The organism is Cupriavidus sp. BIC8F, from assembly GCF_032465815.1.
GTDB lineage: Bacteria > Pseudomonadota > Gammaproteobacteria > Burkholderiales > Burkholderiaceae > Cupriavidus > Cupriavidus necator.
Window position 1 is genome coordinate 227,212 of the sequence record NZ_CP136095.1, and the last position, 225,276, is coordinate 452,487.

206 protein-coding genes (1 of these 206 only partly in view) are annotated in these 225,276 nt (G+C 66.1%); 105 read left to right on the top strand and 101 right to left on the bottom strand.

All coding sequences use genetic code 11. The annotated features are described in order from the left end of the window. Window positions 1-135: 135 nt before the first annotated feature. The gene (locus RS901_RS21245) at window positions 136-324 is read left to right on the top strand and encodes a hypothetical protein (protein ID WP_316155489.1); all 189 of its coding nucleotides are present in this window, start codon (window positions 136-138) and stop codon (window positions 322-324) included. On the opposite strand, the gene RS901_RS21250 is transcribed toward RS901_RS21245, so the two are convergent. After that, entirely contained in the window at window positions 303-1,205 is a 903-nt protein-coding gene (locus tag RS901_RS21250) for a LysR family transcriptional regulator (RefSeq protein ID WP_316155491.1), read from the bottom strand. The genes RS901_RS21245 and RS901_RS21250 overlap by 22 nt on opposite strands. A 177-nt stretch (window positions 1,206-1,382) precedes the next feature. Here RS901_RS21250 and RS901_RS21255 point away from each other — a divergent pair, with 177 nt between their 5' ends. Both RS901_RS21255 and RS901_RS21260 read left to right on the top strand, forming a co-directional pair. After that, window positions 1,383-1,841, top strand: coding sequence for a nucleoside deaminase (locus RS901_RS21255; RefSeq protein WP_316155493.1), 459 nt, complete (start codon window positions 1,383-1,385; stop codon window positions 1,839-1,841). Continuing rightward, window positions 1,834-3,087, top strand: coding sequence for a cyanate transporter (locus RS901_RS21260; RefSeq protein WP_316155495.1), 1,254 nt, complete (start codon window positions 1,834-1,836; stop codon window positions 3,085-3,087). The genes RS901_RS21255 and RS901_RS21260 overlap by 8 nt, the downstream gene beginning before the upstream one ends. On the opposite strand, the gene cynS is transcribed toward RS901_RS21260, so the two are convergent. Both cynS and RS901_RS21270 read right to left on the bottom strand, forming a co-directional pair. Then, window positions 3,081-3,524, bottom strand: coding sequence for a cyanase (gene cynS / locus RS901_RS21265; protein ID WP_316155497.1), 444 nt, complete (start codon window positions 3,522-3,524; stop codon window positions 3,081-3,083). The genes RS901_RS21260 and cynS overlap by 7 nt on opposite strands. Before the next feature lie 88 nt (window positions 3,525-3,612). Next, window positions 3,613-3,750 carry a hypothetical protein gene (locus tag RS901_RS21270; protein ID WP_316155500.1) on the bottom strand — a complete coding sequence of 46 codons (138 nt, stop codon included), beginning with the start codon at window positions 3,748-3,750 and terminating at the stop codon, window positions 3,613-3,615. A gap of 495 nt (window positions 3,751-4,245) precedes the next feature. Between RS901_RS21270 and RS901_RS21275 the strand changes: the two genes are divergently transcribed. From RS901_RS21275 to RS901_RS21295, 5 genes are all read left to right on the top strand, one after another. Continuing rightward, the gene (locus RS901_RS21275; protein ID WP_013951761.1) at window positions 4,246-4,368 is read left to right on the top strand and encodes a hypothetical protein; all 123 of its coding nucleotides are present in this window, start codon (window positions 4,246-4,248) and stop codon (window positions 4,366-4,368) included. 49 nt (window positions 4,369-4,417) lie between these two features. Continuing rightward, window positions 4,418-4,735, top strand: a complete 318-nt coding sequence (locus tag RS901_RS21280) for a YXWGXW repeat-containing protein (RefSeq protein ID WP_153954323.1) — start codon at window positions 4,418-4,420, stop codon at window positions 4,733-4,735. A 718-nt stretch (window positions 4,736-5,453) separates the two neighbouring features. Beyond that, window positions 5,454-6,410: a response regulator transcription factor gene (locus tag RS901_RS21285; RefSeq protein WP_316155505.1), complete on the top strand. Its 957-nt coding sequence runs from the start codon at window positions 5,454-5,456 to the stop codon at window positions 6,408-6,410. A gap of 78 nt (window positions 6,411-6,488) precedes the next feature. Then, window positions 6,489-7,421, top strand: a complete 933-nt coding sequence (locus tag RS901_RS21290) for a glycosyltransferase family 2 protein (protein WP_316155507.1) — start codon at window positions 6,489-6,491, stop codon at window positions 7,419-7,421. Window positions 7,422-7,915: 494 nt separating this feature from the next. After that, entirely contained in the window at window positions 7,916-9,949 is a 2,034-nt protein-coding gene (locus RS901_RS21295) for a nucleoside-diphosphate sugar epimerase/dehydratase (protein ID WP_316155509.1), read from the top strand. Between the two features lie 184 nt (window positions 9,950-10,133). Here the strand turns inward: RS901_RS21295 and RS901_RS21300 are convergent, their stop codons facing one another. Both RS901_RS21300 and RS901_RS21305 read right to left on the bottom strand, forming a co-directional pair. Then, entirely contained in the window at window positions 10,134-10,847 is a 714-nt protein-coding gene (locus tag RS901_RS21300) for a hypothetical protein (protein WP_316155511.1), read from the bottom strand. Window positions 10,848-10,911: 64 nt separating this feature from the next. Beyond that, window positions 10,912-12,087, bottom strand: coding sequence for a DegT/DnrJ/EryC1/StrS aminotransferase family protein (locus RS901_RS21305; protein WP_316155513.1), 1,176 nt, complete (start codon window positions 12,085-12,087; stop codon window positions 10,912-10,914). A gap of 725 nt (window positions 12,088-12,812) precedes the next feature. Between RS901_RS21305 and RS901_RS21310 the strand changes: the two genes are divergently transcribed. From RS901_RS21310 to RS901_RS21320, 3 genes are all read left to right on the top strand, one after another. Beyond that, window positions 12,813-13,889: a glycosyltransferase gene (locus RS901_RS21310; RefSeq protein ID WP_316155515.1), complete on the top strand. Its 1,077-nt coding sequence runs from the start codon at window positions 12,813-12,815 to the stop codon at window positions 13,887-13,889. Between the two features lie 293 nt (window positions 13,890-14,182). Then, window positions 14,183-15,391 (top strand): carboxylate--amine ligase, encoded by a 1,209-nt coding sequence (locus RS901_RS21315; RefSeq protein ID WP_316155517.1) that lies wholly within the window; start codon window positions 14,183-14,185, stop codon window positions 15,389-15,391. Continuing rightward, window positions 15,388-16,686, top strand: coding sequence for an NAD(P)-binding domain-containing protein (locus RS901_RS21320; protein ID WP_316155519.1), 1,299 nt, complete (start codon window positions 15,388-15,390; stop codon window positions 16,684-16,686). The genes RS901_RS21315 and RS901_RS21320 overlap by 4 nt, the downstream gene beginning before the upstream one ends. 104 nt (window positions 16,687-16,790) lie before the next feature. On the opposite strand, the gene RS901_RS21325 is transcribed toward RS901_RS21320, so the two are convergent. The 3 genes from RS901_RS21325 to RS901_RS21335 form a co-directional block, all read right to left on the bottom strand. Continuing rightward, a complete protein-coding gene (locus RS901_RS21325; protein WP_316155521.1) occupies window positions 16,791-17,006 on the bottom strand; it encodes a hypothetical protein in 216 nt (71 codons plus the stop codon). 400 nt (window positions 17,007-17,406) lie between these two features. Next, a complete protein-coding gene (locus RS901_RS21330) occupies window positions 17,407-17,925 on the bottom strand; it encodes an IS630 family transposase (RefSeq protein ID WP_316155523.1) in 519 nt (172 codons plus the stop codon). Continuing rightward, window positions 17,880-18,404 (bottom strand): helix-turn-helix domain-containing protein, encoded by a 525-nt coding sequence (locus RS901_RS21335; RefSeq protein ID WP_316155525.1) that lies wholly within the window; start codon window positions 18,402-18,404, stop codon window positions 17,880-17,882. Before RS901_RS21335 ends, RS901_RS21330 begins: the two co-directional genes overlap by 46 nt. A 49-nt stretch (window positions 18,405-18,453) precedes the next feature. On the opposite strand from RS901_RS21335, the gene RS901_RS21340 reads away from it, so the two are divergent. The 4 genes from RS901_RS21340 to RS901_RS21355 all read left to right on the top strand — a co-directional run bounded on the left by RS901_RS21340 (window position 18,454) and on the right by RS901_RS21355 (window position 21,671). After that, complete coding sequence (locus RS901_RS21340; RefSeq protein WP_316155527.1) at window positions 18,454-19,566, top strand: hypothetical protein; 1,113 nt, start codon at window positions 18,454-18,456, stop codon at window positions 19,564-19,566. Window positions 19,567-19,598: 32 nt separating this feature from the next. Then, window positions 19,599-21,023 carry a UbiA family prenyltransferase gene (locus RS901_RS21345; protein ID WP_316155529.1) on the top strand — a complete coding sequence of 475 codons (1,425 nt, stop codon included), beginning with the start codon at window positions 19,599-19,601 and terminating at the stop codon, window positions 21,021-21,023. A 178-nt stretch (window positions 21,024-21,201) separates the two neighbouring features. Beyond that, a complete protein-coding gene (locus tag RS901_RS21350) occupies window positions 21,202-21,357 on the top strand; it encodes a hypothetical protein (protein ID WP_316155531.1) in 156 nt (51 codons plus the stop codon). Window positions 21,358-21,542: 185 nt separating this feature from the next. Beyond that, a complete protein-coding gene (locus RS901_RS21355; protein WP_316155533.1) occupies window positions 21,543-21,671 on the top strand; it encodes a hypothetical protein in 129 nt (42 codons plus the stop codon). Between the two features lie 9 nt (window positions 21,672-21,680). On the opposite strand, the gene RS901_RS21360 is transcribed toward RS901_RS21355, so the two are convergent. Then, a complete protein-coding gene (locus RS901_RS21360; RefSeq protein ID WP_316155535.1) occupies window positions 21,681-23,021 on the bottom strand; it encodes an NAD(P)-binding domain-containing protein in 1,341 nt (446 codons plus the stop codon). A 389-nt stretch (window positions 23,022-23,410) separates the two neighbouring features. Between RS901_RS21360 and RS901_RS21365 the strand changes: the two genes are divergently transcribed. Together RS901_RS21365 and RS901_RS21370 are read left to right on the top strand one after the other, a co-directional pair. Further along, complete coding sequence (locus RS901_RS21365; RefSeq protein WP_316155536.1) at window positions 23,411-24,070, top strand: sugar transferase; 660 nt, start codon at window positions 23,411-23,413, stop codon at window positions 24,068-24,070. A 67-nt stretch (window positions 24,071-24,137) separates the two neighbouring features. Further along, window positions 24,138-25,157 (top strand): ATP-grasp domain-containing protein, encoded by a 1,020-nt coding sequence (locus tag RS901_RS21370; protein WP_316155537.1) that lies wholly within the window; start codon window positions 24,138-24,140, stop codon window positions 25,155-25,157. 225 nt (window positions 25,158-25,382) lie between these two features. Here the strand turns inward: RS901_RS21370 and RS901_RS21375 are convergent, their stop codons facing one another. Continuing rightward, complete coding sequence (locus tag RS901_RS21375; RefSeq protein WP_316155538.1) at window positions 25,383-26,939, bottom strand: glucosamine inositolphosphorylceramide transferase family protein; 1,557 nt, start codon at window positions 26,937-26,939, stop codon at window positions 25,383-25,385. A 393-nt stretch (window positions 26,940-27,332) separates the two neighbouring features. On the opposite strand from RS901_RS21375, the gene RS901_RS21380 reads away from it, so the two are divergent. Next, window positions 27,333-28,457: an acyltransferase gene (locus RS901_RS21380; protein WP_316155539.1), complete on the top strand. Its 1,125-nt coding sequence runs from the start codon at window positions 27,333-27,335 to the stop codon at window positions 28,455-28,457. 122 nt (window positions 28,458-28,579) lie between these two features. On the opposite strand, the gene RS901_RS21385 is transcribed toward RS901_RS21380, so the two are convergent. The 8 genes from RS901_RS21385 to RS901_RS21420 all read right to left on the bottom strand — a co-directional run bounded on the left by RS901_RS21385 (window position 28,580) and on the right by RS901_RS21420 (window position 39,670). Then, window positions 28,580-29,698 (bottom strand): glycosyltransferase family 4 protein, encoded by a 1,119-nt coding sequence (locus RS901_RS21385; RefSeq protein ID WP_316155540.1) that lies wholly within the window; start codon window positions 29,696-29,698, stop codon window positions 28,580-28,582. Continuing rightward, on the bottom strand, window positions 29,686-31,713 hold the full coding sequence (gene asnB, locus RS901_RS21390; protein WP_316155542.1) for an asparagine synthase (glutamine-hydrolyzing): 2,028 nt from the start codon (window positions 31,711-31,713) through the stop codon (window positions 29,686-29,688). Before asnB ends, RS901_RS21385 begins: the two co-directional genes overlap by 13 nt. Window positions 31,714-31,732: 19 nt before the next feature. Then, window positions 31,733-32,818 (bottom strand): SDR family oxidoreductase, encoded by a 1,086-nt coding sequence (locus RS901_RS21395; RefSeq protein ID WP_316155544.1) that lies wholly within the window; start codon window positions 32,816-32,818, stop codon window positions 31,733-31,735. Between the two features lie 46 nt (window positions 32,819-32,864). Next, the gene (gene tviB / locus RS901_RS21400; protein WP_316157265.1) at window positions 32,865-34,142 is read right to left on the bottom strand and encodes a Vi polysaccharide biosynthesis UDP-N-acetylglucosamine C-6 dehydrogenase TviB; all 1,278 of its coding nucleotides are present in this window, start codon (window positions 34,140-34,142) and stop codon (window positions 32,865-32,867) included. 267 nt (window positions 34,143-34,409) lie between these two features. Beyond that, entirely contained in the window at window positions 34,410-35,951 is a 1,542-nt protein-coding gene (locus RS901_RS21405; RefSeq protein ID WP_316155546.1) for a right-handed parallel beta-helix repeat-containing protein, read from the bottom strand. 168 nt (window positions 35,952-36,119) lie between these two features. Beyond that, window positions 36,120-37,196, bottom strand: a complete 1,077-nt coding sequence (locus RS901_RS21410; RefSeq protein ID WP_316155548.1) for a hypothetical protein — start codon at window positions 37,194-37,196, stop codon at window positions 36,120-36,122. A gap of 105 nt (window positions 37,197-37,301) precedes the next feature. Then, window positions 37,302-38,420: a glycosyltransferase family 4 protein gene (locus RS901_RS21415; protein WP_316155550.1), complete on the bottom strand. Its 1,119-nt coding sequence runs from the start codon at window positions 38,418-38,420 to the stop codon at window positions 37,302-37,304. Next, entirely contained in the window at window positions 38,417-39,670 is a 1,254-nt protein-coding gene (locus tag RS901_RS21420; RefSeq protein WP_316155552.1) for an oligosaccharide flippase family protein, read from the bottom strand. The genes RS901_RS21415 and RS901_RS21420 overlap by 4 nt, the downstream gene beginning before the upstream one ends. A 652-nt stretch (window positions 39,671-40,322) precedes the next feature. Between RS901_RS21420 and RS901_RS21425 the strand changes: the two genes are divergently transcribed. The 4 genes from RS901_RS21425 to RS901_RS21440 all read left to right on the top strand — a co-directional run bounded on the left by RS901_RS21425 (window position 40,323) and on the right by RS901_RS21440 (window position 46,003). Continuing rightward, entirely contained in the window at window positions 40,323-41,486 is a 1,164-nt protein-coding gene (locus RS901_RS21425) for a polysaccharide biosynthesis/export family protein (protein WP_316155554.1), read from the top strand. Between the two features lie 11 nt (window positions 41,487-41,497). Then, the gene (locus RS901_RS21430) at window positions 41,498-41,971 is read left to right on the top strand and encodes a low molecular weight protein-tyrosine-phosphatase (RefSeq protein ID WP_316157266.1); all 474 of its coding nucleotides are present in this window, start codon (window positions 41,498-41,500) and stop codon (window positions 41,969-41,971) included. Beyond that, window positions 41,968-44,208, top strand: coding sequence for a polysaccharide biosynthesis tyrosine autokinase (locus RS901_RS21435; RefSeq protein ID WP_316155556.1), 2,241 nt, complete (start codon window positions 41,968-41,970; stop codon window positions 44,206-44,208). Before RS901_RS21430 ends, RS901_RS21435 begins: the two co-directional genes overlap by 4 nt. Before the next feature lie 172 nt (window positions 44,209-44,380). Then, window positions 44,381-46,003: a right-handed parallel beta-helix repeat-containing protein gene (locus tag RS901_RS21440; protein ID WP_316155558.1), complete on the top strand. Its 1,623-nt coding sequence runs from the start codon at window positions 44,381-44,383 to the stop codon at window positions 46,001-46,003. Between the two features lie 128 nt (window positions 46,004-46,131). Here the strand turns inward: RS901_RS21440 and RS901_RS21445 are convergent, their stop codons facing one another. The 6 genes from RS901_RS21445 to RS901_RS21470 all read right to left on the bottom strand — a co-directional run bounded on the left by RS901_RS21445 (window position 46,132) and on the right by RS901_RS21470 (window position 53,529). Then, a complete protein-coding gene (locus RS901_RS21445; protein WP_316155560.1) occupies window positions 46,132-48,567 on the bottom strand; it encodes a polysaccharide biosynthesis tyrosine autokinase in 2,436 nt (811 codons plus the stop codon). 78 nt (window positions 48,568-48,645) lie between these two features. After that, entirely contained in the window at window positions 48,646-49,368 is a 723-nt protein-coding gene (locus RS901_RS21450; protein ID WP_316155562.1) for a Crp/Fnr family transcriptional regulator, read from the bottom strand. 509 nt (window positions 49,369-49,877) lie between these two features. Beyond that, a complete protein-coding gene (locus RS901_RS21455) occupies window positions 49,878-50,861 on the bottom strand; it encodes a DUF1839 family protein (protein ID WP_316155564.1) in 984 nt (327 codons plus the stop codon). A gap of 663 nt (window positions 50,862-51,524) precedes the next feature. Then, entirely contained in the window at window positions 51,525-51,839 is a 315-nt protein-coding gene (locus RS901_RS21460) for a hypothetical protein (RefSeq protein WP_316155566.1), read from the bottom strand. A gap of 123 nt (window positions 51,840-51,962) precedes the next feature. Continuing rightward, window positions 51,963-52,421 carry a DNA-binding response regulator gene (locus RS901_RS21465; RefSeq protein WP_316155567.1) on the bottom strand — a complete coding sequence of 153 codons (459 nt, stop codon included), beginning with the start codon at window positions 52,419-52,421 and terminating at the stop codon, window positions 51,963-51,965. 250 nt (window positions 52,422-52,671) lie between these two features. Further along, complete coding sequence (locus RS901_RS21470) at window positions 52,672-53,529, bottom strand: response regulator transcription factor (RefSeq protein WP_316155569.1); 858 nt, start codon at window positions 53,527-53,529, stop codon at window positions 52,672-52,674. A 500-nt stretch (window positions 53,530-54,029) separates the two neighbouring features. Here RS901_RS21470 and RS901_RS21475 point away from each other — a divergent pair, with 500 nt between their 5' ends. Continuing rightward, the gene (locus RS901_RS21475) at window positions 54,030-55,601 is read left to right on the top strand and encodes a phage integrase family protein (RefSeq protein WP_316155571.1); all 1,572 of its coding nucleotides are present in this window, start codon (window positions 54,030-54,032) and stop codon (window positions 55,599-55,601) included. 51 nt (window positions 55,602-55,652) lie between these two features. Here the strand turns inward: RS901_RS21475 and RS901_RS21480 are convergent, their stop codons facing one another. Both RS901_RS21480 and RS901_RS21485 read right to left on the bottom strand, forming a co-directional pair. Further along, window positions 55,653-56,666, bottom strand: coding sequence for a ParB/RepB/Spo0J family partition protein (locus RS901_RS21480; protein WP_316155573.1), 1,014 nt, complete (start codon window positions 56,664-56,666; stop codon window positions 55,653-55,655). A gap of 2 nt (window positions 56,667-56,668) precedes the next feature. Continuing rightward, entirely contained in the window at window positions 56,669-57,328 is a 660-nt protein-coding gene (locus RS901_RS21485) for an AAA family ATPase (RefSeq protein ID WP_010811147.1), read from the bottom strand. A gap of 377 nt (window positions 57,329-57,705) precedes the next feature. On the opposite strand from RS901_RS21485, the gene RS901_RS21490 reads away from it, so the two are divergent. Next, a complete protein-coding gene (locus RS901_RS21490) occupies window positions 57,706-57,909 on the top strand; it encodes a cold-shock protein (RefSeq protein ID WP_006159056.1) in 204 nt (67 codons plus the stop codon). 177 nt (window positions 57,910-58,086) lie between these two features. Here RS901_RS21490 and RS901_RS21495 read toward each other — a convergent pair whose 3' ends face one another. Together RS901_RS21495 and RS901_RS21500 are read right to left on the bottom strand one after the other, a co-directional pair. Continuing rightward, the gene (locus RS901_RS21495; RefSeq protein ID WP_013951727.1) at window positions 58,087-59,181 is read right to left on the bottom strand and encodes a replication protein RepA; all 1,095 of its coding nucleotides are present in this window, start codon (window positions 59,179-59,181) and stop codon (window positions 58,087-58,089) included. Between the two features lie 1,644 nt (window positions 59,182-60,825). After that, window positions 60,826-61,029 (bottom strand): cold-shock protein, encoded by a 204-nt coding sequence (locus RS901_RS21500; protein ID WP_010811149.1) that lies wholly within the window; start codon window positions 61,027-61,029, stop codon window positions 60,826-60,828. 420 nt (window positions 61,030-61,449) lie between these two features. Between RS901_RS21500 and RS901_RS21505 the strand changes: the two genes are divergently transcribed. The 3 genes from RS901_RS21505 to RS901_RS21515 all read left to right on the top strand — a co-directional run bounded on the left by RS901_RS21505 (window position 61,450) and on the right by RS901_RS21515 (window position 65,502). After that, window positions 61,450-62,826 (top strand): NCS2 family permease, encoded by a 1,377-nt coding sequence (locus RS901_RS21505; RefSeq protein ID WP_316155648.1) that lies wholly within the window; start codon window positions 61,450-61,452, stop codon window positions 62,824-62,826. A gap of 712 nt (window positions 62,827-63,538) precedes the next feature. Then, entirely contained in the window at window positions 63,539-64,009 is a 471-nt protein-coding gene (locus tag RS901_RS21510) for a hypothetical protein (protein ID WP_316155650.1), read from the top strand. 125 nt (window positions 64,010-64,134) lie between these two features. After that, window positions 64,135-65,502, top strand: a complete 1,368-nt coding sequence (locus RS901_RS21515) for a sigma-54 dependent transcriptional regulator (protein ID WP_316155653.1) — start codon at window positions 64,135-64,137, stop codon at window positions 65,500-65,502. Between the two features lie 130 nt (window positions 65,503-65,632). On the opposite strand, the gene RS901_RS21520 is transcribed toward RS901_RS21515, so the two are convergent. The 3 genes from RS901_RS21520 to RS901_RS21530 all read right to left on the bottom strand — a co-directional run bounded on the left by RS901_RS21520 (window position 65,633) and on the right by RS901_RS21530 (window position 67,003). After that, window positions 65,633-66,022, bottom strand: coding sequence for a hypothetical protein (locus tag RS901_RS21520; protein WP_316155656.1), 390 nt, complete (start codon window positions 66,020-66,022; stop codon window positions 65,633-65,635). Between the two features lie 146 nt (window positions 66,023-66,168). Continuing rightward, window positions 66,169-66,396, bottom strand: coding sequence for a hypothetical protein (locus RS901_RS21525; protein WP_316155659.1), 228 nt, complete (start codon window positions 66,394-66,396; stop codon window positions 66,169-66,171). Window positions 66,397-66,808: 412 nt separating this feature from the next. Continuing rightward, the gene (locus tag RS901_RS21530; protein ID WP_235205753.1) at window positions 66,809-67,003 is read right to left on the bottom strand and encodes a hypothetical protein; all 195 of its coding nucleotides are present in this window, start codon (window positions 67,001-67,003) and stop codon (window positions 66,809-66,811) included. Between the two features lie 103 nt (window positions 67,004-67,106). Between RS901_RS21530 and RS901_RS21535 the strand changes: the two genes are divergently transcribed. Together RS901_RS21535 and RS901_RS21540 are read left to right on the top strand one after the other, a co-directional pair. Further along, a complete protein-coding gene (locus RS901_RS21535; RefSeq protein ID WP_316155666.1) occupies window positions 67,107-68,180 on the top strand; it encodes a YihY/virulence factor BrkB family protein in 1,074 nt (357 codons plus the stop codon). A 173-nt stretch (window positions 68,181-68,353) separates the two neighbouring features. Next, the gene (locus RS901_RS21540; RefSeq protein WP_316155669.1) at window positions 68,354-69,955 is read left to right on the top strand and encodes a peptide chain release factor 3; all 1,602 of its coding nucleotides are present in this window, start codon (window positions 68,354-68,356) and stop codon (window positions 69,953-69,955) included. Window positions 69,956-70,045: 90 nt separating this feature from the next. Here RS901_RS21540 and RS901_RS21545 read toward each other — a convergent pair whose 3' ends face one another. Beyond that, window positions 70,046-72,226, bottom strand: coding sequence for a TonB-dependent siderophore receptor (locus RS901_RS21545; protein WP_316155672.1), 2,181 nt, complete (start codon window positions 72,224-72,226; stop codon window positions 70,046-70,048). Window positions 72,227-72,577: 351 nt separating this feature from the next. Here RS901_RS21545 and RS901_RS21550 point away from each other — a divergent pair, with 351 nt between their 5' ends. Both RS901_RS21550 and RS901_RS21555 read left to right on the top strand, forming a co-directional pair. Next, the gene (locus RS901_RS21550) at window positions 72,578-73,825 is read left to right on the top strand and encodes an MFS transporter (protein ID WP_316155675.1); all 1,248 of its coding nucleotides are present in this window, start codon (window positions 72,578-72,580) and stop codon (window positions 73,823-73,825) included. 463 nt (window positions 73,826-74,288) lie between these two features. Then, a complete protein-coding gene (locus RS901_RS21555) occupies window positions 74,289-75,227 on the top strand; it encodes a mechanosensitive ion channel family protein (protein WP_316155678.1) in 939 nt (312 codons plus the stop codon). Here the strand turns inward: RS901_RS21555 and edd are convergent. Next, the gene (edd, locus tag RS901_RS21560; protein ID WP_316155680.1) at window positions 75,224-77,071 is read right to left on the bottom strand and encodes a phosphogluconate dehydratase; all 1,848 of its coding nucleotides are present in this window, start codon (window positions 77,069-77,071) and stop codon (window positions 75,224-75,226) included. The two genes, RS901_RS21555 and edd, sit on opposite strands and share 4 nt — an antisense overlap. A gap of 228 nt (window positions 77,072-77,299) precedes the next feature. On the opposite strand from edd, the gene zwf reads away from it, so the two are divergent. From zwf to RS901_RS21585, 5 genes are read left to right on the top strand one after another with little or no spacing between them, the layout of a single operon-like run. Beyond that, window positions 77,300-78,757 (top strand): glucose-6-phosphate dehydrogenase, encoded by a 1,458-nt coding sequence (gene zwf / locus RS901_RS21565; protein WP_316157267.1) that lies wholly within the window; start codon window positions 77,300-77,302, stop codon window positions 78,755-78,757. 34 nt (window positions 78,758-78,791) lie between these two features. Next, complete coding sequence (gene pgl / locus RS901_RS21570; protein ID WP_316155682.1) at window positions 78,792-79,472, top strand: 6-phosphogluconolactonase; 681 nt, start codon at window positions 78,792-78,794, stop codon at window positions 79,470-79,472. Window positions 79,473-79,508: 36 nt separating this feature from the next. After that, entirely contained in the window at window positions 79,509-80,522 is a 1,014-nt protein-coding gene (gene glk / locus RS901_RS21575; RefSeq protein ID WP_316155684.1) for a glucokinase, read from the top strand. Window positions 80,523-80,524: 2 nt separating this feature from the next. Next, on the top strand, window positions 80,525-81,238 hold the full coding sequence (locus tag RS901_RS21580; protein WP_316155687.1) for a response regulator transcription factor: 714 nt from the start codon (window positions 80,525-80,527) through the stop codon (window positions 81,236-81,238). After that, entirely contained in the window at window positions 81,238-82,566 is a 1,329-nt protein-coding gene (locus RS901_RS21585) for a sensor histidine kinase (protein WP_316155689.1), read from the top strand. Before RS901_RS21580 ends, RS901_RS21585 begins: the two co-directional genes overlap by 1 nt. 128 nt (window positions 82,567-82,694) lie before the next feature. Here RS901_RS21585 and RS901_RS21590 read toward each other — a convergent pair whose 3' ends face one another. Further along, window positions 82,695-83,630, bottom strand: a complete 936-nt coding sequence (locus RS901_RS21590; protein ID WP_316155691.1) for a 2-hydroxyacid dehydrogenase — start codon at window positions 83,628-83,630, stop codon at window positions 82,695-82,697. Between the two features lie 385 nt (window positions 83,631-84,015). On the opposite strand from RS901_RS21590, the gene RS901_RS21595 reads away from it, so the two are divergent. Continuing rightward, window positions 84,016-84,471 carry a YccF domain-containing protein gene (locus RS901_RS21595; protein WP_316155693.1) on the top strand — a complete coding sequence of 152 codons (456 nt, stop codon included), beginning with the start codon at window positions 84,016-84,018 and terminating at the stop codon, window positions 84,469-84,471. A 4-nt stretch (window positions 84,472-84,475) separates the two neighbouring features. On the opposite strand, the gene RS901_RS21600 is transcribed toward RS901_RS21595, so the two are convergent. Genes RS901_RS21600 through RS901_RS21610 form a run of 3 tightly spaced genes read right to left on the bottom strand, consistent with a single transcriptional unit; the run spans window position 84,476 to window position 86,842 of the window. Next, entirely contained in the window at window positions 84,476-84,946 is a 471-nt protein-coding gene (locus RS901_RS21600) for a MarR family winged helix-turn-helix transcriptional regulator (RefSeq protein ID WP_316155695.1), read from the bottom strand. Window positions 84,947-84,990: 44 nt separating this feature from the next. Next, window positions 84,991-85,170: a hypothetical protein gene (locus tag RS901_RS21605; protein WP_035819113.1), complete on the bottom strand. Its 180-nt coding sequence runs from the start codon at window positions 85,168-85,170 to the stop codon at window positions 84,991-84,993. Next, window positions 85,160-86,842: an FAD-dependent oxidoreductase gene (locus RS901_RS21610; protein ID WP_316155698.1), complete on the bottom strand. Its 1,683-nt coding sequence runs from the start codon at window positions 86,840-86,842 to the stop codon at window positions 85,160-85,162. The genes RS901_RS21605 and RS901_RS21610 overlap by 11 nt, the downstream gene beginning before the upstream one ends. Window positions 86,843-87,036: 194 nt before the next feature. On the opposite strand from RS901_RS21610, the gene RS901_RS21615 reads away from it, so the two are divergent. The 3 genes from RS901_RS21615 to RS901_RS21625 all read left to right on the top strand — a co-directional run bounded on the left by RS901_RS21615 (window position 87,037) and on the right by RS901_RS21625 (window position 90,704). After that, window positions 87,037-88,815, top strand: coding sequence for an OPT/YSL family transporter (locus RS901_RS21615; protein WP_316155699.1), 1,779 nt, complete (start codon window positions 87,037-87,039; stop codon window positions 88,813-88,815). 123 nt (window positions 88,816-88,938) lie between these two features. Beyond that, on the top strand, window positions 88,939-90,096 hold the full coding sequence (locus RS901_RS21620) for an acyl-CoA dehydrogenase family protein (protein ID WP_316155701.1): 1,158 nt from the start codon (window positions 88,939-88,941) through the stop codon (window positions 90,094-90,096). A 32-nt stretch (window positions 90,097-90,128) separates the two neighbouring features. Beyond that, the gene (locus RS901_RS21625; protein ID WP_316155703.1) at window positions 90,129-90,704 is read left to right on the top strand and encodes a hypothetical protein; all 576 of its coding nucleotides are present in this window, start codon (window positions 90,129-90,131) and stop codon (window positions 90,702-90,704) included. Window positions 90,705-90,804: 100 nt separating this feature from the next. Here RS901_RS21625 and RS901_RS21630 read toward each other — a convergent pair whose 3' ends face one another. Then, window positions 90,805-91,179, bottom strand: a complete 375-nt coding sequence (locus RS901_RS21630) for a hypothetical protein (RefSeq protein ID WP_010811174.1) — start codon at window positions 91,177-91,179, stop codon at window positions 90,805-90,807. A gap of 171 nt (window positions 91,180-91,350) precedes the next feature. Beyond that, on the bottom strand, window positions 91,351-94,197 hold the full coding sequence (locus RS901_RS21635; RefSeq protein WP_316155705.1) for a pitrilysin family protein: 2,847 nt from the start codon (window positions 94,195-94,197) through the stop codon (window positions 91,351-91,353). A gap of 163 nt (window positions 94,198-94,360) precedes the next feature. Here RS901_RS21635 and RS901_RS21640 point away from each other — a divergent pair, with 163 nt between their 5' ends. Genes RS901_RS21640 through thpR form a run of 3 tightly spaced genes read left to right on the top strand, consistent with a single transcriptional unit; the run spans window position 94,361 to window position 96,928 of the window. Beyond that, window positions 94,361-95,842: an AlkA N-terminal domain-containing protein gene (locus RS901_RS21640; protein ID WP_316155707.1), complete on the top strand. Its 1,482-nt coding sequence runs from the start codon at window positions 94,361-94,363 to the stop codon at window positions 95,840-95,842. Next, the gene (locus RS901_RS21645) at window positions 95,839-96,339 is read left to right on the top strand and encodes a methylated-DNA--[protein]-cysteine S-methyltransferase (protein ID WP_316155709.1); all 501 of its coding nucleotides are present in this window, start codon (window positions 95,839-95,841) and stop codon (window positions 96,337-96,339) included. The genes RS901_RS21640 and RS901_RS21645 overlap by 4 nt, the downstream gene beginning before the upstream one ends. Before the next feature lie 19 nt (window positions 96,340-96,358). Beyond that, window positions 96,359-96,928 (top strand): RNA 2',3'-cyclic phosphodiesterase, encoded by a 570-nt coding sequence (gene thpR / locus RS901_RS21650; RefSeq protein ID WP_316155711.1) that lies wholly within the window; start codon window positions 96,359-96,361, stop codon window positions 96,926-96,928. On the opposite strand, the gene RS901_RS21655 is transcribed toward thpR, so the two are convergent. Further along, a complete protein-coding gene (locus tag RS901_RS21655) occupies window positions 96,912-97,535 on the bottom strand; it encodes a LysE family transporter (protein ID WP_316155713.1) in 624 nt (207 codons plus the stop codon). The two genes, thpR and RS901_RS21655, sit on opposite strands and share 17 nt — an antisense overlap. 132 nt (window positions 97,536-97,667) lie before the next feature. Here RS901_RS21655 and RS901_RS21660 point away from each other — a divergent pair, with 132 nt between their 5' ends. Together RS901_RS21660 and RS901_RS21665 are read left to right on the top strand one after the other, a co-directional pair. Then, window positions 97,668-98,561 carry a LysR substrate-binding domain-containing protein gene (locus tag RS901_RS21660; protein ID WP_316155715.1) on the top strand — a complete coding sequence of 298 codons (894 nt, stop codon included), beginning with the start codon at window positions 97,668-97,670 and terminating at the stop codon, window positions 98,559-98,561. A 159-nt stretch (window positions 98,562-98,720) separates the two neighbouring features. After that, on the top strand, window positions 98,721-99,494 hold the full coding sequence (locus RS901_RS21665; RefSeq protein WP_410054213.1) for a flagellar brake protein: 774 nt from the start codon (window positions 98,721-98,723) through the stop codon (window positions 99,492-99,494). A gap of 118 nt (window positions 99,495-99,612) precedes the next feature. Here RS901_RS21665 and RS901_RS21670 read toward each other — a convergent pair whose 3' ends face one another. From RS901_RS21670 to RS901_RS21685, 4 genes are all read right to left on the bottom strand, one after another. After that, window positions 99,613-100,461 (bottom strand): IclR family transcriptional regulator domain-containing protein, encoded by an 849-nt coding sequence (locus RS901_RS21670; protein ID WP_013954068.1) that lies wholly within the window; start codon window positions 100,459-100,461, stop codon window positions 99,613-99,615. A 128-nt stretch (window positions 100,462-100,589) separates the two neighbouring features. Further along, window positions 100,590-101,006, bottom strand: coding sequence for a DUF6691 family protein (locus RS901_RS21675; RefSeq protein WP_316155724.1), 417 nt, complete (start codon window positions 101,004-101,006; stop codon window positions 100,590-100,592). A gap of 3 nt (window positions 101,007-101,009) precedes the next feature. Further along, window positions 101,010-101,444, bottom strand: coding sequence for a YeeE/YedE family protein (locus RS901_RS21680; protein WP_316155725.1), 435 nt, complete (start codon window positions 101,442-101,444; stop codon window positions 101,010-101,012). 245 nt (window positions 101,445-101,689) lie between these two features. Beyond that, complete coding sequence (locus RS901_RS21685; protein ID WP_316155726.1) at window positions 101,690-103,984, bottom strand: patatin-like phospholipase family protein; 2,295 nt, start codon at window positions 103,982-103,984, stop codon at window positions 101,690-101,692. 235 nt (window positions 103,985-104,219) lie between these two features. Here RS901_RS21685 and RS901_RS21690 point away from each other — a divergent pair, with 235 nt between their 5' ends. From RS901_RS21690 to RS901_RS21715, 6 genes are all read left to right on the top strand, one after another. Then, window positions 104,220-104,456 carry a hypothetical protein gene (locus RS901_RS21690; protein ID WP_013954064.1) on the top strand — a complete coding sequence of 79 codons (237 nt, stop codon included), beginning with the start codon at window positions 104,220-104,222 and terminating at the stop codon, window positions 104,454-104,456. Window positions 104,457-104,502: 46 nt separating this feature from the next. Next, a complete protein-coding gene (locus tag RS901_RS21695; protein ID WP_316155728.1) occupies window positions 104,503-104,829 on the top strand; it encodes a hypothetical protein in 327 nt (108 codons plus the stop codon). A 77-nt stretch (window positions 104,830-104,906) separates the two neighbouring features. Then, a complete protein-coding gene (locus RS901_RS21700) occupies window positions 104,907-105,110 on the top strand; it encodes an oxidoreductase-like domain-containing protein (protein WP_226797872.1) in 204 nt (67 codons plus the stop codon). Continuing rightward, complete coding sequence (locus tag RS901_RS21705) at window positions 105,107-105,970, top strand: NAD-dependent protein deacetylase (RefSeq protein ID WP_316155733.1); 864 nt, start codon at window positions 105,107-105,109, stop codon at window positions 105,968-105,970. Before RS901_RS21700 ends, RS901_RS21705 begins: the two co-directional genes overlap by 4 nt. A 360-nt stretch (window positions 105,971-106,330) precedes the next feature. After that, window positions 106,331-107,242 (top strand): DMT family transporter, encoded by a 912-nt coding sequence (locus RS901_RS21710; protein WP_316155735.1) that lies wholly within the window; start codon window positions 106,331-106,333, stop codon window positions 107,240-107,242. Window positions 107,243-107,377: 135 nt separating this feature from the next. Continuing rightward, window positions 107,378-108,616 carry an MFS transporter gene (locus RS901_RS21715; protein ID WP_316155737.1) on the top strand — a complete coding sequence of 413 codons (1,239 nt, stop codon included), beginning with the start codon at window positions 107,378-107,380 and terminating at the stop codon, window positions 108,614-108,616. Between the two features lies 1 nt (window position 108,617). Here RS901_RS21715 and RS901_RS21720 read toward each other — a convergent pair whose 3' ends face one another. The 3 genes from RS901_RS21720 to RS901_RS21730 form a co-directional block, all read right to left on the bottom strand. Then, window positions 108,618-109,181, bottom strand: a complete 564-nt coding sequence (locus RS901_RS21720) for a DUF1439 domain-containing protein (protein WP_316155739.1) — start codon at window positions 109,179-109,181, stop codon at window positions 108,618-108,620. A 120-nt stretch (window positions 109,182-109,301) separates the two neighbouring features. After that, window positions 109,302-109,505, bottom strand: a complete 204-nt coding sequence (locus tag RS901_RS21725; protein ID WP_010811191.1) for a SlyX family protein — start codon at window positions 109,503-109,505, stop codon at window positions 109,302-109,304. Window positions 109,506-109,592: 87 nt separating this feature from the next. Beyond that, a complete protein-coding gene (locus RS901_RS21730; protein WP_316155742.1) occupies window positions 109,593-110,018 on the bottom strand; it encodes a glyoxalase/bleomycin resistance/extradiol dioxygenase family protein in 426 nt (141 codons plus the stop codon). Window positions 110,019-110,293: 275 nt separating this feature from the next. Here RS901_RS21730 and RS901_RS21735 point away from each other — a divergent pair, with 275 nt between their 5' ends. Next, window positions 110,294-111,241, top strand: a complete 948-nt coding sequence (locus RS901_RS21735; protein WP_316155744.1) for a LysR family transcriptional regulator — start codon at window positions 110,294-110,296, stop codon at window positions 111,239-111,241. 15 nt (window positions 111,242-111,256) lie between these two features. On the opposite strand, the gene RS901_RS21740 is transcribed toward RS901_RS21735, so the two are convergent. Further along, window positions 111,257-112,033: an enoyl-CoA hydratase gene (locus tag RS901_RS21740; protein ID WP_316155746.1), complete on the bottom strand. Its 777-nt coding sequence runs from the start codon at window positions 112,031-112,033 to the stop codon at window positions 111,257-111,259. Between the two features lie 89 nt (window positions 112,034-112,122). Between RS901_RS21740 and RS901_RS21745 the strand changes: the two genes are divergently transcribed. Further along, a complete protein-coding gene (locus tag RS901_RS21745) occupies window positions 112,123-113,172 on the top strand; it encodes a transposase (RefSeq protein ID WP_316157268.1) in 1,050 nt (349 codons plus the stop codon). Window positions 113,173-113,204: 32 nt separating this feature from the next. Here RS901_RS21745 and RS901_RS21750 read toward each other — a convergent pair whose 3' ends face one another. Both RS901_RS21750 and RS901_RS21755 read right to left on the bottom strand, forming a co-directional pair. Next, on the bottom strand, window positions 113,205-114,173 hold the full coding sequence (locus tag RS901_RS21750; RefSeq protein WP_316155748.1) for a tripartite tricarboxylate transporter substrate binding protein: 969 nt from the start codon (window positions 114,171-114,173) through the stop codon (window positions 113,205-113,207). A gap of 49 nt (window positions 114,174-114,222) precedes the next feature. After that, a complete protein-coding gene (locus tag RS901_RS21755) occupies window positions 114,223-115,386 on the bottom strand; it encodes a CoA transferase (RefSeq protein WP_316155750.1) in 1,164 nt (387 codons plus the stop codon). A gap of 302 nt (window positions 115,387-115,688) precedes the next feature. Between RS901_RS21755 and argG the strand changes: the two genes are divergently transcribed. From argG to RS901_RS21775, 4 genes are all read left to right on the top strand, one after another. After that, window positions 115,689-117,014, top strand: coding sequence for an argininosuccinate synthase (gene argG, locus RS901_RS21760; protein ID WP_316155753.1), 1,326 nt, complete (start codon window positions 115,689-115,691; stop codon window positions 117,012-117,014). Between the two features lie 231 nt (window positions 117,015-117,245). Beyond that, a complete protein-coding gene (locus RS901_RS21765) occupies window positions 117,246-118,586 on the top strand; it encodes an MFS transporter (protein WP_316155755.1) in 1,341 nt (446 codons plus the stop codon). A 17-nt stretch (window positions 118,587-118,603) separates the two neighbouring features. Then, complete coding sequence (locus RS901_RS21770) at window positions 118,604-119,197, top strand: RBBP9/YdeN family alpha/beta hydrolase (RefSeq protein ID WP_316155757.1); 594 nt, start codon at window positions 118,604-118,606, stop codon at window positions 119,195-119,197. Between the two features lie 67 nt (window positions 119,198-119,264). After that, window positions 119,265-120,428: a porin gene (locus RS901_RS21775; protein WP_316155759.1), complete on the top strand. Its 1,164-nt coding sequence runs from the start codon at window positions 119,265-119,267 to the stop codon at window positions 120,426-120,428. 66 nt (window positions 120,429-120,494) lie between these two features. On the opposite strand, the gene RS901_RS21780 is transcribed toward RS901_RS21775, so the two are convergent. Beyond that, complete coding sequence (locus RS901_RS21780; RefSeq protein ID WP_316155760.1) at window positions 120,495-121,499, bottom strand: AraC family transcriptional regulator; 1,005 nt, start codon at window positions 121,497-121,499, stop codon at window positions 120,495-120,497. Between the two features lie 117 nt (window positions 121,500-121,616). Here RS901_RS21780 and RS901_RS21785 point away from each other — a divergent pair, with 117 nt between their 5' ends. The 4 genes from RS901_RS21785 to RS901_RS21800 are packed head-to-tail and all read left to right on the top strand — an operon-like array spanning window position 121,617 to window position 124,671. Next, window positions 121,617-122,675: a 3-keto-5-aminohexanoate cleavage protein gene (locus RS901_RS21785; RefSeq protein ID WP_316155762.1), complete on the top strand. Its 1,059-nt coding sequence runs from the start codon at window positions 121,617-121,619 to the stop codon at window positions 122,673-122,675. A gap of 54 nt (window positions 122,676-122,729) precedes the next feature. Beyond that, a complete protein-coding gene (locus RS901_RS21790; protein ID WP_316155763.1) occupies window positions 122,730-122,930 on the top strand; it encodes a DUF1289 domain-containing protein in 201 nt (66 codons plus the stop codon). Continuing rightward, window positions 122,927-123,643, top strand: a complete 717-nt coding sequence (locus RS901_RS21795) for a DsbA family oxidoreductase (RefSeq protein WP_316155765.1) — start codon at window positions 122,927-122,929, stop codon at window positions 123,641-123,643. The genes RS901_RS21790 and RS901_RS21795 overlap by 4 nt, the downstream gene beginning before the upstream one ends. Window positions 123,644-123,696: 53 nt before the next feature. Then, complete coding sequence (locus RS901_RS21800) at window positions 123,697-124,671, top strand: tripartite tricarboxylate transporter substrate binding protein (protein ID WP_316155767.1); 975 nt, start codon at window positions 123,697-123,699, stop codon at window positions 124,669-124,671. 67 nt (window positions 124,672-124,738) lie between these two features. Here RS901_RS21800 and RS901_RS21805 read toward each other — a convergent pair whose 3' ends face one another. Genes RS901_RS21805 through RS901_RS21815 form a run of 3 tightly spaced genes read right to left on the bottom strand, consistent with a single transcriptional unit; the run spans window position 124,739 to window position 128,255 of the window. Beyond that, on the bottom strand, window positions 124,739-126,385 hold the full coding sequence (locus RS901_RS21805; protein ID WP_316155769.1) for a fatty acid--CoA ligase: 1,647 nt from the start codon (window positions 126,383-126,385) through the stop codon (window positions 124,739-124,741). Between the two features lie 15 nt (window positions 126,386-126,400). Next, the gene (locus RS901_RS21810) at window positions 126,401-127,249 is read right to left on the bottom strand and encodes a TauD/TfdA dioxygenase family protein (protein WP_316155771.1); all 849 of its coding nucleotides are present in this window, start codon (window positions 127,247-127,249) and stop codon (window positions 126,401-126,403) included. A 25-nt stretch (window positions 127,250-127,274) separates the two neighbouring features. Continuing rightward, window positions 127,275-128,255, bottom strand: coding sequence for a quinone oxidoreductase (locus tag RS901_RS21815; protein WP_316155773.1), 981 nt, complete (start codon window positions 128,253-128,255; stop codon window positions 127,275-127,277). Window positions 128,256-128,445: 190 nt separating this feature from the next. Between RS901_RS21815 and RS901_RS21820 the strand changes: the two genes are divergently transcribed. Then, window positions 128,446-129,444 carry an AraC family transcriptional regulator gene (locus tag RS901_RS21820; protein ID WP_316155775.1) on the top strand — a complete coding sequence of 333 codons (999 nt, stop codon included), beginning with the start codon at window positions 128,446-128,448 and terminating at the stop codon, window positions 129,442-129,444. 14 nt (window positions 129,445-129,458) lie between these two features. On the opposite strand, the gene RS901_RS21825 is transcribed toward RS901_RS21820, so the two are convergent. Both RS901_RS21825 and RS901_RS21830 read right to left on the bottom strand, forming a co-directional pair. Next, entirely contained in the window at window positions 129,459-130,592 is a 1,134-nt protein-coding gene (locus RS901_RS21825; RefSeq protein WP_316155777.1) for an NADH:flavin oxidoreductase, read from the bottom strand. Further along, entirely contained in the window at window positions 130,589-130,987 is a 399-nt protein-coding gene (locus RS901_RS21830; protein ID WP_316155779.1) for a RidA family protein, read from the bottom strand. Before RS901_RS21830 ends, RS901_RS21825 begins: the two co-directional genes overlap by 4 nt. Before the next feature lie 144 nt (window positions 130,988-131,131). On the opposite strand from RS901_RS21830, the gene RS901_RS21835 reads away from it, so the two are divergent. The 4 genes from RS901_RS21835 to RS901_RS21850 all read left to right on the top strand — a co-directional run bounded on the left by RS901_RS21835 (window position 131,132) and on the right by RS901_RS21850 (window position 134,377). Continuing rightward, window positions 131,132-132,019, top strand: a complete 888-nt coding sequence (locus RS901_RS21835; RefSeq protein WP_316155781.1) for a LysR substrate-binding domain-containing protein — start codon at window positions 131,132-131,134, stop codon at window positions 132,017-132,019. 63 nt (window positions 132,020-132,082) lie between these two features. After that, window positions 132,083-132,646 (top strand): MOSC domain-containing protein, encoded by a 564-nt coding sequence (locus RS901_RS21840; protein ID WP_316155784.1) that lies wholly within the window; start codon window positions 132,083-132,085, stop codon window positions 132,644-132,646. Between the two features lie 78 nt (window positions 132,647-132,724). Further along, window positions 132,725-133,681 (top strand): prolyl aminopeptidase, encoded by a 957-nt coding sequence (gene pip / locus RS901_RS21845; RefSeq protein WP_316155786.1) that lies wholly within the window; start codon window positions 132,725-132,727, stop codon window positions 133,679-133,681. 42 nt (window positions 133,682-133,723) lie between these two features. After that, a complete protein-coding gene (locus tag RS901_RS21850; RefSeq protein WP_316155788.1) occupies window positions 133,724-134,377 on the top strand; it encodes a glutathione S-transferase family protein in 654 nt (217 codons plus the stop codon). On the opposite strand, the gene RS901_RS21855 is transcribed toward RS901_RS21850, so the two are convergent. Further along, window positions 134,335-135,642, bottom strand: coding sequence for an SGNH/GDSL hydrolase family protein (locus RS901_RS21855; protein ID WP_316155790.1), 1,308 nt, complete (start codon window positions 135,640-135,642; stop codon window positions 134,335-134,337). The genes RS901_RS21850 and RS901_RS21855 overlap by 43 nt on opposite strands. A 135-nt stretch (window positions 135,643-135,777) precedes the next feature. On the opposite strand from RS901_RS21855, the gene RS901_RS21860 reads away from it, so the two are divergent. Further along, the gene (locus tag RS901_RS21860) at window positions 135,778-136,683 is read left to right on the top strand and encodes a LysR family transcriptional regulator (protein WP_316155792.1); all 906 of its coding nucleotides are present in this window, start codon (window positions 135,778-135,780) and stop codon (window positions 136,681-136,683) included. 15 nt (window positions 136,684-136,698) lie between these two features. Here RS901_RS21860 and RS901_RS21865 read toward each other — a convergent pair whose 3' ends face one another. The 3 genes from RS901_RS21865 to RS901_RS21875 all read right to left on the bottom strand — a co-directional run bounded on the left by RS901_RS21865 (window position 136,699) and on the right by RS901_RS21875 (window position 139,973). Next, window positions 136,699-137,916, bottom strand: coding sequence for a cation:proton antiporter (locus RS901_RS21865; protein ID WP_316155794.1), 1,218 nt, complete (start codon window positions 137,914-137,916; stop codon window positions 136,699-136,701). A 25-nt stretch (window positions 137,917-137,941) separates the two neighbouring features. Continuing rightward, window positions 137,942-138,673 carry a 3-oxoacyl-ACP reductase FabG gene (gene fabG, locus RS901_RS21870; RefSeq protein ID WP_316155796.1) on the bottom strand — a complete coding sequence of 244 codons (732 nt, stop codon included), beginning with the start codon at window positions 138,671-138,673 and terminating at the stop codon, window positions 137,942-137,944. Window positions 138,674-138,743: 70 nt separating this feature from the next. Further along, entirely contained in the window at window positions 138,744-139,973 is a 1,230-nt protein-coding gene (locus RS901_RS21875) for an NAD(P)/FAD-dependent oxidoreductase (protein WP_013954025.1), read from the bottom strand. Window positions 139,974-140,274: 301 nt separating this feature from the next. On the opposite strand from RS901_RS21875, the gene RS901_RS21880 reads away from it, so the two are divergent. Together RS901_RS21880 and RS901_RS21885 are read left to right on the top strand one after the other, a co-directional pair. Then, complete coding sequence (locus RS901_RS21880; protein WP_316155798.1) at window positions 140,275-141,309, top strand: aldo/keto reductase; 1,035 nt, start codon at window positions 140,275-140,277, stop codon at window positions 141,307-141,309. 225 nt (window positions 141,310-141,534) lie between these two features. Then, window positions 141,535-144,786: a transglycosylase domain-containing protein gene (locus RS901_RS21885; RefSeq protein WP_316155800.1), complete on the top strand. Its 3,252-nt coding sequence runs from the start codon at window positions 141,535-141,537 to the stop codon at window positions 144,784-144,786. Here the strand turns inward: RS901_RS21885 and RS901_RS21890 are convergent. Next, window positions 144,759-145,010 carry a GlsB/YeaQ/YmgE family stress response membrane protein gene (locus RS901_RS21890; RefSeq protein ID WP_316155802.1) on the bottom strand — a complete coding sequence of 84 codons (252 nt, stop codon included), beginning with the start codon at window positions 145,008-145,010 and terminating at the stop codon, window positions 144,759-144,761. The two genes, RS901_RS21885 and RS901_RS21890, sit on opposite strands and share 28 nt — an antisense overlap. 119 nt (window positions 145,011-145,129) lie before the next feature. Next, complete coding sequence (locus tag RS901_RS21895) at window positions 145,130-146,686, bottom strand: methyl-accepting chemotaxis protein (protein WP_316155804.1); 1,557 nt, start codon at window positions 146,684-146,686, stop codon at window positions 145,130-145,132. Between the two features lie 463 nt (window positions 146,687-147,149). Here RS901_RS21895 and RS901_RS21900 point away from each other — a divergent pair, with 463 nt between their 5' ends. The 6 genes from RS901_RS21900 (at window position 147,150) to RS901_RS21925 (ending at window position 154,419) form a co-directional block, all read left to right on the top strand. Further along, complete coding sequence (locus RS901_RS21900) at window positions 147,150-147,806, top strand: PepSY-associated TM helix domain-containing protein (RefSeq protein ID WP_316155806.1); 657 nt, start codon at window positions 147,150-147,152, stop codon at window positions 147,804-147,806. Between the two features lie 55 nt (window positions 147,807-147,861). Continuing rightward, window positions 147,862-148,386 carry a DUF2271 domain-containing protein gene (locus RS901_RS21905; protein WP_316155808.1) on the top strand — a complete coding sequence of 175 codons (525 nt, stop codon included), beginning with the start codon at window positions 147,862-147,864 and terminating at the stop codon, window positions 148,384-148,386. A gap of 18 nt (window positions 148,387-148,404) precedes the next feature. After that, a complete protein-coding gene (locus RS901_RS21910) occupies window positions 148,405-149,244 on the top strand; it encodes a DUF4198 domain-containing protein (protein WP_316155810.1) in 840 nt (279 codons plus the stop codon). Window positions 149,245-149,258: 14 nt separating this feature from the next. Next, a complete protein-coding gene (locus RS901_RS21915) occupies window positions 149,259-150,266 on the top strand; it encodes an FAD:protein FMN transferase (protein ID WP_410054214.1) in 1,008 nt (335 codons plus the stop codon). 11 nt (window positions 150,267-150,277) lie between these two features. Continuing rightward, the gene (locus tag RS901_RS21920) at window positions 150,278-151,861 is read left to right on the top strand and encodes a sulfite reductase flavoprotein subunit alpha (RefSeq protein ID WP_316157269.1); all 1,584 of its coding nucleotides are present in this window, start codon (window positions 150,278-150,280) and stop codon (window positions 151,859-151,861) included. 125 nt (window positions 151,862-151,986) lie between these two features. Further along, entirely contained in the window at window positions 151,987-154,419 is a 2,433-nt protein-coding gene (locus tag RS901_RS21925; protein WP_316155814.1) for a penicillin acylase family protein, read from the top strand. 119 nt (window positions 154,420-154,538) lie between these two features. Here the strand turns inward: RS901_RS21925 and RS901_RS21930 are convergent, their stop codons facing one another. Then, window positions 154,539-155,216: a type 1 glutamine amidotransferase domain-containing protein gene (locus RS901_RS21930; protein WP_316155816.1), complete on the bottom strand. Its 678-nt coding sequence runs from the start codon at window positions 155,214-155,216 to the stop codon at window positions 154,539-154,541. Window positions 155,217-155,334: 118 nt separating this feature from the next. Here RS901_RS21930 and RS901_RS21935 point away from each other — a divergent pair, with 118 nt between their 5' ends. Continuing rightward, complete coding sequence (locus tag RS901_RS21935) at window positions 155,335-156,291, top strand: LysR family transcriptional regulator (RefSeq protein WP_316155818.1); 957 nt, start codon at window positions 155,335-155,337, stop codon at window positions 156,289-156,291. On the opposite strand, the gene RS901_RS21940 is transcribed toward RS901_RS21935, so the two are convergent. After that, entirely contained in the window at window positions 156,278-156,970 is a 693-nt protein-coding gene (locus RS901_RS21940) for an SDR family NAD(P)-dependent oxidoreductase (RefSeq protein WP_316155820.1), read from the bottom strand. The two genes, RS901_RS21935 and RS901_RS21940, sit on opposite strands and share 14 nt — an antisense overlap. A gap of 183 nt (window positions 156,971-157,153) precedes the next feature. Next, a complete protein-coding gene (locus tag RS901_RS21945) occupies window positions 157,154-158,116 on the bottom strand; it encodes a LysR family transcriptional regulator (protein ID WP_316155822.1) in 963 nt (320 codons plus the stop codon). A gap of 220 nt (window positions 158,117-158,336) precedes the next feature. Here RS901_RS21945 and RS901_RS21950 point away from each other — a divergent pair, with 220 nt between their 5' ends. The 5 genes from RS901_RS21950 (at window position 158,337) to RS901_RS21970 (ending at window position 162,564) form a co-directional block, all read left to right on the top strand. Further along, a complete protein-coding gene (locus RS901_RS21950) occupies window positions 158,337-159,284 on the top strand; it encodes a hydroxymethylglutaryl-CoA lyase (protein WP_316155824.1) in 948 nt (315 codons plus the stop codon). 8 nt (window positions 159,285-159,292) lie between these two features. Next, the gene (locus RS901_RS21955) at window positions 159,293-160,450 is read left to right on the top strand and encodes a CaiB/BaiF CoA-transferase family protein (protein ID WP_316155825.1); all 1,158 of its coding nucleotides are present in this window, start codon (window positions 159,293-159,295) and stop codon (window positions 160,448-160,450) included. Between the two features lie 76 nt (window positions 160,451-160,526). Further along, window positions 160,527-161,519, top strand: a complete 993-nt coding sequence (locus RS901_RS21960) for a tripartite tricarboxylate transporter substrate binding protein (RefSeq protein ID WP_316155827.1) — start codon at window positions 160,527-160,529, stop codon at window positions 161,517-161,519. A 51-nt stretch (window positions 161,520-161,570) separates the two neighbouring features. Then, window positions 161,571-162,095, top strand: coding sequence for a gamma carbonic anhydrase family protein (locus RS901_RS21965; RefSeq protein ID WP_316155829.1), 525 nt, complete (start codon window positions 161,571-161,573; stop codon window positions 162,093-162,095). Window positions 162,096-162,183: 88 nt separating this feature from the next. Next, window positions 162,184-162,564, top strand: coding sequence for a DUF427 domain-containing protein (locus tag RS901_RS21970; protein WP_316155831.1), 381 nt, complete (start codon window positions 162,184-162,186; stop codon window positions 162,562-162,564). Window positions 162,565-162,652: 88 nt separating this feature from the next. On the opposite strand, the gene RS901_RS21975 is transcribed toward RS901_RS21970, so the two are convergent. From RS901_RS21975 to RS901_RS22005, 7 genes are all read right to left on the bottom strand, one after another. Beyond that, window positions 162,653-163,003 carry a hypothetical protein gene (locus tag RS901_RS21975; protein WP_316155833.1) on the bottom strand — a complete coding sequence of 117 codons (351 nt, stop codon included), beginning with the start codon at window positions 163,001-163,003 and terminating at the stop codon, window positions 162,653-162,655. A 57-nt stretch (window positions 163,004-163,060) separates the two neighbouring features. Next, on the bottom strand, window positions 163,061-163,480 hold the full coding sequence (locus tag RS901_RS21980) for a cupin domain-containing protein (protein WP_316155835.1): 420 nt from the start codon (window positions 163,478-163,480) through the stop codon (window positions 163,061-163,063). 103 nt (window positions 163,481-163,583) lie between these two features. Continuing rightward, window positions 163,584-164,402, bottom strand: a complete 819-nt coding sequence (locus tag RS901_RS21985; protein WP_316155837.1) for a GntR family transcriptional regulator — start codon at window positions 164,400-164,402, stop codon at window positions 163,584-163,586. Between the two features lie 89 nt (window positions 164,403-164,491). Next, a complete protein-coding gene (gene puuE, locus RS901_RS21990) occupies window positions 164,492-165,481 on the bottom strand; it encodes an allantoinase PuuE (RefSeq protein ID WP_316157270.1) in 990 nt (329 codons plus the stop codon). Between the two features lie 38 nt (window positions 165,482-165,519). Further along, a complete protein-coding gene (locus RS901_RS21995) occupies window positions 165,520-166,254 on the bottom strand; it encodes an aspartate/glutamate racemase family protein (RefSeq protein ID WP_010810757.1) in 735 nt (244 codons plus the stop codon). Between the two features lie 58 nt (window positions 166,255-166,312). Continuing rightward, window positions 166,313-167,836: an NCS1 family nucleobase:cation symporter-1 gene (locus RS901_RS22000; protein ID WP_316155844.1), complete on the bottom strand. Its 1,524-nt coding sequence runs from the start codon at window positions 167,834-167,836 to the stop codon at window positions 166,313-166,315. A 273-nt stretch (window positions 167,837-168,109) separates the two neighbouring features. Continuing rightward, a complete protein-coding gene (locus RS901_RS22005; RefSeq protein ID WP_316155846.1) occupies window positions 168,110-170,272 on the bottom strand; it encodes a TonB-dependent receptor in 2,163 nt (720 codons plus the stop codon). A 275-nt stretch (window positions 170,273-170,547) separates the two neighbouring features. Between RS901_RS22005 and RS901_RS22010 the strand changes: the two genes are divergently transcribed. After that, the gene (locus RS901_RS22010) at window positions 170,548-170,814 is read left to right on the top strand and encodes a type II toxin-antitoxin system RelB/DinJ family antitoxin (RefSeq protein ID WP_078201222.1); all 267 of its coding nucleotides are present in this window, start codon (window positions 170,548-170,550) and stop codon (window positions 170,812-170,814) included. Continuing rightward, window positions 170,801-171,091: a type II toxin-antitoxin system YafQ family toxin gene (locus RS901_RS22015; RefSeq protein WP_316155852.1), complete on the top strand. Its 291-nt coding sequence runs from the start codon at window positions 170,801-170,803 to the stop codon at window positions 171,089-171,091. Before RS901_RS22010 ends, RS901_RS22015 begins: the two co-directional genes overlap by 14 nt. A gap of 110 nt (window positions 171,092-171,201) precedes the next feature. On the opposite strand, the gene RS901_RS22020 is transcribed toward RS901_RS22015, so the two are convergent. Together RS901_RS22020 and RS901_RS22025 are read right to left on the bottom strand one after the other, a co-directional pair. After that, window positions 171,202-172,878 (bottom strand): amidohydrolase, encoded by a 1,677-nt coding sequence (locus RS901_RS22020; RefSeq protein WP_316155854.1) that lies wholly within the window; start codon window positions 172,876-172,878, stop codon window positions 171,202-171,204. Between the two features lie 64 nt (window positions 172,879-172,942). After that, the gene (locus RS901_RS22025; protein WP_316155856.1) at window positions 172,943-174,478 is read right to left on the bottom strand and encodes an amino acid permease; all 1,536 of its coding nucleotides are present in this window, start codon (window positions 174,476-174,478) and stop codon (window positions 172,943-172,945) included. 413 nt (window positions 174,479-174,891) lie between these two features. Here RS901_RS22025 and RS901_RS22030 point away from each other — a divergent pair, with 413 nt between their 5' ends. Together RS901_RS22030 and RS901_RS22035 are read left to right on the top strand one after the other, a co-directional pair. Continuing rightward, window positions 174,892-176,568: a phospholipase D family protein gene (locus RS901_RS22030; protein WP_316155858.1), complete on the top strand. Its 1,677-nt coding sequence runs from the start codon at window positions 174,892-174,894 to the stop codon at window positions 176,566-176,568. Window positions 176,569-176,669: 101 nt separating this feature from the next. Continuing rightward, window positions 176,670-177,602: a LysR family transcriptional regulator gene (locus tag RS901_RS22035; protein WP_316155860.1), complete on the top strand. Its 933-nt coding sequence runs from the start codon at window positions 176,670-176,672 to the stop codon at window positions 177,600-177,602. Between the two features lie 29 nt (window positions 177,603-177,631). On the opposite strand, the gene RS901_RS22040 is transcribed toward RS901_RS22035, so the two are convergent. From RS901_RS22040 to ilvC, 6 genes are all read right to left on the bottom strand, one after another. Next, window positions 177,632-178,138 carry a DUF6630 family protein gene (locus RS901_RS22040; RefSeq protein ID WP_010810742.1) on the bottom strand — a complete coding sequence of 169 codons (507 nt, stop codon included), beginning with the start codon at window positions 178,136-178,138 and terminating at the stop codon, window positions 177,632-177,634. Between the two features lie 27 nt (window positions 178,139-178,165). After that, a complete protein-coding gene (locus tag RS901_RS22045) occupies window positions 178,166-178,855 on the bottom strand; it encodes a helix-turn-helix transcriptional regulator (protein ID WP_316155864.1) in 690 nt (229 codons plus the stop codon). Between the two features lie 83 nt (window positions 178,856-178,938). Continuing rightward, window positions 178,939-179,307 (bottom strand): hypothetical protein, encoded by a 369-nt coding sequence (locus tag RS901_RS22050; protein ID WP_316155866.1) that lies wholly within the window; start codon window positions 179,305-179,307, stop codon window positions 178,939-178,941. A gap of 22 nt (window positions 179,308-179,329) precedes the next feature. After that, window positions 179,330-180,322: a PDR/VanB family oxidoreductase gene (locus RS901_RS22055; RefSeq protein WP_316155868.1), complete on the bottom strand. Its 993-nt coding sequence runs from the start codon at window positions 180,320-180,322 to the stop codon at window positions 179,330-179,332. A 73-nt stretch (window positions 180,323-180,395) separates the two neighbouring features. Beyond that, complete coding sequence (locus tag RS901_RS22060) at window positions 180,396-181,952, bottom strand: Rieske 2Fe-2S domain-containing protein (RefSeq protein ID WP_316155869.1); 1,557 nt, start codon at window positions 181,950-181,952, stop codon at window positions 180,396-180,398. 126 nt (window positions 181,953-182,078) lie between these two features. Continuing rightward, complete coding sequence (gene ilvC / locus RS901_RS22065) at window positions 182,079-183,095, bottom strand: ketol-acid reductoisomerase (protein ID WP_316155870.1); 1,017 nt, start codon at window positions 183,093-183,095, stop codon at window positions 182,079-182,081. Window positions 183,096-183,272: 177 nt separating this feature from the next. Here ilvC and RS901_RS22070 point away from each other — a divergent pair, with 177 nt between their 5' ends. Beyond that, complete coding sequence (locus tag RS901_RS22070; RefSeq protein WP_316155872.1) at window positions 183,273-183,956, top strand: GntR family transcriptional regulator; 684 nt, start codon at window positions 183,273-183,275, stop codon at window positions 183,954-183,956. Between the two features lie 17 nt (window positions 183,957-183,973). On the opposite strand, the gene RS901_RS22075 is transcribed toward RS901_RS22070, so the two are convergent. Together RS901_RS22075 and RS901_RS22080 are read right to left on the bottom strand one after the other, a co-directional pair. Then, window positions 183,974-185,293, bottom strand: coding sequence for an MFS transporter (locus RS901_RS22075; RefSeq protein WP_316155874.1), 1,320 nt, complete (start codon window positions 185,291-185,293; stop codon window positions 183,974-183,976). Window positions 185,294-185,416: 123 nt separating this feature from the next. Continuing rightward, entirely contained in the window at window positions 185,417-186,259 is an 843-nt protein-coding gene (locus tag RS901_RS22080) for a class II aldolase/adducin family protein (RefSeq protein ID WP_316155876.1), read from the bottom strand. Window positions 186,260-186,409: 150 nt separating this feature from the next. Between RS901_RS22080 and RS901_RS22085 the strand changes: the two genes are divergently transcribed. Beyond that, window positions 186,410-187,327 carry a LysR substrate-binding domain-containing protein gene (locus tag RS901_RS22085; protein ID WP_316155879.1) on the top strand — a complete coding sequence of 306 codons (918 nt, stop codon included), beginning with the start codon at window positions 186,410-186,412 and terminating at the stop codon, window positions 187,325-187,327. Window positions 187,328-187,825: 498 nt separating this feature from the next. Here the strand turns inward: RS901_RS22085 and RS901_RS22090 are convergent, their stop codons facing one another. The 8 genes from RS901_RS22090 to RS901_RS22125 all read right to left on the bottom strand — a co-directional run bounded on the left by RS901_RS22090 (window position 187,826) and on the right by RS901_RS22125 (window position 196,915). Next, the gene (locus tag RS901_RS22090) at window positions 187,826-189,061 is read right to left on the bottom strand and encodes an adenylate/guanylate cyclase domain-containing protein (RefSeq protein WP_316155881.1); all 1,236 of its coding nucleotides are present in this window, start codon (window positions 189,059-189,061) and stop codon (window positions 187,826-187,828) included. A gap of 214 nt (window positions 189,062-189,275) precedes the next feature. Then, window positions 189,276-190,220: a SphA family protein gene (locus RS901_RS22095; RefSeq protein WP_316155883.1), complete on the bottom strand. Its 945-nt coding sequence runs from the start codon at window positions 190,218-190,220 to the stop codon at window positions 189,276-189,278. A 43-nt stretch (window positions 190,221-190,263) separates the two neighbouring features. Beyond that, window positions 190,264-191,043, bottom strand: coding sequence for a cyclase family protein (locus RS901_RS22100; RefSeq protein ID WP_316155884.1), 780 nt, complete (start codon window positions 191,041-191,043; stop codon window positions 190,264-190,266). A 27-nt stretch (window positions 191,044-191,070) separates the two neighbouring features. Then, entirely contained in the window at window positions 191,071-192,669 is a 1,599-nt protein-coding gene (locus tag RS901_RS22105; protein WP_316155887.1) for an NAD(P)/FAD-dependent oxidoreductase, read from the bottom strand. 98 nt (window positions 192,670-192,767) lie between these two features. Then, window positions 192,768-193,292: a flavin reductase family protein gene (locus RS901_RS22110; RefSeq protein ID WP_316155889.1), complete on the bottom strand. Its 525-nt coding sequence runs from the start codon at window positions 193,290-193,292 to the stop codon at window positions 192,768-192,770. Between the two features lie 76 nt (window positions 193,293-193,368). Then, entirely contained in the window at window positions 193,369-194,658 is a 1,290-nt protein-coding gene (locus RS901_RS22115) for a styrene monooxygenase/indole monooxygenase family protein (protein ID WP_316155891.1), read from the bottom strand. Window positions 194,659-194,738: 80 nt separating this feature from the next. Then, the gene (locus RS901_RS22120) at window positions 194,739-195,527 is read right to left on the bottom strand and encodes an SDR family oxidoreductase (protein ID WP_316155892.1); all 789 of its coding nucleotides are present in this window, start codon (window positions 195,525-195,527) and stop codon (window positions 194,739-194,741) included. A 308-nt stretch (window positions 195,528-195,835) separates the two neighbouring features. Continuing rightward, complete coding sequence (locus tag RS901_RS22125) at window positions 195,836-196,915, bottom strand: AraC family transcriptional regulator (RefSeq protein WP_316155894.1); 1,080 nt, start codon at window positions 196,913-196,915, stop codon at window positions 195,836-195,838. Between the two features lie 477 nt (window positions 196,916-197,392). Between RS901_RS22125 and RS901_RS22130 the strand changes: the two genes are divergently transcribed. The 4 genes from RS901_RS22130 to RS901_RS22145 are packed head-to-tail and all read left to right on the top strand — an operon-like array spanning window position 197,393 to window position 200,645. Next, entirely contained in the window at window positions 197,393-198,070 is a 678-nt protein-coding gene (locus RS901_RS22130; RefSeq protein WP_316155896.1) for an esterase, read from the top strand. A gap of 51 nt (window positions 198,071-198,121) precedes the next feature. Continuing rightward, window positions 198,122-199,744: an ATP-binding protein gene (locus RS901_RS22135; RefSeq protein WP_316155898.1), complete on the top strand. Its 1,623-nt coding sequence runs from the start codon at window positions 198,122-198,124 to the stop codon at window positions 199,742-199,744. Window positions 199,745-199,803: 59 nt separating this feature from the next. After that, window positions 199,804-200,397 carry a sigma-70 family RNA polymerase sigma factor gene (locus RS901_RS22140; protein WP_316155900.1) on the top strand — a complete coding sequence of 198 codons (594 nt, stop codon included), beginning with the start codon at window positions 199,804-199,806 and terminating at the stop codon, window positions 200,395-200,397. 41 nt (window positions 200,398-200,438) lie between these two features. Then, window positions 200,439-200,645, top strand: a complete 207-nt coding sequence (locus RS901_RS22145) for a zf-HC2 domain-containing protein (RefSeq protein WP_013953980.1) — start codon at window positions 200,439-200,441, stop codon at window positions 200,643-200,645. A gap of 52 nt (window positions 200,646-200,697) precedes the next feature. Here the strand turns inward: RS901_RS22145 and RS901_RS22150 are convergent, their stop codons facing one another. Continuing rightward, on the bottom strand, window positions 200,698-201,042 hold the full coding sequence (locus RS901_RS22150; protein ID WP_316155905.1) for a hypothetical protein: 345 nt from the start codon (window positions 201,040-201,042) through the stop codon (window positions 200,698-200,700). Between the two features lie 286 nt (window positions 201,043-201,328). Here RS901_RS22150 and czcI point away from each other — a divergent pair, with 286 nt between their 5' ends. From czcI to RS901_RS22185, 7 genes are all read left to right on the top strand, one after another. Beyond that, window positions 201,329-201,703 carry a cation efflux protein, CzcI family gene (czcI, locus tag RS901_RS22155; protein ID WP_316155907.1) on the top strand — a complete coding sequence of 125 codons (375 nt, stop codon included), beginning with the start codon at window positions 201,329-201,331 and terminating at the stop codon, window positions 201,701-201,703. Window positions 201,704-201,797: 94 nt separating this feature from the next. After that, complete coding sequence (locus tag RS901_RS22160; RefSeq protein ID WP_316155910.1) at window positions 201,798-203,069, top strand: TolC family protein; 1,272 nt, start codon at window positions 201,798-201,800, stop codon at window positions 203,067-203,069. 16 nt (window positions 203,070-203,085) lie between these two features. Further along, entirely contained in the window at window positions 203,086-204,345 is a 1,260-nt protein-coding gene (locus RS901_RS22165) for an efflux RND transporter periplasmic adaptor subunit (RefSeq protein ID WP_316155912.1), read from the top strand. A 13-nt stretch (window positions 204,346-204,358) separates the two neighbouring features. After that, window positions 204,359-207,535: a CusA/CzcA family heavy metal efflux RND transporter gene (locus tag RS901_RS22170; RefSeq protein ID WP_316155913.1), complete on the top strand. Its 3,177-nt coding sequence runs from the start codon at window positions 204,359-204,361 to the stop codon at window positions 207,533-207,535. A 155-nt stretch (window positions 207,536-207,690) separates the two neighbouring features. Then, window positions 207,691-208,815, top strand: a complete 1,125-nt coding sequence (locus tag RS901_RS22175; RefSeq protein WP_316155916.1) for a cytochrome P450 — start codon at window positions 207,691-207,693, stop codon at window positions 208,813-208,815. A gap of 25 nt (window positions 208,816-208,840) precedes the next feature. Further along, window positions 208,841-209,197, top strand: coding sequence for an antibiotic biosynthesis monooxygenase family protein (locus tag RS901_RS22180; protein ID WP_010810707.1), 357 nt, complete (start codon window positions 208,841-208,843; stop codon window positions 209,195-209,197). Window positions 209,198-209,209: 12 nt separating this feature from the next. Continuing rightward, the gene (locus RS901_RS22185) at window positions 209,210-209,965 is read left to right on the top strand and encodes a sulfite exporter TauE/SafE family protein (RefSeq protein WP_316155922.1); all 756 of its coding nucleotides are present in this window, start codon (window positions 209,210-209,212) and stop codon (window positions 209,963-209,965) included. A gap of 64 nt (window positions 209,966-210,029) precedes the next feature. Here RS901_RS22185 and RS901_RS22190 read toward each other — a convergent pair whose 3' ends face one another. After that, entirely contained in the window at window positions 210,030-210,779 is a 750-nt protein-coding gene (locus tag RS901_RS22190; RefSeq protein ID WP_316155924.1) for a carbonic anhydrase family protein, read from the bottom strand. A 312-nt stretch (window positions 210,780-211,091) separates the two neighbouring features. After that, window positions 211,092-211,292, bottom strand: a complete 201-nt coding sequence (locus tag RS901_RS22195) for a DUF3606 domain-containing protein (protein WP_010810704.1) — start codon at window positions 211,290-211,292, stop codon at window positions 211,092-211,094. Window positions 211,293-211,424: 132 nt separating this feature from the next. Here RS901_RS22195 and RS901_RS22200 point away from each other — a divergent pair, with 132 nt between their 5' ends. The 3 genes from RS901_RS22200 (at window position 211,425) to RS901_RS22210 (ending at window position 213,219) form a co-directional block, all read left to right on the top strand. Beyond that, on the top strand, window positions 211,425-212,522 hold the full coding sequence (locus RS901_RS22200; RefSeq protein ID WP_316155927.1) for an extracellular catalytic domain type 1 short-chain-length polyhydroxyalkanoate depolymerase: 1,098 nt from the start codon (window positions 211,425-211,427) through the stop codon (window positions 212,520-212,522). Between the two features lie 68 nt (window positions 212,523-212,590). Further along, window positions 212,591-212,836, top strand: coding sequence for a type II toxin-antitoxin system Phd/YefM family antitoxin (locus tag RS901_RS22205; protein ID WP_018314586.1), 246 nt, complete (start codon window positions 212,591-212,593; stop codon window positions 212,834-212,836). Beyond that, window positions 212,833-213,219 (top strand): type II toxin-antitoxin system VapC family toxin, encoded by a 387-nt coding sequence (locus RS901_RS22210; protein WP_316155931.1) that lies wholly within the window; start codon window positions 212,833-212,835, stop codon window positions 213,217-213,219. The genes RS901_RS22205 and RS901_RS22210 overlap by 4 nt, the downstream gene beginning before the upstream one ends. A gap of 4 nt (window positions 213,220-213,223) precedes the next feature. Here the strand turns inward: RS901_RS22210 and RS901_RS22215 are convergent, their stop codons facing one another. Then, window positions 213,224-213,538 carry a 2Fe-2S iron-sulfur cluster-binding protein gene (locus RS901_RS22215; protein WP_316155933.1) on the bottom strand — a complete coding sequence of 105 codons (315 nt, stop codon included), beginning with the start codon at window positions 213,536-213,538 and terminating at the stop codon, window positions 213,224-213,226. Then, entirely contained in the window at window positions 213,531-214,148 is a 618-nt protein-coding gene (locus tag RS901_RS22220) for a YigZ family protein (protein WP_316155934.1), read from the bottom strand. The genes RS901_RS22215 and RS901_RS22220 overlap by 8 nt, the downstream gene beginning before the upstream one ends. Window positions 214,149-214,443: 295 nt before the next feature. Here RS901_RS22220 and RS901_RS22225 point away from each other — a divergent pair, with 295 nt between their 5' ends. The 3 genes from RS901_RS22225 (at window position 214,444) to RS901_RS22235 (ending at window position 217,812) form a co-directional block, all read left to right on the top strand. After that, a complete protein-coding gene (locus RS901_RS22225) occupies window positions 214,444-216,429 on the top strand; it encodes a PhoX family protein (protein ID WP_316155936.1) in 1,986 nt (661 codons plus the stop codon). A gap of 111 nt (window positions 216,430-216,540) precedes the next feature. Then, complete coding sequence (locus tag RS901_RS22230) at window positions 216,541-217,053, top strand: GNAT family N-acetyltransferase (protein WP_316155938.1); 513 nt, start codon at window positions 216,541-216,543, stop codon at window positions 217,051-217,053. 129 nt (window positions 217,054-217,182) lie between these two features. Further along, window positions 217,183-217,812 carry a DUF938 domain-containing protein gene (locus RS901_RS22235; RefSeq protein WP_316155940.1) on the top strand — a complete coding sequence of 210 codons (630 nt, stop codon included), beginning with the start codon at window positions 217,183-217,185 and terminating at the stop codon, window positions 217,810-217,812. Between the two features lie 80 nt (window positions 217,813-217,892). On the opposite strand, the gene bcsS is transcribed toward RS901_RS22235, so the two are convergent. Continuing rightward, window positions 217,893-218,606 (bottom strand): cellulose biosynthesis protein BcsS, encoded by a 714-nt coding sequence (gene bcsS, locus RS901_RS22240; protein ID WP_410054215.1) that lies wholly within the window; start codon window positions 218,604-218,606, stop codon window positions 217,893-217,895. A gap of 11 nt (window positions 218,607-218,617) precedes the next feature. Beyond that, the gene (locus RS901_RS22245) at window positions 218,618-220,777 is read right to left on the bottom strand and encodes a glycosyltransferase family 2 protein (RefSeq protein WP_316155942.1); all 2,160 of its coding nucleotides are present in this window, start codon (window positions 220,775-220,777) and stop codon (window positions 218,618-218,620) included. A 433-nt stretch (window positions 220,778-221,210) separates the two neighbouring features. On the opposite strand from RS901_RS22245, the gene cysK reads away from it, so the two are divergent. Continuing rightward, the gene (cysK, locus tag RS901_RS22250; RefSeq protein ID WP_316155944.1) at window positions 221,211-222,128 is read left to right on the top strand and encodes a cysteine synthase A; all 918 of its coding nucleotides are present in this window, start codon (window positions 221,211-221,213) and stop codon (window positions 222,126-222,128) included. A gap of 59 nt (window positions 222,129-222,187) precedes the next feature. On the opposite strand, the gene RS901_RS22255 is transcribed toward cysK, so the two are convergent. The 4 genes from RS901_RS22255 to RS901_RS22270 form a co-directional block, all read right to left on the bottom strand. Further along, window positions 222,188-222,676 (bottom strand): GFA family protein, encoded by a 489-nt coding sequence (locus tag RS901_RS22255; RefSeq protein ID WP_316155946.1) that lies wholly within the window; start codon window positions 222,674-222,676, stop codon window positions 222,188-222,190. 84 nt (window positions 222,677-222,760) lie between these two features. Continuing rightward, window positions 222,761-223,414, bottom strand: a complete 654-nt coding sequence (gene alkB / locus RS901_RS22260) for a DNA oxidative demethylase AlkB (RefSeq protein WP_316155948.1) — start codon at window positions 223,412-223,414, stop codon at window positions 222,761-222,763. A gap of 42 nt (window positions 223,415-223,456) precedes the next feature. Continuing rightward, the gene (locus RS901_RS22265; RefSeq protein ID WP_316155951.1) at window positions 223,457-223,873 is read right to left on the bottom strand and encodes a type II toxin-antitoxin system HicB family antitoxin; all 417 of its coding nucleotides are present in this window, start codon (window positions 223,871-223,873) and stop codon (window positions 223,457-223,459) included. 204 nt (window positions 223,874-224,077) lie between these two features. Beyond that, on the bottom strand, window positions 224,078-225,276 hold the 3' portion of the coding sequence (locus tag RS901_RS22270) for a flagellar hook-length control protein FliK (protein ID WP_316155953.1). The gene runs 229 nt beyond the window's last position; 1,199 of the gene's 1,428 nt are visible here — the last part of the coding sequence; its start codon lies off the right edge, out of view; it ends in the stop codon at window positions 224,078-224,080.

A 225,276-nucleotide genomic window follows, 5' to 3' on the forward strand; every position in this document is an offset into this window, starting at 1 on the left:
CCGATTGCGCAACAGTGTGTTCAGGCTGGGGTGGCTGACTGCGCCGCGCTGCAGCATTAGGATGGCTGCGCGCGTTGACAACGCCGATCCACAGCTGCCGGGTGCAGTGCCCGGCCCCTTGAGAATGAGCCTGACATGACTTCGCCATCCACCCCCCGCGCCCAGCTTGCGCGCCCCGACCACCAATCCGCCCCCGAAGCCGGCCCCCTGGCCGCGCCCGACATCCCGTTCGGCTCGCTGGAAGCCGCGGCGATGGCCGAGCTGCCCTACACCTTCCGCCCGGCCGGCACCTGCACCCGCTACTACAACGAGTTCTTCGGCTGATCCGCGGGCGGCTCGCCCGGCCCCATCACGGTCTCGCATAGCGCGGCCAGGCGCGCGGCCATGTCGCGTGCCGCGGCCGGCAGGTCCGGCTGCGCGTGCAGGCTGAGCTCGACGTCGGGCACCGCGGCGGGCCAACCGTGGTCCTCCAGCACCTGGTGCTGGTCCGTGGCCAGGCGCCGCGGCAGCAGCGTCACGCCCAGGCCGTCGGCCACCGCGGCCAGGATGCTGGCCAGGCTGGCACTGACAAAGGCCACACGCCAGCGCCGTCCGTCGGCGTCGAGCGCGTGCGTCATCTCGCCGCGGTACAGCCCGCCCACCGGAAACGCCACCAGCGGCACCGGGTCGCGCGCTACCGCCGGGCGGCTGCGGCTGTCGATCCAGCACAGGGGCTCGGGCCAGCTGGCCAGCCCCGGCGCCTGCCCGACCCGCTGCTTGACCAGCACCAGGTCCAGTTCCCGGTCCTGGAAGCGCTGCCACAGCTCATGGCTCATGCCGCTGGTCACCTCCAGCCGCATGCCCGGCCAGTCATAGGCAAACCCGGCCAGCACCGGCGTCAGCGGCCGCGCGGCAAAGTCCTCGGGCACGCCGATGCGGATCTCGCCCTGGCCGGCGCTCTGGCGCAGCTGCCCCACCGCCTCGGCCATCAGCTGCTGCAGGCGGCGCGCGTAGCCCAGCAGGCGCTCGCCCTCGGGCGTGGTGGTCACATAGCGGCCGCCGCGGTCCAGCAGCACGCAGCCGAGCTGGTCTTCCAGCCGGCGCACCTGCTGGCTGACCGTTGACTGGGTCAGGTGCACGCGCTGCGCGGCGCGGGTAAAGCTGCCGCTTTCCGCCACGGCGACAAAGCTCTGCAGCAGCACGGGGTCGAGGCGAGGGTCCTGCATGGCCGGTTATCCATTGGTTTTTCCACTGCCGGCGATTTCATCATTTAATTTCCCAATTACCAAGCCCCGGCGTACAGTTGGCGCGCTGCCCCGGCCCGCGCCCTGCAGCCGCCGGGAACGCCCCTCAAAGACCCATGCCGCCCTGCTCGCGAGCATGCACTCACTTTTTTGCCAACCATGACCACTCACGAGGAATTCATGCGCGAGGCGGTTCGCCTTGCCGCGGCCAACCGTGACCGCGGCGCGCGCCCCTTCGGCGCCGTGCTGGTGCTCGACGGCGAGGCCGTCGCCACCGGCGTCAACGACATCGTCCACAGCCACGACCCCACCACCCATGCCGAGATGGAGGCGGTGCGCGCCGCCGCGCGCAAGCTGGGCCGCCCCGACCTGCGCGGCAGCGTGGTCTACGCCAGCGGCCACCCCTGCCCGATGTGCCTGGCGGCGATGACCATGGCCGGCGTGCAGGCGGTCTACTACGCCTTCGACAACCACGATGCCGCGCCCTACGGCATGTCGAGCGAGGCCGCCTACCAGGCGCTGCGCCTGCCGCTGAACCCGCCGCCGCTGCCGCTTACGCGGGTGCCGGTCGATCTCTCTGCCGCGCAGCTCTACGGCCCGCGCTCGCCGCGTGGCTGAGGGCGCGCGCGGCGCCACCGGCAGCGCGGTCCGCACCACCCCGCGCTGGCTGGTGCTGGCCGCGGTTGCTGGCATCGGCCTGAACCTGCGGCCATTCCTGACCGCGGTGGGGCCGCTGGCCCCGGCCATCCGCACCGGCACCGGTCTCAGCTACCAGGGCATGGCCTGGCTGACCTTGCTGCCAATGCTGCTGATGGGCGTGGGCGCCTTCTTCGGGCCGGCCATCCGCGAGCGGCTGGGTGCGCGCACCGCGGTGCTGGGCGCGCTGGCCTTGCTGGGTGCCGGCTGCGCCCTGCGGCTGGGCGTGGCGGACGGCACCTGGCTGATCGCCTCGGCCGCGCTGTGCGGGCTGGGCGTGGCCGTGGTGCAGGCCGCCTGCCCGGGCCTGGTCAAGCAGGAATTCCCGGGGCGCGTGGCGCCGGTGATGGGGCTGTACTCCGCCGCGCTGATGGGTGGCGGCGCGCTCGGCGCGCAGCTGTCGCCCTACGTGACGGCGCTGGCCGGCAGCTGGCGCGATGCGCTGGCGCTGTGGGCCGTGCCCGCGCTGGCAGCATTGGCGCTGGCCTGGGTGGCGCTGCCGCGCGCCGCGGCGCGCGGCCCCGGGGTGCCGGCAAGCCGCCCCGCGGGGGCAACGCGCGCGCTGCTGCGGCGTCCGCGCACCTGGCTGCTGATGGCCTGCTTTGGCGTGATGAACGGCGGCTATGCGTCGCTGGTGGCGTGGCTCGCGCCGTTCTACCAGGACCACGGCTGGAGCGCTTCGGCCAGCGGGTCGCTGGTGGCGCTGATGGCGGTGGCGCAGGCCGCCGCGGCGCTGCTGCTGCCGGTGCTGGCCGCGCGCAGCCTGGACCGCCGCGCCTGGATGGCGCTGGCACTGGCCATGCAGGTGGCGGGCTTTGGCGGACTGGCGCTATGGCCCGACGCCGCGCCGCACGCGTGGGCCGTGATCGGCGGCGCCGGCCTGGGCGGCTGCTTTGCCTTGTACCTGGTGGTGGCGCTGGACCACCTGCCGGACCCCGACAGCGCCGGCGCGCTGAGCGCCCTGATGCAGGGCGGCGGCTTCCTGCTGGCGTCGCTGGCGCCCTGGATCACCGCCATGCTGCACGAGCGCACCGGCGACTTCGCCGCCGGCTGGTGGTACCACCTGGCCTGCGCCGCGCTGGTGGGCGTGCTGACCATGCGCCTGGACCCGGCGCGCTATGGCGTGTCCTTTGCGCTGCCGCCCGTGCGCGCAGTCGCCGCTCAGTAAGTCTTGTAGGGCAGGAACTTGCCCGACATCTCGATGCGCACCCGGTCCCCGTTGGGATCGGGCTCGCGCTGCAGGTCCATGCGGAAGTCGATCGCGCTCATGATGCCGTCGCCAAACTCTTCATGGATCAGCGCCTTGAACGTGGTGCCGTACACGCTGATGAGTTCGTAGAAGCGGTAGATCAGCGGATCGGCGGGCACCTGCGTCGGCAGCGAGCCCTTGTACGGCACCTCGCGCAGCCAGGGCTCGGCCTCGGGCGGCAGCCCGAACACCTCCATCACCGCGCGCGCGCCGGCGGCGTCGAATGCCATCTGGCCCAGGCACGCCGCGGTTGTCCACTCCTTGCTGCGGCCGACGCGTTCGGCCACCTGCGCCCAGGTGATGCCGCGGGTGACCTTGGCTTCGATGATGAGGTCGGTGACATCGCTGCGGTTCATGCTGACTCCATGACAGTGGTAGGTTGGATGGAACCACTCGGACTGCCACGGCGGCAGGGTGGTCATACCACCCCGGCGTCAGCCCATGTCAGCGTGTCAGCGCGGGTTCGATGATGGCCGCGGCACCCGCGGGCGCCATCTCCTGCGGCAGCGCGAACAACGCCGCGGCGGGCGGCGACAACCCCTGCAGCCATTGCAGGGCAAGCACGATGAGCATGACCGGCATGACGCCTCCTTCAAGCACACGAGGCCACTTCCGACTGGTATAGCCCATGGCGCAAGCTTCATGCCATTTCCGCCCCACGGAAATGCGCGCCTGAATGCCCGTGACGGCACCACGATGGCGCCGTCACGCTACCAGTACGCCCCCCGCCGGGCCATGCCGAGGCATCGCGCACCATCGCGGCGTACCCGTTTCTGCGTGCCCGGCCAGGCCGCCCACAAAGGGTGCGGCGCCCGCTCCGGGCCCGTTGCCTTGCGAGAATTATTTCCGGTGTAACGTCACATTACCTCCGACCCGGCACGCGCACACCATGCCATGGGGCTGCTGCCATGCGCGCAACGCCTTGATACGCAAGGGCTTCCGGGATGCCGCGCGCTCGGCGCAGGCCTGCGCCAAAGGACAAGCCCATGTGAGACAGCCTTACAAGTGCAAGCACGCGGCGCGGGGCCGGCTCGCTACATTGAAGCCGTGTCCAACGCGAACCCGCCAGGAGCCTATATGAAACGCGCCCTCTCGCTGGTGGTGCTGCTGTCCACCACGGCCGCACTGCTGTCCGCCTGCATCGTAGTGCCACCGCGCGGCGGGCCGCCGCCGCGCTACCACCACTACGACCGCTATTGATCGATCCAACCGCTTCCAACCACTTCCAACCGCCCCAAGGAGAATCCACATGAAACGCCAGCTCCTGCTTGCCGCAGCCGTCCTCGCCACGGGCGGCGTCTTCGGACTGACCGCCCCCGCCGAGGCCCAGCCGGTGGTGGTCGCCCACGGCTATGGCCATCCGCCCCCGCCGCCGCGCTATGAGCCGCACCCCGCCGCGCGCCGCGGCCAGGTCTGGGTGCCGGGCCACTGGGCCGCCACCGGCGGGCGCTACGACTGGCGTGGCGGCTACTGGCAGGCGCAGCGTCCAGGCTACCGCTATGTGCCCGAGCGCTGGGTGCGCGGCCCGCACGGCTGGGTCATGCGCCCCGGCCACTGGGCCCGCTGACGCCTCCGCGGGCGGACCTGCCGGCCGGCCCCGGGCCCGCCGCCCTGCCCTCCCGGCAGGCGGTGGCAAGCCCGGTGCAGGCCGGTGCAGCCGACGCCGCAGGGCTCATCCCGAGGTGGGAGACGTCTCTCATCCAGAAGCATTAGGCCATGCGCCCGACCTGCCTGAAAATCAGGCAGGCCTATTTCGAAAACACATATGAAACCGGCGTTTCATGATTGGAGCAATCCGCCGCAGATATATTACCGATACCCCACGATGGGGTTAAGAACACTACTTACGGGGGGTGTCGATAATGCTATCTGTTTCAGTGCTGCAACCAAATTAAATCCGGATGTCACATCCATGAAACCTCCTGAACCCCGCATCAGCGCGGCGTTTGCGGAACCTGGACCGGCGCGTTTAGGTGATTTTTGAAAGGATTATGTATGTCCTTTCATTCCCACCCCCACTCGTCCCAGACCGGTCTGCTTGCATTCCATTCAACCAGCCCATAAGATGAATTTAAGCCGATTTAGGAGCGAGAATCTTTCGGGTCCGGGTTCGGGTCAACCTTCCAGCCGCCGACAAGTTCCATCCAGAAGAACGGGACTGCGGGAGCATGGAAGCATGGGGGTCAGACAAGCAGCCAGTCGCCGCGGGTGACTGCTGTCCTGCAATGCCCCTCCATACGCAAAGCGCCCCGCAGTCCGCTCCCGAGTAACGGGGAGTGAAGACAATGAATGCGTTGCTGATCGAGGAGCATCCACTGCTCCGGCTCGGGCTGCTGCAGATGCTCGAGAACATCCAGGAGTCCGCCCAGGTTGCCGCCATTGCGCCCGCGGACATCGCCAGGCTGGATGCCCGGCACCACAATGCCGACCTGCTGGTATTCGGCATGCCCGCCGATGTGGGGTCTGGCTGGCCGCAGCTCGAACAGGCCCGCGAAGCCCTGTCGCCGCACCGCATCCTGATCCTGGCGGACATCTTGCCATTGCATGTGCCCAACGCGGACAGCGCACGCGGCGTATGCGGCTGCCTGCCGAAATCCGCTTCACTGGCGGTGATCGAGGCGGCCATCCGGCTGGCGGTGTCAGGCGTGCAGGGGCTGCTGTTCTCGGCCGAGACCGGCTCCATGCCGTCGGCGTCGCGCTCGGCCATGCCGGCGGTGCAGTCGCTGGCCTCGGCCGCGCCGCTGCCGCTGAACCCTGCGCACGCGCTGACAGGCGAGCAACTGTCGCTGGTGGCATGCGCCGGCACGCCCGGTGCCGCGCGCACCACCGTGGCGGTGCGCGACCTCACCTGCCTGCGGCCGGGGCAGCCGCTGTCGGCCCCGGCTGCCGCCAGCGCAGCGCCGCTGGTCGAGGAAGAGCCCAGCTACGACGAAGCCGAAATGCTGAAGATCACGCCGCGCCAGTACGAGGTGCTGGTGCTGCTGGCACGCGGCTACCCGATCAAGACCGTCAGCCGCATGCTCAATATCTCGGTGGCCACGGTCAAGAGTCACGCCTGCACGCTGTACCAGCGCCTGAAGGTACGCAACAAGGGCGAGGCCGTCTATGCCGCCCTGCAGCGTGGCGCGACGCTCGAGTGGGTCAGCGGCGATGAACGCCTCACGCGCGGCAGCAACGCGCGCCCGGTGGTTGCATCCCGCACCGGCGACGCCGCGTTCCAGGCCGCCAGCCCGGTGCTGTAATTCAGGACCCTGCGCCGCGCCCGCACCAGACGGGCCGGCGCAGGCGTCTGCCATCTGCCGAACATTGGAGGGGTCACCATGCCGGCAAGCTCCTTCCTGCCCACCGTTTCGGTGTGCATATCCACATGCGACCATCCCGAGCAGCTGCGGCACACGCTGCAATCGGTCGCTGATTCCACCATGCCGCCGCACCAGCTCATCGTCACCGACGACAGCAGCGGCTACGACACGCGCGAGATGATGCGCCGGGACTATCCGGACATCACCTACCTGGAAGGCCCGCGCCGCTCCAGGGCCGCCAACCGCAACCGCGCCCTGCGCGCGGCCACCGGCTCGCACGTGCTGTTCCTGGATGACCAGACCCTGCTGGGCGCAACCTTCCTGCAGCAGATGACCGAGTCCGTGGCCGACGACCATCTCCGGCGGGCCACCGCCGGCTGCGCGACGCCGCTCATCCTGACCGGGACCGAAGTCTGCCAGGGGCGGCGCGGCGCTCCGCGCAAGCCGGCGTTCCTGGGCTACCCGACACTGGACTACCGCCGCGGCGAGCGCCTGTGCTCGGTGCTGTTGCACAGCGCGGTGTTCCCGCGCGAGCTGTTCGAGAACCTGTCGTTCGACGAGCACCTTGCCGTCGGCTACGACGACCTGGAACTGGCCGCACGCGCGGTGCAGGAATTCGGCTACCGCATCGAGATGGTCCCGAGCGCAGTCAACCAGCGCCTGCCATCGGCGTCGGCCGGCCGGCCGTGCCCCGCCAGCGACGCCTCACGGCTGTATGTGGCCTGCCGGCGCTATGACCATGGCCCGGAGCACCCGCTGAAGACGGCAATGTTCCTGCTGTTGGCCCTGCCGCACGACCTTGCGCACCACCTGCGCGCAGCGGGCCTGCGCGGCGCCGGCACCTTCTATGACACGGCGACTTGCCTGTGGCAGCTGCTGCGCGGCCCGCGACCAGCCGGGCGCCAGGGGTCAGGGAGCAGCGGCCTCAGCGCGCCTCTGCCGCGCGACTGACAGCCACGCAGGCCCGGGAGCGTACCCATTTCTGCGCTCCCTCGCCAGCGCCTGTGCGGCAACGCACGTACCCGCATTGCAGCGCCTGCGCCGCTGCAATAACGCCCTTTCCCCGTGCTCCCTCTGCGCCAGCCTTCCATGGCGCGATCGATGACGACACCAGCTGGCGGCAATGGCATGCGTACCCGTTTCTGCGTGCCCGGGTCCATCGGCATTCCACGTTCGGCAGCGCACGTAGCCCGATTGCGCCACACCACGCAGAAACGATAGCTTTGCAGGAAAGCGGATTCACGCCGGCACACGGTGATGCGTGAAGCCACGGCGACCCATGGCATCACAGCCAGTCGCAGGCTGACGCCGGCGCCTTCCGGGCAGAAGAGCCGTGCAATGGACACACCGATATGGATGCATCGAGCGGTTCCCGCCAGCCAGAGCCTGTGGGCCATGCGGGTAGCAGTGACAATCGCGGCGGTGGCGTTGCAGGGGTTCCGGGCATGACAGCCCTGCGCCCCCTGCGCCTGCCATCCCTCTCGCGCCGCCAGAAGATCGCGCTGATGATGACGGTCGACCTGCTGGCCCTGCCGCTGTGCTTCGCGCTGGCCCTGCTGCTGCGCGCCGGCAATCAGGAGCTGATCGTGCAGTACGGCCTGCTGCCGCCGTTGTTCATCGCGGCGTGCACGATCCCGGTGTTCTCGTTCAGCGGTCTGTACCGGACCGTGCTGCGCTACATCGACCTCAAGGTGCTGTGGGTCGCCGGCATCAGCATGGCAGCCATGGTCGGGCTGACCTACAGCGTGTCCTTTCTCATGAATGACAGCCGGCTGCCGCGCGCCGGCCTGCTGATCTACTGGTTCATCGCCTTCGCCTATGTCGTGATTTCGCGCTTCCTGATCCGCGCCATGCTGCGGCGCACTGAGCTGTGGCGCAGCGCCCGCGGGCGCCCGACCCGGCGCGTGGGCATCTTCGGCGCCGGCGAGGCCGGCTTCCAGCTCGCCAACGCCATGCGCGCCAGCGTCGACCATGAGGCTGTGTGCTTCTTCGACGACGACCTTTCGCTGGACAACCACACCTTCACCGACCTGCCGGTCTTCCATACCTCGCGCATGCGGGAGCAGCTGCAGCGGCTGGGCATCGACGAAGTGGTGCTGGCGGTGCCCTCGCTGTCGCCGGACCGGCGCAAGCGCATCCTGGACAAGCTGCACCGGTACGCCGTGAGCGTGCGCACCCTGCCCACGCTGCTCGAGCTGGTGGACCGCAAGATCACAATGCAGTCGATCCGCGAGGTCAAGGTTGAGGACCTGCTTGGCCGGCCAGCCGTACCGCCGCGCGAGGCGCTGTTCGCCAAGTGCACGCACCGCAAGGTCGTCATGGTCACCGGCGCGGGCGGCTCCATCGGCAGCGAGCTGTGCCGCCAGGTTGCCACGCAGCAGCCGCGCAAGCTGATCCTGTTCGACCATTCCGAATGGGCACTGTACATGGTGGAGCAGGATCTGCGCCGGAACTTCCCCGAGGTGCCGTTGCTGGCGCGCATCGGCTCGGTGTGCGACGCCAATGCCGTGGCCGCCGCCATGCAGGGCCAGCAGGTCGATACCATCTATCACGCTGCGGCCTACAAGCACGTGCCCCTGGTCGAGAGCAACATGCCCGAGGGCATTCGCAACAACGTGCTGGGCTCGCTCACCATCACCAATATGGCTGACCGCTTCGGCGTGCAGACCTGCGTGCTGATCTCGACCGACAAGGCCGTCCGCCCCACCAACGTGATGGGCGCGAGCAAGCGCATCGCGGAGCTGATCTTCCAGGCCGCGGCGGCACGGCCCGGCACCCGCACGGTTTTCGCGATGGTCCGCTTCGGCAACGTGCTTGGGTCTTCCGGCTCCGTGGTTCCCCTGTTTCGCAGCCAGATTGAAGCGGGCGGGCCGATCACGATCACCCACCCCGATGTCATCCGCTTCTTCATGCTGATCCCCGAGGCCTCGCAGCTGGTGATCCAGGCGGGCGCGATGGCCCGCGGCGGCGAGGTGTTCGTGCTGGACATGGGGCAGCCGGTGCGGATCGTGGACCTGGCCCGGACCATGATCGAGATGGCCGGGCTGGTGGAACGCACCCCCAAGAACCCGAACGGGGACATCGAGGTCAAGTTCGTCGGCCTGCGCCCGGGGGAGAAACTTTACGAGGAACTCCTGATCGGCGGCACGGTGACCCCCAGCGAGCATGAGCGCATCATGTGTTCGCAAGAGCCCTTTATGGAAGAAGACGAGCTGCATGACCGCCTGGCCCGGCTCTTCGCCGCCTGCGAGACGCGCGACGAACTGAAGATCCAGATGCTGGTGCAGGCGATCGTGCCGGAATACGCACCATACAGCTCGCTTGAGGTCCGCGCGGCCAAGCCGGCGCAGACGCAGGAGGACTTCCGGCTGCCATTGCAGCTTGCAATGCGCAAGGTCGCTTCGCGCTCGCTGCGGCAAACCGAAGCGGCGAACAAGCTGGAGCCGGCCAAGCTGTCGAGTCCAGGGGATATCTCCTGAAGCGTTGAAGGCGATTCTCCACGGCCCACTGTATCGGCAGCTCCTCGGCAAGTTCACCTGGCAGGGTCCGGCGGTACGCGCCCTTACCAAATGGGTTAGCCGGAAGCGCGCAACCGGCCAGGCGCCTGTTTCCAGACGGCCAAGAAGCGTGGGACCGCCGGAGCGCTGCTATCCGCCTTGACGCTCAACCGGCAGCCAACTCCAACCATGGCCGCGCAGCTCGGGGGGGCCGATTCGCGGGCAATGAGACAGGACACTGCAGGACCCTGACCACGGTCTGCCCGGATGCAGGGTCGACATCGATGTCCCTGATGCATTGCATCGTCACATCGAGCCAACGCGCCCCTTGCGCCCAGAGCGATTCCTTGATCGGCTCAAGCATGCGTGGCAACGCAGCCAGCGCAAGCACAGCGAGCAATGCCGCAAGCAAGACAGAGACGCGATGGCCCCGCAGGCTGACAACAGGCCTGGCATTGATCCACGCCACGCACAGGCCGATCGCCGCCCCGATCAGGGTTTCGGCCAGGGTATGGTAGCGTCCAGCCACAAGCACGATTGCCATTACCAGCGCCACCCACAGACCGGCAACGATCCCGTATCTTGCGGCACGTTCGCCGACCGTCGATCCGAGCAGCATGCACATCACCGGATAGACGGCGGCAGTCAACATGGCATGGCCGCTGATGCTGTATAGCCCCAATGATGGCAAGAACCAGCCGTAAAATTCAAAGGCCAGCTTGCCAGCCAGCACCAGGCCCGCGCCGACTCCGAGCGATGCAACCCAACGGAACGCGCGTTTCCAGTATCCGGCGCAGGCCAGACACACGGTAATGAACCCTGCCAGCGCCAGCGCCTGAGTGTCTTCGCCAATATGGACTATCTGAAACCATGGTGTCATCTATCGCGCATCCCTGGAGGCTAGTACCCCTGTCTGCGCACCTGCAGCCTCCATGCGCAGGTTCTCAGCGCGACGCTTGTCCGACTATATCCCGGACGACCATCCCGGTCTTTGTCACTTCTGCTTCGGTCAGCGTCGGATGTACCAGAAACATCAGGCTGGTTTCGCCCAAGGCCCTTGTAACCGGCAACCCCTCGGCCGGGCGCCAGCCGGTGTGGTCGAACGCCTTCTCGAGGTAAACTTCCGAGCATACCCCTGCATAGCAGGGCACCCCCGCGGCATTGACCTCGGCCATGATCCTGTCCCTGCTCCACCCCGTCTTCAGCGCCTGCGGCCGGACAAAGGCGTAGAACTTGTACCAGGCATGCTGCATAGCGGGAGGGAGCATTGGAAAACGCAGCGCCCCGCACGATTTCAAGGCTTCGGCCAATGCCATGGCATTCGCCGTACGCCGCTCGGTCCATTCGGCCATCCGCTTGAGCTGAATGCGGCCGATGACTGCCTGCATCTCGGTCATGCGCCAGTTGGTGCCGAAGGAATCATGCAACCAGCGGAAGCCCGGTGTATGTTCGCGCTCGTACACGGCCTCCCAGCTCTTTCCATGATCTTTATACGACCACATGCGAGACCAAAGCTCACGATCGTCGGTCGTTACCATGCCCCCCTCGCCACCGGTGGTCATGATCTTGTCCTGGCAGAACGACCAGGCGCCGACATGGCCAATGGTGCCGACCGCACGGCCCTTGTAGCTGGCTCCATGGGCCTGGGCACAATCTTCGATCACCTTGAGCCCATGCGCTCGCGTCAGCGCCATGATCGGATCCATGTCACAGGGGAACCCGGCCAGATGCACGCATATCAGGGCGCGGGTGCGGGGTGTCAGGACGCGCGCGATGGTCGCGGCGGAGATATTGCCGCTATCCTCCTCGACATCGGCGAACACGGGAATGGCGCCCGCATTGACTACGCAGGAAATGCTGGCGATGAAGGTGCGCGGCGTCACCACCACCTCGTCCCCCGGACCGATATTCAACGCCTTGAGCGCGACATCCAGCGCCAGCGTTCCATTGGCCAGCGCCACGGCATGACGCGCGCCGCACCAATCGGCGAATTCCTGCTCGAACTCGCGGCATTCCGTGCCCGTCCAGTAGTTCACCTTGTTGGACAGCAGCACCCGTTGCACGGCTTCCGCCTCGCCCGAGGTGAAGCTTGGCCATGGGGAAAATTCAGTCGTCAGCATGGAACATTTTCCTGGGCAATCGAAATCCGGCTTCGCGCCGTGCGCCATCCCTTGCAAAATTGCTTCCCGTAATCCTGGGCGCCGCCGCGCCGCCCGCCGCGCAAATGCCCCCTCCGACAATGTCGAGAAGACGCTCCATGCTTATCACCTCATATTGGCCCTGAAGCCAAATCTCGTCGGTCACAACGGATGACCGTGCCAAGTGCAAGAACGCAGCAGTCGTGCCGCTCGACGTGTGCTGCCCCGCGGATCGCTCCGTCGAATGCAGCATCTGAATCTAATCACCGATGTGCGCCTTCGTGTAGCCTTGGGCGTTGCCCAGCCCACACTGCCAGACCGGATAAGGCATTGCCGGCTCCAGGACCGCTGTCTGAGTCAACGCACTGGCACTTGTATATGCGGCAGTGCGATTGCGTCCGACGACGATCTGGGATCCCCCGGCCTGGTGTCGCACTGGTCAGCCTGCATAAAGCGATGCATCTCACGCTCAAGCCAATGTACGTGTGTGTCAGCGAACAGATGGGCGCTTCGCCTGACGGCAAGGTTTGGAATCGGAATACAACGCTGCGCGTGCGAAAGCCGCCATTAATGCAGGTGACGATACTTGCCTTCCGTGTCAGTCCATGCCGGTGACCAAAGGGAACCAAGACTGGCATAGTGCTCCTCGCAGGGGCACGGTGATGAGCCAGGTCGAGCCTGCCGGAGGGGTGTCTCCGATGAGAATCATGCTGCTGATTACCGGGCTGCGACTGGGGGGCGCCGAGCAACAGGTAGCTGCGCTGGCCCGACAATTTGCGGCGTTAGGCCATGCCATTGCCGTGGTCAGCCTGACGCCGGGTTGCGAGGTGGACCTTCCCAAAGATATCCAGACACTACGTCTCGATATCAAAAAGTCACCGCAGTCGATGGTGAGCACCCTCTGGCGCGTGCGGAGTCTTGTACAAGCGTGGCGTCCGGATGTGATTCACGCTCACATGGTTCACGCGAATCTGTTTGCACGCACGTTGACGCTTGTCTGCGCGGTCCCGACTACGATCTGCACAGCGCACAGCATTTATGAGGGTGGCAAGCTGCGCATGCTGGCATACCGGCTCACGGACCGATGGGCCAACCTGACCACCCATGTCAGCACTGAAGGCCGTCGGCGCATGATTGAGTTAGGCGCCGTCACGGCGGGGCGCATCATCGTTATCCCGAATGGCATCGATACGAGCCGCTACCACCTGGATGCCGAGATCCGTGCGGCTGCCCGAGCCTCACTCGGGATTGGCGCGGAGGATAAGCTCATCGTCAACGTCGGGCGCCTGATCCCGGACAAGGCGCAAGCAGTCCTGCTGGACGCCTTCAGCCTGGTTGCCCCCAAATCCGGCGCAATACTGATGATTGCCGGCGAAGGGCCCGACCGTGCGGCTCTGGAGCAGCAGATCGCGCGGCTGGGTCTTGCTGGAAAAGCAATCCTGCTCGGCAAACGCCACGACATACCCGCTTTGCTGAACGCGGCCGACCTGTTCGTCCTCTCCTCCGTGATCGAAGGCATGCCCCTGGTCGTGGGCGAAGCGTTGGCATGCGGGTGTCCGGTGGTCGCCACCGATGCCTCGGGAGTTGCGGATGTGCTGACTGGTGTTGGCAGGATTGTTGACAGGGGCAATGTGCAAGCACTGGCCTCGGCCATGTGCGAGGCACTGGCATCGGGAAGAGGCCAGGTCATTCAGCAGCTTGCGCGGCATCAGCACATCGCATCGCACTTCAACATCGAAGCCATCGCCAGCCAATGGATCGGCCACTATGCCCGGCATCATTGATACGGCTTCGACTACCGACATAGGTTCCGGCCGCCCTGAGCGGCGACCGATTGCGAAGTTTGAATGCTCCCTGGTCCGTTGAAAGCCAGGCGGCGAAAGCGGCTGTTGTGAGGTGGGGTCGCGAACGTCCGGACAGGATCTTGAAAAGAGAGTGTGCGCGCCCGTACGGATGACGCGGGAAGCTGGTTCTAGATTGGCGCTACCTGGCCGAACCCCATGAGCAAAGCAGACGGGCAAGGGCCATGTTGGCGCGCCGTGTCGATCGAATTGACATGCTGGTAAGGAAACCAACCATGCTGAGAATGCCGGACTCTACTGAGAACGCCGCGGTAGTCATCGTTGGTGGCGACCTCAACGGGCTTGGGTTGGTGCGCTCGCTGGCCAACCAGAAGATGCCCATCATCGCGGTGGATACCACCAGCAGCAAGGCAGCGCTATGGTCCCGCCATGCCCGCCGCTGCGTGATTCGCAGCTTCAAGGGCCAAGATTTTGTCGAAGACATGATTGCGCTGGGCAAAAGATTCGAAAAGCGCCCCGTGCTTTTCTTGACCGACGAAGACGCTGTGCACACGGTTTCCGAGAATCGCCCAGAACTAGGCAAGTGGTTTCGTTTTCGCCTGCCACCTGACACAGGCGTCAAGCTTCTGAGCAATAAATCAGAATTTCATCGATTCGCCGAGCAAAACGGATTTCCAGTTCCGCATACCGAAATCCTCAATGGCACATCCGACCTCCCGCTTCTGTCCAGGCTACGGTTTCCTTGCATCATCAAGCCCGATGACAAGCGCTATGCACTGAGCGGCGACAAAGAGCGCGCGGTCCGCGCCGACTCCCTGGACGATGCCATGAAGCATGCCGGCATCATGCTTCGTACGCCTGGCGGCATTGTTGCGCAAGAGTGGATAGAGGGACCCGAGAGCAACATCTACTTCACGCTGTTCTATCGGGGCGAGAACGGGAAAATAGCCGCCATTTTCACCGGGCGCAAGCTCTTATGCTCACCGCGTGATATAGGCAGCACCGCCATTTGTATCGCCGCACCCGAGGCAGGAGAAGCGCTCGAACCGATGACTCTCGCTATCGCCAATTGCGCCGACTTCTATGGCATGGGCAGCATGGAATATAAGTGGGACAGTCATTACAAGAGATTCATGATTATTGAGCCAACGGTCGGAAGAACGGACTGGCAAGAGGAAATTGCAACGCTGTGCGGAGTGAATATTCCATTGGCGGCGTATCGATACGAACTAGGGCTTCCGGCCGTGCCGAGTGTGACAGTTCCATCTCATGTTGCATGGCGCTCGACATTTGCGGAACGAGCGCCGCGACACTTGCTGACAAACAGCTTCCGGATCTTCGATGGGTACTTTCGCTGGAGCGACCCGCTTCCTGCTGTGCAGCATTACTGCATCAGTGGCTCACTGGGAAGCCGCATCATGAGGCAGTGGACGGTCCGGCGCAACTCGACTAGCGGCGAACAAATCCAATGGGAAGAAAGATGAACTCGTCAACAGACACCGCCATTATCGGTGCGGGCCCCTATGGCTTGTCGATTTCGGCATATCTATCCGAGGCCGGCGTGCCCCATCAGGTTCTGGGGCAGCCAATGTACGCCTGGAGAAATTTCATGCCGCCTGGGATGCTCATGCGCTCCGAGGCATTTGCCTCCGATCTGTATGCACCGCAGGGAGGCTACACGTTGGAGGAATATTGCCGGCGCAACGGAATCAGCTATGCGCCGATTGGCATGCGCCTGCCGCTGGAGACATTCGTTGACTATGGGCTCTGGTTTCAGTCACAACTCGTTAGTCATCTTCGCACCCTGGACGTTGTCGAATTGCGCCGGCAGGATGGATTCTTCCGGCTCGCTTTGAGCGACGGCAGTTCCTTGGTTGCGCGGCGCGTGATCGTAGCTCAAGGCCTGAAGGGATTTGACCGCACGCCTCCGATATTTCAAGGCCTGCCAAAGCCTTACGTGATTCACTCGGGCGAGATCGGGAGCTTGGCATGGGCGAGGAACAAGAATATCGTCATCGTCGGCGGGGGGCAGTCGGCGCTCGGACTTGCAGCACTCCTGAACGAAATCGGCGCTCGCGTTCGCGTGCTCGTGCGCGGTGAGGCTGTGAGCTGGAATGCGGAACCGGACGCCTCGCGCAGTATCATCTCGAGGCTGCTAAAGCCGGAAGGGGGCCTTGCAGCCGGTTGGTACCCATATATGCTGTCCGAGTACCCTTTTCTCTTCCGCGCGATCCATCGCCAATTGCGCAAGAGAATTGCCGAGAGTTCGTTCGGACCGTCGGGTGCGTGGTGGTTGCATGATCGCGTGGTCGGCAAGGTTGATCTCTCGTTTCGAACGGAGGTCAGCCATGCCGAGGTCAAGAATGGTCAGCTAATTCTTCAGATCGCAAGCCGGAATGAAACGTCTAGCGTTACCGCTGACCATCTTATTGTCGCCACGGGGTTCGGGGTTGACATGGCGAAGCACTCCTTCTTTTCCCGAGAGCTGCTGGAGTCACTATCCCTCGTCGGCGGCTGGCCAGAACTGACGCGCAACTTCGAAACCAATGTGCGCGGCCTTTATGTCATTGGACCGGCCGCGGCACTCAGCTTTGGTCCTGTTATGCGCTTCGTCTATGGTGCAAAATATGGCGCCCCGCAATTGACGAGACATATCAGTAGATGCTTCAAAGAGGAAGCGCGGGATTTTGTCTTCCCTTCAGATCCGGTCGAGGGAGACAGCGGGGCTGCTTTGCATGGACAAAGCATTTTCCGGGCCTCGGGAAATAATCTGGATTAAGCCGAGAGCTCTCGGACGTCCTCTGGGGACGCTGGCATCTCGGAGGTGCCAGCGTGCCAGCGGACGGCATTCGGCGTCCAGCATCTTGGTCAGTTCAGGTCAGACTAGTCATCAAAGGCGCACGAACCGCCTGGCTCGACGGTTTGCTCCAGCGGCGTTCCTTCAATGCCGTGGTCGCTGCAGTAGCCAACAAGCTCGCCCGGACCGTCAAGAGTATGCGTGCCAGGACGGAAATGGAAAAAGCCGCCCGACCTGTGTTGATCTCCCGCATTGACAAACTTCGCTGATGCTTCTGGGATACCCAGATCAAGAAAGCCCATGCGGGCTTGCCTCGGAGTTACAACCCCAAGGTTTTTGACGCTCCCCTCAAAGGTCGTGGGCAATCGAAGGTTGTGGAGCGTAAGCCTGTTGTTGAGGAACGCCGATTCTGCGAACGGCGCCCACGAATTCCGCGAACGTGGCGTGCCGAAAAGGCTTTGGTACTTTTTGCGACGCCGGAGACGCCGTTCTCCAATTCGGCTGATCACAAGATTGAGACTGCCGAGTAACCGCGATGCAGGGTAGGAGGTCCCAGAAAAGGGACATTCCGACCGCGATTTCTCGCCGATGGTACGAAGGCGAACATACGGGCCATCCTGGCTTCGCTAGCCTGAATCGGAATGCGCGGGAGACTTGCGATGGCGACAAAGCTGCCGGAGAAGAAGGAATGAAGATAAGCGTTCAACAAAAAGTGAATCTGTAGTCTTTTCCGATTCCTTGAAGGATTACATCGACATCAGCTTCGAGGGTTTTGGCGTCGCGGGCCTTGAAGGCCAACCACTCGTATTTCATCTTGTGCCAGAGCTTCTCAATGCGATTTAGCTCCGGGCTGTACGGTGGCAGGAAGTACAACGTCAAGCCTTTCCTTTTTAGGAGCCAGAGATAAGGTCGCAGTGCGCGGGCCGTGTGGACCGAGGCATTGTCGAGAATCACGGTCAGCGGCTTGCCGACGTGTTCGACCAACAGGCCGAGGAATCCAGCGAACAGCATCGAGGTCATGGTCTCCCACAACTTCACTGCAAAAAGCCCCCCTGAGGACAGCAGTGCTCCGACCACGTTCAGACGCTTACCGCGCCGAGCTTCAATCATGTGTTGCTCCCCGACTGGTGTCCACGCACTCCGATTCGGCTGCGCTTGCGCGAAGCCAACTTCGTCTACGTAGGCGAGTTCGATTTCGCCACGCTTGGCTTGCTCGACCAACTCCCCGATCTCAGATTGGGCTTGTCGGAACCGCTGTTCATCTCGCTTTTTTTTAAACTATGCCGGGTTCGCTTCCACACCAGCCCCGCTCGCTTGAGAACCCCTGTCAGCGTATTGAGATGAACTCGAACCCCGAACTTTTGCTCGAGTCGTGCCAGCAGTTCCGAAGCCGTCAGCGCCTCCTGCGTCGCCCACACCTTCAACTGCTCAACGTGCTCCGACGATAGCTTGGAGGGCGCACCGCTACGCGGCGCGTCCGACAGCGCTGCCATGCCTTTTTCCAACCAACGATAGCGCCTCTCGTACACCGCCTCCAACGTCAACTCTTGCCGCTTGGCTATCTCCTTGGCTGGCACGCCGTCGCTAAACATCAGAATGGTTCGCGACCTGTCTCGTGTTCTCCAATCACGGCGACTTCTCGCGAGGACCTCAAGCTCGGTGCGTTGTTCTTTCGTCAGTTTCAGCGGCTTCAGTGCCATCGTCTATGTCGCGGTTCTTGGTTATCTCGATATTATAGAGATACTTGTCATGAACCGCTTACTAACATTTACGTCCAAACACTTCCTGAAACTTTGCTTTGCATTCTGGGTGTTTGGAATATCCCAGAGCATAGCGGTGGCGATTCGGGATAACAGCCTTGACAATTTCCTGTCATGGAGATTGACTCAGTATTATGTAAACTATTTTGACTTTGGTTTTGTTAAGCGCGGATTGCTTGGAACGCTCTTGTATCCCATATTCCACACGATAGGTGGCAACAAACCTCTTGCCGTTGCAATGATTATCCTGCTCGACTTCGCAATCGTTTTCGGCGGGTTAGCCCTGATAAAGATAGCATTTGATAGAGAATCTCGCTTTGGCACCACGTTGAAGGATGTTATCAAATGCTTGATAGTATTCAGTCCGGTTGGGATTATGCAGCTATCCTACGATGCCGGGCGCTTCGATCATGTAAATATGATATTGGTTATGGCTTCGCTGGTTTTGATGTTAAAGGGACACAATGTTCTTGCCGGCGTGTTGCTTGGGCTGGGTGTTTTGGTTCATGAAGCCGTATTTGTTTTTGGATTGCCTGTCTTGCTGGCCATTGGAGTTGCCACCAATAAGCACAAGCCTATTTTCAATATTGCTGGTGCCTTGTTAAAACCAGCCGTAATTCCATCCGTGTGCGCGATATCGGTTGCAATTTTAGGTAACTCCGATGTAAGTTTCGCGGCTGCGCTTCCGCCCGGCTTTGATCGGGGAAGCATGGTTTGGCAGAGAGGTTTATTGGAGCCCGCCACGAATTTAAGCCTGATTCAATACGCTGTGCTGGCGTTTTATGCTTTGACGCCTTGCGTCTTTTTGACGCACTTCTACCGCTCCAATGCGCTGCGGCTCGACCTTGTATTCTTTGCGACGTTATCTACGTTCGCACTTTTCGCACTTGGAACTGACTACGCCAGATGGTGCCAGCTTATCCTGTTTTCAAACCTGATTGTTGTGGTCTTTCATTCAATGTCAGGGAAATCGGATTTGAAAATAACATCGCGGATGTTGAATTTTCTGTTTATTTTGTATGCTTTGCCGCTTGGTCCAATTGGTGTTGACAGCGTGCTGCCATATGTGGATGTTTTCTCACGAAGAGTTCTGGGGTTTTAGCAAAAATCTTCATCAGCTGGATGGGAAAAGCCATGAGCCTGCCTTCGATTCCACTTTGCGTCGACATGGACGGGACGCTGATTCACGGGGACCTTCTGTTGGAATGCTGCCTGGCATTGCTCAGGCGCAATCCGCTTTACCTGTTCCTCATGCCGTGGTGGCTGCTATGCGGCAAGGCCGTTCTCAAGGCCGAACTGGCACGCCGGGTATGCCTCAATCATGCCACCTTGCCTGTCCATCGGGAATTCCTCAATTGGCTCTCCGACCAAAAGGGGGAAGGCCGCCAGTTATGGCTGTGCACCGCGTCCAACCACCGGCTGGCTACCGGCATTGCCGATCATCTGAAGCTGTTCGAGGGCGTGCTCGCCAGTAGCGACACGCATAATCTTTCGGGGAGAAACAAGGCCGATTCGCTGGTCGAGAAGTTTGGCGTGAAAGCTTTTGACTATTGCGGCAACCATCGCGTCGATCTGGCGGTATGGTCAGTCAGCCGTGGCGGCGTGCTGGTCAATGCGCCCAAGAGGCTTGAGAAACGTGCCCGCATGGTTACGGACGTCTACAGGACCTTCGCACCGCAGGGGCACATGATGCGTGCCGTCGCGAAAGCGCTGCGATTGCACCAATGGGTGAAAAATATTCTGCTGTTTGTGCCTCTGGCTGCGGCACACCAACTGCTCGACGTCGAGGCGCTCGGCGCAGCAATGCTGGCTTTCCTGGCCTTCAGCCTGTGCGCTTCCTCCGCCTATGTGCTTAACGATATGCTGGATCTGGAAGCAGACCGACAGCACCCGCGCAAGGCACAGCGGCCCTTTGCGTCTGGCCAGCTTCCGCTGCTTGCCGGTTTCGTGTTGGTGCCGTTGCTGCTGGCCGGGGCGATCGCCACTGCCATGCTTTTGCCGCCCAATTTCCGTCTGGTACTGGCCGGCTATTTCCTGCTCACATTGGCATACTCGTTTCGACTTAAGCGCGTGGCGCTGATCGACATAGTCGTACTCGCCGGGCTTTACACCATTCGCATCGTGGCCGGCACTTTCGCGGTATCGGTGCCACTCTCATTCTGGCTCTTGATGTTCTCGGTCTTTCTGTTCTTCAGCCTCGCGCTGGTCAAGCGCTATACCGAGCTCCAGGTCATGCAGCGCCAGGGTAGTCTGGGGGTGGCAGGACGCGGCTACCGGCTGGACGATCTCGCCGTCCTGGAAAGCCTTGGCACCAGTGCCGGCTTTCTCAGTGTGCTGGTGTTGGCACTCTATATCAACAGCCCGGCGGTGGAGGCGTTGTACCGGCAGCCCCAGATCATGTGGATGTTGTGCTTACTGATGCTGTACTGGATCAGCCGCGTCTGGATGAGCGCGCATCGCGGAGCCGTGCATGACGATCCGGTGCTGTTCGCACTGAAGGACCGTGCCAGCTTGATAGTCGGCATTTTGTGTGCCATCACCATTTACCTCGCTAGCTGAGATGGCACGGCGGACCATCTTCTCCTGGGGGCGCGCGCTCGGTTCTCAGTGCAAAATGCTGGAGTTGCGCAGCCGCGTCAAGGGCCTGCCCGCATTGCCCGCTGGTGTACCGAGCGCGCTTCCCTTTGGCAATGGGCACAGCTAGGGCGATAGCTGCCTGAACAGCGGCGGCGCGCTGTTGTCTACCCGCTATCTCGACCACTTTATTGACTTCGACGAGCGCACCGGCGTCTTGCGCTGCGAGGGTGGTGTCTTGCTGGCTGACATACTGCGGCTGATGGTGCCACGTGGCTGGTTCTTGCCGGTTACGCCAGGCACGCGCTTCGTCACTTAGGCGGCGCCATTGCCAACGATGTGCATGACGAGCCCGATGATGGTCCCGGCGGCAACTGCGTACCGATATTTGCGGCCGTCGCGATCAGAGCTAGCGTGGCGTAGGTTGACGCCAGCTGGGCAGGGGAGAATTGGGGCCGGCTTTATCCATGGGTGTTGTGGCTTTATGACGTCTGCAAACGCCGGATGCCAAGTGCCGGCATTGCCAACCCGATCTCGCGGATGCTCGACCACGTGCGCCGCCAGGACCTGGTCACGCGGCTGCGCCCGGCCATCGAGCAGACGCTCAGCCAGGACCAGGTCGCAGAGTTGTGAATTCTGACACTATTCCGCATTACTCCCGGGAGCTGGGAAAATGCTTTGTCCGCGCAAGCCGCTCCCACCATGTTCCTCAACCGGTTCTGACGGGATGGCCTGTGATGGGACGACACGATTCCCGGCCTCCTCTTGGAAGCATCTACTGATGTGTCGTGCCAAGTGTGGCGCCGCATATTTTGCGCCGTAGACGAAACGCAGCGCAGGACCGAAGCTCAACGCGGCAGCTGGCCCGATCACGTACAGGCCGCGTACATTGGTTTCGAAGTTGCCCGTCAGGCTTGGCGAGCCACTAACGAGTGAGAGCGAATTCCGGATCTCCTGGGAAATAAAGCAATGTCTGGCCAAATCAACCTTGAATCCTGTAGCGAGAACGACATGGTCGGCGCTAATGCAGGATATTTCGTTCCCGGACGCGATCTGCAGAACCATCTGACCATTCTTGAGTTCAGCATGCCTGATCTCAGTCTGAGCCAGGATATCAATCTTGCCCTCCACACGATTGCGCAGCCACCAAGCACCCGACGGTGCCCACCCGGTCTCCAGAATTCTCTTGCGACGTTGAAGATCCATCATGTGGAAGACAACAGGGTATTCGGACAGCAGGAAGGAAGTCAGCAGAGAACTGGGGCTATTTGAGTCCCAACCGCGCCCCAGGCCGACGCGCGCTCTGAGTAGCCTTGAGATGATCCCGCGGGAGGTACGCGGTTCACCACTCCAATTCACATCCGCTCCGCGCACGAGCAGGCGAACCCGCGCGCCGATCTCGCGCATCAGTGCAGCAAGCCCGATTGCCGATTGCCCCCCGCCGACAATCACGACATTCTTGTTCTTCGCCCAAGCCAGGCTCCCGAACTCGCCGGAGTGAACCACATAAGGCCTCGGCAAGCCCTGTAGTGCTGGAGGCGTTTGCGCAAATCCCTTCAGGCCCAATGCCAATACCACGCGCCGCGCCACCAGGGTGCTGTTGTCGCCCAAAGCCAGCCGGAAGAATCCATCCTTGCGGCGCATATCGACAACTTCCACCGGACGGAGATGACTGACCAGCTGCGACTGAAACCAAAGCCCGTAGTCCACGAAGTGTTCCACCGGCACGCGGATACCAACAGGCTGATATTCGAGACGATTGCGGCGGCAGTACTCTTCCATCGTGTAGCCGCCACACGGCGAATAGAGGTTCGAGGCAAATGGCTCCGAGCGTAACAGCATCCCGGGGGGCATGAAATTTTGCCAGGCATGCATGGGTTGCCCAAGAATCTGATGGGGCACGCCGGCCTTGGTCAGGTAAGCCGAAGCCGATAGGCCATAGGGGCCAGCGCCGATAATAACCGTATCCGTCGAGGAGATCATTATTGCTCTTCCCATTAAATTTGCCGGGCGCTTGCGGAGCCGCGCCGTGCGGCACAGCGGTTGCTCCTGTCGCGCGGCCCAGCCAGATGCGTCAATCTAAGAGCCGGCTAGCCGTGTCGTCCGTACGGGCGCGCACACACTCAATTTATGATTCCTTTCGGTGTCCACAGGCGGCTTGTGCACTCATGCAAGACGACTATGCGAGTTTTCGAGCGCAGCAGGGCCGCGGCTTTTTGCATCACCGGCGGCGCGGCGAAACGTGGCCTCGAACACATTTGATGCTTCACGCAGCGTCGCGGCTCTGGTTAGATTGACTCCAGTGCGGAAGTCCATTGCCTGTCGCGGCACGGCCATGAATTCCGCTGCGCGACGAACTGGACGGATCTAACATGAAGCGCTTGTTCGACATCGTTTTCGCCACCATGGCATTGCTTGTATTGGCAATCCCGTTGTTGATCCTGGCAAGCGCAGTGCGCTGGAATCTGGGCAGCCCGGTGCTGTTTCGTACACCGCGCGCAGGCCTCGACGGCAAGCCATTCGAGTTTCTGAAGTTCCGAACCATGACGAATGAGCGAGGCCCCGATGGCGAGCTCTTGCCGGATAATGACAGGCTCACGCCGTTCGGCAGGTTCCTGCGGCGCGCCAGTCTCGATGAGCTGCCCCAGTTCTGGTGCGTTCTGGTGGGAGACATGAGTGTCATTGGTCCACGCCCCTTGCCATTGAAGTACCTGCCGCTTTACTCACCGCACCAGGCACGTCGTCATCTGGTGCGTCCCGGCATCTCCGGCTGGGCACAGGTGAATGGGCGGAACTCCCTGAGCTGGGAAGACAAGTTTCGCTTCGACACCTGGTACGTCGACCACCTCTCTTTCCGGCTGGATCTGAAAATCCTCTGGCTAACGGTGGGGACCGTTATGCGCCGTCAGGGCATCAACGCGGCGGGAGACGTGGAAGTGCCGTCTTTCACAGGCAGTCCAGGCGTACAAGCGGTCAACGAGTCCGCGCCCGCGCCCGCGCCGAGAGGGGACAATCCGATTCAAGCGGCATGACGACGAGTTCCTATGCCGATTTCCGCTCTTCCCATGGCCAGGCTTCTCTCTTGAACGTGGAGTGAACATGAACGTCCTGCTGACGTGCGTTGGTAGAAGGCGCTATCTGGTGGAGTATTTCAAGTCGGAGTTGGACGGGTCTGGCCTGGTGCTTGGGGTGGACATGCATGCCGGTGCGCCCGCGGCGAGTGCGTGCGACAGGTTCCTGGTAGCGCCTGCACTCTATGCGGATGACTACATCGACTTCCTGGTTGATGTATGCAGGACGCATCAGGTCTCGGCGATCCTGTCGCTGAATGACCTGGAGCTTCCGCTCCTTGCCGCGCACGCACACCGGTTTCGCGAGGTCGGCACGACACCGGTGATCTCGTCGGAGGAGGTCATTCACCTTTGCGCGGACAAGTTCCTGACCGCGCAGTTCGCCGAGTCAATCGGGGTTTCCACGCCGCGCAGCTATGCGACCCTCGAAAGCGCCGAGCATGCCATTGCGTCGGGTGCGGTGTCCTTCCCTCTGGTGGTCAAGCCCCGCTGGGGCAGCGCGAGTTTTGGCATCTTCTTCGTCGAGAACCTGGAGGAGCTTTGTTTCGCCCATGCCTATTGCCAGCGAATCTGGCGGCAATCGAACCTGGCAAGAATGGGGCAGCCAGAATCACCGGTGCTGGTCCAGGAGGCGATCTCGGGCCAGGAGTACGGGCTCGACATCTTCAACGATCTCGAGGCAAAGCCGGTCGGGCTTGCGGTGCGCAAGAAGCTGTCGATGCGGGCGGGGGAGACGGATCGGGCAATCACTGTCGAAAGCAAGCCTTTCAGCGACCTGGCTTCGCGCATCAGCCGCGAATTGGGGCATATCGGCAACGTTGACTGCGATGTGATCGTGCGTGACGGGCGCCAGTACCTCCTGGAGATGAATCCAAGGTTCGGAGGCGGCTATCCCTTTACCCATCTGGCGGGAGCCAACCTGGTACGGGTGCTGCTGAATTGCTTGCGTGGCGGACAGCAAGGGCAGGAAGTCCACTATCAGGCCGGAATCGAACTGGCCAAGTGCGACTACCTGGCCAGCGTGGGCGCACGGGTTGAGCAAGGATGAAGACTGCCAACACCGTTCCGCCCACGCAAGGAAGGCGCGAGGCCAGCGATACAGCGGCTACGCAGAAACGGGTACGTTGCGCGGCTTGAGGGCCGCAGGGGCGCGCCCCTGCATCAGGGAGATCTCCTGTCACGGGCCACGCGAGCGGCGCCGCAACGGCAGCGCCGTGGCGAACGTTTGCAGCGCATACGGCCGTGAGTCGCAGCCGGCCTTCCGGCGCCCGCCCTACCCCTGCGCCCTGGCCCGGGACAGCGCGAATGCGCGGTAGGCGCGATCAATGCGCGAGGCGATCCTGCGCCTCAGCACCCAGTGGTTGACCACGTATCGCTTGCCATCCACCAGGATGCGATCGCCCCATTCGGAGATCGTGTGGAGTCCGTTCGGATTCATCCGATCGTTGCCCGGACCGACGACATGAATCACCTCTTCACGATAGAACTCCGGCGTGCAATGAAGGATGCGATTGACGGCAACGGCCTGTCCATATCCGCTCCTGCAAACCTGCGCCACGCGCAGCAGCTGATCGCCATCCCTGGTCACCGAGCCTGCTGAGCGAGATGAACAGTGATCGAACTTCACCGGATTCTGCGGATGCGCATGCCAGGGACCCAGCAGGTCCGATGCATAGCAAAGGCAAAGATTATCGAAAGCACCCATGGCTACGTCGGTGTACGCCAGCCAGAAGTAGTCTCCGTGCCGGAAGATCGTCGGGTCGGCGATTTCGACATTGTTCAGGAGCTCCACGACCTGTTGCCAGCGCCCGCTTTCGTCCAGGCGATTCAACACGCAACGGCGGCTCTGTCCCGACTCGGCGACGCAATACAAAGCACCGTCATGACGAAACAGGTAAGGAAATGACAAATGCCCCGGAAGCCCGAGATCGACCTCCTGTGGCCGCTCAGGCACGACGTATCCATCAAGCTTCAGTTTGACAATGCGGCCGATGTTCTGCCTGAGATCGAACTCCTCGCAATAAATCTCATCCTGACAGCCAGGCACGCCAAACGGGTCGGCCCAGTAGCGGCTTGGCCCACCATTGCCGATCCAGCGTACCGGGAGCTCCCGCGCACGCAGCGCCTCGCTTAGCCGCATGTCGACAACGCCTACCATCCATTCGTCGATCACCATGAAGCCTTTTAGCAACTTCCGGATCCGATTGCCCACGCCTCGCGCCTTCCACACCAACTGCGATGCAGACGTCGGATGCACGCCGTCCGGCTCCCATGCGCGGCGCGGCTCCAGCGCCCCAAGCACGGAAATCTCGCGTACCGCTGACAGCAACAGTGTCTGCGCAAAAACGCACAATCGTTCCAGCGGAATATGCTCGCCGGGCTCGGCATATGCCGCGGCGCTGTCGATCAGGGTGGTTACCTCGTCGGTGCTGGCAACCAGGTGCAACTGGATTCCCACGCCTGCCGCGATCGTCTCGAGTCCATGACGATGGTCGCCAAGCACGACGCCGTGCCCGTCACAAAGCCTCCATATTCCCTCGGCGGCCTGGCCATGCCGCCCGGCGTTGAGGCGGCCAGTGAGGTCGATGATTGCTTTGAACTGGCACGCCCCTGGGGGCTCGGCCGAACCGCCGGATCGCGCCGGCCCTGCGCGCCTCACATCGGACATCCCGACATCCGAGACAAAGGTTTCACAGAGGCTGCAGGCGCAAAGGCGATCCACCAATTGCCGCTGCCAGGATGCCGGGTTCCGCGAGTCAGGCACGACTACAAGGATCGGGACTGGCGCACTGGCTGGCGGCATGTACTCGCCCATGGCATTTTTCATCATTGCCTCGCGAACTAGATTGAGAATCGCAGTACGGTGAACGAGAGCGATCGCACACGCCTGACGCTGCAACGCGACACCGTGCCCTCGCGCAAGGATCCGAACCGAAGATTCAGTTCTTCGCTCCGCTCCAGGCCGAGCTCCTGGGTTTAGCTCCGGCGAGCGGCCTTGAAGGCCGTGGCAGCCCCCCAATGAAGCTTGGCCTGGAAAGGCCTCTCCTGTATTGAGCGCCAGATCGCAGCCATCGCCCAGTAGACTGAAGGCCTACGCCTCGATCATCCCTTTGATGGAAGGGAACCATAATCTCTAGACTTAGAGGCCGATACGCGGCAGCCCCGTCACGGCACTACCATGATGGAAAACGGGTATATATATTCGTGCCATATGGAGCACCGAATGGGTCAGTTCAAACCCCTTACGAGCCTGCGGGCATTTCTCGCCCTGTGGGTCTTGTGCAGGCATTGGTTTCATGTCTATGGCTCAGATCCGATGTTTATCGATATCGGCAGCGCCAACACCTTCTTCGACCATGGCTATCTCGGCGTCGACGGTTTCTTCATCCTGAGCGGATTCATCCTCACTTACAACTATGGTGCCTCGAATCGCCACCCGCTCGACAAGAGGAAGTTCATTGTCGCGCGCATCGCGCGCATCTATCCGGTACATATCGCATGTCTGCTGCTGTTCGCGGCATTCGCTATCGCCCGCGACTTTGCCTTGCACACCCACGCGCTGGGAACGCAGGACTACACGGCTTCCGGTTTCATCCTGACTGCCCTGCTGCTCAACGCGTGGCACTATGCCGGTCCGACCGGATGGAATGATGTGGCCTGGTCTGTCAGTGCGGAATGGTTTGCTTACGTCTGGTTCCCGGTGTTCCTGCTGGTGGCTCCCAGACACAAGCAGGTCCGCATCTTCGCGGTCGCCGGCCTGGCCCTGGCCGCGCTCGTGGCGGTCGAACTCACCTCGGCAGAGCACCTGTCGCTGGCCGGCGGCGTTGCGCGTCTCATTCCGGAGTTCCTGCTCGGGGTTCTGCTCTTTCGCTGGCGCGAAACGCTGCCGCAGTTTGAGGGTTGGGCTGGCGGCTCGCTCGTTTCGCTGCTGATCTGCGGCTTCGCCATCAAGGTTGGCGCGGACAGCCTGTTCGTGGCCGGTGCGGTATGCCTGATCTTCTTTCTCTCGTACAAGAGGGACGTGCTGACCCGTCCTCTGTCCTGGGCACCGCTGGCATTTCTTGGGGAGATCTCCTACTGCATCTACCTGGTCCAGCGCATACCGCAATACCTGTTTTCGTTCGCCAGAAGCAGGCTGCCCGAGCTTGCGGCAGTGCCTGCGCCAGTACAAGCTTTGCTGTTGCTTGTCCTTACCCTGGCGTTTGCTGTCCTGCTTCACTACCTGGTCGAGAATCCGATGCGCTCGTTCATCAATGACCGCTTTGGGGTGCGCAGACATGGCGCTAAATCCCTGAAAACGTCACCTTCCGAGAAGTTGGCCGTGAACAACCCTCCAAGGCGGATGTGACAAGGCATTGAGGGAGATTGGATACCGATCAGCCTGCCAGGTACGAATAGCTTGGCCGGAGATTTCGGAATACCCCTTCCGGAACGCGCAATTTGTGATCGTGTCGCCTGTCGCCGCGGCGTCTACCCGAGCCCCATCTCGCGCAGCATCGCGGCGTTGATCTTGCGCACGTCGTACTTGCTCTCGGCGATCTGGCGCGAGCGCCGGCCCATGCGCACAACCTGTTCCCAGTCGCCTATCAGCTGCATCATGGCCTGCTCCAGTGCGTCGACGGATTTGACCGGCACCAGCCGGCCGTTGTCGCCATCGACCACCGTCTCGCGGCAGCCCGGAGCATCGGTGGTGATGATGGGGCGGCCCATCGCCATGGCTTCAAGCACGGAATGCGGTGTGCCTTCTCCGTAGGAGGGCAGCACGAAGACGTTGCAGCCGGCGATGGCCGGACGTACGTCCGACAGTCGCCCGAGGAAGTCGACAGTCCCGTCGGCTACCCATGCGTCCAGTTCCTGCTGCGTGATGGCATCGGGGCTGTTATCGATCCAGCCAACCAGGCAAAAACGCGCGCCGGCGCTACGGGCCCGGACCCGCCGCGCCGCCTCGGCATACTCGCGCACGCCCTTGTCGCCCAGCAGACGGGCGATCAGCAGAAAGCGCGGGCCGTCGTCGGGCAGGGGTGCGACCCGGAAGCTGGCGACGTCGACGCCGGAGCCATTGACGATGCACGAGCGCCTGTCGGGCGGCAGGATCTCGGACCGGCGGAACAGCGCCTCGTCGTCGGGATTCTGGAAGAAGGTCGTATGCGCCCGGCTGAGCGCCAGCGCGTACAACTGCTGGGCCACGTTACGCAGACCGTTCCTGCCCTTGTTTTCGCGGAAGGCGTAGCCCAGGCCGGTGATCAGCGCGAAACGGCGAGGCACGCGGGCCAGCCATGCCGCCAGCATGCCGTAGATCACCGGCTTGATCGTGTAGCTCATCGCGCAGTCAGGCCTGATTCGCCGCATCAGTCGATGCAGGGCGAAAAGCGTGCGCGCGTCGGCCAGCGGATTCTTGCCTGTACGTTCGAGAGGGAAGTGATGCACGATCACACCGCGGGACTCCAGCTCGGCGCGGATGGGGTGTCCCGCTAGCAGTTCCGGCGCGGCGACATGCATTTCAAGGCCCTTTTCCTGCAATGCCGCCATGAGTGGGCCGCGAAACGCGATCAGCGACTCTGCAAAACCCGCGATCATCAGAAAGCGCATGCCGGCCTCCGGTTGGACACAATCTCCGAGACCTGCTGCGTGGGAGGCTGTCCGGTCTCGTGAGCCAACCACGCCTGAAACATAAGCACGCACCACAGCGGATGCTGCCAGTTGCGCCGCCCGGAAAGATGCTCGGCCCAGCGCCTGCGAACCGGCTCCGGATTCAGGTAACCCTCCCGCTGCAGGCGCTGCTCGTCAAGGAGATCCTCGGCCCAGCCACGCAGCGGTCCACGCAGCCAGGCGTCGATCGGGACGCCAAAGCCCATCTTCGGCCGCTCGATCAGTGCGCGGGGCACGTAACGGTCAAGGACGCGCCTCAGTACCCACTTGGTCGTGTAGCCGGCGCCTTCACGACGGATCTTGTAAGCCAGGGGCAGGCGCCATGCAAACTCAACTACGTGGTGATCGAGGAACGGCACGCGCGTCTCGAGGCTTCGCGCCATCGCCGCGCGGTCGACCTTGGTAAGGATGTCGTCGGGCAGATAGGTCAGCATGTCGGACGCCATCATGCGCTCTACGTCGCTCAGTCTCTCGAGCGAACCCCTGGCGCCGTCCAGCACACTGGCCGGCTCCGTCCCCCCCAGGACAATTTCCTTCGGGAATGGCCACTGGGAGACCAGGCCACGGTAGAGCTCGGTTGCAGAGCGCGCGGCCATGACGCCGGCACCTTTGTGGACCTTTTCGCCGACGTTGGCCCAGCGCGAAGCCATGGGAAACGATGCTGCAATCTGGTTGATCCGGTGCGGCGAGAGGCGGGTCAGCCCCCATGCCCCCGCGGCACGCATCGGGCGAGGAATGCGCGCAAGACGATGCCACAGTTCGGCCGTGAGCTGGTAGCGGTTATACCCGCCGAACAACTCATCGCCCGCGTCTCCCGAGAGCGACACTGTAACGTGCTGCCTGGCCAGCTCGCTGACAAGCAGCGTCGGGATCTGCGAGGAGTCGGCGAACGGCTCGTCGTAGATTTCCGGCAGGTCCGGGATGAGCGCCATTGCATCTTCCGGCGTGACGTACAGCTCGGTATGGCTCGTGCCCAGATGCCGGGCGACGGCCTTCGCGTGCGCAGCTTCGTTGTAGTCCGCGTCATGGAAGCCGATGGAGAATGTGCGGATCGCCTGCGACGACTGCGACTGCATCAGCGCCACCACGGTCGAGGAGTCGACTCCACCGGAGAGAAAGGCGCCCAGGGGCACGTCCGACATCATCTGGCGGCGCACCGCGTCGCGCAACAGCGCCTCCAGCCTGTCCACCGCTTCTTCGGGTTCACCTGAGAAGGGGTCTTGGTGGCCTCGCAGCGCCGCCGCCGCGCCAGACCAGTAAGTGTGCAGCACAGGCTCGGGCGCGTGCATGGAGACGGTCAACAGATGCGCCGGCGGCAGCTTGGCGATGCCGTGGTAGACAGAATGGGCGCCGCTCACGTTGTTGTAGCGCACGTACAGGCTCAGTGCGTCGCGGTCGATGCGGCCCTCGAATGCCGGGTGCGGGCGCAATGCCTTGAGTTCCGACCCGAACAGAAACGTACGGGCCCTGCCTGTCCCCTGCCAGCCGTAGTAGAGCGGCTTCTCGCCTAGCCGGTCACGCGCCAGCGTAAGCGTGCGCGTCTGCTGGTCCCACAACGCAAAGGCGAACATCCCTACGGCGCGCCGGACGGTGGCATCAGCGCCCCAGGCATCGATACCTGCGAGCAGTGTCTCCGTGTCCGAATGCCCTCGCCACTGAGGCGCGGCGCCGACGCCTTCCAGCTCGGCGCGGATTTCAAGATGGTTGTAGATCTCACCGTTGAAGACGATGACATAGCGGCCACTGGCCGCCCTCATCGGCTGCTGGCCAGCGGGAGAGAGGTCAACAATCGCCAGGCGCCGGTGTGCGAAGCCGAACGGTGCGTTCGGATCGCACCAGACCTCGCCGTGGTCCGGCCCACGGTGGCGGATCCGGTGTGCCATGCCCGACAGCATGGCCGCTCGGTCGGCCAGAGCGGCAGGCAAGCCGCCGAGAAATCCTGCGAATCCGCACATCGTTCTCTTCCTGTTACGCTCAGAGGTCCAGTGCCTGATGCATCTGCACATACCAGTGCATCGCCTCGGCCAAGCCATCGCGGATGCGGTGGGTGGGCCGGTATCCCAGCAGCCGTCGCGCCTTGCCGATGTCCGCCTGGCTGTGGCGCACGTCGCCCTCCCGGAAGGCGCGATAGACCGGTTCGGTTTCGGCAGCGATGCCGTAGGGGCCGAGCCCATCGCGAAGAAGCTGGAACAGCGTGCGCAGGGTGGTGCGGTCGCCGACGGCGATGTTGTAGACCTGGCTGCCGCCCTCCCCGCTTTCGCCGGCGGCAGCCAGCAGGTTGGCCTGCACGGCGTTCGCGACGTAGCAGAAATCGCGACTCGTTTCCCCGTCGCCATTGATGTAGACAGTTTCACGCCGCAGCAGGGCCGCGATCCATCGCGGGATCACGGCCGCATAGGCGCCGTTGGGATCCTGGCGCGGCCCGAACACATTGAAATAGCGCAGTCCGACGGCACGCACGCCGTAGCAGCGGGCGAAGACGTCGGCGTACAGCTCGTTCGTGTACTTGGTGACCGCATAGGGGCTCAAGGGCTTGCCAATGCTGTCCTCCACCTTCGGCAGGCCTGGGTGGTCGCCGTAGGTGCTGCTGCTTGCCGCATAGACGAAGGTTTTGACCTGGCCATCGCGGGCGGCGACCAGCATGTTCAGGAAGCCGCTGATGTTGACGCTGTGAGTCGAGATGGGGTCTTCCAGGCTGCGGGGCACGGAGCCGAGAGCCGCCTGATGCAGCACGAAATCCACCGGATACAAGTCGGCGGCTGCTCCCTTGGACTGAGGCCCGCGAAATAGCATGGCGCTGCGGCAGTGCTCGAAGTTGCGGATATCGCCTTCAATGAACTGGAAATTGGCCCACTGCCTGGGCGACACCAGCGCCTCGACCTCGCAGAGATTGCGGCGATGGCCAGTGGAGAAGTTGTCCAGGCCTATAACGCGCTGGTCTAGCCGCAACAATGTTTCCAGCAGATTGCTGCCTATGAATCCGGCGACGCCGGTGACAAGCCACGTGCATGGCGTAGCGGCCAGGCGGACCTTGAGAGGCGCGTAGCTGTTGGCTTCCATAGGTTGTTCTTGTGCCGTGCCGGTTCCGGCTGCTTTCCGGGCATTCCTACAGGCGTGCGTCAACTTCACTCCTCGGCAAGATCCCTTTCACGTCGAACAGCACCGCATGGGGCTTGCCGAAGGCCTTGATTGCTCTCACGCCCATGGTGACGAACTGGTGATGTGGCACGGCCAGCACGATCGCGTCGTACTGATCGTACCGCGGGGGCTCGCGCAGGCACGCCAGGCCATATTCCTCCTCGGCCTCCTCGACGTTGATCCAGGGGTCATAGACGTCGATCTCGGCGTTGTAGCCTCGCAGCGTCGTCACGATGTCCACGGCCTTGGTGTTGCGCACGTCCGGACAGTTCTCCTTGAAGGTCAGGCCAAGCACGAGGATGCGGCTGCCGAGCACGGGAATACCCCGACGCAACATGAGCTTCACCACCTCGTCGGCAACGTGGAAGGCCATCTTGTCGTTGATGCGCCTTCCGGCCAGGATCACCTGCGGGTGATAGCCGACCTCCTGCGCCTTATGCGTGAGATAGTAGGGATCGACGCCGATGCAGTGCCCGCCAACCAGGCCCGGGCGGAATGGCAGGAAGTTCCACTTCGTGCCCGCAGCCCTGAGCACTTCGAGCGTGTCGATTCCCAATTTATGGAAGAGCAGGCTGAGTTCGTTCATCAGCGCAATGTTCACGTCCCGCTGGGTGTTCTCGATGACCTTTGCGGCCTCAGCCACGCGAATGCTGCTCGCCCGGTGCGTGCCGGCCACAATGATCTTCCGGTAGAGCTCGTCGATGGCCTCGCTGGCCTCGGGCGTGCTACCGCTGGTAACCTTGCGGATATCCGGCAGCCGGTGTTCCTTGTCGCCCGGGTTGATGCGTTCCGGGCTGTATCCGCAGAAGAAGTCCGCGTTGAATTTCAGGCCGCTGTGCCGTTCCAGCACCGGCACGCAGATTTCCTCGGTGGCGCCGGGGTAGACGGTCGATTCGTAGATCACTACGGCGCCTGGCGTCATGGCGCGGCCCACTGTCTCGCTCGCCAGGATCAGCGGTGTCAGGTCCGGGCGCTTGGCCTTGTCCACCGGCGTGGGTACGGTAATGATAAAGACCTGGCAGTTCCTTAGGTCCACGGGGTCGCTGCTGTAACGCAGGTGGTGTGCGCTGCGCAGGTCATCCGGGCTGGCCTCCAGTGTGGCATCCCGTCCGCCGCGCAGCTCGTCGATGCGCACGGCATTGATATCGAAGCCGACGACGGGCCGATGCTTGCCAAACTCCACCGCAAGAGGCAAGCCGACGTAACCCAGGCCGATGATGGCGACTTGTGCGTGACTGAGGTCCATGGCCATGATCTCCTGGGTGCGTGCGCCCGAAAGCGGCGGCACGGGATAGTGGACTTATTTGAAGAATTATCGGGGGCAGGCGGCGCGCTGTGCGCGAGGCTTCGTGGCTTGGCGTACGAAAGACTGAATGCGCGTAGCGGACGCGCTGCGCTTCATGCCATAAAGAGGAGCTGGCAGGAAGTACTTCAATGGGTCGGCGTCCCCCGCAGGCCATTCGATGATGCTCACCACAACCGCGCTTAACGGCAGCAGCTCAGGGTGGTGGGTCTATTGACCGATCTGAATATGATCAGAAACTATGTTGTCCGCGCGATGGGCTCCCGGGCCCACGCCAATGAAGTAGTTTCCGTCGGTGCGGTTGGTGGTGAACGTATTGTTCCTGAAATCCGGAACCCGGATCAGCGAGATCACGAATCTCTTGCCGAAATTCTTGGTGTTGAAGTTGATCTTGTTGCCAGCAAAGCGCACGACTCCTCGCGTGATGTGAGGGAAGTAGTTATCGAAACCAGGATCGTGATTGCTGATAAAGGTATTGTTTTCCACCACCACTTTCGCATCCATGTCCGCGGCGATAAGGCCGACACCGGAGCTGGCGATAGTGTTTCCCCGAACGATGGTATTCACCCTTTGGATGGAACCGACTTCGTCTTCAAAGAATGGGTAGATTCCTCCGGTGGCGGTATCGATATGGTTGTTTTCAATGACTCCACCGGGAACGGACATGATCACCACGAATGGGAATCCACCAACCCGGCCAATGATCTCGGAGTTGCTGATGCGAACATTTTCGACGGTCTGCCCGTTACCCCCGGTCACGAACTGAGAGCCGCGGTTGTTCCTGAAGCGGCAGTTCTCGAAAACGATGTTCCCGGTCTTTGCCGAAGCACCATTGGCCGGCGTCCAGTTGGGCTCGATATCCACTCCCGCTGACGGGGCGTGATGGGGATAAGCACCATCGGTAAAGCCGGTGTCCCGGAAGGTGGAGTTGGTGAACTTCAGATTGACAGCCTGGATGACACTCACGCCCTGACGCGCATTGTTGTACACCTCGATGTTGTCGTAGACGCCGCCATCATCGGCAGTGTGGCTCGCCCCCACCAGGATCCCGTCGGAGGCGAAGTGATGGATCTTCATATGGCTGATCTCGTAGTTCCTGGCTGCGGAAGTCAGCATCCCATAGGAATCGGATTCTGCAAGGCCCTTGCCGTCCGCAGGGACCTGGCGCGTCATCTTGTCGAGATTTCCGTTTATCTCAAATCCAGAGACCCTGAAATTTTCGGCCCCCTCCAGACTGAAAGGATTCAACTGCTGGGTATGGCTGTACCACCATCGGCTCCCCCGAGTCGTGTCATTGGCCATGCGGAAGTCGCCTTTGACGGAAATAATGGCGCCGGTACAGCCAATCAGACTGAAGTTGCTGGCATTGGCATATTTGATGTGTTTATTTTTGTTCGCGCCCTCGCCGGATTCCTTGACGAAACGGTTGATATGATAGGTTCCGGGAGGAAAATAGACGATCATGCGTTGAGCGAATTTCTTATTCGAGATATCAGCCGCTATCTTCTGCAAGGCGTTGTATTCGTCCGTCGCACCGTCGCCTTTAAGACCATACGCAAGAGCGGATTTGACCGTGGCCTTGGGATATCGCTGCTGCTCGAGTGCCAGCAGTGGGCAATCGCCGCCTGCTGAGGGCGCCGCGGCCGCAGCGCGTGAACCTGATGCCCACGCTGTCACAGGCACAGCAGCCATAGCGGCCACCACCAGCAGCGCTGCGGCAGCGCTCGCCCCAAGTCGTTGGATAGCCCTCATCTGCCGCCCCCTGTGACTGAAATGCCTGACCAGGGAAGTCTCATCCGCTCCCGCCAGTTCCATCTGTACGCGAAGCCACATAGCGGGACCAGAACCGGACCGGGGGCTCTGCCACGTGCCCCAACCAGGATGCAAACAGCGGAACGCTCACGGGCTTGTTATCTCTTATTACCTGCTGCGCGCCTTGCCGACATAGCAGATCAGGATACACAGCAGCATCGGCAGGAACATCCACTTCTGGCGCAGCGAGATACCCAGATTTGCCGTCACCATTGCCAACAGCAGCCATGCGCTGCAGCAATATATCCACAGGAATGCCCGGTTTGGCAAAGCATGTCCGCCGCCCTTTCTCAGCATGCCCCAGGCTCCGGCTGCGAAGAGCGCCAGCAGAATCGCATTTTCAACCGAAGCGGCCAGGGCGAATCCGTTGACTGCCTCGAACGGCAAGGGACGAAACAGGAAGGCAAACAATTGCATTGGCAATGACAGCTCCGCGATATTGATGCCGCCACCGCCTTCCCGGTTATAACTCTGACGGCTTTCGATGTATTGCCCGATATCCGATGCCGTGCCCGCGTCGCCGAGGCCGGCATAGTCCAAGGCAAACGGCACGACGATGGCCGCGGAGCCCAAGGCAACGGCTGCAAGCCCCAGGCGCCATGCCAGAGATATCCGTGAGGAGATGATCTGTGACGCCGCTATCGCTACGATCAGCAGCCCCGCCATATGCGGCCTCACGACAAACATCGATGTCGCCGCAAGCACCATCACGCCGAATCGGCGCGGCATGGACAGGCTTGCCCATAGTGCCAGGCCTGCAGCCATGAAGGCGATGGAATCCTTGCCGATTGCCGCACTCCAGAAGCTGACTGAAGGCAGCAGGACGATCAGCGTACTCAACCACCGGACTCTCACGCCGTTCCCATCGACTACAGAACGTAGCGCGGAGTCAAAGGCCAGTAGTCCTAAAGCGCCAAAAATATTGAATACAAAGGAGACGCCCAGGAACGAGAAGCCGAGCATAGAGGAAAACAAATGAGCGAAGTAGCTCACACTCTCGGTGCCAACCGAAAACTCGGGATTCGGATCCAGCGAGAGCTGGTAGTAATCCAGCGCGTCCCCACCACTCTCCAGCACAACATTCGCGTAGAGCACGCAGAATACGCTGTGCCAGACATATAGGAACAGAACTCTTCCTGGTGTCGTCATACCGAACTTTCGCCCTGCTGCCAGGGCGATGACCATGCCAACCAAAAGCACGATAGACGCACTTATCACATGCCATGCCGAAGTTGCAAAGACCATGATCGAAATACTCTCAGTAGAACGCAACTGATCCAGGGCGCTGCTTCAACTCATGATCTCGACGACCTCGGCACGGGTCGAATGGACAGCAAGCAGCAAGTCTTCCCAGCGTGCCAGAATCGAGTGGCCCGCGTAGCCTTGTGCCGTCACCACCCCGCCCTGCGCCAGGCGCTTTTGCATACTGTCGTCCGAGATCAGGCGCAGCATCCGATCCGCCAACGCGTTGCTATCGTCTACGGGTACCAGCAGCGCATTGAAGCCATCGCGCAAGATCTCGCGAGGCCCCGTTTCACAGTCCGTCGACACCACCGGCAAGCCAAAGGCCATGGCTTCGATCAGCACCATGCCGAAGCCTTCATAGCGCGAACTCAGGCAGAAGATTCCTGCGTCGCGGTATTGCGCCGCAATCTGGCAGGTTGCCCCGGGCAGGCTGACCGAATCGTGCAGTCCCAGTTGGGCGCCAAGATGCTCCAGTTCGGCTCGGCATTCCCCTTCGCCCACGATCCTCAGCTTCCATCCCGGCGCTGCCGCCACCACTTGCTTCCAGGCGCGAAGCAGGATGTCGAAGCCTTTTGCCTCGGTCAGGCGGCCAACCGCGAGGACGGTTTTCGGGCGGGGCAGGCAGTCGGGCTCAGACAGATCAAAGGGCAGAGGATTCGGAATGGCTTCGACCGGGCGTGCGGGCTTGGTGCCGACATGCCAACGGGCCCGGTCGCGCTCGGTCAGTACCACCACCCGCTCGAAGTATCGCGCCGCCAGTCCCCGCGCCAGCCGACGGCTGCGTCGGCCCAGGTCCTGGTCGAAATGGCAGTGTTCCCATGCGATCTGCCGTACCGGCAAGCCGAGGCAGGCAGGCAGCGAGAACAATGCCAACATGGTGTCCACGCTGATCAGGACGTCAATGCCATGGTCAGCCACGTAGCGCCTGATTGCCAGTACCGTCGCGGCGTATTTCGACTTGAATGACGGCCGCGTGGTGTAGAGCGCATCGATCTGGATGGCCTCGTGGAGTGCGAACTGGCTGGCCTGACTGCAGAGGCTGAGGATCCGTACTTGCCAGCCTCGCCGCGCCAGCCCGTTGGCGACGACCGTGGTGACTCGTTCTGCGCCCGCGAGCAGGTCCAGTGTGCCGACCAGAAAGCAGACTGTTGGACGAGAAGTCATGCTGCCTGCTCCATTGCCGAAGGCTCGCGGGTTCGCAGGAAAAAGCCGATGCCGGCGCCCACGGCCACGATATTGCCCGCGAAATAACCGAGCACGGCGCCGTAGGCACCGTACGACGGAATGGCGATGAGATCGACCATAACCATGGTGCCAAGTACCAGCAGCCATTTCTCAAGAAGCCAGGCCGGCTTGCGCAGGTAAAGCACAAGAAGCGACAACCCGGCATCGGCGAACACGAGCCCGGAGGCCATCGCCGACCACCGCAACAGGTCCGCCGCCGCCTCGTAGTGGTTGCCATAGATCAGGGCGATGATCCAGGGCGCGCAGTAGGCGAGCACCGCGCCTCCCGCCACCCCCATGGCGACCATGCCGGCGACGACGTACAGCACATTGCGCCGTACCAGCGCCGTGGTCGGCTGCGCGTAGATCATCAACGGCGCCACCGAGCTGGCGATGATCGCGCTGAGCATCATGAAGTTGTCCAGAACCTGCATGGAGGCCGCATAGCTGCCAAGCTCGAACAGCGAAATGTGCGGCTTGAGCAGGAGCTGATCGATGCGCTTTGCGCTAAGCATCAGGATCAAGCCCGCCCAGAACACCGTGCCGTCGCGCAACAGCGTCCTGGCAAGCGACCAGTCAAGTTCGACCGCCACACGGGGGCTGCGCTTGCGGTAGTAGCGGGCGTGCAGCACGGCAGCCAAGAGGGCTTCCACGGCAATCACCCAGGCAAAGGCCGGCGCGGAGTCCGTGCCTGCCAGGTAGAGCGCAGAGACCGCAATCATCCGGAAGGCGAGGCCGACCATGCTGAAAATCACGGCCGGGCGGCTGTCGGTACGCGCCTGCAGCCATGTCCGGACCGCGCCGAAGGGTTCGCGGAACAGCATGGGGATGCCAGAGATGAAGACGATCACGACAATGATCTCGTCGTCTTCCGTCATTGCCACGACCACCACCAGCAGCAGGTAGCCCACCACGGCGGCAATCTCGCGCAGCCCGAATACATGGGCCAGCAGCCGGTGTTGCGCGGCCGGTGCCTGGTCCGCAACCAGGCGCGGGATGACCACTTCATTGCCACAGATCAGGGCGACCGCTGATGCAATCAGCACCAGCGACTGAGCATACTGGAACTCGGCAAAGCCTTCGGGGCCGACCGCGCGTGCGATCATGGCCACGCTCACGATGCCGAACACCACCTGCAGGCCACGCTCGAAGACCAGCCAGAATACATTGCGGGCGATCTGCATTTGCATGCCAGGTCTCTCCGGAAAGAAGATCGGAAAAGTCGTTGCCGGCAGGGCCGCCGGATGTGCCGCGCGCACCTGCCAGTCTTGCCGGTCTTCGTTGGAACCCCTATCAAAAAACACGCTGGCGTCGTCGCGCGGTCCTGCCGTACAACCGTTGCTGTCCGGGGCCGCGCGCCTTGCCAGGACCGCATTCGCTTCGTTCTGATGACGCATCCCGGCACTGAACCTCAGTTGCCGCGGCTGCGCCTGGCGCTGCCACCCGGTTGGCCGGGCGCTTGCACCGATTCTAAATATTCTGCCCCCCAGCAACTGCGCTCACTGTTGCCCCCCGCACACTGCGGGGCGCCCCGTCGGGGCTGCCCCCACGGCCATCGCCTATGCTCGATTCGCTGACCAGACATGCGGCCGTGCCGGCCGTGTGTTCCCGCAGACTACAGCCTGGCCGGGGTGGCACCATCGTCCAGATGGCCGTCTCATCCCGATGGAGGAGGGGAACCGCCATCCGTGCCCTGTTGTTTTCGGTCCTGCCGTGGTCGGGGCTCTCGCTTGAAAGCAATGTGTGTCAGCGCACCGAGACTTTCAGCCGGCATTCCTACGATCAGTGCATCGTGGGTGAAGTACCGGCCTGGTTGCCTGCCCGCTTCGCGAGGAGATCGCCGTGAGATCAATCTACAACTGTGACATCCAGCGCCCCAACCAGCCGCCGCGCCGCGGCGCGGCGTCCCTGCTGCCCCTCCTGGCCAGCGCGCTGCTGACGGCATGCGCCGCCTCGCCTGGCATGGTTTTCGACAGCAAGGCACCGGTCAAGGCGGTCGGACCCGACGCAACGCCCACCGTGACGCCGATCACGCTTGACCTCGTGCGCGAACTGCGCCACAAGGTCAAGCCCGCGAACGAGCGCGTCGAACAGCTGTACGCCCCGGCGCAGCCTTACCGGATCGGCCCGGGCGACATCATTTCAGTGGTGGTCTGGGACCACCCGGAGCTGGTCTTCCCGACCCAGACCTACAGCCCCGGCGCGAGCTACGAAATTCCCGCGTCGACCGGTGGCTCCAACCTGCCCGGCTACGTGGTGAGCGCACAGGGAGACATCCAGTTTCCCTATGCCGGCGCGCTCAAGGTCGCTGGCAAGACCGCCAACCAGGTGCGCGACGAAACCGCCCGCATCCTCTCCCGCGTGGTGCGCAATCCACAGATGACCGTGCGTGTGCTGGGCTTCCGCAGCCAGCGCGTCTATGTCGACGGCGAAGTGCGCACGCCCGGCATGCTCGCCATCGACGATGCGCCGATGACGCTGGTCGAAGCGCTCAACCGTGCCGGCGGCGTGCTGAACCTGACCGGCGACAACAGCCGCATACGCGTGACGCGCGGCGAGCGCAGCTGGTACGTCAATATCCCGGCCCTGCTGGCCAGGGGCGTCGATCCGGCCCGCATCATGCTGCGCTCCGGTGACATCGTGCGCGTGGAGCAGCGCGAGGACAACAAGATCTTCGTGACCGGCGAAGTGGCGAGACCGACATCGCTGCTGATGCGCAATGGCCGCATGACGCTGAACGAGGCACTGGGTGACGCAGGCGGCGTGAACCCGGGCACGGCCAACGCGGAGCAGATCTTCGTCATCCGCAAGGCGTCGAACGGCGAACCCGCGGTGTTCCACCTGGACGGCACCTCCCCGGCGGCGCTGGCCATTGCCGAAGGCTTTGAGCTGGAGCCGAAAGACGTGGTCTATGTTGACGCCCGCGACCTGGTTCGCTGGAGCCGCGTGATGAACCTGGTGCTGCCGTCCACGTCGCTGCTCGGCACTGCAGCAGGGATCAAGTGAGTGAAACCGGCATGCCCAGATCCATCCTCGTCGTCTGCCTCGGCAATATCTGCCGCAGCCCGATGGCGGCAGTGCTGCTCAACCGCGCCCTGCCCGGTTTCAAAGTGACTTCGGCCGGACTCGCGCCGCCTGTCGGCGCCGCGGCCGATCCGCGCGCCGTGCGCTTGCTGGCCCACGAGGGCTGCGACCTCGCCGGCCACCGGGCGCGCGCCGTCGATAGTGTCCTGGTGGAATCCGCCGACCTGGTACTGGTCATGGAAAGCCTCCAGCGGGAAGCGCTCGAACAGCGCTTTCCGCAGTCACGCGGCAAGACGTTCAGGCTTTGCGAAGGCATGGATCTCGACGTGCCCGACCCGTACGGCAGTTCGCAGCAGATGTTCAGCATTGTCCTGGAGATGATCAAGCAGGGAATCTTGTCCTGGTCGTCGCAACTGGAACAGGAGCACGCCATTGCGTCGATTGACAGCCAGAGGGAGGCGACATGAGAACGATAACCAAACAAGATGACGCGATCGAGGGAGCGGCAGACCCGGACAAGTCTGTCGACATGACCGCCTACCTCGACATTCTGGTCCGCTACCGCTGGACGTTCCTCGGCACCGCCATCTTCGTCGTCGCGCTGGGTCTGCTCTACGCCATGGTCGCCTCGCCGGTCTACCGCACCGACATCGTGGTCCAGGTGGAGGAGAGCAATGGTCCGGCTGGCGGCAGTGCAAGCAAGCTGTCCACGTCGACATCGCCGGCGCTGGACATCAAGCCGGCGCCTACGGCGGAAATGGAGCTGCTGCGTTCGCGCATGGTGGTGGGCAAGGCCGTGGCATCCCTGCATCTCGATGTTGAGGCGCAGCCGCGCTACTTTCCGTTGATCGGGGGGACCGTCGCGCACTTCAAGCGGGAACTGTCCAACCCGGGCCTGTTCGGCTGGGGTGGCTACGTCTGGGGAAGCGAATCGATCGCCGTCAAGGAGCTGGACGTGCCGGCGTCGATGGAAGACCGCAGGATCGACCTGACCGCAACTGGCAACGGTGGCTACTCGGTGTCGTTCAATGGCGGTGAGGCCAGGGCCAGCGGCAAGGTCGGCGCGCCCCTGTCGATCGCCACGCCGGCCGGCGCCGTCCGCCTGCTGGTCGGCGAGCTCGACGCACGCCCCGGCGCCAGGTTCGAGCTGCGCCGGCTGCCACGCAGCACCGCCATCGCACGCTTGCAGGGCAGGCTCGTGATCACCGAGCGCGGCAGGCAAAGCGGCGTGATCGGCATCTCGCTGGAAGGCGACAACCCTGCGATGGTGGCGGCCACGCTCAACGAGATCGGCAACGCCTATGTCGAGCAGAACGTGCTGCGCAAGGCTGCCGAAGCGGAGAAGTCGCTGGCCTTCCTGGAACAGCAGATGCCTCAGCTCAAGCAGCAGGTCGAGATCTCCGAGAACCGCTACAACGCCATGCGCAACCAGCGCGGCACGGTTGACCTGACCGAGGAATCCAGGCTGATGCTGAACCAGTCGGTCCAGCTCCAGACCAAGCTGCAAGAGCTTCGGCAGAAGCGGCAGGAGCTGGACTCACGCTTCATGCCCAACCATCCTGTCATTGCCCTGATCGACAGCCAGATCGCCAGCGTAAACGCCCAGATCAATGGCCTGTCGGGCCGCATCCAGAAGCTGCCTGACGTCGAGCAGAACGTGCTGCGCCTGATGCGCGACGTGAAGGTCAGCACCGAAATGCTGCAGTCCCTGCTGAACGACGTGCAGCAGCTCAGGCTGATGAAGGCCAGCAAGGTGGGCAACTCGCGCCTGGTCGACGCGGCGGAAGTGCCGATCGGCCCGATCCGCCCGAACCGCGAGGTGATTGCCACGCTGGCGGTCGTGCTCGGCCTCATCGCCGGCCTGGCGGCGGTGGTGCTGCGCCATGCCTTCAACGGCGGCGTTGCGGACGCGGACGAGATCGAGCGCAGGACGGGCCTGGTGGTCTACACCACGATCCCCTTCGCCCCGCAGGAGGCGCAGACGCAGGACGCCGCAAGCGGGGGCGGCTTGCTGGTACGCGAGCAGCCAGACGATCCCGCCGTGGAGACGCTGCGCAGTTTCCGCACCGCCCTGCAGTTCGCGCTGGCCGGCAACAAGAACCGGACCGTGGTCATCACGGGTCCGGCGCCCGGCGTCGGCAAGTCCTTTATCTGCGCGAACTTCTCGGTGATCGCCGCCAGCGGCCGGCGCGTGCTGCTGATTGACGCCGACCTGCGGCGCGGATCGCTGCAACGCCGCTTCGGCGCCCAGCGCACGCCCGGGCTCACCGAACTGCTGCTGGGCGCGCCGTTCGAACAGGTCGTGCAGAGAGAGGTCGCGCCTGGCCTGGACTTCATTTCGACGGGGAGCGAGCCGCCGCATGCGGCGGATGTCCTGCTCAGTCCCGCCATGGAGACCTTGCTCGACACGCTCACCAAGCGCTACGACCTGGTCCTGATCGACACCCCGCCCATCCTGGCCGCCACCGACGCCGGCATCCTGGCGGCCAAGGCCGCGGCGGTCTTCCTGGTGGCGCTCGCCGAGAAAACCACCGTGAACGAACTGCAGGCATCCTATCGGGCCCTCAAGCAGAGCGGGGCGGACGTCAAGGGTGTGCTGCTCAACGGGCTGCGTATCGAGGGGCGCTGGTACCGGGCGCATTACTACTTCGGCAAATACCGTTACCTTGGCGAGTACAGCGCGAAGCCGCCAAAACGGGCCTGAGGAAGGTCAGCCGGCATTGACCACGACCAAGGAAGCAGAAATACCGTAGGACTCCGGACTATCGCCGGCATGCAAGCCCTCCGTCCGCTGCCGGACCGGAGGGCTTGCCATGTGAAGTCGTGACAGCTACTGGCAAATACCGCCGGGTCAGCCAGCGGTCATTCAGGGGGACATGATGTCTGCTCCGCACAAGCGAACGAGGTCGAAGCGCCTCTGGCCGTCCGTCTCCGCAGTCGCCTGTTCTTCGTTCCTGCTGCTGCCGAGCTACGCGCAGACCGGATCCGGGGCGACAACCGGGAGCGCGAATGAAACCCGGCAAGGTTCCGGCAACCCATCGGGCGCAGGCGCGGCAGACGCCGCGGCCACGGAGCCCTCCGGACGCCCGGATCCCTGCCCGCTCCTGAGCGCCGAGAAACAGGCCTATCCCGGCGCCACCGTGAGGTCCATCACCTCCTACGGGGCCAGGGGAGATGGCGCCGCGGATGAATATCTGGCCTTCCAGATGATGGCGGCGGATATTTCCAATCAACGGTTTACCAGGCGGCAGATCGTATATTTCCCCAAGGGCACCTACTACATCGATCGCTACGCCGTCACCCGCGGTCCCTGGGCGAATCACAACCAGAATATCCGGCTGCTGAAAGCCAGCAACTTCAGCCTGATCGGCTGCACCGGGGCCGTGGTTTCCTTCAAGGGGAACTTCACCATCACCAACGACCACTTCTCTGGCCGATCATGGTATTCCGCCAGGCACCAGCTCGGGTTCGAGATCAGGAACGCCAGCAACTTCAGGATCTCGGGCCTGGAGCTCAACGGCAACGTCAACAAGCTGTCGCGGCCGCCCTCGCCGAATGGCAAGCCCCTGAGTGAGACACCGTCTTATGGCATCCAGACCAACGCGAGCTCCAACTATGAGCTCAGCCACCTGAAGATCCATCACTTTGCCTGCGATGGCCTGTTCATTGGCGGCGACTTCACCGCCGATCTCAATGGCACCATCCACGCGGTGGATTCGTACAACAATGCCCGTCAAGGCATGAGCATCATGCAGGCAAGATCCTTCCGGATCACCAACTCCTCATTCCGCAACACGGGCCTGACCGACGGGGCCTACCCTACCCACGCGCCCGCCGCCGGGGTGGATATCGAGCCAGACGGAACGCCGGCCGACGGCGTGACCGCAAGAACTGGAGAAATGGTCTTCGATGCCTGCCGCTTCGTGAATAACAAAGGCTCGCAGTTCGTCGGCGGCGACAATGGCCGGAACACCGAGAACGTCACCATCCGGAATTCGGAATTCGTCGGCCGGGCCGGGAACAAGCATCCTTACGTGATCATCCTGTCGGCGCCCGGATCCGTCATTGAAAACAATCACATCGATACCATCGACGGCGGTGTTTATCCCTCTTTCTCGGAAGGCATTGGCGACATGAAGGCAGTGAATACGATCGTCAGGGGAAACACCATCAGGAGCAGTGGCGTCGGGCTCCAGGCGGCCGATGCGGGGGCAAGCGTCGTGATCGAGAACAACACCTTCATCAGCACGCACGGGCCTGACTACCGCGACGATTTTCCCAATATCAGGGCCGGGGTTGCCAGCTTCTCAGGCAACAAGCTTTCCTATCCGCACAAGAACTTCGGCTCCAGATCGGTGGTCGGCATCATCAACGCAGCCACGTTCATGAACAACTCGATCACGACGGACCTGACCGGTGGCAACTACACCATCAAGGTGGGCGCCGGTGCCGATGCTGCAAACAACGTCGTTGGTGCCCATATCCTGCTCGCGCCATAGCGGCCTCGCGTGGCCCGCTGACCTGACTCGCACGCCATCGCACGCCGTCGCGTGCCGCCGCGGCCCATTCCTGCGGCAGGACACTAACGGACTGTCCGCAGAAATGGGTACGGCCGACGTCCTGCCGCTCAGGATTGCCCGGGCGTTTCTGACTTTGCCAGTGCCGGATGCCTGAGCTGCGGCGGCGGCAGGGGCATGCCCAGATAGGGATTGATGGTGTTGAAGTCCGCCCGGTTGCTGCGCCGGGGCATGACACCGTTGAGGATGCCGCCGGCCAGCCGCGCATTGGCATGCGCCAGGCGCTTGAGGGTTTCGTCGACCTGCGCCGTCGCCGTGACATCGGCACGCACCACCACCAGAGTGGAACCGGCCAGGCTGGCCACCAGCGTGGCATCGGCCACCGCCATCACTGGCGGCGTGTCCACCAGCACCAGGTCGAAGCGCCCCGCGCACAGCCGCAGGGATTCAGCCAGCGCAGGCAGCATCAGCAGCTCGGACGGATTGGCCGGCACCGCGCCGCGGCTGAGCAGGAACAGTCCGTTGACCACGCTCGGCTTGACCGCGTCGGCGATCGCGCTGCGGCCCGCAAGCACTTCTGCCAGCCCCGGCTCGGCAGGCAGGTCGAACCAGTCCGCCACGCGGCCGCGGCGCAGGTCCGCGTCGACAAGCAGCACGCGCTGGCCGGCTTCAGCGAACAGCACCGCCAGGTTGACCGCGGCGAAGGTCTTGCCGGCGGCGGCGGCGGGGCTGGTCACCGCGACCACGCAGTTGGGCGCATCGCGCAACGCGAAATGCAGCGCCGCCCGCAGCGTGCGCAGGCCTTCCACGGCGAGCGAATGCGGGGCGCGCCGCGCCAGCAGGAACTGGTCGTGCAGGCCCTGGCGCATCAGCCGTTCGGCGCGCGCGCGCTCGTCCTCGGGGGCGGCGGCCGTGGCGGCGTCGATCACGCTGGTGTCAGGCTCGGGCCAGCCCAGGCACACATTGGGCGGCAGCACAAAGCCGGAGGCGATGCCCAGGCGGCGCTTGGCGTCGACCAGCCGTTCCAGCTCGGTCTGCTCGTTGCTGAAGGCGATATCGCCCAGCATGGCCATGCCCAGGCGCTCTTCCGCATCGGCGGCGCTGGCTACCGACGGGCGCATGCGCTGGCGCAGGTTGACCGCGGCCACACCCAGGCACAGGCCGAGCAAGGCGCCGCCGGACGCGAACGGCCACGCGCCGAGACCGACCGGTGTGACCGGCGCGATTGCGGCATCGACCACGCGCATCTGGGTGGAGCTGTCGGACAGCATCAGCGACAGCTGCTCGACCTTGCTGCGCAGGGACATGTACATGTCTTCGGCCACCTTAACGTCACGCGTGAGCGCCACCGATTCGCGCTCGGAGGCCGACAAGGTCTGCATGCGCGCGTCGATCTCCGCGCGCTCGCGAGTCATCTGCTGGATCTGGCTGTCGACGGTGCGGACCTCGTTGGCCTCGGGCGTGAAGCGCTGCAGCAGCCGCGTGCGCTCAAGCCTGAGCGCTGCAATCTGGCGCTGGTACTCCATGCTGTTGCTCAGGAACGACTGCGCGTCGCGGCTGGGCTGGAGCGAACCCGTGCGCGCGCGGTAGCGCGTGAGCGCCTCTTCGGCGCGCGTGAGTTCGCTCTGCACGCGCGGCAGCTCGCCTGACAGGAACGCGAGCGTGCCGGCCGCGTCCTGGCGGCGCTTGTCGGTCTGGCCGTCGATATAGGCGCGCGTCACCCCGTTGACGAGTTGGGCGGCAAGCTGGCGGTCCGGGTATTGCCAGCTCACGCGCACGGTGCCGCCCGGCGCGGTCAGGGGGTCGGCCGCGCCACCCAGGCTCGCCGGGGTTTCGCTGCGTTCGCTTTCCACCGTGAGCCCGCGGCGCACGGACTCGGCGGTGCGGGCCAGGTCGTGCCGCGTGAGCTGGAAGCGCGTACCGGGCGCGGCCTCGATCTTGTCCACGCGCAGCACAATGCCGTTGTCCATCGCGGTCTCGCCGGCCTGCCCTTCGAGCAGCAAAGTGTCCTGCTGCATCAGGCGGTAGCGGCCCTCGCCGCGCACCTCGAGGGTGAGCGGCTGGTCTACCAGCGCCTCGGGCACGGTCATGCTGGCGATCACCAGGCGCTCGCCCCCCCAGGCATAGCCCAGGCTGGCGGGCCAGGTGCCGCGCGGCTGGCCGGGTGTGGAAAAGCGCTGGACCAGCGCGCCCACCAGCGGCGCACGCAGCGGCTGCGCGGTGATATCGAGCCGCAGCCGTTCCACCACCGGACCGACCACGGCGCGGCTTTTGAGCAGGCCCGCGTCGAAGGCCGCCGGGCCCTGCATCTGGGCGACGCTGCGCATGCCGCCATCGCGCCCCTCTACCTGCACCAGCGCCTGCGCGCGATACTGCGGCGGCGCCGACAGCGCCACCAGCAAGCCTGCGGCCGCACCGGCCACGCCAGCCGCGGCGATCCAGCCGAGGTGGTCCATCAGCGCGCGCGCCTGCGTGACGCCCGGCTGGGCCTCACGGCGCGGGGTGGCGCTCTCAGCCGGGCCACCGGCATATGACAGTCTGCTCACGACTACAGCTCCTCAAATGGGATCGGCGCGGCATATGCACGCCGCGCTTCGCAGGCCACGCGCGCCGGAGCGTATCGCTCAGGCGCTGGCCAGCGCGGGCAGCAGGCGGTCATACTCGCGCTTGACGAGCTTGTAGCACTCGCACGAATGCTTCTCCAGCCCGCAGCGGTCAAGCACGGTGATATGGCCGCGGCTGTGGTGGATCAGGCCCAGGTCTTCCAGCTTGCCGGCCGCTTCGGTCACGCCTTCGCGGCGCACGCCGAGCATGTTGGCGATGACCTGCTGGGTGATCACCAGCTCGTTGGAGCTGAGCCGGTCGATGGCCAGCAGCAGCCAGCGGCACAGTTGCTTGTTCAGGGAGTGGTGGCGGTTGCAGGCCGCGGTCTGTGCAATCTGCGTGAGCATGGCCTGCACGTACAGCAGCGTCACGCGCTGCAGCGTGGGCAGGCGCGGCAGCTCGCCGCGCAGCTGGCGCGCGGGAATGCGGTAGGCCATGCCGGGGCTGCGCACTTCCACCCGGCTGGGCATGGTGTCGCCGCCGGTGACCACGGGGATGCCGACCAGCCCTTCGTTGCCGACTGCGGCGATCTCGACCGTCGCGCCGTCCTCCAGCAGCGACAGCAGCGACACCACCGCAGTGGTCGGGAAATAGACGTGGACGATGCGCTGGCCGGAATCAGTCAGGAGTTCGCCGGCGCGCAGACGGACCAGCTCGAAGTGCTGCGCCAGCGTCTCCCACTCGCCGCGCGGCAGCGCGCTGAGCAGGTGATTGACATGCAGATCCGATCGATGCGTAATCATTTTCGTACCCCCTGTCCAATCCCGTGTCCGGGAACAACGCTCTGCCGGCCTGGCTCGGCACGACTGCTGCCCGAGAACCGGCCGGCTACGCCACCGACCCAGGTGCGGCGCTCTTTGCAAGCCAGTGCCTCTATTTAGCGTCATGGCAGCGCGCTCCGACAGTAGGCGAACGGCTGGGAAACGGTCATCCATCGGGAGGTTGGACCGAAAGGCGAGAGTGAAGCGGGCGCTAACAAAGGCACCATGCGCCGCGGCGGCTGCGATGTCTGCCGCCGCCGCACGAGGCGAGGCAGCACGGCGGCTGGAAGCAGCTCCGGGCTAATCAGCCACGGCAGGCACGCAAGGCTGGATACATGGCATGCCCTCCGCTGTCGGCATGAGATCCGGGCTATCGTGCAAAAGGCGGATGCACCGGCTTGCCCCCGGCGCCGGTTCAAACCGGTTCTGTGCCACGCGCCAGAGGCGGCACACAAGCCACGGGTTGCCCGCTGCAGGCACGATCTGCCGGCTCATGGCGTGAACTCGCCGAAATGCGCGGCCAGCAACGGCACGCTGGCCAGGTATGAGGCTTCGAGCTGGTCCAGGCAGTCTTCGCAACGGTCAGGCTTGCGGCTGATGACCGCGCGCATCAGGCGGAACTGCATCACCATCGCCTCCGAGGCCATGGTGTAGCAGGCTTGCGCCGCCTTCTCGGGCACCTCCTGCCCGTGCAGCACCAGCCAGCGCAGGTAGCGCGCCAGCAGTTCGAAATTGGCGCCGAGCTGGCGCAGCACGCCTGACGCGTAGTGGTGAAAGCCCGGTTCGCCGCGCGCCATCAGCCGCTCGAGATGCTGGGGAAACACCGCGCGAAACAGGGTGACGGGGTTTTCGCGCGGACGGTTGCCCAGGTGAAAGCGCAGCAATGCCAGCGAGGCCTCGAGCAGCGTCTCGGCAGCGTGCGGGTGCCCGTTGCGGCGGACCACGTCGGCATGCATGAAGGGCAGCGTCTCGGCACTGCGCACGCCTGGTGCCAGGCGAATGATGGCGGCGTAGTCCTCGCCGGTCGCGGTGTGGTAGCCGTCGGAGTGGTAGTAGCCGACCGCGCCGGCCTCGGGGATCAGCACATCGATGGCAATGCAGGTGGGCATGCAATGGCGCAGGTAGCCCGCGCCGCGGGGTGGCGGCAGCTGGCTGCTGTCCAGCTCCATCACGACGATATGGCCGCGCGAGGTCTGTGCCGCCACGTGCGACTCGAGCGAGTCGTAGAACGCCAGTGCGTGCACGGTGAGGCCGTACAGCCGCTCCAGGTCGGCATCCGGAAAGCGGCACTGCGTGAAGTGGTCGGCCTCGAAGTCCTGCCGCACCGCGCAGGCCAGTGCCGCGACCGGCGGCAGGTCCAGCCCGTGCAGCAGTTCGATCCAAAGGTCGATATGGCAGTTGACGTGCGACCACACCGGATTGCCGCCGCGCAACCCCGGTCCGCCCCGCCCGCGCATCCTGGTGTCGCCGTGCACTAGTGACCTCCGCGCCTGCCATGCCGTTTCATGAGCGGGTACGGATGGCCCATGCCGGGCCCGCGCGCGTGCCTGACGTGCGATATGGCAGGCCGAGCGCTGACACCAGTCATTTTTCCGTCTCCCCCTGAACCCGAGCCAGATACTTGCTGCCATTGGCCGTAATGGCGATCTTGGCGCGCGCGGTTCAGGCCAGTCTGTTGGACGGCGCACAAACAGGCAGACGGTTCAGGCAGTTCAGGGGCACTCAGCCGCAAATATGCGCGCATGGTGCTTCTGGTTGATGGAGGAGGGCGAGTTGATTGGTTATCGTCAAGGAGACGTGTGGGCGGGCAGTATGGCCCGCACGCCTTCAAAGCCCGCATGGTCCCCCGGTCGGCGGGCTTCTTTTTTGGCTCGCCGGCTAGTGTCCTGTTCCGCAAATACCTTGCCATGAAATCGACCGGTTGGCCGCCATGCGTCGTTGCTCGTCGTTGCCATAGCTACGGCTATGGCGCCTCCTCGCGCCTAGCCTGACAGCCAACTGGACGATTTCATTTTGGCAAGCCATCTACGCAACAGGACACTAGCTGCGCGATCACGAAGGGAATGACAAAGGCACAGTGGCACCCGGCGAGGCCGCCGGGTGCCACTGTGCATGATTCTCGCGGGATGCCTGCAGGTTCAGGCTACGAGTGGCGGCGGCACGCGATGCCGATGCTGAGCAATGATCAGCGCCCTCAGGCTTTCCACACGCAGCCGCGCTTCGCGCTCGCCGGCCGCACGGGCCGCGTCGGCTGCGGCCAGCTCGCAGTCAAACTGACGCCCGTGCAGTTCACCGCGGTAGAGCAGCGGCTCATCGCTGCCCTCATTGGCACCCGCGTGGCAACCATCGTCCAGGCTGCTAGCCAGCCTGATCTCGAAGCAGCACGCCCACTTGCCTCTGCCTTCGCGCACAGCAAAGCCGCGAACGACGAGGAATTCCAGTCCGGCCTCCATATGACCCCCTTACTTCCCCGGGGCGGCCTGCCTGCAAACTGGGCTGGCTTCTGCCTCCGGGCGAATCAAGCATAGGTGATCGGGTGCGATGCGCACTCCTCCGGTGGATGTAGGACGGCTCGCTCAAACGAGGGAGGCGCCCGTCCCGTTGGCGCCCGTCAGTGACAGCGCCATGCGCGGAAAACACTGGCCGCCCGCCCAGACCAGCACGGTGGCTGCGCAGACCAGTTCGAGCGGTGCCGGCAGCGCGAGACACCCGCTGGCACCAAGCAGCGCGGCATGCAGCATCAGCGAGGCATCGAGGCGATCGGACAGCACCAGCCAGCGCCGTGGCGCCAGGCGTGCCTGCAGCTGGTCCAGCAACGCACGCGGGTCACCTTCCAGCGCGCTGCAATCGATCAGCGCAACATCCGCCGGGTCCGGCGATGGCTCCGATGACCACGCCTGCGTCGATGCGCACGCTGATTCATGCAGCCACTGCGGCGTGCGCCACGTGATCGGCTGCGGCACGTCCAGTGCGTTCAGGCGACGCGCCAGGACACGGCACATCATTTCATTGCTGGCGATGAGGTAGGTCGGCATTGACTCGGTCTGGCAGCGGGCCCGGGCCGCAGATGCGCTTGCCACCCGGTCGGGATCCGGGCCGCGGCGCGGCCCGCCTTGCAGGGCATCAGGGCAGCGCAAGCCGCCGGCAAAAGTGTCTGCAGATGCCTTTCATCCCAAGGTAGCAAGCCGCCGCCGCCATTGCCTCATGCTTTTGGCCGAGAGCCGCACGCCAGAAGGATGAGGCGCGGATGAGCGTGTGGCGCCCTGGAACCCGCGCCGCCACCAGTCACGCTGCCTGGCAGGTATGGTCAGGCGCCGGCACGCGGGTCACCGGATTGGCGGGCGTGGGGGGCCCGGCCCAGTTGAGCGTGGCCCCCTTCTGCAGGGCAACGTAGACGGCTTCGCCCTTGTTGCGCACGTGCAGGCGCTGGTACAGCGTGCAGGCATGCGTCTTCGCGGTGGCCACCGAGATATTCAGCATGCGGCTGACCGTCTTGATGGGATAGCCCCGCGCCAGCAGCGCAAGCACTTCGTACTGGCGCTCGGTGATGTTCAGCAGGTGCGCGCCGGCCGACGGGGTTTCGTGGTACGTCGCATGCGCCTGGAAATGGCGCTGGGGCGAGGGCACCGCGTGCTCGAGCATGGCCTCGCCGATGCCCGCGCGCAGCGCCACAACCCGGGCCTCGCCCTGCCCGGCGCTGCTTGCCGCGGGGACATGGCCGGCTTCGAGTTCCGGTTGCCAGGCGTGGCTGCCCGGGGCACGCGCCGGGAAACACTCGCCGCCGGCCAGCACCAGCCGCACCGCCGCATCGAGCGCATCCGCGCTGCAGCTCTTGGCCACGCAACCGCGCACCGGGTCAGGCAAGCCCGCACCCGGCAGCGATGGCGCCGCCTGATCGCTCAGGACCAGCACGCGCTGCGGGCGTAGCCGCTGGCACAGTTCGTCCAGCATGGCCCAGCCGCCAGCGTGGTCGGCAGGCAGACCATAGATCAGCAGGTCGGCATCGTACAGCCACAAATCCGAATCGACTGGGGCGAGGGGATCGATATCGATCAGGTCACCAGGAATATGTGCTTGGGCCAGCAGATGGCGCAGACCCAGGCGCAGGAGGGGGTGAGGCTCGATCAAGAGGATGGTGGCCATGGCCGCTCTCTTATTATTGCGGCAAGTACGGACCCTGCGACAATCCGCGCTTGCTTGTCGGAAATGCTCCGCTATGTTGCGGTTGCAGTTCCATACGATCCGCCATCGCTCCAGACCGCCTTTGCAGCCTTCCCGTCTGGCTGCAGGTCCGTCCTTCCCGTGGAGATACCGGATCGCCCCGTTTTGCGTGTTAAGACGCTTATGTAGAAACAGTCTTAGATACGACTGAAGTCTGATCTAAGTATTTATAACTCCTGACCTGCAGCATATGAAACGCGTAGTGCGAATGCAAGGTGATGGTGCGCTGCGACGGGTTTTCCCCGAGCACTGCCTGACGCCAGCATACGGATCGCACCGGGCCAGCGGGGATGACTTTCCAGTGAAAACACGCATAAAATTATCGGCATTGCATTTCGCTATGCATTTCGGGCCGGATGAATTCTCGCTCGCTTCAAGTGCCTTATAAATCAAGAAGTTAGCCATTCAGCGCATACGTGCCCATGATTCCTGGAATGATGACGGTCAGCCTCACCCGCAGCGAGTTTGCGGCGGTGCGCGCTTATGTCCAGGGCATGCCGGCGGCCATGGTGGTGCCCCGCTACCTGGCCGACGAAAGCGATGACGACGAAGACGGGGCCGAGTCTTCACTGCGGATCCTGCTTGCCCTGCGCGACCGGATGGTCCAGCTTGCGCACCTGCACGGCCGGGCAGACTTGGCCGAACTGCTGCTGGCCGGCCCCGGCCGCTCCAACCGCGGCATGGACCGCCGGGTGGACGCCCTCGCCGAGCTCGAACGGCTGGGCACGGCGGCGCCGCGCCCCCAGCATGGCGTGGAGTTGTGGTTTGCCCCGGCCTTGGCGCGACGCTTGCGCAAGGCTGAAATTGTGACTCTTAATACTCTTTTTGAGCTTGCAAACCAGCGCGGCAGCGCCTGGTGGCGGGTCGTCCCGCGCATTGGCGCGCTGGCCGGCGCCGCCGTCAACCGCTGGCTCAGCGAGAACCGTGCCGCCTTCCGAGACCCGGACGGCAAGCCGCTGCTGGGCGCGCATGTCGGCAACCGCACCTTGATCGAGCAAGGCGGGCTGGGGCCAGGGATGCGCCAGCCGTTGCCGCTGGAATGGATGACCGCTTCGCCCGCGTCGGAGCCAGACGCCTGCTGCCCATACAGCCAGGGCCTCGACGTGGTCCAGGCCTGGCTGCGCGATGCCGCCGGCGACAACGGCAGCACGTTTTCGGCCTACCGCAAGGAGGCGGAGCGCTTGCTGCTCTGGGCAGCGCTGGAGCGGCGCAAGGGCCTGTCCCAGCTCGATCTGGACGACCGCTGGGCCTACCTCGGCTTCCTGGCTCAGCCCGAACCGGCCAGCCGCTGGTGCGGACCGCGCGCACCGCGCCACCTGGCCGCATGGCGTCCGTTCACCGGCCCGCTCAGTCCGGCGAGCGTGCGGCACAGCATGCGGGTGCTGGCCGCCCTCTTCCGCTGGATGCATGCCAACGGGTACCCCGGCGCGGCGCTCTGGCCAGCGCAGGTCCCGGACGGCACCGACGCATCGGCGGCAACTGCGGCGGCCGCGCAGGTTCCCGCAGCCAGCCTGGCCCCCTTCCTGTCATGGCTGGAACGCCGGGGCGGCGACGGCGATGGACAGCGCTACCGGACGGCCCATGCGGCAATCCTGCTGTTGCGGGAACACCGGCTCAGCCTGGACCGGCTGACCTCGGTTACGCGACGTTCACTGGCACAGATGCAGCCGCCTGCGTGGAGTTCGGATGACGGTATGGGGAGTACTACGGCAAACGGCATGCCTGGCTTTGGTGCGACCACGCAGCACGCGCTGGTCCGGCATTGGCATGACCGCAATCTCCAGTGGGATGGCGCGGGCACCGAAGACGCGTCGCTGATCGGCCCACCCGCCCCGCCGCCGACCCGGCGCGCGCAGCGCAAGCTGGCGGCATTGCCCCAGGCAGGCTACTCGGTGCGCGGCCTGCACGCCCTGCTGTCCAGCATGCTTGAGCGCTACCGCAAGACCTGTGACCAGGAGTTTGGCGCGCGGTCGCCGCGCGATCTGCTGGCCTGAGCACGGCGGCGGCAGTACTGCCGCCGCAGCGCCATGACTTGCCTGTCCGGCTCAGAGCAGCGTCTTGTCCAGCCCGAAGCGGGCCTTCAGGGCCTCGACCAGCGCCTCGCGGGCACTGCGGTCGCTCAGCTGCACGTCCAGCATCACGCGTCCCGAGTCCCATTCCTTGATGGTGCCCAGCAACTGGCCGCTGTCGGTCCGGATCTTGTATTGCCGGCTGATTTCCTTGACCTTGCGCGCCTTGCCTTCCTGCGCGTGCTTGCGGATGGCTTCAACCTCGCGGCTCGACAGGCCGTCATTGATGATGCGCCCCGCCAGTTCGCGCGTGCGGTCCTCGCCCGCCAGCTTGCAGTACAGCGTCAGCTCATAGCCCGCGGCGATGCCGATCGCGCTCGGGCGCTCGCGCATCACGCCCAGCACGGACTCGGGCAGGCGCAGCAGCGCCAGCGTCTTATTCACGGTGCCAGCCGACATGCCGGTCAGCTCGCAGATTTCCTCTTCCTTCTGGACCTTGCCTTCGTCCAGCAGCTGGCGCCAGGCGATCGCATTGTCCAGCGCCGACTGGTCCGAGCGTTGCTCGTTGAGCATGAACGACAGCCGGTAGAAGTCCAGGTCGCTCAGGTCGTTTTCGACAAAACATTCCATCTCGAGCTTGCCGGCAGACGCCAGGGCTCGCTTGCGGTAATGACCGTCGATCAGGATGTAATGGCCGGGGCGCGCCGGGTCGGGCGCGGCCAGGCCGGGCGTCTTCTGACCGTGCGTGGCGATGGATGCCGCCCGCTCCTGCACCACGGCGGGATCGTAGAGGCGCCGCGCGTTGAGGGGATTGTCGTGCAGTTGCGCCAGCGGGATCCTGATCAGCTGCCGGCCCGCGGCGGCTTCGCCAAGACTTTCAGCGCTGAAAACGGGCGTGCCATCGGCTCCCCTGCCCTGCAGCAAGCCGTTCGGATGCTGGGAAATGGCCGCTTCCGCGCGTGCGAAGCGGTCCAGCGTTTCGTTGCGGTTCTTTTCGGCCGCCATGCCGGCCAGCATGCCAGCCTTAAGGCTCTTCAGTTTGGTAGCCATGCCTAGTGCTCAATCAAAGACAGTATTTCGTCGACCATCATGTCGACCTCCTGCACCGCCTCACGTGCGCCGGCAACGCCATGCACGGTGCAGCCGATCGCCTGGCATTCCCGGAATGCCGAGCGCGACCCAATCATCGAATTCAACAACGGTACGTCGCCGTCGTCGCCAAGGATTTCAATAGCCTGGCGCGCGATCGAGACGCGGCGTTGGACCATATTGGCCATCACGCGGATCAGCAAGGATTCATTCTGGACCTGGGCGTGTTGCGCCAGCGTCTTGGCCGCTACCGCCGCCCACAGATCCGGCGGCGAAGGCACAACCGGGATAATGGCAAGATCGGAAATCAGCAGCGCGCTCGAGGGCGCTGCCGAATGCACCGCCGGCGGGCAATCCACGACGATGTAGTCATAATCCTGGACGAACTTGCGGACCTCGCGGTGCATGGCGCCGCCCGAGGGCGCCAGGCCGATCACGGAAGCCGGGAAAGGCCGCTCGTCGCTGGCCTGAGCCGCCCATCGGGTGGCGGTGCCTTGCTCGTCCATGTCGACCAGCATTGAACGCGCGCCGCGCAGGCCGAGCGTACCGGCAAGGTGCATGCTGACCGTGGTCTTGCCGCAACCACCTTTCTGGTTAAAGACTGTGATGATTTTGGCTGGCACTGCGACCTCTCTTTCAGCGCTGAAAGCGCGGTTGATTCTTAAGGCGCAACTGTAGCCAAAACCAGGTGATGCTTCAACCGTTTTTCAAATTTACAAAATATATGTTACCGCGACTGGGGGCACCGACCGCCATTTGGCAGGCGGAAACGCGCCGGACCGTAAAATTCCTTGAAAAGCAGGCCGGAATGTGCCTAAAGTATCTGTAGTGCGCATTACGCCGCACATGACACCGCAATCCAAAGTGGTTATGATGCGCGCTACAGTCGAGTCAAGTCGTGTCAACCTCGTCGGCTTCCGTTCGGTATCTACGAGAACTCAACGTGCTTGAACGGTTGTTTGCGTTGTGTACAAGAACTTGCTTCGAAAAGGAAATTCCTATGGCAACCGGTACGGTCAAGTGGTTCAACGAGACCAAGGGCTTTGGCTTCATTACCCCGGACGACGGCGGTGCAGACCTGTTCGCGCACTTCTCGGAAATCCAGGGCTCGGGCTTCAAGACCCTGAAGGATGGGCAGCGCGTGACGTTTGAAGTCAAGCAAGGCCCGAAGGGCCTGCAGGCTTCGGCAATCAAGCCGGCCTGACCAGCCTCGGCTGACCCCGCCCGTTGCGGATCCGTCCGCGGCGGGCAAACAAAAAAGGCAAGCGTTGAACGCTTGCCTTTTTTGTATTCAGGGGCCGCGCATGGTGGCCATCCCCCGCCGCTGCCGTCCCGAGAGCGCGTGCAACGGCGTACGCGGCCCGGGCCGGTAGCCAGGAGATCAGCCCAGCTTGCGCACGCTGGTCCGGGAGGGCTGCAGGATCAGTGCCTTGGACGAATCCGCGTCGACCTTGGCACCGGGGTACACCACCAGCACATCCTTCAGGGCCTTGCGGAACAGCGCGCGGAACTTGCGCTCGCTTTCGGTCTCGGTGCCGAACTGCATCTGCAGCGCTTCCCAAGGGATTTCCGTGCGGCGCTGGATCGTAAAGAAGCGGTAGGTCAGCCACGAATACACATCCAGCGCGAACGGCGACTGCTTCAGCGCTTTCAGAGCGCGCATGTCCACCGGCACCGGGCGGTTGACGAGCTCATTGAAGAACGGCTCGGACAGCACTACGAAGCTCTCGAACATGGACCCTTGGCCCGGTTGCATAGGGTCCCACCAGGTCGACAGCTGGTCGGCCAGCAGGTAGCCCACCCGGTCGATCGACAGCGGCTCGTGGTTGGGGTTCTGGTTCTGGCTCGGCGTCGACTTGTTCTGCACGATGGCAATGGTGGCCGAGAACAGGCGGATCATCTGCTGGCGTACCAGCGTCATGGTGCCGCGCTTGCCGCCGGTGGCCATCGGAATGCCGAGGTTGTACATGAACTCGGACAACGAATTGCCCAGCGAAATGCGCCGGTCCTCCACCGTGCCGGTGAATTCACCGCGTTTTTTCTTCGCCATGATCTCCTTGCCGATCCAGGCCAGCATCAGCCGCGGATAGGAGCCATAGGGGTAGCCCAGCGAGACGGTCTCGGACACCAGCTTCTGGCGGCCGTTGGCGGCACGCTCCGAGCGTTGCTGCGTGAAGTAGCCAGGCTGGATCATCAGCGAGATATTGCCGCTGGTGCGGGTCCATACCGGCGGCGCGCCCTTGGGCGCGCGGTAGGGCAGAGTCACCTGGACGCTGGCGCGGCTCAGGAAGCCGACTTCGCCGCTTTGCCAGGCGTCTTCACGCTCCATGGCCTGCGCTTCGTCGAACAGACGCTGGAATTTCTCGGACGGAACCAGGTTGTTCTCGTTGCCGGGAACAATGATGCGGGAGGGTTCGGCGTCCAGGTCGAGGACGCGTCGATCCCCCGTGGTGGCCGGGGAGCGTTTGATGGGCATATTGGCGAGCTTCGGATTACCCGCCTTTGTACTCGAAGCCGCAAAGGTTGTCACGCAGAAACAGGTACACAAAGCCTTTGCCTTGCTCGCCTGTTTTTTGCCAGCCGGGAATCTCACGACTGGTCGCATGGTGGCGGACGGTGGGCAACCCGCCAGGGTTGTCCACGGTTCGCCAGCCATCCACTACCAGTAAACGATACCGATACGGGTTAACTACTTGTAAACCGTATACGTGAAGTTCAGCGCCTTGATTCATAAGGGAAAAAGCAACCCCACCGAACCCGATTCTGCGGACAAGCGTACTCGATTCTGCGAAGGGCCGAACCCGTATCTGCGGCAAGCCGAACCTGTATCTGCGGGTGGCGCGAACTGGTTTCTGCGGGGATAACTCGCTGGTTCCACAGCCTTTTCCACAGCGGCCACCCCGCAAACCGTACCCGTTTCTGCGAGCAAGCGCCGGGTATACGCGGTTTACGAGCGTCTAGAGGCCTCCCTCCTGCAGAAAGCACCGCCAGAGCCCGGTTATCCACGCAGAAACTGGTTCACTTGCCGATCTGCCGGCGGGCGCTTTGCACGCCAGGCGTACCCGATTCTGCGTACCGAAGCCTGAAACCGTACCCATTTCTGCGCCGGCCTGAAAAGCGGCCGGCGTGTTGCCACAGCGTACCTGTTTCTGCGGCGTACCCATTTCTGCGTACCGCCCCGGGGAGCCCTGTGCGCCGCGAAGCGTACCTGTTTCTGCGTGCCTGTCACCGGGCTTCCTTGGGCACGCGTACCCGTTTCTGCGCAGACTTATGGGGTTGCTCCAGCGGATTTTCCACCCAGTTTCCATTGTACATGAGTGTTGCAGTAAAAGCTAGCGCCTACACTCAACGTATACGCAACAAACTCGCCAAGTTGCGTGCCGTACCTGTTTCTGCGCTGACACACCACGGTTGCCGCGCCTCGACCTGGTGGCCATCCGCCTCACATGCCGTAGGCGTACCAGTTTCTGCGTGGCGTAGCGTTGTGCACCCGCGCCTGCCGGCGTACCTGTTTCTGCGTGAGGCGCGGGCAGCCTCAGGCCTTCAGGTGGCTATTGCGTTGCAGCATTCGCCGTACCCGTTTCTGCGTCGTCGGTCCGGCCCGGTTTTGTGGATATGTCGGCGGAATGCGGGGGCAGACAAGCGCTGCCATCGGCCGAATCGAATTGGAAAAAAATCCAGGCGTACCCGTTTCTGCGTGCCAGAAGGTGCCGGGAAAGACCACATACCCCGCAGGGCGTACCTGTTTCTGCGTGCGCGCTGCGCAGCGCGAGCTGGCCCGCGAGGCCGACCGTACCCATTTCTGCGACGTCCACGGGCTGCGCCGGACTTCGTGCGGCGCAGCAGGGCGTACCCGATTCTGCGTGAGGCGAGGGGCGGGGTGGTGAGCGGGATGGCGTGCCGCGCAAGGCCAGGAGTGCTGGCGGTCGGCCGCATCGGCAGGGGAGCAAGAGCGGGGCGCCTGGCCGTTTGCGCGACCGGGGCAGGCGGGCCGGGATGTGATGAAGGTGGTGCAGGTAGCGCCGCCAGTGGCGCTATCCGCGCCTGAAAGCAAAAAACCCCGCCATCGGGCGGGGTTCTACGCTGTTCGGCGCGCACGGGGCGCGCCGGCAGTCAACGCTTACAGCGGGGTGATGTTCGCGGCCTGCAGGCCCTTCGGGCCATTCTTGACTTCGAACTGCACGCGCTGGTTTTCCTGCAGCGACTTGAAGCCGTCGGCGCGGATTTCCGAGAAATGGGCGAAGAGGTCGTCACCACCCGCGTCCGGCTTGATGAAGCCGAAGCCCTTGGCGTCGTTGAACCACTTGACGATACCGGTTTGCATGATTTGCTTTCCAGAAAAAGGACAAAAAACATCGCATGACGAAAAAACGTCATCCGACTCGGGGAACTCAAGGAAAGGACACCATGGACAACCGAAGTACCAGACGGTGGCTAACGAATGAACTGTTGCCTCGTCGCTTGAATCTAGGCGGCTTTATACGGGGGATTGCCGCAAGCGTCAAGCTGGGGGCGCCCCGCAACGTCCCGTTGGGCCGCTGGCTTCAGCGGTGCGCGCTGTGGGATCATCACGCCTTTTGCATATCGCTTATTCGCCTGTGCCATGGCGAAGCGGGGCTGACCTGCACCAGAGTACGCTTGCCGCACAGCGGAGCGTCGCAGGATGCTTCAGGCCGAAGCCAGCCACCAGCGGCCGCGCCGTCCTTGTCGCCGCGCACACGATAACGATATCAGGAGACCAGTCATGTCGATGCCGGAACCCGCTTCCAAGCCGGGCACGTCAACCGCCAATCCGCCGCACGGCCGGCCCCAGGCCGCGCCTTCGCTGATCGAGCGCCTGTTCCGGCTGCGCGAACACCAGACCGATGTGCGCACCGAGATCCTCGCCGGCGTCACCACGTTCCTGACGATGGCGTACATCATCTTCGTCAACCCGTCGATCCTGGGCGACGCGGGCATGCCGAAAGACGCGGTGTTCGTCGCCACCTGCCTGGCCGCGGCGATCGGCACGCTGATCATGGGTTTCTACGCGAACTACCCGATCGCGATGGCGCCGGGCATGGGCCTGAACGCGTACTTTGCCTATACCGTGGTGAAGGGCATGGGCTTTGCGTGGGAGGCGGCGCTCGGCGCGGTCTTTATCTCCGGCTGCCTGTTCCTGCTGGTGACGCTGTTCCGCGTGCGCGAGATGATCGTCAACGGCATTCCGCATTCGATCCGGGTGGCGATCACGGCGGGCATCGGCCTGTTCCTGGCGATTGTCGCGCTGAAGAACGCCGGCATCGTCACTGCCAGCCCGGCCACCCTGGTGACCATTGGCGACCTGCACCAGCCTTCGGCGGTGCTGGCGATCATCGGCTTCTTCGTGATCGTGGCACTGGACCACCTGCGGGTGAAGGGCGCGATCCTGATCGGCATCCTGCTGACCACGCTGCTGAGCTTTGCGTTTGCCGGCAATACCTTCCACGGCGTGTTCTCCGCGCCGCCGTCGCTCAGCCCGACGCTGTTCAAGCTCGATATCTCCGCCGCGCTGTCGATTGGCATCATCAACGTGGTGCTGGTGTTCTTCCTGGTGGAACTGTTCGACGCCACCGGCACGCTGATGGGCGTGGCCAACCGCGCGGGCCTGCTCAAGGCCGGGAAAATGGACCGGCTGAACAAGGCGTTGATGTCAGACAGCACCGCGATCATGGCGGGCTCGTTCCTCGGTACGTCTTCCACCACGGCCTATATCGAAAGCGCGTCCGGCGTGCAGGCGGGCGGGCGCACCGGACTGACGGCGGTGACGGTGGCCGTGCTGTTTCTCGCGGCGTTGTTCATCGCGCCGCTGGCCGGCACGGTGCCGGCCTATGCCACCGCGCCGGCGTTGCTGTATGTGTCCTGCCTGATGTTGCGCGAGCTGCTGGAGGTCGACTGGAACGACGTCACCGAAGTCGTGCCCGCGGTGATGACCGCGCTTGGCATGCCGTTCACGTACTCGGTCGCCAACGGCGTAGCGTTCGGCTTTATCAGCTACGCGGCGCTCAAGCTGCTGACTGGCCGCGCACGCAGCGTGCCCGTGATGGTGTGGATCATCGCGGCGGTGTTCATCTTCAAGTTCTACTACCTGCCGGGGCATTGAGCGCGCCAGCCGGCATGCGATGAAGGAAGGGCGGCCAGGGCCGCCCTTTTTCCATGGTGCGCCGCTGTCATGATATTGCCATCGTGATGCTGGGCGGTGCCGCAGCGCCGTCCCGCATCCGTCAGCCGTACCCGTTTCTGCGTACCGCGCAAGCGGGCCCAAAGGCCGGGCGTACCTGTTTCTGCGTGACAGTCCGCCACGCCCTCGCGGCATGCGGCACGGCTTGCCATTCCCGCGGAGACGGGGTCGTCATCACCCGTTCGGGGGTGTGAAAGCGTACCCGTTTCTGCGTAGCATAGGTGCAAACATTGGCCGCTGGGAATGTGCCCGAAAGGGGTGTGGTCGCAGGCCGGCGGCTAGTGTGCGCGCGGCCTCATACCAAAGTATGAGATTGGCTGTAAGTCATCCACGCGGGGCTGGACAAAGTGCCCCAAATGCACTGAACTATAGGCGTGGCAAAGAGGGGCGCGGCAAGGCGCCCCTTCTTGACTCCGGTGCATGCGGCAGGATGTCGGAGCCAACCGAGAGCGCTTGAGCGCCGTTCGCCAGTCGGGGGACATTTCGGACCAGACCGTCAACAAGGCGGCATAGCCACCATCCGGGAGCGTGCGGGAAACACGCGCGCCACGCAGACAAAAAAACTAGTTCAAAGACTGACAAGTGGTAACCGCAGACGTGTAGTGCCGGGGGATGTTGTTCAACGGGGATTATCATGACCGCAGGAGAGATCCGGCGACCCGCCATCGGGCCTGTCAGGGAGACTAATAACCGCTCCATCCGATCCATCCATCATGCCTGGGCTGCCGTGGGGGAAGCCGCAGGCGAAGCGCCCAGCAAGCGGGCAGTCCAAGAGGGCGCGACGGCCGACGTGGCCGCCCTGCTTGCCGAAGACAACGAACTCAGCGACAGCGCGCGCGCGGCCGTGGCCAACCTGCTGCGCCGCCATCGCCTGCTCGAGGGCGAACTGGCACGCCAGCGCACGCTGCTGCAGGAATGGATCCTGAGCCAGCTGACCTACAAGACGCTCTACTACCAATACTCCGGCCAGTCGCCGCAGGCGCCGCGCCTGGAGTTGATGCGTGAAAAGGAGACTGTGCGGCGGCGTATCCGCGATCAGCTCCAGGCAGGTGCGGACTATCTTGCCGCGCCCGATGAGCAACTCCGCAGTCTGTCCAGCTCGTGATACCGACGTCGCGCGCGGGTGCGTGCCCGCAGCCAGTTCAGCCCCACCGTCCGCCGCGGCCGCACGCCGCGACGGCGGACACGGGTGCCGGAACCAAAAACAAGCCTAACGTCCGGGAGATCGTGATGGACCGACTGTGCAAGGCGTCACGCACTGCACAGATCGTGGTCGTGTCGCGTCATGAAGATTTTGGTTTTGACCCGTCAGGCACAGCCACGGGATGGGAAATCCGCCGGGTCCAGCAGATTCGCGACCTCGAACGCGTGGTGCGGGCCTGCCCGCCCATGGCCGGCGTGATCGACCTGCAGTCCGACTACAGCGATGCCGAGTTCGCGCAGCTCGAACAGGCACTGCAGTACCTGCATATTACGTGGGTGGCCATCACCTCCGATGAAATGCTGGCGCAGGAGCGCGTGCGCCGGCTGATCCGCGACTACTGCGTCGACTACGTGCGCATGCCGTTCTCGATGCCAGAGTTGCTCTACACGCTCAAGCATGCGCAGGGCATGGCATCGCTGCACGGCGCGCGCCCGCAGGAGACCGCCTCGCGCGGCACCATGATCGGCGAGTGCGCGGCCATGCGGGCGATGTTCCGCTCGCTGACCAAGGTGGCGCACAATGAGGCACCGGTGTTCATTTCCGGCGAGTCCGGCACCGGCAAGGAACTTGCCGCGCAGGCGATCCACGATGCCTCGAGCCGGCGCAAGGGACCGTTCATCGCCATCAACTGCGGTGCGATTCCGTCGCACCTGGTGCAGTCCGAGCTGTTCGGGTATGAAAAGGGCGCATTCACCGGCGCCAACCAGCGCAAGATTGGCTGGATCGAGCAGGCGCAGGGCGGCACGCTGTTCCTGGACGAGATCGGTGACCTGCCGCTGGAAAGCCAGGTGGCGCTGCTGCGTTTCCTGCAGCAGGGCATGATCACCCGCCTGGGCGGACACCAGTCGATCCCGCTGAACCTGCGCATCATCTCGGCCACGCACGTGGACCTGGTGGCGGCACAGGCCGACGGGCGCTTCCGTTCCGACCTGTTCCACCGGCTGTGCGTGCTGACGCTGACCATCCCGGCGCTGCGCGAGCGCGGCGAGGACATCCTGCAGCTGGCCAACGCGGTGCTGACCGAGCACGGGCACGAGGCGCACCGGCGCATTCGCGGCTTCTCGGCCTGCGCAACGCAGGCAATGATGCAGTACGCGTGGCCGGGCAACGTGCGCGAACTGATCAACCGCGTGCGCCGCGCCATCGTGATGACCGACAACCGCAAGATCACCGCCGAAGACCTGCAGCTGCATGGCGGGGCGGAGCTGCCGCGCAAGACCCTCGACGCGATCCGCGAAGAGGCCGAGCGCGAGGCCATCCGCACCGTGATGGCCAGCCACGGCTTTCACGTGGTGCCGGCCGCGCGCGAACTCAATGTCTCGCGCGTGACGCTGTACCGGCTCATGCACAAGCACAACATTCGCGTGGAGAGCCAGCCGACGGCGGGCGAGTAAACGGTTGGCGGTTGGCGGGCCTCAGCCGGCGCAGGTTGCCGGTGCCCGGGCGCAATCCCAGGCGCCGCAGGAAAGGGGAACAGGCGACGTCCGCTCGCCGGTTCCGCCTTTCCTCGTGCCCGTCGGCACGTCAGCGCACCACCGCAAGGGGCTGGCTGGCCCCGGACCCGCCGCTGGCCGCATCCATCGGCTCGGCGGCAAGGTTCATGCTGAGCTTGCCGCGCGGATGGCGCGGCGGCCCGTTCTCGATTTGCTGGCGCCACGGCACGATCGCGCCGCGCTCCGGTTTGTCGCGCGCTTGCCGCCCTGGCGTTGGCATGGCGGCACCGGACGAGGTGTCCGGCGATAGCTGCAGTTCCCCCCAGGCCCAGCCAAAGCCGCGCACGTAGACATCATTGCTGACCACCGCGTGGCTGTTGGCGCTGGCCGCTTCGGGGCGGTCGAACCAGGCATAGCTTGCCGCCGCGGCGCTGGTTGAGAACACCGCCAGCACCGTGGCGGCAAGTATTCCGGCTGTCATGGTTGGTGCCTCCCTGTGGAAAAAACGGTGCCCGCCGGGGGACGGAGCACCAAATCCGCGCGGGCACGCTGGCTCGCGTGCCCGTCATCATTCTGTTTGCGGCGCCAGCCTGCCGCGAATTCCTGCGTCGCCGATGCTGCCTGCGGTCACGCGCGCCGCTTGCCCGCGTGGCGCCGGAAGGCAGTCCTGGCGGCAACCCCCTGCCTTGCCGTCGCTGCGCAGCCCGTGCCTTGCGCGGCTGGCGCGGCGGGCGGCGTGCGCGCACGCGGATGGGGCAACAGCGGCGACGACAGCAGATCCACCACCGACGGCGGCGGACCTGCGAGCCGGTAGGAGCGCCGGCGCGCTGTCATGCGTGATGGCGGATGACGCATGGCTGGGTTTTCTCCTGCATGCAATGACGGGTTCAACGGACACGGGCGCATGTGCCCCTGTCCAGCCTGAGCGACAAGTGTGCCAAGGGCCGCAAAGGCTTATGCCACGCGGGTTTGCGGCGGGCGGGGCGAGCGCGGGCAGGCTCCAGGGCGCGGTGGCAGACCAATCGGTTTCGCCGCTGCAACGCGCCCTGCGCACGGCGGGGCGCGTGATGGACGCGCTGGTGCGGCGCAGGGTGCCCGTTGCGTACGCAGGGTGCGGCATAACGCGATGCGCCACGCCCGCAGGCGCGGTCTTGCAACGCGTTGCACGACTGAAACCGGCGTTGCAGCGGACACGGCCCGGCAACACCTGCGCCGGCCGATGGGTCACGCAGAAACGGGTACGCCCCGGTCAGTGCCTGCAGCGCCGTCAGCGTGGCTGCCCGGATGCCGGCGCGCCTGGTGTGTCGGCGGGATTGAGCGTGGCGGGCGCGCCCGGGGTGGCGCTGGCCGCCGTGCCGGAAATAGGCTTGGGGCCCGGCTGGCTGCGTTCGCAGCCGGCGCAGCCCAGCATCCCGATGATCAGTAGCACGGCCGCTGGGCGCGTGCGGAGGTTGCAGGTCACGGTGCCTCCTTGCGCCGGCGCGCGGGCACGGGTTGCGCCGGCAGGTGTGCCTCGTCCTACTGTAGCAGGTTGCCCCCCGTGCGCCGGTTTGGGGCAGCGCCTGATGCGCAGTATGATGAACGCACGGGCCCTCGCCGCACAGACCGTGACGCGAAGGCATGCGCAACGCACCCGCGATCCGCCTGGCGCATCGCGCCAGCACCAGGCCGTGACCGACAACACCGAACGCCCGTCCACTTCCGCCGGCAGCGCGCCGCCACAGCCCCGCCGGCACCGCCCGCACTGGCTGCCGGACCGCCATACCGGCACGCGCACCCTGCGCGTGGTCGCCGCCGCCATCAACTCCTGGTTCGCGCATCGGGCGGCCAGCAAAGGGGCGGCGCTCTCCTTTTATATGCTGTTCTCGCTGGCGCCGATCCTGGTGCTGGTGATCTCGATTGCCGGCCTGTTCTTCGGCGCCGAGGCGGCGCGCGGCGAGATTTTCTCGCAGCTTGAAGGCCTGGTGGGCGAGCAGGGCGCCGCGGCCATCCAGCAAATCCTGGCGGCCACGCACCGCGCCGGCGGCAGCGGCATGGCGGCGCTGGTGGCGACGGGCATCCTGCTCGTGGGCGCCACCAGCGCCTTTGCCGAGCTCAAGAGCAGCCTGGACGACATCTGGCATGTACCGGTGCCCGCGACCGCGGGCTGGCAGCAACTGCTGCGCACGCGCCTGCTGTCGTTCAGCCTGGTGCTGGTGCTGGCCTTCATGCTGCTGGTGTCGCTGATCGTCAATGCGGCGCTGGCCGTGGTGGAGCGCCTCTGGGGCCAGTTGTGGACGCAGTCGTGGTTCGCGCCGGTGGCCGATATGATTTCCACCGCCTTTTCCTTTGCCGTGGTGACGGCGCTGTTCGCGGTGATCTTCAAGATGCTGCCAAACGCGCGCATTGCCTGGCGCGACGTCACCATGGGCGCGGTCATCACCGCGTTGCTGTTCTCGATTGGCAAGCGGCTGATCGGCCTGTACCTGGGCAACAGCGCCGTGGCCTCGTCGTACGGGGCCGCGGGCTCGGTGGTGGCGCTGATGCTATGGGTGTATTACTCGGCACAGATCTTCTTTTTCGGCGCGGAACTGACGCGCCAGTACGCGCTGCAGTTCGGCAGCCTGCGCGGCAAGCCGGCGGATAAGCTGGCGGAATAACTTGCCGAGCCTGGCCGTCACAAACCCGGAGCAGTGCCCAAAACCGGTAAAATAGCGCCCCATTCCCTTCGCGTGCCCGCAGAGCCCGGCCCCGCCATCGCCTGCGGGCGCTGCCGGCCCTGGCCCGGCCGCCCGCCGGGCCATCCAATATTTCCCAGTCAAACTCCGCTGCCGTGAGCTCGCTCGTTTCTGAAATTGCGCGTCGACGCACCTTTGCCATCATCTCCCACCCCGATGCGGGCAAGACCACCCTGACCGAAAAGCTGCTGTGGTTCGGCGGCGCCATCCAGGTCGCGGGCGAAGTGCGCGCGCGCAAGGCCGACCGCCACGCCACCTCGGACTGGATGGAGCTGGAAAAGCAGCGCGGCATCTCGGTGACCTCGTCGGTGATGCAGTTCCCCTACCGCCGGGAGACCGCCGATGGCAAGGCGCAGGAGAACATCGTCAACCTGCTCGACACCCCGGGCCACGAAGACTTCTCTGAAGACACCTACCGCACGCTGACCGCGGTGGACTCGGCGGTGATGGTGATCGACTCGGTCAACGGCGTGGAAGCGCAGACCATCAAGCTGCTCAACGTCTGCCGCCTGCGTGACACGCCCATCCTCACCTTCATCAACAAGCTCGACCGCGAAGGCCGTTCGCCGATCGAGCTGCTCGACGAGATCGAGGAGGTGCTGCAGATCCAGTGCGCGCCGATGACCTGGCCGATCGGCATGGGCAAGGCCTTCCGCGGCGTGTACCACCTGATCGACGACAAGGTGCAGCTGTTCGATCCGCACGGCGAGAAGGGCACGGCCGCGATCCTGGAGGGGCTGGACAACCCGGAGCTGGACCGCATCCTGGGCAGCCAGGCCGAAGAGCTGCGCATCGAGATCGAGCTGGTGCGCGGTGCCTCGCACACCTTCGACAAGGACGCGTTCCTCAACGGCAAGCAGACCCCGGTCTACTTTGGTTCGGCCATCAACAACTTCGGCGTGCAGTCGCTGCTGGATGCGCTGTGCGAGCTGTCGCCGCCGCCGCTGGCGCGCAACACGGATTCGCGCGTGGTCGAGCCGCAGGAGCCCAAGTTCACCGGCTTCGTCTTCAAGATCCAGGCCAATATGGATCCGCGCCACCGCGACCGCATCGCTTTCGTGCGCGTGTGCTCGGGCCGTTTCGAGCGCGGCATGAAGCTGCTGCACGTGTCCGCCGGCAAGACCGTGGCGATCAACAACGCCATCACCTTCATGGCGCAGGACCGCAACACCACGGAAGAAGCCTACGCCGGCGACATTATCGGCGTGCCCAACCACGGCACCATCCGCCTGGGCGATGTCTTCACCGAGGGCGAGCCGCTAAAGTTCACCGGCATCCCGTCGTTCGCGCCGGAGTTCTTCCGCCGCGCACGCCTGAACAACCCGCTCAAGGTCAAGCAGCTGCAGAAGGGTTTGCAGCAATTGGCCGAGGAGGGCGCCACGCAGATGTTCCGCCCGCTCGCCTCTAACGACCTGGTGCTGGGCGCGGTCGGTATCCTGCAGTTCGACGTGGTCGCGCACCGGCTCGAGCATGAGTACGGCGTCGATGCCATTTTCGAATCGCATGAATGCGCGACCGCACGCTGGCTCAAGGGCGCGCCCGCGGAGATCGAAAAGCTGATCGCCAAGGCGGGGCATAACGTGGCGCTCGATGGCGCGGGCGACCATGTCTATCTGGCGCCGAGCATGGTGAACTTGCGGCTGACGCAGGAGCGGTTCCCGGAGCTGCAGTTCCTGGAGACGCGCGAGATCGTTTAACGATCCCATCGCTGAACATGCAAAACGGGTCGCCATGGCGACCCGTTTTTGCATTCCTGAGGGGGCAGGGCGGTGGCGCTAAACTGCGCCTCAATATGCCAGCGACGCCTGAATATAGAACGTCCGCGGCATCCCCACATACTTGCCCGCATTGTTGTCCGTCGAGCGCGTGAAATAGCGCTTGTCGAACACGTTCTTCACCCCAACCGCCACCTTCAGATTCTGCGCCGACTTGCCGAAGTCATAGCCCAGCCGCATGTTCAGCAGCGCATAACCCGGGATATCGCCCAGCGCACCGTTTGCGCTTTCCGCCGTCTGGTAGTTGGTCGACGTGCTCGGATCGCCCGGCGAATGCTGCTTCGACTGCGCAAAACCATCGACATTGAGCGCCCAGCGGTTGCGCGCATAGCGCATGCCTAGGGTAGCCACGTGGCGCGAATAGAACGGCAGGTCGCGCCCGGCGAAGTTGCCCTGGTTGTAGGTGGCTTCGGTGAAGGTGTAGGTCGCGTACGCCGACAGGCCGGCCAGCGATTTGTCGAGCGCGCCAAAGTCATAGCGCAGCGACGATTCCACGCCGCGGTGGGTGGTGGCGCCGAGGTTGGTCCACGCATCCGGCGCGCCGCCGGTGCCGCCGCGCAGCTGCAGCTCGTCGTCGAAATCGATATTGAACAGCGTCAGCTCGCCGCCCCAGCCGTTGGCGTTGAAGTGCGTGCCGACCTCATACGTCTTGGCCTTCTCGGGCGTCAGGCCGTTGGTGGTCTGCGCGATCTGGAAGTACTGCAGCGGCCCGAACGAGACGCCGGCATTGGCAAACAGCTTCCACTGGTCGCTGACGTGGTACATCACCGCCAGCGATGGCAGCGGCTCGTTGGACGAGACGTCGTTGCGCGCGCCGCTGAAGTTGTCGGTCACGTACGACCGGATGAACTCGTAGCGCAGGCCCGGCGTGATGGTCCAGCTGCCGACGTTGATGGTGTCGTCGATATAGACCGCATTGGCGGTGGTGCCACCCGTGCGCGACTGGTACACCGGCGACGGCAGCGTGGTGGGGTCGATGGTGCCCGGGGTGTAGAACAGCGTGCGCGATGCCTTTTCGTCGCTGGCTTCGCGCAGGAAGCGGTAGCCGACGCTGACCTCGTGGCTCATGCTCTCGCCGCGGAACAGCTGCGAGTAGCGCGGCTCGATCGCGAACGTATGGTAGTTGCGCGGGGCCGCGGTCAGGCGGCGCAGGTTGGCCTGCGCGCCGGTGCCTTGCTGCTCGATATTGCTGCCGCGGAAGCTGTCGGTGTAGTACGTCAGCACCTCGAACTTGCGGTTGTTGTCGTTGTGGCCGTACTTCAGGCTGAAGTCGCTGCGGCGGCCGTCGAAATTGTCGTAGGGCCGCACCGACTGGAACGGGTCGGCCGCATACTGGGCCGAAGACAGGCCGCCGGGCATGCCGGCCCTGCCCTCGTAGTAGTGGACGGCCGCGCTCAGTTCATCGGTGTTCGAGATCCGGTACGCGCCCTTGAGCATCAGGTCGTCGATATTGACGTGGTCGTTGCTCTCGCGATAGCCGTTGCCGTGGATGCCCGAGTACAGCAGCGCGCCGCCCAGGCCGTTGTCGTTGGTGCCGCCGATGAATGCTGTGGGGTTGGTCTTGACGCCGCCGCCGTGGCTGTAGATGTCGGTCGATACCGATGCATCGGCCGCAAACAGCTTCGGGATCGGGCGCGTCACGAAGTTGATGATGCCGCCCACGTTCTGCGGGCCGTAGCGCACCGAGCCGGCGCCGCGCACCACGTCGATGGTCTCCAGGTTGCCCAGCGACAGCGGCGCCATCGAGAGCTGCGGCTGGCCATAGGGTGCCACCGCCAGCGGCACGCCGTCCATCAGGATGGTCGAGCGCGGCGACAGGCGCGAGGCCAGCCCGCGCACGCCCACGTTGAGCGACACATCGCTGCCGCCGGTGCCATTGTTCTCCTGCACCTGCACGCCCGGAATGCGGCGCAGCACCTCGCGCACATTGTTGGCGCCGGCTTCCTGGAAGGTCTCGCGGTCGACGATGGTACGCGCGCCGGGGTGCTCCAGCACCTTGGCCTCGTTGGCGTTTTCCAGCCAGTTGCCGACCACGGTGACGGTGTTCAGCGTGGCTTCGGGGTTGGCGGCAGGCGCGGAGGCAGGTGCAGCAGCAGGTGCGGGATCAGCGGCGTGGGCCGGCGGGGCGGCAAGCTGGGCGAACAGCAGGGCGGCGCCGATGGCACCCCCGGAAAGGCGGAAAGCGGGCTGCAAGATGAGATTCCTGAAAAGCAGCGCGTTCCGCAAGCCAGGGAGGGACGTCGTGGGCGGCCGCGCCAATGGGCCGCGATTATAAATGCGAATGATTCTCAAAAGCGAGGCGGCCAGTACCCGGCGTTGGAGCACTGTGGTTTCTGTGCATCAATGTGCAGACATTCGGACACTTAAAAGAGAGGAATTGCCGACACTGTTCCCGGCGGGTGTGCGCGTGTGGGCATCTGTATGCAGGTATTCAGCAGGCGCTTTAGAATCTTGCCTTTGTGCACTGCAAAGGCTGGCGTGGCGTCCTCAATGGCACGGCGGCGCCGGGCGGTGCGCAGCCATCTCCGCCGCCCTCCCACATCCATGTCTTCCCCTGCCACCGTCCCGGCCGCCGCGCCGGACAGCGTCTTCGGTGACGCCGTTTTCCGCCGTTACTGGTTCGCACGCCTGTGCACCACGATTGGCTACCAGATCTTTACGGTGGCGGTCGGCTGGCAGATGTATGACCTGACCCGCGACCCGCTGATGCTCGGCATGGTCGGGCTGGTGCAGTTCCTGCCGTCGGTGGTGCTGATCCTGATGTCGGGGCACGTGGCCGACCGCTTCGACCGGCGCCGCATCGTGCGCACCTGCCAGGCGATCGAGGCGCTGCTGGCCGCCGGCATGGCGGTGGCCAGCCTGAGCGGCTGGATCGGCAGCCATCACATCTTTGTCTTCGTCGCGCTGATCGGCGCCACGCGCGCGTTCGAGACCCCCACGCTGCAGGCGCTGCTGCCCAGCGTGGTGACGCCGCGCCAGTTGCCGCGCGCGGTGGCGCTGGCCAGCTCCGCCGGGCAGGCCGCCATCATCATCGGCCCGGCCATCGGCGGCTTTGCCTACGTGGCCGGGCCGGGCGTGGTCTATGGGCTGAGTGCCACGCTCTTTGCCATTGCCGCCGTGCTGGTAAGCGGCATCACGCTGCGCCAGGCCGCGCAGCGCCTGACCGCGCCGGTCAGCGTGCGCACGGTGTTTGCCGGGTTTGCCTATATCCGCAGCCGCCCGGTGCTGCTGGGCGCGATTTCGCTGGACCTGTTCGCGGTGCTGCTGGGCGGCGCCGTGGCGCTGCTGCCGATCTACGCGCGCGACATCCTGCACACCGGGCCGTGGGGCCTGGGGCTGCTGCGTTCGTCGCCGGCAGTCGGCGCGCTGGTGATGGCGCTGTGGCTGGCGCGCCATCCGCTGAACCGGCGCGCCGGGCGCATCATGTTCGGCGCGGTGGCGCTGTTCGGGGTGGCTACCGTGGTGTTCGGCGTATCGACCTGGCTGCCGTTGTCGATGGTGGCGCTGGTGGTGCTAGGGGCGTCGGACATGATCAGCGTGGTGGTGCGCTCGACCCTGGTCCAGCTCGACACCCCGGACGACATGCGCGGGCGCGTCGGCGCCGTCAATTCGGTGTTTATCGGCGCCTCGAACCAGCTGGGCGAGTTCGAGTCCGGCGTCACCGCGGCATTGCTGGGCCCGGTGGGCGCGGTGATCCTGGGCGGCGTCGGCACGCTGCTGGTGGTGGCGCTGTGGATGCGGTTCTTTCCTGCGCTGGCCGCGCGCGACCGGCTGCACGACCATCCTGCCTGACCCGTTGCCGGGGCAGGGCAGGGAGCGTACCCGTTTCTGCGTCCCTGCCGATGCCCGGACGGCGGTCTCGCCGACCCCCTTCGCCAACTTTCGTCGCTGAAAGTTGTGCTGCACAGCTGGCCCGCCGCACCAGGCCTGGCCTGGCTGCCCCTGGTCCCTCCCTCGCTCGGATTTTTCTGATCCACCGCCAGCCTTGATTGCACAAGGGCTGGCGCGCCGGCACGCAAGCGCATGCCGCAATCGCCGGAAACCAAATCCCGCCTTGCTTGTCCCCTTCACTGTATTGCCGTGCCGGCATTGTCGGTGATCGTCTGACATCGCGCCTGCAACCTGCAGCAATTTGTCAAGCGGGAAGTTCTTCGTCAGGCGCCTGAGTGCGACCTGGCAGCCCGCTGCTGCACGCAGAAACGGGTACGCAGCACCGCCTGTCTCTTCCATAACAACCGCAAACGGAGCCGCTCCCATGGACCTCAACTTCATCGATGCCAACAAGCTGGAGGCGGGCTGGACCTACCTGGTCCAGTTCGCCATCAACCAGGGCATGAACTGCCTGGCAGCCATCCTGATCCTGATGGCCGGCTGGTGGCTGTCGGCCCGCGTGGCCCGGGCGGCCCGGCGCGCGCTCAGCGGCACGCACGTGGACGAGACCATGCGCCCGCTGCTGGCCAACGCGCTGCAATGGATGGTGCGCGTGCTGACCATCGTGTTGGTGCTGTCGCAGTTCGGGGTGCAGACCGCCAGCATCATCGCCATGCTGGGTGCGGCGGGCCTGGCCATCGGGCTGGCGCTGCAGGGCACGCTGCAGAATATTGCCGCCGGCATCATGCTGGTGCTGCTGCGGCCGTTCCGCGTAGGCCAGTACATCGATGCACAGGGGGTGGCCGGCACCGTGCGCGAGACCGGTCTCTTCATGACCGAGCTGACCACCTTCGACGGCGTCTGCCTGCGCGTGCCCAACGGCAAGCTGTGGGGCAGCGCCATCACCAACTACAGCGAGAACGCCACGCGGCGCGCGGACATCGAGGCCACGGTGACCTTCAACAGCGATGTGCAGCGCAGCCTGGAAGCGCTGCGCGCGATGCTCGCGCGCGAGCCGCGCCTGCTGGCCGAGCCCAAGCCCGAGACCATGGTGGTCAACTACACGCAGCAGGGCATCACGCTGAATGTGCGCTACTGGACCTCGAATGATGACTACTGGAACGTGCGTTTCGCGTTCTACGAGCGCATCAAGCACGTGCTGGAACAGGCCGGCAGCAAGCTGGCGGTGCCGATCCAGGAATTGCACGTGCCGGGCGCCGCCTCGGTGCCGGGTGCGGTGAAGGTGGCCGACAGCGCGCCAGCGGCGGGCGCGCCGCACCCGGCCGGCGCGGCGCCGCGCCAGCCGGTGCAGCACCTGAGCTAGCGCTGCAGATTGTTTTCGTCGCCCTCGTCCGAAAACAGCGTGCAGGCACCGCTTTCCGCAGTGCTGACATGGCGGCGGAAGGTGGCGAACAGGTCGCGGCCCACGCCGTGGCGATTGGCGCTCAGGTCCGGACGGGCAGGCGCGCGCGCCTGCCATTCGTCATCCGGCACCAGCACGTCGAGCACGCCAGCGGGCGCATCCACGCGCAGCATGTCGCCGCTGCGCACGCGCCCGATCGCGCCCCCGTGCAGCGCCTCGGGGCAGACATGGATGGCTGCCGGCACCTTGCCCGACGCGCCCGACATGCGCCCGTCGGTCACCAGCGCCACATGGAAGCCGCGGTCCTGCAGCACCGTCAGCGTGGGCGTGAGCTTGTGCAGCTCGGGCATGCCGCACGAGGCCGGGCCCTGCCACGGCAGCACCGCGACAAAGTCGCGCTCCAGCTCGCCGCGCTTGAATGCGTGCAGCACATCGTCCTGGTGCTCGAACACGATCGCCGGTGCCTCCACCACCTGGTGCTCGGCCTTGACCGCCGAGGTCTTGATCACCGCGCGGCCAAGCTTGCCGTCCAGCACCTTGATGCCGCCGTCCGGGGCAAAGGGCGCGTCGGCGCCACGCACGATGCTGTCATCGAGCGGCGCGGCCGGGCCGTCGATCCACGTCAGCTTGCCGTCGCGCAGCACCGGCTCGCGCGTGTAATCCTGCAGCCCGCGGCCGACGATGGTGGTCACGTCGTCATGCACCAGGCCCAGCGACAGCAGCCCGCGGATCACCACGGGCAGCCCGCCGGCGGCCTGGAACTGGTTCACGTCGGCCTTGCCGTTCGGGTACACGCGCGCCAGCAGCGGCACCACGGCCGAGAGCTCGTCAAAGTCGTCCCAGCCCAGCACGATGCCGGCCACGCGCGCCATCGCGATCAGGTGCAGCGTGTGGTTGGTGGAGCCGCCGGTGGCCAGCAGCCCGACGATGCCGTTGACGAAGGCGCGCTCGTCCAGCACCTCGGCCACCGGCGTATAGCGCTCGCCGCCGTGCACCAGCTTCAGCGCCTGGCGGGCGGCCTCGCGCGTGAGCGCCTCGCGCAGCGGCGTGTTGGGGTTGACGAAGGCCGTGCCCGGCAGGTGCAGGCCCATCATTTCCATCAGCATCTGGTTGGAATTGGCGGTGCCGTAGAAGGTGCAGGTGCCGGGGCCGTGATAGGAGCGGGTCTCGGCCTCGAGCAGTTCCTTGCGGCCGATCTTGCCTTCGGCGTAGAGCTGGCGTGTGTGTGCCTTTTCGTCGTTGCTGATGCCGGTGGTCATGGGCCCGCCCGGCACGAAGACGGCCGGCAGGTGGCCGAACGACAGCGCGCCCATCACCAGCCCGGGCACGATCTTGTCGCACACGCCCAGGTACAGCGCGGCATCGAACATCTGGTGCGATAGCGCCACCGCCGTGGCCAGCGCAATCACATCGCGCGAGAACAGCGACAGGTCCATGCCGTCCTGGCCCTGCGTGACGCCGTCACACATCGCGGGCGTGCCGCCGGCAAACTGCGCGGTGCCGCCGGCCTCGAGCGCCGCTTCCTTGAGCCACTGGGGGAAAGCCGCCAGCGGCTGGTGCGCCGACAGCATGTCGTTGTAGGCCGAGACGATCGCCAGGTTGGGCCGCTCGTCGGCCTTCAGACGGATCTTCGCGGCGTCCGGCATGGCAGCCACCGCATGGGCCAGGTTGGTACAGGAAAGCTGCGCGCGTTCGACCTTCTGCCCGGCCATGGCGCGGGTGCGGTCAAGGTACGCCTGGCGCGAGGCGGCGCTGCGGGAGACGATGCGGGCGGTGACCCGCTCGAGCACTGGATGACGTGGCATGGGGTTCTCCTGCGGGGGAGCTTTCAGCCTAGCGCACTTTGCCGCGTACCGCACGCTGCCCTGACCGGTGCACGCAGAAACGGGTACGCTTTGGGCCCGGGCCATGCATTTGCCACGGCATGTGCCGCGGCCTGCGCCTCGCCAAGCGGGGGCGAGTCACGTAAACTTGCCACCATGCAAACCCGCCCATGGCGGGTCCTCAACCGCACAAGGAGTCCCAGGGTGAGCATGCCTGATTTCGACATGGTGCTGTTCGGCGGCACCGGCGACCTGGCGCGGCGCAAGCTGCTGCCTTCCCTGTTCGATGCGCACCACGCCGGCCTGCTGCATTCGGCCGCGCGCATCCTCGCCACCGGCAGCCAGCCGCTTTCGACCGCGGACTACCTCGCCTTGCTGGAGCAGACCGTGCGCCCCGGGCTGGCCCATGCGCCGCCCGAGTCATGGGACAAGTTCTGCACGCGCATTGTCTACGTGCAGGCCGACGCACGCGTGCCAGCGCATTTCGATGCGCTCGCGGAGCAGGTGCTGGCACGCAAGCCTGAAGTGGTGGTGTGCTATCTCGCCACCGCGCCGCACCTGTTCGTGTCGATCTGCGAGCAGCTGGCACGCGCCGGCCTGAATACGTGCCAGGCGCCCAACGTGCGCATCGTGCTGGAAAAACCGCTGGGGCATGACCTCGAATCCAACGAGGCGATCAACTCCGCAGTGGCGAAGTACTTCGCCGAAGAGCAGATCTACCGCATCGACCATTACCTGGGCAAGGAGTCGGTGCAGAACCTGATGGCGATCCGCTTCGGCAACGCGCTGTTCGAGCCGCTGTGGCGGCGCGAATGGGTGCAGGACGTGCAGATCACCATCGCCGAAGAGCTGGGCGTGGAAACGCGCGGCGACTTCTACGACCGCACCGGCGCGCTGCGCGACATGGTGCAGAACCACCTGCTGCAGCTCTTGTGCATGGTGGCGATGGAGCCGCCGGCCAGCCTCAGCGAAGATGCCATCCGCGACGAGAAGATCAAGATCCTGAAGGCGCTCAAACCGATCACTCCGCAGGACGTGGCCGAGAAGACCGTGCGCGGCCAGTACCGCTCCGGTGCCATCGGCGGCAAGCCGGTGCCGGGCTACCTGGAAGAAGCGGGCATCGCGCCCGACAGCCGCACCGAGACCTTTGTCGCGATCAAGGCCGAGATCGCCAACTGGCGCTGGGAAGGCGTGCCGTTCTACCTGCGTACCGGCAAGCGCATGCAGTCCCGCGTGGCCGAGATCGTGATCCATTTCCGCGACGTGCCGCACGCGATCTTCCCGCGGCCGCTGACGCTGTCGCCGCAGAACCGGCTGGTGATTCAGCTGCAGCCGGAAGAAAGCATCCGCCTGTACTGCCTGGTCAAGCAGCCCGGCGACACGCTGGAGCTGACGCCGACCTCGCTCGACCTGGACTTTGCCAACTCGTTCAAGGTGCGCCGCGCCGGCGCCTACGAACGGCTGCTGCTCGACGTGATCCGCGGCCGGCTGGGCCTGTTCGTGCGCCGTGATGAACAAGTGCAGGCCTGGCGCTGGGTCGAACCCATCATCGACACCTGGGAGGCCAGCACCGTGCCGCCCAAGCCCTATACCGCCGGCACCTGGGGGCCGGCCGCGTCGTCGGCGCTGATGTCGCGCGACAACGGGCTGTGGCACGAGGAAGCCTGAGCCATGCGCCCGCAGAATCGCAAAGGAAACCATCATGCGCCAGTTTGAACATCCCACCCCGATGGACCAAGCGGAGGCGCTGGCCATCTCCATCGGCAATGCGCTGGAGCTGGCCATCCGCGTCAAGGGCTGGGCCGTGCTGGCGGTCTCGGGCGGACGCTCGCCGGTGGCGATGTTCGAGCGGCTGCGCCACCGGCACGTGCGCTGGGAAGCGGTGACCATCACGCTGGTCGACGAGCGCGTGGTACCCCCTGACCACGCGGACAGCAACGCCGCCCTGGTGCGCGCGCACCTGCTGCGCGAGGCCGCTGCCAGCGCCGCCTTCGTACCGCTGATTGCCGATGCGCAGGACGTTGCTGCGCCGGCACAGGCGGTGGCGCGGGCCAACAGCCCATTCCGCCAGCCCGACGTGGTGGTGCTGGGCATGGGCGAGGACGGCCATACCGCCTCGCTGTTCCCGGATGCGCCCGAACTGCAGAGCGCGCTGAGCGAGCCGCAGCCCGGCTACGTGATCACGCACCCGTCAGTCGCGCCGCATGCCCGCATCACGCTGAACCTCGCGGCGCTGCTGGCCGCCGAGCGCGTGTTCCTGTCAGTGTCTGGCGCAGCCAAGGCCGAGGTGCTTGAACGCGCGCTGCAGGGACCTGCGTCGTCGTTGCCAGTCAGCCTGGTGCTGTCACGGCACCGGCACGGGCTTGACGTGTTCAAGACCTGACAGACCTGATTCCCAAGAGGAGCGATACCCGACGCCATGGCCACCACTGCATCCTCCTGCGCTGACTTCCCCCGCCTGCTCGCCGATGTGGGCGGAACCAATGTGCGCTTTGCACTGGAAGCCGCACCAATGCGGATCGGCCCGGTGACCGCGCTGAAGGTGGCCGATTTCCCGTCGCTCGAAGCGGCCCTGCGCCAATTTCTCGACGGCCTGGCCGCGTCGGGCAAGCCCGTGCCGCGCCACGCGGCAATCGGCCTGGCCAACCCGGTGACCGGCGACCAGGTCCGGCTGACCAACCACAACTGGTCGTTCTCGATCGATGGCATGCGGCGCGCGCTCGGGCTGCAGACCCTGGTGGCCATCAACGACTTCACCGCGCTGGCGCTGGCCCTGCCGCACCTGCCTGCCGACGGGCTGGTGCCCGTGCGCGCCGGCACCGCGGTGCGCACCGCGCCGCTCGCGCTGGTCGGGCCGGGCACCGGGCTGGGGGTTTCCGGCCTGGTGCCGGCGCCGGGCGGACCAGCCGTGGCGCTCGCCGGCGAAGGCGGCCATATCGAGCTGATGCCCGACACTGACGACGAATGGGTCGCCTGGCGCGCCGCCCATTGCAACTTCGGCCGGGTGTCGGCGGAGCGGCTCCTGTGCGGCAGCGGCTTGTCGCATATCCATGCCGCGCTGGCCGCAGAAACGGGTACGCTTTTGCTTGCGCCGCTGCTGCCGGAGCAGGTCACCACCGGCGCCTTCGAGCGTCACGACCCGCTGTGCCAGCGCGCCATGGCGGTGTTCTTCGGCCTGCTCGGCTCGGTTGCGGCCGACATCGCCCTGGTGCTGGGCGCACGTGGCGGGGTCTACCTGGGTGGCGGCATCCTGCCACGCTTCGTGCCGGCGCTGCAGGCCTCGGCCTTTGCCGAACGCTTCGTCGCCAAGGGCCGCATGCGCGGCTGGCTGGAGGCCGTGCCGGTCCATGTCATCACCGCCAGCCACCCCGCGCTGCCGGGACTGGCGCGCGCACTGGCCGAGCGGCTCGACGGCTGCGGCGGGAACGCATAGCCATGCGCGTGCTGCTGGTGGAAGACGACGCCATGATCGGCGACAGCGTCAAGCTGGCGCTGCGCCAGGAAGGCTTTACCGTCGACTGGGTGCGCGACGGCGACGCGGGCCTGGCCGCGGCCAGCACCGCGCAGGGCGGCCAGGCGTGCTATGACCTGATCCTGCTCGACCTCGGCCTGCCGCGGCGCCCGGGCCTCGACGTGCTGCGCAGCTTGCGCGCGCGCGGCGTGCCGACGCCGGTGCTGATCCTGACCGCGCGCGATGCCGTCGCGGACCGTGTCGCGGGGCTCAATGCCGGCGCCGATGATTACCTGGTCAAGCCCTTTGACCTGCAGGAACTGGCGGCGCGCATGCACGCGCTGGCACGCCGCGCCGCCGGTCGGGCGGAACCTCTGGTCAGCTATGGCGACATCGTGCTCAACCCCACTACCCGCGAGGTCACCCACCGCGGCGAGCCGGTGCGCCTGTCGGCGCGCGAGTTCGCGCTGCTGTCCGCGTTGATGGCGCGGCCCGGCAAGGTCTGGTCGGTGCCGCAATTGCAGGAGCGGCTGTACGGCTGGGACGATGAAGTCGGCAGCAATACCGTCGAGGTCTATATCCACGCGCTGCGCAAGAAGTTCGGCGCGGCGCTGATCCGCAATATCCGCGGCGTGGGCTATGTGGTGCCGCGCCTGGACGGGGAAGCGTCGTCCGCAGGCGAAGGAGACACCCCCTGATGCGCTCCATCCAGCGAACCCTGCTGTGGTGGCTGGCCGCGGGCCTGCTTGCCGGCATCGCCGTCGCCACGGCGCTGATCTACGGGCAGGCGCGGCAGGAAGCCAACGCGCTGTTCGACTACCAGATGAAGCAGATGGCCGCGGCATTGCCCAGCCAGTTCGCCGACCCGGTGGCGCCGCCTTTTCTGGGAGCGCCCGACGACCTGGCCCACGCCGACGAGGATGTGGTCATCCATATCTGGGACGGCTCCGGCCGCAGCTTGTACCTGTCGCATTCGCACCCGGCGCTGCCCGCGCGTGCGGAGCTGGGCTTTTCCAATGTGACCACGCAGCAGGGCGAATGGCGCCTGTACAGCATGCAGCTCGGACCCACCGTGGTGCAGATCGCGCAGCCGATGAGCGCGCGGCGCACGCTGGCCGCGCGCATGGCGCTGCGCACCGTGGCGCCGCTGCTGTTGCTGCTGCCGTTGCTTGGCTGGCTGGTGTGGATGGCCGTGGGGCGCGGCCTGCGCCCGCTGCGCGAAATCGCCACGGAGGTGCGCGCGCGCGACGCCAACACCCTGGCGCCGCTGGCCGTGCGCCAGATGCCGGACGAGATCGCTCCGCTGAGCGCGGCCCTGAACCAGCTGCTGGCGCGGCTCTCGCACGCCATCGACACCCAGCGCGCCTTTGTCGCCGACGCCGCGCACGCCCTGCGCACGCCGCTGGCCGCGCTGCAGTTGCAGGCACAGCTGGTGGAGCGGGCTGAGAACGGCGCAGCGCGTGACGAAGCGATCGGCAAGCTGCGCCAGGGGCTGGAGCGGCTGACTCACCTTGTTGCGCAGTTGCTGACGCTGGCACGGCAGGAGCCGGGCGCGGCCATTCCCCCGCACGAACCGGTGGAGCTGCACCAACTGGCCGCAAGCGTGGTCGCGGAAATGGCGCAGGCCGCGCTGGATCGCAATATCGACCTTGGGCTGGACGGCAGCGAGGACACATCGCCGGCGGTGGTGCGGGGGGATGTGGATGCGTTGCGCATCCTGCTGACCAACCTGCTGGATAACGCGCTGGCTTATATCCCTGCCGGAAGCCGTATCGATGTGCTGGTGGGTCGCAGCGCCGATGGGCGCGCGGTTGAACTGGTGGTCAGCGACAACGGGCCGGGGATCCCCGCTGAAGAGCGGGCGCGTGTGTTTGACCGGTTCTATCGGGTGGCGGATGCGCCGACCGGCGGGAGCGGGCTGGGGCTGGCTATCGTGGCGGAGATTGCCCAGTCGCATGGGGCGCGGGTGGTGCTGGAGGATGCGGGGCCGGGGTTGCGGGTGAGGGTGGTGTTTGGGGCCGGGTAGGTCTCGAGCTGCTGGTTGGGCTGTTGTCCGCCCGGACAGAAAGTAAGTCGCCGGCTACGCCGGCGAAACAGCCCACGCATGCCAAGAGCGACGACGGCGTACCGTTGGCCAATGCAAAAGCTTGCCCCTCACCCCACCGGCGTCAACAACCCCTCCCCCACAAAATGCCGCCGCGCATTCTCCAGGAACTGCGTCACGGACGCCGTGATGGCCTCCGGCGACCAGCCAGCCACATGCGGCGTCAGCACGACGTCAGGACAGTCGAACAACTCCGCCGGCGGCGCCGGCTCGCTCTCATAGACATCCAGCCCCGCCCCCCCCAGCTTGCCAGCGCGCAGCGCTGACGCCAGCGCCTCGGTATCCACCACGCTGCCGCGCGCGATATTGACGAGGAACCCGGCCGGCCCCAGCGCCGCCAGCACGCTTGCATCGACCAGGTGCCGCGTACCGGCCCCGCCCGGCGTGGCGATCACCAGGTAGTCCGCCCACGCGGCCAGCGCCCCAATGCTGTCGAAGTACCGGTACCCCGCGTCTTCGCGCGGCTTGCGGTTGTGATAGCCGATCTCGAGGTCGAAGCCCTCGCCGCGCCGGGCGATGCGACGGCCGATGGTGCCCAGCCCGACGATCCCCAGCCGCTTGCCCGAGACATTGGGCCGCAGCGGCAGCGCGGTGCGCCAGGTGCCCGCGCGCGTGGCCGCGTCCAGTTGCGGCACGGCGCGCACGGTCGCCAGCAGCAGCGCGAAGGCGTGGTCGGCCACGCAGCTGTCGTTGGTGCCGGCGCCATTGGCCACGGCGATGCCGCGCGCGCGGGCGTGGGCCACGGCGATGTTCTCGAAGCCCGCTCCCAGTGCGCACACCAGTTCCAGTGCCGGCATCGCGTCGATCTCCGCCGCGGTCAGGCCGGTGGAGCCGATGGTCAGTACCGCGCGGATGCGTTCGCCCTGCGTGGCGATCTGCGCGGCGCGGCCTTCGGCGTCTGGCGCGTAGAGGATCTCGAATCGTTCGGCAATGGCGTCGCGGTGGTGGGTAGCGACCTGGGTCAGGATCAGCAGCGTGGGCTTCATGGAGGGACAGCGGAATAGGCGGTGGAGTCGGAGAAGGGTGACAGCGTGTTGGATGCACCTGGAGTCCGTCACGCGGATAGCGGGCCGGCGTCACATTCTATCGCTGCGGCGTCGGGCTTGCCGAAGGCGCCAGCACGCGCGGAGGCACGCAGAAACGGGTACGCTTTGCCTCCGCGAGCCGGTTGCGCGATGAGTCTTCCGGCGTAATATGTGCCTATAACAAGGCCGGAACGCGTCTCCCGAAGGCCCCGCGACGCCGTTCTGCCGGTCCCGGCGAGGCACGCAGAAACGGGTACGCTTTGCTGCCACGACCCCCTCGCTGCGATGCCGGCACAACACCATTGCGTATCATGCGTGTTCTCTTCCTCACTCGTGAAAGAACGGCATGCGCGCAATCGGCAACTTCCTCTGGTTCATCCTTGGCGGCGTGGTCATGGGCCTGGCCTGGTGGCTGGCCGGGCTGCTGGCCTTTATCTCGATCATCGGGATCCCCTGGGGCAAGGCCTGCTTCGTGATCGGCACTTTCACCTTCTTCCCGTTCGGCAAGCAGGCCATCAGCCGGCGCGAGCTGACCGGGCGCGACGATGTCGGCACCGGTGCGCTGGGGCTGGTCGGCAACGTGCTGTGGTTTATCTTTGCCGGCGTGTGGCTGGCCATCGGCCACGTGATGGCGGCGGTCGCCAACTTTGTGACCATCATCGGCATCCCGTTTGCGATCCAGCACCTGAAGCTGGCCGGCATTGCGCTGGCGCCGATCGGCCAGACTGTGGTCACCAATGAAGTGGCCGACGCCGCGCGCCGCGATGGCGCACGCATGCAGGTGGACAACCTGCGCCGCTGACGGATCAGGCGCCGGCGTCTTCGGCGCCGTCTTGGTCCTGCTGGCCGGCGTGCGCGACCAGCCGGTCGAGCAGGCTGCCCAGCAGCGCCTGTTCGGCGTCACTCAGGCAGCCGAAGATCTCCGCATTGCGCCTGGCGATCATCGCGATCGCCTGCCGGTACAGCGGCTTGCCCTGTGCAGTCAGTGACAGCACCACGCCGCGCCCGTCGGCCTCGCTGGCCTCCTTGCTGACCAGCCCGCGCGCCACCAGCGCCTGCGCCGAGCGGCTGGCCTGGCCCTTGGTCAGGTTGGCGCCCTGCGCCAGCTCGTTGACCGACAGCGGCGCAAAGGCGCCGATCGCGGCCAGGCAGCGGCCCTCGCTGAGCGGCAGGCCGCATTGCTCCAGGTAGGCGGCGGCGCTGTCCTTGTCGCTGAGCTTGTTGACCTGGTGCAGGCGGTAGGTCAGGAACTGGTCGAGGCGTGGCAGTGGCTTCATGGCGTGTCCTTGTCAGGCGTCGGCATTCTCGTGTCCTATGTTCCCTATTGCTGGCTGTGCGCCTCGGCTTCGTCGATCAGCGCCAGCACCGGCGCCAGCGCCTCCTGCCGGCTCATCAGGCCCAGGCACACCATTGCCAATAGCAGCGGGGTGCGCGCTTCGCCGGCACGGCCCATGGCCTCGCACAGGCGGGTGTAGGCGAGGTCGAGGTCTTCAGCTTGCATGGCGGGCTCCGGTTTGCATCAGGGGGGCGAGGGTGGTGCGCACGGCGTCCCATGATGGTTCGCGCCAGCGAGCCAGGACATAGCCATCGGGGCGGATGAGGTAGAGCGTTCCTGGTTGTGCGCCGTAGCGGGTGTGGGCCTGGCCGGCGACGTCGGCCAGCGCCGTGGCGCCGGCCACGTTGCCGCCGGTGACCACCACGTGTGCCTGAATGGCGTCCGGATGCGCGTGCGCAAACGCGGCCAGTGGCCCGGGCAGCGTGGGCGCATCGCTGAAGTACAGCAACGTGAACCGTTGCCCGAAGCATTGCGTGAGGTGCGCGACCCCGTCGGGGCCTGCCACGCGCATTTCCGGCGCGGGCATGCCGGGCGCGGCGCCAGGGCAATCGTCGCCAAAGTCGCTGGGACCGTTCAACGCCGAATCCGTATAGGCGATCGGTGCCGACTGCCGCGGATTGATCAGCGAACGCACCGCGGGCTGGTGCTGCGCCAGCCGCAGCGTGGCTTCGCGCATCAGCCGGAAGGCGAAGTCGGGCGGTGCCATGAACTCGGTGCTCTTGGCGCCGTAGGCGATGTTCTGCCGCGTGGCATGCACGCGTTCGGTCGAGTAGGAATCAAGCAGGCTGTCAGGCGCCTGGCCGCGCAGCACCCACGCCAGCTTCCAGGCCAGGTTGCCGGCATCGTCCAGCCCGGAGTTGAGCCCGCGCACGCCAAAGATCGGCACCAGGTGCGCGGCGTCGCCGGCAAACAGCACGCGGCCGTGGCGGTAGTCCTGCAAGGTCAGGCACTTGGCGTTGTAGATGGAGATCCACAGCGGCCGCCACGGCTCGTTCTCGCCGATCATGTCGAGGTGGCTCTGCACGCGCGGCAGCACGTTCTCCGGCTTGACGGCTTGGTCGGGGTCTTCGTCGTCGCGGATCTGGTAGTCGATGCGCCAGACATCGTCGGGCTGGCGGTGCATCAGGATGGTCGATCCGGGATTGGACGGCGGGTCGAACCAGGCCAGCCGCTCCACCTCGCGCTGCGTCTTCTGCACGATATCGACGATCACGTAGCGGCCTTCGTACTGGGTACCTTCCATGCGCAGGCCCAGTTGCTCGCGCACGGTGCTGCGCCCGCCGTCGCAGGCCACCAGCCATTGCGCGTCGACCTGCACCACGCCTTCGCCTGTCTGGATCTCGGCCACGACGCCGCTGCCGTGCTGGCGCACTGCCTGCACGCGCGCGCCGAAGCGCACGTCGGCCGGCGCCGTGCCGTGCAGCGCGGCGTCATGGGCGAAGGCCTCCAGGTAGTACTGCTGGATATTGACCATCGGCGCGAAGCGCTCGCCGGGCTCGCTGGGCATGCGGAAATGCAGCACCTCGGCATCGCGGTAGTAGCTGCGCCCGCCCACCCAGGGCAGGCCGGTTTCGACGGTGGTGCGGTCCGCGCCCACCCAGCCGAGGATCTCCAGTGAACGCCGCGCCATGCAGATGGCCCGGCTGCCGGCGCAGTAGCCGTCGTCGGCTTCCACCACCAGCGCGGCAATGCCCTGGCGCGCCAGCAGCGCGGCCAGCGTCAGGCCGACCGGGCCGCCGCCGGCAATCAGTACCGGCACGCGCTGCGGCCATGGGCGCGATGACGAGGGCGGCGGCGCCGGTGGCACGGCCGCGTGGGGTGCGGTGGAGTCTGGCATGGCGGGGTTGTGGTGTCTCTGCGATGTAGTTGTGTGCGCAACTATATCGATCAGATGGTTGCGTACGAAACTAGTGTTAACCCGGGCGGGTATCGACCTTCCGGCGAAAGTCGGAGACAAGTCGCACATCGCCGCAGGGCAGCCTTGGCCTATGCTTCGCAAGAGGCACTCTGCCTCAGCCCGCTCGCCGCGCCATGCCAACGCTCCCGACCGATGCCGCACCCCGTGCCACCTGGCTGCCCGCGCCGGGCAGCTGGCAGTACCACGTGCTGCTGGGCGCGGCGGGCATGCTGGTGCTGGGGCCGCTGGGCGGGATCGCTGCCGCGTACATGAATTTCTCGCTGGGCTTCTTTGTCGGCGGGCAGGTGCTGGCGGGCATCCTCGGCTCGGTGGTGACGGCGGGCTATGGCGCGCCCGGGCGCCACGGCGCCAACTACATCCAGACCGCGGCGGCGTCCGTGGCGGGCATGGGCGGCATGGCCGTGGTGCTGCAGGCGATGGCGTGGCTGGGCATGGCGCAGCCGCCGCTGTGGCAGCTGGTGCTGTACATGTTGTGCATCGGCATGTTCGGGGTGGGCGTGGGCATGCTGTACACGCCATTGCTGGTGGACCGGATGCAGCTGACCTTTCCGTCGGGGCTGGCGGTGGCCAATATCCTGCGCGCGCTGACCGATCCGGCGCTGCTGCGGCGTTCGGTGGCCCGGCTTGGGGGCGGCATGGCGCTGGGCCTGGGCTGCGGCCTGGGCGCCGCGCGCATGTCGTGGCTGGCGGCGCTGGACCTGTCGGCCGCGACTTTCGGCGCCGGCATGATTGTCGGCGCGCGCGTGGGCATTGCCGCGCTGGTGGGCGGGCTGGCGGGCTGGGCCATGACCCCGTGGTTTGTCGCGGCGGGCTGGATGGCGCCTGGCGAGCCTTATCGCAAGGCCACCTTCCTGGTGGCGCTGGGCATGATCATGGGGGCAGCTGCGGTTGATGTGGCCTTGCTGCTGGCGCAGGCATGCCGCCAGTGGCGCGCGCGCCGCCACCCCGCACCGCGGCGCGGGCCGGGCATGGGCTGGGTGGCGGCCTGGGCGCTGTTGTGGGGCGCGGCCACGGTGGCGGCGGGCGTGGCCTGGTTCGGCCAGCCGTTGGGCTTCCAGCTGATGGCGGTGCTGCTGGTGCTGGTGTTTGCGCTGGTCAACGGCATCTCGGTCGGCATGGTCGACCAGAACCCGATCTCGTCCGCCTTCGTGCTGTCCGTGATCCTGATGGCCGCCGCCGGGCTGCGCGCGCCCCATGTCGGGCTGATTGCCGCCACGGTCTTGCTGGTGGCCACGGCCGAGGCGAGCGACATGCAGCAGGACCGCTCCACCGGCTGGCGCCTGGGCAGCGACCGCATGGTGCAGTTCGGCTACCAGGTGGCGGGCATCGTCGTGGGTGCGCTGGTTGCGGTGGCGATGGCACGGCTGTTCATGCATGCCTACCCGGTGCTGGCGCTGGACCAGACCAGCCTGCCGGCGGACCAGCAGCCGGCGCGCTGGAGCTCGGCCATGACATACAAGATCGTGGGCGTGCTGCACGGGCTGGCGCAAAGCCGTGCCGGCCAGCATGTGGCGGTGGCAACGGGCCTGGCGCTCGGCCTGGCCACCGCGGTATTGCGCAAGGCCATCCTCGGCCGGCCGGCGTGGCAGCGCTTTGCGCAAGCCAGCCGGCGCGGGCGGGTGGCGGATTTCCTGCTCGATGCGGTGATCCTGCCCTCCCCCTATGCGTCGTCATTCGGTGGCTTCGTCAATCTGGCGGCGGCCGGGTGGATGGCGGCCGGCGGCGTGGTGGCGAGCGTGGCCGCTGCCGTGGCCAGGCCCGCAAGGCCGGCCCAGGGTTTGCCGCAGGACATGAGCACCGCATCGCTGGTCGGTGGTGGCCTGATCGCGGGTGATGCGCTGGCGGCGCTGGCCATCGGCGTGGCGGGCCTGTTATCCGCCACATGGGGTTGAGGCCCGCTGCGATTGTCAAATTTTATTGACGCTTCTGTCCAAGTTTAAGTGGATTGTCAAATCGCGCGACCGGCGTACCATAGGCGGCCAGACTGACGCACTGGCTTGACCCGGAGAATCACCATGGCCCTTGACCAAGAATCCTTTGCCCTGCTGCGCGCCTCGGTGCAGCGCTTCATCGACGAACGCCTGAAGCCCGCCGAAGACACGCTGGAGGAAACCGACGACGTGCCCGCCGAGATCGTCGCGGACATGAAGGAGATGGGCCTGTTCGGCATCTCCATCCCCGAGAACTACGGCGGCATCGGCCTGTCGATGTCGCAGGAATGCGATGTGGTCTATGACCTGGGCCATACCGCCTTTGCCTTCCGCTCGGTGTTCGGCACCAACGTCGGCATCGGCTCGCAGGGCATCCTGATGGATGGCACCGAGGAACAGAAGCAGCAGTACCTGCCGCGCATCGCCAGCGGCGAGCTCATCATCTCGTTCGCGCTGACCGAGCCCAATGCGGGTTCCGACGCGGCCTCGCTACAGACCAGGGCGGAGCTGGATGGCGACCACTATGTCATCAACGGCACCAAGCGCTTCATCACCAACGCGCCGCGCGCCGGCGCATTCACGCTGATGGCGCGCACCGGCGGTGCGGGCGCTTCGGGCATCTCGTCCTTCATCGTGCCGGCCGATACCCCGGGCATCTCGCTGGGCAAGCCGGACAAGAAGATGGGCCAGCGCGGCACCAAGACCTGCGACGTGGTGCTTGAGAACGCGCGCGTGCCGGCCGCCAACATCATCGGCGGCCTGCCGGGCGTCGGCTTCAAGACCGCGATGAAGGTGCTCGACCGCGGCCGCCTGCATCTCTCGGCGCTGGCCTGCGGCATGGCGCACCGCCTGCTCACCGATGCGGTGGCCTACGCCAAGGAACGCAAGCAGTTCGGCAAGCCCATCGGCGACTTCCAGCTGATCCAGGGCATGCTGGCCGACAGCCAGGCCGAGCTGTACGCCGGCCTGTCGATGGTGCGCGACTGCGCCCAGCGCTACGACGCCAAGCCCGCCGGCAAGAGCGATCCGGAAGTCAGCATGCTGGCCTCGTGCACCAAGATGTTCTGTACCGAGATGGTGGGCCGCGTGGCGGACCGCGCGGTGCAAATCCATGGCGGCGCCGGCTATATCGCCGAGTACAAGGCCGAGCGCTTCTACCGCGACGTGCGCCTGCTGCGCCTGTATGAAGGCACCACGCAAATCCAGCAATTGATCATCGCCAAGCAACTGCTGCGCGACTGACCAAGTAAACGCCCGGCGCGGCAGGAGTCGACATGAACACGATGCAGTTGCGCGGGCCGGACAGCCCGCTGCAGGCAGGGCATGATGGCGACGCGCCGCACCGGCTGCGCGCCGTGGTGGCAACTTATCGCCCGACGCTGCAGGCCTATACGCTGGCGGTGTCGCCGGCCGAGTTGATGGCGCTCAGCGCGCTGCCGGCAGAGATGGCGGGCGGCGTGGGCGGCATCTGCGATCCTCGCGCGCACGCGCACCTGGCGCGCCTGCGCAGCGAGGTCCAGGCCAGCGGCATTGCGTTGCCGGGTGCAATCGTGGTCGCGGTCAACGGCGGCAGCCTGCAATGCGAGTTTGACCACCTCTACACGCTGTCGCTGCATCCGCGCCGCGGCGACCGGCTGATCGTGCTGGACGGCTATGAGCGGCTGCTCGCGCTTGCGCATGGCGAACGGCGGCAATGCAAGACGCTGGTGTCGGCGGTGCTGTGGCGCGCGGCGCTGGATACTGCCGCGGCGGTGCCGGCGGCGGAGGCCGCCAACGAAACGATCGGCGCGGCCGTGGCGCAGTCGTCGTGCGCGGCGCGCTGGGCGAACGCCACGCGGGTGTGGCATTGACCGGGGTACCGGGCACGAAGAACGTGCTCAGCGCAATGTGACAGAAGCCGCCTGCATGGCGGCTTTTTCTCTTCTAGTGCCTGACGTGCGCGCAAGCCGCTTATTGCGGCCACACGCCATCGACATCGCGCAGCAGGTGGCCGGCGAGGATATAGTCCCCGAGCCGCGTGGCCTTGGCCTCGAGGTCGAGCAGTTCATGGTCCGCCAGCGTGCCGAGATCGAACTGGCAATAGAGATTGCGTTGACGGAACGTGGCCTTGGGTTTGGCCAGCCCTTCGATCAGGGCTTCGCGGGAACGGACGGCGATGCTTTCTTGTCCGCGATACTGCACCTTGATACCGCGCTTTTCTCCGAGCCTGCCGAGTTCGACGGCATCCTGCCATCCTGTCTCGTAGTCCAGCTCAAGCGCCAGCACGCCTTCCGAGGCCAGAAGCCTGAGCGCTTCTGCCTTGCTGCCAGCTCGCACGATTGACATCCACACCTCTTATATCGACTTATACTGTACGAATATACAGTCAACCCGGGGTCGCGGCAAGGGGCTTGCACCGGACGCCTGCCGACCGCTCCCGGCCTTGCCGCTGCGATGTTGCGCTGGCCGCGCCTGCGGCCTTTCGCCAGTGCAGCCGAATATTGTTTCCCGCGTATGTCAGGGCTGCGCCTGCGCTGCCGCGCCGGCCGCTTCGTTGCCTGTGCTCCCGGCCGCGCCGGAGCCACTTCCGCTGCCGGTTGCGCCCGCCTGCGCCGGTGCGCCGCTGAAGTCGCCGGCATAGACGCGCGACAGCGTGCCTGGCTGCATGTAGCGCCGAATGGCCGCGTTGACGGCTTCCGGCGTGGCGTTGCGCAGGCGCTCTTCGAGTTCGGCGGTGAAGGCCATGGTGCGGCCCAGGTAGAGCTGGTTGGCCAGCGCGCCGGCCAGCGCGGCGTCATTGCTGCGGCTGACCATGCCCTGCTGCAGCAGGCCGCTGACGGCCTCGGCCAGTTCCTGCGTGGTGATGCCGTCGCGCACGAAGCGCTCCAGCTCCTCGGTCACGGCGCGTTGCAGGCGCGGCAGGTTCTGCGGTGCGTATTGCGCCTGCAGGCCGAAGCGTCCCGCGCGGTCGAGCGCGCCCACCTGCACCCAGCTGCTCGCGCCATAGCTCAGGCCTTCCCGCTGGCGCAGCCGGTCAGCCAGGCGGCCGCGCAGGCTGGCGCCGCCGAGCACGCGGTTGGCAATCATCATCAGCGCATAGTCCGGCGCGTCGTTGGTCAGGTCGATCGGCGTGGAGGCCAGGTAGATGGCGTTGGCCTTGCCCGGCGCGGGCAGCGTGAACTCCGCCGGCGGGATCGGCACATAGGGGCGCTCGACGCGCGCGTAGGGCTGTGTCGCGGTCCAGTCGCCGAACAGCTGCGCTGCCTGCGTGGCCGCGGCCGGTGCATCGAAGTCGCCCACCAGGCTCAGCTGCGCGTGGCCCGCGCCGTAGAAGCGCGCGTGGAAGTCGCGCACCTGCGCCAGCGTGACGGCCTGCAGGTCGGCGATGTTCTCGGCAAAGGTGCGCGCATGGCGCGGGTCGCCCGCGGGGTAGGGGTCGCCATGGCGGCCCAGCGTATTGGACGCCATCACGCCGGGCTCGCGCTGGATGCTTTCGATATCCGCGATGCTGGTCTTGCGCAGCGTCTCGAACTCCGCCTCGGGGAAGGTCGGTGCGCGCAGCAGGTCGCGCAGCAGGGCCAGTAGTTCCGGCAGGTGCGCGCGGCGCGTTTCGAAGCTGACGGTCACGCGCTCAGAGCTGCCAGAGATGCCGACGCGCGCGCGCAGCGCCTCGATGCGGTCGGCGATCTGCTGGCGGTCCATGCCAGCCGCGCCGCGCCGGAGCATGGAGGCGGTCAGCGCGCCCACCGTGGTCAGCCCCTGCAGGCTCTGCGCGTCGCCCGTGCGCAGCACCAGCGTGCCGTGCACCACTTCACCGCGCGCGGGCTTGGGCAGCAGCGCCAGCTGCATGCCGTTGGCCAGCGTCTGGCGCGTGGTGTGGGCCTCGATATTGGCGGGGCTGGGATCGAATGCCGCCACCGCGGCCATTGCCTGCTTGCCCTGGTAGCCGCTGACCATGGCCGTGACATCGGGCGCCGGCGGCACCTGCGTGCGCGACGGCTGCTCGACGGGAAGGAACACGCCCACGGTGCGGTTCGATGCCTGCAGGTAGTTCAGCGCCACGCGCTGCACGTCGGCCAGCGTGGTGGTCTCGATGCGGTCGCGCGCCAGGAAGAACAAGCGCCAGTCGCCCTTGGCGATGGCCTCGGACAGCGCAATGCCGAGCGCGCCGGGATCATTCATGTAGTGCTCATACGCGTTGCGCATGCGCACGCGCGCACGTTCCAGCTCGGCCTCGGTCACGGGCGCCTCGGCAAAGCCCTCGACCTGCGTGATCAGCCCGGCGCGCGCGGCCGCGAGCGGCTGGTCTTTGGACGTCTCGACCATGAGCAGCAGCGCCCCCGGGTCCTTCATCGCATAGAGCGCGGTGCCGACCGACACGGCCTGGCCACGCTCGACCAGCGCCTTGTACAGCCGCCCGCCCGGCGTGTCGCCGAGGATGATGGTCAGCAGCGAGAGTGCCGTGCTGTCCGGATGCGCACCCGGGCTGACGTGGTATTGCGCGGCGACCAGGCTGTTGTCGCCGGGGCGCATCACTACCAGCTCGCGCGCGCCTTCCTGTGCGGGCTCGACGGTATGCTCGGGCGGCAGCACGCGCGTCGGGCGCGGGATCGGCCCGAAGTAGCGCTCGATGCGTGCCAGCGTGGCGGCGGGATCGAACTTGCCGGCCACCACCAGCACCGCGTTGTCGGGCTGGTAGTAGCGGCGGTAGAAGGCACGCAGCCCGTCGATGCTGACGTGCTCGACATCGCTGCGCGCGCCGATCGGGGCCTTGCCGTAGTTGTGCCAGCGGTAGGCGGCGGCCATGGTCTGCTGCACCAGCATGCGCCCGGGGCTGTTCTCGCCCATTTCCATCTCGTTGCGCACTACCGTCATCTCGCTGTCCAGGTCGGTGCGCGAGATCACGCTGTTGACCATGCGGTCGGCTTCCATGCGCAGCGCCCAGTCGAGGTTGTCGTCGTTGGCGCTGAAGGTGCCGAAGAAGTTGGTACGGTCCTGCGCGGTGGTGCCGTTCACGCTCATGCCGCGCCGCGCGAACTCGGTCGGGATGGTCTTGCCCGGCAGCGCTGGCGTGCCCTTGAACAGCAGGTGCTCGAGCAGGTGGGCCATGCCGGTCTCGCCGTAGTTCTCATGGCGGCTGCCGACCAGGTAGGTGATGTTGACGGTGGTGGTGGCCTTGGCCGCGTCCGGTGCCAGTACGATGCGCAGGCCGTTGGCCAGGCGGTATTCGGTGATGCCTTCGACCGATGCCACCTGCGTGGCCGTGGCAGGCGTCGCCGCGGGGGCGGTCTGCACCGGCTGCGCCAACACCGGCGTGCCGGCAAGCGAAGCAAGCAAGGACAGGTGCAGGGCAGTGCGGCGCATGGCGTCTCCGGGCGGGCGGTGGCAGTGGGTTGGTGGGTGAGGCACGAAGCGCATTCTAGCCGCCGCCCCTGTCAGGAACTGTGCCGCAGCCCACGCCTGCGCGCCAGAGGGGAATGTCCGAATCCAGCGGGTAAGCGGTTGCCGGTAGCGGTAGCATGCCGTCATGCACCTCGATCCCGATACCTGCTACAAGGCCGTGGCCTCGCACGACCGCCGCTTCGACGGACGCTTCTTCGTGGGCGTGTCGTCGACGGGCGTGTACTGCCGGCCGGTGTGCGCAGTACGCACGCCCAAGCGCGAAAACTGCACCTTCTACGAGAGCGCCGCCGCGGCGGAGAAGCATGGCTTCCGCCCCTGCCTGCGCTGCCGTCCGGAACTGGCGCCCGGGCACGGGCTGGCCGATATTTCAGGCCGGCTGGCGCAGGCCGCGGCCACGCTGATCGATGAGGGCTTCATGGCGGAAGGCAGCGTTGCCGCACTGGCAGCGCGCATCGGCGTGACCGAGCGCCACCTGCGGCGCCTGTTCGATGCGCAGTTCGGCGTGTCGGTGCTGGAGTACGCGCAGACGCAGCGGCTGCTGCTGGCCAAGCGCTTGCTGGCCGACACCGCGCTGCCGGTGACCGAAGTGGCGCTGGCGGCGGGTTTCGGCAGTGTGCGCCGCTTCAACGATGTGCTTAAGACGCGCTACGGCCTGACGCCGCTGGCGCTGCGCCGCCGCGCCGCCGACGGCGTGGCCGACCGGCTGGTGTTCGACCTGGGCTACCGTCCGCCGTTTGCCTGGGACGCATGGCTGCGCTTCCTGGCTACCCGCGCGGTGGACGGCATCGAGGCCATCCGGGACGGCACCTATATGCGCACGCTGCTGGTGGATGCCGGCGGCAGCACGCACACCGGCTGGGTACGGATCGAGCACGTGCCGCGCCGGCTGGTGCTGCGCGTCACGTTGTCGGCCTCGCTGGCGCGCGTGATTCCGCAGGCGCTGGGCAAGGTGCGCCGCCTGTGCGACCTGGGCTGCCGCCCGGACGTGGTGGACCGGCACCTGGGCGAGCTTGCCGAGGCAATGCCGGGCGTGCGCCTGCCGGGCAGCGTCGATGGCTTTGAGATCGCTGTGCGCGCGGTGGTGGGGCAGGTGATCTCGGTGGTGCAGGCGCGACGCATGCTGGGCGCGCTGGCGCAGCACGCGGGGCAGGCGCTGGACGGCACGCCCCCGGACGGCCTGCGCTACACGTTCCCGACTGCCGCCGCCATTGCCACACTGCCGGGGCAAACCTTGCGCGATGCCGGGGTGTCGGCAGGCAAGGCGCGCACGCTGCTGGCGCTGGCGCAGCGCGTGGCCGACGGCACGCTGGCGCTCGATGCGCATGCGCCGCCGGAGCAGACCGTGGCGGCGCTGCGCGAGGTCGGCGGCATCGGCGACTGGACCGCGCAGTATGTCGCCATGCGCGCGCTGGGCTGGCCCGATGCGTTCCCCGGCACCGACTATGCGCTGCGCAAGGTGCTGGGCGTCAGTACCGTGCGCGCGATGCACGAGCGCACCGCGCAATGGGCGCCGTGGCGTGCCTACGCCGCCATCCACCTGTGGCATCGCTATGAAGCGATGAAGGACGCGGCCAGCGCCGCGGCCGAACCGGAGACGATCACATGACCAGCTATCGCCATATCGACAGCCCGCTTGGGACCATCCTGCTGCGCGCGCAAGGCGCACACCTGACCGGCCTTTTTTTCGCGGGGCAGAAATACCACCCCGCAGGCATTGCCGACAGCCGCGACGTGCCGCCTGCCGACGCCGCGGTGCTCGACCGCGCCGCGTCGGAACTGGCCGAATATTTCGCCGGCCGCCGCGATACCTTCACCGTGCCGGTGCGATTTGCCGGCAGCCCGTTCCAGCAGCGCGTGTGGGAGGCGCTGCTGGCCATCCCCTGCGGCGAGACCGCGTCGTACGGCGAACTGGCCCGCACCCTGGGCCTGCCGCCCACGCATGCGCGCGCAGTCGGCGGCGCGGTGGGACGCAACCCGCTGTCGGTGATCGTGCCCTGCCATCGCGTGCTGGGCAGTGCCGGCGCGCTGACCGGCTACGCCGGCGGCATCGAGCGCAAGCGCGCCTTGCTGCAACGCGAAGGCATCGGCACCACGCCAGGCTGATCGCGCTGGCTGCGCTGCCATGCCGCGCCTGTTCATCGCCGTGGAAGTCCCGCCCGCGCAGGCGGCATGGCTGTTGTCGACCCTGCCGCCCGCGCACGGCGTGCGGCAGGCAGCGCCAGAGCAGGTTCACCTGACCCTGCACTTCCTGGGTGAGTGCAACGTGCCTGGCACAGCGCTGGAGGCCGCGCTCGACAGCATCCGCGCGCCTGCCTTCCTGCTTCAGGCAGCCGGTACCGGGCGCTTTCGCAGCGGCCAGGGTTCGGTGCTGTGGGCAGGCCTGGCGCCAGGTCCCGGCCTGGACGCGCTGCGCGCCCTGCACGCTGATGTCGGGCAGGCGCTGGCCGAGGCCGCGGGCATTACCCCGGAGCGGCGGCGCTTCCATCCGCACCTGACGCTGGCGCGCTGCAAGCCGTCCGTGCCGGAAAGCGTGCTGCGCGCCTGGCTCGATACGCACCGCACGCTGGCCAGCAAGCCCTGGCACGTGCAGCGGCTGGTGCTGTTCGAAAGCTGGCTCGGCCCGCAAGGCCCCCAGCATCTCGTGCGCCAGGCCTGGCCACTGGCGCAGGCTGGCCCTACGCCAGGTTGCTGAGCCCCAGCGCCACGCCCAGCCCGCACAAGGCCGAGCCGATGGTGCGGTCCAGCAGCCGCTGGCGCCGCAGCATCGCCGCGCGCAGTGCCGGCGCGGTGAACACGCACGCCACCAGGCTGAACCACGCCAGGTGCGCCACCGACATGAAACCGCCATAAGCCCATTGCACCGGCACCGGCGTGTGCGCATCGACTACCTGGGTGTAGGTGCTGACCACGAACAGCGTGGTCTTCGGGTTCAGCGCATTGGTCAGGAAGCCCATGCGCAGGGCCGCCCACGGCCGCAGCGTGCGCGCACCTTGCAGGTCTACTGCCAGCGCCTCGCGGTTGCGCAGCGTCTGGATGCCGATCCACACCAGGTAGGCCGCGCCCAGCATCTTCACCACCGTCAGCACGCTGTGCGCATGGGCCATCAGCAGCGCCACTCCGAACATCGTATAGAGCACATGCACCTGCACCCCCAGCGCGATCCCGAGCGCGCTGAGCAGGCCGGCGCGGCGGCCGTACAGGTAGCTGTTGCGGGTGACCATGGCGAAGTCCGGGCCCGGACTGACAACGGCCAGCACGGTCACGGCGGCGACCGCCAGGGATTCGGCGATTGGGGGCATTTTCTGTCAGGTTACGTTGCAGTTATCCGGAGATCGCCACATCGGGCGATCCGGGCGTACCCAATTCTGCGTGCCGGAAAGCGCCGCCACAACCGATATATACTCGCGCAATTACGTGAGAAAAACTGACTGATGCACTGGCTGGGCTGGATCCGATTCTTCGAGGCTGCGGCGCGCCACCAAAGCTTTGTCCGGGCGGCGGAGGAACTGCACCTGACCCATGGCGCGGTCAGCCGGCAGATCCGCCAGCTCGAGGACACGCTGGGCGTGGCGCTGTTCGAGCGGCGCAACCGCGGGGTCTTCCTGACCGAGGCGGGGCGCACGCTGTTCGCGGCGTCCACGCAATCGATGGAGGTGCTGGCCGGCGCCGCCGCGCGCATCCGCACGCAGCCGCCAGGGCGGGCGCTGGTGCTGTCATGCGAGCCGACCATCGCCGTGCGCTGGCTGATCCCGCGGCTGCCGCGCTTTGCCGCGCGCCATCCCGATATCCCGCTGCACCTGATGGCCGCGGGCGGGCCGATCGACTTCACCCGCAGCGGCGCCGACCTGGCACTGCGGCGCAATGACTTTGCCTTCGATGCGCGCTGGCATGCGCGCGAGGTGGCGCAGGAACGGGTGGGGCCGGTGTGCCGGCCGCGGCTTGCGCAGGGGGCGGCCACGGTCCCGGCGCGGCTGCATACGCGCACGCGGCCCGAGGCATGGCAGCGCTGGCAGGCGGTGCGCGGCGATGCCGCCCCCGTCGTGCATTGCGACGGCGACGCCTGGTATGAACATTTCTACCTCAGCCTGCAGGCCGCCGCCGCTGGGCTGGGCTGGGCCATGGCCTCGCAGCTGATGGCCGCCGACGAGATCGCCGATGGCCGGCTGGAGGCGCCGTTCGGCTTTGTGGCCGACGGATCGGCCTATCATCTGTTGTCACCCGCGCCGTTTGAACACGACACGCGCCGGCTGGTGCTGCTGGCGTGGTTGCGAGAAGAGGCGCAGGCAACGCTTGCGGCGCCGCCGCCATCGCCCCCGGACGCCTGAAAGCGGCGTGCGCGCTACCCCCCGGAAGTCTGTGCTCAAGTTCTGCCACAGATCTGCCGAAGTGAGAGCATGAGTCTTGCCGGGCATTGGGGCAGGCGCTTAACATGCGCGCGGCCGGCAGGCCGAAGCCCCCGTACCCGGCGATCCCAGCCACTCCAGATGTTGCGTGAATCCATGAATCAGCACGATGCCTCCGGGCCAGCCGATAACGGCGCCGAATCCGACATTGAGCCGGCGGATGACCGTTATCGCCTGACGCACAACTCGCAGATCGGCACCGTGCTGCGCGACCTGTCCTGGCAGAAGTGCATGCTGAGCGTGCGCACCCGCACCGGGCACCAGTTCGTCACGTCGGTCCTGCACGTCGACCCGGTCAACCGCACCTTCGTGTTCGACTGGTGCAATGCGGATCCCGAGCGGATGTCGCTGATGACCTCGGATGAAAATGCGTTCTCGGGGCTGTTGCGCGGCGTGCCGGTCAACTTCGTGGTGGGCCAGCCGGCCGCCACGCGCTATGAGGAAGGCCCGGCCTTCGTTGTCGAATTCCCGGAGAAGCTCTACCACTTCCAGCGCCGCCGCCATTTCCGCGCGCGCACGCTGGTGACCAGGGGCTACCGCTGCGAGATCCACATGTCGGACAAGACCGTGCTGGGGCTCGATATCGCCGACCTGTCGCTGTCGGGCGTGGGGCTGCGCTCGAAGACGGTCTCGGCAGAGCAGCTGCCGGTCGGCACCACGGTCGGCAAGTGCCGGCTGGACTTCCGCGAACTGGGCAAGCTTGAGCTGGACCTGCAGGTGGTCGGCCACTGGCTGGTGGGCCATGACGACAGCGCCATCCACCATTTCGGCTGCGCCTTCATCCATCCGGACGGGCGCATGGAGAACTTCCTGCAGCGGCTGGTATTTGCGCTGGAACTGGCGCACCGGGGCTGATGCACCGGGGCTGATGCACCGTAGCGGATGCCGCAGCATATTGCCGGCCACGGCGTGACCGCGGCCATGCTCAGTCCCGCGCGGCTGCGCGGGTAGTCAGCGGACTAGTCAGCGGCAATCAGGAGCCGATCAGCCGGCCGATTGCCGCCGCGGCTTCGCGTATTGGCGGCAGCAGCCGCGAGATCATCTCCGCTTCGGAAACACGCGCGGCGCGCACGCTCACGCTCAGCCCCGCCAGCACGATGCCAGAGGCCGAGCGCACCGGCACGGCCATCGCGCGCAGGCCCGGTTCCAGTTCTTCATCGACGATCACGTAGTCCACCTCGCGGGCGCGCTCGAAGCACGCTTCCAGCTCCTGGCGCGAGACCTTGGTCTGCAGCGTGCGCGGGCGCAGCTCGGCATGCTCGAAGAAGCCGTCAAGCACCGTGGCGGGCTGGTGCGCCAGCAGCAGCCGGCCGTTGGAGGTGCAGTAGGCCGGCAGGCGGCTGCCCATGCCCAGCGAATAGTTCAGCACCCGCTGCACTTCGGAGCGCACCAGGTACAGGATGTCGGTGCCGTCCAGGATCGCCAGCGTGCAGGTCTCGTGGATGCGCGCGCTCAGGTTGTCCAGGATCGGCTGCGCCAGGGACACCAGCGAGGTCGACGAGAAATACGCGTGGCCCAGGTGCAGCACGCGCGGTCGCAGCGCAAACTGCCCGTCCTGCTGGCTGACGTAGCCGAGCTGTTCCAGCGTATAGAGGCAGCGGCGCACCGAGGCGCGCGACAGCTGCGTGCGCTGCGCCACCTGCGAGATCGTCAGCGGGCGCTTGCGTTCCGAGAAGGCCTCCAGCACGGTCAGCCCGCGCGCCAGCGACAGCATGAAGTTGGGATCGCCGGCAAAACTGGCGAGCAGGTCGGCCTGGGGCCGGGCAACGCGGACGGTGTCGGCCTGTGCATGGCCAAGACCGAGGGGGCGGAGGACATCCATTGGGAGGTGTGTTGTCTGGGCTTGTTGTCCGATAATCGCGCAATCTTAAACCGGCTGGCCGCCAGGGGCCAGCCTTTGCTGCATTCGCGCATAGCCCGCACGGCACGAGGGCCGGATGCGGCGCTGCATCAACGCCCGCGCCGCTCCGCGATCTCGTAAAGCGCCATGCCTGCCAGCATGGCGCCGACAAAACCCCAGGCCTTGGCATAGCCGGCACCCAGCGCCACCAGCGCCGGGCCCGGGCAGAAGCCCGCCAGGCCCCAGCCCACGCCGAACGCCGCGGTGCCCAGCACCAGCCGCGGCGTGACCGCGGCCAGCGCCGGCCACTGCATCGGCAGCCCCAGCCAGGAGCGCTGGCGCCGGCGCGCCAGTGCGAAGGCCACCACCCCCACCAGAATGGCGCCGGCCATGACAAAGGCGAGCGACGGATCCCAGGCGCCGGCCAGGTCGAGAAAACCCAGCACCTTGGCCGGGTTGGCCATGCCGGACAGGATCAGGCCGATGCCGAACACCAGCCCGGCCAGCAATGAGAAGAGCGTGCCCATCGGTCAGCCTCCCAGCCAATGACGCTGCACCAGCACCGTCAGGAAGCCCGCCGCCATGAAGGTCAGCGTGGCGGCCAGCGAGCGCACCGAACCCCGCGACAGGCCGCACACGCCGTGCCCGCTGGTGCAGCCGCCGGCGTAGCGCGTGCCGATGCCTACCAACAGCCCCGCCGCCAGCACCTCGGCCCAGCCGGCGTCGATCTGAGCCGCGGGCATGGCATCGAACGCGCCCGCCAGCCACGGCGCCAGCAACAGCCCGATCACAAAGGCGGCGCGCCAGGCGGTGTCGCCGTGCGGCAGCTTCAGCAGGCCGCCGACAATGCCGCTGATGCCGGCAATGCGGCCGAGACCCAGGATCATCAGCGCCGCCGCGAGGCCGATGACCAGCCCGCCGGCCAGCGACAGCCACGGCGTGAAATGGGTGAAATCAATCTGCATGGGAGGAGGCGCGCGAAAAGGCGCGGAGCGGCCGCAAGTGCAGCCCGAGGCCCGGATTATAGGCGTCGCAAGCCAGGCGGGCGCCCAAAAAAAAGTCGCCGCTGGGGAGCGGCGACCGGGGAAGGTCGTCATTCAAGAGGGGGTCTTGGTGACGTAAAAAGTATAGACATTTGAATTAAGACATTACATACAACTTTGGTGGGGTACGGCGGGTTCACATTTGGTGGGCGCTTATGCTGGCCGGCTCAGAAGGGTTTGCCCAGGAACAGGTAAAAGCTGTATGTGCCCGCGGCGGCGCGTCCATAGGCCAGGTAAAGCGGGCCCAGCGGACTGTCCAGCGCCAGGAAGACCGAGCCGGATTTGAGCAGCCCGGTCGGGCTCTCCGGCACCAGCGGGTCGCCCATGCGGCCCGCCTCCAGCGAAAAGCCTGCGTACACGCCTTGCAGCAGGGTCTGGCGCGCCAGCTTGTTGTAGTACATCAGCCGCGCAAACTGCAGGTTGCCGCCCAGCAGCTGCCCGGTGGCATAACCGGATTGCTGCAGGAAGCCGCCCCACTGGAACAGGTCATAGCGCGGCAGCGGCTTGCCGCCCATATTGCTGCCGACCCTGAAGGCCAGCGAGACCGTGTTGTCGCCGAACGAGTGGGCATAGATGCCGTCTGCCAACGCTTTGACATAAGCCTGGTCGGCGCCCAGCCCCGGCTGAGAAGCGTAGATGTGCAGCCGGGCCGCATAGCCGAAGCGCGGGAAGTCGACGCTGTCGAGCTGGTCGAAGAATAGCCGCCCGGTGATGGCGCCGCGCCGGATATTGCCCGGGCCTGGCGACAGCGACTCGGGGCCGGTGCTCAGGGTGGCGTGTTCCGAGCCGGTCTGCACGCCCACGCGCAGCTCGCCGTACTTGGTGAACTGGCTGCCCGCGTCCAGCGCGATGTCAAAGCGGCGCAGGTCGTAGGTGGCGATGCGCGTGCTGCCCTGGAAGACATTGACCGGGCGCCGCTCCAGCTCGATGCGCGGCGCGATAAAGAAGTACTGGCGCGTATCCAGCGGCTGGTAGAACTCACTGATCAGCGACGAGGTCTGGCCCACCTGCGCATCGGTGCGCCATTCGGCGCCAAGCGCATTGAGCCAGGTGCGCCGGTAGCTGCCCACCAGGTTGAAGTAGGCATCGCCGCGGAAATCCGAGCTCAGCCCGAGCCCGAAGCGCAGGTAGTCGGGACCGTAGGATTTCTCCACCGCATTGACCGCCAGCACGCGCTTGCCGGGCTCTTCCAGGATGCCGTAGTTGACGTGCTCGAAGTCGCCGGTGCCGAACAGGCGGCGCATGTCCTGGTCCAGCGTGGCCTGGTCGACCGGCTGCCCGGGCTTGGTTTCCATCACCGCGGTGACGTAGTCCGGGTTGACGCGATGCAGCGGCGCCAGCCGGATCTCATCGACTGGGCGGGTGTCAGGCGGCTGCACCGCCTGTTGCCTGGCGCGCAGTTGCGCATATTGCGCCGGCGGCAGCGCCAGCGGCGCGAGGCGGTCGGCGACCTTGCGCGCGGCGGCCTCGCCGATGGGGATGGTTGCCGGCAGGTGGTCGAAGTCGGTCGCGGAGAAATCGCCCAGCGCCGGCTCGATCAGCACGTCGGTGGGCCGCAGCGAGGCCAGCGACGCACGCACGTTCTGCTCGGTCAGGATATTGAGCATCTGGCCGGTCACGCCGATGAGCGAGGTCAGTTCCTCGCGCTTCATCAGCGGCGTGCCCAGGTTCACCGCGATCACGATATCTGCGCCCATGTTGCGCGCCACGTTCACCGGCAGGTTGTCGGTCAGGCCGCCGTCGACCAGCAGCCGGCCCTCATACTCGGCCGGCGCCACCGCGCCCGGCACCGACATGCTGGCGCGCATCACGTTGGCCAGCTCGCCCTGGCTGAACACTACCGGCGTGCCTGCCACCAGGTCCGTGGCCACGGCGCGGTAGGGGATCGGAAACTGGTCGAAGTCCCGGTAGCCGGGCGCGTTGGCCAGCTGGCGCAGCACGGTCTCCAGCTGCACGCCCGAAACCGCGCCCTTGGGCAGCAAGAGGCCGCTGGCCTGCACCCCGATCTCTGGCGTAAACAGGTTGGTGAAATCGTCCTGCTTGCGCCGGATGGTCAGGTCCTGGCGCGGCGGGCGTTCCTTGAAAATCTTTTCGGTGCTCAGGCCGCCGACCAGCCGCTCCATTTCGGCGGGCGCCATGCCGGTGGCATAGGCACCCCCCACCAGTGAACCCATGCTGGTGCCTGCGATGCAGTCGACCGGGACGCGCATCGCCTCCAGCACCTTGAGCACGCCGATATGCGCCGCGCCGCGCGCGCCGCCGCCCGAGAGCACCAGGCAGATGCGGGGGCGCGCGCCCCCGGCCCGCTGCGGCGTGGCCGCCGCGGCCTGGTTCGCGGGCGGCTCTATCGCCGGCGCCGCCGGCATGGAGGCCGGCTCAGCGGCCAGGACCGCGCCCGCAGCCAGCGCCAGGGCCGCCGGTACGAGCAGTTCGCGCAAGCAATGGAGTAGGGCTGCCTTCATGGCACCGTGGGGTTCGCAATCGGTTTTGCTGTCGGCCGCAGCGCGCGGCATTGGCCCGGCCCGGCGGCAGCCGGGCGGGACATCCGGCTATCTTCGGGCAAAATGCCGCATGCAGGCCGCCCGCTCGCGGCCGTGCAAAAACAATTCATCACGCCGTTCGGAAGCGTGCAGATCGGCACGCGACCCCGCGGCGCCCTGCACTAGGATGGATACAGGCGAGGTGCTTGGGGGTTGCATGTACGGTTATTTCTTTTGCCAGACCGCCGCGGGACAGCTCACGCTCATTCCCCGCGAGAAGGACTGGATGCTGATGCTGGGCAATGGCGTGATGGGGAGGTTCCCGGATGCCCAGGCAGCGGTGGATGCCCTGCACGAAGGCACACTGCGGGTGCAGGGGCAGCGCATCGATGCCAGCGCGCTGGGCGTGCCGGCACGCGCGCACGACTGGCTCTACCATGTACTGAGCCGCTGACGCGGCGCACCGGCGGACGTGCTGTCCCGCCAAAGGGGGAATCGCCATGACTGCCCTGGTCGAGTGGACCCGCGAGCATACCTGCCGGCTGTTTCCGATGTCGGCCGAATACCACCGCAGCGACGGCAACCAGGTGCAGGTCAGCTGGCAGGCCGAGCCAGCCGGCTCGCCCGGGCGCTGTCGCCTGAGCGCGGCCCTGCAGTTCGACCAGAACGTGATCGACGCCGTCTACCTGGCCGACGCCGCCGAACTTGCCCGCATCGGCGCCAGGCTGGCCAGCGTGGTGTCGCGCCGGCTTGCCGAGGACGACATCGCCTGCCTGGCGGGCACGGCGCTGGTGATCCCGGTCGGCGAGGGGCTGCTCGGCCACTGAGGGGTCCGGCGGCAGGCCGGCGCCGGCGGGAATATACTGGCGGTTGATCCGCCAATGCGCCTGTTCGCGAACTGTCAGTGTCCCAAGCGTCCCCCGCCGTGCCCCCCGACGACCCCCGCCCGGTGCCGCCAGAGCGGCCCGGCGATGACGAGTGCTGCGGCTCCGGCTGCGATCCCTGCATCTTCGATTACTACTACCAGGAGATGGACCGCTACCGCGAGGAGCTGCGCGCCTGGGAGGCGCGCCAGGCGGCGCGCCATGCCGAGGATCCGGCAAGTTGAGCGAGCCCCTGCAACCCCCGCACCCGACGTCCGCGCTGTTCGATTTCGTGCAGCGCCACCCGCGCCTGTTCGTGCTGACCGGCGCGGGCATCAGCACCGATTCCGGCATACCTGGCTACCGTGACGCGCGCGGCCAGTGGCAGCGCTCGCAGCCGATCACGCTGCAGGCCTTCCTGGGCTCGCACGCGGGGCGCCAGCGCTACTGGGCGCGCAGCATGCTGGGCTGGCCGGTGGCGTGGCAGGCGCGACCCAATGCCGCGCACCATGCGCTGTCGCGCCTTGGCGCGCACGGCCGGCTCACGGCGCTGGTCACGCAGAATGTCGACGGCCTGCACCAGCGCGCCGGCAGCGAGGGTGTGATCGAACTGCATGGCAGCCTGGCCAGCGCCATCTGCCTGGACTGTGGCACGCGCCATGACCGCGCCGGCCTGCAGGACTGGCTGCTGGCACAGAACGCCGCGCTGCGCGACGTGATCGCCGAACCCGCCGCCGATGGCGACGTGCATTTCGAATCGCCGCTGTTCGCGCAGTTCCGCGTGCCCGAGTGCGGGCGCTGCGGCGGCATCCTCAAGCCGGACGTGGTGTTCTTCGGTGAATCCGTGCCGCGCCCGCGGGTCGATGCCGCACGCGCGGCGCTGGAAGCAGCGGATGCCATGCTGGTGGTCGGTTCGTCGCTGATGGTCTATTCCGGCTACCGCTTCTGCGTCTGGGCCGGACAGATGGGCAAGCCCGTGGCCGCGCTCAACCTGGGCACCACGCGGGCGGACGCGATGCTCGCGCTGAAGGTGGAAGCCGGATGCGCGCCGACACTGCAGGCGCTGGTGTCCCGGCTGGAGCAGGGCACGACAAAACCCCGTTGACGCGATGGCCGCACAGGCATAGCATCGCCGGACTACTTCTTCGAAGTCTTCAATTTCCACCATGACCGCAGACCGCCAACGCCCCGTCAACGCCGCGCCCCCGGGCCGCGCGTTGCCATGCGTGCGTCGCCAGCCTGCGTTCACGTCTGTCGCGCCGCCGCCGTTCATCGGCGGTGCGCACCCGCCGCCGCCGCCGCGCGGCTGACGGGCACGCCTCCCAGCCTCATTCGTCTCCGGTAGTCCCGTATCCGTGTGCCTGCGCGCACGGCAGTCGCACGCCAGTACGCGTCTGCCGCAGTGCCATGGCCGCATGCCGATGCGCGTTGCCGGAGCCTGCCAAGCTGACGACAGATGACATCCATGACAACCGACAAAGACTGCGCGGCGCAATTCGACGCCGCCACCGACACACGCACCACCAACACCTCCGCCTGGGCCACGCCCCTCTTCGTGCTGCTGTGGAGCAGCGGCGCCATCGCCGCCCGGCTGGCCCTCGACCACGCCACGCCCTTCGCCTTGCTGACGCTGCGCTTCGCGCTGGTCTGCGCCGTGCTGAGCGCGATCGGCCTGGCCAGGCACCGCCTGCTGCCGCCGCGCGGCGAGCGGCTGTACGTCGCCCTGACCGGATTGCTGCTGATCGGCGGCTACTCCGTCTTTTACTTCCTTGCGCTTGACCACGGCATGACACCCGGCGTGCTCGCCACCGTGCTTGGCGCCCAGCCGATGCTGACGCTGCTGCTGACCGAGCGGCGCTTCAGCGCCGCACGCATGGCGGGCCTGGCCCTCGCGCTCGCCGGGCTGGCCATGGTGGTGGCCGACAGCCTGCTGCTGGCCAGGCTGTCGCTGGCGGGCGTGCTGTGCGCGCTGGCCTCGCTCGCCAGCATGACCGTCGGCGCCATCCTGCAGAAGCGCATCACGCGTGCACCCGCAGAAGTGCTGCCGCTGCAGTACGGCGCGAGCCTCGCGGCATGCCTGCTGTGCCTGTCGTTCCAGCCCTTCGCCTTCGATGCTTCGCTGGCGTTCGCTGCGCCGCTGCTGTGGCTGGCGCTGGTCATTTCGATCGGTGCGACGCTGCTGTTCTACCGCCTGATCCGCGCGGGCAACCTGGTCAACGTCACCAGCCTGTTCTACCTGGTGCCGGCGGGTACGGCGGTGCTCGATTACCTGCTGCTGGGCAACCGCATGGCGCCGCTGGCGATGGCGGGAATGGGGGCGGTGCTGGCGGGGTTGGGGGTGGTGTTTCGGGGAGGGCGAAATCCGATGCGCGGGTGATCTGAAATTTCGCAGGCATCGTCCCGCAAGTTCCGAAATGCACTGCGGAAAGGTCGAAATCTCGCGCATGCGCCGGCCAGGGGCAGCGATCGCGCCCTATGCTGACCCGTTTCGACAACGCGTTCCTCCGTTCCCATGCAAAGGCTGGCCGCCGTCCCCGGATATAAGCCGCTGCTCGCCGCCAGGATTGTCAGCGCCCTGATGGTGTGGCTCGACGCCACCGTGGTCTTTTCGCTGCTCGCCTTCCACTGGGGCGCGGATGCGACCGCGGCGGGCGTTGCTGCCTCGCTGTTCGTCATTCCGGTCCTGGTCGGCGGGCCCTTCTTCGGCTGGCTGGCCGACCGGGGCAACCCTGCTGCCATGCTGTTTGCCAGTTACAGCGCACGCGGCATCACATCGTTGCTGCTGCTCATGGCGCCAGACCTGAGCGTGTTCGTGCTGCTGGTCATGCTCAAGGCGCTGGCCAATGCCAGCGCCTTGCCGCCGGAACAGGTCATGGTCCGATCGATGCTCAGCCATGCACAGCTTGCCGCCAATGCCGGCTTGATGACGGCTGCCGACCAGATCACCAAGGTGTGCGCGCCGCTGATCGCGGCCGGCACGACCGCGCTGTACGGGCCAATGTCGGGACTCTGGCTTTCGGCCGGCCTGTCGTTGCTCGCAATCGGCTGCCTGGTGCCGCTGCGCGACCGGGCGCGCCCGGTCGCCGCGCAAGGCACTCCAGCACGAGGCGCCTTGCGGCTGGGGCCACTGATGGCGCTGCTGCGCGACAGTCATGCCGTGCGGGTGTCGTTCGGCTGCGTGTTCATGCTGACTGCGACATTCGGACTCTACGATCCGCTGCTGGCGCTGTTCATCAAGTCGCAGGGGTTGCCGGCATCGGCGTTTGGCATGCTGGTGAGCGGCACCGCCGCGGGCGCCGTGTGTGGCGCGCTGGCGTTCCCGCGCCTGTACCGGTGGCGTGGCATCCGCCTGGCGCCGCCCGGTCTTGCCGTGGTTGGGCTGACCGTGCTGATCCCCGGCGTGCTGGCCGGCAGCGGCATGCCCGAGATGCTGTGGCTCGGGCTCTGGATGGTGAATGGCTGTGCCTATTGCCTGGCGTGCCTGAGCCAGGCCGTGGCGATCCAGCAGCAATGCCCGCGCCATTGTCTCGGCAGCGTCAGCGCCACCGCCAGGAGCGTGCAACTGGTGGCGCTGGTGCTCGCGCCGCTGCTGGGCGGTGTGCTGGCGCGCAAGATCGGGATTCCGCTGGTGTTCGCGTTGAGCGGCGGCCTTGCCATTGCCGGTGGCTGGTTCTGGGGCCGGCGTGCGCAACGTGGCCACGCCGCGCGGCAGGCTGAACAATCGGCGAACCCAGAGCAGGCCGGCCCGTAGCCTACCGCTGCTTCACCTCCACCCGCACCTCATCCTTGCCCACGGTAATCGCCCCCGGCTCCACGTCCTTGCCGCCGACGCGCAGTTCTTCGGGTTTGAAGGTATAGACCGGATAGTCCTTCAGCAGCTGCTGCGCGACCACGGCGCCGATGGCGTTGAGCTGCTCGCGGTATTGCCCCATGCCGGCGACTTCCACCTGCTGCACGGTCGGATTGTCTAGCAGCACCGCGCGCTTGGCCGGGTCATAGCGCACGCCGCTGTTCAGCGCCAGCTTGCCGTCTACCGGCGGGGAGGGCAGCAAGGCGTTGGTCAGGCGTGCGTCGACGTGGGTGGTGACGCGGTTGTTGGCCTCGTCCAGCACCAGCCGGGGGTGGCTGAGCTGCACGCTGACAACTTCGGCATAGCGCAGCGTGGCGGGGAAGCGCTTGTCCAGCGCGGTCTGCAGTTCCTGCCGGGAGAGGGAATACTCGCCGGTCCAGATGTTGTAGCCGGCCAGCGCCGAGGAGGCACCAGCAGCACCAGCGACGCAGGCGGCGGCAATCAGCAGGGAAGGTTTCACATGCATGTGGCGGATGGGGCGCGCCTGTCGAGGGCGGCGGTGGATGGGTCAGCCTGTCAGACCGCGTGGGCGGGGTGGCGTTCCGTCACATCGGCGATCGGCCTGCATGGCGCGGGCCCGCGTCCATCAGTAGTGCGGCGGGATTTCCTGCTGGGGGTCGGCTTCGGCCGCGGTGGTGGCGGCGCTGCGCACCTGCTGGTACAGCGCGCGGAACTGCTCCTGCAGCAGGTCGATCTGCTGCTGCTGGCGCGCCACGGTGCTGTTCAGGGTATCAAGCAGGTCTTCCTGGAAGGCGAGCTTGATTTCGAGTTCGTTGATGCGATCGTCCATGGCGTGGTTTCTCCGGCAGGCGGCGCATTGTAAGCCCATACGCTCAAGGGGCGCGTCGCTGCCGGGGAAACCTGCGCGATGCGCGGCTTACTTCGGTGCCGTCAGCAGCATCCACATGATGCCGAAGCGGTCGGTGACCATGCCGAACTGCTCGGCAAAGAAGGTCTTGTCCAGCGGCATCACCACCTGGCCGCCTTCCTTCAGGCCGTTGAAGGCCTTTTCGACCGCGGCCTTGTCAGGGTAGTTGATCGACAGGCCGAATCCCTGGAAGTTGGGCTGGTTCGAGCAGCGGCCATCGGAGGCCATGATCACGCTGTCGCCGATCTGGAACTCCATGTGCATGACCTTGTCTTCGGTGCCGGCGCCGGGCTGGCAACCCGGGCTGGCCTTGTCGGCCTCCGGGTTGTCCTTGAACGTCATCCGCATGTTGACCTTGGCGCCGAGAATCTTCTTGTAGAAGTCAACGGCTTCATCGCAACGGCCTTCGAAAAACAGATAGGGCTGGACTTGCATGACAACTCCTGTAGGTGGGCCGCCGCTCGGGCGGCCGTGGATATCGGCATGGCGCGCGAATCAGGCGGCGCGCTGGCCGCAGTGAACATTGGGCGCACGCTCTTGTGTACGCCGTCCACAATACCTTAGCAAAGAAAATGGACGTCGTCCACATCAAATCAGCGCAGTGTGTGCGGACGGGGTGGCGGGCGGGAAGCCCACGGTGCTGCACTAGAATGGCCGCGACACCACCAAGCGCCAATCCCTTCGACCGTTCCGCCCCAAACGGAGTTGCCTTGCGTTACGAACTGACCGACCTGCGCCTGTTCCAGGCCATTGCCGATGCGCAAAGCCTGTCGGGTGGCGCTTCGGCCACGCACATCACCGCGTCGGCGGCGAGCTACCGGCTGAAGAACCTGGAGCACGCGATGGGCACGCCGCTGTTCGTGCGCACCGCGCGCGGCATGGAGCTGACGCCCGCCGGTGAAACCCTGCTGGTCCATGTGCGCGAACTACTGCTTGGCGTGGAGCGCATGCATGGCGAGGTGGGACGCTTTTCTGCCGGGCTGAAGGGCAATATCCGGCTGCTGGCCAACAGCAGTTCGCTCAACGGATTCATCATCCCGAGCGTGAGCCGCTTCCTGCTGGCCAACCCGGATGTGAACATCGACCTGGAGGAGCGCGCCAGCCAGTCGATCCTGGCGGCGGTGGCGGCGCATGAAGCCGATGTCGGCATCCTGGCGGGAGATTTCCAGACGGGCGGCGAAGCCACCGGCGTGCGCTCGGTGCGCTATGCGCGCGACGAACTGATCCTGGCTGTGGCCGCGGATCACCCGCTGGCGCGCGAGCCGGAAGTGCGCTTCGGCGCGGCGCTGGCCTTCGACTTTGTCTGCATGAGCCGCACCAGCAGCAACTTCCTGTTCCTGCGCGACATGGCGCAGCGCGCGGGAAGGGGGCCCAACGTACGGCTGCATGCGCACAGCTTCGATGCGGTGCTGTCGCTGGCCGAGGCGGGCGTGGGGGTGGCGCTGGTGCCGCGCAGCGTGGCGGCGCAGGCCTTGCGTGAGGCGCGCGTGGTGGGGGTGCGGCTGGCAGAGCCGTGGGCCCTGCGCGAACTGAACCTGATCGTGCGCGCCGACGGCAAGCTGCCGGCGTTTGCCGAGGCCTTTGCGCAGTTCCTGCTGAACGATCCGCGCGTGGTGGCCACGCGCGAAGGCGGCGCCGTCGCGGCCACGGCGCCGTAAGCACTTTCGCGCGCTTCAGCGCTTGCGATTCAGGAAGGTGGCCATGTGCTGCTGCGGCTCGCCGGTGTCGAAGGCGCTGCCGAACTCGGTCACGCTGTTGTTGATCGAGACTTCCAGCGGCGCATCCTCCCACTCGCGCAGCAGGCGCTTCTGTTGACGCACCGCGACCGGGCCGAAGCCGGCCAGCAGCGCGGCCACGCGTTCGATTTCCAGGTCCAGCTCCGCCAGCGGCACCACCCGGCTCACCAGCCCCCACTGCAGCGCCTCGGCGGCGTCGGAGATCTCGCCCGTCAGCAGCATCCATGCAGTGCGCGCATTGCCGATCAGGCGCGGCATCAGCGCGGCGTGGATCACCGACGGGATGCCGACCTTCACTTCCGGCATGCCCAGCTGCGCGTTGTCGGCGGCGATGCGGATATCGCACGCCAGCGCCAGTTCCAGCCCGCCGCCCAGGCACCAGCCCGGCATGCGCGCGATCACCGGCACCGGCAGGTGGCGCACGGCGTCGCACAGGCGGCGCAGGCCGCTGATGAAGGCCTCGGCGCTGGCGCGGTCCAGCGCGGCCATTTCCTTGATGTCGGCACCGCCGACAAAGCCCTTCTCGCCGGCGCCGCGCAGCACCAGCACGCGTACCGCGTCATTGCCGGCCAGCGCTTCGATGACGCGCGTGAGCGATGCGATCACCGGCGTGCTCAGGATATTGAGCGAGCCCGCCTCGCGGATGGTGACGGTGGCGATGCCGCGCGCGTCGATCTCGACGCCGGCGTGCGGTTCTTGCTGAAGTGCGCTCATCAGACTTGCTCCGAGAAACCCCGACCTTCAGGACGGGGAGTGGAAGGAGTGCTGCCGGCAGCAAGCAATCCCAATTTAGAATGACCGGCATGCTTCTCGTCTATCGCTACCGGGTAAAGTCGCTGAACGGCCTGCTCAATCAGCAGAGCCGCGCGGTGAATTACGTCTGGAACTTCTGCAATGACACACAGAAGCACGCGCTGAAATGGGGCAAGAAATGGCTCACGGGTTTCGATCTGAACGTGTTGACCACCGGCAGCAGCAAGGAACTCCGTATCCATTCCGGCACCGTCAACGCGGTTTGCGAGCAGTACGCCAAGTCGCGTAGCCAGCATCGCCGGCCGTACCTGCGCTATCGCGGCCGCAGGTCCCTCGGCTGGGTGCCGCTCAAGGGCCGGGATCTCAAGCGCTCGGGCGACGCATTCCGCTATGCCGGCAACACGTTTCGCGTGTTCAACTCCCGCCCCCTTCCCGAAGGCAAGCTCAAGGACGGCACGAATTTCTCCCGGGACGCGCGAGGCAACTGGTTCCTGAACATCGTGATTGAAGTCGCCGACATCCAAGCCCGGTCCCCGGCGCGCGGCGTCGGCATCGATCTTGGTCTGAAGGACCTTGCCACGCTCTCCACCGGCGAGAAGATCGGGAATCCCCGTCACCTTGGCCAACTCGAACAAGCCCTTGCCAAGGCGCAGCGGGCGCGCAAGAAGCGACAGGCGACGAACCTTCACGCCCGCATCGCCAACGCGCGGCGCGACTTCCTGCACAAGCTCTCGCATCGCATCGTGCGGGACTTTGACTACATTGCGGTGGGTAATGTGAATGCCGCCGGCCTCGTCAGGACCAGCATGGCGAAGTCCGTCCTCGATGCGGGCTGGTCGTCCATCCGCACAATGCTCGCGTACAAGGCGATTGCGCATGGCGCGTGGTACGAGGAAGTCGACGAACGTTTCACTACTCAGGTTTGCTCTTCGTGCGACGCGATGCCGCCGGAGAGGCCGAAAGGTATCGCAGACCTCGGAATAAGGCAGTGGGTATGCAGTGAATGCGGTGCTGTACATGATCGCGATGTGAACGCTGCGCTAAATATCCTTGCCCGATCGGGACATCGATCGCCTGCAGAGGGAATCCCCTCTCTTTAGGGAGGGAAGGATGTCAAGTCGTTCCTTGTGGCTTACTGGAGCCTGGTGAAGTGGATGTCCTCGACGATTTGCTTCCAGTGCGCATTCTGCGCGCGGATCAGGTCGCCGAAGGTCTTGCGCGAAGTCGGTGCCGGGATCGCGCCTTGTTTCTCGATGGCGGCGATCACCTCCGGCTCGGCCAATACCTGGCGCACGGCGTCGTTGAGCTTGTCGAGGATGGCAACGGGCGTGCCTGCCGGCGCGCCCAGGCCGAACCACGACGGGTTGTTCATCGCCGGCAGGCCGGCCTCGGCATAGGTCGGCACATTGGGCAGCACCTTCAGGCGCTGCTTCGCGGCGACCGCCAGCGGCTTCAGGCGCCCACCCTGGATCAGGCCCGACGACGACGGGATATTGTCGAACACCACCTGGATCTGGCCCGCCACCGCATCGTTGAGCGCCGGGCCCAGGCCCTTGTATGGCACATGCAGCATGCGCGTGCCGGTGGCGTTCATGAACAGCTCGCCGTTCATATGGCTCAGTCCGCCGTTGCCGGACGAGCCGAACGAGTACTTGCCCGGGTTGGCCTTCAGCAGCCTGATGAACGACTTCAGGTCCGTGGCCGGGAACGCCGGATTGACCACCAGCACGTTGGGCACGTCGGCCAGGTTGCTGACCGGCGCGAAGTCCTTGACCGGGTCGTAGGCGGTCTTCAGGTAGACGTTGGGGTTGACCGCGTGCGAGCTCTCCACCTCCATCACCAGGGTGTAGCCGTCGGCTGGCTGCTTGGCCGCGTAGGCGCTGCCGACCGCGCCGCCGGCGCCCGGGCGGTTCTCGACCACCACCGGTTGCCCCAGCACCGGGCCCAGGCGCGTGCCGACGATGCGCGCGATGAGGTCGGTGGTGCCACCGGCGGCGTAGGGGACGATCAGCTTGATCGGCCGGTCGGGATACGCGGTGGCATGCGCGGCGCCGCTTGCGCATGCAGCCAGCAGCGCGATGGCGGTGAAGGTTGGTTTCATCGGTGTCTCCGTGTCAGTGTTTTCGGTCTTGTGGGTCGCTGCGCGCCGTTCAGGCTGGGCTGTGTTCGCCCAGCAGCGGCGGCGGTGGCAGCGGCAGGTCGTACCCGGCCAGCATCGGGTTGCGCACCATGGGCACTTTGCCCATGACGGGGTGTTCGGACACCTGCATCAGCCCGCGGTGCTGCACCTGCGGGTGGGCGAAGACTTCGTCCATGGTGTGGATCGGCCCCCAGGGCACGCCGGCCGCATCGAAGGCATCGGTCCACGCCGTGCGGGTGCGCGCGGGGAAGAGACCGGTCAGCAGGGCGCGCAGCGCGGGCAGGTGCTCGATGCGCGCGGAGTTGGTGGCGTAGCGCGGGTCCTGCGCAAGATCCGGCATGCCGGCCACGGCGCAGAAGCGCGCGAACTGGCTGTCATTGCCGATCGCCAGGATCAGGTGGCCGTCGGCGCAGCGGAACACCTCATAGGGCGCGCAGTTGGGATGGGCATTGCCGCTGCGCTGCGGGTTCTGGCCCGACACCAGGTAGTTGGCGGCCTGGTTGGCGTTCATCGCTACCGCGACATCGAGCAGCGCGATATCAAGATGTGCACCCAGCCCGGTCGCCTGGCGCTGGAACAGCGCGGCCAGGACGGCGGAGGTGGCATACATGCCGGTGCTCAGGTCGACCACGGCGACGCCGGTGCGCAGCGGCCCGGCGCCGGACGTGCCGTCGGGCTGGCCGGTGTAGCTCATCAGCCCGCCCATGCCCTGGAACACATAGTCGTAGCCGGGTTTGTCCGCCATCGGCCCGCTCTGGCCGAAGCCGGTGATCGACAGGTAGACCAGGCGCGGGTTGATTGCCTTGAGCGTGTCGTAGTCCAGCCCGTAGCGGCGCAGCGTGCCGACCTTGTAGTTCTCGACCAGCACGTCGGCTTCGCGCGCCAGCTCAAGTACCTGCGCGGCGCCCTCGGGCGTGCCGTAGTCAATCGCGACCGAGCGCTTGCCGCGGTTGCAGCAGATGAAATAGCCGGACAGGCGCTGCTGCGTGTCGCCGCTGCCCTCGGGCGCTTCCAGGTAGGGCGGGCCCCAGCCGCGGGTATCGTCGCCGCGCTCCGGGTGCTCGACCTTGGTCACCTCGGCGCCCAGGTCGGCCAGGTTCTGGGTACACCAGGGACCGGCCAGGATGCGCGACAGGTCCAGGACCCGGACTCCTTCCAGGGCGCGATGCAGCATGACGACTCCGCTTTCAGACAACAGTGCGGCGGAGTATAGGGAGGGGTCCTGGCGCGAACCAGTCGAGAGTTTTGAAAGGCGCGTTCGCGGGATTTGAATGGTCCGGCGGGCCCGGATGCAGGTGGCGCCGGCGCCCCCGCCAGTCCCGGCGTTTGGCGCGTGGGCGCTGCCGTGTCACAATTCGCGTTTGGCACTGACTCGGCACGTGACTCGGCCGGCCGCGTCGCCGTGCTTCCCGCCGCCCTGGCGCGTGCAGTGGAAGCCCGCCCAAGAGCCGACCAATTCACTTAGATTTTCTGGCGATGACTACCATCCTTCAGCACATTCCTTCCGGCCAGCGCGTCGGAATCGCCTTCTCCGGCGGCCTTGACACCAGCGCGGCACTCCTCTGGATGCGCCAGAAGGGCGCCGTCCCCTACGCTTACACCGCCAACCTGGGCCAGCCCGACGAGCCCGACTACGACGACATCCCGCGCCGCGCCAAGGCCTACGGCGCCGAGGAAGCCCGCCTGGTCGACTGCCGCACGCAACTGGTGGCCGAAGGCATCGCCGCCATGCAGTGCGGCGCGTTCCACATCTCCACCGCCGGCATCACCTACTTCAACACCACCCCGATCGGCCGCGCCGTCACCGGCACTATGCTGGTTGCCGCAATGAAGGAAGATGGCGTCAACATCTGGGGCGATGGCAGCACGTTCAAGGGCAATGACATTGAACGCTTCTACCGCTACGGCCTCCTGACCAACCCCGGCCTGCAGATCTACAAGCCATGGCTGGACCAGCAGTTCATCGACGAACTGGGCGGCCGCGCCGAGATGTCGGAGTTCATGCGCCAGAACGGCTTCGACTACAAGATGTCCGCCGAAAAGGCGTATTCGACCGACTCCAACATGCTTGGCGCCACCCACGAGGCCAAGGACCTGGAGCACCTGGATTCGGGCATCCGCATCGTGCAGCCGATCATGGGCGTGCAGTTCTGGCGCGACGAGGTTGAAGTCAAGCGCGAGGAAGTGACCGTGCGCTTCGAAGAAGGCCAGCCGGTCGCGCTGAACGGCCAGACCTTCGCCAACAGCGTCGACCTGTTCATGGAAGCCAACCGCATCGGCGGGCGCCATGGCCTGGGCATGAGCGACCAGATCGAAAACCGCATCATCGAAGCCAAGAGCCGCGGCATCTACGAAGCCCCGGGCCTGGCGCTGCTGTTCATCGCCTACGAGCGCCTGATCACCGGCATCCACAACGAAGACACCATCGAGCAGTACCGCGACAACGGCCGCCGCCTGGGCCGCCTGCTGTACCAGGGCCGCTGGTTCGACCCGCAAGCCATCATGCTGCGCGAAACCGCCCAGCGCTGGGTGGCGGGCGCCATCACCGGCGAAGTCACCATTGAACTGCGCCGCGGCAACGACTACTCGATCCTGAACACCACCTCGCCCAACCTGACCTACAAGCCGGAACGGCTGACCATGGAGAAGGGCGAGTCGATGTTCACGCCGCTGGACCGGATCGGCCAGCTGACCATGCGCACGCTGGATATCGTCGACACGCGCGAGAAGCTGCAGACGTATGCCAAGAGCGGCCTGCTGTCGACCAAGGTCAGCGCCTCGCTGCCGAAGCTGGAAGACTGAGCTTCGCCGCGCCTCGCCTGACGGCGGGCCAGCGAGAAACCGGCACCTTCGGGTGCCGGTTTTTTTTGTCTCGGCGTTTTCCCCAGCTGTCCCGGAATGTCAAACGTACGTCCCGGAATATCAAACCGCGCGGTCCCGATCGCCAGATACTGCCTGCGCTCGTCACCCTTCGGCGGCGGGCTGTGAACGCACGGCGGCGCGAAGACCGCCGGTCTGCTTCCGGAGACGCCCATGTCCAGACCCCGCCTTGCCCTTGCCGCAGAGTCGGCCACGCCGGCCCTGCCGGCTGCTGCCGGACCGCGCTATGCGTGGCTCGTCTTTGCGCTGACGTTCGCGCTGCTGCTGTCGGACTATATGTCGCGCCAGGTGCTCAATGCGGTATTTCCGCTGCTGAAGGCCGAATGGCAGCTCGGTGATACGGAGCTGGGCGCGCTCGGCGGCGTGGTGGCGCTGATGGTGGGCGTGCTCGCGATTCCGCTGTCGCTGCTGGCCGACCGCTGGGGACGCGTGCGCAGCCTGATCCTGATGGCGGCGCTGTGGAGCCTGGCCACGCTGGGCTGCGCGGTGGCGGACAGTTTCGGCCAGATGTTCCTGGCGCGGCTTTGCGTTGGCATCGGCGAGGCGGCCTATGGCAGCGTGGGTATCGCGGTGGTGGTGTCGGTGTTCCCGCGCCATCTGCGCGCCAGCCTCAGCGCGGCATTCATTGCCGGCGGTGCCTTCGGCTCGGTGCTTGGCATGGGGCTGGGCGGCGTCCTGTCGGCCCACTTTGGCTGGCGCGTCGCCTTTGCCGGGATCGCCGGCTTCGGCCTGGTGATGGTGGCGCTCTACTACCTGACCATCAGCGAGCATCGGCTGCGCGGGCTCCAGCAGCGCGTGGGCGCGGCCAACGGCGACGAGGCGGCCCCGGCCCGGCAACTGGAGCCGCGCCGGATCGTGCGCGAGCTGCTGACGGTGCCTTCCATGCTGTGCGCCTGCGCGGGCAGTGCGCTGCAGCTGCTGGTGATGGCGGCGCTGCTGGGCTGGCTGCCCAGCTTCCTGTCGCGCGACTACGGCATGGCGACCGGACGCGCCGGCGTGGCCGCGGCAATGCTGGTGCTGATGGCCGGCGTGGGCATGGTGGCTTGCGGTGCCCTGACCGACCGCGTCGCGCGGCGCGCGCCCGCGCGCAAATGGCAGATGGCCATTGTCTACAGCGTGATTTGCTGCGTCTTGCTGATGACGGCGTTCCGGCTGCCCGCGGGCCATGCGCAGCTGGTGCTGATCGGCGCGGGCATGCTGGTGGTGGGCGGCACCGCCGGCCCCGCCAGCGCGATGGTGGCCAACCTGACGCGGCCTGCCATCCATGCGACCGCGTTTGCCACGCTGACCCTGATCAACAACCTGCTGGGGCTGGCACCAGGCCCGTTCCTCACCGGCGTGCTGGCCGACCACATCGGCCTGACTGGCGCGCTGCAATGGATTCCGCTGGCCGGTGGGGCCGCGGCCCTGCTGTTCTGCCTTGGCCGCCGGCACTACGCGGCGGACCTGCGCCGCCTGGATGGCCACGCTGTGCCTCACGTTATTCCTGCCTGACTCTTGCCAATCCGACCATGACTGCTACACCAACCCACACTGTCCTGATGGTGCCGGGCCTGCGCGACCACGTCGCCGAGCACTGGCAAACGCTGCTGCAAGCCGAACTGCAGGCGCAGGGGCACGACGTCCGCTGCGTGCCGCCGCTGGAGCACGACAAGCTCAGCTGCGCGGCCCGCGTCGCGGCGCTCGATGCCGCGCTGGCGGACATCGACAAGCCGGTCGTGCTGGTCGCGCACAGCGCCGGCGTGATGATCACCGTGCACTGGGCGGCACGGCACCAGCGCCAGATCCTGGGCGCGCTGCTGGTGACGCCGCCGGATTTCACGCAGCCGCTGCCGCCCGGCTATCCGGCGCAGGACGCGCTGGTGCAGGGGGGCTGGCTGCCGACGCCGCTCGCGCCCTTGCCGTTCCCCAGCCTGGTTGCTGCCAGCGGAAACGACCCACTGGCCAGCCATGCGCGCGTCGCGGAGATGGCCGCCGCATGGGGCAGCCGGCTGGTGGACCTGGGCAACGTCGGCCACCTCAACCCTGCCGCGGGCTACGGCCCGTGGCCGCGTGCCCATGACTTGCTGGCAGAGCTGGGCACCCTGGTCACGCACGATTCGTGACCTCGCCGCATCCGCGGCACAACAAAAGAATCCGGCCGCTAACGCCGGGCAACCAAGGAGGAGACAAATGAGAACCAGAAACACCGTGATGGCCCTGATGCTGGGTTGCCCGCTGGCGGCCGCCGCGCAATCGTCCGTCACGCTGTATGGCGTGGCGGACGTCAACGTCGAATACGTGAACCGCGTCGGCGCTGTGCCGGTTGCCACCAATGGCTTCAACCCGGGGCCGGGCGACAAGGTGTTCCGCATGGCGTCGGGCGGTCTGTCCGGGTCGCGCTGGGGCCTGCGCGGCGCGGAAGATCTTGGTGCGGGATGGCAGGCGTCGTTCGTGCTGGAAAGCGGTTTCAGCCTGGACAGCGGCACCATGCAGCAGAGCGGTCGCCTGTTCGGCCGCCAGGCCTTTGTCGCCCTGCAGCGCGCCGGCATCGGCCAGCTCAGCCTGGGCCGCCAGTACACGTCGATCTTTGAAGCGCTGGCGAATTTCTCGCCTACCGCATACGCCACGCAATATGAACCGGTGGTGTTGCAGGCGGGCGCCAATTTCCGCGAGGACAACACGGTCAAGTACACCGGCCAGTTCGGACCGCTGACGGCGCGGGCGCACTGGTCGTTCGGCGCAGGGCTGGCGCTGCCGCAAACTGTTGGCATTGCCACCCCGATCGGCGGCAATGGCGAAGTGCCCGGACAATTCCGGCGTGACACCGCCTACGGGGCTTCGCTGGCGTATGCCACCGGGCCGTTCGGCGCCACCATCGGCTATGACCAGTGGAACCCCACCATCGGCACCAGCAATGGCACCGTGCGCAAGGCCGTCGTGGCGGCCAGCTATGCCTTCGGCCCGGCCAAGATCATGGGTGGCTATCGCTGGGGTCAGAACAAGAACGCCGCTGACGTGGTGATCCAGCGGGACGACTACTACTGGATCGGCGCCAACTATCAGGTCACCCCGGCCGTGGGGCTGACGCTGGAGTACAACTACGACAATGTCAGGAGCCTGTTTGGCAATACGGAGGTGGCCAATCCGTGGCAGGTTGCTTTTGTCGCCAACTACGCGTTCTCGCGGCGCACCGATGTGTACCTGTCTACGGCTTATGCTCGCAATGCCGGGCTGATGCTGGAGTCGCTTGCCACCGTTTATGCCAACAGCTTGTCGTTGGGCAATAGCTATGCTGCGGCTAATGGGCAGCGCAGCATGGTCGGCGTGGCCCTAGGTGTGCGGCACAAGTTCTGATCCGGCCGTATCGGCCCGCCCGATGCTCGTCTTCGCCGCCGTGCCGCTTGTGCGCCGGCGGCTTTTTTATTGCGCCGCCTGCGCCCGCCACGCCGACACGCTGCATCCAAAACGCCCGCTGAACCACCGCGAAAACGCGCTCAGCGACGAAAACCCCAGCAGCGCCGCCACTTCCGACAGCGGACGCTCGTGGTTCTCCAGGTAGCGGATCACCAGGTCGGCACGAGCCTCGGCAAGGATCCCGGAGTAAGTCGTATGTTCCTGCCCGAGCCGCCGATGCACAGTGCGCCGGTCGACGCTCAGGTGCTGGGCCACGCGTTCGACCGAGCACAGCCCGGTGGGCAGCAACGCATAGACCAGCTTGCGCACCATGTCCGACATCGTCGCCGCGGTCGATTGCGCCAGCAGCGTGCCGAGATAGTGCTTCACCTGCTGCGCCATCACCGGGTCATACGACGGCAACGGCGCTTCCAGGTCCGAGGCCAGGCAGACGATGCCGTCGAAATCCTGATTGAAGGTGCAGGGCATGCCGAACACGCGTGAAAACGTGGCCGCGCTGGCCGGTGCCGGGTGGGTGAAGCAGATGCTGCGCGGCCGCCAGGACTGCCCCAGGAACAGCCTCAGCATCCGGAACACCACGCCGACCGCAAGGTCGGCGGCCTGCCGCAAGGTGCCGGGCGCTTCGGTGAGCACCTGCAGCCGGATCATCACCAGCTCATTGCTGTCTTCGATGCGCATCGACAGCGACTCATTCTGCAGGCCCATGTAGCGCACCATCGACTCCAGCGCGCGGCGCAGCGTGGGCTCTTCACGCACCACGAAGGCGAGCGGGCCGAGGTTGGAGAACTCGCGCAGCTCGGCCATGCGCAGGCCGAAATCGTCGACCCCGGCGGCGTGTGCCGACGCATCCAGCAAGCCGCCCACTGACGCCGCGGGGATGCGGATATCGGGATCGAGCAGGACCGAGCGGTTGATCTTCGCCGCCCTCAGCTGCTGGTATGGATCCAGCCCCAGCGAACGCGCGACTTCCACGTAATTGGTCAGGCTGGCACTGCGCAGATAGTAGGACATGGGGGCGGATTCCGTGCTTTCCCTGAGTGTCCCGAAATGTAAATCGGATGTCCCGGATCGTCAAATCGCGACCAGTCGTTCGCCGATACTCCAACCACTAACCAACCGGAGCCATCCATGCAATTCCTTGACGATTCCCTGCACCCCGAGAACATGGACAAGGTGGTGATCACCGTGGCCCCATATGGCCCGGAGTGGATGCCGCAGGACTTCCCCGAGGACATCCCCGTCACCATGGAAGAACAGATCCAGAAGGCCGTCGACTGCTACAACGCCGGCGCCACCGTGCTGCACCTGCACGTGCGCGAACTCGACGGCAAGGGCTCCAAGCGCCTGTCCAAGTTCAACGAGCTGATCGCCGGCGTGCGCGCCGCGGTGCCGGACATGATCATCCAGGTTGGCGGCTCGATCTCGTTTGCGCCGGAAGACGACGGCCAGGAGGCCAAGTGGCTGTCCGACGACACCCGCCACATGCTGGCGGAGCTGGAGCCCAAGCCCGACCAGGTGACCGTGGCGATCAACACCACGCAGATGAACATCATGGAGTTGCTCTATCCGGAATACCTGAAGGGCACCTCGCTGGAACACCCGGCCTACCAGGCCGCCTATCGCGAAATGACCGTGCCGGCCGGCCCGGGCTGGGTGGAAGAGCACCTGCGCCGGCTGCAGGCCTCGGGTATCCAGCCGCATTTCCAGCTGACCGGCATGCACGCGCTGGAAACGCTGGAACGCCTGGTGCGCGCCGGCGTCTACACCGGCCCGCTGAACCTGACCTGGATCGGCATCGGCGGCGGCTTCGATGGCCCCAATCCGTTCAACTTCTTCAACTTCGTGCATCGCGCGCCGGACGGCTGCACACTGACCGCCGAGTCGCTGCTGAAGAACGTGCTGCCGTTCAACATGATGGCGATGGCGATGGGCCTGCACCCGCGTTGCGGCATAGAAGACACCATCATCGACCAGCACGGCGACCGCATGACCTCGGTGCAGCAGATCGAGCAGTGCGTGCGCGTGGCGCATGAACTGGGCCGCGAGATCGCATCGGGCAAGGAAGCCCGCGAGATCTACCGCATCGGCACCTGGTACGACAGCGCCGACGCCACGCTGGAAGCCAATGGCATGGCGCCTAACCGCAAGACGGGGCAGAAGAACCTGCCGCTGCGCGCAGCGGCCTGACATTGGCCGCAGGGCCGGCATGCCTGCCGGCCCTATGCACTACCGGAGTCCGTGATGCATCACCCTGACGCCCTCATCAATCCTTGCATCAACATCTGCCGCATGGACCTCGCCAACCGCTATTGCCAGGGCTGCGCCAGGACGCGGCTGGAAATCGGGCGCTGGGCGCAGATGAGCGAGGCCGAACGCGCGCAAGCGCTGGCGGAGGCGCCGGCCCGCCGCGGGCAGCGTGCCGCTACGGGCGCTCTGTCATGAGCCGGCCCGCCTCCCTCTTCATCCAGGTCGGGTTCGACCTGGTCTGCCCCTGGTGCATGATCGGCAAGCGCCATCTTGAAACAGCGCTGGCGCAGCTGGCCCAGGAACGGCCCGATGTAGCGGTCACGGTCGAATGGCGCAGCTGTCCCCTGTTTCCGACGCTGCCCCCGGCCGGCATCCCCTATCGCAAGTTCAGACTGGCGCGGCTTGGCAGCGCCGAAGCCGTGGCGCTGCGCCAGGCGCAGGTGTGCGCCGCAGCGCGCGAGGCCGGCATCACACTGGAACCCGACCGCATCGAAGTGCTGCCCAACACCGTGCTTGCGCATCGCCTGATCCGGTACGCGCGCCAGGCTGGTGGCGAAGCGGCCGCATCCGCGCTGATCGACCGGTTGTTTGAAGGGTACTTCCTGCGCGGTGAGGACCTCGGCGACACGCGCGTGCTGCACGCGGCAGCGATCGCCTGTGGCATGCCGATGCCGCAAGCGGCGGCGCCGGCCACTGCGCAAGACCTGGCGTGGCTGCCGCCGCTGCATGGCGAGGAGGTGCCGCTACCCAATCCCGGCCTGGGCGTGCCGCGCTTCGTGATCAACGGTGCGCCGCCGATTGCCGGCGCTAGGCCGCCGCGTGCCTTGCTGGAGGCAATGCTCCGGGCGCTGGCCCGCGCGTCTCCCGCTTCCCCACCCCCGCCAGGCATCGCGCTCACCACACGGTGACGCCGCGCCGGACAACGCTGGACAGAAGATCCATACTACATAACGGAGACAACATGCCCACCCACCCTTCATTCCTGCTGCGCATCGCCGCCGTGGCGGCCGGCCTGGCGCTGGCAGCCCCCGCTGCCATGGCCTGGACCAGCAAGCCGGTCCGGATGCTGGTGCCCGCACCCGCGGGCGGCACCATGGACGTGCTCGCCCGCCTGCTGGCAGACCAGCTGTCGGCGGACCTTGGCCACCCCGTGGTGGTCGACAACAAGCCGGGCGCCGGCGGTGGCATTGCCATCACCACCATGCTGGCCGCGCCCGCTGATGGCCAGACCATCATGGTCACCGCCAGCAATGTGCTGACCGAGATCCCGCATGTGCTCAAGCAGGGGTTCGACCCGCTGAAAGACGTCAGGCCCATGGCCGCCGTGGCGCGTTCGCGCATGGTGATGATTGGCGCGCCTGGCCTGCCGGCCAAGGACCTGAAGAGCCTGGTCAGCTACGCCCGGGCCAATCCGGGCAAGCTCAGCTTTGCCTCGTACAGCGCCGGCACCGCTTCGCACTACGCCGGCATGATCATGAACCAGAAGGCCGGGCTGGACTTGCAGCATGTGCCCTTCGCCGGTTCCGCGCCGGCGCTGACGCAGGTGATGGGCAATCAGATTGCGGTGATGTACGACGGCATGGTGACCTCGCTGCCGATGATCCGTGCCGGCAAGGTGCAGGTCTATGCCGTGGCGTCGAAGAGCCGCTCGGCGCTGCTGCCGCAGGTGCCGACCTTTGCGGAATTGGGCTACCCCGACATGGAGTTCAGCAACTGGGTGGGCGTGATTGCGTCGTCGAAGCTGTCGCCAGAACTGGCCGAGAAGATCCACGCGGCTGCCTACAAGGCTGCGGCTTCCGCCAAGGTGCGTGACCGGATGGAGGCGCTCGGCTATGAGCCGCTGTCGGCGCAGCCCCTGCCGCAACTGAGCGAATCAGTGCGCGCGGAGTTCGAGCGCAATGCCGGCATCGTCAAGGCGTTCAATATCCAGCCCTGAGTCAGTTCCCGACCACGCAAAAGGGCAGCCTCATCCGAGGCTGCCCCTTCTTCTTCCTGCTGCCGGTTCAGGCGCCGGTGCTGCGCAAGCGCTTCTTGTCGATCTTGCCGACGCTGGTCTTCGGGATCTCGTCGACAAACAGGATCCGCTCCGATTCCGGCACCGCATACTTGCTGAGCCGGTTGGCCTCGACGCGCGCCAGCAGCGACGCACGAATCGCATCCGCGGTCACGGTTGTGCCAGGCTGGCGCACCACGAATGCCATCGGCCGCTCGCCCCACCTGGCATCCGGCACGCCGATGACCGCGCACTCCTGCACGCCCGGCACCTGCGTGACCAGGCTCTCGACCTCGATCGACGAGACCCATTCGCCGCCGGTCTTGATCACGTCCTTGATCCGGTCGACGATCTGCACGAAGCCGTCGGCCCCCATTACCGCGATGTCCTGCGTATGCAGGTAGCCGCCGGCCCACAGCTCGGCCGATGCCTCGGGCTTGCCGTGGTATGCCCTGGTCAGGAATGGCGCGCGCAGCACGATCTCGCCGCGCGCCCGGCCGTCGCGCGGCACGTCGTGCATGGACTCGTCCACCAGGCGGAAGTCCACCATTGCCACCGGCCGGCCCGTCGAGCAACGCATGCGCACTTCGGTCTCATGGTCGCGAGGCGCGTCGCCTGGCGGCAACTGGGCCAGCGCGACGATGGGGCCGGTTTCCGACATGCCATAGCCGGCAAACACATCCATGCCGCGCTCGAGGGCAGCCTCGCACAACGCCGGCGGCAGCGCCGAGCCGCCGATGATGAGCTTCCAGCCCGACAAGTCCTGGCCGCTTGCCTGCGCCGCCTGCAACAGCATCTGCAGCAAGGTCGGCACGCAGTGCGAGAACGTGACCCGCTCGGTCTCGCGCAACTGCAGCAGCATGTCCGGCGCATAGCGCCCCGGCAGCACGATGCGCAGCCCGAGCATGACCGCGACATACGGGATGCCCCAGGCCAGCACGTGGAACATCGGCGTGATCGGCATGTAGACGTCTTCCCGGTGCAGGCGCTGCCCTTCGCGCGGTGCGCACAGGCTCGTGGCCGAGGCCAGCGCATGCAGCACGATGTCGCGATGGCTGTAGCACACGCCCTTGGGATCGCCGGTCGTGCCCGTCGTGTAGAAGGTGGCGGCGCGGGTGTTCTCGTCGAACTCGGGGAAGTCGAAGTCGGGCGAGGCCGCGCGCAGCAGCGTCTCGTACTCGCCGCAGAATGGCAGCGATGTCGGCGGCACCTGCTGGCCGTCGGCCAGCAGGACAAAGCTGCGCACGCTGGTCAGCTGGCCGCGGATCTCTTCAATTACCGGCAGGAAGTCCGGATGGAGCAGCACCACCTCGGCGCCGGAATCGTTCAGCGTGTACAGGATCTGCTGCGCCGACAGCCGCACGTTGACCGTGAACAGCGTCGCGCCCATCATCGGCACGCCGAAATAGCATTCCAGGTAGCGGTGGCTGTCCCAGTCCATCACCGCCACGGTGGTGCCATGCGCTACCCCTTGCGCGGCCAGCGCGGAAGCCAGCCGGCCGACGCGCTGGCGGAATTCGCGATAGTTATGGCGCTGCTGCCTGCGGTACGTGATCTGCTGGTCGCCGTAGAGCGACAGAGAATTGAGCAGCAGCTGCCTGACGAGCAAGGGATAGGCGTAGGCCTGCGGCGCCGCAGGCACAAGGTTTGGTTGCATGTCTGCCCGCCTCCGTCAGAACGGCACGTCGCCGATGATGCCGGCGCGTTCCATCTTGCGCACCGTGGGCGCATAGTCCTGCACCGCGTAATGCTGGGTGCAGCGGTTGTCCCAGATCGCCACGCTGTTCTTCTTCCAGCGCCAGCGGACCTGGTACTCCGGGATCTCCGCCTGCGCGCACAGGTAGTGCAGCAGATCGCCCGCGCCGGGCATGAAATCCTTGCCGAAGCGGACCACATCGTCGCGGTGGTAGTTGGCAAAGTGCGAGGTGAAGGCGTTGACGAACAGGACCTTCTCGCCCGTCTCCGGGTGGGTGCGCACCACGGGATGCTCCACCATTGGGAACTGCGCGGCCAGCGCGGCTCGTTTCTCCGGCGGCATATTGGCGCCGAAGGTGTGCTCGATGCTGTGCTTGGCGCGCAGGCCTTCAATGCGGGCCTTGATGTCCTGCGGCAGGCGCCGGTACGCCTCGCCCATGTTCACCCAGATGGTGTCGCCGCCCACTGCCGGCGTTTCCACGCAGCGCAGCACGCAGCCCATCGGCGGCGCCTGGCGCCAGGTGGCGTCGCAATGGAAGGAGTTCTCGTAGTGCTCGACCTTGCTGTCGGGCGACTTGTAGATCTGCACCAGGCCCGGGTGTTCCGGGTCGCTGCCCACCACCGGGTGGTCTTCCAGTTCGCCGAAGCGGCGGGCAAAGGCAACGTGTTCGGCGCGGGTGATGTCCTGGTCGCGCAGGAACAGCACCTTGTGCTGCAGCAGCAGCGCCTTGATCTCGGCGAACAGGCCGGCGTCGCGTGACGCATCGGCCAGGCTGACGCCGCTCAGTTCGGCGCCGATGGTGCAGGTCAGGGGATCTGCGTGCATGGTGTTGTCTCCTCTGTTGTAGTTCTCAGATGACGAAGATCGACGAACCGGTGGTGCGGCGCGCCTCCAGGTCCTGGTGCGCCTGGACCGCGTCTTCCAGCGCATAGCGCTGGTTGATGCCGATGCGGATGCGACCCGCGCCCACGTGGTCGAACAACTCGCCCGCCAGCGCCTGCTTCTCCGCGGGGTCGGCGATGTAGTCGGCCAGCGCCGGGCGCGTCAGGAACAGCGAGCCCTTCATCGCCAGCAGCACCGGGTCGAACGGCGGAATCGGGCCCGACGCGGTGCCCACGCACACCATGGTGCCGCGCCGCTTGAGCGAATCCAGCGACGCCATGAAGGTGGTCTTGCCGACGCTGTCGAATACCACCGAGACCCCCACGCCGTCGGTCAGCTCGCGTACGCGCTTGGCCACGTCCTCGCGGGTGTAATAGATGATGTGGTCGCAACCGTGCGCAAGCGCCACTTCGGCCTTGGCTTCGGTGGACACCGTGCCGATCACGGTCAGGCCCAGCAGCTTGGCCCACTGCGACACGATCAGCCCGACCCCGCCCGCCGCGGCATGCAGCAGGATGGTGTCGCCCTGGCTGAACGGATAAATGCGGCGCATCAGGTAGGCCGAGGTCAGCCCGCGCATGGTCATGGCCGCGGCGGTTTCAAAGGCAATGCTCTCAGGCAGGCGGATCAGCGGCGCGGCCGGCACCAGGCGCTCGGTGCTGTAGGCGCCCAGCGTGTTGACGAAGCCGGTATAGGTGACGCGGTCGCCCGCCGCCACATTGGTCACGCCCGGGCCGACGGATACCACCACGCCGGCGGCTTCCACGCCCATGCCGCTGGGCAAGGGCACGGGATAGGTGCCATTGCGGAAGTAGGTGTCGGCGTAGTTCAGTCCCACAGCCACGTGGCGGATGCGGACCTGGCCCGGGCCCGGATCGCCCACTTCCATGTGTTCGTAGCGCAGCACTTCGGGGCCGCCGGTCTCATACATGCGGACAACGTTTGCCATGGTCTTGTCTCCTGGGGTTTCGTTGGTGCAGATCACACTGCAGATACAGGAAACTGTAGTGATTGCCGCCCCGGCCGGCTTTGCATTGGCTACCGATGACTTTGCATTTCATGCCACGCGGCCCTATGATCGCTGCTGCGGCGGGCAGACCGCGCCCCCAACTGACATCTCATCGCAAGGCAACGCTGGCTTGGAAACCCTGATACGTGCTGCCGCACTGACCAACTTCCTCGAGGTTTCACGTGACCTTGGCCTGGACCCGCAGCCGTTGCTGCGCCAGGCGCGGCTGCGGCGGGCCTGGCTGGACGATCCCGACCAGCGCGTCCCGCTCAGCGCCTGCGTGGCACTGCTGGAAGCCGCCGCGCAGGCGTCGGCCTGCCCGACCTTCGGGCTGCGCATGGCGGAGTCGCGCCAGCTGTCGGATTTTGGCGTGATGAGCCTCTTGATCAGCCAGCAGCCCACGCTGCGCGCCGCGCTGGCCACCACCATCCGCTACCGGCACCTGGTCAACGACTCGGTGGCGCTGTTGCTCGAGGATGCCGGCAGCGCCGTGGTCATCCGGCAGGAAGTGCTCAGCGACGCGCCCTCGCGGCAGGCCACCGAGCTGGCCATCGGTGTCGTCTTCCGCATGTGCGCGCTGCTGCTCGGCCCGCGCTGGCAGCCGATCGGCGTGAGCTTCACGCATGCGCCGCCGGTCGACCTGCGCATCCATCGCCGCCTGTTCGGTTGCCCGCTGGACTTCAACGCGGACTGCAATGGCATCATCTGCCGCGCGGCCGACCTCGACGCGCCGAACCCGACGGCGGACCCGGTCATGGCGCGCTACGCACAGCAATTCATCGACACACTGCCGCGCGCCAACCCGCAATCCATCGGCCATGAAGTGCGCGCCGCGATCTACCTGATGCTGCCAATGGGCCGCGCCACCTGTGAAGCCGTGGCGGAGGGCCTGGGCCTGAGCCTGCGCACCATGCAGCGCCAGCTCGACGACGCGGGCGAGACCTTCACTGACATCCTGAACGACGTGCGGCGCGAACTGGCGCGACGGTACGTGGAGAATCCACGCTATTCGCTGCTGCGGGTGTCGCAGTTGCTGGGCTATGGGTCGGCCAGTTCGTTTACGCGGTGGTTTTCGGCGCACTTCGGGATGGCGCCGGCCAGCTGGCGCAGGGATCACGCGCAGCACTAGCGCAGGCGATGCCGTCAGCCTGGCGTCACCACCGCGCGAGTTTCACGCATGGCCAGCTCGACATCCTTGATATTGCCCAGCGGCGCGAGAACGGCCGCATCGAATGGCCGCACCGGCTGTCCCTCGCGCACCAGCACCGGCCAGTCCGGATTCGCAAGGGCGCCGCGTCCGAGCGCGACCAGCGTGGCGCCATCGTCCAGCAGGCCGTTCGCGCGCGATGGCTCATGCAGGCTGCCGTTGGCCATGATCGGGAGCCCGGGCGCGGCACGGCGTGCAAGCTGCACCAGCGTCGCGCCGTCGTCCGCGAAGGCGGGCTGCCATGCCTCGTACTCCGTCACGTGGAGGTAGTCCACAGCGCTCGCCCCAAGCGCAGAGAAAACGGCGGCCGCGCCCTCCGCGCCTTCCGGCCACTTGTGGACGAAATCGTTCACCTTGCCTTGCGAGATGCGCATGCCGACGGGAAAGCCCGCACCCACGGCAACGCGCACGGCACGGACGGTTTCCAGCAGCAGGCGCATGCGCTGCGCGATGCTGCCGCCCCAGGCGTCCTGGCGTTGATTCGTATAGTCCGTGAGGAACTGATCCAGCAGATAGCCATTGGCACCGTGGATTTCAACGCCGTCGAAACCGGCGTCACGGGCCAGCCGGGCGGCCTGCGCAAAGCCTTCGATCGCCTGCAGGATGTCTGGCTCTGCCATGGCGCGCGGGATCCGGTATGGACCCTTGCCGGCATACACGGCCATCTGCTGCCCCTTGGGCTGCACGGCCGAGGGCCCGACCGTGTCGTCGCGGAAGCGGTTGGCTTGCGACAGCGCACCGGCATGCATCAGCTGGGCCACGATGCGTCCGCCCTGCTGGTGGACCGCGGCAACAACCTGGCGCCACGCGGCCACTTGCTGCGCGTCCGTCAAACCGGGCTGGCCCGCATAGCCCTGGGCGTAGGCACGGTCGGTATAGATGCCCTCCGTGACGATGAGGCCAAAGCCGCCGCGGGCGAAGCCTGCGTAGTAGCGGGTCATGGCCTCGGTGGGAGCGCCTGCTGCGGTGGCGCTGATGCGCGTCATTGGCGCCACCGCGAGCCGGTTGCGCAGCGGCACGCCGTTCAGCGCCAGCGTATCGAACAGCGAGGGGGTGGCGGGCGTGGTCATCGCGCAGCCTCTGCGGCCAGGGCGATGGCTTCGATCTCGATCTTCGCGTCCGGCGAGTAGAGCGCCGAGACCTCTACGATGGTGTCAGCCGGATAAGGCGCGGAGAACCACTTTCGGCGCAGTTCGACGATCTTCGGGAAGTGTTCCATCGACGTCAGGAAGATCGTCACCTTCACCACGCGGTCCAGCCCCGAGCCGCCCGCCTGCAGCGCGCGCCTGAGGTTGCTGAATGCCTGCTCGGCCTGGGCATCGAAGTCGTCACGGCCCACGATGGCGCCATCGTCGCCCACCCCGGCCTGGCCGGAAACAAAGAGGAAGCCGCCGGCCCGGATGGCTTGCGAAAGCAAATAGGGAGCGTAGGGGTCGGGTTGAGTGTGGACTTGTTCCAGCAGCATTGCTGACTCCGGTAGATGATTTAGTAAAATTCACCTGATTGCCTGGGCGGCCATCTGATAGGTCAAGTATCGGAGCGAGCTAGGGCCGCGACAAATGGTCGCTTTTCAGTCGACGCATGAATACATCTCATCTAAGGAGGAGGCGTGCGCAAACTGCCGCCCCTGGGTGCCCTGCGCACCTTCGAAGCCGCCGCCCGGCGCGCCAGCTTCAAGCACGCGGCGGACGAACTGCACGTCACGCCGACGGCGGTCAGCCACCAGATCCGCTTGCTGGAAGAGAGCCTTGGCGTGAAGCTGTTCGAGCGCCAGACCCGCAAGGTGCGCCTGACGCCTGCCGGGCATCTGTTGTTCCCCGCGGTGCGGGACGGCCTGGACGGGATGGAGCGCGCCGTGCTGGCGGTGCAGCGCAGCGGACAGACCAACGTTGCCACGCTGACGTCGACTGTTGCCTTCATGGCCAGGCGGCTGGCACCGCGCGCCGGCCAGTTCCGCGCGGCCCACCCTGACTGGACGCTGCGCCTGGATGCGTCGGACCAGATCGTCGACCTGGACCGCGATGCGGACGCTGCCATCCGCTACGGCAGCGGCAGCTATCCCGGGCTGGTGGTCGAGCCGTTGTTCTGCGACCGGTTTGCGCCGGTCTGCAGCCCCGGCCTGAAGCTGGCCAGCGTGCAAGACCTGAAGCACGCCACGCTGGTGCACTTCGAGTGGGGCGCCGGCGCGCGCGATGACGAGCGCGCACCGGTATGGCGCCAGTGGCTGGCGCATGCCGGCGTCGAGGTCACCGATCCGCAGGCCGGCCTCAGCTTTACCGACGAGATCCACGCCGTGCAGGCCACCATCGCGGGGCAGGGGGTCGGCCTGCTCAGCCTGACGCTGGTCGCGGAAGAACTGGCCTCGGGCGTGCTGGTGCAGCCGTTCGGGCTGTCGCTGGAGAGCTTCCGCTATGACCTTGTCTACAGCGAGCGCGCCGCGGAGCGTCCCGCTACGCGGTTGCTGAGGGACTGGGTGAAGGCGGTGTTCGCCGGTTAAGGGCCCGCTATTGTAGAGTTACACAATTCTGAGCAAGGCTTGCATGTCGCCAGGTGATTGCCCATGCTATATGCCGTCCATATCGAGCCGGCCATTGTCCTTGCCGTTGCTTCCGCAGCAACGCATGATTTCTCTAAGCAATTGCGCAACGAGATCCGGCTGCTTGCTGGCCTGGGCATAGAAGGCGACGCCCATGCCGGCCAGACCGTCAAGCACCGCTCGCGGGTGCGCGTGGATCCCACTCAGCCGAACCTGCGCCAGGTCCACCTGATCGGCATGGAGCTCCACGCCGAACTGCACCGCGCCGGTTTCGACATCGGGCCCGCCGACCTGGGCGAGAACATCACCACGCAAGGCCTGGACCTGCACGCGCTGCCCGTCGGCACGCGGCTGCAGCTTGGCGCCAGCGCCATGGTCGAGCTGACCGGCCTGCGCAACCCCTGCGGGCAGATCGAAGCATTCCGGCCGGGTTTGCTGGCGCAGGTGCTGGGGCGGGCCGAGGACGGCACGCTGGTCCGCAAGGCTGGCGTCATGGGCGTCGTGGTCACTGGCGGCGTGGTGCGTCCCGGTGATGCCATCTCGGTCAGCCTGCCGCCTCCGCCGCATCGCGTGCTAGAGCGCGTATAGCGCGCCGGCCTGCCCCCTGCGGCAAGGTGCTTCCCTCCGGCGTACACTGTGGCTCCCGATCTCCGTAGACCCATATCCATGCCTGCCTTGCGCACCCTCTATCCCGAAATCGAGCCCTATGAAACCGGCACGCTGGATGTCGGCGACGGGCATGTCATCCACTACGAGCGCGTGGGCACGCCCGGTGCCAAGCCGGCGGTGTTCCTGCATGGCGGGCCGGGTGGCGGGATCTCCGCGGACCACCGGCGGCTGTTCGATGCGGCGCGCTATGACGTGCTGCTGTTCGACCAGCGCGGCTGCGGGCGTTCGACGCCGCATGCCGGGCTGGAGGCCAACACCACCTGGCACCTGGTCGACGATATCGAGCGCCTGCGCGATCTGGCCGGCGTGGAGCGCTGGCTGGTGTTCGGCGGCTCATGGGGTTCGACGCTGGCGCTGGCCTATGCGCAGAAGCACCCGCAGCGCGTCAGCGAACTGGTGCTGCGTGGCATCTACACGGTGTCGCAGGCGGAACTGGATTGGTATTACCAATACGGCGTGTCCGAGATGTTTCCCGACAAGTGGGCGCGTTTCCAGGCGCCGGTGCCCGATGCCGAGCGCGGCAACATGATGGCCGCCTACCGCAAGCTGCTGACCGGCGACGACCAGGACAAGCAGGTGGAAGCGGCGCGCGCATGGAGCGTGTGGGAAGGCGAGACCATCACGCTGCTGCCGGACGCCGGCAACAGCGCCAAGTATGACGACGGGCACTTCGCGCTGGCGTTCGCGCGGCTGGAGAACCACTACTTCACGCACCGCTGCTGGCTCGAAGACGGGCAACTGCTGCGCGACGCGCACAAGCTGGCCGACATCCCCGGCGTGATCGTGCACGGCCGCTATGACATGCCGTGCCCGGTGCGCTATGCCTATGCACTGCACCAGGCGTGGCCCAATGCCGATTTTCACCTGATCGAAGGCGCCGGCCATGCGTGGACCGAGCCGGGCATCATGGACCAGCTGATTGCCGCGACCGATCGCTTTGCGGCGCAGCAGTAGTGGCGCGCCGACCACCACGGAAGATCACCACCGGAGACCACGATGGAGCTGTACGCCCACCCGTTTTCGTCCTATTGCCAGAAGGTTCTGGTTGCGCTGTACGAGAACGCCATTCCCTTCGAGTTCCGGATGCTGTCGCCAGAACACGCGCAGAACATGGCCGAGCTCGCCAGGCTGTGGCCGCTCAGGCGCATGCCGGTGCTGGTGGACGGCAGCCGCACGGTGCTCGAATCGAGCATCATCATCGACTACCTGGACCAGCATCACCGCGGCCCCGTGCGCTGGCTGCCGGAGCCGCCCGATGCCGCGCTGGAAGTGCGCATGCTCGACCGCTTCTTCGACCAGTACGTGATGACGCCGATGCAACGCATCGTGGCCGACTACCTGCGCCCGGCGGAGCACCGCGATGCCTATGGCGTGGCCGAGGCGCGCAAGCTGCTTGACTCGGCCTATGCCTGGCTGGAGCCAACGCTCGCGGGGCGGGAATGGGCCGCGGGCGGCGCCTTTACGCTGGCCGATTGCGCTGCCGCGCCATCGCTGTTCTATGCGGACTGGGTGCATCCCATCCCCGATGCGTGCGCCAACGTGCGCGCCTATCGCAACCGGCTGCTGGCGCGGCCATCGTTCGCGCGCGCGGTGGATGAGGCACGGCCTTACCGCCCGCTCTTTCCACCGGGGGCGCCGGACCGGGACTGACGGGCAAGCTCGGGCAGCGTCAGCCCGATCTGCGCCGCCATGGCGCGATAGCCCGCGTCGCCGGGATGCAGGTGGTCGCCGCTGTCGAACGCCGGCAGCAGCGCCTGCGGGCGCGCGGGATCGCGCACCGCGGCGTCGAAGTCCGCCACCGCATCGAACGCGCCGCCGTTGCGGATCCAGTCGTTGACCGCCAGCCGCACCGCTTCCTTGCCCGGACCGTCATAGCCGCGGATCGGCGTATCGCGCAGCGCCCCCGCAAACGGCGTGATGGTGGCGCCGATCACGCGCACGCCGCGCGCATGGGCGCGCGCGATCAGGCGGCGGTAGCCCTCGATCAGCTCGGCGGCCTGCGGCACCGCGTCGCCCGGTGCAAAGGTCGAGCCCGGCCAGGCGATATCGTTGATGCCGATCGCCGCGATCACGGTGCGCACATGCGGCTGGCTCAGTACGTCGCGATCCAGCCGCGCCAGCGCGGACACCCCCATGCCATCGCGCAGCAGCCGGCCGCCGGAGATGCCGGCATTGAGCACAGCCACGCCGCTGCCGGCCGCACGCTGTGCCAGCACGTCCGGCCAGCGGCGGTTGGTGTCGGGGGTGGAGCCGTTGCCCTCGGTGATCGAATCGCCGATGGCCACCACGGCACCGGCATGCCCGGGCGCATCGACCTGCACCTCGCTGAGCAGGATGCGTGCGCTGAACGACTGCGGCGCAGGCAGCGTGGCCTGCGTGGTCGCGTTGCCGGCCGCGAGCCACGCGGTCTGGCGGCCATCCCAATGGAACGACTCGATCGCGGTGGCTTGCGGCAGGTAGAGGCTGAGTGCCAGTTCGCTCATTGCCGGGGCCTCGATGGCGACCGGATCGCTTGCCACGGACTGGCCAGCCGGGATGATCACCGACGCACTGTCGCCGAATGTCACCGCGCGGCTGCCCGCCGCATCGATGCTGCCGCCGCCGGCATGGCGCGCGAGTTGCGCCGCGCCGACCGCGACCGGGTGGCGGCCGTAGGGGTTGGACAGCACCACGCGCACCCGCTTGCCGCCCACGCTCAGCCGCACCACCTGGCGCAGCGTCTGGCCGGACAGCACCGTGGGCACGCCGGTCGGCAGCGGCTGGGCACCGGGCTGCCACACCGGCTGCTGGCTTGCCATCCAGCTGGTCAGCCAGGCCGGGTCCTGCAAGGGGCTGGCCAGCGCCGCGGTGCTGGCGATGGTGGCGGAGAACGTCAGCGCAGTCAGGCGGCGCAGGATGCGGGGAATGCGGAACATGGGTTTTGCCTCGGTTCGTGGACCGGCGTTGGTGCCGGGACGACGCCCAAGGTATTGCATTCCAGAAATGGCAGGTAGCGGGCAGAATGGCATATCGCTCATGCCACGATGGAATGAGTGGGCACAGGGAACGGGATGGACACCATCAGGGCAATGCAGGTCTTCGTGCGCGCCGTGGAGCTGGGCAGCCTGTCGGCGGTGGCGCGCGAGCAGCAGTCGACCCAGCCGACCATCAGCAAGGTCGTGGCTGCGCTGGAGAAAGACATGGGCGTGCGGCTGCTGGAGCGCAGCACCACCAGCCTGTCGCCGACCGAGGCGGGGCGGCGCTTCTATGACCGTGCGCGCCGCGTGCTGGATGAATACGGCGAGGCGGTCAGCGATGCGCGTGGCATGTCCGGGCACCCGGCCGGGCGGGTGCGCGTCAGCGCGCCGGCCAGCTTCGGCGTGCTGCGGCTCAATGCGCTGGTGCTGGCGTTGCAGCAGCGCTATCCGGAGGTGGAGGTGGAGCTGCTGTTCGATGACCGCTTTGTCGACCTGGTGGAGGAGGGCGTCGACATCGCAGTGCGCCTCGGCGCCTCGCTGCCACCCAACGTGGTCGCGCGCCGCATCGCGGTGTCGCCGCGGCTGCTGGTGGCCTCGCCCGATTACCTCGCACGCCATCCGCGCATCCGGCAACCGGCCGACCTGGCGCGGCACCAGATCCTGCGCTTCACCTGGCTGGCCGCCGGCGACGAGATCGTGCTCGACGGGCCCGGCGGGCAGGCGCTGGTCAGCGCGCCCTGCCGCTACCGCATCAACAATTCGCTGGCGATGCGCGAGAGCTTCCTGGCCGGCGCCGGCTTTGGCATGACGCCGGCATGGCTGGTGCAGGACCTGCTCGACAGCGGTGCCTTGCAGCGCGTGTTGCCACGCTGGAGCGGTCCGGCGCAGGAAGCCTTCCTGGCCTATCCGTCGCGGCGCTACCAGCCGGCGCGGGTACGGGTGTTGCTGGACTACCTGGCGCAGGCGATTGCGGGGTTGCCGGGGTTGACCCCAGCGTGAGCGGCCGGATGGCGCTTAATGCAACCGGCCCCGCGCCACCAGCATCGTCAGCGGCCGCGCCAGCAGCGTGCTGGCCAGCGCCATCAGCAACAGCCCGGAAAACGCCGCGGTGCTGATGATGCGCGCGTCCAGCAGCACGGTCAGCACCACCACCTCGACCAGGCCCTTGGTCTGCAGCAGCGTGCCCAGTGCCAGCGATTCGCGCCAGCCCATGCCGGCGCGGCGCGCGGGCAGCGCGACGCCGGCCATCTTGCCGGCGATCGCGATGGCCAGCGACAGCGCCGCGATCAGCAGCGTCATCGGGTTGTCCAGCGAGATCTCGGTGCGCAGCCCGGCGGCCAGGAAGAAGAAGGGCAGCAGCACCACCACCGTGACCGGTTCAAGCTGCTGGCGCACACGCTGCGCTTCGCGTGCGGGCCATACCAGTCCGGCGATGAAGCCGCCCATCACATGGTGCAGCCCGGCCAGCTCGCCCAGGAATGCCGAGGCCAGCACCAGGAACAGCGCCATCGCCAGCAGCAGCTCGGTCTCAGGCTCGCGGCGGCGCAGCAGCCATGCCAGGGCGGGGCGCACCGCCAGGAACATGAATGCCAGGTAGGCACCGGCGCGGGCCGCCACGGTGAGGGCGCTGGCGCCGTCCTGGCCGCCATGCTGCAGCAGTACCAGGGTCAGGAACAGCCACACCCAGGCATCGTTGACGGCCGCGCAGCGCAAGGCCAGCTGGCCCAGGCGGGTGCCGGTCAGGCGCATCTCGCGCAGCAGCGCACCCAGCACCGGCAGCGCCGTGACGGCGGTGCAGATGCCCATGGCGCAGGCAAACCAGTAGGGGCTGGCCAGTTCCCCGGCGACCGGCCAGCCGGCCGTGGTCATCCACCAGCCGGCCGCGGCCCCCAGCGCGAACGGCGCCGCAATGCTGCCCAGCGAGATCTGCAGGGTCGCGCGCCAGTGCGCGGGCACGCTGTCTTCGCGCAGGTGCAGGCCGGTCAGGAAGCAGAACAGCGTCACCGCCAGCCACTGCAGGCCGGACAGCATCGGCAGGCGCTCGGGCCCGAACAGCGCGGTCCAGCCCTGCGGCGCCAGCTGCCCGAACACCGATGGCCCCAGCACGATGCCGGCCAGCACCTGCACGCCGACCAGCGGAAACACCGACCGCAGGCCGGCACCACGCCACAGCAGGTAGGGCAGGGCGACCACCAGCATCGCCTGCAGGAAGAAAATGCTGACCCCGTTCATCGGGCCACGCTGGCGACGACGCGCTTCATCCGAACATCCCGCCGTTGACCGAGATCACCTGGCGCGTGATATAGCCGGCGTCGGGCGACATCAGGAAGGCCACGGTCGCGGCCACTTCGTCGGGCGTGCCGAGCCGCCGCGCCGGGATCATGCGCAGCGCCTCGTCGCGCACGTGCTGCTCGACCATGTCGGTGTCGATCAGGCCGGGCGCCACGCAGTTGACCGTGATGGCGCGTTTGGCAAGTTCGATCGCCAGCGCCTTGGTGGCGCCGATGATGCCGGCCTTGGCCGCGCTGTAGTTGGTCTGGCCGCGGTTGCCCACCAGGCCCGAGACCGACGACAGCGTGACGATGCGCCCGGGCTGGCGCCGCTGCACCATCGGCATCACCACCGGGTTGAGCACGTTGTAGAAGGCGTCGAGGTTGGTATGCACCACCTCGTCCCATTCGGCGCCGCTCATGGCCGGGAAGGCCGCGTCGCGCGCCAGGCCGGCGTTGCATACCACGCCGTAGTAGCAGTCATGCGCGGCGATATCGGCCAGCAGCGCGGCGGCGGCTTCCTCGCGCCGGGCCACGTCGAAGCACAACACGCGGGCTTTGCGGCCGCAGGCGCGCACCGCGTCGGCGACGGACTCGGCTTCGTCGCGGCGCGAGCGGCAATGCACCGCCACGTCGTAGCCGTCGCGGGCCAGCCGCAGGGCGATGGCGCGACCGATGCCGCGCGACGATCCCGTTACCAGCACGGTCGGATTGGTCATACCTGGTGTCCTTGAAAAAAGTCCTCTGCGGGCGCAGGCGCGAAAGCGGAACGCGAGCAGATGCGGCGCATCATACGCGGCAGAATTCTTCCAGCACCGCCAGCCGGCGGCGCGGCTCGGCCACGAAGGGGTTGCTGCGGTCCCACGCGTAGCCGGCCAGGATCGACGAGATCATGTCGCGGATCTCGGAGTTGGCATTGGGATGGAAGATCAGCTGCTGGAAGCGGCCTTCGTACCAGGCTTCGACAAACACGCGGAAGCAGTCCACGCCGGCCTTGAGCGGCTGGGCGAAGTCCTTGTCCCAGTCCACGGTGTCGCCGGCAAGCTGGCGCACCAGGCATTGCGCCGCCAGGCTGGCCGACTTGAAGGCGATGGTCACGCCGGACGAGAACACCGGGTCCAGGAACTCCCCGGCATTGCCGAGCAACGCATAGCCGTTGCCCCACAACGACTTCACATTGGCCGAATAGCCGGCGATCTGGCGCGCGGGGGTGTCCCACTGCGCATTGCCAAGCAGCTTCGCCAGGCCGGGTTCCTCGGCCACCAGCGCCCGCAGCCGTTCGGTCTCGGTGCCGGTATAGCGGTCCAGGAACGCTTTCTCGGCAACCACGCCCTGCGAGCAGCGGCCGTCCGAGAACGGGATGGTCCAGTACCAGACGTCCGGGTGTTGCGGATGCACGCTGATCAGGATCTTGTTGCGGTCGAAGGCGCCAGGCGCGATGCGGTCTTCCACGTGGGTGAAGAGCGCGCTGCGCACCGGGAAGCCCGACGGCGATTCCAGCTGCAGCAGGCGCGGCAGGATGCGGCCAAAGCCGGAGGCATCGAGCAGGAACTTCGCGCGCACCAAGTACCGGCTGCCGTCCGGCGCACGCACGGTCACCTCCGGCTGCGTGCCGCTGACGTCGACGTCCTCGACCAGGTGCGAGAAGCGCACCTCGGCGCCCTGGCGCGCCGCCTCGCGGATCAGCACGTCGTCAAAGCGCGCGCGCTGCACCTGGTAGGTGGTGCCCCAGCCGGGCGAGAACTTCTCGCGGAAGTCGAAGGCGGTCTGCTGGTCGCCGCGCGAGAAGGCGGCGCCGTTCTTGTACTGGAAGCCTGCTTCCACCACCGCGCGCAGCATGCCTGCCTCTTCGATGTAGGCCATGCTCTGTGGCAGCAGGCTTTCGCCGATGGAAAAGCGCGGGAAGGTTTCCTTCTCGATCACCAGCACCGGAATCCCATGCTTGCGCAGCAAGCCGGCCGCGACCGAGCCCGCGGGCCCTGCGCCGATGATGACGACATCCGTGGTTTCCGTTTTCATAAGGTTCGATTCTTCTCTTCTAGTGCATGGGGAAGGCGGCGCGGGTCGGGCAAAGCGTCATCCTCACGCGGCAAACGCAAGAATATGACTGCAAATTGGCTCCCGTTGGCCGGCCTGCAACATATTGAAACCAATTCTCCCGGGCTGGATTATCGATGGACCGCACAGAAAGCGGCAGGGGGCCAGCAAGCCACGCCAACTCGCGGCAAAATGTGGAACCGTGGTCACAGCCTGCCATTTCCGTCTGTGCCCTGTGCTTTCACCACCCCGACGCCATCCCACCCCGTCCGAAGGAGCCACCATGCCTGCCACCACCATGCCCTACCGCCGCCTCGGCGCCAGCAACCTGCGCGTTTCGGCACTTTGCCTGGGCACCATGATGTTCGGCGACCAGACCGATGAGGCCGAAGCCGCCCGCATCGTCGCCAGCGCGCGCGACCACGGCGTGAACTTCATCGACACCGCCGACGTATACACCAAGGGCGCGTCGGAGCAGATGGTCGGGCGCCTGCTGACCGCCAGCCGTCACGACTGGGTGCTTGCCACCAAGCTGGGCAACGCGATGCAGGCGGCGCCCAACCACGGGCACTATTCGCGGGTCTGGATCCTGCGCGCGGTGGAGGACAGCCTGCACCGGCTGGCGACGGACTATATCGACATTCTCTACCTGCACCGCGACTATCCCGGCGCGAACCTGGAAGAGGCGGTGCGGGCAATGGGCGACCTGGTGCGCAGCGGCAAGATCCGCTACTGGGCGGTGTCGAACTTCCGCGGCTGGCGCATCGCGGAAATCGCACGCCTGTGCGGCGAGCTGGGCGTGCCGCGCCCGGTGGCGTGCCAGCCCTACTACAACCTGCTGAACCGGATGCCGGAGGTGGAGATCCTGCCGGCATGCGAGCACTACGGGCTGGGCGTGGTGCCCTACAGCCCGGTGGCGCGCGGCGTGCTGACCGGCAAGTACGCGCCCGGGCAGGCACCGGGCGAGGGGACGCGCGCCGGCCGCGCCGACCGCCGCATGATGGAAACCGAGTTCCGTGAAGCATCGCTGGTGATTGCGCAGCAGCTCAAGGCCCATGCCGAAGGGCGCGGGCTGACGCCGGGCCAGTTCGCCACGGCGTGGGTGCTGGCCAACCCGATCATCTCGTCGGTCATTGCCGGTCCGCGCACGCTGGCGCAATTCGAGGACTATCTGGGCGCGCCCGCTGCCGTCATCACGCCCGAGGAAGAATCGATGGTCGATGCGCTGGTGTCGCCGGGCCATGCCTCGACGCACGGCTACAACGACCCGGGCTACCCGTTCGGGGGACGACCCGTGGCACGCGCGCAGGCAGCCTGACGACCCTTTCGGACAGGGGGCGCAATGTGGCGCAGGCGCTGCCTGGAGTGATGCCTGTATGCAACGGCACGATGCGCGCGCGTGCGCTTGCTGCAGGCTGCCGTTACTCCTACTAATATCAAGACAAGGCGGCGCGCGGCGTGCGTGCGCCGCGAGAACATTGCGCTTCGAGCCGGTGCGCGACAGCCCCTGCGCGCTGCATCGGCCCAACAGGGAAGCCCAAACGTGTCGCGTCGTGGCTGGATCTTCGCTGGCTTGGCGGTCGCCCTTGGTGGGGGCGCCTATGTCGTGTACAGCTTTGTCGCAAGCGAAGTGCACAACTCGCACTTGCAGGCGCGGCTGATTGGCAGCCTGGGGCAGCGGCTGACATTCGAGATCCAGCCGGGCGCCAGCGACAGCATCCGTTTCCCGCATTCCGGCCCCTACGACGCCCGCATGGGCTACGGCCGCATGCCGCTGTTCGCGCAGCGCCTGGAGCAGCGCGGCTACGTGCCCGCCGAGCAGGCGCGCATGTCGCCCGACATGGTGCGGCTGATCGACGAAGGCCTGTTCACGCCCTACCGCGAGAAGAACCAGGCGGGCCTGCTGCTGCGCGACTGCAACGGGCTGACGCTGGCGTTCGAGCGTTATCCACAGCGCCAGTACCCGGACTTCGGCGCGGTGCCGCCGCTGCTGGTGAGCGCCTTGCTGTATGTCGAGAACCAGGGCCTGCTGAATCCGGAATACCCCAATATGAACCCGGCGCTGGACTGGCGCCGGCTGTCGCGCGCGGTGCTCGACCAGGTGATCCGGCTGGCCGACAAGTCGCATGACGCGCCCGGCGGCAGCACGCTGGCCACGCAGATCGAGAAATACCGGCACTCGCCCGAAGGCCGCACCGCGTCGATCCAGGAGAAATTCCGCCAGATGGCGTCGGCGTCGCTGCGCGCCTATCTGGACGGGCCCGACACCCAGCGTGCACGCGAGCGCATCGTGGTGGACTACCTGAACACCGTGCCGCTGTCGGCGCGCGAGGGCTTTGGCGAGATCAACGGCATCGGCGATGCGCTGTGGGTCTGGTACGGCGAGGATTTCGGCGAGGTCAACCGGCTGCTCAAGGACATGGACGTGCGCGCCCCTGAACCGCGCCAGGCGCAGGCCTTCAAGCGCGCGCTGTCGCTGATTATCTCGCAGCGCCGCCCGTCCTACCACCTGCGCCGCGACGATACCAACCTGGATGCGCTGACCGGCAGCTACTTGCGCCTGCTGGCGGCCAACAACATCATCACGCCCGAGCTGCGCGACGCGGCGCTGGCGCAGCCGCTGGACAAGGCCACGCCGCCGCAGCGCCCGCCGCAGGAACCGTTTGTCACGCGCAAGGCCGTCAACCGCGTGCGCTCCGATATCACCCGGCTGACCGGGGTGGAGGGCCGCTACGACATGGACCGGCTCGACCTGACCGTCGACAGCACCGTCAACCGCGAAGCGCAGCGCATCATCACCGAGACGCTGCAGCGGGTGAACAACAAGGCCGATGCGCGCGCCATGGGCCTGTATGGCCACAACCTCCTGCGCGACAACGACGACCCGTCGAAGCTGATGACCAGCTTCACGTTGTACGAGCGCGTGGGCAACGCCAGCGTGGTGCGCGTGCAGGCCGACAATATCGACCAGCCCTTCGATATCAACAGCGGCGCGCGCCTGAACCTGGGCTCGACGGCCAAGCTGCGCACGCTGGTGACCTACCTGGAGATCATCAGCGAGCTGCACGCGCGCTACGCCGGCATGAGCCGCGACCAGCTGGCCGCCGTGCGCCTGGCGCGCCAGGATGCGATCAGCCGCTGGGCGGTGGACTACCTGATGAAGGCGCGCAAGCCGGACGAGCGCGAGCTGATGCCGATGCTGGAGGCGGCGATGGAGCGCAAGTACTCCGGCAGTGCCGGCGAAGGCTTCTACACCGGCGGCGGCCTGCAGAGCTTCACCAATTTCGAGCGCTGGGAGGGTGAGCGCATCATGACCGTGCGCATGGGCTTCCAGCACTCGGTCAACCTGGTGTTCATCCGCATGATGCGCGACATCGTGCGCTACGAGATGTTCCATGCCAAGCCTGACATGGGCGACCTGTTCGAAGACCGCAACGCGCCCGGCCGGCGCGAGTACCTGGAACGCTTCGCCGACCAGGAAGGCAGCGCCTACATGACTGGTTTCTACCAGCGCTACCGCGGCAAGGATTCGGCGCAGCGCCTGGACACGCTGCTGGGCCGCGTGCGCATGACCATACCGCACCTGAATGCGGTGCGCATGTCGGTGACGCTGCTGAGTGCGCGGCCGCACCTGGATGAGGAAAGCTATGTCCGCATCATGCGCGCGCGCCTGGGCGACAAGCAGTTGGCCAAGGAAGACCTGACGGCGCTGTACCGCAAGTACGGCAAGGACAAGTTCAACCTGAACGACCGCGGCTACCTGTCGCGGGTGCACCCGCTGGAGCTGTGGATGGTGGAGTACCTGGACCAGCACCCCAACGCCACGCTGGCGGAGATCCTGCGCGCCAGCACCGCCGAGCGCCAGGAAGTGTACAAATGGCTGTTCAAGACGCACAGCAAGGCGGGCCAGGACAACCGCATCCGCACGTTGCTGGAGCAGGACGCGTTCGCTCGCATTGCCCGGCGCTGGCAGCGGCTGGGCTATCCGTTCGATTCGCTGACTCCGTCCTATGCCAGCGCCATCGGCGCCTCGGGCGACCGCCCCGCCGCGCTGGCGGAACTGGCGGGCATCCTGATGTCAGGCGGGATCGCCTCGCAGAACGCCGCGGTGTACAGCCTCGCCTTTGCCGATGGCACGCCCTATGCCACGCGCTACGTGCTGCAGCCGGCGCCGGGCAAGCGCCTGCTGCCGGAAGAAGTGACCGCGGTGGTGCGGCGCTCGATGATCGATGTGGTGGAAGGCGGCACCGCCAGGTCGATCCGGGGTGCCTTCACCATGCCGGGCCGCAATGGCGCTACGCTGACGGTGGCGGGCAAGACCGGCACCGGCGACCAGCGCTTCCAGGTCTATGGGCCGGGCGGGCGGCTGATTTCATCGCGCTCGGTCAACCGCTCGGCGACCTTCGTGTTTACGCTCGGCGACCGCTTCTTCGGCACCGTGGTGGTCAATGCCAGGGAACCCTACGCGGCGCGCTACAGCTATACCAGCGCGCTGGCGGTCAGGGTGCTGCGCGCGATCGCGCCGCAGATCTCGGCGATGGCGCCAGGCGGCGACCGCGCACTGCTGCGTTGCCGCGATACGTCGCCAGGGCTGCGCGCCCCACGCACGCCGACACTGACCGAGGCCGTGCCCGGCGCGCCGCTGGCCCAGTCGCAGGTCGTGCCCAGGGTGGCGCCCGCGCCGGCCAATCCTGCCAGCCCCGTGCGCGCGCCGGACACGCCGGCGCTGGCCGACGCGCAGGACGCCGCCGGCGTGCGCCGCGCCAGTCAGCCCTTGCGCCGGACCATGCCGTAGATCACCAGCAGCACGATCGCGCCGATCACCGACGCGATCCAGCCGGCCGGCTGGCCCGGCTGGTACCAGCCCAGGGCACGGCCGACGTAGCCGGCAACCAGTGAGCCCAGCACGCCCAGGACGATGGTCATGATCCAGCCCATCTTGTCGTCGCCGGGTTTGACCGCCCTGGCGATCAGGCCGACGATAAGGCCAACGAACACGGTGCCAATGAATGCCATCATGATGCGCTCTCCCGGTAGTGGTCTGAGTCCATGCCGGCCGCATGGGACGGCCTGCGCTTCATGATACACGCAGCGGTCTGGTGCGTATGACGCTCAGGTGACAAATGGCGGCGCTGCCGTCAGGCCTGCGCCAGCCGGAACTGGCCGACCGCGTGATGCAGCGCATCCGCCTGGTCTTCCAGCGAGGCCGCGGCGGCCGCGGCCTCTTCCACCAGCGCAGCGTTCTGCTGCGCCATCTGGTCCATCTGCGACACCGCCTGGTTGACCTGCTCGATGCCGCCGGTCTGCTCCTCGGTGGCCGCGCGCATCTCGGCCATCAGGTCGGTCACGCGCTTGACCGCGCCGACGATCTCGTCCATTGCCTTGCCCGCGCTTTCCACCAGCACCGCGCCGTCGTCGACGCGCTGCGCCGAGTTGCCGATCAGCGCCTTGATCTCCTTGGCCGCGGTGGCGCTGCGCTGCGCCAGCGTGCGCACCTCGCCGGCCACCACCGCGAAGCCGCGGCCCTGGTCGCCGGCACGCGCCGCTTCCACGGCCGCATTGAGCGCGAGGATGTTGGTCTGGAAGGCAATGCCCTCGATCACGCCGATGATGTCGACCACCTTGCCCGAGGCGTTCTTGATCTCGCCCATGGTGTCCACCACCTGGCTGACGATGGTGCCGCCGCGCACCGCCATGTCCGACGCGCCTTCGGCCAGGTGGCTGGCCTGGCGTGCGTTCTCGGCGCTCTGGCGCACGGTGCTGGTGAGCTGCTCCATGCTGGCGGCGGTTTCCTGCAGCGCCGCAGCCTGTTCCTCGCTGCGGCGCGACAGGTCGGCGTTGCCCGCGGCGATCTGCTTGGCCGCGCCCGCGATCGAATCGGCCGAGCCGCGGATGCTGCCGATCGCGCCGGTCAGGCGCGCCTGCATGCGCTGCATCGCATAGAGGACGCTGTGCTCGTCGCCGGCGCGCACCTCGACCTGGCTGCCGAGGTCGCCTTCGGCAATGCGCCCGGCGATATGTGCCGTGGTGGCGGGCTCGCCGCCCAGCTGGCGCTGCAGGCTGGCCGCCACGCGCACCATCACCAGCGACATCAGCAAGCCAACTCCCAGCAGGATGCCGAACACCTTCATCAGCTCGGCGCGGAACGCCGCCTCGATGTCGTCCAGGTACAGGCCCGCGATGAAGTTCCAGTCCCACGGGCGGAAGTTGGCCACGTAGCTCAGCTTGGGCTGCGGCGCCTCGGCGCCGGGCTTGGGCCACAGGTATTCGATAAAGCCCTTGCCAGGCCCTTTGCCGATCTCGGCGATTTCGCGGAAGAGGTAGACGCCGTTGGGGTCCTTGGTGCCTTCCATGGCCTTGCCGTTCATCTCCGGCTTGAACGGGTGCATCAGCACCACGGTGTCCGAGCGCATCAGCGTGAAATAGCCATCGCTGCCGAAGCGCATCGCGCGCACGCGCTCGATGGCCTGATTCCTGGCCTCGTCCTGCGTCAGCTTTCCGGCCTTGGCCAGCGCCTCGTACTCGGCCACCACCGAGAACGCGGTGTCGGTGACGTGGGCCAGGTCCAGGCGCCGCTCTTCCATGCGTAGCGTGCGGATCTGCCAGGCGTTCCACAGCGTGATGCCGAGCAGGCAGACCCAGCTCAGCACCAGCGGCAATAACAGCTTCTTCTTCAGGCTCAGGTTGTGCAGCATTGCTTCCACTCCTCCATTTTCCGCGCTCTGCGCGTTTCTCATCGGCGGCACGCCGGCGGCGCCATGCATCGGTGGCGCCTTGTCGCATGCGTGCGGGTCATCGCCTTAACGGCGCAGGAGGCATCTAACTTGATTGGGGTAACTTCACCCCTTCGGGTGATGTGGGTGATTGACCCCACAACGTGCTATCGCGCTTGTGCATTGCACATCTCTTCCAGCGAATCGGATTGCCGACGGCAAGGGATCCGTCCCGCTGCTTCACGTTGTAATGCGCTGTAACCCAGCGCCATCCCCGGATCGTTTGCGATTTCAAATGCGAACGATTATCCTTCTCTCTTTCGCCAGTCATTGTGCAGACAATGGCACACCTGAGCGCCGTGAGATGCGCACAAGGGGCGCTCCAGCTATCCGTACACAGGGCAAGACCGGGCCGCCACTGGGCTGCGCCCGCCGACCAACCGCAATGACCGAAACCCAGCCGGCCTCCGGCCAGCAGCGCCGTGCCTTCTGGCTCAAGCATCTCCACCAGTGGCACTGGATCAGTTCCGCGATCTGCCTGATCGGGATGCTGCTGTTTGCCGTCACCGGCTTCACGCTCAACCACGCCGCACAGATCGAGGCCAGGCCCGCGGTCGAAACCCGCCACGCCACCATGCCCACGCGCGTGCTTGACCGGGTGCGGGCCGAAGCGCCGGCGGGCGATGCCCAGGCGCGTGAAAAGAAGGCGCCGGTGCCGGCGGCGCTGGCCGACTGGCTGGCGCAGGCGCTGGACATCGACGCCCGCGGGCGCGAGGCCGAATGGTCCGCCGACGAGATCTACGTGGCGCTGCCGCGCCCGGGTGGCGACGCCTGGGTCAGCCTGGAACTCGACAGCGGCGAAGCCCAGTATGAGAAAACCACGCGCGGCGCCATCTCCTACCTGAACGACCTGCACAAGGGCCGCAACACCGGCGCCGCATGGAGCCTGTTCCTGGATGTGTTCGCGCTCGCGTGCCTGGTCTTCAGCGTGACCGGCCTGTTCCTGCTCAAGCTGCATGCGGCCGGGCGCGTGGGGACCTGGCCGCTGGTGGGGCTGGGGCTGGTGGTGCCGGTGCTGCTGGCGATCCTGCTTATCCATTGAGTCAACAGTTCCAACCGTTTTCCTTCCTGCATCTCACTGACGAGGTTTCTCCGATATGCGCCGACTGCTCACCGTCTCCCTGACCGGCATGGCCGCGGTTCCCCTGGCCGGCCCCGCGCTGGCCGCGGACCTCAGCGTCAAGGTCGACATCCCGCGCCTGACTGTGGCCGAGTACCACCGCCCCTATGTGGCGATGTGGGTCGAGCGTGCCGACCAGAGCCCGGTGCAGACCCTGGCGGTCTGGTACGACGGCAAGCTCAAGGACGGCGAAGGCACCAAGTGGCTCAAGGACATGCGCCAGTGGTGGCGCAAGGCCGGCCGCGACCTGCACATGCCGGCCGACGGCATTTCCGGCGCCACGCGCGCGCCGGGCGAGCACAGCGTGAGCTTCAGCGACGGCAAGGCGCCGCTGGGCAAGCTGGCCGCGGGCAACTACCAGCTGGTGGTGGAAGCCGCGCGTGAAGTGGGCGGGCGCGAGCTGCTGCGCGTGCCGTTCACGTGGCCGCCGCAAGCCGCACAGACCGCCCGCGCCAAGGGCGAACACGAACTCGGCGGCGTGACCGTCGAACTGAAGCCGTAATCCTTCCGGAGCCAGACGATGAAACCTTCCCTTATGTCCGCCGCATCTTCCCGCATGGCCACCCGCGTGGCCGTGCTCGCCCTGGCTGCCCTGGCCCCGCTGGCCGCGCACGCACACCGCCAGTGGCTGCTGCCGTCGGCCACGGTGCTGTCCGGCAGCGATCCGTGGGTGACCGTGGACGCCGCTGTCTCCAACGACCTGTTCTACTTCGAGCACGTTCCGATGCGGCTCGACAACCTGCAGGTGACCGCGCCCGACGGCAGCGCCGTCAAGGCCGAGAACGCGGCCACCGGCAAGTACCGCAGCACCTTCGACCTGCACCTGACCCAGCCAGGCACGTACCGCGTGGCGGTGGTCAACAAGGGCCTGTTCGCCAGCTACAAGGTCGACGGCCAGGCCAAGCGCTGGCGCGGCACCGCCGAGAACTTCGCCAAGGAAGTCCCGGCCAATGCGCAGGACCTGCAGGTCACCCAGGCCGAAGGCCGCGTCGAATCCTTCGTCACCGCCGGCAAGCCCAGCGACAAGGGCCTGCGCACCGTCGGCCGCGGCCTGGAACTGGCGCCGATCACGCACCCGAACGACCTGGTCGCGGGCGACACCGCCAGCTTCCGCCTGCTGCTCGACGGCAAGCCCGCCAGCAACCTGAAGGTTTCGGTGGTGCCAGGCGGCATCCGTTACCGCGACCAGCTGCAGGAGTTCAGCGCCACCACCGACGCCGACGGCAAGTTCAGCGTCAAGTGGCCGGCCGCCGGCATGTACTGGATGGAAGCGGAGGTGAAGGACGACAAGACCACCTTCAAGCAGGCCAGGTCGCGCCGCGCCGTCTATGCGGTGACGGTGGAAGTGCTGCCGCAATAAGCCGGTTGCCGGGTTTGAACCGCGTCCTGGTCCCCGTTGCGCTGTCCGCGCCGCCGCAGTCACCCGCCGCCGACACGCGGCTGCAGCGCTGGGGCGGCGCGACCATGGGTACGACCTGGTCGGTGGCGGCGCTGCTGCCGCCCGCGGCGGATGCCCACGGCATCGCAGCCGGCATCCAGGCCGTGCTCGATGGCGTGATCGCGCAGATGAGCAATTGGGAAGCGGATTCTGACCTGAGTCGCTTCAACCGCGCGGCGCCGGGCGACTGGCACGCGCTGCCGGATGATTGCTTCGCGGTGCTGCAATGCGCACTGCAGGTGGCGCGCGACAGCGGCGGCGCCTATGACCCGAGCGCCGGCCCGCTGGTGGACCTGTGGGGCTTCGGCCCCGCCCCGGCGCGCACCGCGCCACCGTCGCCAGACGCGGTGCAGGCCACGCGCAGCCGCTGCGGCTGGGCCCGCATCGAAGTCGATGCCGCGGGCCGGCGCGCCTGGCAGCCGGGCGGCGTGTCGCTGGACTTTTGCGCCATCGCCAAGGGCTTTGCCGTCGACGCGGTGGCAGGCTATCTGTGTGACCAGGGCCTGGACCACCACCTGACCGAGATCGGCGGCGAACTGCGCGGCCATGGCGTCAAGCCCGACGGCATGCCGTGGTGGGTCGTGCTGGAATCACCACCCGGCCCGGACAGCGATGCCGCGGGGCAGACGCTGGTGGCGCTGCACGGCCTGTCCGTCGCCACCTCCGGCGACTATCGCCGCTATTTCGACAGCGACGGCCGCCGCTACGCCCACACCATCGATCCGCGCACCGGCTATCCGGCCAGCCACGCGCTGGCCTCGGTCACGGTCATCCATGCGCAGTGCATGCTGGCCGATGCGCTGTCCACCGCGCTGACCGTGCTGGGCCCGGAGGCCGGCATGGCGCATGCACGCTGCCACGGCATTGCTGCGCGTTTCCTGGTGCGCACGCCGGACGGCTTCGACGAACATCTTTCGCCGGCCTTTGCCGCGATGCTGGCATGAGCGCGAAGGCCATGCCGTCCGCGATCGCCGGAGCAAGCTGGCTCGCCGTTAGCGGCGGCCTGGCGCTGTCCGTGCTGGGGCCGTCGCGGGTGGCCATGGCGGCTGGCGTGGTGGCCGCCTATGCGGGCTTCTGCAGCGCGGTAGTTGCCCACCATCGCCAGCGGCGCGCGCGCGTGACGGCGCTGGCTGGCACGGAAGAGGGCGCGACGCTGATTGCCTATGCCTCGCAGACCGGGTTTGCCGAACAGCTGGCGTTGCAGACCGCCACCGCGCTGCAGGGCGCGGGCGTGACGGTGCAACTGCTGTCGCTGGCCGATGTCGATGCGCGGCGCCTGCAGGCATGCCGCCAGGCGCTGTTCCTGGTCAGCACCACCGGCGAGGGCGACGCCCCCGACAGCGCGTCCGGTTTTGCGCGCCGCTTGCTGGCCGGCGCGGATGGCCTGCAGTCTTTGCGCTACGGCATCCTCGCGCTCGGCGACAGCAGCTACGCGCGCTTCTGCGCCTTCGGCCATGCGCTCGACGGCTGGCTGCAGCGCCACCGTGCGCAGCCGCTCTTTGACCTGGTCGAAGTCGATAACGGGGACGCCGGCGCGCTGCGCCACTGGCAGAACCACCTGTCGGCGCTGAGCGGCGGCGCCGAGATTGCCGACTGGGAACGCCCGCGCTATGACAGCTGGCGGCTCGCGCAACGCCACCATCTGAACCCCGGCAGCCAGGGCGCGCCGGCGTTCCACCTGTCGCTGGCGCCGCAGGGCGATACGGCAATGGACTGGCAAGCCGGCGACATCGCCGAGATCGGCCCGTGCCACGCGCCGGCCGAGGTTGAACGGCTGCTGGCGCGGCTTGGCCTGGACGGCGCCACGCCCGTGCGCTGCGATGGCCACGACAGCACCCTGGTAGAAGCCATGGCCACGCGCATGCCATTGCCCGAACCGCACTTCGCGGCGATGCAGGGCCTGCCGCCGCAGCAACTGGTGGACACGCTGCCGCCGCTGCCGCATCGCGAGTATTCGATCGCCTCGCTGCCGCAGGACGGGCAACTCGAACTGCTGGTGCGGCAGACCCGCTACGGCGACGGCCGCCTCGGCCTGGCCTCCGGCTGGCTGACCGAGCACGCGGCTGTGGGCACGCGCATCGCGCTGCGCATTCGTACCAACCGCAGCTTCCACCCGCCGGCCGATGACCGGCCCCTGATCCTGGTCGGCAACGGCACCGGGCTGGCCGGCCTGCGCGCCCAGCTCAAGGCCCGCGCCGCGGCCGGGCAGCGCCGCAACTGGCTGCTGTTCGGCGAGCGCTCGGCGCAGCATGACGCATTCTTTGCCGGGGAACTGGCCGCATGGCAGGCCGACGGCACGCTGCAGCGCGTGGACCGCGCCTGGTCGCGCGACGGCGGCGCGCCGCGCTACGTGCAGGACGCCCTGCGCGCGCAGGGCGAGACGGTACGCCAATGGGTGGCGGACGGCGCGGCCGTCTACGTCTGCGGCAGCCTGCAGGGTATGGCCGGCGGCGTCCATGACGCAATGGCCGGGATCCTCGGCGAAGACGCGCTGCGCCGGCTTGCCGACGACGGCCGCTACCGGCGCGACGTCTACTAGGCGGATCCGCAGCGACACGCGCCGTGCGGAGATCGGCCGTACGGCTCGCGCGCTGGTCGCGGATGCACTATCTTCCGTGTGAACTGCAAGACATCTGCAGCCAATCACAACACCGAGGAGACCTGATGTTACGCACCCCCCGCCGCCTGATCGCTGCGCTGGCCCTGTTCGCCACTTCCATCCCGGCCGCCATGGCCGATGCCCCCGCCCGCAACAACCTGCTTGCCGTGCCCGGCCTGGAAAAGCCCGCCAGCGTGCTGGTCGACCGCTGGGGCGTGCCGCATATCTATGCCGGCACGCTCTACGACGCCTTCTTCGTGCAGGGCTTCATGGCCGCGCGCGACCGCCTGTGGCAGATCGACCTGTGGCGCAAGCGCGGACTCGGCGAGATGGCCAGGGACTTCGGCCCGGCCTATGCCGATGGCGACCGCATGGCGCGCGCGGTGCTGTTCCGCGGTGACATGTACCGCGAGTGGCTGGCCTATGGCTCCGACGCCAAGCGCGTGGCCGAGGCCTTCGTGGCCGGGGTGAACGCCTATGTGGCGCTGACCGAGCAGAAGCCCGAGCTGCTGCCGCCCGAATTCCGCAAGCTCAACTACAAGCCTGCGCGCTGGCAGGCCGAAGACATCGTGCGCATCCGCCACCACGGCCTGACCCTCAACTTCACCGGCGAAGTTGAACGCGCCCAGCTCTATTGCCAGGCCAAACAGGACGCCCCGCGTGCCGACTGGCTGCGCCGCGAACTCGACCCGCAGATCGAGCCCAAGCTCAGTCCCGGTATCGACCCCTGCACCGTGCCCGCCGCCGAACTGCGCCGCGCCTACGAACTGGCGACCGCCGCAGCGCGCTTCCCGAAAGAGGCGTGGGGCAATGCGCAGGCCGCCAGCATCCCGCTCGACCAGCTCTACGCACTGGTGGATCCCAACAGCGACACCGGCCGCAGCCTCGGGTCGAACAACTGGGTCATCGGCGGCAAGCGCACCACCACCGGCCGCCCGATCCTGGCCAACGACCCGCACCGCTCGCACGGAGCGCCCAGCCTGCGCTATATCAGCCACCTGAACGCGCCGGGGATGTCGGTGATCGGCGCGGGCGAGCCGTTCCTGCCTGGCATCTCGATCGGGCACAACGGCACCATTGCCTTCGGCCTGACGCGCTTCTACATGGACCAGGAGGACCTGTACGGTTACGAGCTCAATCCGGCCAACCCGCATGAGTACAAGTACAAGGGCCGCTGGCAACCGATGGAGACCATCACCGAAGAGATCGTGGTCAAGGGCGAGTCCACGCCGCGCAAAGTCACCATCGACTTCACGCGCCACGGCCCGGTGCTGGTCGCCGATGCCGGCCGCGCACAGGCCTGGGCGCTGCGCGCCGCGTGGCTCGACTACGGCATGGCGCCGTACTTCGGCTCGATGGACTATATGCGCGCGCGCAACTGGGACCAGTTCCGCGCCGCCATGAACCGCTGGGGCGCGCCCGGCGAAAACCAGGTCTATGCCGACACCAGCGGCAACATCGGCTGGATCCCGGGCGGGCTGACCGTCAAGCGGCCCAACTGGGACGGCCTGACGCCGGTGGCGGGCGATGGCCGCTATGAGTGGGCCGGCTACCGCAACATGGACGAGCTGCCGTGGGCCTTCAATCCCGCGCCAGGCTATATCGTCACCGCCAACGAGAACAACATCCCGCCCGAGCACCCCGCCGCGAAACTTGGCGTGGGCTACGAATGGAGCGACAGCTCGCGCGCGCGCCGGCTCAAGGCTCTGGTGGGAGCCAATGCGCGCAGCTCGGTGCAGGACTCGATGGCGTGGCAGAACGACACCGTGTCGCTGCCGGCGCAGCGCGCGGTCGCGATGCTGAAGGATGTGCGCAGCGATGATCCGCAACTGGCCCGCGGCCTGGACCTGCTGCGCAACTGGGACGGCAACGAGCGCGCGGACAGCGCCGCCGCGGCACTGTTCGAGGTCTGGTTCAGCAAGCACCTGCGCCAGGCCGTGGTGCGCGCCGCGCTGCCGCCAGAAGCCGCGCGGCTGGTGGGCGCGGGCGATGCCGCGCGCGTGCTGGCGGTGCGGGAGCAGCCCGGGCCGCGGATGCCGGTGGAGCGGCGCAATGCGGTGATGCTGGAATCGCTGAAAGCCGCCATGGCGGAACTCGAAGCCAAGCTCGGCCCCGATCCGCGCGCATGGCAATGGGGCAAGCTCCACACCGCCGTGTTCACGCATCCGATGGACCCGATCCTGAGCGACGCGGAACGCGAGCAGTTCAACGTCAACGCCGGCCCGATCGGCGGCTCGGCCTTCACGCCGATGAACACCAGCTACCGCAACACGGACTTCCGCCTGACCGCCGGCGCGTCCTTCCGCATGGTGCTGGACGTGGGCAACTGGGATGCCTCGCGCGTGGTCAACACGCCGGGGCAGTCAGGGAATCCGGCCAGCCCGCATTACCGGGACCTGGCGCCGTTGTGGGCGAAGGGGGAGTATTTCCCGCTGGTGTATACGCGCAAGGCGGTGGAGAAGGCTAGCCGCGAGCGGTTGGAGTTGGTGCCGCAGTGAGGGCGGGTAACTCGTGCGCTTGAAGTAGCCATGAAGCCTGGCACACGCACCCCTCGCCCGCAAGCGGGCGAGGAGTGCAAGCCGGCGGCGGCAGCGGACGAGGCGCTTGCCGCTTTCTCTTACTTCAACATCCTCAACAATGCCTCCGCCGCCGCATCAGACGACGCCGGATTCTGCCCCGTCACCAGTCGCCCCGCCACCACGACATGGCTGGCCCAGTCCTCGCCACGCGTGAACCGACCGCCGTTGGCCTTGAGCATGTCTTCCACCAGGAAAGGCACCACCTTGGTCAGCTGCACGGCTTCTTCCTCACTGTTGGTGAAGCCGGTCACCTCCTTGCCCTTGACCAGCGGTTCCCCGTCCGCGCCCCTGGTATGGCGGAACACCGCAGGTGCGTGGCATACCGCTCCCACCGGCTTGCCGGCGCGGTCGAACTGCTCGATCAGCGCGACCGAGCGCTTGTCTTCGGCCAGGTCCCACAGCGGGCCGTGGCCGCCCGGATAGAAGATGGCGTCGAAGTCTTCCGCCTTCACCTGGTCCAGCGTCAGCGTGCTGGCCAGTGCCGCCTTGGCGGCCGGGTCACCCTGGAAGCGCCGGGTGGCGTCGGTCTGGGCGCCGGGATCGTCGCTTTTCGGGTCGATCGGCGGTTGGCCGCCCTTGGGCGAGGCCAGGGTGATGTCGGCGCCGGCGTCCTTGAAGACGTAGTAGGGCGCGGCGAATTCCTCCAGCCAGAAGCCGGTCTTGTGGCCGGTATTGCCCAACTGGTCGTGGGAGGTCAGCACCATCAGGATGTTCATTGTTCCGCTCCATGTCGGTTCACAGGCAGCCGGGCTGAAAAGCCGCGGCACTGGCAACATCCTAGGCAGCGGACTATGATTCGAAAACTTCTATTATTCGATCTCTGCTATCCAAAAAATGAATATCGGCAGCAAGGACCTTAACCTGCTGTACGTGTTCCACGTGCTGTACCAGGAGGGCAATGCCTCGCGCGCGGCCGCGCGCATGGCGCTGAGCCAGCCGGCGCTGAGCCACAAGCTCAACCGCCTGCGCGACGAGCTGGGTGATCCGCTGTTCGTGCGCGCGCCGCGCGGCCTGACGCCTACGCCGCGTGCGCATGCGCTGGCGCCGCAGGTGCAGCGGCTGGTCGGGGAACTCGACGCGTTCTATGACGCCTGTGCCGGGCACGACTACCTGGCGCGCAGCGAGCACCTGCACATCTACACCACCGACTACATGGAGCAGCTGCTGCTGCCCGGCCTGCTGCCGCGGCTGCGCAGCCAGGCGCCGGGCGTGGTGCTGGTCACTCACAACACGCGCGGCGAGCTGCCGCGCGAGGAACTGGAGAAGGGCACCTGCGACCTGGCGATCGCGGGTTTCTATGAGAACCTGCCCGACACCTTCCACCAGCAGCGGCTATGCAGCGAGGGCTTCGTGGTGCTGGCCTCGCGCGCCAATCCGCGCATCGCCAACGGGCTGGATCTCGACGCCTTCCTGGCGTGCGAACACCTGCTGACCACCCTGACCGGCGACCTCAACGGCGTGGTCGACCGCGCGCTGGCCCGGCACGGGCGCAAGCGCAGGGTGGTGGCGGGGTTGTCGAGCTTCCTTGCCCCGAGCCGGCTGGTGCGCGGCACGGAACTGCTGCTGACCTGCCTGCGCTCGGTTGCGGAAGAGGCCGTGGCGCGCGACCCTGAACTGGTGCTGCTGCCAGTGCCATTCGCACTGCCCCAGGTAGACATGATGCAGATCTGGCACGCGCGCACCGATGCCGACCGGCTGCGGCGCTGGCTGCGCCAGCAGATCCAGGAGGTGGCCAGCGGCATCAGCGCGGCCGAGCCGGCCGCGCGCAAGCCCCGCGTCAGGCGCGGTTGACCACCGGCAGCAGCGCGCCTTGCACGGCGCGCGCCGCATCCGAGGCCAGGAACAGGATCACATCGGCCAACGCGTCCAGGCTGACCCAGCGCGTCGCATCGGCGTCCGGCATGGCCTGGCGGTTCTCCGGCGTATCCAGCACGCTGGGCAGCACCGCGTTCACGCGGATGCCCTGGTCGCGCAGTTCGGCCGACATCGATTCGGTCACGCGCGCCAGCGCGTCCTTCGAGGCGCAATAGCCGCTCATCTGCGCCAGCCCGCGCGCCGCCGAGTTGGCGCCCACGTTGACGATGGCGCCGCCGCCGGCGGCCAGCATGTGCGGTACCACCGCGCGCGCCATGTTCAGCACCGTGCCTACGTTCATGTCGAACAGGTGCTGCCAGGCGTCGGCATCGGTCTCATGCACGGCGGGGCCCATGGCGAAGCCGCCGGCCAGGTTGCACACCACGTCGATGCGCCCGCATGCCTGAACCGCTTGGGCGACGGCCTCGCTCAGCCGGGCGGCATCCAGCAGGTCCGCCTGCAGCGCCAGGTGGCCCGTGCCTGGTTCGGGCAGCGGCGCCACATGCCGGTCCAGCAGCACCACGCGCGCGCCTGCCTGCGCAAAGGCCTGCGCCACGGCGCGGCCCAGGTTGCCGCGTGCGCCGGTGATCAATACGTTCTTGCCGTTGAAGTTCATTTGCGTGCTCCTGCGCCGTCGTGGCGCGCATGGTCTGGGTCAGCATCGCCCGGGGCCGGATTTAACATCGTGGGCCGGGGCGAAAAACGCAAGCCAGTCTACGCACCGCCCGCCAACATTTGCTTGCGAAATTGCCTCGGGCTAACCCTTGAACAGCACAGGAAGTTGCGCGCGGGGCCGGCGTCATTGCCGATTGCGCCGTGGCTTGCGCACTGGCGCGGTGTCCGCAGGGGCAGCCGCCGCTTCCGCTGCCGCGGTCTGTTCAAGGAAGGCCACCAGCAGCCGCGCCGCCGGCGACAGCAGTTCCAGGTCGCGGAAGCAGATCGCAAAGCGCCGCCGCGCCCAGTCGTTGCGCAGCGGGATCACGCGCAGCCCGAAGGTGGGCGCGATCGGCGCGGCGATCTCGGCCGGGATGATGGTGATGCCCAGGTTGGCACGCACACAGCGCAGCGCAGCGTCGAAGGTCGAGACCACCGCGCGGTAGGCAATGCCGCGCCCGAGGATGGCCGCATAGCGCGTCAGCATGGTCTGCACCGCGGTCTGGGCTGGCATGCCGATATGGTCGTAGTCCAGCGTGTCCTCGAAGCGGCAGTCCTCGGCCTGCGCCAGCGGATGCGAGGCATGCACTATCGCCGCGAGGTGGTCGGTACGGTAGGGCCGGGTCTGGAAGCCTTCCAGGTCGGCCGCGTCCCAGCAGATGCCCAGCGGCGCCGAGCCCTCGCGCAGCGCGCGCACCACGTCGCTGCTCAGGCTTTCCTCGATGGTCACGCGCACGTCGCGGTTGGCCGGCTGCAGCAGGAAGGCGGCAATATCGTCCGGCAGCGATTCCGCCATCGACGAGACCGTGGCCAGCAGCCGCACCTGCCCGCGGATGCCGGCGCCGTAGTCGGCCATGTCGCGCGCGACGCGGTCCGCCGCCGCCAGCATGGCGCGCGCATGCGCCAGCACCATCTCGCCCGCGGGCGTCGGGATCACGCCGCGGCGGCGCCGCTCCAGCAGGGTTGCGCCCACGGTCTCCTCCAGTTGCGCCAGCCGCTTGCTGATGGCGGATGCCACGATGTGCTCCTGCTCGCCCGCGCGCGCCATATTGCGGGTTTCGCAGACGGCGACGAACAGGCGCAGGGTGGTGAGGTCGAGGTCTCGCATGGATGTGAGGGGCTGCGGGCTTCCGGAATGGAATGGTAAGCCTCTTTGATTGCCGGTAATCACTCATCCGGGAATTTCTGGATGTCGCCGTGCGGCGCCAGGCAGACATTCCGGTTCGGAAGGTTATCGTGCGTAAATCACCGCTTCAGCTCTTGGACAGAAACTCATAGAGTTCTTCCGTCGTCCCCGCCGCGGGGCGCAAACCGGAAGCCCCTGAATCATGTCTGTTCCCTTTCCCCGCCATGCTGTCATCCGCGAAGTCGGATTGCGCGATGGCCTGCAGAGCATCCGCACCATCCTGCCCACGGCCAGCAAGGAAGCGTGGATTCGCGGCGCGTACGCGGCCGGCCTGCGTGAGCTGGAAGTCGGCTCGTTCGTGCCCGCGCACCTGCTGCCGCAACTGGCCGATACCGCGCAGCTGGTCGCGTTCGCGCGCACGCTGCCGGGCCTGTTCGTCTCGGTGCTGGTGCCCAACCTGCGCGGCGCGCAGGATGCGCTGGCCAGCGGTGCGGACCTGGTGATCGTGCCGCTGTCGGCCAGCCATGCGCACAGCCTGGCCAACCTGCGCAAGACGCCGGACGAGGTGGTGGCGGAAGTTGCCCGCATCCGCGCCGCGCGCGATGCCAGCGGCGCGAAGACGCTGATCGAAGGCGGTGTCGGCACCGCGTTCGGCTGCACGCTGCAGGGCCATGTCGATCCCGATGAAGTACTGCGCCTGATGCAGGCGCTGCTCGATGCCGGCGCCGACCGCGTCAGCCTGGCCGATACCGTCGGCTATGCCGACCCGCGCATGGTGCGCGAGCTGTTTGCGCGTGCGCTCGATATCGCCGGCGATCGCTTCTGGTGCGGCCATTTCCACGATACCCGCGGGCTTGGCCTGGCCAACGTCCACGCGGCGTTGGAAACCGGCGTGAGCCGCTTTGACGCCTGCCTGGCGGGCATCGGCGGCTGCCCGCACGCGCCTGGCGCCAGCGGCAATGTCACGACCGAAGACCTGGCCTACATGCTCGGCAGCATGGGCATCGACACCGGCATCGATATCGGCCGCCTGCTGGCGCTGCGTGAAGACGTGGCTGGCTGGCTCAAGGACGAAACCCTGCACGGCACGCTGTGGCGCGCCGGCCTGCCCAAGACCTTCCCGGCCCAGCACGCTGGCGCCGCTGCCTGAGACGCAAGATGACCCAAGACAACAGCAACCCCCTGCCGCTGGCCGGCATCCGCGTGGTCGAATTCACGCATATGGTGATGGGCCCCACTTGCGGCATGATCCTGGCCGACCTGGGCGCCGAAGTGATCAAGGTAGAGCCGCCCGGCGGCGACAAGACGCGCAACCTGCCGGGCCTGGGCATCGGCTTCTTCCGCGCCTTCAACCGCAACAAGAAGAGCGTGGTGCTGGACATCACCACCGGGGAAGGGCGTGCCGCCGCCGCCGAGCTGGCGGGCCAGAGCGACGTGCTGCTGGAGAACTTCCGGCCCGGCCTGATGCAGAAGCTGGGGCTGGACTATGCCACGCTGTCGCGCGACTACCCGCACCTGATCTATGTCTCGCACAAGGGTTTCCTGCCCGGTCCGTACGAGAACCGGCTGGCGCTGGACGAGGTGGTGCAGATGATGGGCGGCCTGTCCTACATGACCGGCCCAAGCGGGCGGCCGCTGCGCGCGGGCACTTCGGTCAACGACATCATGGGCGGCATGTTCGGCGCCATCGGCGTGCTGGCCGCGCTGCGCGAGCGCGACCGCACCGGGCGCGGCCAGGAGATCCAGAGCGCGCTGTTCGAGAACTGCGTATTCCTGGCCTCGCAGCATATGCAGCAGTTTGCAATGACCGGCGAGGCACCGCCGCCGATGCCGTCGCGCGTGTCGGCATGGAGCGTGTACGACGTCTTCACGCTGGCTGGCGACGAGCAGCTGTTTATCGGCGCGGTCAGCGACAAGCAGTTCGTGACGTTGTGCCAGGTGCTGGAGCATCCGGAGCTACTCGACAAGCCCGAGTATGCCAGCAATGCCTCGCGCGTGGCGGTGCGTCCGCAACTGCTTGGTGAGCTGGGCGCGATCCTGCGCCACCACCGCAGCGCGGAACTGGCGCCCAAGCTCGAAGCCGCCGGCATCCCCTATGCGCCGATCGTGCGCCCGGACCAGTTGCTCGACGATCCGCACCTGCTTGCCAGCGGCGGGCTGGTGCCGATGCAGGCCGACGACGGCTCGACCACGCCCACGGTGCTGCTGCCGCTGCTGATGGGCGGGCGCCGCCCGGGCGTGCGTCGGCCGCTGCCCAGGGCCGGCGAGCACAACGAAGAGATCCTGTCGCGGCTCGGCCAGGGCCGCAACGGCTGACCGGTACCACGACGGGCATGCCGCGGCACAGCGGCAGCCCGCAAAGATCCTACGATAACGATACGGAGACAACCCCATGCACCCCCGTCGCATCCTTCTCAAGTCAGGGCTGGCGCTGGCCGCCACCATGGCCGTCGCGCTGGCCGCGCCCGGCATCGGCGCGCTCGCGCAGGGCGGCACCGGCAAGCCGGTGCGCCTGATCCTGCCGATCAGCGCCGGTTCCGGCGTGGACACCATCGCGCGCGCGGCCGGTCCGGCCCTGGGCAAGGCCTTTGGCCAGCCGGTGGTGATCGAGAACCTGCCCGGCGCCGGCGGTATCACCGGGGCTGCGGCCGTGGTCAAGGCGCAGCCGGATGGCAGCACGCTCGGGCTGGTCTCGAACAACCATGTCATCAACCCGAGCGTGTTCCGCACAATGCCGTTCGATGCCATCAAGGACATCACCCCGATCAGCGTGATCGGCACCACGCCGCTGGTGCTTGTCGTGAATCCCAGGGTGCCGGCAAAGAACGTGAAGGAACTGGTGGCGCTGCTCAAGGCCAAGCCCGACGGCTACAACTACGGGTCGTCCGGCAATGGCACCATCATCCACCTGGCCGGGGAGATGTTCCTGGACGAGGCCGGCGTGAGTGCGCGCCATGTGCCGTACAAGGGCACCGGGCCGATGATGAACGACCTGATCGCCGGACAGGTGGAGCTGGGCGTGGTCGCGCTCAACGCAGTGGCGCCGCACCTGAAGGCTGGCACACTGCGCGCGATCGGCGTGTGCGGCGACAAGCGCTCGGCCGCAGCGCCGGACATTCCCACCATCGCCGAACAAGGCTTGCCCCGCTACAACGTCGCCGGCTGGTTTGCCGTGGTTGGCCCCGCCGGCATGCCGCCGGCAGAGGTAAAGCGCGTGCATGACGCATTCGCCAGGGCCTTCACCTCGCCTGAAGTGCTCGAAGCGATGAAGAAGCAAGCCACCGTGATCGAGCCCGGCACACCCGAAGCCGCCGCAAGCTTCTTCCGCAGCGAGGCCACACGCTACGCCGCGCTGGTGAAGAAAGCCAACGTCAAGATCGAATAGCGCCCCACTTCGCTGCGGCACCACACCTGATCCATCCTCACGCTCTCATTCATGACACTCTACAAACTTGGCGACCTCGCGCCCGTCATCGCCGGTACCGCGTTTGTCGCGGCGCAAGCCACCATCATCGGCCGCGCGGAACTGGCCGAACACGTCTCGGTCTGGCCCGGCGCGGTGATTCGCGCCGACAACGAGCCGGTGACCATCGGCGCCGGCAGCAACGTGCAGGAAGGCGCGGTGCTGCATACCGACCCGGGCTGTCCGCTGGCGCTCGGGGCCGGCGTGACCGTGGGGCACCAGGCCATGCTGCATGGCTGCACCGTGGGCGATGGCGCGTTGGTCGGCATCCAGGCCGTGGTCCTGAACAACGCGTCGATCGGCGCCGAGTCGCTGGTGGCCGCCGGCGCGCTGGTGACCGAGGGCAAGCAGTTCCCGCCGCGCTCGCTGATCCTGGGATCGCCCGCCAAGGCTGTGCGCGAGCTGACGGATGAGGAAGTGAAGCACCTGCGCGTGAATGCCGAGGACTACGTCCGGCGTGCCGCGTATTACCGGACGGCGCTGGAAAAGATCGGCTAAGTGACTGGGCACGGTGTGGCCTGCAGGATGCGCGCCAAGCGCCTAGAATGCCTGCAGCCACCGTGGCGATGCCCCCAGGAGGACGACCATGTCCGACAAGCCCGTCAAGATCCCCGGCCCCGACCACCCGATCACCATCACGCCGACCGCCGGCAGGGTCGTGGTCAAGGTGGCGGGCGTCACCATTGCCGACAGCGACGCTGCGCTGACCCTGCAAGAGGCGGCCTACCCGCCGGTGCAGTACATCCCGCGCGCGCATGTCGACATGGCGCAGTTGGAGCGTACCGCGCACGCTACATACTGCCCGTACAAGGGCGACTGCAGCTACTTCTCCATTCCCGCAGGCGGCGAGCGTTCGCGCAATGCGGTGTGGAGCTATGAAGCGCCTTACGCTGCGGTCGCCGCCATGGGCTCGTACCTGGCCTTCTATCCGGAACGCGTCGGCAGCATCGAGATCCTCGGCAACTGAAGGAGCGCGCGCCGCTCGGCATGGCGGCACCAGGAAAGGAACTGCGCGGTTGCTTGCATCGACGGCAAGCACCGTAGCAGCGGACAGCCTACGGGCCGAGCGCCGCATCGACCATCGCCATGGCCAGCCCGAGCAGCAGTGCGATGGCCGACGCGATAAACCATCGCACCGTCCTGCGGTACTCGTCCACCGCATCGTCCTCGATGCGCAGCGCGCGGAACAGCGCGACGATCTGCAGCGACACGGCGGCCAGCAGCGATACCGCCGCGAACAGCGCGCGCAGGTTCCAGTGGCCAGGGCTTTCGAAGCCCCAGAAGCGCCAGAACGCCAGCGAAAAGCCCAGCAGCACCGTGATCGCGGTGATGATGCCTTGCCGATAGCCGTTGGGCACCATCTGCGGCGCTGGCCTGGGTGAAGCCGCTGGATCGGGAGCATTCATGGGCGTCTCCAGTGGTGGCGTTGCGTCCGCCGCAGCCTTGCCAGGCGGGCCGCGGATTCAGCCGTCGCGGGCCGGCAATTGCACCACGGCCAGCGTGGCATCGGCTGGCCCGACAACCTTGCTCAGATGCCCTTTGCCCGTGGTGTCTTCCAGCAGCAGCGCACTGCCTGCCGACAGCGGCCGGCGTCCGCCGTCGCTGGCTTCGAACTCCATCGCACCGGCCAGAACGAAGATCCACATGCGCAGCGGCGACGGGTGCAGTGCGCCCACCCAGCCGGCCGGCACCAGCAGGAAGCCCTGCCGCGCGGCTTCGTCCAGCGGCGACACCCAGAAGGCGCGCGCCGGCGGCGCGAACAGGCGCTCGGTGATGGCAACGGAAAGCGGGGCAAAGTGGGATTCGCCGGCGGCATCCGCGTAAAGCCGCTCAAAGGCCAGCGGCGCACGCGCGGTTGTGACGGGTTCGGCAGTGGCAGCCATGGTGCACCTCCCTGCGGCGCATTGCGCGCGGCATTGTTATGCAGCCAGTCTAGGCTGCCGGGCGCGGAGTGCAATGCCTGCCTGGGCGTGCGAGGGCAGGGCATCAGCCCTTGCTGAAGATGCTGTAGAAGTCCGGCGCGCCGCTGTCGGGCACGCTCAGGTCGAGCGAACCCTCGATGTGTTCCAGGTGTTCCGCCATCAGCGCGCTGGCGCGCGCGGCGTCGCGCTGCTCGATGGCGTCGATCAGCTGGCGGTGCTCATGCTCTGCGCAGGCCGGCGCGCCGGGACGGTCGTACAGCGTGATGATCAGGCAGGTCAGCGACACCATCTCGCGGATCAGCTTTTCGAGGATGGCATTGCCGGCCATCTCGGCCAGCAGGATATGGAATTCCCCCGACAGGCGGATCATCGCGGCGCGGTCGCCGCGTGCGCGCGCGTTGTCTTCTTCCATCGCATGGCGGCGCAGGCTGCGGACTTTGGCCGGTGTGGCACGCTGGGCCAGTTCGGCTGCCAGCGCGGGCTCGACCACGCGGCGCGCCTGGAACACCTCGCGCGCCTCGTCTACCGTGGGGCTGGAGACAAAGGCGCCGCGGTTGGGTACCAGCGTGACCAGCTTTTCATGCGCCAGGCGCGCGAAAACCTGGCGGATGCGGGCCCGGCTGGCGCCGGTGACCTCGCACAGCCGTTCCTCGACCAGCTTGGTGCCGGCCAGCAGGCGGTGCTCCATGATCGCGGTCAGCAGGCTGAGGTAGATCGCCTCGGTGGCGGAAGCCTCGCTGGCGGCAGCCTCCGGGCCGGCACTTTCCTCCGGCGCGGCATTGGCGGCGGACTTTGGTGCCGTTTTCAGTGTTGCCTTGGACGCGGGCCGGCGCGGCGTTTTTGCTGCCGCGCCGGGCGCCGCCTTCTTCGATGTGGTTGCCATATCAGGGGACGGACATTCAGCCTGTCGCCGGAAATGGCGACGAAAGACGGCTATATCGTACACAAATATGGCGACACGGACGGCATTTGTCAGGCCGGGGCAACTTCCTCGCGCATCGTGCCCACGGCTGCGGCACCACCGGCGGCTGCGAACGGGTGCACCTGCGTCCAATGCCGGGCGATGTCGACACGGCGGCAGATCCACACCTTGTCGTGTCCCTGCACATAGTCGAGGAAGCGCTGCAGCGCGCGGAAGCGGCCCGGGCGGCCGAGCAGGCGGCAGTGCATGCCGATCGACAGCATCTTGGGGCTGTCCTGTCCGCTCGGGTCGCCTTCCTCGTACAGCACGTCGAACGCGTCCTTCAGGTACTGGAAGAACTGTTCGCCGGTATTGAAGCCCTGCGGCGTGGCAAAGCGCATGTCGTTGGAGTCGAGCGTGTACGGCACCACCAGGTGCGGCTTCTTCTCGCCGCCGGTGACTTCGACTTCGGTCCAGAAGGGCAGGTCGTCGCCGTAGTAGTCCGAGTCGTACAGCAAGCCGCCGTGCTCCACCACCAGGCGGCGCGTGTTGGGGCTGTCGCGGCCGGTGTACCAGCCCAGCGGCAACTCGCCGGTCAGGTCCTTGATGATCTGCATGCCGATGCGCATGTGCTCGCGCTCGGTGGCTTCGTCGATGCCCTGGTAGTGGATCCAGCGCCAGCCGTGGCAGGCGATCTCATGGCCCAGCTCGACAAAGGCGCGCGTCAGTTCCGGGTGGCGCTGCAGCGCCATCGACACGCCGAAGATGGTCAGCGGCAGGCCGCGCTTCTCGAACTCGCGCAGCAGGCGCCAGACGCCGGCGCGCGAGCCGTATTCGTAGATGCCCTCCATGCTCATGTGGCGGTCGGGGTAGGCCGCGGCGCCGACGATCTCGGAGAGGAACTGCTCGGAGGCGGCGTCGCCGTGCAGCACGCAGTTTTCGCCGCCTTCTTCGTAGTTGAGGACGAACTGCAGCGCAACGCGCGCGCCGCCCGGCCAGCGGGCGTGCGGCGGCCGGGCGCCGTAACCGATGAGATCGCGTGGATAGCGGGACTGGAGCATGGCGGTGGAGTCGGAAATGGATCGGGAAGTCATACGGTTCAGTTCAACGCATAAGGGGCCAGCATGCCCGCATACGCCTTGGGCAGCGGCCGCGCCCAGTCGCCGCGCTTGCTGGTGCCCAGGCGCACCGAAACCAGCGCCTCGGCCATCTTGACCGCGCACACCACGCCGTCGATCACCGGCGCGCCGATGGCGTCGGCGATCTCGTCGCACAAGTCGGTCATGCCGGCGCAGCCCAGCACGATGCATTCGCTGCGGTCTTCAACCAGCGCCTGGCGGCAAGCCTCGGTGATGATGCGGCGCGCGTCCGAGCCCGGGCGCTCCAGTTCCAGCACCGGCAGGTCGCAGGCGCGCACGTTGTTGCAGAAGCGCTTCATGCCGTAGCGCTCGGCCAGGTGCCAGGCGATATTGCAGGTGCGCGCCAGCGTGGTCACCACGCTGAAGCTGCTGCCGACCACGCTGGCCATATGCATGGCGGCCTCGGCTATGCCGATCACCGGCCCGCGCGCCACCTCGCGCGCCGCATACAGGCCGGGGTCACCGAAGCAGGCGATCACGTAGCCGTCCACGCCTTCCTGCTCGCCGGCCAGGATCTCGTCGAGGATGCCGGGCACGGACAGGGCCTCGTCATAGTGGCTTTCGATGGAAGCCGGTCCCATGCGCGGGCTGACCGCGCTGATGCGGGTGCCAGGTGCCGCCACGGCGACGGCGCACTGCCCAATCTTGTCGGTCATGCTCTGGGTGGTATTGGGGTTGATGATCTTCAGCTTCATGGACGCGGCTCTGCTAAGTGCGGTCGAAATCGTGCAGTCGAAAGAATGGTTCCGGGGATCAGGCCTGGCTGGCGGCGTGGCTGCCGAAGTGGCCGGGCATCATGCGCGGCGCCAGTTGCCGGTACAGCACCAGCGCAATGCCCATGCCGATAAACCAGCTGTAGTTGGCCGCGGGCTGCCACGCAGGCACCACCACGCACAGGATCGGGATGATGGCCGCCGGGATCATGGTGGTCACCGCCGCCGGGTTGAAGCCGTTGCGGTACCAGTAGCGGCCGCGCGGGTTCAGCGTGTACAGGTCGTCGACGTCGACATGCTGGCGGCGCACCAGGTAGTAGTCAGCAATCAGGATGCCGAACAGCGGCCCGATGAAGGCGCCCAGCACGTCCAGCGTGTAGTGGATCACCGCCGGGTTGTTGTACAGGTTCCAGGGCGTGATGAAGATCGAAGCCACGGCCGCGATCATGCCGCCGGTGCGCCAGCTGATGTGCTTGGGCGAGACGTTGGAGAAGTCGAATGCCGGCGAGACAAAGTTGGCGACGATATTGATGCCGATGGTGGCGGTCATGAAGGTGAACGCGCCCAGCAGCATGGCGAAGGTGCTGTCGAGATGGCTGACGGTTTCCACCGGGTCGGTGATCAGCTTGCCGAACACCGGCAGCGTGGCCGAGGTCGTGATCACGGTCAGCAGCGAGAAGCCCAGGAAGTTGACCGGCAGGCCCCAGAAGTTGCCGCGCCTGACTGACTTGAAATCCTTGGCATAGCGCGAGAAGTCGCCGAAGTTCAGCATCGGACCGGAGAAATACGACACCACCAGCGCGATCGCGCTCAGCATCACCGGCACCGCTTCCCAGCCGGTGTACTTGACGAAGCTCAGCGTGAAATTGACGTTCTCCCAGCCGGCCTTGTTCACCAGCCAGATCGCCAGCGCGATCATCACCACATACACCGCCGGGCCGGCCCAGTCGATGAACTTGCGGATGGTCTCCATGCCGGTCCAGAACACCAGCGCCTGCAGCACCCACAGCACCATGAAGGCGGCCCAGCCCAGCGTGGAGAGCCCGGCAAAGCCGTGCAGCTTCACGTCGGCATAGGGCGCCAGCGCGGGGAAGAAGTGCAGCGCCAGCACCAGGAAGGCGCTGGAAGCCAGGTAAGTCTGGATGCCGTACCACGCCACCGCGATCAGCCCGCGGATGATGGCCGGGATATTGGCGCCCAGCACGCCAAACGAGGCGCGGCAGATCACGGGGTAAGGCGTGCCGGTCACCTGGCTGGGCTTGGCCACCAGGTTGCAGAAGAACTGCACGATCACGATCCCGACCAGCAGCGACACCAGCACCTGCCAGCTGGTCAGGCCCAGCGCGAACAGGCTGCCCGCAGTGATGTAGCCGCCCACGCTGTGCACATCGGACATCCAGAAGGCAAAGATGTTGTAGGTGCCCCAGGTCTGCTTGCGCAGCGGCGCCAGGTCCTCGTTGGTCAGGCGTTCGTCATAACCCGGCTTGATCAGGGCGTTGCCGTGTGCGGCATGCCCCGCCTGCACCTGCGGTGCGTCTGCGGGCGTTGCGGTCGTTTGCATCATCTGAGTCTCCTTGCAGATGTGTGTCTTGACGATAGGCGACATGCGGCCGTTGGGCTCTTTGGTGTGCGCCGATGGAAAGTTGGTTTTTACTGTCTACTAAATTGTCTACAAAATTTATTGAATGTGTAGACGATGTTGTAGATCACGGGCTAGTGATTGTCAACATTCGTTTTCCCTGAAGTCGCCCGGCGCGGGAAGCCAGTTTTCGCCGGACGAAAAAAACCCGCTCCGGAGAGCGGGGTTCTGCGAGGCCTCGTTGCGTTCGGGTGAACCTCAATAAGCAATCCTCGCCGTCAGGCTCACGCTGCGCGGATCCGCCGGCTGGATGTAGTTCTCATACTGGAAGCCCCAGTAGCGCTTGTTGGTCACGTTGTTCAGCGCGGCGCGCAGCGTCAGGTCCTTGCCGGCGACGCGGGTGTTGTAGCTTGCGCCGAGATTGAACACCGTGTAGCCGCCGGCCTCCAGCGTATTGCCCGCGTTCAGCTTGGTACTGCCGGTGTACTTGCCATCGACACCAAGGCGCAGGCCCGGCACCAACGGCACGCGGTAGCTGATGCGTCCCGCCAGCACCAGGTCAGGCGCACCGGCGACGCGCTTGCCATTGTTGGCCAGGCCCTTGTCATAGTACGAGTCCAGGTACATCGCGCTCGCGCCGAATTCCCACTGCGAGCCCAGCCGGTACACGCCGGCCAGTTCCAGCCCCTGGTAGATCGAGGTGCCGTCCTGCTGGCGCGTCGGCACGCCGCCGTTGATGCTGTCGTACTCGGCGCCGCGCTCGATGCGGAAGGCGGCGGCAGTGGCGCTCCAGGCGGCCTGGTCGGCCTTGACGCCGATCTCATACTGCTTGCTGCGGATCGGGCTGAGCAGCTGGCGTGCGTTGGTGTAGCCATCCGGCACGATCGAGCCGGGCTCCAGCGCTTCCACGTAGCTGGCGTAGACCGTGGCCGTGGGCACCGGCTTGAACATCAGCGCCAGCGTGGGCGTGACCACGCCGTTCTTGCTGTAGCTGGAAGTCACCGGCACGTAGCCGTTCTGCTCGAAGTTGGTCACGCGCAGGCCGGCCAGCACCGACCAGCGCTCGCTCAGCTGCACGGTGTCGCTGGCGAACACCGACTTCTGCGTAATGTCGCTGTTGCGCACCTTGTTGAAGGCGGTCGAGCTGTAGTACGTGTTGGTATTGGGCTCGAAGATGTTGCCGGTGCCGATGACGGCGCCGAAGCCGTTGTTGTCATAGCGGTCGATCTGCTTCTGCCACGACAGGCCCGCCACCAGCTGGTGCCCGAACGGCCCGGTGCGGAACTTGCCTTCCAGCATCGCCTGCCATTGCCCCACCTGCTGGTTCTGCGCGGTGTCGTAGCGCTGGTCGTTGTAGTCGCCGGCCTGGTTCAGCAGGTTGTAGGTGCTTTCGTTGCGGCTGCGGTTGACCTTGGTGAAGCTGTAGTTGGTGCTGACCGCCCAGTCCGGATTGACCTGGTAACGCAGGCCGGTGCTGTACAGCTGCAGGTTGGTGTTCAGGTGCTGGTCGGCACCGGCGAAGTTGCGGATGCGGCCGGACACCGCGGCCGGCAGGGCCGTGTCGCCGTAGCTCCACAGGCTGAACGACGGCATCTGGCCAGTGGCGCGGCGGTCCTGGTAGATCGAGTCGAAGGTCCAGGTCAGGTCCCTGGTCAGGCGCGCATCCAGGCCCAGCGAGACGCTGTCGCGCTTGATATTGCGCGCGTTGTAGGGCGTGCCTTCCTCATGCGTCACGTTCAGGCGGTAGCCGAACATATTGTCCGGGCCGGCGCGCCCGCCCAGGTCGACGTGCTCGCTCCAGACATTGGCGGCGCGGTAGCCCAGTTCGAACGAGGCGGTGAAGGTGTCGGTCGGCTTCCTGGTGACGTAGTTGACGATGCCGCCCGGGGTGGCAAAGCCGTACATGAAGCCCGGCAGGCCCTTGAGCAGTTCCACTTGCTCCATGTGCTCGTAGGGCAGCGTGATGCCGTAGGCCACGAACGGCAGTCCGTTGATCTTGAAGCCGTTCTGCCAGTCGATCTGCAGGCCGCGCACGCTCAGGTAGCTGGACCAGCTGTTGTAGCCGTTACCGTTGTCGCTGACCGACGCATCCATCGCAAACACATCGCCCAGCTTGGCCACCTGGCGGTCGGCCAGGTCTTCGCCGGTGACGATGGTGGTGGAGTACGGGGTGTCGAGCTGCGTGCGCGAGCCCAGCGCGCCGGTGCTGGCCTTTTTCTCAAGCTGCAGGCCGGAATCGTCGACCGCCGAGGCGCTGACGGTCACCGCGGGCAGCGACTGCGTATCCGCTGGCGCCGCGGCTTGCTGCGCCAGCGCGGCGGTTGCCGGAAAGCCGGCCAGGACGGCCAGTTGCGCCAGCACGGCGAGGTGGCGGGGTTTGGGGGTGCGCAGGCGCGCGGCGCGGATGACTTGACGGCTCATGAAGGACAGCAGGAGGCAGGCGGGCCTGTATGTAAATGTAAATACAAATGCGAATTATTCGTATTTACGAAAAGGCCGAATGATGCTGGCGTTGAGATAGGGCGTCAAGGCACCGCGTGAGCTTTGTGGTTGAAAACAACGAGAAGGCGCGATCTAACTGGCGCTGTAGCTCATTTGAGCTACAATGTGAATACGTCTGGCATGGACAAATCTCAAACTGTCCGAGCTGTCCAGTTATCCGTTCCCCACTTCGCTATTGTTTGCAGGAGCCTGTCATGTCCGCTTCGACCTTTGTCCGCGCCCGTATCGACGTTGAAATCAAGGAAGAGGCCGCGATCGTTCTGGAAGCCATGGGACTGACGGTTTCAGACGCCGTGCGCATGCTTTTGACGCGCGTGGCACGTGAAAAGGCATTGCCTGTGGAACTGATGACTCCCAATCCAGCAACCATTGCGGCGCTAAAAGAGGCGCGGGCCGGTGGCCTCCGCAAGTTCGGGTCGGTGAGCGACCTGATGGCGGATCTCAACGATGAGGACGATTGAACGGACGACCCGATTCAAGCGCGATTACAAGCGCGAACTCAAAGGGCCGTTCAAGGCGCTGCTGCAAGGCCCGGCTGGTGACTGGTTCGCAATCCTGACTGCCTTGGCGAGTGACGTGTCGCTGCCGGACAAGTTCCGCGACCATGCGCTTGGCGGCCAGTGGAAGGATTTCCGGGATTGCCATGTTCGGCCAGACCTTTTGCTGATCTATCGGAAGCCGGACCCTTGGACACTGCAACTTGTCCGGCTTGGGTCGCATAGCGAGCTGGCCTTGTAGCGAGGTCCAGACCGCCAGCAAATGAAAAGCGCGCGGCACAATTAATGCCGCGCGCTCTTTTTCCAAGGACAGCAAGCCGCCGCGAATGGCGGCGTGCCGTGGATGACGGCTTAACGCTTGCCGTCCTTCACGTACACCCGCTCACCCGCCACCCAGGTCTCCAGCACCTGGGTCTTCCAGATGTCGGCAGGCTTGGCCTTGAACAGGTCCTGGTCGACCAGGATGAAGTCGGCCCACTTGCCGGCTTCGAGCGTGCCCAGCGTCTTCTCCTGGTGCTCGGCATACGCCGCGTCCAGCGTGAAGGCGCGGAATGCCTGCGGCAGGGTCATGGCCTCTTCCGGATGCCAGCCGCGGATCGGGCGGCCCTCATGGTCGGTGCGGGTAACCGCGGCGTGCAGGCCGTAGAACGGGTTGGCCGATTCCACCGGGAAGTCCGAGCCGCCCGCGATCACGGTGCCTTGCCTGAGCAGCGTCTGCCAGGCATAAGCGCCCTTGATGCGGTCCTTGCCGACGCGGTCTTCGGCCATGTTCATGTCGCTGGTGGCGTGCGTGGGCTGCATCGAGGCGATCAGGTCCAGCGTCTTGAAGCGCGGGATGTCCGGCAGCGCGATCACCTGCGCGTGCTCGACGCGGTTGCGCAGCTGGCGCCCGCCCACATCCTTGTAGGCCGCTTCCATGGCGTCCAGCACCTGGTGGTTGGTGGCATCGCCGATGGCGTGGATGTTGACCTGGTAGCCGGCCGTGAGCGCGGCCTTGACGGCGGCCTGCATGGCGGCGTCGCTCATGAAGAGCAGGCCGCTGTGCACGTGGTCGTCCGAATACGGCGCCATCAGCGCGGCGCCGCGGCTGCCCAGTGCGCCGTCGCCATACAGCTTGACCGCGCGCAGGTAGTAGCGGTCGTTGCCATAGCCCACCAGCGGCCCCTTGGCCGAGAGCGCCTTGAAGTCGTCGCCGGTGTCGCGGATCATGCCGTAGATGCGCGTGGTCAGCTTGCCCTGGTCGGCGAACTCGCGGTAGATCTTGTCTTCGGCAACGGTTACGCCGGCGTCGCCCGCGGCGGTCAGGCCGAGCGCGTTCATGTGCGCCAGCGAGGCGGCCAGTGCGGCGCGGCGGTCGTCGTCGCTGTACGGCGGGATCACGCTGTTGACCAGCGCCATGGCCTTGTCGACCAGCACGCCGGTGGGGTTGCCGTCGGCGTCGCGCTCGATGCGCCCGCCGGCCGGGTCTTTGGTGTCACGCGTGATGCCGGCCGCCTGCAGCGCCTTGGTGTTGAGCCACGCGGCGTGGCCGTCCACGCGCACCAGCCGCACCGGGCGGTCCGACACCGCCGCGTCCAGCTCGGCCGCGGTCGGGAAGCGGCCCAGCTTCCAGTTGACCTGGTTCCAGCCATAGCCCAGCAGCCACTTGCGCTGCGGGTTCTTGTCGCCATAGGCGCGGATCATGCCTTGCGCCTCGGCCAGGGTCTTTGTGCCGGACAGCGAGATCTCGGTGGCCTTGAAGCCAAGGCGGAACACATGGCCGTGGGCGTCGATCAGGCCCGGCAGCAGGGTCTTGCCCTGGCCGTCGATGCGTCTGGCATCGGGGTACTGCGTGCGCAGCGCGGCGGCGTCGCCGGTGGCCAGCACCTTGCCCTGGTCGAACACCAGGCCGGTGAAGCTGGTGATCTTGTCCTGCTTCAGGGTGTAGCCCTGCACCGATTCCACCAGCGTCGGCGCGGCGTGCGCGGACAGGCTCAGCGCCATGCCGGCGCCAAGCGCCAGCATGCTCATGCGGATTGCTCTCTTCAAAGCGTTGCTCCTTGTTGTTGTGCTTTTTTATGTACTGCTGGTTGTGAGCGCCCGGGAATGGCGCTTATTCACCGGTTGCCGGTACGGCGGCGCGCGCCGGGGCGGCATCGCGTCTGGCCGGCAGGGCGGGGAATTGCATCTCGGCATAGGACACGAAGCGCGTCTTGCGCGCAATGCGGTAGCCCAGCCAGATCAGGAGGAAGATCGGGATGCCGATATAGGTGGCGGCAACGCTGACCCAGTCGATCTTGCCGCTGGTGAAGGCCTGGTAGTTCTGCCCCAGCGTGACGATCAGGCACAGCGCAAAGGCGAAGATCGGCCCGTACGGAAAGAACGGCGAGCGGTAAGGCAGCCGGTCCAGGTCCAGCCCCTGCGCGACAAAGCCCTTGCGGAAGCGGTAATGGCTGACCGCGATGCCCAGCCAGGCGATAAATCCGGTCATGCCGGACAGGTTCAGCAGCCACAGGTAGACCGACCTGCTTTCGAACAGCGAGGTGAGGAAGCACAGCGCGCCCACCGCGGTGGTGGCCAGCAGCGCCATCAGCGGCACGCCGTTGCGCGTCAGCTGCGCAAAGATGCGCGGCGCGCGCCCTTCAGTGGCCAGGTTGTACAGCATGCGGGTGGAGGCATACATGCCCGAGTTGCCGGCCGACAGCACCGCGGTCAGGATCACCGCGTTCATCACGCCTGCCGCAAAGGCCAGGCCTGCATGGCGGAACACCAGCGTGAACGGGCTTACGCCCACGGTCTGCACGTCGTTCTTGAGCAGGTTCGGGTCGGTGTAGGGGATCAGGATGCCGATGATCAGGATCGCCAGCACATAGAACAGCAGGATGCGCCAGAACACCTGGCGCACCGCGCGCGGGATGTTTTTGGCGGGATCGGCCGATTCGCCGGCGGCGACGCCGATCAGCTCGGTGCCCTGGAACGAGAAGCCGGCGATCATGGTCACGCCGATCAGCGCCGGCAGGCCGCCGACGAAGGGCGCATCCCCGGTGGTCAGGTTGGCCAGCCCGTGCGTGGCCGATACATCGCCGCGCAGGATGCCGAAGATCATCAGCGTGCCAATGCCGATAAAGGCGATCACCGTCACCACCTTGACCAGCGCGCACCAGTACTCGGCCTCGCCGAAGCCGCGCACCGAGATCGCGTTGAGCAGGAACATCAGGCCTAGGAACAGCGCGCTCCACAGCACGCCGGGCGTGTCGGGGAACCAGTACTGCATCACCAGCTGGGCCGCGGCCAGCTCCACCGCGATGGTTACCGCCCAGTTGTACCAGTAGTTCCAGCCGAGTGCGAAGCCGAAGCCTTCATCGACATAGCGCGCGCCATAGGTGGCGAACGAGCCCGACACCGGCATGTAGGCCGCCAGCTCGCCCAGGCTGGTCATCAGGAAATAGACCATCGCCCCGATCAGGATATAGGCGGCCAGCGCGCCGCCGGGGCCGGCCTGCGCGATGGTGGCACCCGAGGCCACGAACAGCCCCGTGCCGATCGAGCCGCCGATGGCGATCATGGTGAGATGGCGTGCCCGCAGGGTGCGGCGCAGCGTCGGCGCGGGGGCGCCGGAAGAGGTGGGCTGGGAAGGTTGGCTTGACATCAGGATCCGGTCTGGGCGCGCGCCAGGACAAAAGGCGCGAAGGGGCGCAACTATGCCGGCATCGCGAAGAGGCGGCAAGCTGCGCCGAAGCGCCAGCCGCATGGGTCCCGGCGGCCCGCCGCCAGTGCCTCCTCCCGGTTCTACCGGCCGGTATATTGGGCGGCATCATAAGAGAAATCGCTGTGCAGGGAAAGCCGCTGCGCGGGCCGTGCGGCGCCCGGTGTGCCGCATCCGCCGCGTGGGGCGTTGCTTGTGCGTGAGGTGTAGGACAAACACCCGGCGCGGAACAGGAGCGGCACCGCTGTTGCGGCCACGGCGCACGGTATATCGTGCGAAGTAGCAGGCGCTGCATGCCGGACCGGCGCGCGGAGCCAGCCCCATCCCATCCCGCCCGCCGCAGGGGGACCTCACGGATGTTCCAGACGCTCTGCCATGTCCCGTTCGATGCCCGGCCACGCGGTGCCGCGGGGCATGCGGGCGCCAGCCCCTGCCGGGGCTTGCGCCGGATGACGGCGCTGATGCTGGTGTCCGCGCTGGCAGCCGGGGTGCTGGCAGGGTGCGCCAGCCTGCCGGCCTCGGCGCAGCGCACCCCCTCGAGCGCCCCGGCCAGTACCGCCGATACCCCGCTGGGCAAGGTGCTGGCGCCGCGCCTGGCGCAGCGCCCCGGCGAGTCGCTGTTCTATCCGCTGTCGTCCGGGCCCGACGCGCTCGCTGCGCGGCTGGCGATGGCGCGTGCGGCGGTGCGCAGCCTGGACCTGCAGACCTATATTTTCGAGACCACTGGCACCGGCGCCGCCGTGCTGGGCGACATCCTCGACGCGGCCGACCGCGGCGTGCGCGTGCGCATACTGCTGGACGACCTGCATACCGGCGACATGGACCAGATCCTGTCGGCCATCGATTCGCATCCCAACATCGAGGTGCGCCTGTTCAACCCGTTTGCCAACCGCAGCGTGCGCTGGCTGGAAATGCTGGCCGGCTTCAAGCGGCTGGACCGGCGCATGCACAACAAGTCGATGACGGTGGACAACCAGATGTCGCTGGTGGGCGGGCGCAATATCGGCGATGCCTACTTCTCCGCGCGCACCGACATGGACTTCAGCGACCTCGATGTGCTGATTGCCGGACCGGCGGTGCCACAGGTATCGGCCGTGTTCGACGAATACTGGAACGACCAGTCCTCATACCCGGTGGTGGCGCTGATCCCGGCAGGCAAGGAAGCGCCGGTTGAGATGCGCAGCCTGCGCAAGGGTCTGGAAGCACGCGGCGACCAGGCTATCGCCAGCCCCTACGTGAAGGAATTGCTGGAGTCGGGCCTGGCCAAGAGCATCGAGAGCGGCCATATGCCTGCTTACAGCGGCAAGGCTGTCGTGGTCTCCGACACGGCCGCCAAGATCACGCACCAGACCGATGACGATCCCGGGCACGCCACCGCCCGGCTCGAGAAAATGATCAACGGCGCGCAGAAGGAAGTGCTGCTGATCTCGCCGTACTTCGTGCCGGACGACGACGGCGAGGCCTGGCTGATCGCGCTGGCAAAGCGCGGCATCCGCGTGCGCATCCTGACCAACTCGTTTGCCGCCACCGATGTCAGCCCGGTGCATGCCGGCTATGCCCCGCACCGGCTGGCGCTGGTGGCCGCGGGCGTAGAGCTGTACGAACTCAAGCCCAGCGCCTACGCCGAACTGGCAAGCAGCGGCAAGGCCGCGCGGGGTTCGCGCTCGCGCTCATGGCTGTCGTCCAGCCGCGCCAGCCTGCATGCCAAGAACTACATCGTCGACCGGCGCCTGCTATTCATCGGTTCGCTCAACATGGACCCGCGCTCGGCCAAGCTAAATACCGAGATGGGCATCGTGCTGGACAGCCCGGCGCTGGCCGAGCGCATGATCAAGTCCACCGAGAACGCGCTGCTCGACATGACCTACCGCGTCGGCATGCAGACCGATGGCGACGGCGGCAACCGGCGCCTGACCTGGACCACGCGGGAGAAGGGGCAGCTCATGGTCTATGACAGCGAACCTGGCATGGGCCCGCTACAGCATCTGGGCATTGGCGTGCTGCGCGTGCTCCCGATCAAGGAAGAACTGTAGCTGGCGCGCTCGGTGATCCTGTTCGGTTAAGGGCCGCCGCCCACAGCGCCATTGTTCGCGCTGTGGGACAATCGCGGCGCACCGCAATGACGAGGCGCCGCATGAAGACAATCGAATGGAAGGACTGGGAGATTTTTTGCCGCGTGGTGGAAGGCGGCGGCTTCACCCAGGGGGCCGAGCTGGCCGAGGTACCCAAATCTTCCGCCAGCGCCGCGGTGGCGCGGCTGGAAAGCCAGCTTGGCATCCGCCTGTTCGAGCGCACCACGCGCCGCGTGCGCGTGACCGAACGCGGCCAGCGCCTGTATGAGCGCGTGGCGCCGCTGTTTGCCGAACTCCATGACATCAGTGCCGAGGCCACCTCGGACAGCGCCGAGGTCAGCGGCCTGCTGCGCATCTGCACCCCGTATGAAGTCGGCTCCCAGCATCTGTCCGAAAGCCTGACGCGCGTGCTGCGCGCCCACCCGGGCCTGCGCGTGCAGGTCGATGTCAGCTGGGACCAGCCCGACCTGATCCGGCACGGCTATGACCTCGCATTCGTGATGACCGACACCGCGCTGCACGACACCTCGTTCGCCAGCAAGCGCGTGGTGCTGATTGAACGCGCTTTCTATGCCGCGCCGGCACTGATCAAGGCGCGCGGGCTGCCACGCACGCCGCAGGACCTGCAAGGGTGGCCCACGCTGGGCAACGCCGACGACCGGCACTGGGAGTTCCTGCGCGACGGCGTGGAGATTGCACGCCTGGATGTCGAGCCGCGCATCTGCACCCATAACGCCGAGCTGCGGCTCAAGGCGGCGCTCGACGGCCTGGGCGTGACGCGGCTGTCGCCGCGCTTCGTGCAGGATGCGGTCGGGCAGGGGCAACTGGTGCGGGTGCTGCCGGGCTATGCCTCATCGCCGCTGAAGGTCTACGTGCTGATGCCGGCGCGCAAGCTGATGCCGGCCAGCGTGCGGCTGCTGCTGGACGTGCTGGAGCAGACGCTGGGGGTGCCGGAGGTGCGGCGCCCGGCCGGCAAGCGGCGGGAGACCCCTTAGCTGCCACGGCCTCCGCTCGCAGGCATCGGTCAATAAGGCTGCTCGGCCGGGCGCACATCAAAGTGCAGCACTTCGGCAAGATCCAGCATCTCCTCATCATCCTCGCTGCGCGTGATCCAGCCGCCGTAGGCGTCGCCGCCCGTATCCCAGTTCCACAGCGTATAGCCGGCCACACGCAACTGGTTGTGCGCCAGCTCCATCAGTTCGGGCACGCTGGTGGTCTCCAGGAAGGCTTCTTCCTCGGGGTCATCGCTGCCCCAGTCGATCTCCAGGTCGATCCGTTCGCACAGCTGGTTCAGGCAGCCGATAAAGGACTGGGCATCCTTCCAGTCGACAAAGAACCCGGACTGCCAGTCGATGACCTCGCGGATCACCCACAGCAGTTCCTGGCCATCGGTGTCATCGTCCTCGGCATCGAGCAAGGCGTCTTCAAACATCGACAGCTGCGCCGAGGTCTGCGCGCTGTCGCCAAGGTTGATCAGGGCGAAGAAACGCGCAATCGCGTCCTGCGTGTCGTCGTCCAGTGGTGTGGCCATCTTGATTTCTCCTGTTGCTGCGGTCTCCTAGGCCGCGATGCGCATGATCTCGCGTTGGCCGGCCGGTGTCACGCGCAACGCGCGCGAGGTGCGCGTGGGCTCGACCCAGCCGCGCGCCAGCAGGCTGCCCAACAGCGCCGCGCCCAGCGCGCCGCCCAGGTGCGGCTTGCGCTCGCTCCAGTCCGGGCAGGTGCAGGCAAACTGGCGCCGCTTGCGCCGGGCGGCCTCCACATCCACGCCCAATCCTGCCAGCGCCTGCGCGCCGTCGCCGCTCAGGTCTACGCGCTGTCCATCCAGCATCAGCCAGCCTGACTGCGTCATCCGCTCGAACAGGCCCACCGCCAGTTCTCCCGCAAGGTGGTCATAGCACGTGCGCGCCTGGCGCAGCGCCGGTGGAGCGGTGCGCGATACCGGCACGTCGCGCAGCCGCGGCGGCTGGCTGGCCAGCGACGCCGAAGCCAGCGCCTCGATTGCCACGCCGATCTCCGGCGCGGCCAGGCGGTAGTAGCGGTTGCGCCCGCGCGTCTCGGCCACCAGCAGACCGCCTTCGGCCAGCCGGGCCAGGTGGCCGCTAGTGGAAGAGGCCGACAGCCCTGCGATCAACGCCAGCTCGCCGGCGGGCCGGGCGCTGCCGTCCATCAGCGCCCACAACATGGCCGCGCGGCCGGGGTCGGCGAGCAGGGCGGCGAGCTGGCTGATGCCCGGCGTGTAATCCATGGTTTGGCTCCGGATGAAATGTGTCATGCGGAGTATAGGAGATGGGCAGGTCGTTTGGGCCGCGCTAATTAAGTCCTTGCAAGCTAATTAAGTTCTTGCAAGCGAATTAAGTCCTTACCAAGAGACGGAACCGGCGCAAGGCACGAAGGCGAAAGTCGGTCAGTGCATTCGACGATGCGCGTTCCCTTCCAAGAGACCAACAGTGAGCTTGACAGGACGATGGCAGGCGCGATTGGCTTGCATTCAGTAGACTGCAGTGCAACTTTGAGCAACGCCAGCCGAGCGCAACGCTCGGCGCCACAGTGTTGGGAACGCTTATCGACCGCGCGTTCAATGATGTCCTGCAACGAATAGCCGGCACGTCCCCATGCGGGGTCGACTACGGCTGCGGCCCCGGAAGCCAAAGCACAGAAGAGAAGAACGAGCGCGAAAGTGCTGCTGTCGCTTTGCATGGTCGAGTTCCGTCGAACAGGACTACAGATCCAGGACGAGGGTGCCACCACAACCACGTGACACACATGGCGTCATGAAGCTTTCTCGCTCCCCATCATCCAAGATGAAGTCCTGGTGGTCGACTTCACCTGAAAGGTGCCGGACCTTGCACGTACCGCACAGACCGGATTGGCACGAAGTCTCAACGGGCGCGCCGGCTTGCTGCAGAACTTCGGCCAGGTTCTGGTTGGGTGCGACGGTCAGCAGCAGGCCTGAGCGGGCCAGTTCGACTGCATAGCCTTCCGTGGACTGACTGCCTTCACCGGACGCCTTTTGCACCGGGGCCTTGAAGTGTTCGCAGTGCACCGATCCCGGTGGCCAGTGCGCTGCAGCCTGCTTGCAGGCCTCCATAAAGCCGCCGGGCCCGCAATAGTAGATATGGGTATCGGGCTCGGGGTGTTCGAGCAGCTTTGCAATATCCAGGCCGTTCTTGGGATTGCCGCCGTCAAAGTGGCATTGGACCGTGCCGGTCCTCGCCATGCCCCGCAGCTCGGCTTCGAAGGCTGCGTACTCGGGGCCTTTGGCGCAATAGTGCAACGCATAATCCCTGCGCTCCGCTTCAAGCTGGTGAACCATGGCTTTGAGCGGCGTGACACCGATGCCGCCTGCAATCAGGATGACCTTCCTTGCGCCTTCGGCGAGCGGGAAATTGTTGCGAGGCACGCTCACCCTGACCCGGTTGGGAACACGCAGGGATTCGTGCATCCCCCGGGATCCGCCGCGTCCTGACTCGTCCCGCAGGACAGCCACGACATAGCGATGGCGTTCTTCCGGACTGTTGCACAGCGAGTATTGCCGGATGACACCTGGGGCGATGTGAACATCGATGTGGGCGCCGGGAGTGAAGGCGGGCAGCTCGCTTCCGTCGGGATCGACGAATTCGAAGGAATTGATTCCGGCGGCTTCCATGCGAACCTGCCGCAGGACCAGTTCAAGGTGGGTCAGCGCTTCGCGCTCATGGGTGGGGGCGTTCATATGGAACCTCAAGTCTCCAGGTACACCTGCCGGGCGGTTCAGTGCCGCCCGGCGATTTCAATCAACGGCTCGTTCAAGCCTTGAGGCTTTGTTCCAGTTCATCGAACTTCGCCTTGACGAACGCCGCGCGAGCCTCGCCTTTGAGACTGTCGGCCTCGGTCAGGATGGTGACCGCCTTGCGCGCCAGCAGGCGTCGGTTGGCGACCTCCTGCTCCATCGTGTCGGCCTGAGGCAGCGCGAAGACGTTGCCCGAGCAGTAGCTGTTCGGGGCGCCGTTGACCTCTCGCAGCCATTCCGCGAAGCCCTGGGCTGCGGCGGCGGCATTGTTGCCGCGCACGGCATCGCGCAACATCTTGCGGAAGGCAAACAGACCGGCGTCGAACTTTGTCGGATTTTCCAGGGAATGCACCGCGATCGGACGCTGGCTGATGATGGCTTCATAGTCGCCCGGTGCGTACTGCGCGTTCTTGTAGTTCTCGCGTTCACGGTGGTTCGACGGAATCGGCGGCATGTCCTCGAGCGTGTACTTGCCGAAGCGTTCAGGGCGGCGCATCGCGACCTGGCCGTCGAGAAAGTCGATGCTCTCGTAGCCGACCAGGCGCTTGTCGCCCACGCCGCGCGTATCGATGCCCGGTCCCATCACACGCCAGCCGATCATCTTGCTGTTTTCGTCGTCGACGGGCACCGTCCAGCGAATGATGTGAAACCGGCTGAACAGTTTCTTCTGCGAGCCGTCCTCCGACGTGTACGCGTGCAGGCTGAGATTGGGCAGCACCTGGTGCTGGATGCGCAGGAACATCTTGTCCTTGTCCACGCGGCGCGCGCCGGCGCAGGCCAGGCCGCGGCCGCCGTGGACGGGAATGAACTGCATGTCGGGCGCGACTTCCATCGATGCGGCGCCGACCTCGTCGAAGGTCGTGCTCTGGAACTTGCCACCCACCACGTTTTTCGCGGCATGCAGCGCGGTGGGGTGGAAGTTGTCAGCGGCGTTGTCCTGCACCTGGAGCCAGTTGCAGTGCTGGAAGTTGCTGTAGGCCACCAGCTCATCCGTCGGCAGCACCGTGAAGTCCTGCTCCCACTCCGGGAACGGTGGCTCTTCCTCGGGCGGCCCCATGTAAGCGAACACCAGCCCGTTGCGCTCGATGGCCTTGTATGCGCCCTGGCGGATCGAGCAGGCGTATTTCTCCGCTTCTTTCTCCTCGCCTTCGGGGAAGGGCACATGCAGGCAGGCACCGTCGACATCGAACACCATGCCGTGGTAGCAGCACTTGAGGCCGCGTTCCTGGATCGCGCCATATTCAAGCGACGCGCCGCGGTGGCAGCAATGCGCGTGCAGCACGCCCACGCGGCCGCTGCCGTCGCGGAATGCAACCAGTTCCTCATTGAGGATCTTCAGGAAGCGCGGCGTATCGGTCAGCTCCATCGACATGCAGACCGGATGCCAGAAGCGGCGCATGTATTCGCCCATCGGCGTACCGGGACCGGTCTCGGTCAGTTCCGGATCGTGGTCGGGCACACGGTTGGTGTAGTAGCCGCCGAAGGGGATCAACTTCTTGACGACGGGGGTGTTGGCGGCATTGCCTCCGGTGGTCTTGCCGGCGTCATGCTTGTCGAAAGGTGTGGTGGCCATGGTAAGTCTCCTGTGGGTATCGGACTATCTTTGACTACTGAGTTCTGAACTCTGTATACAGAGTTTAGTTGCGCGATTTCGCCCTGTAAGTTGGGGTATACGTGAAACCGGGGCCTTACCGAGTGATCAGTTCCTGGCTTTGTCGACCAGGGCAGACTTGCGAATCCACGGCATCATCTCGCGCAGCTTTTCCCCAACGACCTCGATCGGATGCGCTGCCGTCAGCCGCCGGCGGGATTGCAGTGTCGGGCCTCCGGCCTGGCTCTCGAGGATGAACGATTTCGCGTACTCGCCCGTTTGAATGGATGCGAGCACGGCCTTCATGGCGGCACGGGTGTCATCGGTGACGATGCGCGGGCCGGTCAGGTATTCACCAAACTCGGCGTTGTTGGAAATGCCGTAGTTCATCGTGCCGATGCCACCCTCGTAGATCAGGTCGACGATCAGTTTCAGTTCGTGCAGGCACTCGAAGTAGGCCATCTCCGGGGCGTAACCTGCTTCCACGAGCGTATCGAATCCGGCCTTGATCAGCTCCACCGTTCCGCCGCATAACACCGCCTGTTCACCGAAGAGATCGGTCTCGGTCTCCTCCCGGAAGTTGGTTTCGATCACGCCGGAACGGCCGCAGCCGATGGCCGTGGCATAGGCCAGAGCGATATCCCGTGCGCGACCGGAGCGGTCTTGCGCGACGGCGATCAGTCCTGGGACGCCGCCGCCTTCCGCGTACGTCGCGCGTACCGTGTGACCCGGCGCCTTGGGCGCGATCATGACGACATCCAGGTCCGTGCGCGGTATCACCTGCCCATAGTGGATGTTGAAGCCGTGCGCGAATGCCAGCGTGGCGCCTGGGCGCATGGCCGGTTCGATGACCTCCCGATAGACCTTGCCAATGGTCTCGTCGGGAATGAGAAGAATGACAAGGTCAGCGGCGGCGGCCGCTTTTGCCATCGTGGCAACTTGCAGGCCTGCAGAGGCAGCCTTTCGCCAGGACTCGCCTCCCTCGCGCAGCCCGACCACAACGTTGATGCCGCTGTCCTTCAGGTTCAGGGCATGGGCATGGCCCTGGGAGCCATATCCGATCACGGCGACCTGTTGGTCGCGCAGAAGTGACATATCAGCATCTTTGTCGTAGAAAACTTTCATGGGTCTGTTCCTGTCGATTACTATACTTTTGAGTCTGAACTCTGTATTCAGAGTTCAGATTGTTGGTGCCAAGGCTTCGCAAAGTCAAGGAGGTTGTTGGAAGCCGGCACGATGGCATTGCATGGAGAGCGCCGTTAAATCAAAATGAACTGAATACAGAGTGCAAAGGGCAGTGCCATGGCAACCACTTTTCCAAAGATTCAATCCCGTCCCGACTTCGTGGATGAGGTGTACAAGATGCTTCTTGATGCCATCAGCGATGGCACGCTGGCCCCCGGAACCCGCCTCACGCAGGAGGAAATCGCCGAGCAGATGCAGGTGTCGCGTTCCCCGGTCATCCAGGCGCTGAGGATCCTCAAGAAGGATGGTTTCGTGCAGGACGCGCCTGGGCGCGGTGTACTTGTCACGCCGCTGGACGCGGTCTCGATCGGCCACCTCTATGAAATCCGTGGTTCGCTGGATGCGCTGGCTGCCCGGCTCGCCGCGAAACGGCACTACAAGCTCGATCCGAAGATCATTGCGAATGGGCGCCGCGCGACGCAGGGTAAGGACGTGAAAGCCATGATCGACGCGGACATGGAATTCCATCACGCCATCTATCGCGCCGCGGGCAACCCGTTCCTGGAACAGAGCGCGCAGAATTACTGGGTACATCTGCGTCGGGCCATGGGTGCTGTCTTGCAATCCTCGGCGCAGCAACGCAAGACGATCTGGGACGAACACGAAGCGATCGCCGAAGCCATTGCCGCTGGGGACGCCGCGCGCGCCGCGGAGCTCACTGATCTGCATACGACCCGCGCCAGGGAAAATCTGACCAGCCGCCTGGACGAGTATTTGGGCGACACGCGCCAGACGGCATAGTCAGGTTGGCGCCAGCGTTACCGGTTGTCCGGCCTGTCGATATTGACCAGACGCGCGGGTACTGTGAACACCAGCAGGCCGCCAATCACCAGGCTTCCAGCCAGTACCAGCACGCCGTTGCCCGTCGTGCCGGTGTTCGTTTGCACCCAGCCGATAAGGTACGGGCTGATGACCCCGGAGATGCTGCCCACGGAATTCGCCAGCGCGATACCCGCCGCAGCGGCCGCGCCACCGAGGATGGCCGGGGGCAGCGTCCAGAACTGCGAGATGGTGGTCATGATCCCCATCGTGCCGATCGTCAGTGCCAGCATTGCCACGGCGGTGTTATTTGCGTATGCCACGCTGATGCACAGGCCGAGCGCACCCACCACGCCAGGCACGGCCAGGTGCCAGCGCCGTTCGCCGCGGGTATCCGAGCTTTGGCCGACGAGAATCATCGAAGCCGTGGCGGCGGCGTAGGGGATCGCGGACAGGAGGCCGATGTCGAGAGGGTCCGAGACACCGCTGGCCTTGACGATGGTTGGCAGCCAGAAGCTCACCCCGTATAGCCCCATGGTGAAGAAGAAGTAAATCAGGCTGAGCAGCAGGATGCGGGGATTGGTCAGCCCATCGCGTACCGAATGCAGCGCGTGCCCCTTGCTTTCCGCGGCCAGATTCGTCTCGATCATGGTCCGCTGGGACGCACTCAGCCACTTGGCATCCGCGACCTTGTCATCCAGGTAGAAGTAGGCAATGACGCCGACGAGTACCGTGGGAATACCCTCCAGCAAGAAAAGCCATTGCCATCCGGCCATGCCGTGCGAGCCGTGCATGGCGCTCATAATCCAGCCAGACAGCGGGCCGCCGATGACGCCGGACATCGGAATGCCGGTCAGAAACAGCGCGGTGACCTTGCTTCGGCGCGATGCCGGAAACCAGTAGGTGAGGTAAAGCAGAATCGCCGGGATAAAGCCCGCTTCGGCCACCCCTAGCAGGAAGCGCATGATGTAAAAGCTTGTGGGGCTTTTCACAAACATCATGGCCGCGGAGATCAGCCCCCAGGTTACCATGATGCGTGCGATCCAGCGTCGCGCACCCACGCGCAGCAGGATCAGGTTGCTGGGCACTTCGAACAAAAGGTAGCCGACAAAAAAGATGCCCGCGCCAAGCCCATAAATCGCATCGCTCAGGCCAAGGTCCTGCATCATCTGCAGCTTGGCGTAGCCGACATTGATGCGGTCGAGGTATGCGCACATATAGCAGAGGAACAGAAACGGCAATAGCCGCCACATGACCTTTGCATAGGTAGCCGATTCGGTGGCGACGTAAGGCGTCGCCACGCTGGTTGTGGTTTGCATGGTTGTCTCCTTGGGGCTGTATTTATCGATCTGGAGCGAGGCCGGCCCTGGCATTGCGCCACGGTGGGTTGGGGCCTGTTGCCGAGGCCGCGTCAGTGCGGCCTCGGCGTGCGATGCCGGTGCTTAATCGAACATGTCTGGCTGGGTCGCGCGCAGGTGGTCCCAGATCGGCTGGAAATGCAGCCAGCCAATGTAGTCGCTGCCGACGTGCTCGCGGCTGTAGCGGGCGCGCTCGGGCGTTACCAGGCGGGGCGTAATGCCCGTCGCCTCGATCACCAGTTGCTGCTTGCAGCAACGTTCAAGGGCGATGAACCAGAAGGCCGCCGCTTCAATGCTGTGGCGGCTCGCCGTAAGCAGGCCGTGATTCTGGTGAATGGCCGCCTTGACGCCCTTGAATGCATTGGCCACCTTGTGGCCGCCTTTCACTTCCACGGCTACCTTGCCGGCCTCGTCGCCAATCACTACGTGATCTTCGTAGAAGGCCGCTGCATCCTGCGTGATCGGGTCCAGTCCCTTGCCCAGCGAGGCAAACGCCGTGCCGTACTCGGTGTGCGCGTGGCACATGGCAACGATGTCCTGGTGCATTTCGTGCACCGCGGCGTGCAGCACAAAGCCGGCGCGATTGATGGCGTAGTCGCCTTCCACCACACGGCCCTCGTGGTCGGCACAGATGAGGTTCGAGATATTCACCTGTGCAAAGTGAACCGCCATCGGGTTGGTCCAGTACAACTCCGGGTGCTCAGGGTCGCGCACCGTCAGGTGGCCGGCGAAGCCGTAGTCGAAACCTTCCAGCGCAAATGCGCGGCAGGCCGCGACCAGGCGCTCCTTGCGATGCTGGCGCTCTTCGGCAGGCGTGGCGAATTTCGGAACGGACGGATAGATCAGCCCCATCTGTTCCGGTTGGTAGATGGAGGTGCGCTCCTTGTCGTTGAAGACCTGCGGGGCGCGCTCAATTACTGCTGCCATGTCGACTCCTCGGTAGAAATGTGTAGGAACTGGTTGGTGTTCGCAGGACGCGCCTTGCATGTTTGCGGAAGGCTGCGCTACGCCTTCATAGTCGCCGCCGGGGAGTCGGTTGACAAACGATGGGTGTTCATGAAAGCATGAACCACATTCATGTATAAAAGCTCTGCCATGAGACGTGTTCCAAACTTTGTGCTGCTTCGCGCCTTCGAGGCTGCAGCGCGCCTAGAGAGCTTCACGCTCGCCGCCAAGGAGCTTCACCTGACGCAATCGGCGATCAGCCACCAGGTCAAGGAGTTGGAGGAGTACTTTGGGCGAAGGCTTTTTGACCGGCGCACGCGGCGCGTTGAGCTGACACCGGAAGGCAAGCGCCTGCAGGAAAGCCTGTCGCGTGTTTTCGATGTGATCGAGGCCGCCTGCAATGAGGTCGCGCTCGCGCCTCAGTCGCAAGTGCTTGCGGTCTATTGCGCCCCCAGTTTTGCCGTGAAATGGCTCGGCCCTCGGTTGCCGCAGTTCATGCAGACGCATGGCGACATCACGATCCGGCTGTCGTCGGGGGCCGAAGCCATCGACCTGACGCACGCACGCGAAGTGGACGTTGCCATTACCTACGGTTCGGCGCATTCCCGCGCGGGACTGATCGTTCGTCCCTTGGGAATGGAGCGCATCCTCCCGCTATGTTCGCCTTCGCTGATCGATGCAAACGAGCCCTTGCACACTCAGATGGAGAAGCTTCCACTGATTGATTCGCAACTGAGCCGGGTGACGTGGGCAGACTGGTTTGGTGCAAACGGCATGATCTGCCCGACGCGACCGCGGGCGTCATTCGACCGGGGGGCGCTTGCCATCTCAGCAGCGGTCGATGGCATGGGCATCGCCTTGGAAAGCATCCGGCTTGCGGAGAGGGAGCTGTCAAAGGGAGACCTGATTGCACTGGGAGAGGAAGAGTTCGCGCACATTGCGCGTGAGACCCATTTCCTTTCTTACCGGCAGAACGAAGCGCATTTGCACAAGGTCGGCGCATTCGTCCAATGGCTGCTCGAACAGCTTGGCGTGCAAGATCATGCGTAGCGCGTTCCTCGTGAAGGCCATCGAAGGGTGCCATGAAGCGCTACCCGGCCGATTCGCCAGAAAGTAGATCGAGAACGGCCATTCGTTTCGTCGCGCCAAAAGGCCGTTCCTGGCTGCCGGTCTGTCCGCGCGCGGCGGAGCCGGCTGTTACTCAAAAAAAACCGGAATGTGTGTAAGAAGTTAATTTCCAGCGAGTGCACTTCTCGTAAGAACTTTGGTAGTGGGATCCTGCCGACGACGACGAAAAATCAAGGACTTGCGAGAAATTTAGTCAGAAGTTAATTTGCACGACTCATTGGACCTCGGACATTCGCTGAGTCAGGCTTGGCGACATGCCTGGACTTAACACTATTGTTCTGCGCCGCCCTGGAGCAGGCTGGGCAGCATCCAATCGTCGTGTTCACGCATGGGCATGCCTTTGCCGGTGCATGGCTGAAGGCCGAGGAGTCCACCACAGCAAACGAGTGAGGCTGAAGGAGCTGATGTAAACAACTATCGCTATAGCGCCTCGCGGCGGCCAGTCAGGAACCAGGTATGCACTGCACCGACCCCCTTTGCCACGATGATGCCGCGTTCTTCGAACTGAAAGGATTCTCCCAATCGATTGCGAGTTGCGTCGGTAACTTGAATCCGTCCAGCCAAACTATGGGACTCCATCCGACTAGCAGTGTTGACGGCATCGCCCCATAAGTCGTAAATGAACTTGCGCTTACCGATAACGCCGGCCACGACCGATCCACTATTGATGCCAATTCGCATCCGGAGGTTATAGCCGGTGCGTCGATTGAACAGTCTGAGCGCGTCTATCATGTCCAGTGCCATGTCGGCAGCTCGGACAGCATGGTCAGAAACCGGTTCCGGTAGCCCAGCTGCTGCCATGTAAGCGTCCCCGATCGTCTTGATCTTCTCAAGTCCGCGGCGATCCGCGATTGTGTCGAATTCGGTGAAGATCTCATTGAGCACTGCGACCAGGCGCTCGGCGCTCATGCCCACCGAGAAACGGGTGAATGCCACGATGTCCGCAAACAAGACCGTCACTTCCGGGAAGCTGTCGGCTATGACTTCAGGAATGCTGTTGGCTACGACTTCCGGACGTGCCTTTAGTCGTTCAGCTATCGGAGAGGGCAGCAGGTTCAAAAGCAGCCGCTCTGAAAGCTTTTGCTCGACCATGAGTCGATCGTAAAGACTCTGAAGTTCATCGCGCTGACGGCAGATCAGATCCCAGCTGGCTTGAAGCTCTTCGTTCTTTCGCGCAAGCGCTGCCTCGGTGCGTTTCTTTTCCGTGATGTTGCGCCCTTCAGGCAGCAGGAACACCACCTTGCCATCTGAGTCTCTAATAGGCACTAGCGAGAAGTCGACAATGATCGTCTCCTCGCCCATCTTTTGGCCGTATACCTCAAAGTCACCGCGGACGAACTCGCCTTGGCTTGCGCGCCGGATCAGCTGTTGCAAGACGCGCTGGGTCTCCGGAGAGATGACCCACCATCTTGCCTCCCAGAATGGCATTCCGCGAATGTCATCCATTTGAATGCCGATTCCCTCGAGCGCTGCGCGATTGATCTCGAGCATCTTGCCGTCGACGTCTAGCAGGCCGACAAACTGGTACATTGCGTCCAGCATGATGCTTGCTAGCTTGGCTCGCTGGGTTTGGAAGTCGTCTTGTGCGGAAAGCGTTACATCTCGCACCCGAATTTGCGGGCTGGCCGAGAACAGCTGGCGGCTAATAAGGGCCATGCTTCACCTCTTCCGCTCCGCCGTAAATTCATACAGGAGTCAGCCTAACGGGCTGGCTTTCGACGGCAGGGCTTTTGCTATTGGAGCATATCTGCAACGGCGCGGCACGCCCTGACCGGCAGGCCACGTTGCCGTTCGCACCGAGGCGAAAAATCAGCGCCGCCTTCTCGCATGGCTACAGAAGCACAGCACAGGGCCGCGCGGGCCCATTCCGTCAGAATGCGGTGACCACCTTGACCCAGAACTTGTCGCCGCCAAACCGGTTCCTGGCATACGCTTCATGCTGCCATTGGGTGATGAAACTAGTTCCCTTGGCGTTGGTGTAGGAGACGCTGGGGCCGATAGCCAGCACCTCGCCGCGACGGCCACGGCTCCACACGCCAGGCACTTCTGGCACCACGGCGCCGTTGAACTTGTCGTCCGTGACCTGTTTCAGGTAGTACCCGCTCAAGCCGATAGTCCACGGGCCGATGTGCTTGCCCAGGGCGTAATCGACGTGCAATTCCTGTCCGGACTGGTAGCTTCCTGTCATGCCGCCGAAGTTGGAGTCCTTGTTCTTCCCCTTAATGTTGTACATGAACTTGGCAGAGATTTCCCAGCCACTCTGGTTCAGCCAGGTGAATGCCGCAACTGGCTCGAAGGCCCAGTAGTTCGCGCCGATGCTGGCCCTGGGATCATTCCGGTCGTAGCGGCCCGTGGGCACGTAGATGTCCAGACCCGTCGTGACATGCCAGTTCGCGCCATGCCAGCCGAGCACTATCGGGTCGATCGTGATGTCACCCAGGCCGGTGGCGTTGCGACGGCCGCCCATCTGGGGCAAATTCATGGACTGGTAGACGAGCGGAACGATGGCCTGCATGCCCCAGCTCGCGCCAAGAAGCGTGATGTTGGTGACCTTTACCACCCGCAACGCGTCGAACCAGGCGTCAACCTTTGCAGGATTGCCGGCGATGTTTGCGTTGTCGCCGTTGCCGTCTTTGAGCTTACCGCCGTAATAGCCGGTGTAGTTGAGGAAATAGGTGCCGGGCGGGGGCAAAGCTCCCGACATCCAGCTTTCAGCTCCATTGGGATACTGGTCTGCGCCCTCCTTTGCGAGAGCCTGATTGCCGACTAGCGCAAGCGAACCGGCCAGCATGGCCGAGATTGCTCGTTTCTTCACTTCGTTCTCCTCCTTTTGTGGTGATGGGCGGGTTAGCGGAATATCAGCCGGGAATAAGAGCCAGGACGCGAAGCGGGCTGCCGGAACCGTCCTTGATCTTCAGCGGGGCAGCGACAATCAATGCACCCTGCGGCGGGAGTTGGTCGAGATTGGTCAGGCATTGCAGACCGTAGCGGTTGTTGCCGTGCATGAGGTAATGGCACGGGAAAGGGAACTCCCAGCCATAGGACTGGCCCGCGTCCGTGCCAATTGCTTCGACGCCAAATCCATGGACATCGCGCTCTTCAATCATCCACTGGACGACGCCCAGGTCAGGGCCAGGCGTGTGCATGCCGTCGTCACGCGCATTCAGGTACGCCTCGGGACTATTGCGCTTGGACCAGTCGGTGCGCATCAGGACCCAGGAGCGCGCAGGGATGCGGCCATGCCGTGCTTCCCAGGCTTTGACGGCGTCGACAGTGAGCAAGTAGTCCGGGTCTTCCGCGGCCTCCTTCGAGCAGTCGATGACGCAGGCGGTGGCGAAGAATTTTTCGGCAGGGATGGTGTCGGTCGTATTGTCCGGCAAGTCCTTACCAGAGATCCAATGGACTGGTGCGTCGAAGTGGGTCCCGGTATGTTCGCCGCAGGAGAAGTTATTCCAGTACCAGTTCGGTCCGCGATCGTCGTAGCGCGAGATGGTTTCTTGCCGGAAGGGCCAGGTCTGGCCCATCTCCGGAGGCAACGAGATGGTCGGAAATTCAGAGCTCAGGGTCTGCGTCAGGTCCACCACGCGGATGCGGCCGGATAGCAGGTCTGCTGCAAAGTGGGCGAGGCTGGTGCTCATGGTTGTTGTCTCCTGTGGTTGCTTCACTTATGAGTTAGATTTCGACCGTCTCTTTGCGAGCGCATTTGCGACGTGGTAACCGGAGGTACCGCCAAGACCGGGGCCTGGATGGGTCGAGGCGCCGATGTGGTGCAGATGTTTAACCGGGGTAGCGTGATCCTTGACGCCAGGGACCGGACGCCAGAACATGAACTGGTCGATGCTGCATTCGCCGGAATAGGGATCGCCGCCGACGAGGTTGACGTTCATCGACTCAAGATCCGCCGGGGAGAGGACCGTACGCCCGACGACGCTCGCCTTGAGATTTGGAACCTGGCGAGCAATGCGGTCGATAATCCGGTCGGCGTAGCGCTCACGGAGTTCGGCGGTCCAGCGACCATCCGCGGGAACAGCGATCTCTCCAAGAGCATCGCCTTTGACTTGACGCGGACACTCCGGAACCTGAATCCAGAGCACCCAGCCTCCGGCCGGGCTTCTGGAAGGGTCGACAGCGCAAGGCTGGGCAACGCAAATCGTGCCTTCGGCTGGAAGCAGGCCTCGCTCTGCTTCGCTGACTGCCCTGGAGACACCGTCCAGACCCGAGGTAAGGTGCAGGTAGATGACGTCGCGCAGACGTTCTTGGGGCCAGTCCGGAGGGGCGGACAGCGCCAAATGGATCTGCATGTTCCCCTTGCCGTAGCGGTACTCGGCTGCCTGCTGACGTAGGCCAGGGGGAACGTGCTTGGCGGCCAGTAGCTTTCCGTAAAGCTGGCCTGGCGTGACGTTGCAGATGATCTCCTTGCCCATGAATACGCGGTTGTCCCGCGTCCTTACGCCGCGCGCCGAACCGCTCTCGACCAGGATGTCCTCGACGTCGGCATTAACGTGGAAAGCACCACCCCGGCTCTCGATGATCCTGCGGAAGGCGTCGACAGTACGGGCATTGCCTCCTTGGACGATAGGCAGGCCAACCGCCTCCAGCGTGAAGGCGACGACCTTTCCCATCAATGCAGACATGGCGCTTTCCGGGCCAAGGCCTGTATGCAGTACCCAAGGCGCGAGCAGCGCCTGGACCAGGTCGGATTTGACCCGGGTCTCCAGCCAGCTGCGGCAACTCATCAGGGCAGGGGAAAAGAAGGCGACGGTGTCATGCACGCCTTGTTTCCACAGGCGGCCGGCCACGGTCTTTGCAACACCGGCACTCCACAGTTCGTTGCCAAGCAGCGAGAACACCAGGCCGGAGTTTTGCTCGACCTCTTGCATGGCGGCCTGAAAGGCATCACCGTCGCCGCTTGCCAGTGTATTGAAAGTGCTGACATTGCGCTCACAGGACGTGCTCAGAATCAGCGAACGGTTATCGGGCAACAGTACGCCAGTGGGCGTACTGTTATTGCGGTAGCTGAGCCCTGCCTGATGAAGTTCATCCTTCAGCTCCGCGTAGCCCGGCGACGTGACAAACAGCGGATGTGCCGTGGACAACGTGTCGTGGAGATAGCCCGGTGCATTCAGGGTCTCTGTGCGAATGCATCCGCCCAGCGTGCCATTGCGTTCCAGCACGCAGACACGCTTGCCGCGTCTGGCTAGAACGGCAGCGCAGACGAGCGAATTGATACCACTGCCGACAATGACGGCGTCATACGTACTCATTGGACTATCCCGGGGGCAAGGATAAGAGGTGGGCAAATACGTTCGGTCGCGGCGTGGGCCAGCTTCCTTCAGACGGATTGCCGTGTGCGGTACCGGAATCAGGTCGCGGCGATGTATTCGGTGCGGATCAGCTCTGACAGCTCGGTAAGAGCGTTAGCGGTACGCGTGTAGTTTCCCTTGTAGAAGAGCAGGGATTCCCGATCCGATGTGTCAAAATGCTGGACCTCGCCCAGGAAGATGATGTGATCGCCGCCGTCATACTGATGCGTGTTGCGGCATTGGAATACCGCTGCGCAACCTGACAGGACAGGCGAGCCATCGATGCCATCCGTGCAGGGGACGCCCGAAAACTTGCCTTCCGCCCCGCGTGCGAAGCGGTTGGACACGTCTTCCTGGTTGGATGCCAGAATATGAATCACGAAACTTCCGGTGTTCTGGAATGCACCGAGGCTGTAGGACTTCTTCGCCAGGCTCCAAAGCACCAGGCGCGGCTCCAGCGATACGGAGCTGAAACTATTAACAGTCACGCCCCACGGTTCACCATCGGGGGTGCGGGTCGTGACGATGGCTACACCCGTGGCAAAGCGGCCGAGGGCATTCCGAAATTCGCGAACGTCGGTCATGGTTGTCTCCTGTCGCCTGCTCAACCGTTGCACGGTGAGCAGACTGCTTGCTTTCGTGTGGGTGACTTTTTTTGCCTCAGGCGGCCTTGGATTGCGACTCTTCAGCGATCCAGGCCTCGGTGGCTTCCTCGTTGAACCAGTAGCTGCCATAGTCACGCGGATCGTTGAATCCGTTGGCGATGCGCTGGGCGATGCGCGGCGCGTGCTGCGCTGTGGCCAGCAGTTTGACGATGTGGTCCGGCGGCGGGAAAAGCAGGGAATTTGTCCAACGGATGACCGGTTCGGCATAGCCTTCGTAAAGGCCGTCGAAGGTCTGCTGCATCCATGCCTTATCGAAGGGTTTGTCCCCATGGCGCAGGATGGCCTCGAAATAGTGCAGGGCGCCCTTGGTGGCATTGTTCGAGCCCTGGCCGGTGATCGGGTCGTTGACCATGACCGCGTCGCCGAGCCCCATTACAAGCCGGCCGGAAGGCAGGGAAAGGGTAGGGTTGCGCACGGTCGGGGTGACGCGTCCGCTCAGGATCCCATTGGCATCGGTGAGTTGTACATTGGCACAGCGCTCGCTTTCCCACGGCAGGTAGTCGCGCAGGATGCCCAGGCAGACATCCAGATGCTGGTCGGCGGACTTGACGTCTGCCCAGCGGTCCATCGGGCCGCCAGGAATGGCTTCGAAGACCATGATGTCGCAGGCTTGAGTTTCGCAACTGCCCTGGGTGGTAAGGGCCGGGAAGACAAAGTACTCGCCGATGCCGGGAATCAGATTAAAGTTGACGCACTCAAAGGGACCACTGCGCTGCATGCCCGTCACGTAAGCCAGTGCCAACTGGCGTTGGGGATGACGAACAGGCGAGCGTGCATCATTGCGTGTCAGCAGATTGACGATCTCTCCCTTGCCACCGGCCAGGAGAACAAGATCATGACTTCCGGCCAAGGCTTCAAGCTGGGGAATCTCGACATTTTCGATACGCAGAATGCCGCCACGGCTTTCGAACTCCGCCATCCAGCCGGGCATCTTTACACGTTGATCAACAGACTGGGCGTAGGCATTCAGGCGGGCGCGCCAGTGGATGGCAACTTCGCCCTTGCCGTCGTCGGTAGGGATGGTCAGGCCGATGCCGTCCACCGTGGGGCACTGCCTTTCCCATTGATTCATCCGGAAATTGCGCTCGATCTGGAGTGCTTGGTCGAAGATGCACTGGGACGACATCACTTTGCCGCTCCATACCTCGTCAGCGGTGCGGTTTGTCACTAGCGTGACCTCATAGCCTTGATCCAGCAGGCCGCACCCGAGCAATAGTCCTGCCTGACCCGCGCCAACAATCGCAATCTTGCGCGGCGTGATCTTGTCGATGGAATGGGGGATCATGTGTCTCTCCTGTGGGATTGTCTTTTGTGCAATTCACTTAGTGCCGGGCGAACCGAGGTCGCCCGGAATCACCGGCCGGTTTATGCCGTCAGCCGGTTGATGGCTGCTTGCCGACCCTCGGGGCCGAGGGCGCCGTATCCGCCGTCACATGCATAGTCGGCGCCGGTAACAAACGCGGAAGCATCTGACAGGAGGAAGCGAACCACTTGCGCGACTTCTTCTGGCTTGCCGAGCCGGCCGAGTGGGTGGAAATCTGCGGCGATACCGTCGGCTTTCGCCTTGTCGCCGCCGCTCAGCGCGCTGATGACGGAGGACCACGTCCAGCCCGGCGAGACGGAGTTGACTCGAATGTTGTCCGGGGCTAGATCCAATGCGGCGCTACGTGTGAATTGCTGCATCGCTGCCTTGGTAATCGGGTACAGCCAGCGCCCCGACTGCGCCACGCCCGCGGAGATCGAGGCAAAGTTGACGACCGCTCCGCCGCCGCGCTTTTTCATCTCCGGCACGCACGCCTTCAGCATCATCGCCGCGCCGACGACATTGACGTTGTAGGACTCCAGCCACTGCTCGCGCGTGGATTCGGCACCGTTATCCACGTAGGTGCAGGCGCAGTTGACGAGCAGGTCGATGCCACGGAAGGTCTCCATGGTGTCGGCGATACAGGCAGCGATGTCGGCATCGCTGGTCACGTCCACGGCCACATAGCGGCAGCGCTCCGGATGCCGCTCGGCAACATTGCGACCGCCTTGCTGGTCGATGTCGACGACAACGACGTTGGCGCCAGCCGAGACCAGGGCCGATACCACTGCCTCGCCAATCATCGTTGCGCCACCGGTGACGATCGCCGTCTTGCCTTCGATTCCTTGCATGTCCGTCTCCACTTGTTGTATTGGCTCGCATGTAGCCATGTGCAACGTAGTTTGGTGTAGCGGTGATGACGCTGCTATCCACAATTCGCCGGCCAATATCCAGATAACGAGCCGTCGCTGGCGGACCGGGAAAAGGAGGCGGTGGAGTCAGGAAAGGGTGGGGCGGCAGCGTTGCCGGATGGCCCGGCGGCGTGCAGGTATCCGTTCACCCGCGAGCGCGGGCTGGCGTTGTTGTATCAACCACTGCAAGGCAGTGAAACGGGTCGATGCCGCAGGGGTATTGCGAGGTCTAGAGAGCCCGCGGATTTTCAACGCCCGGCATCGCTGACGTGGCGCTCCGCTGCACCCCTGCGCAGGGTCGCCGACGGAGAAACGCCGAAGCGCTTCTTGTAGTAGGCCGCAAACCGGCCGAGATGCGTAAAGCCAAAGCGATATGCAATATCCGTGATGGAGGCCTGCTCGGCTCCGGCGGCAGCAAGCAACGCTTGTCGGACGCAGTCCAGTCTGGCATCCCGCAGATAGGCTAACGGCGTCGTATTGAGATGGCGGCGAAAGCCTTCCTCCAGCGCCCGGATACTCACGCAGGCGACTTGCGCCAGGTCGGCGACGGTCAGCGGTGTGTCGGCATTCGCGCGGACATAATCTATCACCCGCTGCATATGACGTGGCCTGGCGGGCTCGGCGCTGCGCGCAAGGAGATAGGTGTGGGTGTGCGGTTGAAGCAGCAGCAGCGTCCGCAGCAGGTAGTCCTCCATCGACGCCACCGCGGCCGGAAACTGGAGCCAGTTGGTGCCGTGCTGGTCGATATTCCTGGTAAGGTCGAGTACGGACTGGCTCCATGGACTCGAAAGTCCAGCGTGCTGGGGCAGCGCCGGATCGAATGAAAGGGGCCCGCTGGGATCGCGCCCGGTCAGCAATGCGAAACGTTGCTCGATGGCTTCCTTCTGGATCCAGAGTAAGACTTGCGCACAATCCTCATGCCATTGCATTCGGGTTGGGGTGTCTGGACTCAGCAGGCTGGCGGTGCGGACGTCGGAAAGTATCTCCTGCGAGCCACACTTGATTTCGGCATGGCCCGCAACCGGGATCTGGGCGAGATAGAAGTGCTCTAGGCAGCCAGGGTCGATCTCTACATGGGCGCCATAGGCAAGGAAGTTGAGTGCGGTCTCATGCAGTCGTACCAGATTGTGCTGGACGTGCAATTGCTGCAGTGCACCGACCACTCGCAGTTCATGCGGGCAAAATACCGAAGCGATCTTGCCCTGGGCCTCCTTCACATCCTCGGAGCGGAATGAGGGGTAGTTCGCCAGCATGCCTTGCGGCGCGCAGTTGTGGTCACGCGCCGGAGAAGACGGTATGTCGGCGGGTGACTGGGGGGCGGTCTGCATCGTCTCACTCCTGCAGGATTGCAGCGTGCCTGGCTCGCCTGCGAAGCGAAGGAAGCCCGCGCAATCAGTTACTTTATACCTAAACTTCCTGCGCGCGCCAACAAGGCGGCCGGGCTGCCCTGTTGGCCGACCGCCAGGGAATCTCTGCGTGATCGTCGCCACGCTCTCTTCTTGTCCATATAGTTTAGGCATAAAAATATGATTATGGAAATATGCTCCTCGATTCGACGCGGGTAATCCGGTCGGCGCCTCGACGGGAGGCGCAGGGGGCAGATGCCGCTGGCGGACCTGATGCAGGACATCCTGCGCGAGGACGGGGATATTGGGCGGCATTCCTCGCTGCTGGAGAACCAGGAATAGGACGGGTGCTGGCTTGCTTGCGGAGGAGGGAGTGCGCCGTCGGTCTTCGGAGTTCGTGGTCCATATTTAGATATGTGATATACAATATATTAAGTATGCGTAACGCCTCCTGCCGCCATGCTCGATCCCTCGCTGTTCGGTCGCCTGTCATTCACCCACGCGGATCCCGTCGACGGCCCGCTGCCACCCGGGCGTAGCCCGCTGGGCGTGGCCGCGGAGCGCGATGCCGTGCTGTTCGTTCCGGACGGCCTGCCGGACAGCGGGCCGGTGCCGCTGCTGGTGATGTTCCACGGCGCGGGCGGGTTTCCGGAAAAGGTGCTGCCGCATATCGAGCCGCATGCGCAGCGCCACAAGTTCCTGGTACTGGCGCCGCATTCGCTCTACCCGACCTGGGACATCGTGATCGGCGGCAACGGTCCCGACCTGGAGCGGCTGCACCAGGCGCTGACCGCGGTGACATCGCGCTATCGGGTCGACCCGGGCCGGCTTGCCTTTGCCGGCTTCTCGGACGGGGCCAGCTACGCGCTGTCGGTCGGCATCACCAACGGCGACATTGCCAGCCATGTGATTGCGTTCTCCGGCGGCTTCATGTCGGTGTTCATGCAGGAGGGCGCTCCCAGGGTGTTTGTCGCGCACGGGCTGGCCGACGAGCAACTGCCGGTTGCCACTAGCGGCCGCGCCCATGCGGCCAGGCTGAGGGCCGCGGGCTACGACGTGCAGTACGTCGAGTTCGATGGCCTGCATGTCATCCATCCGCCCGTGGTCGAGCGCGCGATCGACTTCTTCCTGCAGTGAAACCCCGGCCGCTGGCCGGCGCGGCCACGCCATTCAACGGGAGTGCGGTACATGGATTTCGAGATTCCGGAGGCGCTGATCCATCCCCTGCTGGCGATGATCGAAACCGGGTCGCCGCTGGCGCGGCAGCTGCAGGAACACGGCGTCTGCCACGGCAATATGCTGGTGTCGAGCAAGCTGTTCGATGCGCAGTCGCTGGGCTCGCTCTACACGCTGAGCAAGACGCAGAACGAGCGCGCGCTGATGTTCCAGATGCTGGCGCTGGACAATGTCTACAACGCGCCGCAGGCGCGCGTGATTCCGGGGCTGGACCAGCTGGTGGCGGGGCTGGCCGCCTACCTGTCGCGCGATGCCATCGATGGCTGGCTGTACCAGCGCAGCCGCGACGGCGTGCTGCTGCCGTGGCTGGTGCGCCGGATGCGCTATGTGTCGCCCGAGCAGGGGATGCCTTATGTGGTGGTGGACATGCTGGCCAACACCATGCAGTCGGCCAACTCCACGCTGACCGACCACCACCTGCGCCGCTCCGGCATGACCACGTCGATGGTGATCACCCGCGACGACATCGCTAACCGCACCATCCCGGAGTTGCTGGCCGAGTTCGGCTTCTACAAGGAGTGCGCGGAATTCCGGCACGAATACGAGCAGCAGGCGCAGCGCTTCGTGCGCTACCAGCGCCGCTTCGGCGCACAGTTTGTCGCCACCCGCGCGGCGTTCTCGCTCGATGCCAAGGGACCCGCCGAGCTGACGCCGATTGCCGACGCCGCGGGCGCGCGCTGCGTGAATGATGAGGAACGGCTGGAGCGCCGCTTCGAGATGACCTGCGACCCGGCGTTCTGGCGCGATGCCGGGGTCATGGAGGGCTTTGAGCGCGTGCCGCTGCATGGCTACGTGCACCTGTTCCACCTGGAGTGGCATCGCAATATCTGGGTGCATGTGCAGCACCTGACCGAGTATCGCTACCAGCCGGCCCTGCGCGACAAGCTGGTCCTGCCCGCGCATCACCGCGACCTGATCGATATCCTGACCTCGCACATGGACATGCTGGTGCCAGACTTCGTGCCCGGCAAGTCCGGCGGCACCACCATCCTGTGCCAGGGCGCCCCAGGCCTGGGCAAGACGCTGACCGCGGAGATCTACGCCGAGGTGGTGGGCAAACCGCTCTACCGCGTGCACTCCGGGCAGCTGGGCACCACGGCCGCGTCGGTCGGTGCCACGCTGATGACGATCCTGCGCCGGGCCATGCGCTGGAACGCAATCTTGCTGCTGGACGAGGCCGACGTCTATATCCGCTGCCGCGACAACGACCTGGAGCACAACGCCATCGTCGCGGAATTCCTGCGCACGCTGGAGTACTTCAACGGCCTGCTGTTCATGACCACCAACCGCATCGGCGACGTCGACGATGCCATCCTGTCGCGCTGCATCGCCACCATCCATTACGAGACGCCGTGCAAGGAAGACGCCATGCGCCTGTGGCGCCTGCAGGCCGCGCAGTTCGGCGCGGACCTGGGCGACGGGCTGGTCGATGCGCTGACCGCCGCCTACCCCAAGGCGAGCGGGCGCGACATCAAGGAGCTGCTGAAGCTGGCGACCCGCTACGGCAAGGCCAAGGGAATTCCGCTGTCGGAAGACGTGTTCCGGCTGTGCGGGCAGTTCCGCGGGATAGGGTAAGGCGCCGGTGCGCGGGTATCATGGGCCATCTGTCCAGGCAACCGCGCCCCCAATCCCCGATGAGCCTCGATCCCGCCGAACTCCAGGCCATGCGCCCCTACCTGCTGCGCTTTGCCCGCCTGCAGCTGCGCGATGAGGCAGTGGCCGAGGATGCCGTCTCGGAAACGCTGCTGGCGGCGCTGGAGCACCCTGAGCGCTTCGCCGGCCAGTCAACGCTGCGCACCTACCTGGTTGGCATCCTCAAGCACAAGATCATCGACACCCTGCGCAGCGGCAAGCGTGAGGTCAGGCTGGCGCTGGCCACCGATGCCGAGGGCCAGCCGCAATCCGACGACGACGCCTTCGACGCGCTGTTCACGCGCAACGGCCACTACCAGGACCCGCCGTCCGACTGGGGCAACCCGGAACGCGCCTTTGAGCGCCGCGAGTTTTTCGAGATCCTGCAGCTTTGCGTGGACCGCCTGCCGGAGCGCACCGGCCGGATCTTCATGATGCGCGAGTGGCTGGAGCTGGACACCGAAGAAATCTGTCAGCATTTGCAGATCAGCGCGACCAATGCCTGGGCGATGCTGTACCGCGCCCGCATGCGCCTGCGCGAATGCCTGGAACTGCACTGGTTCGGCCAGCGCGGCCGGCCCGGCAAGGCCGGTTGAGCCCGGCCCCCGCCCATGCAACGGATAAGCCACTGAGCAACATGCCAGATTCCCGCCCCTCCCGCCGCCTGCTGCCGAACTGCGAAGAAGTCCACCATCTCACCATGAAGGGCCTGGACCGGCCGCTGTCATGGGGCGAGCGGCTGCGCATGCGCGCCCACCTGGCGATCTGCGACGCCTGCACCAGCTTCAGCGCCCAGATGCGGACCCTGCGCGAGGCCATGCACAGGCTGGGGCGCGACGAATGACAAAAGGCCAGCGCTTGCGCTGGCCTTCTTGCTGGCTGGGTGCCGGAATCGCTCAGGCGCGCGCGCCTTCCCCGTAGGGGTCGAAGCCGCCGGCGCGGCTGCCTTCGGTAAAGGTGTCGAAACTGCGCGACGGCGATGCCGACACGCCGCTGCGCTCCAGCCCGGCCAGCGTGCGGGCGCCGTCTACAAACGGATCGGCCTTGCCGACGCGGGCGCCTTCCGTGAACACATCATGGCTGCGGAACTCATAACCATACTTGTCGCCCGGAACAGTGCTGCGGAAGCTGTAGCCGTACTTGTCGCCGGGAACTTGTTCGGCGGCGGTGGCGGCTTGCGCGGCGCCCAGGGCGGCCAGCGACAGGAGCAGGGCGGTAGCGAGGCGGGTGGTCTTGGTCATGATGGTTCTCCTTGAGGTCGTTGAATTTGTCAGAAGGCTTTGCGTTGTGTGCGTGCCGTTCATGTACAGAACTATAGGAGCGCCATCGATACGGAAGCAGGTCAGTTGCCGGACAAGTTATTCAAAAAAATTGAATTAACAGGCGAGGGCGGAAACGACCCGTGGCATGACGCAAATGTAATGACCCCGTCGCCGGAATGCCCGGCGCGGCTCGGTTAAACTTGCGGCTCGCTGCAATCCCCCCGTCGCCTGATGCCAGGCGGCCAGGGCAGCTGCCACTTCCCTTATGCAACGGCTCATCCTCATCCTTCTTGCGCTCGTCCTGCCGCTCCAGTTCGCCTGGGCGGGAGCCGCCGCGTATTGCCGGCATGAGGTGGCGGCTCCGGCCAAGGCCCATTTCGGGCACCATGAGCACCAGCACAAGGCCGACAGCGGCAAGCAGGACCAGCCCGCGCAGAAGGCGCAGGACAAGGCCAAGCTCGGCCTGCCCGATCCAGACTGCGGCGTGTGCCATATCGCTTCGCTGCCGTTTGCACGGGCCGACGCGCCCGACGTACACGCCATGCGCCGGGTGGAACTGGCGCCACCGGCGCCGCAGCCCAGCTTCTCTTCGCACAGTGCGCGGGCGCCCGACCGTCCGCAGTGGTCGCGTCTTGCCTAGCCGGCGAGACGACGCTTCCATTTCCTGATCTTCCTGAGTTCCTGACGTCAGGCGTCTCGCCGAATTCCCCCGGTTTCTTTCCTGGTGCAATTCGATGCGAAGACTTTTGCTGCCGCTTGGGCTGGCGGCCGTTCTATCCAGCCCGATCCATGGCGTTGCGCAGACGCCGCCCCCTGCCATGGCGCAGCCATCGGCATCCTCGCCGGCCCCGGGCCAAGAGCCTGCCGGCACGCTGACCCTCGACGCCGCGCTGGCGCTGGCCGAAGCCGGCAGCTTCGCGTTGTCCGCCGCGGGCAAGGAGCTTGACGCGACCGAGGGCGATGTCACGCAGGCGCGCGTGCTGCCCAATCCCGAACTGGCCTTGTCGATGGAAGACACGCGAAAGGCCACGCGCTCCACCACCGGCCAGATCAACCTGCCGATCGAACTCGGCGGCAAGCGCGCCGCGCGCATCGGCGTGGCCGAGCGCGGGCGCGAGCTGGCACAGGCCGAGCTGGGCGGCGCACGCGCCGAGCTGCGCGCTGCGGTGATCGCGCGCTTCTTCGGCGTGCTGGTGGCGCAGGAACGCGTCAAGCTGGCCGAAGGCTCGGTCGGCATCGCCAGCAAGGCGGCCGCGGCGGCGGGGCGGCGCGTGGCCGCCGGCAAGGTCGCGCCGCTGGAAGAAACACGCGCCAGGGTCGAACAGGCCAATGCCGAGCTGGAACTGGCCGAGGCCACCGGCGCGCTGCAATCCGCACGTCAGTCGCTGGCCGCGCTGTGGGGCAATGCCGTGCCGCACTTTGCGCAGGCGCAGGGTGACCTTGACGCACTGCCCTCGCGCCCCGCGCCGGCAGCGCTGCAAGCGGCGCTGGAAGACTCGCCGCAGCTGGCGGCCAGCCGCCTCTCCGCCGAGCGCAGCCGCGCCGAAGTCGCCGTGGCGCGCAGCCGCCAGTACCCCGACGTGACCGTGAGCCTGGGCGCCAAGCGCGACAACGAGGCCAACCGCAATATGGCCGTGCTGGGCGTGGCGATCCCGCTGCCGCTGTTTGACCGCAACCAGGGCAACCTCTACGCCGCATTGCGCCGGGCCGACAAGGCGCAGGACACGCACGCGGCCACGCGCATCCGCCTGGTGGGTGAGCTGCAGCAGGCGTCGACGCAGCTGTCGGTATCGCGCGCCGCGGCGCAGATGCTGCAGGCCTCGGTGCTGCCCGCGGCGGAGCAGGCCTATGCCGCCGCCTCGCGCGGGTTCGAGGCCGGCAAATTCAATTTCCTCGATGTGCTGGATGCCCAGCGCACGCTGTTCCAGGCGCGCATCCGCTACCTGGACGTGCTGGCCCGCACCTATGACGCGGCGGCCAGCATCGACCGCATCCTCGGACACTGATACGGAAGCTGCAGACATGGCAATGAGCAAGCAACAACGGGCCGCGGTGGTGGCCATCCTGGTCGCGGGGCTGCTGGGCGGCGCGGCGATCCTGTTCACCGGCAAGGGCGGCAGCGCCACCGGCGAGGCCGGGCACGGGCATGCCGACGAGCACGAACATGGCAAGGAAGGAGGCAAGGCGGCCGTGCACGCTGACGCCAGCGCCCCCGCGGCGAAACCGGAAGCCGAAGGCAAGCCGCACCTGATCGCGCTGACGCCGGCGCAGATCCAGCAGGCCGGCATCGGCATCGCCACTGCGGCCGCGGCGCCGCTGCGCAGCAGCGTCGATTTCCCCGGCGAGATCCGCTTCAATGAAGACCGCACCACGCACGTGGTGCCGCGCGTGGCGGGCGTGGCGCAGGCGGTGCCGGCCAACCTTGGCCAGCAGGTGCGCAAGGGCGAAGTGTTGGCGCTGCTTGCCAGCACGACGCTGGCCGAGCAGCGCAGCGAGCTGCTGGCGGCGCAGAAGCGCGAGGCGCTGGCGCGTGCCACCTATGCGCGCGAGAAGACGCTGTGGCAGGAGAAGATCTCCGCCGAGCAGGATTACCAGCAGGCCCGCACGGCGCTGGAGGAGGCGCAGATCGCGGTGCAGAACGCGCGGCAGAAGCTGACGGCGATTGGCGCCACGGAGAACAGCACGGGCAAGGGCGGCAGCCTGAACCAGTTTGCGCTGCGTGCCCCGTTCGATGGCATCGTGGTCGAGAAGCACCTGGCGCTGGGCGAAGCGGTCCAGGAAGCCACCAGCGTCTTCACCGTCTCCGACCTGAGTTCGGTGTGGGCGGAGTTCGTGGTGTCCGCGCGCGACCTGGACCAGGTGCGCGTGGGCGAAGCGGTCACGGTGCGCTCGAGCGCCTCGGACACGCAGGCCGAGGGCAAGGTGTCCTACGTAGGCGCGCTGCTGGGCGAGCAGACGCGCACGGCCAAGGCGCGCGTGACGCTGGCCAATCCCGGCATGGCGTGGCGCCCGGGGCTGTTCGTCACGGTCAGCGTGCTGGGCGCGCCGGCGCAGGTGCCGGTGACGGTGGCGGCCGACGCGGTGCAGCAGGTCGACGGCAAGAGCGTGGTGTTCATCGCCGTGCCGGGCGGGTTTGCGGTGCAGCCGGTCAAGACCGGGCGCGCCGGCGGCAAGCTGGTGGAGGTGACCGAGGGCCTGCAGGCCGGCGCCCGCTACGCCGCGGCCAACAGCTTCATCCTCAAGTCCGAGCTGGGCAAAGCCAGCGCCGGGCATGAGCACTGAGCGGGAGGCACGCATGTTTGAACGCCTGATCCGCTTTGCCATCGAGCAACGCTGGCTGGTCCTGCTGGCGGTGCTGGGCATGGCCGCGCTGGGCCTGTACAGCTACACCCGGCTGCCGATCGACGCGGTGCCCGATATCACCAACGTGCAGGTGCAGATCAACACCGCCGCGCCGGGCTATTCGCCGCTTGAGACCGAGCAGCGCATCACCTATCCGGTCGAGACCGTGATGGCGGGCCTGCCCGGGCTGGAGCAGACCCGCTCGCTGTCGCGCTACGGGCTGTCGCAGGTGACGGTGATCTTCCGCGACGGCACGGATATCCACTTTGCCCGCCAGCTGGTCAACCAGCGCATCCAGGAAGCGCGCGACAAGCTGCCCGCCGGCATCACGCCCGCGATGGGCCCGATCTCGACCGGGCTGGGCGAAATCTACCTGTGGACGGTCGAGGCCGACCCCGGCGCGCGCAAGCCGGACGGCACGCCCTATGCGCTGTCGGACCTGCGCGAGATCCAGGACTGGGTGATTCGCCCGCAGCTGCGTAACGTGCCCGGCGTGACCGAGGTCAATGCCATCGGCGGCCATGCGCGCGCTTATGTGGTTGCGCCCAGCCTGGAGCGCATGGCGTCGTACGGGTTGTCGCTGGCCGATGTGGTGAGCGCGCTGGAGAAGAACAACGACAACGTCGGCGCCGGCTATATCGAGCGCCGCGGCGAGCAGTACCTGGTGCGCGTGCCGGGGCAGGTGCGCTCGCTCGACGATATCCGCGACGTGATCGTCGGCACCGCGCAGGGCCAGCCGATCCGCGTGCGCGACGTGGCCACCGTGCAGACCGGCGGCGAGCTGCGCACCGGCGCGGCCACCGAGAACGGCCGCGAGGTGGTGCTGGGCACCGTGTTCATGCTGATCGGCGAGAACAGCCGCACGGTCTCGCAGGCGGTGGATCGCAAGATGGCCGAAATCAACCGCACCCTGCCGAAGGGCGTGAAGGCCGTCACGGTGTACGACCGCACCACGCTGGTCGACAAGGCCATTGCCACGGTCAAGAAGAACCTGCTGGAAGGCGCGGTGCTGGTGATCGCCATCCTGTTCCTGTTCCTGGGCAACCTGCGCGCGGCGCTGATCACCGCGCTGGTGATCCCGCTGTCAATGCTGTTCACCTTCACGGGCATGGTGCATTACCGCATCAGCGCCAACCTGATGAGCCTGGGCGCGCTGGACTTCGGCATCATCGTCGACGGCGCGGTGGTGATCGTCGAGAACTGCGTGCGCCGGCTGGCGCATGCGCAGGAGCGCCACGGCAGGCCCCTCACACGCAGCGAACGCCTGCATGAAGTCTTTGCCGCGGCGCGCGAGGCACGCCGGCCACTGCTGTACGGGCAGCTGATCATCATGGTGGTGTACCTGCCGATCTTTGCGCTGACCGGGGTCGAGGGCAAGATGTTCCACCCGATGGCCTTCACCGTGGTGCTGGCGCTGCTGGGCGCAATGGTGCTGTCGGTGACCTTCGTGCCGGCGGCGGTGGCGCTGTTCATCGGCAACCGCGTGGCCGAGCGCGAGAACCGGCTGGTGGCCTGGGCGCGCCGCCGCTACGCGGTGCTGCTGGAGCGCTCGCTGGCCGCGACGCCGGTGGTGCTGACGTTTGCCGGCGTGGCGGTGGCATTGTGCCTGGCCATCGCCACGCGGCTGGGCAGTGAGTTCGTGCCCAGCCTGAACGAGGGTGACCTGGCGATCCAGGCCTTGCGCATCCCCGGCACCAGCCTGACGCAATCCGTGGCGATGCAGCAGCAGGTGGAAACCGCGCTGAAGGCCAAGTTCCCGGAGATCGAGCGCATCTTTGCGCGCACCGGCACCGCGGAGATCGCCTCCGACCCGATGCCGCCGAATATCTCCGACGGCTACATCATGCTCAAGCCTGTTTCGCAATGGCCCGAGCCCCGCCGCACGCGCGACGAGCTGATCGCCGCGATCCGCGATGAGGTGGGCAAGCTGCCCGGCAACAACTATGAGTTCTCGCAACCGATCCAGCTGCGCTTTAACGAGCTGATCTCGGGCGTGCGCTCCGACGTGGCGGTCAAGGTGTTCGGCGACGACAACGCCATGCTGGAACAGACCGCCAACCGCATCGCCGCAGTGCTGCAAGACATTCCCGGCGCGGCCGAAGTGAAGGTGGAGCAGACCACCGGGCTGCCGATGCTGACGGTCCAGATCGACCGCAACAAAGCGGCGCGCTACGGCCTGAACCTGAGCGATATCCAGGATGCGGTGGCGATCGGCATCGGTGGCAAGGTGTCGGGCACCTTCTTCAGCGGCGACCGGCGCTTCGACATCGTGGTGCGCCTGCCCGATGCCGTGCGCGAGGACGTGGAAGCGCTGCGGCGCCTGCCGGTGCCGCTGCCGAAGGAAGCCGCCTCGCGCACCAGCTATATCCCCCTGAGCGAAGTCGCCAGCGTGGAGATCGCACCGGGCCCCAACCAGGTCTCGCGCGAGAACGGCAAGCGCCGCATCGTGGTCAGCGCCAATGTGCGCGGGCGCGATATCGGCAGTTTCGTGCCAGAGGCCGAGGCCGCCATCCGCGCGCGCGTGCAGATCCCGGCGGGCTACTGGACCAGCTGGGGCGGCACCTTCGAGCAGCTGCAGTCCGCTACCGCGCGGCTGCGCATAGTAGTGCCGCTGGCGCTGGGGATGGTGTTCGTGCTGCTGTTCGCCATGTTCGGCAACGTCAAGGACGGGCTGCTGGTCTTCACCGGCATCCCGTTCGCGCTGACCGGCGGCATCCTGGCGCTATGGCTGCGCGGCATTCCGCTGTCGATCTCGGCGGCGGTGGGCTTTATCGCGCTGTGCGGCGTGGCGGTGCTCAACGGGCTGGTGATGCTGTCGTTTATCCGCTCGCTGCGCGAGGACGGTCATGGGCTGGATGCGGCGATCCGCGATGGGGCATTGACGCGGCTGAGGCCGGTGCTGATGACGGCGCTGGTGGCTTCGCTGGGCTTCGTGCCGATGGCCCTGGCCACGGGCACGGGTGCCGAGGTGCAGCGCCCGCTGGCAACGGTCGTCATCGGCGGCATCCTGTCGTCGACGGCGCTGACCTTGCTGGTGTTGCCGGTGCTGTACCGGCTGGCGCACCGGAACGACGAGCCGGCGACGGAAGCGGCGCAAGGGGAAGGGGAGCTGGCGCGAGTGGATGCGTGAAGACGCAGGGTGCGGCGGTGTTGCGCCATTGCATTCGATAGTTCATGTCACCATGAACCTTTGGCCTGCGCCACAGCGGCATGATGCGACTGTCCGCCCGCCCACGGGCGCTGGGTTCACTGCAAGGGCCCAGCACTTCAATCTACTGTGCCGCCATGCCCGATACCAATATCGACCCGCTCAGCGCCGTCACCCGTCCCGACCCGTACCCGTACTACCGCGAGCTGGCCGCCAGCCAGCCATTCTTCCGCGATGACCGCCTGGGCCTGTGGGTCGCCGCCGGCCCACGCGAAGTGGCCGACGTGCTCGCCCACCCCGACTGCCGCGTGCGGCCGCCCGCACAGCCGGTGCCGCCCGCGCTGGCCGGCACCGCCGCCGGCGAGCTGTTCGGCCGGCTGATCCGGATGAACGACGGCGCCGCGCACTCGCCGCTCAAGGCCCTGCTGATGCCGATGCTGGCGGGCATCGACCCGGCCGCCGCGGCGCAGCGCGCAACGGTGCTGGCGACGGTGCTCGATGCCGGCGCAGCGTCCCGGGCCGCCATGTCCGGCGAGCGCATCAATCGCTGGCTGTTCGCGCTGCCGGTCATCACGCTCGCCGACCTGCTTGGCCTGCCGGTTGCCAGCGAAGGCAGCAACGCAGCCGAAGTCGCACAACGCGTTGCGGCCTTTGCCGGCGCGCAGTCGCCATTGGCCGATGCACAGGCCGTGCACACTGGCGCCGAGGCCGCTCAATGGCTGGGCCACTGGCTTGCAGGTGTGGCGGCCGGCGCAGGGCCGCTGCCGGCGCTGCGGCAGGCCGCCGGTGCCGTCGGCATCGACGCGCAGGCTGTCGCCGCCAACATCATCGGCCTGCTGGTGCAGGCCTGCGAAGCCACCGCGGCGCTTGCCGGGAATACGCTGCTGCGGCTGGGTCGCGACACGCCGCAGTCAGAGCTGCCGCTCGATGCCGTGGTGGCGCGGGTCGCCCGGGAGGATCCGCCGGTGCAGAATACGCGCCGCTTCCTGGCCGCCGATGCGCACCTGTGCGGCCACGCCGTCAAGGCCGGCGATGCGGTGCTGGTGCTGCTGGCCGCGGCGTCGTGCAGTGGTGCCGAAGCCGGCGAACGGCCATGGACCTTCGGCCACGGCCGCCATGCCTGTCCCGGCGACCGCCTGGCGCAGGCGCTGGCTGCCGCCACGGTGGCGGCGCTGCGTGCGCGCGGTGCCGATGCGGCCGCGCTGGCGCAGGCATTCCGCTATCGTCCGTCGCTGAACGCGCGTATTCCGCATTTCCATTGATCCCGCCATTGCCCCAGGAGACAACATGATCGCAGTCATCTTCGAAGTCGAGCCCGCGCCGGGCCGGCAGGACAACTATCTCGACATCGCCGCGCACCTGCGCCCGCAGCTGGAAGCTATCGACGGCTTTATCTCGGTGGAGCGCTTCCAGAGCCTGACCAACCCCAACAAGCTGCTGTCGCTGTCGTTCTTCCGCGATGAGGCCGCGGTGATCGCCTGGCGCAATACGCTGGCGCATCGCCAGGCGCAGGCGGCCGGTCGCGGCGGCGTGTTTGCCGGCTACCGGCTGCGCGTGGCGCAGGTGCTGCGCGACTACGGGCTGAATGAACGCGACCAGGCGCCGGCGGACAGCCGCGCTGTGCATGACCACAAGGCGGGATGAAGGGGCGCAGCGATGACGATGGAAGCGATCGGCACCCAAGCCGCCTTTATCGGCCTGACGTTCTTGCTGGCAGGCTTTGTCAAAGGGGTGGTGGGCCTGGGCTTGCCCACGGTTGCGGTGGGCATGCTGGGGCTGGTGATGCCGCCCGCGCAGGCGGCGGCGCTGCTGGTGGCGCCGTCGATGGTGACCAACGTGGTGCAGCTGTTCGGCGGCCCGCGCTTCGGGCAACTGATGCAACGGCTGTGGCCGATGCTGGTGGCGATCTGCGCCGGCACCTGGCTGTGCGCGGCATGGGTGCCGGCCGGCATGATGACTCACGCTACCTCGGCATTGGGTGTGGCGCTGGTGCTGTACGCGGTGGTCGGGCTGGCAGCGGTGAAGCTGGTGGTGCCGGCAGGGGCGCAGCGGTGGCTCGGGCCGTTGATCGGGTTGGTCACGGGTGGCATTACGGCGGTGACCGGTGTGTTCGTGATTCCCGCCGTGCCTTACCTGCAGGGGCTCGGGCTGGACAAGGAAAGCCTGGTACAGGCGCTCGGTCTGTCGTTCACGGTATCGACCATTGCGCTGGCGGTGAGCCTGGCCATGGGCGGGTCGCTGCTGCATATGCCGGTGCTGGGCGCCTCGGCGCTGGCGCTGGTGCCGGCGCTCGGCGGCATGTTTCTGGGCCAGTGGCTGCGCCACCGGATCAGCGCCGAGCGCTTCCGCAAGCTGTTCTTCTGCGGGCTGCTGGTGTTGGGCGGCGAACTGGCGCTGCGCGGGCTGTCCTGAGCACGCTGCCGGTTTGCTCCCCTCTCCCGCTTGCGGGGGAGGGGAGCAAACAGTGCGCCGTCCTCTAGCGGCTGGCCTGCACCGTGCGGCCGTTCAGCGGCTGCACCGGGCGGGCGTTCATCGGATAAAGCTGGCGGAATGCGGCCAACTGCGCCGGCGACACTTCCACCGGGGTCTTGAGCACCTGCCAGCGCACGTCCTCGCTGCACGGTGGCGTGGTCAGCGAGCCGGTGAAGGCCCAGTACGACTGCCGTTCCGGGAGCAACGCCGCCACATCCAGCGGCGCCGCCAGTTCGCGCGACTCTCCGGCCTTGGCCGGCAGGCTCGCGAAGACGGGTTTCAGCGCCGCATTCTCCCGCCCGGATTTGAACAGCACCGCCACCACCGCCAGCTTGCCTTCTGCATTCTGGTGCACCAGGTGCGCGACCAGCGGATAGGTCTTGCCGTTGATCTTCTCTTCGCTGGGCGTATGGAAGTGGAACTGCAGCAGCTTGTAGGGCACACCGTCGAGTTCGATCTGCCCCGCGGCGGGCAGGTTGACCTGTACGGTGTGGCCGTTGTTGACCACGGTGGCGGGCGCCGCGGCGTAGCTAAAGCCGATCGGCTTCAGGTCCGCGGGTTGGGTCTTGCCCGTGCGGATATCGATGGGCGACTGGTGCTTGCCCAGCGCACAGGTCTTGTAGTCCTGGCCGAGCCTGGCCCAGTGGCTGGTACCGGTTGGTCCGGTATAGCTCCAGTGCGGGTCATTGCCCGCCCACGCGGCAGGTGCAAGCAAGGCGGTGCAAACCGTGATAATCGGCAGCCTGTTGTTCATTGTCGATGCGTCCTAGTGTTGGCAACCCCTTGTTTTCCGACATGGTGTTATCAAGCTGCCCCAGTCTTGAGTGCCGGATCTTTGCCCGGGCCGGAAATCATGCAGCAAAACTGCCGTCCAGCGAATAAGGCATTGCTGAATTCCGGTCTGCACTGCACTTAACAAGGGTATGGACTGCATGCGCGCACGCGATTGATGCGTGCCGCGCATGCCGTCATGGAACGGACACGGCGCCGACATCTCACGTGGCACGCACCACAGGCATCCCCGCTCAGCCGGGGATGCCTGCCTGCCACCGTTTGTCTCGGGATTTCAGCCAGGCCGCGCGCCGGCCTGGTTCGACTCCAGTTGCGCGCGTACCGCGGAGATATGGTCGCCCGCGGCATCGACGGCGTTCTCCAGGTCGCTGGTGCTGCAGCCCAGCTCCCGGCACCAGTACTGCACTTCAAGCGGATCCATCAGGTTGATGCGGCCAGGATCCAGGGGCCTGAACTCGTTTGTCACATCGCTCATGCTTGCCTCCTGTCCATGTCTCGGGGCGACACGGCCCTTGCATTGTAGGCAGTCATCCGGCGCGCGTTGCATGCAAGACGGCCTGAGCTTGCGCATATGATGTACGGGTTACCCAAGCCGACAGGACGCAGCATGCCCCGCTCATCCGGAGCAAAACTCTGGTCCACGCTGAACAAGGCCGCGGCCCGCAATGCGCGCCGCATGCAGCGCGCCGTCGACCAGAACCTGACCGGGCCGATGACCGAGGCCATCGTGCGCAATGCGGTGAAGCAATCGGCTGCAGTCACGGCCGCCACGCAGCGCGCACTGTCGGGCGTGGTATCGCCGGTGCAGGCGCCGCAGAGCCGCAGCAGCGGGCGCTGGGAGGAAGGCGCATGGGGCGCGCCACTGGCACCGCGCCGCTACCGCATCTTCGTGCCGGCCGGCGTCACGGCGTCGCGGCGCGCGCCGATGCTGGTGCTGCTGCATGGCTGCGGCCAGGACGCCGCCAGCTTTGCCGCGGTCACACGCGCCGCCGCCGTGGCGCGCGAAGCCGGCTGGGTGGTGTTGCTGCCTGAACAGACCTCGCAGGCCAACGCACAGCGCTGCTGGAACTGGTTCCGGCCCGGCGCGCAGGGCGGCGTCGAGGCCGGGCTGCTGATGGCGCTGATCGACCAGGCTTGCCGCAGCCATCCGGTTGCCGCGGACCGCGTCAGCGTGCTGGGGCTGTCCGCGGGCGGCGCGATGGCGCTGATGCTTGGGCTGCGCTACCCGGAACGCTTTGCCGCAGTGGGATCGCACTCCGGCGCGGTGCCCTGGAGCGCCACCAATGCCGCCCAGGCAGCGCGCGCCATGCGCGGGGGCCGAGGACCTGATGCCAAGGCCATGCAGGCGCTGCGGTTTGGGCTGGCAGGGCGCCGCCCGCCGCCGTTGCTATTGCTGCATGGCGATGCCGACCACATGGTCGACTTCAGCAACGCCACCGCCGCGGCGGGCATGTGGATGCACCTGCAGCCGGAGGATGCACACGCGCTGTCCGCGGTGCCGGCACGGCGCATCCAGCGCGGCATGCGCCGTGCCATGGATGTGTCCGACTGGATGGGGGGAACGTCGCCTTACGTGCGCCTGGTGCGGATCGAGGGCCTGGGTCACGCCTGGAGCGGCGGGGCAGGCGGCCAGGCGTTCTCCGATCCGGCGGGGCCGGATGGATTGAAGCTGGCGTTGCGGTTTTTTCTGGCGGTTGGAGTTTAGAAAAACGGCTATTGCTTTGGAGATATGGTAGGACTAGACTAACTAAACTTAGTTTAGTGAGTCATGTCATGCAAACCGTCAATATTCACGACGCGAAGACGCATCTCTCCCGGCTCGTTGACCAGGCGGCCAAGGGCGAGCCATTTGTGATTGCCAAGGCAGGTAAGCCACTGGTGAAGGTCATTGCATTGAATGCGCCGGAAGCGAACCAGGTCAAGCGGCTGGGGTTCATGGCTGGCCAGGGTCAGGTGCCCGATGACTTTGATCGCATGGGCCAGCGTGAGATTGAAGCCATGTTCGGCGGCGAGTCATGAAAGTCCTGCTTGATACCCACCTCTTGCTATGGGCGGCCTTGATGCCTGCGCGCCTGTCGCCCGCCGCACAGTCGATACTAGGTAACGAGGACACAAAGCCTTATTTCAGCGCGGCCAGTTTATGGGAGGTCGCGATCAAGCAAGGGCTCGGCCGCGCGGACTTTCAGGTCGATGCCCGCGTGTTGCGCAGAGGCTTGATCGACAACGGCTACAGCGAGCTGCCGATCGGCAGCGAACACGCGGTGGCGATTGATTGCCTTCCTCCGATTCACAAGGATCCCTTTGACCGGCTCATGGTGGCCCAGGCGACTGTCGAGGGCATTACGCTGCTGACATCGGACCAGCTCGTTGCCCAGTACCCCGGGCCTGTCCGGCTGATCTGAACGCCTACCCAAGACTTACCGGCTCAAACACCACATCACTGGCCGGACAAGCCACACACGGCAAGATCAGCCCCTCTTCCCTCTCATCCAGACTCAACCCCGGCCATTCGATCCGATAGCGGATCGTCCCCGCATGCAGCCGGCTGGCGCAGGCGCGGCAGGTGCCGTTGCGGCAGGAGTTGGGCAGCGCCACGCCTTCGAGCAAGGCAGCTTCCAGCAGGCTCAACTCCGCCGGCGCGGCGAAGCGGGTATTGCCTGGCAGCACGCTTGCGGTGAATTCCGCGCGATCGTCCGGCGCCACCGGCTCGCGTTCAGCCATGGGCCTCGTCCTCCGCTTCCGGGAATTGGGCGCGTCCGTGGGTCGCGTCGCGCAGGGCGTCGCGCGCGGCGTCGAGTTGGGTTGCGGGCATGCGCAGGACCAGCGTGGCCTGCGCGCCATAGGCGGTGTCGGCCAGTGTGCAGCCCGGCTGTGCGTCGTAGTCGAGCCAGCGGCGCACGCGCGGCTCATCGGCATAGTCGACGGACACCGTCAGGGTGCCGTAAGCGATGCGTTCCACGCGCTCGGCCGTTTTCAGCGCGGCCGCGATGGCATCGGTGTAAGCGCGCACCAACCCGCCGGCCCCCAGTTTGACGCCACCGTAATAGCGCACCACCGCCGCCAGCACGCCGTCAAGGTCATGGTGGCGCAGCACTTCCAGGATGGGCCGGCCGGCGGTGCCGGAGGGCTCGCCATCGTCGGACATACCCGAGGCGCCGCCAGCCAGCAATGCCCAGCACACGTGGGTGGCGGTAGGGTGCTCGGCGCGCAGCGCCTGCAGCGCCGCCATGGCGGCGTCACGGTCGGCAACGGGCAGCGCCAGTGCCAGGAAGCGACTCTTGCGGATTTCGATCTCGGCCTGGACGGGGGTGGCTAGCGTGTAAGTGGGCAAGCGGAAGGGCGGAAGGGGGCAGAAACGGCGGCTGCCGGCATTCAACAGATCCGCGCCTGTGGAGCCGCGGATGCAAAGGGCGAGTGTACCGCAGCGGCATCCGGGGCCAGGCCGAAAGCACCGCCTTTGTGTCGTATCGTCAACTTGCTGTCACAAACTGCGCCTACGATCCGCTCCGGCCATGCGCAATGCCGCCCGCCGCCCGCCTGTGCCAACAGGTGCCCGGTCCCGCCCGCGGGTTCGGCGCAAATACGCAGTGAACAACATATGCCTTCCTCTTCCCCGGATCGAGAACATGCTTGAACAACCCAATGCTGGCCGCCGCAAGGCCCTGAAGCTCCTGGCCGGCGCGCCGATGCTGCCGCTTGGCCTTGCCTCCACCGGCCTGCTGGCAGGCTGCGGCGGTGGCGACGACGCTGTCGCCGCGCCGCTTCCGCCGGCCCAGGCCGCCACGTTCACCACGGCCGAATTCGTTGGCATGAGCGCGCCGACGCTGGCCACGCCGGACGCCATGGCGACCACCACGGTGGGCTCCAGCCTCAAGGTGTCGTTCAGCGACGGCACCAGCCAGACCTACAAGCTGGCCTACCAGCCGTTCTTCATTACCGGCGACACCCTGCCCGACGGCAAGGGCGGCACAATCCTGGCCGGCGGCTACTACGACATCAACAACAAGCCGATCATGGACACCTCCGTGGCCGGCAAGGAACGCCAGTTCTTCTCCGACGCGCCAGACGGCAGCTCGCTGCTGACCCTGGCCAACCCGACCGTGCCCGGCGTCAAGGGCAAGACAGTGTTTGCGGTGGTGCAGTTCGAGTACACCACGCGCAACCAGGGCAATGTCAGCATGTACGGGCTGCTGCCGTCGCCGATCGCCGTGGTGACGCTGGACCAGGACCCGGCCACCGGCAAGCTGACCCCGGTGAAGTACCACAACGTCGACACCTCGGGCGTCAACGGCCTGTGGATCACCTGCGGCGCCAGCCTGTCGCCGTGGAACACCCACCTGTCGAGCGAGGAGTACGAGACCGACCTGCTGAACGCCAGCGCGGTCACGCAGCTGCAGGGCTACAGCCAGAACCTGTACGGCGACCCGGCGCGCGCCAACGCCTACAACTACGGCCACTTGCCGGAAGTCACGGTCAACCCGGACGGTACCGGCACCATCAAGAAGCACTACTGCCTGGGCCGCATCTCGCATGAGCTGGTGCAGGTCATGCCCGACGAACGCACCGTGCTGATGGGCGACGATGCCACCAACGGCGGGCTGTTCCTGTTTATCGCCGACCGCGCCCGCGACCTGTCGTCCGGCACGCTGTACGTCGCCAAGTGGCACCAGACCTCGGGCGTGGGCCCGGGCAGCGCCACGCTGTCGTGGATCCGGCTGGGCAGCGCCACCAGTGCCGAAATCCGCGCGCTGGTCGACGGCGGCATCAAGCTGGCCGACATCATGGACGTCAAGACCACCGATCCGGCTGACGTCAGCTACAGCCGCATTATCTACAACGGCAAGCCGAACTGGGTGAAGCTGATGCCGGGCATGGAAAAGGCGGCGGCGTTCCTGGAAACGCACCGCTACGCCGCACTGGTCGGCGCCAGCCTGGGCTTCACCAAGATGGAAGGCACCACGGTCAACATCAAGGACAAGAAGGCCTACTCGGCGATGTCGCGCATCGAGTCGAGCATGCTCACGGGCAACGCCGCCAACGCCGGTGACATCCAGGTGGAAGGCCCGTACTCCGGCGCGGTCTATGAGCTGAACCTGAAGGGCGGCCAGGCCGACAAGACCGGCACGGCCATCAGCAGCGAATGGGTGCCGGTCGACATGGCGGCGGTGCCGGCGCTGGTCAGCGAAGACCTGGGCGGCGGCAAGATGAAGCAGCAGGATGCGCTGGGCAACTTTGCCAACCCCGACAAGGTCGCCACGCCCGACAACCTGAAGTTCTCGGAAAAGCTGCGCACGCTGTTTGTCGGCGAGGACAGCAACACCCACGTCAACAACTTCCTGTGGGCGTACAACGTCGATACCAAGGTGCTCAGCCGCGTGCTGTCGTGCCCGGTCGGCGCCGAATCCACCGGCCTGCACGCGGTGGACGAGATCAACGGCTGGACCTACGTGATGAGCAACTTCCAGCACGTTGGCGACTGGGAGACGCCGCTGCACGACAAGGTCCGGCCCGCGCTTGAAGCGAAGGTGATGGCCAACTACAAGGACCGCTTCGGTGCCGCCGTGGGTTACCTGACTGGCGACCCGACCGGCGTCAGGCTGGCCAAGGCCTGACGCGTCGCGCAGTGCCAGGATGAGGGCGGCGGGCTTCGGTCCGCCGTTTTTTGTTGGGGCACGATCGTCTAACATGGCAACTCCGGCATCATGCCCAGCCTCCCGCCCGCCATGCCTGACCAGCTTCCGCACATCCACTCCGCGCGCCTGAGCCTGCTGCCCTTTCGTGGCGACGACGCAGCCGAGGCGTTTGCCTGCATCACCCCGACGCTTGCGCGATTCATGGACTGGGAGCCGTCACCCTCCCCGGCCGCTTTCGAAGCCGTGTGGCAAGGCTGGCTGGCAGGCATGGCGCAAGGCTCGGAGTTCGTGCTCACCATCCGGCGTGCCGACGACGGGCTGTTCCTGGGGCTGGCGGGATTGCACCACGCCGACACGCCCGCGCCGGAACTCGGCATCTGGATCCGCGAGGACCGCCACGGCCATGCCTTCGGCCTGGAAGCGGTCACCGCGCTGGCGCAATGGGCGCAGGACAACCTGTCGCCGGCGCACTTGGTCTATCCCGTGGCCGAACAGAACTGGCCCAGCCGCCGGATCGCAGAGTCGCTTGGCGGCACGGTCGTGGGCCAGGCCACGACGCGCAAGTTTGAGCGCTTGATCTACCGGATCCCGGGGCGCCGTTGAGGTACAGCAGCATCGCATCCTGCCCAGGCTGCCGCCCTTCATCAGCTGACACGCTGCCCCTCAGGGCGGCGCACCCCTGGCAGGCCGATTCTGCTACGCTAGTCGCTTTCTCCCGCTGAGCATGCCATCATGACCGGCTCGACCCAAGACCCCGACGCACGCCGCATGGCGCCCGCCACCGAGCGCAACCGCGAGCCGATCCTTGCGGTATTGCGCAATGTGCTGCCCGCCAGCGGCACGGTACTGGAAATTGCCAGCGGCACCGGCCAGCACGCCGTGCACTTCGCCGCAGCGCTGCCGGGACTGACCTGGCAGCCAAGCGATCCGGAAGCCGCCGCGCGCGCGTCGATCGCTGCCTGGACCGCGCATGCGGGCCTGGCCAATGTGCGCGCGCCGCTGGCGCTGGACGTATGCCGCCAGCCGTGGGGCATCGATGCCGCGGATGCGGTGGTGTGCATCAACATGATCCATATCGCCCCATGGGCCGCGGCCGAGGCGCTGTTCGAGGGCGCCGGCAAGCTGCTGGGCCCTGGCGGCGCGCTGTTCCTGTACGGCCCCTATCGCCGCGGCGGCGCGCATACGGCGCCCAGCAACGCGGCCTTCGACGCGCAATTGCGCGCTACCGACCCCGACTGGGGCGTGCGCGACATGGAAGCCGTGATCGCGCTGGGCGAGGCACAGGGCATGCGCTGCGACGAGCCGGTGCCAATGCCGGCCAACAACTTCAGCCTAACGTTCCATGTCAATGGAATCAAATAGTTAGCGTATTTTTTGGGGATTCCCGTCAACAGGAACGCCATGCGCCGCCCCGCAGCCGTATGTGTGCGGCACAAGCGCCATCAGAACGCCTTGCTGATTTCCAGCCCGCCATAGAATGCGCGCGGCTGCCCACCGGTCTTCTTGACGCCACCATAGAAGCCAAGCTTCACGGTCTGGCCGAGCGAGATGCCGGTCAGCACCAGACCGCCCTGCGTGGAGTGGTAAAACGGATCGCCATGCTTGATGAGCTCCGCTCCGGCCCACGCATCGCCGAAAATCTTGTAGAGAATCCGGCCGCGCGCCCAATACGCCTTAGGCCCGATGTTGTAGCTCGCGATCCCGTTGACGGCCCAGTGTTTCGCGAACTCCTGCTGGCCGAGGACTGTCAATGCCAGGCCCCATTCGCCGCCGTCGACACGGTTATCGGCGCCTTCTGGCGACACGCGATTGTAGCGATAACGCGCGCCGGCCGTGGCTTCAACCCAGCCGGTCTCCCAGCCCTTCTGTACGCCAAGCGCCGCCTCGGCCGATTGCCCGTTCACTGACACCGTCGTGCCGTTCGAGCCGTACTTGTAGTGGTAGTCGCTGACGACGAGCTTCTGGCTGAGGAAGGACACGGGCAGCCAATTTCCGGTGACACCAGCGTATTCGCTACGCTCACCTCCACCGGCGAAGCTTGCCCCGCCGAACAACGTGCCCGCCATAGCCGGCAACGGGACGATGGCCGCGCCACAGAGGGTTACGATGGCGAGAGCACGGTCGGCCCGAATATTCTTGCGCGTGTCCTGCGTCATGTTTTTTTCTTTCATACCGTCGTAGCGTGCGGCGCAATGTTGTAAAGGTGGAAATCGCCGGTTGGCGTCGCCAGCCTGCCCGTGGGCGTCAGCCTGACCGTATGTTCCGTGGCCATGCCTTTCGTCGTACGACGCAACGTGGCACCAGTGTCCAGATCGAGTTCGATGCTGCTGAACAGCAGCGGCGCCGCGCCCTCGATCGTGGCGATGACCACCGGCAACACACCGGCGCGCAGCGGCTGCATCAGCAGTCCCGGCGCCCAGTTCTGGGTCAGCAGTGGCGCGCCCCCGTCACGGCTCAGCAATTCAGCCAGTCGAGTAAGCGGCGGAATTTCAATTTCGGAAAGGTTGCCCATTTCGAGCTGCAGCCGACTACCGTACAGGAACGTCTCGAGTGCGCCGGTGTTGCCCTGCGCATCCCAGTTAAAGCGCAGTCCCACTGCGGCCTCCCCGGCGACGCCCGCCGCGGCCTTTGCCGCCCACGCCGCAGATCGGTTGACGAACGTCGCCACCGCCGCATCGCATACGATTAGATTGGGCAGGTGGATGGCTATGTTTACCGTGTCGCCGAGGGATAACGTTGGAATTGGTTCCCCGATGTAAAGCGCGCCGTTGGGGGAAAGGTCCGATGTCAAGCCAAGGTATGACTTGCCATCAAGGGTCAGCGTGATCGGCAGCCGCAGCGGGAAGCGGTACTCGGTGCGGCGGTTGCTTGCATGGCGATGAGCGTACACGATCACCATCGCTGCCGTGAGAAGGGTCGCGCAGGTCCATATGAGCGTGACGACGCCTGCACCGACCGGAATGCTTCCTGTATGCATCCGGTACAGGCCTATCGGCACGCTGATTGCCGTAATACCCGCCAGCACCAGCACCGGCGACATCCAGAGCCACATCCTGCCAGTATCGGAAAGCTGCTTGTCGGTCACGGCAAACGGGATGTTGCGACGAAACAGTCCAACGCTCGTTGACATGAAGGCAAAGAATCGAGCCATGGCGTACTGCTCGCTGAGAAGCATCGAGTTGTAGCCGCGTCCCAGCTCAAGGTGAACCAACATCGACAGCAGGTAGTACAGGCAGAACAGCAGCAGGAAGGTGCTGAGCGATGAGACTATGGGTAGGTCGCCCAAGAGAAATACTGCCGGCGGTGTCAGAAAGAAAACAAGTTTCTGCCAACCTTCGAAGAAGAAAAGTGCCGACGCGAAATAATTGAGTCGCTGGCCCAGCGTCAGGCCCCGGCTGAAAAGAATTCTTTCGCGCCGGAACACCTGCATCGCTCCCATTCCCCAACGCATGCGCTGCTTCAGGTAGGTGTCAATGCTGTGCGGCGCCAGGCCAAAGGCAAGTGATTCGGCGTAGTAGACAGACTTGAATCCCAACTTGTGCAGCTTGACGGCCGTATGGACATCCTCCGTAACGGTCTCGGTGGCGAAGCCGCCGATTCTCTCCACCGCGGAACGTCGGATAACCGCACAACTGCCGCAGAAGAATGCCGCATTCAGTGCGTCCTTGCCGCGCTGTATGACTTTGAAGAAGAGCGCCTGCTCATCCCAGACCCGCTTCTTGCCGATGCGGTGGTTGAACGAGTCGATATTGAAGAAGTCTTGCGGTGTCTGCACGAACGCAACGTCTGCATCGCGGAAGAATCCCAGTGTCTTCACCAGGAAGTCCTTGCGAGGGGCATGGTCGGCGTCGAAGATCGCAATGAATTCGCCTTCGCAGAACTGCAGCGCGTGGTTCAGGTTGCCGGCCTTGGCGTGGAAGTTGTTATCGCGGGCGAGGTAGCGGCAGCCCAAATCCTCGGCCAGCTTGCGCATGTCTGGCCGCCGGCCGTCATCCAGTAGCCAGGTAACATGCGGGTACTCCATCCGCGTGGCCGCCAGCAGCGTACGGCGCACCAGGTCCACGGACTCGTTGTAAGTGGGCACGAACACATCGACCTTCAGTCCCGCTGGCGGCGGAACTACCTCCCGCACGCTGAGCCGAAAGGTCATCAGCACGAACAGAAGACCGCTCAGATAACCGTAGACTTCAGCGGCATACAGCGGCAGAGACAGCCACGGCGCGTCCATGTTGACGGTTCCTACGCGCCAGGCGATATACGCGAATCCGCAAGACACGTAGACGGCCACGAGCAAGGCGATATAGCGTTTGGGCTGCTCAGTCTTCATGTTGGCTTCCAATGGGCGCCTTGCCCGTCGAGCTACAAGCGGAGACCTATGTCGGCATAGTCATACGACTAGTCCGCATGGTGCCATAGGCGTGAGCTCTTTGACGACGCTATGTCGCATCAGGTTGTTGTTGTTTATTTCTGATATGAAGATCATTTAAGGCAGGGACGGGGACGAGCTGGCTAGTGACCAAAATCTACGCGCAGATTCTTGTCCTCATCTTCGCGCTGGGTCCTGCGTACCTGATTGCCTATCTGTACTTCTTTCAGGGCCCTACGCTGAAGTTCGAACATTGAGGGCATTGCAAACGATACGGTCCTGGCATGAAGCGTTCCGCCTGCGCGGCGCTTTGCTCTAGAATCGTCCCGTCATTCGATCCTGCGATGGCCGCGCCTTACAGGCCTGCGGCATCGCGCCCGCCACGGAGAACAAGATGAAGGTCCAGAACATCCTGCAGACGATCGGCAATACCCCGCATATCCGCATCAACCGGCTGTTCGGCAACGGCCACGAGGTCTGGATCAAGTCGGAGCGCAGCAACCCCGGCGCCTCGATCAAGGACCGCATCGCGCTGTCGATGGTGGAAGACGCCGAGCGCCGCGGCGTGCTCAAGCCGGGCGGCACCATCATCGAGCCGACCTCGGGCAATACCGGCATCGGCCTGGCCATGGTGGCCGCGGTCAAGGGCTACAAGCTGGTGCTGGTGATGCCGGACAGCATGTCGGTGGAGCGCCGCCGCCTGATGCTGGCTTATGGCGCCACCTTTGACCTGACCCCGCGCGAGAAGGGCATGAAAGGCTCGATCGCGCGCGCCGAGGAACTGGTCGCCGCCACGCCGGGCGCGTGGATACCGCAGCAGTTCGAGAACCCGGCCAATGTCGACGTGCACGTGCGCACCACCGCGCAGGAAATCCTGAATGACTTCCCTGATGGGCTGGATGTGCTGATCTCCGGCGTCGGCACCGGCGGCCACCTGACGGGCTGTGCCGGGGTGCTCAAGGACAAATGGCCGCAGCTCAAGGTGTTCGGCGTCGAGCCGGTGGCTTCGCCGGTGATCTCCGGCGGCGCGCCGGCGCCGCACCCGATCCAGGGCATCGGCGCCGGCTTTATCCCGAAGAATCTCGACACCTCGTTGCTCGACGGCGTGATCCAGGTCGATGCCGAGCCCGCGCGCGAGATGGCACGCCGCTGCGCCCGCGAGGAAGGCATCCTGGTCGGCATCTCGTCCGGCGCCACGCTGGCCGCGATCGCGCAGAAGCTGCCCGAGCTGCCGGCCAACGCGCGCGTGCTGGGCTTCAACTACGACACCGGCGAGCGCTACCTTACCGTCGAAGGGTTCCTGCCCGCGTAAGCAGGTATGAGCGCCCCGGCCCGTGCGGCCCGGGCGCTCGGAACGCTTTGGGCAGCCGCTCAGCGTGACAACAGGCCGTGCCGCTTGTGCCAGTCCGCCAGCGATTCATCCGGCCAGGTGCGGCAGTGCACATGGCCTTTGCCCTTGGGCACGTCGACCCAGGGCGCGACAGAATCCAGCGCAGCCTCCACCACCTCCGGCGGGCGCGGCAGCGCTGTGTCGATGGCCGATGCATGCGGATGCACCAGGTGCGGCCAGCGCGGGTCCCACAGCCACAGCGCGCTGCCGCATTGCACGCAGAAATGCCGCTGCGCCGGCGAGCGCCGCGCGCGCTTGCCGGGCTCACGCAGCACGGCGTGATAGACGCCCAGGTGCTTGCGCCCGCGCACGCGTAGCGTGGCGGCATCGCCGCCGAGGTTGATCGCGTAGCCGCCGCTCCCCGCTGTCTTGCGGCAGATCGCGCAATGGCAATGCATATAGGGATAGGGGGAATCGGATTCGAGCGAGAAATGGATGGCGCCGCAATGGCAGGAGCCGTCTAGATGCATGGTGTGGGCCTTTGCACGGTGGCGTTCAGGACAGTCCATTGACTGTAGAAAACCCCCGGCAAAGTGCCAAGGCGGCGGTGATGGCTAGAGCGCCTTGCGGAATGTCAGGTTGATGCGCAGCCGCCCCAGCAGCGGATGGTCGCCATCGGCCAGCGGCGCCACGCCGTGGAAGGCCAGCCGCGACGGCCCGCCCCACACCACCACGTCGCCATGCGCCAGCCGCACCCGCTGCGGACGGTCCGCGCGGCGCATGCCGCCGAACAGGAACACCGCGGGCAGCCCCAGCGAGACCGAGACGATGGGCGCGCTGAAATCGCGCTCGTCGCGGTCCTGGTGCAGCGAGAGCCGGGTGCCCGGCTCATAGCGATTGATAAGACAGGCATCCGGCTCGAAACCGGCAAAGCCCGCTTGCGCCGCCGCGGTGGTGGCCAGTTGCCGGAAACTCGCCGGCATCTCCGGCCACGGCTTTCCGTTCAGCGGATCGACGGGGTCATAGCGATAGCCGCGCGCATCGGAGACCCAGCCGACCGTGCCGCAGTTGACCATCGCCACCGACATTCTCAGCCCGCCGGGGGTGATCATGTGCCGCCAGGGGGCAAGCGCGATGATGGCCTGGACGTCGGCCAGCAGCACTTGCGCATCCGCACGGGCCAGACCGTGCAGGACTACGGCGCCGTCGGCGAGGGGTTCGATGGCGGGGCCGCTCGGTGGCAGGTCGTCGAACAGGTCGAAAGTCATGGGGTGGAGGATTGCGGGGGTCCTGGCGCGGTCAGGCGACGGTCAGGCGACGGTCAGTTCCAGCCGCTTCCCCAGCGCCCGGAATGCAGCCTCGATCGTATCAATCTTGGTCGCATGGTCCAGCTTGACGATACGCTGCACCTCCTGCTTGCGCGTATTCAGCCGGCGCGCCAGTTCCGCCTGCGTCACGCCCTGCGCGATCATCTCGTTAAGCAGGAGCACCTTCGCCGACACGCTGGCCGGCAGTTCAACCAGATGCTGGCCGCGTTTTGCCTTCGACGGCAGCGGCACCGGGCGGCCGTCTTCGAAATAGAACTCCATGGCCGTGGCGAGCGCATCGGCGGCCATCTCGCGGGCCTGCTCGATGGTGTCGCCGCTGGTCAGGGCTTCGGTGATATCGGGAAACGACACAGCAAAGCCACCGTCGTCCGGGACGATGTTGGCAGGGAAACGCAGCATATTGGGACTCCTCCTGCGACAACGGATGCCCGGTGTATGGTAAGCAAAAATGTTTACTGATTCTAGCAGCAATCCGTTAAATCTGGTTGCAGGATTGTGAGCGAAATACATGAACCGCCCGCCGCTGACACGACAAAGGCCGCCCGTCGGGCGGCCTTGCTTACTTCCGTGGCGCGCGATCACCACGCGCTACGCAGCGCGAACTCAGGCAAACGTATCGATCTCGCCACGCCCAAGCACGCGCGCGGGACGGGGCGTCGTACTGGCTGATGCCGCCGGCTCAACGGCTGCCAGCGTGCCGGCACCAAAGCTGGTTTGCCCGCGCCCATTCCCCGGTGCCTGCTGTTGCTGCCCGTTGCCATTGCCCGCCTGGCTGGCAAAGCCGTCTGCGCCCACCGAAGTCTGCCCAAGCTGGATGCCGCTTTCCGACAGCGCGGTGCGCAGGTGGGGCAGCGCCGCTTCCACCGCGGCGCGCACGGCCTGGTGGGGCGAGACGAACTGGGCCTGGGCCTGGTCGTTGACCACGTTGAGCACGACCTTGAGCGGCCCGAGGTCGGGCGGGTTCAGTTGCAGTTCGGCGCTTTGCTGACCCTGCGTGCTCATGCGGATCATCTGCTGGCCAAGGGCCTGCGGCCACTGGCTGTCGTACAGCGGCGGGGTGACCACAGGACGGGCGGAGGCGGCTGCAGCGGCTGCAGTAGCCGACGGGTTGGCCTGGCCGGCCAGCGCGGCGGCCACGGCTTGCGTGTTGTCGGGGCTGGCCGCGGTAGCCTCACCGGTGCGGGCGGCAGCCTGTGCGACGGCGAACGGTGTTGCCACGGCTCTGGTATCCGCCGCGCCGGGGTTGGCGGCGAGCGGATCGGCGCGGTGCTGGGCGATGCCGCTGTCCGGGCGATTGCCCGATCCGCCGGCAGACTGGCCGGTGGTGTCCTGTTGCTGGACGGCCAGCACGTCGCCCGGGATGGCCTGGGACGTGCCGGCCTTGCCGTCGGTGCCTGCGCTGGTGCTGGCCTGCATCGCGGCGCGCTGGGATGCGATGGTGGCCAGCGTGTCGGCGACCGAAGGCTGTACGGGGCGGGCTTCGTTGGTGACGACCTGCAGCGTGTCCGGCAGCGGCGTGGCGGCCGCCGGCATGGCATCGGCCTGGGCATCTGCCGTGGCCGGCTGCGTGGCATTTGCCAGCGCCGCCTGCAGTGCGGCGGCGCCGCCGGTGTCGGCAATGCCGGCGAGGGCGGAACCCGCCGCGCCGGCTGGCGCGGCAGCGGGGCTGGCCGGGGCGGCGGCAGGCAGCATCAGTGCCAGGGCCGCTGCGGCAGCGGCTGCGGCATCCGTCGGCGTGGCCGCCGCGGTGTCGTCCTGGTCCTGGTCTTCATCCTTGTGGCCGGCTGCGGGCTTCTTGCCGG

What these genes read in the sequence shown, in the direction of transcription:
- RS901_RS21245 (WP_316155489.1), top strand. Translation starts at nt 136, where the DNA reads ATGACTTCGCCATCCACCCCCCGCGCCCAGCTTGCGCGCCCCGACCAC.
- RS901_RS21250 (WP_316155491.1), bottom strand. Translation starts at nt 1,205, where the DNA reads ATGCAGGACCCTCGCCTCGACCCCGTGCTGCTGCAGAGCTTTGTCGCC.
- RS901_RS21255 (WP_316155493.1), top strand. Translation starts at nt 1,383, where the DNA reads ATGACCACTCACGAGGAATTCATGCGCGAGGCGGTTCGCCTTGCCGCG.
- cynS (WP_316155497.1), bottom strand. Translation starts at nt 3,524, where the DNA reads ATGAACCGCAGCGATGTCACCGACCTCATCATCGAAGCCAAGGTCACC.
- RS901_RS21270 (WP_316155500.1), bottom strand. Translation starts at nt 3,750, where the DNA reads ATGCCGGTCATGCTCATCGTGCTTGCCCTGCAATGGCTGCAGGGGTTG.
- RS901_RS21275 (WP_013951761.1), top strand. Translation starts at nt 4,246, where the DNA reads ATGAAACGCGCCCTCTCGCTGGTGGTGCTGCTGTCCACCACGGCCGCA.
- RS901_RS21280 (WP_153954323.1), top strand. Translation starts at nt 4,418, where the DNA reads ATGAAACGCCAGCTCCTGCTTGCCGCAGCCGTCCTCGCCACGGGCGGC.
- RS901_RS21285 (WP_316155505.1), top strand. Translation starts at nt 5,454, where the DNA reads ATGAATGCGTTGCTGATCGAGGAGCATCCACTGCTCCGGCTCGGGCTG.
- RS901_RS21290 (WP_316155507.1), top strand. Translation starts at nt 6,489, where the DNA reads ATGCCGGCAAGCTCCTTCCTGCCCACCGTTTCGGTGTGCATATCCACA.
- RS901_RS21295 (WP_316155509.1), top strand. Translation starts at nt 7,916, where the DNA reads ATGACAGCCCTGCGCCCCCTGCGCCTGCCATCCCTCTCGCGCCGCCAG.
- RS901_RS21300 (WP_316155511.1), bottom strand. Translation starts at nt 10,847, where the DNA reads ATGACACCATGGTTTCAGATAGTCCATATTGGCGAAGACACTCAGGCG.
- RS901_RS21305 (WP_316155513.1), bottom strand. Translation starts at nt 12,087, where the DNA reads ATGCTGACGACTGAATTTTCCCCATGGCCAAGCTTCACCTCGGGCGAG.
- RS901_RS21310 (WP_316155515.1), top strand. Translation starts at nt 12,813, where the DNA reads ATGCTGCTGATTACCGGGCTGCGACTGGGGGGCGCCGAGCAACAGGTA.
- RS901_RS21315 (WP_316155517.1), top strand. Translation starts at nt 14,183, where the DNA reads ATGCTGAGAATGCCGGACTCTACTGAGAACGCCGCGGTAGTCATCGTT.
- RS901_RS21320 (WP_316155519.1), top strand. Translation starts at nt 15,388, where the DNA reads ATGAACTCGTCAACAGACACCGCCATTATCGGTGCGGGCCCCTATGGC.
- RS901_RS21325 (WP_316155521.1), bottom strand. Translation starts at nt 17,006, where the DNA reads ATGGGCTTTCTTGATCTGGGTATCCCAGAAGCATCAGCGAAGTTTGTC.
- RS901_RS21335 (WP_316155525.1), bottom strand. Translation starts at nt 18,404, where the DNA reads ATGGCACTGAAGCCGCTGAAACTGACGAAAGAACAACGCACCGAGCTT.
- RS901_RS21340 (WP_316155527.1), top strand. Translation starts at nt 18,454, where the DNA reads ATGAACCGCTTACTAACATTTACGTCCAAACACTTCCTGAAACTTTGC.
- RS901_RS21345 (WP_316155529.1), top strand. Translation starts at nt 19,599, where the DNA reads ATGAGCCTGCCTTCGATTCCACTTTGCGTCGACATGGACGGGACGCTG.
- RS901_RS21355 (WP_316155533.1), top strand. Translation starts at nt 21,543, where the DNA reads ATGCCAAGTGCCGGCATTGCCAACCCGATCTCGCGGATGCTCGACCAC.
- RS901_RS21360 (WP_316155535.1), bottom strand. Translation starts at nt 23,021, where the DNA reads ATGATCTCCTCGACGGATACGGTTATTATCGGCGCTGGCCCCTATGGC.
- RS901_RS21365 (WP_316155536.1), top strand. Translation starts at nt 23,411, where the DNA reads ATGAAGCGCTTGTTCGACATCGTTTTCGCCACCATGGCATTGCTTGTA.
- RS901_RS21370 (WP_316155537.1), top strand. Translation starts at nt 24,138, where the DNA reads ATGAACGTCCTGCTGACGTGCGTTGGTAGAAGGCGCTATCTGGTGGAG.
- RS901_RS21375 (WP_316155538.1), bottom strand. Translation starts at nt 26,939, where the DNA reads ATGATGAAAAATGCCATGGGCGAGTACATGCCGCCAGCCAGTGCGCCA.
- RS901_RS21380 (WP_316155539.1), top strand. Translation starts at nt 27,333, where the DNA reads ATGGGTCAGTTCAAACCCCTTACGAGCCTGCGGGCATTTCTCGCCCTG.
- RS901_RS21385 (WP_316155540.1), bottom strand. Translation starts at nt 29,698, where the DNA reads ATGCGCTTTCTGATGATCGCGGGTTTTGCAGAGTCGCTGATCGCGTTT.
- asnB (WP_316155542.1), bottom strand. Translation starts at nt 31,713, where the DNA reads ATGTGCGGATTCGCAGGATTTCTCGGCGGCTTGCCTGCCGCTCTGGCC.
- RS901_RS21395 (WP_316155544.1), bottom strand. Translation starts at nt 32,818, where the DNA reads ATGGAAGCCAACAGCTACGCGCCTCTCAAGGTCCGCCTGGCCGCTACG.
- tviB (WP_316157265.1), bottom strand. Translation starts at nt 34,142, where the DNA reads ATGGACCTCAGTCACGCACAAGTCGCCATCATCGGCCTGGGTTACGTC.
- RS901_RS21405 (WP_316155546.1), bottom strand. Translation starts at nt 35,951, where the DNA reads ATGAGGGCTATCCAACGACTTGGGGCGAGCGCTGCCGCAGCGCTGCTG.
- RS901_RS21410 (WP_316155548.1), bottom strand. Translation starts at nt 37,196, where the DNA reads ATGGTCATCGCCCTGGCAGCAGGGCGAAAGTTCGGTATGACGACACCA.
- RS901_RS21415 (WP_316155550.1), bottom strand. Translation starts at nt 38,420, where the DNA reads ATGACTTCTCGTCCAACAGTCTGCTTTCTGGTCGGCACACTGGACCTG.
- RS901_RS21420 (WP_316155552.1), bottom strand. Translation starts at nt 39,670, where the DNA reads ATGCAAATGCAGATCGCCCGCAATGTATTCTGGCTGGTCTTCGAGCGT.
- RS901_RS21430 (WP_316157266.1), top strand. Translation starts at nt 41,498, where the DNA reads ATGCCCAGATCCATCCTCGTCGTCTGCCTCGGCAATATCTGCCGCAGC.
- RS901_RS21435 (WP_316155556.1), top strand. Translation starts at nt 41,968, where the DNA reads ATGAGAACGATAACCAAACAAGATGACGCGATCGAGGGAGCGGCAGAC.
- RS901_RS21440 (WP_316155558.1), top strand. Translation starts at nt 44,381, where the DNA reads ATGATGTCTGCTCCGCACAAGCGAACGAGGTCGAAGCGCCTCTGGCCG.
- RS901_RS21450 (WP_316155562.1), bottom strand. Translation starts at nt 49,368, where the DNA reads ATGATTACGCATCGATCGGATCTGCATGTCAATCACCTGCTCAGCGCG.
- RS901_RS21460 (WP_316155566.1), bottom strand. Translation starts at nt 51,839, where the DNA reads ATGGAGGCCGGACTGGAATTCCTCGTCGTTCGCGGCTTTGCTGTGCGC.
- RS901_RS21465 (WP_316155567.1), bottom strand. Translation starts at nt 52,421, where the DNA reads ATGCCGACCTACCTCATCGCCAGCAATGAAATGATGTGCCGTGTCCTG.
- RS901_RS21470 (WP_316155569.1), bottom strand. Translation starts at nt 53,529, where the DNA reads ATGGCCACCATCCTCTTGATCGAGCCTCACCCCCTCCTGCGCCTGGGT.
- RS901_RS21475 (WP_316155571.1), top strand. Translation starts at nt 54,030, where the DNA reads ATGATTCCTGGAATGATGACGGTCAGCCTCACCCGCAGCGAGTTTGCG.
- RS901_RS21480 (WP_316155573.1), bottom strand. Translation starts at nt 56,666, where the DNA reads ATGGCTACCAAACTGAAGAGCCTTAAGGCTGGCATGCTGGCCGGCATG.
- RS901_RS21490 (WP_006159056.1), top strand. Translation starts at nt 57,706, where the DNA reads ATGGCAACCGGTACGGTCAAGTGGTTCAACGAGACCAAGGGCTTTGGC.
- RS901_RS21495 (WP_013951727.1), bottom strand. Translation starts at nt 59,181, where the DNA reads ATGCCCATCAAACGCTCCCCGGCCACCACGGGGGATCGACGCGTCCTC.
- RS901_RS21500 (WP_010811149.1), bottom strand. Translation starts at nt 61,029, where the DNA reads ATGCAAACCGGTATCGTCAAGTGGTTCAACGACGCCAAGGGCTTCGGC.
- RS901_RS21505 (WP_316155648.1), top strand. Translation starts at nt 61,450, where the DNA reads ATGTCGATGCCGGAACCCGCTTCCAAGCCGGGCACGTCAACCGCCAAT.
- RS901_RS21510 (WP_316155650.1), top strand. Translation starts at nt 63,539, where the DNA reads ATGACCGCAGGAGAGATCCGGCGACCCGCCATCGGGCCTGTCAGGGAG.
- RS901_RS21515 (WP_316155653.1), top strand. Translation starts at nt 64,135, where the DNA reads ATGGACCGACTGTGCAAGGCGTCACGCACTGCACAGATCGTGGTCGTG.
- RS901_RS21520 (WP_316155656.1), bottom strand. Translation starts at nt 66,022, where the DNA reads ATGACAGCCGGAATACTTGCCGCCACGGTGCTGGCGGTGTTCTCAACC.
- RS901_RS21525 (WP_316155659.1), bottom strand. Translation starts at nt 66,396, where the DNA reads ATGCGTCATCCGCCATCACGCATGACAGCGCGCCGGCGCTCCTACCGG.
- RS901_RS21535 (WP_316155666.1), top strand. Translation starts at nt 67,107, where the DNA reads ATGCGCAGTATGATGAACGCACGGGCCCTCGCCGCACAGACCGTGACG.
- RS901_RS21550 (WP_316155675.1), top strand. Translation starts at nt 72,578, where the DNA reads ATGTCTTCCCCTGCCACCGTCCCGGCCGCCGCGCCGGACAGCGTCTTC.
- RS901_RS21555 (WP_316155678.1), top strand. Translation starts at nt 74,289, where the DNA reads ATGGACCTCAACTTCATCGATGCCAACAAGCTGGAGGCGGGCTGGACC.
- edd (WP_316155680.1), bottom strand. Translation starts at nt 77,071, where the DNA reads ATGCCACGTCATCCAGTGCTCGAGCGGGTCACCGCCCGCATCGTCTCC.
- zwf (WP_316157267.1), top strand. Translation starts at nt 77,300, where the DNA reads ATGCCTGATTTCGACATGGTGCTGTTCGGCGGCACCGGCGACCTGGCG.
- pgl (WP_316155682.1), top strand. Translation starts at nt 78,792, where the DNA reads ATGCGCCAGTTTGAACATCCCACCCCGATGGACCAAGCGGAGGCGCTG.
- glk (WP_316155684.1), top strand. Translation starts at nt 79,509, where the DNA reads ATGGCCACCACTGCATCCTCCTGCGCTGACTTCCCCCGCCTGCTCGCC.
- RS901_RS21580 (WP_316155687.1), top strand. Translation starts at nt 80,525, where the DNA reads ATGCGCGTGCTGCTGGTGGAAGACGACGCCATGATCGGCGACAGCGTC.
- RS901_RS21585 (WP_316155689.1), top strand. Translation starts at nt 81,238, where the DNA reads ATGCGCTCCATCCAGCGAACCCTGCTGTGGTGGCTGGCCGCGGGCCTG.
- RS901_RS21590 (WP_316155691.1), bottom strand. Translation starts at nt 83,630, where the DNA reads ATGAAGCCCACGCTGCTGATCCTGACCCAGGTCGCTACCCACCACCGC.
- RS901_RS21595 (WP_316155693.1), top strand. Translation starts at nt 84,016, where the DNA reads ATGCGCGCAATCGGCAACTTCCTCTGGTTCATCCTTGGCGGCGTGGTC.
- RS901_RS21600 (WP_316155695.1), bottom strand. Translation starts at nt 84,946, where the DNA reads ATGAAGCCACTGCCACGCCTCGACCAGTTCCTGACCTACCGCCTGCAC.
- RS901_RS21605 (WP_035819113.1), bottom strand. Translation starts at nt 85,170, where the DNA reads ATGCAAGCTGAAGACCTCGACCTCGCCTACACCCGCCTGTGCGAGGCC.
- RS901_RS21610 (WP_316155698.1), bottom strand. Translation starts at nt 86,842, where the DNA reads ATGCCAGACTCCACCGCACCCCACGCGGCCGTGCCACCGGCGCCGCCG.
- RS901_RS21615 (WP_316155699.1), top strand. Translation starts at nt 87,037, where the DNA reads ATGCCAACGCTCCCGACCGATGCCGCACCCCGTGCCACCTGGCTGCCC.
- RS901_RS21620 (WP_316155701.1), top strand. Translation starts at nt 88,939, where the DNA reads ATGGCCCTTGACCAAGAATCCTTTGCCCTGCTGCGCGCCTCGGTGCAG.
- RS901_RS21625 (WP_316155703.1), top strand. Translation starts at nt 90,129, where the DNA reads ATGAACACGATGCAGTTGCGCGGGCCGGACAGCCCGCTGCAGGCAGGG.
- RS901_RS21630 (WP_010811174.1), bottom strand. Translation starts at nt 91,179, where the DNA reads ATGTCAATCGTGCGAGCTGGCAGCAAGGCAGAAGCGCTCAGGCTTCTG.
- RS901_RS21635 (WP_316155705.1), bottom strand. Translation starts at nt 94,197, where the DNA reads ATGCGCCGCACTGCCCTGCACCTGTCCTTGCTTGCTTCGCTTGCCGGC.
- RS901_RS21640 (WP_316155707.1), top strand. Translation starts at nt 94,361, where the DNA reads ATGCACCTCGATCCCGATACCTGCTACAAGGCCGTGGCCTCGCACGAC.
- RS901_RS21645 (WP_316155709.1), top strand. Translation starts at nt 95,839, where the DNA reads ATGACCAGCTATCGCCATATCGACAGCCCGCTTGGGACCATCCTGCTG.
- thpR (WP_316155711.1), top strand. Translation starts at nt 96,359, where the DNA reads ATGCCGCGCCTGTTCATCGCCGTGGAAGTCCCGCCCGCGCAGGCGGCA.
- RS901_RS21655 (WP_316155713.1), bottom strand. Translation starts at nt 97,535, where the DNA reads ATGCCCCCAATCGCCGAATCCCTGGCGGTCGCCGCCGTGACCGTGCTG.
- RS901_RS21660 (WP_316155715.1), top strand. Translation starts at nt 97,668, where the DNA reads ATGCACTGGCTGGGCTGGATCCGATTCTTCGAGGCTGCGGCGCGCCAC.
- RS901_RS21665 (WP_410054213.1), top strand. Translation starts at nt 98,721, where the DNA reads ATGTTGCGTGAATCCATGAATCAGCACGATGCCTCCGGGCCAGCCGAT.
- RS901_RS21670 (WP_013954068.1), bottom strand. Translation starts at nt 100,461, where the DNA reads ATGGATGTCCTCCGCCCCCTCGGTCTTGGCCATGCACAGGCCGACACC.
- RS901_RS21675 (WP_316155724.1), bottom strand. Translation starts at nt 101,006, where the DNA reads ATGGGCACGCTCTTCTCATTGCTGGCCGGGCTGGTGTTCGGCATCGGC.
- RS901_RS21680 (WP_316155725.1), bottom strand. Translation starts at nt 101,444, where the DNA reads ATGCAGATTGATTTCACCCATTTCACGCCGTGGCTGTCGCTGGCCGGC.
- RS901_RS21685 (WP_316155726.1), bottom strand. Translation starts at nt 103,984, where the DNA reads ATGAAGGCAGCCCTACTCCATTGCTTGCGCGAACTGCTCGTACCGGCG.
- RS901_RS21690 (WP_013954064.1), top strand. Translation starts at nt 104,220, where the DNA reads ATGTACGGTTATTTCTTTTGCCAGACCGCCGCGGGACAGCTCACGCTC.
- RS901_RS21695 (WP_316155728.1), top strand. Translation starts at nt 104,503, where the DNA reads ATGACTGCCCTGGTCGAGTGGACCCGCGAGCATACCTGCCGGCTGTTT.
- RS901_RS21710 (WP_316155735.1), top strand. Translation starts at nt 106,331, where the DNA reads ATGACAACCGACAAAGACTGCGCGGCGCAATTCGACGCCGCCACCGAC.
- RS901_RS21715 (WP_316155737.1), top strand. Translation starts at nt 107,378, where the DNA reads ATGCAAAGGCTGGCCGCCGTCCCCGGATATAAGCCGCTGCTCGCCGCC.
- RS901_RS21720 (WP_316155739.1), bottom strand. Translation starts at nt 109,181, where the DNA reads ATGCATGTGAAACCTTCCCTGCTGATTGCCGCCGCCTGCGTCGCTGGT.
- RS901_RS21725 (WP_010811191.1), bottom strand. Translation starts at nt 109,505, where the DNA reads ATGGACGATCGCATCAACGAACTCGAAATCAAGCTCGCCTTCCAGGAA.
- RS901_RS21730 (WP_316155742.1), bottom strand. Translation starts at nt 110,018, where the DNA reads ATGCAAGTCCAGCCCTATCTGTTTTTCGAAGGCCGTTGCGATGAAGCC.
- RS901_RS21740 (WP_316155746.1), bottom strand. Translation starts at nt 112,033, where the DNA reads ATGAGCGCACTTCAGCAAGAACCGCACGCCGGCGTCGAGATCGACGCG.
- RS901_RS21745 (WP_316157268.1), top strand. Translation starts at nt 112,123, where the DNA reads ATGCTTCTCGTCTATCGCTACCGGGTAAAGTCGCTGAACGGCCTGCTC.
- RS901_RS21750 (WP_316155748.1), bottom strand. Translation starts at nt 114,173, where the DNA reads ATGAAACCAACCTTCACCGCCATCGCGCTGCTGGCTGCATGCGCAAGC.
- RS901_RS21755 (WP_316155750.1), bottom strand. Translation starts at nt 115,386, where the DNA reads ATGCTGCATCGCGCCCTGGAAGGAGTCCGGGTCCTGGACCTGTCGCGC.
- argG (WP_316155753.1), top strand. Translation starts at nt 115,689, where the DNA reads ATGACTACCATCCTTCAGCACATTCCTTCCGGCCAGCGCGTCGGAATC.
- RS901_RS21765 (WP_316155755.1), top strand. Translation starts at nt 117,246, where the DNA reads ATGTCCAGACCCCGCCTTGCCCTTGCCGCAGAGTCGGCCACGCCGGCC.
- RS901_RS21770 (WP_316155757.1), top strand. Translation starts at nt 118,604, where the DNA reads ATGACTGCTACACCAACCCACACTGTCCTGATGGTGCCGGGCCTGCGC.
- RS901_RS21775 (WP_316155759.1), top strand. Translation starts at nt 119,265, where the DNA reads ATGAGAACCAGAAACACCGTGATGGCCCTGATGCTGGGTTGCCCGCTG.
- RS901_RS21780 (WP_316155760.1), bottom strand. Translation starts at nt 121,499, where the DNA reads ATGTCCTACTATCTGCGCAGTGCCAGCCTGACCAATTACGTGGAAGTC.
- RS901_RS21785 (WP_316155762.1), top strand. Translation starts at nt 121,617, where the DNA reads ATGCAATTCCTTGACGATTCCCTGCACCCCGAGAACATGGACAAGGTG.
- RS901_RS21790 (WP_316155763.1), top strand. Translation starts at nt 122,730, where the DNA reads ATGCATCACCCTGACGCCCTCATCAATCCTTGCATCAACATCTGCCGC.
- RS901_RS21795 (WP_316155765.1), top strand. Translation starts at nt 122,927, where the DNA reads ATGAGCCGGCCCGCCTCCCTCTTCATCCAGGTCGGGTTCGACCTGGTC.
- RS901_RS21800 (WP_316155767.1), top strand. Translation starts at nt 123,697, where the DNA reads ATGCCCACCCACCCTTCATTCCTGCTGCGCATCGCCGCCGTGGCGGCC.
- RS901_RS21805 (WP_316155769.1), bottom strand. Translation starts at nt 126,385, where the DNA reads ATGCAACCAAACCTTGTGCCTGCGGCGCCGCAGGCCTACGCCTATCCC.
- RS901_RS21810 (WP_316155771.1), bottom strand. Translation starts at nt 127,249, where the DNA reads ATGCACGCAGATCCCCTGACCTGCACCATCGGCGCCGAACTGAGCGGC.
- RS901_RS21815 (WP_316155773.1), bottom strand. Translation starts at nt 128,255, where the DNA reads ATGGCAAACGTTGTCCGCATGTATGAGACCGGCGGCCCCGAAGTGCTG.
- RS901_RS21825 (WP_316155777.1), bottom strand. Translation starts at nt 130,592, where the DNA reads ATGACCACGCCCGCCACCCCCTCGCTGTTCGATACGCTGGCGCTGAAC.
- RS901_RS21830 (WP_316155779.1), bottom strand. Translation starts at nt 130,987, where the DNA reads ATGCTGCTGGAACAAGTCCACACTCAACCCGACCCCTACGCTCCCTAT.
- RS901_RS21840 (WP_316155784.1), top strand. Translation starts at nt 132,083, where the DNA reads ATGCTATATGCCGTCCATATCGAGCCGGCCATTGTCCTTGCCGTTGCT.
- pip (WP_316155786.1), top strand. Translation starts at nt 132,725, where the DNA reads ATGCCTGCCTTGCGCACCCTCTATCCCGAAATCGAGCCCTATGAAACC.
- RS901_RS21850 (WP_316155788.1), top strand. Translation starts at nt 133,724, where the DNA reads ATGGAGCTGTACGCCCACCCGTTTTCGTCCTATTGCCAGAAGGTTCTG.
- RS901_RS21855 (WP_316155790.1), bottom strand. Translation starts at nt 135,642, where the DNA reads ATGTTCCGCATTCCCCGCATCCTGCGCCGCCTGACTGCGCTGACGTTC.
- RS901_RS21860 (WP_316155792.1), top strand. Translation starts at nt 135,778, where the DNA reads ATGGACACCATCAGGGCAATGCAGGTCTTCGTGCGCGCCGTGGAGCTG.
- RS901_RS21865 (WP_316155794.1), bottom strand. Translation starts at nt 137,916, where the DNA reads ATGAACGGGGTCAGCATTTTCTTCCTGCAGGCGATGCTGGTGGTCGCC.
- fabG (WP_316155796.1), bottom strand. Translation starts at nt 138,673, where the DNA reads ATGACCAATCCGACCGTGCTGGTAACGGGATCGTCGCGCGGCATCGGT.
- RS901_RS21875 (WP_013954025.1), bottom strand. Translation starts at nt 139,973, where the DNA reads ATGAAAACGGAAACCACGGATGTCGTCATCATCGGCGCAGGGCCCGCG.
- RS901_RS21880 (WP_316155798.1), top strand. Translation starts at nt 140,275, where the DNA reads ATGCCTGCCACCACCATGCCCTACCGCCGCCTCGGCGCCAGCAACCTG.
- RS901_RS21890 (WP_316155802.1), bottom strand. Translation starts at nt 145,010, where the DNA reads ATGATGGCATTCATTGGCACCGTGTTCGTTGGCCTTATCGTCGGCCTG.
- RS901_RS21895 (WP_316155804.1), bottom strand. Translation starts at nt 146,686, where the DNA reads ATGCTGCACAACCTGAGCCTGAAGAAGAAGCTGTTATTGCCGCTGGTG.
- RS901_RS21900 (WP_316155806.1), top strand. Translation starts at nt 147,150, where the DNA reads ATGACCGAAACCCAGCCGGCCTCCGGCCAGCAGCGCCGTGCCTTCTGG.
- RS901_RS21905 (WP_316155808.1), top strand. Translation starts at nt 147,862, where the DNA reads ATGCGCCGACTGCTCACCGTCTCCCTGACCGGCATGGCCGCGGTTCCC.
- RS901_RS21910 (WP_316155810.1), top strand. Translation starts at nt 148,405, where the DNA reads ATGAAACCTTCCCTTATGTCCGCCGCATCTTCCCGCATGGCCACCCGC.
- RS901_RS21920 (WP_316157269.1), top strand. Translation starts at nt 150,278, where the DNA reads ATGCCGTCCGCGATCGCCGGAGCAAGCTGGCTCGCCGTTAGCGGCGGC.
- RS901_RS21925 (WP_316155814.1), top strand. Translation starts at nt 151,987, where the DNA reads ATGTTACGCACCCCCCGCCGCCTGATCGCTGCGCTGGCCCTGTTCGCC.
- RS901_RS21930 (WP_316155816.1), bottom strand. Translation starts at nt 155,216, where the DNA reads ATGAACATCCTGATGGTGCTGACCTCCCACGACCAGTTGGGCAATACC.
- RS901_RS21935 (WP_316155818.1), top strand. Translation starts at nt 155,335, where the DNA reads ATGAATATCGGCAGCAAGGACCTTAACCTGCTGTACGTGTTCCACGTG.
- RS901_RS21940 (WP_316155820.1), bottom strand. Translation starts at nt 156,970, where the DNA reads ATGAACTTCAACGGCAAGAACGTATTGATCACCGGCGCACGCGGCAAC.
- RS901_RS21945 (WP_316155822.1), bottom strand. Translation starts at nt 158,116, where the DNA reads ATGCGAGACCTCGACCTCACCACCCTGCGCCTGTTCGTCGCCGTCTGC.
- RS901_RS21950 (WP_316155824.1), top strand. Translation starts at nt 158,337, where the DNA reads ATGTCTGTTCCCTTTCCCCGCCATGCTGTCATCCGCGAAGTCGGATTG.
- RS901_RS21955 (WP_316155825.1), top strand. Translation starts at nt 159,293, where the DNA reads ATGACCCAAGACAACAGCAACCCCCTGCCGCTGGCCGGCATCCGCGTG.
- RS901_RS21960 (WP_316155827.1), top strand. Translation starts at nt 160,527, where the DNA reads ATGCACCCCCGTCGCATCCTTCTCAAGTCAGGGCTGGCGCTGGCCGCC.
- RS901_RS21965 (WP_316155829.1), top strand. Translation starts at nt 161,571, where the DNA reads ATGACACTCTACAAACTTGGCGACCTCGCGCCCGTCATCGCCGGTACC.
- RS901_RS21970 (WP_316155831.1), top strand. Translation starts at nt 162,184, where the DNA reads ATGTCCGACAAGCCCGTCAAGATCCCCGGCCCCGACCACCCGATCACC.
- RS901_RS21975 (WP_316155833.1), bottom strand. Translation starts at nt 163,003, where the DNA reads ATGAATGCTCCCGATCCAGCGGCTTCACCCAGGCCAGCGCCGCAGATG.
- RS901_RS21980 (WP_316155835.1), bottom strand. Translation starts at nt 163,480, where the DNA reads ATGGCTGCCACTGCCGAACCCGTCACAACCGCGCGTGCGCCGCTGGCC.
- RS901_RS21985 (WP_316155837.1), bottom strand. Translation starts at nt 164,402, where the DNA reads ATGGCAACCACATCGAAGAAGGCGGCGCCCGGCGCGGCAGCAAAAACG.
- puuE (WP_316157270.1), bottom strand. Translation starts at nt 165,481, where the DNA reads ATGCTCCAGTCCCGCTATCCACGCGATCTCATCGGTTACGGCGCCCGG.
- RS901_RS21995 (WP_010810757.1), bottom strand. Translation starts at nt 166,254, where the DNA reads ATGAAGCTGAAGATCATCAACCCCAATACCACCCAGAGCATGACCGAC.
- RS901_RS22000 (WP_316155844.1), bottom strand. Translation starts at nt 167,836, where the DNA reads ATGATGCAAACGACCGCAACGCCCGCAGACGCACCGCAGGTGCAGGCG.
- RS901_RS22005 (WP_316155846.1), bottom strand. Translation starts at nt 170,272, where the DNA reads ATGAGCCGTCAAGTCATCCGCGCCGCGCGCCTGCGCACCCCCAAACCC.
- RS901_RS22010 (WP_078201222.1), top strand. Translation starts at nt 170,548, where the DNA reads ATGTCCGCTTCGACCTTTGTCCGCGCCCGTATCGACGTTGAAATCAAG.
- RS901_RS22015 (WP_316155852.1), top strand. Translation starts at nt 170,801, where the DNA reads ATGAGGACGATTGAACGGACGACCCGATTCAAGCGCGATTACAAGCGC.
- RS901_RS22025 (WP_316155856.1), bottom strand. Translation starts at nt 174,478, where the DNA reads ATGTCAAGCCAACCTTCCCAGCCCACCTCTTCCGGCGCCCCCGCGCCG.
- RS901_RS22030 (WP_316155858.1), top strand. Translation starts at nt 174,892, where the DNA reads ATGTTCCAGACGCTCTGCCATGTCCCGTTCGATGCCCGGCCACGCGGT.
- RS901_RS22035 (WP_316155860.1), top strand. Translation starts at nt 176,670, where the DNA reads ATGAAGACAATCGAATGGAAGGACTGGGAGATTTTTTGCCGCGTGGTG.
- RS901_RS22040 (WP_010810742.1), bottom strand. Translation starts at nt 178,138, where the DNA reads ATGGCCACACCACTGGACGACGACACGCAGGACGCGATTGCGCGTTTC.
- RS901_RS22045 (WP_316155864.1), bottom strand. Translation starts at nt 178,855, where the DNA reads ATGGATTACACGCCGGGCATCAGCCAGCTCGCCGCCCTGCTCGCCGAC.
- RS901_RS22050 (WP_316155866.1), bottom strand. Translation starts at nt 179,307, where the DNA reads ATGCAAAGCGACAGCAGCACTTTCGCGCTCGTTCTTCTCTTCTGTGCT.
- RS901_RS22055 (WP_316155868.1), bottom strand. Translation starts at nt 180,322, where the DNA reads ATGAACGCCCCCACCCATGAGCGCGAAGCGCTGACCCACCTTGAACTG.
- RS901_RS22060 (WP_316155869.1), bottom strand. Translation starts at nt 181,952, where the DNA reads ATGGCCACCACACCTTTCGACAAGCATGACGCCGGCAAGACCACCGGA.
- ilvC (WP_316155870.1), bottom strand. Translation starts at nt 183,095, where the DNA reads ATGAAAGTTTTCTACGACAAAGATGCTGATATGTCACTTCTGCGCGAC.
- RS901_RS22070 (WP_316155872.1), top strand. Translation starts at nt 183,273, where the DNA reads ATGGCAACCACTTTTCCAAAGATTCAATCCCGTCCCGACTTCGTGGAT.
- RS901_RS22075 (WP_316155874.1), bottom strand. Translation starts at nt 185,293, where the DNA reads ATGCAAACCACAACCAGCGTGGCGACGCCTTACGTCGCCACCGAATCG.
- RS901_RS22080 (WP_316155876.1), bottom strand. Translation starts at nt 186,259, where the DNA reads ATGGCAGCAGTAATTGAGCGCGCCCCGCAGGTCTTCAACGACAAGGAG.
- RS901_RS22085 (WP_316155879.1), top strand. Translation starts at nt 186,410, where the DNA reads ATGTATAAAAGCTCTGCCATGAGACGTGTTCCAAACTTTGTGCTGCTT.
- RS901_RS22090 (WP_316155881.1), bottom strand. Translation starts at nt 189,061, where the DNA reads ATGGCCCTTATTAGCCGCCAGCTGTTCTCGGCCAGCCCGCAAATTCGG.
- RS901_RS22100 (WP_316155884.1), bottom strand. Translation starts at nt 191,043, where the DNA reads ATGAGCACCAGCCTCGCCCACTTTGCAGCAGACCTGCTATCCGGCCGC.
- RS901_RS22105 (WP_316155887.1), bottom strand. Translation starts at nt 192,669, where the DNA reads ATGAGTACGTATGACGCCGTCATTGTCGGCAGTGGTATCAATTCGCTC.
- RS901_RS22110 (WP_316155889.1), bottom strand. Translation starts at nt 193,292, where the DNA reads ATGACCGACGTTCGCGAATTTCGGAATGCCCTCGGCCGCTTTGCCACG.
- RS901_RS22115 (WP_316155891.1), bottom strand. Translation starts at nt 194,658, where the DNA reads ATGATCCCCCATTCCATCGACAAGATCACGCCGCGCAAGATTGCGATT.
- RS901_RS22120 (WP_316155892.1), bottom strand. Translation starts at nt 195,527, where the DNA reads ATGCAAGGAATCGAAGGCAAGACGGCGATCGTCACCGGTGGCGCAACG.
- RS901_RS22125 (WP_316155894.1), bottom strand. Translation starts at nt 196,915, where the DNA reads ATGCAGACCGCCCCCCAGTCACCCGCCGACATACCGTCTTCTCCGGCG.
- RS901_RS22130 (WP_316155896.1), top strand. Translation starts at nt 197,393, where the DNA reads ATGCTCGATCCCTCGCTGTTCGGTCGCCTGTCATTCACCCACGCGGAT.
- RS901_RS22135 (WP_316155898.1), top strand. Translation starts at nt 198,122, where the DNA reads ATGGATTTCGAGATTCCGGAGGCGCTGATCCATCCCCTGCTGGCGATG.
- RS901_RS22140 (WP_316155900.1), top strand. Translation starts at nt 199,804, where the DNA reads ATGAGCCTCGATCCCGCCGAACTCCAGGCCATGCGCCCCTACCTGCTG.
- RS901_RS22145 (WP_013953980.1), top strand. Translation starts at nt 200,439, where the DNA reads ATGCCAGATTCCCGCCCCTCCCGCCGCCTGCTGCCGAACTGCGAAGAA.
- RS901_RS22150 (WP_316155905.1), bottom strand. Translation starts at nt 201,042, where the DNA reads ATGACCAAGACCACCCGCCTCGCTACCGCCCTGCTCCTGTCGCTGGCC.
- czcI (WP_316155907.1), top strand. Translation starts at nt 201,329, where the DNA reads ATGCAACGGCTCATCCTCATCCTTCTTGCGCTCGTCCTGCCGCTCCAG.
- RS901_RS22160 (WP_316155910.1), top strand. Translation starts at nt 201,798, where the DNA reads ATGCGAAGACTTTTGCTGCCGCTTGGGCTGGCGGCCGTTCTATCCAGC.
- RS901_RS22165 (WP_316155912.1), top strand. Translation starts at nt 203,086, where the DNA reads ATGGCAATGAGCAAGCAACAACGGGCCGCGGTGGTGGCCATCCTGGTC.
- RS901_RS22170 (WP_316155913.1), top strand. Translation starts at nt 204,359, where the DNA reads ATGTTTGAACGCCTGATCCGCTTTGCCATCGAGCAACGCTGGCTGGTC.
- RS901_RS22175 (WP_316155916.1), top strand. Translation starts at nt 207,691, where the DNA reads ATGCCCGATACCAATATCGACCCGCTCAGCGCCGTCACCCGTCCCGAC.
- RS901_RS22180 (WP_010810707.1), top strand. Translation starts at nt 208,841, where the DNA reads ATGATCGCAGTCATCTTCGAAGTCGAGCCCGCGCCGGGCCGGCAGGAC.
- RS901_RS22185 (WP_316155922.1), top strand. Translation starts at nt 209,210, where the DNA reads ATGACGATGGAAGCGATCGGCACCCAAGCCGCCTTTATCGGCCTGACG.
- RS901_RS22190 (WP_316155924.1), bottom strand. Translation starts at nt 210,779, where the DNA reads ATGAACAACAGGCTGCCGATTATCACGGTTTGCACCGCCTTGCTTGCA.
- RS901_RS22195 (WP_010810704.1), bottom strand. Translation starts at nt 211,292, where the DNA reads ATGAGCGATGTGACAAACGAGTTCAGGCCCCTGGATCCTGGCCGCATC.
- RS901_RS22200 (WP_316155927.1), top strand. Translation starts at nt 211,425, where the DNA reads ATGCCCCGCTCATCCGGAGCAAAACTCTGGTCCACGCTGAACAAGGCC.
- RS901_RS22205 (WP_018314586.1), top strand. Translation starts at nt 212,591, where the DNA reads ATGCAAACCGTCAATATTCACGACGCGAAGACGCATCTCTCCCGGCTC.
- RS901_RS22210 (WP_316155931.1), top strand. Translation starts at nt 212,833, where the DNA reads ATGAAAGTCCTGCTTGATACCCACCTCTTGCTATGGGCGGCCTTGATG.
- RS901_RS22215 (WP_316155933.1), bottom strand. Translation starts at nt 213,538, where the DNA reads ATGGCTGAACGCGAGCCGGTGGCGCCGGACGATCGCGCGGAATTCACC.
- RS901_RS22225 (WP_316155936.1), top strand. Translation starts at nt 214,444, where the DNA reads ATGCTTGAACAACCCAATGCTGGCCGCCGCAAGGCCCTGAAGCTCCTG.
- RS901_RS22230 (WP_316155938.1), top strand. Translation starts at nt 216,541, where the DNA reads ATGCCTGACCAGCTTCCGCACATCCACTCCGCGCGCCTGAGCCTGCTG.
- RS901_RS22235 (WP_316155940.1), top strand. Translation starts at nt 217,183, where the DNA reads ATGACCGGCTCGACCCAAGACCCCGACGCACGCCGCATGGCGCCCGCC.
- bcsS (WP_410054215.1), bottom strand. Translation starts at nt 218,606, where the DNA reads ATGACGCAGGACACGCGCAAGAATATTCGGGCCGACCGTGCTCTCGCC.
- RS901_RS22245 (WP_316155942.1), bottom strand. Translation starts at nt 220,777, where the DNA reads ATGAAGACTGAGCAGCCCAAACGCTATATCGCCTTGCTCGTGGCCGTC.
- cysK (WP_316155944.1), top strand. Translation starts at nt 221,211, where the DNA reads ATGAAGGTCCAGAACATCCTGCAGACGATCGGCAATACCCCGCATATC.
- RS901_RS22255 (WP_316155946.1), bottom strand. Translation starts at nt 222,676, where the DNA reads ATGCATCTAGACGGCTCCTGCCATTGCGGCGCCATCCATTTCTCGCTC.
- alkB (WP_316155948.1), bottom strand. Translation starts at nt 223,414, where the DNA reads ATGACTTTCGACCTGTTCGACGACCTGCCACCGAGCGGCCCCGCCATC.
- RS901_RS22265 (WP_316155951.1), bottom strand. Translation starts at nt 223,873, where the DNA reads ATGCTGCGTTTCCCTGCCAACATCGTCCCGGACGACGGTGGCTTTGCT.